This window comes from Desulfofundulus luciae (genome assembly GCF_030813795.1).
In the GTDB taxonomy this organism is placed as follows: Bacteria; Bacillota; Desulfotomaculia; order Desulfotomaculales; family Desulfovirgulaceae; genus Desulfofundulus; species Desulfofundulus luciae.
The window spans coordinates 1-201,518 of sequence record NZ_JAUSUX010000002.1 but is presented as its reverse complement, the minus strand read 5'-3'; the positions used below and the strand labels follow the sequence as shown (position 1 = coordinate 201,518).

General features: G+C 55.3%; 203 protein-coding genes, 6 tRNA genes, 1 rRNA gene, 1 other RNA gene, 3 pseudogenes, 1 riboswitch and 1 other annotated feature. Of the genes and pseudogenes, 30 read left to right on the top strand and 184 right to left on the bottom strand.

What is annotated here, in order from left to right:
- Window positions 1–89: 89 nt before the first annotated feature.
- The 4 genes from J2Z49_RS02415 to J2Z49_RS02400 all read right to left on the bottom strand — a co-directional run bounded on the left by J2Z49_RS02415 (window position 90) and on the right by J2Z49_RS02400 (window position 2,717).
- On the bottom strand, window positions 90–350 hold the full coding sequence (locus J2Z49_RS02415) for a pyridoxamine 5'-phosphate oxidase family protein (protein ID WP_307399518.1): 261 nt from the start codon (window positions 348–350) through the stop codon (window positions 90–92).
- 81 nt (window positions 351–431) lie between these two features.
- Window positions 432–914 carry a pyridoxamine 5'-phosphate oxidase family protein gene (locus J2Z49_RS02410; protein WP_307399516.1) on the bottom strand — a complete coding sequence of 161 codons (483 nt, stop codon included), beginning with the start codon at window positions 912–914 and terminating at the stop codon, window positions 432–434.
- A 260-nt stretch (window positions 915–1,174) separates the two neighbouring features.
- Window positions 1,175–2,023, bottom strand: coding sequence for an ATP-dependent sacrificial sulfur transferase LarE (larE, locus tag J2Z49_RS02405; RefSeq protein ID WP_307399515.1), 849 nt, complete (start codon window positions 2,021–2,023; stop codon window positions 1,175–1,177).
- A gap of 322 nt (window positions 2,024–2,345) precedes the next feature.
- Entirely contained in the window at window positions 2,346–2,717 is a 372-nt protein-coding gene (locus tag J2Z49_RS02400) for a hypothetical protein (protein ID WP_307399513.1), read from the bottom strand.
- 264 nt (window positions 2,718–2,981) lie between these two features.
- Between J2Z49_RS02400 and J2Z49_RS02395 the strand changes: the two are divergent.
- Window positions 2,982–3,152, top strand: a pseudogene (locus J2Z49_RS02395) (DUF86 domain-containing protein); the annotation flags it as partial.
- A gap of 21 nt (window positions 3,153–3,173) precedes the next feature.
- Window positions 3,174–3,623, top strand: coding sequence for a nucleotidyltransferase domain-containing protein (locus J2Z49_RS02390; protein ID WP_307399512.1), 450 nt, complete (start codon window positions 3,174–3,176; stop codon window positions 3,621–3,623).
- A 172-nt stretch (window positions 3,624–3,795) separates the two neighbouring features.
- Here J2Z49_RS02390 and J2Z49_RS02385 read toward each other — a convergent pair whose 3' ends face one another.
- From J2Z49_RS02385 to J2Z49_RS02290, 20 genes are all read right to left on the bottom strand, one after another.
- Entirely contained in the window at window positions 3,796–4,236 is a 441-nt protein-coding gene (locus J2Z49_RS02385; RefSeq protein ID WP_307399510.1) for a DMT family transporter, read from the bottom strand.
- A gap of 95 nt (window positions 4,237–4,331) precedes the next feature.
- On the bottom strand, window positions 4,332–5,396 hold the full coding sequence (locus J2Z49_RS02380) for a tartrate dehydrogenase (RefSeq protein ID WP_307399508.1): 1,065 nt from the start codon (window positions 5,394–5,396) through the stop codon (window positions 4,332–4,334).
- Between the two features lie 6 nt (window positions 5,397–5,402).
- Window positions 5,403–6,284 (bottom strand): isocitrate lyase/PEP mutase family protein, encoded by an 882-nt coding sequence (locus J2Z49_RS02375; RefSeq protein WP_307399506.1) that lies wholly within the window; start codon window positions 6,282–6,284, stop codon window positions 5,403–5,405.
- Between the two features lie 30 nt (window positions 6,285–6,314).
- Window positions 6,315–6,818: a 3-isopropylmalate dehydratase small subunit gene (locus tag J2Z49_RS02370; RefSeq protein WP_307399504.1), complete on the bottom strand. Its 504-nt coding sequence runs from the start codon at window positions 6,816–6,818 to the stop codon at window positions 6,315–6,317.
- Window positions 6,819–6,833: 15 nt separating this feature from the next.
- On the bottom strand, window positions 6,834–8,093 hold the full coding sequence (locus tag J2Z49_RS02365) for a 3-isopropylmalate dehydratase large subunit (protein WP_307399501.1): 1,260 nt from the start codon (window positions 8,091–8,093) through the stop codon (window positions 6,834–6,836).
- A gap of 218 nt (window positions 8,094–8,311) precedes the next feature.
- Window positions 8,312–9,598 (bottom strand): MFS transporter, encoded by a 1,287-nt coding sequence (locus J2Z49_RS02360; RefSeq protein WP_307399499.1) that lies wholly within the window; start codon window positions 9,596–9,598, stop codon window positions 8,312–8,314.
- Between the two features lie 252 nt (window positions 9,599–9,850).
- Window positions 9,851–11,758 (bottom strand): sigma-54-dependent Fis family transcriptional regulator, encoded by a 1,908-nt coding sequence (locus tag J2Z49_RS02355; RefSeq protein WP_307399497.1) that lies wholly within the window; start codon window positions 11,756–11,758, stop codon window positions 9,851–9,853.
- A 266-nt stretch (window positions 11,759–12,024) separates the two neighbouring features.
- Window positions 12,025–12,909 (bottom strand): 2-amino-4-hydroxy-6-hydroxymethyldihydropteridine diphosphokinase, encoded by an 885-nt coding sequence (gene folK, locus J2Z49_RS02350; RefSeq protein WP_307399495.1) that lies wholly within the window; start codon window positions 12,907–12,909, stop codon window positions 12,025–12,027.
- A 75-nt stretch (window positions 12,910–12,984) separates the two neighbouring features.
- Entirely contained in the window at window positions 12,985–14,199 is a 1,215-nt protein-coding gene (gene folP, locus J2Z49_RS02345; RefSeq protein ID WP_307399493.1) for a dihydropteroate synthase, read from the bottom strand.
- A 37-nt stretch (window positions 14,200–14,236) separates the two neighbouring features.
- Window positions 14,237–14,752, bottom strand: a complete 516-nt coding sequence (locus J2Z49_RS02340; protein ID WP_307399491.1) for an HD domain-containing protein — start codon at window positions 14,750–14,752, stop codon at window positions 14,237–14,239.
- 50 nt (window positions 14,753–14,802) lie between these two features.
- A complete protein-coding gene (locus tag J2Z49_RS02335; protein ID WP_307399489.1) occupies window positions 14,803–15,288 on the bottom strand; it encodes a DUF134 domain-containing protein in 486 nt (161 codons plus the stop codon).
- A gap of 224 nt (window positions 15,289–15,512) precedes the next feature.
- Entirely contained in the window at window positions 15,513–17,273 is a 1,761-nt protein-coding gene (locus J2Z49_RS02330; protein WP_307399487.1) for a formate--tetrahydrofolate ligase, read from the bottom strand.
- A 160-nt stretch (window positions 17,274–17,433) separates the two neighbouring features.
- The gene (locus J2Z49_RS02325) at window positions 17,434–17,838 is read right to left on the bottom strand and encodes a thioesterase family protein (RefSeq protein WP_307399485.1); all 405 of its coding nucleotides are present in this window, start codon (window positions 17,836–17,838) and stop codon (window positions 17,434–17,436) included.
- 137 nt (window positions 17,839–17,975) lie between these two features.
- A complete protein-coding gene (gene ndk / locus J2Z49_RS02320; RefSeq protein ID WP_121452240.1) occupies window positions 17,976–18,425 on the bottom strand; it encodes a nucleoside-diphosphate kinase in 450 nt (149 codons plus the stop codon).
- 100 nt (window positions 18,426–18,525) lie between these two features.
- Window positions 18,526–20,355 carry an ATP-dependent zinc metalloprotease FtsH gene (ftsH, locus tag J2Z49_RS02315; RefSeq protein ID WP_307399482.1) on the bottom strand — a complete coding sequence of 610 codons (1,830 nt, stop codon included), beginning with the start codon at window positions 20,353–20,355 and terminating at the stop codon, window positions 18,526–18,528.
- Between the two features lie 72 nt (window positions 20,356–20,427).
- On the bottom strand, window positions 20,428–21,849 hold the full coding sequence (tilS, locus tag J2Z49_RS02310; RefSeq protein ID WP_307399480.1) for a tRNA lysidine(34) synthetase TilS: 1,422 nt from the start codon (window positions 21,847–21,849) through the stop codon (window positions 20,428–20,430).
- A 110-nt stretch (window positions 21,850–21,959) separates the two neighbouring features.
- Window positions 21,960–24,404 carry a stage II sporulation protein E gene (spoIIE, locus tag J2Z49_RS02305; protein WP_307399478.1) on the bottom strand — a complete coding sequence of 815 codons (2,445 nt, stop codon included), beginning with the start codon at window positions 24,402–24,404 and terminating at the stop codon, window positions 21,960–21,962.
- 65 nt (window positions 24,405–24,469) lie between these two features.
- Window positions 24,470–25,375: a Ppx/GppA phosphatase family protein gene (locus J2Z49_RS02300; protein WP_307399476.1), complete on the bottom strand. Its 906-nt coding sequence runs from the start codon at window positions 25,373–25,375 to the stop codon at window positions 24,470–24,472.
- Window positions 25,376–25,468: 93 nt separating this feature from the next.
- On the bottom strand, window positions 25,469–25,858 hold the full coding sequence (locus J2Z49_RS02295; RefSeq protein ID WP_307399474.1) for a S1 RNA-binding domain-containing protein: 390 nt from the start codon (window positions 25,856–25,858) through the stop codon (window positions 25,469–25,471).
- Window positions 25,859–26,053: 195 nt separating this feature from the next.
- The gene (locus J2Z49_RS02290) at window positions 26,054–26,401 is read right to left on the bottom strand and encodes an FtsB family cell division protein (protein WP_307399473.1); all 348 of its coding nucleotides are present in this window, start codon (window positions 26,399–26,401) and stop codon (window positions 26,054–26,056) included.
- Between the two features lie 70 nt (window positions 26,402–26,471).
- Here J2Z49_RS02290 and J2Z49_RS02285 point away from each other — a divergent pair, with 70 nt between their 5' ends.
- Window positions 26,472–26,726 (top strand): hypothetical protein, encoded by a 255-nt coding sequence (locus tag J2Z49_RS02285; RefSeq protein ID WP_307399471.1) that lies wholly within the window; start codon window positions 26,472–26,474, stop codon window positions 26,724–26,726.
- Between the two features lie 129 nt (window positions 26,727–26,855).
- On the opposite strand, the gene yabQ is transcribed toward J2Z49_RS02285, so the two are convergent.
- The 9 genes from yabQ to J2Z49_RS02240 form a co-directional block, all read right to left on the bottom strand.
- On the bottom strand, window positions 26,856–27,407 hold the full coding sequence (yabQ, locus tag J2Z49_RS02280) for a spore cortex biosynthesis protein YabQ (protein ID WP_307399469.1): 552 nt from the start codon (window positions 27,405–27,407) through the stop codon (window positions 26,856–26,858).
- 50 nt (window positions 27,408–27,457) lie between these two features.
- Window positions 27,458–27,760, bottom strand: a complete 303-nt coding sequence (gene yabP, locus J2Z49_RS02275) for a sporulation protein YabP (protein ID WP_052303802.1) — start codon at window positions 27,758–27,760, stop codon at window positions 27,458–27,460.
- 56 nt (window positions 27,761–27,816) lie between these two features.
- Window positions 27,817–28,764, bottom strand: a complete 948-nt coding sequence (locus J2Z49_RS02270) for a SpoIID/LytB domain-containing protein (protein WP_307399467.1) — start codon at window positions 28,762–28,764, stop codon at window positions 27,817–27,819.
- A 642-nt stretch (window positions 28,765–29,406) separates the two neighbouring features.
- The gene (locus J2Z49_RS02265; protein WP_307399465.1) at window positions 29,407–29,688 is read right to left on the bottom strand and encodes an HU family DNA-binding protein; all 282 of its coding nucleotides are present in this window, start codon (window positions 29,686–29,688) and stop codon (window positions 29,407–29,409) included.
- 39 nt (window positions 29,689–29,727) lie between these two features.
- Window positions 29,728–31,254, bottom strand: coding sequence for a bifunctional methyltransferase/pyrophosphohydrolase YabN (gene yabN, locus J2Z49_RS02260; protein WP_307399464.1), 1,527 nt, complete (start codon window positions 31,252–31,254; stop codon window positions 29,728–29,730).
- Between the two features lie 172 nt (window positions 31,255–31,426).
- Window positions 31,427–31,987 carry a stage V sporulation protein T gene (spoVT, locus tag J2Z49_RS02255; RefSeq protein WP_307399462.1) on the bottom strand — a complete coding sequence of 187 codons (561 nt, stop codon included), beginning with the start codon at window positions 31,985–31,987 and terminating at the stop codon, window positions 31,427–31,429.
- A 197-nt stretch (window positions 31,988–32,184) separates the two neighbouring features.
- Entirely contained in the window at window positions 32,185–32,328 is a 144-nt protein-coding gene (locus tag J2Z49_RS02250) for a hypothetical protein (RefSeq protein ID WP_307399460.1), read from the bottom strand.
- A 22-nt stretch (window positions 32,329–32,350) separates the two neighbouring features.
- Window positions 32,351–33,472 carry a YeiH family protein gene (locus J2Z49_RS02245; RefSeq protein ID WP_307399458.1) on the bottom strand — a complete coding sequence of 374 codons (1,122 nt, stop codon included), beginning with the start codon at window positions 33,470–33,472 and terminating at the stop codon, window positions 32,351–32,353.
- Window positions 33,473–33,600: 128 nt separating this feature from the next.
- On the bottom strand, window positions 33,601–34,941 hold the full coding sequence (locus J2Z49_RS02240; protein WP_307399457.1) for a YeiH family protein: 1,341 nt from the start codon (window positions 34,939–34,941) through the stop codon (window positions 33,601–33,603).
- Window positions 34,942–35,340: 399 nt separating this feature from the next.
- Between J2Z49_RS02240 and J2Z49_RS02235 the strand changes: the two genes are divergently transcribed.
- The 4 genes from J2Z49_RS02235 (at window position 35,341) to J2Z49_RS02220 (ending at window position 39,591) form a co-directional block, all read left to right on the top strand.
- Window positions 35,341–36,987, top strand: a complete 1,647-nt coding sequence (locus tag J2Z49_RS02235; protein WP_307399455.1) for a sensor histidine kinase — start codon at window positions 35,341–35,343, stop codon at window positions 36,985–36,987.
- Window positions 36,950–37,564 (top strand): response regulator transcription factor, encoded by a 615-nt coding sequence (locus J2Z49_RS02230; RefSeq protein ID WP_307399454.1) that lies wholly within the window; start codon window positions 36,950–36,952, stop codon window positions 37,562–37,564. Before J2Z49_RS02235 ends, J2Z49_RS02230 begins: the two co-directional genes overlap by 38 nt.
- An 85-nt stretch (window positions 37,565–37,649) precedes the next feature.
- Window positions 37,650–39,137: a PAS domain-containing protein gene (locus tag J2Z49_RS02225; RefSeq protein WP_307399452.1), complete on the top strand. Its 1,488-nt coding sequence runs from the start codon at window positions 37,650–37,652 to the stop codon at window positions 39,135–39,137.
- Window positions 39,138–39,249: 112 nt separating this feature from the next.
- A complete protein-coding gene (locus J2Z49_RS02220; RefSeq protein ID WP_307399450.1) occupies window positions 39,250–39,591 on the top strand; it encodes a hypothetical protein in 342 nt (113 codons plus the stop codon).
- A gap of 37 nt (window positions 39,592–39,628) precedes the next feature.
- Here the strand turns inward: J2Z49_RS02220 and J2Z49_RS02215 are convergent, their stop codons facing one another.
- From J2Z49_RS02215 to J2Z49_RS02105, 23 genes are all read right to left on the bottom strand, one after another.
- Window positions 39,629–39,964 carry a hypothetical protein gene (locus J2Z49_RS02215; protein ID WP_307399448.1) on the bottom strand — a complete coding sequence of 112 codons (336 nt, stop codon included), beginning with the start codon at window positions 39,962–39,964 and terminating at the stop codon, window positions 39,629–39,631.
- A gap of 25 nt (window positions 39,965–39,989) precedes the next feature.
- Window positions 39,990–41,180: a DNA polymerase IV gene (gene dinB / locus J2Z49_RS02210; protein ID WP_307399446.1), complete on the bottom strand. Its 1,191-nt coding sequence runs from the start codon at window positions 41,178–41,180 to the stop codon at window positions 39,990–39,992.
- A gap of 118 nt (window positions 41,181–41,298) precedes the next feature.
- Window positions 41,299–42,150 carry a CoB--CoM heterodisulfide reductase iron-sulfur subunit B family protein gene (locus tag J2Z49_RS02205; protein ID WP_307399444.1) on the bottom strand — a complete coding sequence of 284 codons (852 nt, stop codon included), beginning with the start codon at window positions 42,148–42,150 and terminating at the stop codon, window positions 41,299–41,301.
- Window positions 42,151–42,206: 56 nt separating this feature from the next.
- Entirely contained in the window at window positions 42,207–42,776 is a 570-nt protein-coding gene (locus tag J2Z49_RS02200; RefSeq protein WP_307399442.1) for a 4Fe-4S dicluster domain-containing protein, read from the bottom strand.
- A 41-nt stretch (window positions 42,777–42,817) separates the two neighbouring features.
- Window positions 42,818–43,945, bottom strand: coding sequence for a formate dehydrogenase (locus J2Z49_RS02195; protein WP_307399440.1), 1,128 nt, complete (start codon window positions 43,943–43,945; stop codon window positions 42,818–42,820).
- Between the two features lie 37 nt (window positions 43,946–43,982).
- Window positions 43,983–44,480, bottom strand: coding sequence for a hydrogenase iron-sulfur subunit (locus J2Z49_RS02190; RefSeq protein ID WP_013821346.1), 498 nt, complete (start codon window positions 44,478–44,480; stop codon window positions 43,983–43,985).
- Between the two features lie 94 nt (window positions 44,481–44,574).
- Window positions 44,575–47,589: a CoB--CoM heterodisulfide reductase iron-sulfur subunit A family protein gene (locus tag J2Z49_RS02185; RefSeq protein ID WP_307399437.1), complete on the bottom strand. Its 3,015-nt coding sequence runs from the start codon at window positions 47,587–47,589 to the stop codon at window positions 44,575–44,577.
- Window positions 47,590–47,633: 44 nt separating this feature from the next.
- Complete coding sequence (locus tag J2Z49_RS02180; protein WP_307399435.1) at window positions 47,634–52,061, bottom strand: NAD(P)-binding protein; 4,428 nt, start codon at window positions 52,059–52,061, stop codon at window positions 47,634–47,636.
- A gap of 473 nt (window positions 52,062–52,534) precedes the next feature.
- Window positions 52,535–53,926: a (Fe-S)-binding protein gene (locus tag J2Z49_RS02175; protein WP_307399433.1), complete on the bottom strand. Its 1,392-nt coding sequence runs from the start codon at window positions 53,924–53,926 to the stop codon at window positions 52,535–52,537.
- Window positions 53,926–54,588 (bottom strand): respiratory nitrate reductase subunit gamma, encoded by a 663-nt coding sequence (locus J2Z49_RS02170; RefSeq protein ID WP_307399432.1) that lies wholly within the window; start codon window positions 54,586–54,588, stop codon window positions 53,926–53,928. The genes J2Z49_RS02175 and J2Z49_RS02170 overlap by 1 nt, the downstream gene beginning before the upstream one ends.
- A gap of 486 nt (window positions 54,589–55,074) precedes the next feature.
- Window positions 55,075–57,039 (bottom strand): anaerobic carbon-monoxide dehydrogenase catalytic subunit, encoded by a 1,965-nt coding sequence (gene cooS / locus J2Z49_RS02165; RefSeq protein WP_307399430.1) that lies wholly within the window; start codon window positions 57,037–57,039, stop codon window positions 55,075–55,077.
- Between the two features lie 86 nt (window positions 57,040–57,125).
- On the bottom strand, window positions 57,126–57,803 hold the full coding sequence (locus J2Z49_RS02160; protein WP_307399428.1) for a Crp/Fnr family transcriptional regulator: 678 nt from the start codon (window positions 57,801–57,803) through the stop codon (window positions 57,126–57,128).
- A gap of 142 nt (window positions 57,804–57,945) precedes the next feature.
- Window positions 57,946–59,901 carry an acetoacetate--CoA ligase gene (locus tag J2Z49_RS02155; protein ID WP_307399426.1) on the bottom strand — a complete coding sequence of 652 codons (1,956 nt, stop codon included), beginning with the start codon at window positions 59,899–59,901 and terminating at the stop codon, window positions 57,946–57,948.
- Window positions 59,902–60,113: 212 nt separating this feature from the next.
- Window positions 60,114–61,502, bottom strand: a complete 1,389-nt coding sequence (locus J2Z49_RS02150; protein WP_307399424.1) for a short-chain fatty acid transporter — start codon at window positions 61,500–61,502, stop codon at window positions 60,114–60,116.
- 420 nt (window positions 61,503–61,922) lie between these two features.
- Window positions 61,923–63,413 carry a sigma-54-dependent transcriptional regulator gene (locus J2Z49_RS02145; protein ID WP_307399422.1) on the bottom strand — a complete coding sequence of 497 codons (1,491 nt, stop codon included), beginning with the start codon at window positions 63,411–63,413 and terminating at the stop codon, window positions 61,923–61,925.
- A gap of 202 nt (window positions 63,414–63,615) precedes the next feature.
- A complete protein-coding gene (locus tag J2Z49_RS02140) occupies window positions 63,616–65,094 on the bottom strand; it encodes an ATP-binding protein (protein WP_307399420.1) in 1,479 nt (492 codons plus the stop codon).
- 254 nt (window positions 65,095–65,348) lie between these two features.
- Window positions 65,349–65,978: a nucleotidyl transferase AbiEii/AbiGii toxin family protein gene (locus J2Z49_RS02135; protein WP_307399419.1), complete on the bottom strand. Its 630-nt coding sequence runs from the start codon at window positions 65,976–65,978 to the stop codon at window positions 65,349–65,351.
- The gene (locus J2Z49_RS02130) at window positions 65,927–66,220 is read right to left on the bottom strand and encodes a DUF6922 domain-containing protein (protein WP_307399417.1); all 294 of its coding nucleotides are present in this window, start codon (window positions 66,218–66,220) and stop codon (window positions 65,927–65,929) included. Before J2Z49_RS02130 ends, J2Z49_RS02135 begins: the two co-directional genes overlap by 52 nt.
- 183 nt (window positions 66,221–66,403) lie before the next feature.
- Entirely contained in the window at window positions 66,404–69,943 is a 3,540-nt protein-coding gene (gene mfd / locus J2Z49_RS02125; RefSeq protein ID WP_307399415.1) for a transcription-repair coupling factor, read from the bottom strand.
- 89 nt (window positions 69,944–70,032) lie between these two features.
- Window positions 70,033–70,257, bottom strand: coding sequence for a hypothetical protein (locus tag J2Z49_RS02120; RefSeq protein ID WP_307399413.1), 225 nt, complete (start codon window positions 70,255–70,257; stop codon window positions 70,033–70,035).
- A gap of 110 nt (window positions 70,258–70,367) precedes the next feature.
- Complete coding sequence (locus J2Z49_RS02115; RefSeq protein ID WP_307399411.1) at window positions 70,368–70,763, bottom strand: hypothetical protein; 396 nt, start codon at window positions 70,761–70,763, stop codon at window positions 70,368–70,370.
- A gap of 33 nt (window positions 70,764–70,796) precedes the next feature.
- Complete coding sequence (gene pth / locus J2Z49_RS02110; RefSeq protein ID WP_307399409.1) at window positions 70,797–71,369, bottom strand: aminoacyl-tRNA hydrolase; 573 nt, start codon at window positions 71,367–71,369, stop codon at window positions 70,797–70,799.
- Window positions 71,370–71,489: 120 nt separating this feature from the next.
- Window positions 71,490–71,807, bottom strand: coding sequence for a hypothetical protein (locus J2Z49_RS02105; protein WP_307399407.1), 318 nt, complete (start codon window positions 71,805–71,807; stop codon window positions 71,490–71,492).
- A gap of 164 nt (window positions 71,808–71,971) precedes the next feature.
- Here J2Z49_RS02105 and J2Z49_RS02100 point away from each other — a divergent pair, with 164 nt between their 5' ends.
- Window positions 71,972–73,228 (top strand): NAD(P)-dependent malic enzyme, encoded by a 1,257-nt coding sequence (locus tag J2Z49_RS02100; RefSeq protein ID WP_307399405.1) that lies wholly within the window; start codon window positions 71,972–71,974, stop codon window positions 73,226–73,228.
- A 153-nt stretch (window positions 73,229–73,381) separates the two neighbouring features.
- Here the strand turns inward: J2Z49_RS02100 and J2Z49_RS02095 are convergent, their stop codons facing one another.
- Window positions 73,382–74,014, bottom strand: a complete 633-nt coding sequence (locus tag J2Z49_RS02095) for a 50S ribosomal protein L25/general stress protein Ctc (RefSeq protein ID WP_307399404.1) — start codon at window positions 74,012–74,014, stop codon at window positions 73,382–73,384.
- Between the two features lie 129 nt (window positions 74,015–74,143).
- Between J2Z49_RS02095 and J2Z49_RS02090 the strand changes: the two genes are divergently transcribed.
- Window positions 74,144–74,866, top strand: coding sequence for a PRC-barrel domain-containing protein (locus J2Z49_RS02090; RefSeq protein WP_307399403.1), 723 nt, complete (start codon window positions 74,144–74,146; stop codon window positions 74,864–74,866).
- Window positions 74,867–75,080: 214 nt separating this feature from the next.
- Here the strand turns inward: J2Z49_RS02090 and J2Z49_RS02085 are convergent, their stop codons facing one another.
- From J2Z49_RS02085 to tsaA, 15 genes are all read right to left on the bottom strand, one after another.
- Window positions 75,081–76,025 (bottom strand): ribose-phosphate diphosphokinase, encoded by a 945-nt coding sequence (locus J2Z49_RS02085; RefSeq protein ID WP_307399402.1) that lies wholly within the window; start codon window positions 76,023–76,025, stop codon window positions 75,081–75,083.
- A gap of 98 nt (window positions 76,026–76,123) precedes the next feature.
- Window positions 76,124–77,509 (bottom strand): bifunctional UDP-N-acetylglucosamine diphosphorylase/glucosamine-1-phosphate N-acetyltransferase GlmU, encoded by a 1,386-nt coding sequence (gene glmU / locus J2Z49_RS02080; RefSeq protein ID WP_307399401.1) that lies wholly within the window; start codon window positions 77,507–77,509, stop codon window positions 76,124–76,126.
- A 251-nt stretch (window positions 77,510–77,760) separates the two neighbouring features.
- Window positions 77,761–78,015: a septation regulator SpoVG gene (spoVG, locus tag J2Z49_RS02075; protein WP_013821316.1), complete on the bottom strand. Its 255-nt coding sequence runs from the start codon at window positions 78,013–78,015 to the stop codon at window positions 77,761–77,763.
- Window positions 78,016–78,232: 217 nt separating this feature from the next.
- A complete protein-coding gene (locus J2Z49_RS02070) occupies window positions 78,233–78,994 on the bottom strand; it encodes a nucleotidyltransferase family protein (protein WP_307399399.1) in 762 nt (253 codons plus the stop codon).
- A complete protein-coding gene (locus tag J2Z49_RS02065) occupies window positions 78,994–79,674 on the bottom strand; it encodes a GntR family transcriptional regulator (protein ID WP_307399397.1) in 681 nt (226 codons plus the stop codon). Before J2Z49_RS02065 ends, J2Z49_RS02070 begins: the two co-directional genes overlap by 1 nt.
- A 37-nt stretch (window positions 79,675–79,711) precedes the next feature.
- Window positions 79,712–80,596, bottom strand: coding sequence for a 4-(cytidine 5'-diphospho)-2-C-methyl-D-erythritol kinase (gene ispE / locus J2Z49_RS02060; protein ID WP_307399396.1), 885 nt, complete (start codon window positions 80,594–80,596; stop codon window positions 79,712–79,714).
- 80 nt (window positions 80,597–80,676) lie between these two features.
- Window positions 80,677–80,991 (bottom strand): hypothetical protein, encoded by a 315-nt coding sequence (locus J2Z49_RS02055; RefSeq protein ID WP_307399394.1) that lies wholly within the window; start codon window positions 80,989–80,991, stop codon window positions 80,677–80,679.
- Between the two features lie 4 nt (window positions 80,992–80,995).
- A complete protein-coding gene (locus J2Z49_RS02050; RefSeq protein WP_307399393.1) occupies window positions 80,996–81,559 on the bottom strand; it encodes a Uma2 family endonuclease in 564 nt (187 codons plus the stop codon).
- A gap of 92 nt (window positions 81,560–81,651) precedes the next feature.
- Window positions 81,652–81,819, bottom strand: coding sequence for a hypothetical protein (locus J2Z49_RS02045; protein ID WP_307399391.1), 168 nt, complete (start codon window positions 81,817–81,819; stop codon window positions 81,652–81,654).
- Between the two features lie 92 nt (window positions 81,820–81,911).
- Complete coding sequence (locus J2Z49_RS02040) at window positions 81,912–82,607, bottom strand: class I SAM-dependent methyltransferase (protein WP_307399389.1); 696 nt, start codon at window positions 82,605–82,607, stop codon at window positions 81,912–81,914.
- A gap of 162 nt (window positions 82,608–82,769) precedes the next feature.
- Window positions 82,770–83,522, bottom strand: a complete 753-nt coding sequence (locus tag J2Z49_RS02035; RefSeq protein ID WP_307399387.1) for an ABC transporter ATP-binding protein — start codon at window positions 83,520–83,522, stop codon at window positions 82,770–82,772.
- The gene (locus J2Z49_RS02030; RefSeq protein ID WP_307399385.1) at window positions 83,519–84,583 is read right to left on the bottom strand and encodes a FecCD family ABC transporter permease; all 1,065 of its coding nucleotides are present in this window, start codon (window positions 84,581–84,583) and stop codon (window positions 83,519–83,521) included. The genes J2Z49_RS02035 and J2Z49_RS02030 overlap by 4 nt, the downstream gene beginning before the upstream one ends.
- Window positions 84,584–84,676: 93 nt before the next feature.
- A complete protein-coding gene (locus J2Z49_RS02025) occupies window positions 84,677–85,798 on the bottom strand; it encodes an iron ABC transporter substrate-binding protein (RefSeq protein ID WP_307399383.1) in 1,122 nt (373 codons plus the stop codon).
- 91 nt (window positions 85,799–85,889) lie between these two features.
- Window positions 85,890–86,663 carry an ATP-binding protein gene (locus J2Z49_RS02020; protein ID WP_307399381.1) on the bottom strand — a complete coding sequence of 258 codons (774 nt, stop codon included), beginning with the start codon at window positions 86,661–86,663 and terminating at the stop codon, window positions 85,890–85,892.
- A gap of 110 nt (window positions 86,664–86,773) precedes the next feature.
- Entirely contained in the window at window positions 86,774–87,169 is a 396-nt protein-coding gene (gene tsaA / locus J2Z49_RS02015) for a tRNA (N6-threonylcarbamoyladenosine(37)-N6)-methyltransferase TrmO (protein WP_307399378.1), read from the bottom strand.
- A 304-nt stretch (window positions 87,170–87,473) separates the two neighbouring features.
- Between tsaA and J2Z49_RS02010 the strand changes: the two genes are divergently transcribed.
- Window positions 87,474–87,920, top strand: coding sequence for a PIN domain-containing protein (locus tag J2Z49_RS02010; RefSeq protein ID WP_307399377.1), 447 nt, complete (start codon window positions 87,474–87,476; stop codon window positions 87,918–87,920).
- A 135-nt stretch (window positions 87,921–88,055) separates the two neighbouring features.
- On the opposite strand, the gene J2Z49_RS02005 is transcribed toward J2Z49_RS02010, so the two are convergent.
- The 6 genes and pseudogenes from J2Z49_RS02005 to J2Z49_RS14800 all read right to left on the bottom strand — a co-directional run.
- Complete coding sequence (locus J2Z49_RS02005) at window positions 88,056–88,322, bottom strand: hypothetical protein (RefSeq protein ID WP_307399376.1); 267 nt, start codon at window positions 88,320–88,322, stop codon at window positions 88,056–88,058.
- 136 nt (window positions 88,323–88,458) lie between these two features.
- Window positions 88,459–89,913, bottom strand: a complete 1,455-nt coding sequence (locus J2Z49_RS02000; protein WP_307399520.1) for a GGDEF domain-containing protein — start codon at window positions 89,911–89,913, stop codon at window positions 88,459–88,461.
- Window positions 89,913–90,524 carry an HD-GYP domain-containing protein gene (locus J2Z49_RS01995; protein ID WP_307399374.1) on the bottom strand — a complete coding sequence of 204 codons (612 nt, stop codon included), beginning with the start codon at window positions 90,522–90,524 and terminating at the stop codon, window positions 89,913–89,915. Before J2Z49_RS01995 ends, J2Z49_RS02000 begins: the two co-directional genes overlap by 1 nt.
- A 212-nt stretch (window positions 90,525–90,736) precedes the next feature.
- The gene (locus tag J2Z49_RS01990) at window positions 90,737–92,278 is read right to left on the bottom strand and encodes a methyl-accepting chemotaxis protein (RefSeq protein WP_307399372.1); all 1,542 of its coding nucleotides are present in this window, start codon (window positions 92,276–92,278) and stop codon (window positions 90,737–90,739) included.
- 235 nt (window positions 92,279–92,513) lie between these two features.
- The gene (locus J2Z49_RS01985; RefSeq protein ID WP_307399370.1) at window positions 92,514–94,493 is read right to left on the bottom strand and encodes a diguanylate cyclase; all 1,980 of its coding nucleotides are present in this window, start codon (window positions 94,491–94,493) and stop codon (window positions 92,514–92,516) included.
- 225 nt (window positions 94,494–94,718) lie between these two features.
- Window positions 94,719–94,868 (bottom strand): annotated as a pseudogene (locus J2Z49_RS14800) (ISLre2 family transposase); the annotation flags it as partial.
- A gap of 463 nt (window positions 94,869–95,331) precedes the next feature.
- Window positions 95,332–95,612, bottom strand: a riboswitch (cobalamin riboswitch).
- A 347-nt stretch (window positions 95,613–95,959) separates the two neighbouring features.
- On the opposite strand from J2Z49_RS14800, the gene J2Z49_RS01975 reads away from it, so the two are divergent.
- The 4 genes from J2Z49_RS01975 (at window position 95,960) to J2Z49_RS01960 (ending at window position 101,399) form a co-directional block, all read left to right on the top strand.
- Window positions 95,960–96,583 carry a TetR/AcrR family transcriptional regulator gene (locus J2Z49_RS01975; RefSeq protein ID WP_307399369.1) on the top strand — a complete coding sequence of 208 codons (624 nt, stop codon included), beginning with the start codon at window positions 95,960–95,962 and terminating at the stop codon, window positions 96,581–96,583.
- Window positions 96,584–96,658: 75 nt separating this feature from the next.
- Window positions 96,659–97,921, top strand: a complete 1,263-nt coding sequence (locus J2Z49_RS01970; RefSeq protein WP_307399367.1) for an efflux RND transporter periplasmic adaptor subunit — start codon at window positions 96,659–96,661, stop codon at window positions 97,919–97,921.
- Window positions 97,896–101,048, top strand: coding sequence for an efflux RND transporter permease subunit (locus tag J2Z49_RS01965; protein WP_307399365.1), 3,153 nt, complete (start codon window positions 97,896–97,898; stop codon window positions 101,046–101,048). The genes J2Z49_RS01970 and J2Z49_RS01965 overlap by 26 nt, the downstream gene beginning before the upstream one ends.
- 60 nt (window positions 101,049–101,108) lie before the next feature.
- Window positions 101,109–101,399, top strand: coding sequence for a PG0541 family transporter-associated protein (locus J2Z49_RS01960; RefSeq protein WP_166344320.1), 291 nt, complete (start codon window positions 101,109–101,111; stop codon window positions 101,397–101,399).
- Between the two features lie 37 nt (window positions 101,400–101,436).
- Here J2Z49_RS01960 and J2Z49_RS01955 read toward each other — a convergent pair whose 3' ends face one another.
- The 7 genes and pseudogenes from J2Z49_RS01955 to J2Z49_RS01925 all read right to left on the bottom strand — a co-directional run.
- Complete coding sequence (locus J2Z49_RS01955) at window positions 101,437–101,661, bottom strand: hypothetical protein (RefSeq protein ID WP_307399364.1); 225 nt, start codon at window positions 101,659–101,661, stop codon at window positions 101,437–101,439.
- A gap of 43 nt (window positions 101,662–101,704) precedes the next feature.
- Window positions 101,705–105,616 carry a helicase-related protein gene (locus J2Z49_RS01950; RefSeq protein ID WP_307399361.1) on the bottom strand — a complete coding sequence of 1,304 codons (3,912 nt, stop codon included), beginning with the start codon at window positions 105,614–105,616 and terminating at the stop codon, window positions 101,705–101,707.
- A 13-nt stretch (window positions 105,617–105,629) separates the two neighbouring features.
- Complete coding sequence (locus tag J2Z49_RS01945; RefSeq protein WP_307399358.1) at window positions 105,630–108,845, bottom strand: DUF1156 domain-containing protein; 3,216 nt, start codon at window positions 108,843–108,845, stop codon at window positions 105,630–105,632.
- A gap of 17 nt (window positions 108,846–108,862) precedes the next feature.
- Window positions 108,863–109,474 carry a DUF7680 family protein gene (locus tag J2Z49_RS01940; RefSeq protein WP_307399357.1) on the bottom strand — a complete coding sequence of 204 codons (612 nt, stop codon included), beginning with the start codon at window positions 109,472–109,474 and terminating at the stop codon, window positions 108,863–108,865.
- Between the two features lie 15 nt (window positions 109,475–109,489).
- Complete coding sequence (locus J2Z49_RS01935) at window positions 109,490–112,711, bottom strand: ATP-binding protein (protein WP_307399355.1); 3,222 nt, start codon at window positions 112,709–112,711, stop codon at window positions 109,490–109,492.
- Window positions 112,708–112,959, bottom strand: a complete 252-nt coding sequence (locus J2Z49_RS01930) for a hypothetical protein (RefSeq protein WP_307399353.1) — start codon at window positions 112,957–112,959, stop codon at window positions 112,708–112,710. Before J2Z49_RS01930 ends, J2Z49_RS01935 begins: the two co-directional genes overlap by 4 nt.
- Before the next feature lie 228 nt (window positions 112,960–113,187).
- A pseudogene (locus J2Z49_RS01925) lies at window positions 113,188–113,430 on the bottom strand (Uma2 family endonuclease); the annotation flags it as partial.
- Between the two features lie 213 nt (window positions 113,431–113,643).
- On the opposite strand from J2Z49_RS01925, the gene fliK reads away from it, so the two are divergent.
- The 4 genes from fliK (at window position 113,644) to J2Z49_RS01905 (ending at window position 116,501) form a co-directional block, all read left to right on the top strand.
- Window positions 113,644–114,489 (top strand): flagellar hook-length control protein FliK, encoded by an 846-nt coding sequence (gene fliK / locus J2Z49_RS01920; protein WP_307399351.1) that lies wholly within the window; start codon window positions 113,644–113,646, stop codon window positions 114,487–114,489.
- A 20-nt stretch (window positions 114,490–114,509) separates the two neighbouring features.
- Window positions 114,510–114,785, top strand: a complete 276-nt coding sequence (locus J2Z49_RS01915) for an EscU/YscU/HrcU family type III secretion system export apparatus switch protein (protein WP_307399348.1) — start codon at window positions 114,510–114,512, stop codon at window positions 114,783–114,785.
- A 297-nt stretch (window positions 114,786–115,082) separates the two neighbouring features.
- Complete coding sequence (locus J2Z49_RS01910; RefSeq protein ID WP_307399346.1) at window positions 115,083–115,631, top strand: L,D-transpeptidase family protein; 549 nt, start codon at window positions 115,083–115,085, stop codon at window positions 115,629–115,631.
- Window positions 115,632–115,781: 150 nt separating this feature from the next.
- On the top strand, window positions 115,782–116,501 hold the full coding sequence (locus J2Z49_RS01905; RefSeq protein WP_407650027.1) for a ZIP family metal transporter: 720 nt from the start codon (window positions 115,782–115,784) through the stop codon (window positions 116,499–116,501).
- On the opposite strand, the gene J2Z49_RS01900 is transcribed toward J2Z49_RS01905, so the two are convergent.
- The 3 genes from J2Z49_RS01900 to J2Z49_RS01890 form a co-directional block, all read right to left on the bottom strand.
- Window positions 116,490–116,936 carry a DMT family transporter gene (locus J2Z49_RS01900; RefSeq protein WP_307399342.1) on the bottom strand — a complete coding sequence of 149 codons (447 nt, stop codon included), beginning with the start codon at window positions 116,934–116,936 and terminating at the stop codon, window positions 116,490–116,492. The two genes, J2Z49_RS01905 and J2Z49_RS01900, sit on opposite strands and share 12 nt — an antisense overlap.
- A gap of 105 nt (window positions 116,937–117,041) precedes the next feature.
- On the bottom strand, window positions 117,042–117,263 hold the full coding sequence (locus J2Z49_RS01895) for a heavy-metal-associated domain-containing protein (RefSeq protein WP_307399340.1): 222 nt from the start codon (window positions 117,261–117,263) through the stop codon (window positions 117,042–117,044).
- A 179-nt stretch (window positions 117,264–117,442) separates the two neighbouring features.
- Window positions 117,443–117,985 (bottom strand): hypothetical protein, encoded by a 543-nt coding sequence (locus J2Z49_RS01890; RefSeq protein WP_307399338.1) that lies wholly within the window; start codon window positions 117,983–117,985, stop codon window positions 117,443–117,445.
- A gap of 120 nt (window positions 117,986–118,105) precedes the next feature.
- Between J2Z49_RS01890 and J2Z49_RS01885 the strand changes: the two genes are divergently transcribed.
- Together J2Z49_RS01885 and J2Z49_RS01880 are read left to right on the top strand one after the other, a co-directional pair.
- Window positions 118,106–118,321 (top strand): hypothetical protein, encoded by a 216-nt coding sequence (locus J2Z49_RS01885; RefSeq protein WP_307399337.1) that lies wholly within the window; start codon window positions 118,106–118,108, stop codon window positions 118,319–118,321.
- A gap of 73 nt (window positions 118,322–118,394) precedes the next feature.
- Window positions 118,395–118,706, top strand: a complete 312-nt coding sequence (locus tag J2Z49_RS01880; RefSeq protein WP_307399335.1) for a hypothetical protein — start codon at window positions 118,395–118,397, stop codon at window positions 118,704–118,706.
- 55 nt (window positions 118,707–118,761) lie between these two features.
- Here J2Z49_RS01880 and J2Z49_RS01875 read toward each other — a convergent pair whose 3' ends face one another.
- The 8 genes from J2Z49_RS01875 to yabG all read right to left on the bottom strand — a co-directional run bounded on the left by J2Z49_RS01875 (window position 118,762) and on the right by yabG (window position 126,038).
- Window positions 118,762–119,130: a hypothetical protein gene (locus J2Z49_RS01875; protein WP_307399333.1), complete on the bottom strand. Its 369-nt coding sequence runs from the start codon at window positions 119,128–119,130 to the stop codon at window positions 118,762–118,764.
- Between the two features lie 12 nt (window positions 119,131–119,142).
- The gene (locus tag J2Z49_RS01870) at window positions 119,143–119,445 is read right to left on the bottom strand and encodes a YbaB/EbfC family nucleoid-associated protein (protein ID WP_013821241.1); all 303 of its coding nucleotides are present in this window, start codon (window positions 119,443–119,445) and stop codon (window positions 119,143–119,145) included.
- 125 nt (window positions 119,446–119,570) lie between these two features.
- Window positions 119,571–120,650: an SPOCS domain-containing protein gene (locus tag J2Z49_RS01865; RefSeq protein ID WP_307399330.1), complete on the bottom strand. Its 1,080-nt coding sequence runs from the start codon at window positions 120,648–120,650 to the stop codon at window positions 119,571–119,573.
- 32 nt (window positions 120,651–120,682) lie between these two features.
- A complete protein-coding gene (locus J2Z49_RS01860; protein WP_307399328.1) occupies window positions 120,683–122,227 on the bottom strand; it encodes a DUF3794 and LysM peptidoglycan-binding domain-containing protein in 1,545 nt (514 codons plus the stop codon).
- A 139-nt stretch (window positions 122,228–122,366) separates the two neighbouring features.
- Window positions 122,367–123,410: a CAP domain-containing protein gene (locus J2Z49_RS01855; RefSeq protein ID WP_307399326.1), complete on the bottom strand. Its 1,044-nt coding sequence runs from the start codon at window positions 123,408–123,410 to the stop codon at window positions 122,367–122,369.
- A 192-nt stretch (window positions 123,411–123,602) separates the two neighbouring features.
- On the bottom strand, window positions 123,603–123,998 hold the full coding sequence (locus tag J2Z49_RS01850) for a hypothetical protein (RefSeq protein WP_307399323.1): 396 nt from the start codon (window positions 123,996–123,998) through the stop codon (window positions 123,603–123,605).
- A 43-nt stretch (window positions 123,999–124,041) separates the two neighbouring features.
- The gene (locus J2Z49_RS01845) at window positions 124,042–125,046 is read right to left on the bottom strand and encodes a chymotrypsin family serine protease (RefSeq protein WP_307399321.1); all 1,005 of its coding nucleotides are present in this window, start codon (window positions 125,044–125,046) and stop codon (window positions 124,042–124,044) included.
- A 122-nt stretch (window positions 125,047–125,168) separates the two neighbouring features.
- Window positions 125,169–126,038, bottom strand: coding sequence for a sporulation peptidase YabG (gene yabG / locus J2Z49_RS01840; protein ID WP_307399319.1), 870 nt, complete (start codon window positions 126,036–126,038; stop codon window positions 125,169–125,171).
- A gap of 128 nt (window positions 126,039–126,166) precedes the next feature.
- On the opposite strand from yabG, the gene J2Z49_RS01835 reads away from it, so the two are divergent.
- Entirely contained in the window at window positions 126,167–126,970 is an 804-nt protein-coding gene (locus J2Z49_RS01835) for a glycosyltransferase family 2 protein (RefSeq protein WP_307399317.1), read from the top strand.
- Between the two features lie 148 nt (window positions 126,971–127,118).
- Here the strand turns inward: J2Z49_RS01835 and rbr are convergent, their stop codons facing one another.
- From rbr to J2Z49_RS01650, 37 genes are all read right to left on the bottom strand, one after another.
- Entirely contained in the window at window positions 127,119–127,655 is a 537-nt protein-coding gene (gene rbr, locus J2Z49_RS01830; RefSeq protein WP_307399315.1) for a rubrerythrin, read from the bottom strand.
- Window positions 127,656–127,719: 64 nt separating this feature from the next.
- Window positions 127,720–128,052 (bottom strand): rubredoxin-like domain-containing protein, encoded by a 333-nt coding sequence (locus J2Z49_RS01825; RefSeq protein WP_307399314.1) that lies wholly within the window; start codon window positions 128,050–128,052, stop codon window positions 127,720–127,722.
- A 168-nt stretch (window positions 128,053–128,220) separates the two neighbouring features.
- The gene (locus tag J2Z49_RS01820) at window positions 128,221–128,691 is read right to left on the bottom strand and encodes a ribonuclease H-like YkuK family protein (RefSeq protein WP_307399312.1); all 471 of its coding nucleotides are present in this window, start codon (window positions 128,689–128,691) and stop codon (window positions 128,221–128,223) included.
- Between the two features lie 77 nt (window positions 128,692–128,768).
- Window positions 128,769–129,659 (bottom strand): 16S rRNA (adenine(1518)-N(6)/adenine(1519)-N(6))-dimethyltransferase RsmA, encoded by an 891-nt coding sequence (gene rsmA / locus J2Z49_RS01815; RefSeq protein ID WP_307399310.1) that lies wholly within the window; start codon window positions 129,657–129,659, stop codon window positions 128,769–128,771.
- Window positions 129,660–129,832: 173 nt separating this feature from the next.
- A complete protein-coding gene (locus J2Z49_RS01810; RefSeq protein ID WP_307399308.1) occupies window positions 129,833–130,852 on the bottom strand; it encodes a ubiquitin-like domain-containing protein in 1,020 nt (339 codons plus the stop codon).
- Window positions 130,853–131,154: 302 nt separating this feature from the next.
- Window positions 131,155–131,475, bottom strand: coding sequence for a DUF6951 family protein (locus tag J2Z49_RS01805; RefSeq protein ID WP_072869545.1), 321 nt, complete (start codon window positions 131,473–131,475; stop codon window positions 131,155–131,157).
- 377 nt (window positions 131,476–131,852) lie between these two features.
- The gene (locus J2Z49_RS01800) at window positions 131,853–132,341 is read right to left on the bottom strand and encodes an ABC transporter permease (protein ID WP_307399304.1); all 489 of its coding nucleotides are present in this window, start codon (window positions 132,339–132,341) and stop codon (window positions 131,853–131,855) included.
- A complete protein-coding gene (locus J2Z49_RS01795; protein WP_307399302.1) occupies window positions 132,338–132,496 on the bottom strand; it encodes a hypothetical protein in 159 nt (52 codons plus the stop codon). The genes J2Z49_RS01800 and J2Z49_RS01795 overlap by 4 nt, the downstream gene beginning before the upstream one ends.
- Window positions 132,497–132,583: 87 nt before the next feature.
- Window positions 132,584–133,087: an ABC transporter substrate-binding protein gene (locus tag J2Z49_RS01790; protein ID WP_307399300.1), complete on the bottom strand. Its 504-nt coding sequence runs from the start codon at window positions 133,085–133,087 to the stop codon at window positions 132,584–132,586.
- Window positions 133,088–133,606: 519 nt separating this feature from the next.
- On the bottom strand, window positions 133,607–134,644 hold the full coding sequence (locus J2Z49_RS01785) for a radical SAM protein (protein ID WP_307399298.1): 1,038 nt from the start codon (window positions 134,642–134,644) through the stop codon (window positions 133,607–133,609).
- Between the two features lie 375 nt (window positions 134,645–135,019).
- Entirely contained in the window at window positions 135,020–135,457 is a 438-nt protein-coding gene (locus tag J2Z49_RS01780) for a PadR family transcriptional regulator (protein WP_307399296.1), read from the bottom strand.
- A gap of 101 nt (window positions 135,458–135,558) precedes the next feature.
- Window positions 135,559–135,873 (bottom strand): DUF6951 family protein, encoded by a 315-nt coding sequence (locus J2Z49_RS01775; protein ID WP_307399295.1) that lies wholly within the window; start codon window positions 135,871–135,873, stop codon window positions 135,559–135,561.
- A 37-nt stretch (window positions 135,874–135,910) separates the two neighbouring features.
- A complete protein-coding gene (locus tag J2Z49_RS01770; protein ID WP_307399293.1) occupies window positions 135,911–136,987 on the bottom strand; it encodes a uroporphyrinogen decarboxylase family protein in 1,077 nt (358 codons plus the stop codon).
- A gap of 121 nt (window positions 136,988–137,108) precedes the next feature.
- The gene (locus J2Z49_RS01765; RefSeq protein WP_307399292.1) at window positions 137,109–137,519 is read right to left on the bottom strand and encodes a (2Fe-2S)-binding protein; all 411 of its coding nucleotides are present in this window, start codon (window positions 137,517–137,519) and stop codon (window positions 137,109–137,111) included.
- A 17-nt stretch (window positions 137,520–137,536) separates the two neighbouring features.
- Entirely contained in the window at window positions 137,537–140,452 is a 2,916-nt protein-coding gene (locus tag J2Z49_RS01760; protein WP_307399290.1) for a nitric oxide reductase activation protein NorD, read from the bottom strand.
- Between the two features lie 17 nt (window positions 140,453–140,469).
- Window positions 140,470–141,294, bottom strand: coding sequence for a CbbQ/NirQ/NorQ/GpvN family protein (locus J2Z49_RS01755; protein WP_307399288.1), 825 nt, complete (start codon window positions 141,292–141,294; stop codon window positions 140,470–140,472).
- A gap of 27 nt (window positions 141,295–141,321) precedes the next feature.
- Entirely contained in the window at window positions 141,322–142,212 is an 891-nt protein-coding gene (locus J2Z49_RS01750; RefSeq protein WP_307399286.1) for a CobW family GTP-binding protein, read from the bottom strand.
- A gap of 187 nt (window positions 142,213–142,399) precedes the next feature.
- Window positions 142,400–143,149: a 4Fe-4S double cluster binding domain-containing protein gene (locus J2Z49_RS01745; RefSeq protein ID WP_307399285.1), complete on the bottom strand. Its 750-nt coding sequence runs from the start codon at window positions 143,147–143,149 to the stop codon at window positions 142,400–142,402.
- A gap of 104 nt (window positions 143,150–143,253) precedes the next feature.
- Entirely contained in the window at window positions 143,254–144,306 is a 1,053-nt protein-coding gene (locus J2Z49_RS01740; protein WP_307399283.1) for an MtaA/CmuA family methyltransferase, read from the bottom strand.
- Window positions 144,307–144,318: 12 nt separating this feature from the next.
- On the bottom strand, window positions 144,319–144,714 hold the full coding sequence (locus J2Z49_RS01735; protein WP_307399281.1) for a pyridoxamine 5'-phosphate oxidase family protein: 396 nt from the start codon (window positions 144,712–144,714) through the stop codon (window positions 144,319–144,321).
- Between the two features lie 46 nt (window positions 144,715–144,760).
- Window positions 144,761–145,696, bottom strand: a complete 936-nt coding sequence (locus J2Z49_RS01730) for a tetrahydromethanopterin S-methyltransferase subunit H family protein (protein WP_307399279.1) — start codon at window positions 145,694–145,696, stop codon at window positions 144,761–144,763.
- A 14-nt stretch (window positions 145,697–145,710) separates the two neighbouring features.
- Entirely contained in the window at window positions 145,711–147,660 is a 1,950-nt protein-coding gene (locus J2Z49_RS01725) for an ASKHA domain-containing protein (RefSeq protein WP_307399278.1), read from the bottom strand.
- An 18-nt stretch (window positions 147,661–147,678) separates the two neighbouring features.
- A complete protein-coding gene (locus J2Z49_RS01720) occupies window positions 147,679–148,344 on the bottom strand; it encodes a corrinoid protein (RefSeq protein ID WP_307399276.1) in 666 nt (221 codons plus the stop codon).
- A gap of 379 nt (window positions 148,345–148,723) precedes the next feature.
- The gene (locus J2Z49_RS01715; protein WP_307399274.1) at window positions 148,724–149,545 is read right to left on the bottom strand and encodes an ABC transporter substrate-binding protein; all 822 of its coding nucleotides are present in this window, start codon (window positions 149,543–149,545) and stop codon (window positions 148,724–148,726) included.
- Window positions 149,546–149,561: 16 nt separating this feature from the next.
- Entirely contained in the window at window positions 149,562–150,584 is a 1,023-nt protein-coding gene (locus tag J2Z49_RS01710; RefSeq protein WP_307399273.1) for a CobW family GTP-binding protein, read from the bottom strand.
- Between the two features lie 15 nt (window positions 150,585–150,599).
- The gene (locus tag J2Z49_RS01705) at window positions 150,600–150,899 is read right to left on the bottom strand and encodes a hypothetical protein (protein ID WP_307399271.1); all 300 of its coding nucleotides are present in this window, start codon (window positions 150,897–150,899) and stop codon (window positions 150,600–150,602) included.
- A 14-nt stretch (window positions 150,900–150,913) separates the two neighbouring features.
- A complete protein-coding gene (locus tag J2Z49_RS01700; RefSeq protein ID WP_307399270.1) occupies window positions 150,914–152,128 on the bottom strand; it encodes an AAA family ATPase in 1,215 nt (404 codons plus the stop codon).
- Window positions 152,129–152,211: 83 nt separating this feature from the next.
- Entirely contained in the window at window positions 152,212–152,427 is a 216-nt protein-coding gene (locus J2Z49_RS01695) for a thioredoxin domain-containing protein (RefSeq protein ID WP_072869511.1), read from the bottom strand.
- Window positions 152,428–152,506: 79 nt separating this feature from the next.
- A complete protein-coding gene (locus J2Z49_RS01690) occupies window positions 152,507–153,391 on the bottom strand; it encodes a TIGR03905 family TSCPD domain-containing protein (protein ID WP_307399267.1) in 885 nt (294 codons plus the stop codon).
- Window positions 153,392–153,394: 3 nt separating this feature from the next.
- A complete protein-coding gene (locus J2Z49_RS01685; RefSeq protein WP_131821489.1) occupies window positions 153,395–153,688 on the bottom strand; it encodes an HUIPC motif thioredoxin-like (seleno)protein in 294 nt (97 codons plus the stop codon).
- A gap of 45 nt (window positions 153,689–153,733) precedes the next feature.
- Entirely contained in the window at window positions 153,734–153,997 is a 264-nt protein-coding gene (locus J2Z49_RS01680; protein ID WP_072869506.1) for a hypothetical protein, read from the bottom strand.
- Window positions 153,985–154,257 (bottom strand): thioredoxin family protein, encoded by a 273-nt coding sequence (locus J2Z49_RS01675; RefSeq protein ID WP_072869504.1) that lies wholly within the window; start codon window positions 154,255–154,257, stop codon window positions 153,985–153,987. The genes J2Z49_RS01680 and J2Z49_RS01675 overlap by 13 nt, the downstream gene beginning before the upstream one ends.
- A gap of 1 nt (window position 154,258) precedes the next feature.
- Complete coding sequence (locus tag J2Z49_RS01670; RefSeq protein WP_165613237.1) at window positions 154,259–154,528, bottom strand: thioredoxin family protein; 270 nt, start codon at window positions 154,526–154,528, stop codon at window positions 154,259–154,261.
- Between the two features lie 59 nt (window positions 154,529–154,587).
- Window positions 154,588–155,427: an MIP/aquaporin family protein gene (locus J2Z49_RS01665; protein ID WP_307399264.1), complete on the bottom strand. Its 840-nt coding sequence runs from the start codon at window positions 155,425–155,427 to the stop codon at window positions 154,588–154,590.
- A complete protein-coding gene (locus tag J2Z49_RS01660) occupies window positions 155,424–155,753 on the bottom strand; it encodes a hypothetical protein (protein WP_307399262.1) in 330 nt (109 codons plus the stop codon). Before J2Z49_RS01660 ends, J2Z49_RS01665 begins: the two co-directional genes overlap by 4 nt.
- Window positions 155,750–156,154 (bottom strand): hypothetical protein, encoded by a 405-nt coding sequence (locus tag J2Z49_RS01655; protein ID WP_072869498.1) that lies wholly within the window; start codon window positions 156,152–156,154, stop codon window positions 155,750–155,752. Before J2Z49_RS01655 ends, J2Z49_RS01660 begins: the two co-directional genes overlap by 4 nt.
- Before the next feature lie 114 nt (window positions 156,155–156,268).
- A complete protein-coding gene (locus tag J2Z49_RS01650; RefSeq protein WP_072869497.1) occupies window positions 156,269–157,204 on the bottom strand; it encodes a uroporphyrinogen decarboxylase family protein in 936 nt (311 codons plus the stop codon).
- Window positions 157,205–157,388: 184 nt separating this feature from the next.
- On the opposite strand from J2Z49_RS01650, the gene J2Z49_RS01645 reads away from it, so the two are divergent.
- Entirely contained in the window at window positions 157,389–157,553 is a 165-nt protein-coding gene (locus tag J2Z49_RS01645) for a hypothetical protein (protein ID WP_307399259.1), read from the top strand.
- A 28-nt stretch (window positions 157,554–157,581) separates the two neighbouring features.
- Here J2Z49_RS01645 and J2Z49_RS01640 read toward each other — a convergent pair whose 3' ends face one another.
- The 8 genes from J2Z49_RS01640 to J2Z49_RS01605 all read right to left on the bottom strand — a co-directional run bounded on the left by J2Z49_RS01640 (window position 157,582) and on the right by J2Z49_RS01605 (window position 164,817).
- Window positions 157,582–158,265 carry a corrinoid protein gene (locus J2Z49_RS01640; RefSeq protein ID WP_307399257.1) on the bottom strand — a complete coding sequence of 228 codons (684 nt, stop codon included), beginning with the start codon at window positions 158,263–158,265 and terminating at the stop codon, window positions 157,582–157,584.
- 111 nt (window positions 158,266–158,376) lie between these two features.
- Window positions 158,377–159,066, bottom strand: coding sequence for a cobalamin B12-binding domain-containing protein (locus J2Z49_RS01635; protein WP_307399255.1), 690 nt, complete (start codon window positions 159,064–159,066; stop codon window positions 158,377–158,379).
- 115 nt (window positions 159,067–159,181) lie between these two features.
- Window positions 159,182–159,949, bottom strand: coding sequence for a helix-turn-helix domain-containing protein (locus tag J2Z49_RS01630; RefSeq protein ID WP_307399253.1), 768 nt, complete (start codon window positions 159,947–159,949; stop codon window positions 159,182–159,184).
- A gap of 134 nt (window positions 159,950–160,083) precedes the next feature.
- On the bottom strand, window positions 160,084–161,169 hold the full coding sequence (locus J2Z49_RS01625) for a CobW family GTP-binding protein (RefSeq protein ID WP_307399252.1): 1,086 nt from the start codon (window positions 161,167–161,169) through the stop codon (window positions 160,084–160,086).
- A gap of 394 nt (window positions 161,170–161,563) precedes the next feature.
- Window positions 161,564–162,097 (bottom strand): cob(I)yrinic acid a,c-diamide adenosyltransferase, encoded by a 534-nt coding sequence (gene cobO, locus J2Z49_RS01620; RefSeq protein ID WP_307399250.1) that lies wholly within the window; start codon window positions 162,095–162,097, stop codon window positions 161,564–161,566.
- Between the two features lie 196 nt (window positions 162,098–162,293).
- On the bottom strand, window positions 162,294–163,079 hold the full coding sequence (locus J2Z49_RS01615; protein WP_307399249.1) for a TatD family hydrolase: 786 nt from the start codon (window positions 163,077–163,079) through the stop codon (window positions 162,294–162,296).
- A gap of 9 nt (window positions 163,080–163,088) precedes the next feature.
- Entirely contained in the window at window positions 163,089–164,642 is a 1,554-nt protein-coding gene (gene metG, locus J2Z49_RS01610) for a methionine--tRNA ligase (protein WP_307399248.1), read from the bottom strand.
- Between the two features lie 43 nt (window positions 164,643–164,685).
- The gene (locus J2Z49_RS01605; protein ID WP_307399247.1) at window positions 164,686–164,817 is read right to left on the bottom strand and encodes a hypothetical protein; all 132 of its coding nucleotides are present in this window, start codon (window positions 164,815–164,817) and stop codon (window positions 164,686–164,688) included.
- A gap of 593 nt (window positions 164,818–165,410) precedes the next feature.
- Between J2Z49_RS01605 and J2Z49_RS01600 the strand changes: the two genes are divergently transcribed.
- Window positions 165,411–165,665 (top strand): AbrB/MazE/SpoVT family DNA-binding domain-containing protein, encoded by a 255-nt coding sequence (locus J2Z49_RS01600; protein WP_013821206.1) that lies wholly within the window; start codon window positions 165,411–165,413, stop codon window positions 165,663–165,665.
- Between the two features lie 71 nt (window positions 165,666–165,736).
- On the opposite strand, the gene rsmI is transcribed toward J2Z49_RS01600, so the two are convergent.
- From rsmI to J2Z49_RS01570, 6 genes are read right to left on the bottom strand one after another with little or no spacing between them, the layout of a single operon-like run.
- Window positions 165,737–166,600: a 16S rRNA (cytidine(1402)-2'-O)-methyltransferase gene (gene rsmI / locus J2Z49_RS01595; protein ID WP_307399245.1), complete on the bottom strand. Its 864-nt coding sequence runs from the start codon at window positions 166,598–166,600 to the stop codon at window positions 165,737–165,739.
- Window positions 166,597–166,872: an initiation control protein YabA gene (locus J2Z49_RS01590; RefSeq protein WP_166344454.1), complete on the bottom strand. Its 276-nt coding sequence runs from the start codon at window positions 166,870–166,872 to the stop codon at window positions 166,597–166,599. Before J2Z49_RS01590 ends, rsmI begins: the two co-directional genes overlap by 4 nt.
- The gene (locus J2Z49_RS01585; RefSeq protein WP_307399241.1) at window positions 166,793–167,719 is read right to left on the bottom strand and encodes a PSP1 domain-containing protein; all 927 of its coding nucleotides are present in this window, start codon (window positions 167,717–167,719) and stop codon (window positions 166,793–166,795) included. Before J2Z49_RS01585 ends, J2Z49_RS01590 begins: the two co-directional genes overlap by 80 nt.
- A gap of 46 nt (window positions 167,720–167,765) precedes the next feature.
- The gene (holB, locus tag J2Z49_RS01580; RefSeq protein ID WP_307399239.1) at window positions 167,766–168,755 is read right to left on the bottom strand and encodes a DNA polymerase III subunit delta'; all 990 of its coding nucleotides are present in this window, start codon (window positions 168,753–168,755) and stop codon (window positions 167,766–167,768) included.
- Window positions 168,756–169,367 (bottom strand): dTMP kinase, encoded by a 612-nt coding sequence (gene tmk, locus J2Z49_RS01575; protein ID WP_307399237.1) that lies wholly within the window; start codon window positions 169,365–169,367, stop codon window positions 168,756–168,758.
- Window positions 169,364–170,809 carry an aminotransferase class I/II-fold pyridoxal phosphate-dependent enzyme gene (locus J2Z49_RS01570; RefSeq protein ID WP_307399236.1) on the bottom strand — a complete coding sequence of 482 codons (1,446 nt, stop codon included), beginning with the start codon at window positions 170,807–170,809 and terminating at the stop codon, window positions 169,364–169,366. The genes tmk and J2Z49_RS01570 overlap by 4 nt, the downstream gene beginning before the upstream one ends.
- A 160-nt stretch (window positions 170,810–170,969) precedes the next feature.
- Here J2Z49_RS01570 and J2Z49_RS01565 point away from each other — a divergent pair, with 160 nt between their 5' ends.
- Window positions 170,970–171,176, top strand: a complete 207-nt coding sequence (locus J2Z49_RS01565; RefSeq protein WP_307399235.1) for a hypothetical protein — start codon at window positions 170,970–170,972, stop codon at window positions 171,174–171,176.
- A 229-nt stretch (window positions 171,177–171,405) separates the two neighbouring features.
- Here J2Z49_RS01565 and J2Z49_RS01560 read toward each other — a convergent pair whose 3' ends face one another.
- The 11 genes from J2Z49_RS01560 to J2Z49_RS01510 all read right to left on the bottom strand — a co-directional run bounded on the left by J2Z49_RS01560 (window position 171,406) and on the right by J2Z49_RS01510 (window position 178,662).
- Window positions 171,406–171,666: a 4Fe-4S dicluster domain-containing protein gene (locus J2Z49_RS01560; RefSeq protein ID WP_307399233.1), complete on the bottom strand. Its 261-nt coding sequence runs from the start codon at window positions 171,664–171,666 to the stop codon at window positions 171,406–171,408.
- A gap of 12 nt (window positions 171,667–171,678) precedes the next feature.
- Window positions 171,679–172,245 carry a 2-oxoacid:acceptor oxidoreductase family protein gene (locus J2Z49_RS01555; RefSeq protein WP_307399232.1) on the bottom strand — a complete coding sequence of 189 codons (567 nt, stop codon included), beginning with the start codon at window positions 172,243–172,245 and terminating at the stop codon, window positions 171,679–171,681.
- Window positions 172,238–172,999: a thiamine pyrophosphate-dependent enzyme gene (locus J2Z49_RS01550; protein WP_307399230.1), complete on the bottom strand. Its 762-nt coding sequence runs from the start codon at window positions 172,997–172,999 to the stop codon at window positions 172,238–172,240. The genes J2Z49_RS01555 and J2Z49_RS01550 overlap by 8 nt, the downstream gene beginning before the upstream one ends.
- 30 nt (window positions 173,000–173,029) lie before the next feature.
- Entirely contained in the window at window positions 173,030–174,118 is a 1,089-nt protein-coding gene (locus tag J2Z49_RS01545; protein WP_307399228.1) for a transketolase C-terminal domain-containing protein, read from the bottom strand.
- 60 nt (window positions 174,119–174,178) lie between these two features.
- Window positions 174,179–174,829, bottom strand: a complete 651-nt coding sequence (locus J2Z49_RS01540; RefSeq protein WP_307399226.1) for a hypothetical protein — start codon at window positions 174,827–174,829, stop codon at window positions 174,179–174,181.
- Between the two features lie 247 nt (window positions 174,830–175,076).
- Window positions 175,077–175,340: a pro-sigmaK processing inhibitor BofA family protein gene (locus tag J2Z49_RS01535; protein WP_307399224.1), complete on the bottom strand. Its 264-nt coding sequence runs from the start codon at window positions 175,338–175,340 to the stop codon at window positions 175,077–175,079.
- Window positions 175,341–175,415: 75 nt separating this feature from the next.
- Complete coding sequence (recR, locus tag J2Z49_RS01530; RefSeq protein WP_307399222.1) at window positions 175,416–176,018, bottom strand: recombination mediator RecR; 603 nt, start codon at window positions 176,016–176,018, stop codon at window positions 175,416–175,418.
- 18 nt (window positions 176,019–176,036) lie between these two features.
- On the bottom strand, window positions 176,037–176,351 hold the full coding sequence (locus J2Z49_RS01525) for a YbaB/EbfC family nucleoid-associated protein (RefSeq protein WP_307399220.1): 315 nt from the start codon (window positions 176,349–176,351) through the stop codon (window positions 176,037–176,039).
- A gap of 19 nt (window positions 176,352–176,370) precedes the next feature.
- Window positions 176,371–178,110 carry a DNA polymerase III subunit gamma/tau gene (gene dnaX / locus J2Z49_RS01520; protein ID WP_307399219.1) on the bottom strand — a complete coding sequence of 580 codons (1,740 nt, stop codon included), beginning with the start codon at window positions 178,108–178,110 and terminating at the stop codon, window positions 176,371–176,373.
- Window positions 178,111–178,243: 133 nt separating this feature from the next.
- Window positions 178,244–178,508: signal recognition particle sRNA large type (ffs, locus tag J2Z49_RS01515), an RNA gene on the bottom strand.
- Window positions 178,509–178,567: 59 nt separating this feature from the next.
- A tRNA-Ser gene (locus tag J2Z49_RS01510) sits at window positions 178,568–178,662 on the bottom strand.
- A gap of 361 nt (window positions 178,663–179,023) precedes the next feature.
- Here J2Z49_RS01510 and J2Z49_RS01505 point away from each other — a divergent pair.
- The gene (locus J2Z49_RS01505) at window positions 179,024–179,809 is read left to right on the top strand and encodes an HD domain-containing protein (RefSeq protein ID WP_307399217.1); all 786 of its coding nucleotides are present in this window, start codon (window positions 179,024–179,026) and stop codon (window positions 179,807–179,809) included.
- Between the two features lie 41 nt (window positions 179,810–179,850).
- Here J2Z49_RS01505 and J2Z49_RS01500 read toward each other — a convergent pair whose 3' ends face one another.
- Window positions 179,851–180,003: a hypothetical protein gene (locus tag J2Z49_RS01500; protein ID WP_307399215.1), complete on the bottom strand. Its 153-nt coding sequence runs from the start codon at window positions 180,001–180,003 to the stop codon at window positions 179,851–179,853.
- A gap of 60 nt (window positions 180,004–180,063) precedes the next feature.
- Here J2Z49_RS01500 and J2Z49_RS01495 point away from each other — a divergent pair, with 60 nt between their 5' ends.
- Window positions 180,064–180,258 (top strand): hypothetical protein, encoded by a 195-nt coding sequence (locus J2Z49_RS01495; protein ID WP_307399213.1) that lies wholly within the window; start codon window positions 180,064–180,066, stop codon window positions 180,256–180,258.
- A 176-nt stretch (window positions 180,259–180,434) separates the two neighbouring features.
- Here the strand turns inward: J2Z49_RS01495 and J2Z49_RS01490 are convergent, their stop codons facing one another.
- The 6 genes from J2Z49_RS01490 to tadA form a co-directional block, all read right to left on the bottom strand.
- Window positions 180,435–180,809 (bottom strand): DnaJ family domain-containing protein, encoded by a 375-nt coding sequence (locus J2Z49_RS01490; RefSeq protein ID WP_307399211.1) that lies wholly within the window; start codon window positions 180,807–180,809, stop codon window positions 180,435–180,437.
- Between the two features lie 440 nt (window positions 180,810–181,249).
- A complete protein-coding gene (locus J2Z49_RS01485) occupies window positions 181,250–181,477 on the bottom strand; it encodes a type II toxin-antitoxin system HicA family toxin (RefSeq protein ID WP_307399209.1) in 228 nt (75 codons plus the stop codon).
- A gap of 2 nt (window positions 181,478–181,479) precedes the next feature.
- Window positions 181,480–181,707 (bottom strand): type II toxin-antitoxin system HicB family antitoxin, encoded by a 228-nt coding sequence (locus J2Z49_RS01480; protein WP_307399207.1) that lies wholly within the window; start codon window positions 181,705–181,707, stop codon window positions 181,480–181,482.
- Window positions 181,708–181,840: 133 nt separating this feature from the next.
- Complete coding sequence (locus tag J2Z49_RS01475; protein WP_307399205.1) at window positions 181,841–182,086, bottom strand: hypothetical protein; 246 nt, start codon at window positions 182,084–182,086, stop codon at window positions 181,841–181,843.
- A tRNA-Ser gene (locus J2Z49_RS01470) sits at window positions 182,059–182,152 on the bottom strand. Before J2Z49_RS01470 ends, J2Z49_RS01475 begins: the two co-directional genes overlap by 28 nt.
- A gap of 6 nt (window positions 182,153–182,158) precedes the next feature.
- A complete protein-coding gene (gene tadA / locus J2Z49_RS01465) occupies window positions 182,159–182,632 on the bottom strand; it encodes a tRNA adenosine(34) deaminase TadA (protein WP_307399204.1) in 474 nt (157 codons plus the stop codon).
- Window positions 182,633–182,882: 250 nt separating this feature from the next.
- On the opposite strand from tadA, the gene mtaB reads away from it, so the two are divergent.
- Window positions 182,883–184,190: a tRNA (N(6)-L-threonylcarbamoyladenosine(37)-C(2))-methylthiotransferase MtaB gene (gene mtaB / locus J2Z49_RS01460; protein WP_307399202.1), complete on the top strand. Its 1,308-nt coding sequence runs from the start codon at window positions 182,883–182,885 to the stop codon at window positions 184,188–184,190.
- A 35-nt stretch (window positions 184,191–184,225) separates the two neighbouring features.
- On the opposite strand, the gene J2Z49_RS01455 is transcribed toward mtaB, so the two are convergent.
- The 4 genes from J2Z49_RS01455 to J2Z49_RS01440 form a co-directional block, all read right to left on the bottom strand.
- Window positions 184,226–184,302: transfer RNA gene (locus J2Z49_RS01455), tRNA-Arg, on the bottom strand.
- A 131-nt stretch (window positions 184,303–184,433) separates the two neighbouring features.
- Window positions 184,434–184,510 (bottom strand) — tRNA-Arg (locus J2Z49_RS01450).
- Window positions 184,511–184,632: 122 nt separating this feature from the next.
- Window positions 184,633–184,727, bottom strand: a tRNA-Ser gene (locus tag J2Z49_RS01445).
- An 18-nt stretch (window positions 184,728–184,745) separates the two neighbouring features.
- Window positions 184,746–184,836: transfer RNA gene (locus tag J2Z49_RS01440), tRNA-Ser, on the bottom strand.
- A gap of 546 nt (window positions 184,837–185,382) precedes the next feature.
- Here J2Z49_RS01440 and J2Z49_RS01435 point away from each other — a divergent pair.
- Both J2Z49_RS01435 and J2Z49_RS01430 read left to right on the top strand, forming a co-directional pair.
- Window positions 185,383–185,655, top strand: a complete 273-nt coding sequence (locus J2Z49_RS01435; protein ID WP_307399200.1) for a YlcI/YnfO family protein — start codon at window positions 185,383–185,385, stop codon at window positions 185,653–185,655.
- 14 nt (window positions 185,656–185,669) lie between these two features.
- On the top strand, window positions 185,670–186,047 hold the full coding sequence (locus J2Z49_RS01430; protein WP_307399198.1) for a type II toxin-antitoxin system VapC family toxin: 378 nt from the start codon (window positions 185,670–185,672) through the stop codon (window positions 186,045–186,047).
- Between the two features lie 122 nt (window positions 186,048–186,169).
- Here the strand turns inward: J2Z49_RS01430 and serS are convergent, their stop codons facing one another.
- The 6 genes from serS to pdxS all read right to left on the bottom strand — a co-directional run bounded on the left by serS (window position 186,170) and on the right by pdxS (window position 192,812).
- Window positions 186,170–187,444 carry a serine--tRNA ligase gene (gene serS / locus J2Z49_RS01425; protein WP_307399196.1) on the bottom strand — a complete coding sequence of 425 codons (1,275 nt, stop codon included), beginning with the start codon at window positions 187,442–187,444 and terminating at the stop codon, window positions 186,170–186,172.
- A 90-nt stretch (window positions 187,445–187,534) separates the two neighbouring features.
- Window positions 187,535–188,179, bottom strand: coding sequence for a histidine phosphatase family protein (locus J2Z49_RS01420; protein WP_307399194.1), 645 nt, complete (start codon window positions 188,177–188,179; stop codon window positions 187,535–187,537).
- Between the two features lie 42 nt (window positions 188,180–188,221).
- On the bottom strand, window positions 188,222–189,805 hold the full coding sequence (gene serA, locus J2Z49_RS01415; RefSeq protein WP_307399192.1) for a phosphoglycerate dehydrogenase: 1,584 nt from the start codon (window positions 189,803–189,805) through the stop codon (window positions 188,222–188,224).
- Window positions 189,805–190,956: a pyridoxal-phosphate-dependent aminotransferase family protein gene (locus J2Z49_RS01410; protein ID WP_307399190.1), complete on the bottom strand. Its 1,152-nt coding sequence runs from the start codon at window positions 190,954–190,956 to the stop codon at window positions 189,805–189,807. Before J2Z49_RS01410 ends, serA begins: the two co-directional genes overlap by 1 nt.
- Window positions 190,957–191,027: 71 nt before the next feature.
- Window positions 191,028–191,255 (bottom strand) — a binding site (T-box leader).
- 77 nt (window positions 191,256–191,332) lie between these two features.
- Window positions 191,333–191,896, bottom strand: a complete 564-nt coding sequence (gene pdxT, locus J2Z49_RS01405) for a pyridoxal 5'-phosphate synthase glutaminase subunit PdxT (protein ID WP_307399188.1) — start codon at window positions 191,894–191,896, stop codon at window positions 191,333–191,335.
- Window positions 191,897–191,927: 31 nt separating this feature from the next.
- On the bottom strand, window positions 191,928–192,812 hold the full coding sequence (gene pdxS, locus J2Z49_RS01400) for a pyridoxal 5'-phosphate synthase lyase subunit PdxS (RefSeq protein ID WP_307399186.1): 885 nt from the start codon (window positions 192,810–192,812) through the stop codon (window positions 191,928–191,930).
- Between the two features lie 326 nt (window positions 192,813–193,138).
- Here pdxS and J2Z49_RS01395 point away from each other — a divergent pair, with 326 nt between their 5' ends.
- Window positions 193,139–193,999, top strand: coding sequence for a uroporphyrinogen decarboxylase family protein (locus J2Z49_RS01395; RefSeq protein ID WP_307399184.1), 861 nt, complete (start codon window positions 193,139–193,141; stop codon window positions 193,997–193,999).
- A 12-nt stretch (window positions 194,000–194,011) separates the two neighbouring features.
- Here the strand turns inward: J2Z49_RS01395 and J2Z49_RS01390 are convergent, their stop codons facing one another.
- From J2Z49_RS01390 to rrf, 9 genes are all read right to left on the bottom strand, one after another.
- The gene (locus tag J2Z49_RS01390) at window positions 194,012–195,847 is read right to left on the bottom strand and encodes an ASKHA domain-containing protein (protein ID WP_307399183.1); all 1,836 of its coding nucleotides are present in this window, start codon (window positions 195,845–195,847) and stop codon (window positions 194,012–194,014) included.
- A gap of 1 nt (window position 195,848) precedes the next feature.
- Window positions 195,849–196,484 (bottom strand): cobalamin B12-binding domain-containing protein, encoded by a 636-nt coding sequence (locus J2Z49_RS01385; RefSeq protein ID WP_307399181.1) that lies wholly within the window; start codon window positions 196,482–196,484, stop codon window positions 195,849–195,851.
- A complete protein-coding gene (locus J2Z49_RS01380; protein ID WP_307399179.1) occupies window positions 196,477–197,196 on the bottom strand; it encodes a GntR family transcriptional regulator in 720 nt (239 codons plus the stop codon). The genes J2Z49_RS01385 and J2Z49_RS01380 overlap by 8 nt, the downstream gene beginning before the upstream one ends.
- Before the next feature lie 74 nt (window positions 197,197–197,270).
- Window positions 197,271–197,972, bottom strand: coding sequence for a Vitamin B12 dependent methionine synthase activation subunit (locus J2Z49_RS01375; protein ID WP_307399178.1), 702 nt, complete (start codon window positions 197,970–197,972; stop codon window positions 197,271–197,273).
- 68 nt (window positions 197,973–198,040) lie between these two features.
- A complete protein-coding gene (locus tag J2Z49_RS01370) occupies window positions 198,041–198,841 on the bottom strand; it encodes a dihydropteroate synthase (protein ID WP_307399176.1) in 801 nt (266 codons plus the stop codon).
- Window positions 198,842–198,901: 60 nt separating this feature from the next.
- Entirely contained in the window at window positions 198,902–199,540 is a 639-nt protein-coding gene (locus J2Z49_RS01365; protein WP_242656381.1) for a cobalamin B12-binding domain-containing protein, read from the bottom strand.
- 114 nt (window positions 199,541–199,654) lie between these two features.
- Window positions 199,655–200,971: a uroporphyrinogen decarboxylase family protein gene (locus tag J2Z49_RS01360; protein WP_307399172.1), complete on the bottom strand. Its 1,317-nt coding sequence runs from the start codon at window positions 200,969–200,971 to the stop codon at window positions 199,655–199,657.
- Window positions 200,937–201,131, bottom strand: coding sequence for a hypothetical protein (locus tag J2Z49_RS01355; protein WP_307399170.1), 195 nt, complete (start codon window positions 201,129–201,131; stop codon window positions 200,937–200,939). The genes J2Z49_RS01360 and J2Z49_RS01355 overlap by 35 nt, the downstream gene beginning before the upstream one ends.
- A 144-nt stretch (window positions 201,132–201,275) precedes the next feature.
- Window positions 201,276–201,391, bottom strand: a 5S ribosomal RNA gene (gene rrf / locus J2Z49_RS01350).
- Window positions 201,392–201,518: the final 127 nt, after the last annotated feature.

The following is a 201,518-nucleotide window of genomic DNA, read 5'->3' as shown; positions in this document are numbered from 1 at the left end:
GTTACCGGTTTAAAATGAGAATTTCCTTTGTTCCACCAGCTGGTTGCCCCAATTTAATTTGAAGATTTTTCCCGAATCAATTTGAAAATCTACACCAAGCCCTTAAATTGGTAGGGGGCGCGAACAGCGCCAAGCTGTCCGGGTGCAACGGCTACTTGCGGATTTTCAGCCAGGTTTTTAGAAATTTGCTCAATCTGAAGAGGAGTAAGCGGAACCCGAATGGTACTGCCTTCTACCTGGCATGCATACGCTACCGTAACAGTCGGGAAGCCATCTTTCGTAGCGGTAGCCACGTGAACGCCCATTGCTTCAAGCCAGTTTTTCATTCTTGGAGTCAAATCTATAGCCATCTTCAGAAAACACCTCCCCTAAATCCATCTTCAGAAAACACCTCCCATAAATCCCTCTTCAGAAACCACCTCCCATAAATTTTAAAGGATTTTCTTGCCTGCTTCGTCCGGGTTATAGCTGTAAACTTCCTCTACCTTTAAAGCAATAACCCCTCGCTGGGCCAGTTTTGGAGGAGCTATATCCGGCGGCACTTCACTGGGCGGCTCCTTGGTCGCCCATTCTCCCCACTCGGCCAGAACTTCGCCGGCTTTTATGTCGTACCATTTGTAGTCTGCGAGAGCAGCGTGGCTGATCACCGTGCAGGGTCCCCGGAAAACCCAGGTATGTCCTTTTACCGGATGCGCAATAGAAATGCACCCTACTTCGTTTTCATTTAGATTTACCTTGGTTTTCTGGGCAAACATTTCCGCAATCAAAATATACTCGTCCTTGTAATGAGTGATAAATCTTTCTGCCACAATATTCGGCTTACCATCTTTGCTGCAGGTAGTTAAGTGAACTACTGCCCCGCCTTTTCCGACCACTTTTAACACATCTTTCATTTCCTGGGTTAATTTAGCCATAACAAACCTCCTTCTGACTTGATTTAATTGCTTTTAAATTTATTAATTCTTAATTATTTTACTTGCAGGTGTCTCCTTTGAATTTTTTTAAGATCTTATAGTACAATCTTAAGGAAATAGTGTTCGAGTAAAGCTGTCACTGCATCCGCCCCCTGAAGGAGGCGGATCTAAGGCGGCGGTAATTTATGGCCAAACAAAGAAAACAAAAAAGATTGGCCTGCAAAGCCAATCTATTGCAAGTAGTTGTTAAAGCACTGGTATTACCCATCTATGAGGTATTTTTTCCAAACCTCTTTTGTGACCGGAGGCGCCAGGAGGTCGTTTAAACTGCCGCTGCGAAGGCCCGCCAGGTCCACGCTGACGTAGCGAAACCCAAGGCGTTTTAACTCACGGTTTATTTCTTCCCTCAGCTGGACATCGCTGATCCGGCAGATTTCTTCCGGCAGCAGCTCCAGCCGGGCCACCGGCCCGTGGTGGCGGACGCGCACCGAAGAAAAACCTAGTCCGGAAAGGAATTGCTCGGCGCGGGCGATTTGCTGCAATTTTTCTTCAGTAATTAACTCCCCATAAGGTATCCGGGTAGCCAGGCAGGGCTGGGCGGGCTGGTTCCAGTTGGGCAGCTCCAGTTCCCGGGCCAGGCGGCGAACTTCCTCTTTGGTGAGACCAGCCTCCAGTAAGGGGCTGCGCACGCCCATCTCCCGGGCGGCCCGCAGACCCGGGCGAAAGTCGCCCGTATCGTCCGCGTTAGCCCCGTCTAAAACCACCTCTGCCCCCGTTTCCCGGGCCAGTTCGCCCATGGCGGCATAGACATGGCGCTTGCAGAGATAACAGCGCTCGGGTGGGTTCAGCCGGAATTCGGGATCTTCTAATGCTTTCCCGGTGATTACGACGTGTCGCGCGCCCAAAAGGGCGGCAATTTCTCCTGCCCGCTCCAGCTCGCCGGGCACGGCAAGGGAGGAGTTTACGGTAACGGCCACCGCATGCGCTCCCAGAACGTCCTTGGAGATTTTCAATACCAGCGTGCTGTCTACGCCTCCCGAGAAAGCCACTACCGCACCGTGGAAAGATGAGATTGTTTCGTAAATGCGGGTTAGTTTTGCGTGCATCATCAAACCTACCACCTGTTATAACTGATATCATTATTTTAATTTGTCGTCCACCCAATCGTCAAGAAAACACTATGACTGGAATGATTCAAGAGGTTCCGGGTGTTTTTCCTTCCCAGAGAATTGTACTGCTTCGAACAAAACGATCTACCCTTTACCCTCTGTTCATATTGGATTTGGGCTTACGAGAGAAAACCCCCTGCCTGCTGGCGTTAAATAACGAGCGACGGAATACGGTATTTACGAAAGAGGACGGCAAAATCATCCGTACCCCGGTCCAGCGCCGGGAAATGCCCGCGCTTGATACCGCTCGTTGCTGTCCGCGCTATTCTTTTGACCAACCGTCCGGCCCCCGTCGGGAGCTCCTCTTTTCCGGTGCCACTTCTTTTGGCCACGCCCCGGAGGAAAGCAGTCGCTCCTCTAAAAGGGCCACCAGGCAATGGCCAAGGCCCCAAAGCCCCTCATCCGAAAAGCTTCGCCCACCCAGCCGTCTTTTGGACTTGTCCACGTTGGACTCACCGGCGCCCATCGCCCGCCAGGTGGGTAGCACTTCCTGCCCCATAGCTTGGAGCCGCACCCGGTAATCGATTATGTATGTACCGTCCCTTTGAATGCGGGTATAAAACTTGCCCAGATCAAGGTGGACCACTTTGTCAATTCTGGCGCGAACCTCTTCAACTACCAGGCTTGCCAGCATTTTTTCTCAACTCCTTGGCCTTGTTTGAGCAAAAATAAGAGTTTTGCCGCGTGTCAGAAAAATTATCAGAAAAATTAATTTCTTAGCAATTAGGTTGGATTTCTCTGATTATATCTAGGTTTACAATAGCGCATTGATCCGGAGAGGATTGACTTCCCGGCAGCCGTGAAGGCAATCCCCGGGAGGATATTAGCACCGGCGGCCCGTTGATTTCCCAGGGAAAAGAGGATATACTTTCCATAAGGGTCCGAGGAGCTTTTTTTAAGTCCTCCGCTGGCTGAACGCCTGATCCAGATGGCAAAGTTCCGCAACCTGTTAATCCACCGTTACGGCGACATTGATGATAGCAAGGTCTACCATATCATTTGCAACAACCTGGATGATCTGGAACTATACCTGGCTGAAATTGCAGCCATGGTAAAATGCGATCTGTGACCATCCGAAAGGAATGGTTTTATGCACAGGCGATTTTCCCTGCCGGAAAAGGAACGGCTGTCGATTTACCGGCTGGCCGCCCGCCTGCTGGCTAAAAGAAAAGAAATTATCTTCGCCTACGCCTTTGGTTCTTTTCTGGAAGAAGCTACCTTCCGGGATATTGACATAGGAGTGTATTTGCAAAAGGAAACCATCCCCCGGGAGAAGGCTCTTGAATACGAACTTTCCCTGGGTGCGGAACTGGAGCAGGAAATACATTACCCGGTGGATATAAAGGTGTTAAATTATGCTCCCGTAACCTTGTGCCATTCGGTTACCGGCGGCAAGGTGCTTTTCAGCCACGACGACGAGGTGCTGTATGAATGGGTGGAAAAGACCTGGGATATGTATCTCGACATGCAATATTTTTTACGCAATTCCCTGCGGGATTTGTTGTCACCGGGGCAACCAGCCCGGGTGAGGGAAAACTAAAATAATGGTCAGTTACGTCGATAACAAAGGCACAAAAGCATAAAGTCGGAAAATGGCAGTTTGGGGGTATCGGGTCTATCTCCCAGTTACCCCTCCTGCCTTTGGCGAAGTCAGAAGGGTTTATTTCGTGACCACCTTTCGCACTTTTGGCTGCCGATTTACACGACTTCCATTACGACTTTCCTGTTCCTTTATAGATTAAAAGCAACGAACAAATGAGCAGAATTAAACCGGCTAAGCGGTAGAAGTTCACCGGTATTTGCTCCAAGCCAAACAAACCCAAGCTATCCGCAATCATTCCCATGGCCATTTGTCCGGTAATCAGAGCCAGCAGGGCCATTGCGGCCCCCAACCTGGGAATGGTAAAAAGCATGAGAAAAACGTAACCCGCCCCCAGCAGTCCACCCGTTAACTGCCACCAGGGAGCCTCCCTGACCAGTAAAAGATTGCCTTTTCCCCCCGATATCACAATGACGGCAAGAAGGAAGGTACCCGTAAGAAAATTGAAAAGCGCAGCTTCCAGGGCACCAATTTTGCTCCCCAGGCCGCCGTTAATGGGACCCTGCATGCCGCTGAAAATACCGGCCAGCAGGGCCAGCATAAGAAAGAACATTTTCAAGAATTTTCACACCCCCATTACTAAGATGCCAGTAACTTACCTTTAAAATAAAATTATAAAATTAAAGGGGCAGTTGAAAGCCCCTTTAATTAACTGGCTATAAGAATCTTTTGCCGGATCGCCTCTCCTACCTGGGTGGTAGTGGATTTACCTCCCATGTCGGGCGTGCGCACCTCGCCCCCGGCCAGGACATCTGCAATGGCTTTCATCAGGACACCGGCCGCCTCCACCTCTCCCAGGTGTTCCAGCATCATCTGGGCGCTCCAGATAGCTCCCACAGGGTTGGCAACACCTTTACCGGCAATATCGGGGGCGGAGCCGTGGACGGGTTCAAACATGGACGGGTATTTTCGCTCGGGGTTAAGGTTGGCCGACGGGGCTAAGCCGATGCCCCCCTGGAGAGCTGCCCCCAGGTCGGTGAGAATATCCCCGAAAAGATTGGAAGCCACCACCACGTCAAATCTTTCCGGCCTGGTTACAAAAAGGGCCGCTGCTGCATCTACCAGCAGTTGATCCGCCCGGATATCCGGGTAATCCCGGGATACGGCGGCAAAGACCTCGTCCCAGAACACCATGCTGTAATTGCAAGCATTGGACTTGGTAATGGAAGTTACCTTTTGGCGGCCGTTTTTGCGGGCATAGTCAAAGGCAAAGCGCATCACCCGCTCCATTCCCCGCCTGGTGAAGACCGCCGTCTGCAGGGCCAGTTCCTGGGGCGTGCCGTTAAACATCCGCCCTCCCACCCCTGCGTATTCCCCCTCGGTGTTTTCCCGGACGCAAATCATGTCAATGTTGCCAGATCGCAAGGGTCCGGTCACACCCGGGAATAGCTTGATTGGCCGGAGATTGACATACTGCTCAAACTCCTGGCGAATGGGGAGCAAAAGCCCCCACAGGGATATATGGTCGGGCACTCCCGGAAATCCCACTGCTCCCAGGTATATGGCATCAAAATCCCGCAGGATTTTTAACCCATCTTCGTCCATCATCTTTCCTTTCTCCAGGTAGTAGCGGCACCCCCAGGGAAAGCGGGTAAACTCAAAGGACAAACCGCCGTGGGCCTTGGCCACTGCCTCAAGCGTGGCCAAGCCCTCCTCAATTACTTCAATACCTACTCCATCTCCCGGAATAACGGCTATGTTATATCTAGACATTGTTCCTTACCTTCCCGTGGCGTATTTTCTTTCCAGTTCCCTGATTTCCGGGAGACCAATAAAGGTATTGAACTCCTCAAAGGTAATCATGCGGTCAAGCATACTGCGGGTAGTACCTTCCTCTTTAAGCACCTGCATCAATTCGCTGACTGCTTTGGCTATAACGTAAGTGGAAGAAACGGGGTAAAGGGCTATATGGTAACCCAGCTTTTGCAGTTCCCGGGCGGAAAGCAGGGGAGTGCGTCCTTTTTCCAGCATATTGGCCAGCACGGGAACCCGGAAGCTGGAAGTGATCAGCCTCATTTCTTCAATGGACTCCGGAGACTCTATGAACAGCACATCCGCCCCGGCTTCCTCGTAAGCCTTGCCCCTGGCAATGGCCTCTTCAATGCCGTACCTGGTCCGGGCGTCGGTCCTGGCGATAATCACAAAATCGCTGTCGGTACGGGCATCCACGGCCGCTTTAATTTTACCTACCATTTCCTCCACGGGTATGACGTCCCTGCCCAGCATGTGACCGCACTTCTTGGGCATAACCTGGTCTTCCAACTGGATGGCCGCCGCACCGGCCTTCTCGTATTCCCGTACGGTGCGCATCACGTTAACGGCGTTGCCATAACCGGTATCCCCGTCGGCAATGACCGGGATGTTGACTGCACTGGCCATGTGACCGACCCGCATTACCATTTCGCTCATGGACAGAAGGCCCACGTCGGGTTTGCCCAGCATGCTGGCGGCTGTACCGTAGCCGGTCATATAGACAGCTTCAAACCCGGTTTTTTCAATAATCCTGGCCGTAAGAACGTCGTGGGCACCGGGCAGCAACAGGATGGGACCGCCCACCTGGGACCGTTTTAAAAGTTGACGCAGTTTGGTGGTTTGTTTCATGGCTGATTCTCCTCCCCTGGTTTGTTTTGTTTAGTATTTAGTTTGCATTTTCTGCTCTAAAAGGGGAACCAGGCCGCCGGCCTGAAGCAGTTCAAGGATATGGTCCGGCAGGGCTGTAAACCGGTAGTCTTTATTCCGGGTTAAATTGCGGATGGTTCCTCTTGCCAGATCGATTTCCAGCTCATCACCGTCGTTTATTTCCCCCACCTCCGGCAGCTCAAGTACCGGGAGGCCGATATTCAGGGCGTTGCGATAAAAAATACGGGCAAAAAACTTGGCCACCACCGCCCCCACACCGGCATATTTTAAAGCAATAGGTGCCGTCTCCCGGCTGGAACCGGAGCCGAAATTTTTGCCTGCGACCACGATATCTCCCGGGCGCACCTTCCGGCTGAAGTCGGGATCAATCCCTTCCATAGCGTGGGCGGCCATATCGGCATAGGAAAGTTCCATGTATTGCGCCGGCGAGATGATGTCGGTATTGATGTTGTCGCCGTATTTATGCACGCGTCCACGGATCACATAACCAGTCACCGGAATCAGCCCCCTCTACAAGTAATGGCGCGGGTCGGCGATACGCCCTTCCACGGCAGATGCCGCCACCGTGGCCGGGGAAGCCAGGTAAACCTCAGACTCCTTGCTGCCCATCCGGCCGATAAAGTTGCGGTTGGTGGCGGAAATGCACCGTTCACCGGCGGCCAGGATGCCGGAATGCAACCCCAAACAGGCACCACAACTGGGAGCAAGAATCATAGCCCCCGCTTCCGCCAGGACATCCAGGATCCCGGCTCGAGAAGCTTTAAGCCAGATATCCCGGGAAGCCGGCGAAACCAGCAACCTGGTATGGGGAGCAACCCGGCGATTTTTAAGTATCTGAGCTGCCACGGCCAGGTCATGGAATCGCCCGCCGGTACAGGAACCAAGATAAGCCTGATCGATTTTTATACCGGCTACCTGATCCACACTCCGGATGTTGTCCACTTCGTGGGGACATGCCACCTGGGGATCGAGCCCCCCGGCATTATAACTCAATACCTGGCTATATGCAGCATCCGGATCACTGTATACGGGCTCATAACCGGTGCGACCAATGGTGCTGAGGAAATCAAAAACCTGCTCATCCGGTTCAATCAACCCGGTTTTGGCCCCGGCCTCCACAGCCATGTTGGTCAGGCACATCCGTTCATCCAGGGGCATCTGGCGAATGGCGCTGCCGGCAAACTCCATTACTTTGTAGGTGGCACCGGCATGGCCAATGTCGCCAATGGTCTTTAAAACCACATCCTTGGCCATTACTCCCCGGGCCAGGGTTCCCTCCCAGTTAATTCTGATGGTTTCCGGAACCCGCAGCCAGATCTGGCCGGTAACCATGACTCCCAGCATTTCTGTGGAGCCAATACCGGTTCCGAAACAGCCAAAGGCTCCGGCTGTACAGGTATGGGAGTCGGTACCCACCAGCAGGGTGCCGGGAAGGCTAAAGCCCTTTTCTGCCAGAATCTGGTGACACGGCCCCTGTCCCTCGTAATAATTTTCGATTCCCACCTCCTGCACCCACCGGCGAGTGAAGGCCAGTATTTCTGCTTGCTTAACATTGGCAGCGGGTGCATAATGGTCTGAAATGACCACTACTTTCTGGCGATCCCAGATGGTTGCGCCAAGCCGTTTGAGTTCATCGGCAATCTGCACCCGGGGGCCCAGGATGTCATCCATCATGGCACAGTCCACCCGGGCCATGACTATTTCACCGGGCGACACCCGTGTTTTGCCTGCTTTGCGGGCCAGGATTTTTTCGGCCATGGTCATCCCCATGACTGCCTCATCCTTTCCTAAACCAGTTGGTAAGGTAAAAAACTGAAGATCTCGGGTTAAGCCTGCCCTGGCTCTTAGCGAAGGAGCAAGCGGGCGCGGGATCGACCGCACGGATAAGCACCGGAGGTTGGACACCGAATGGGCCGGGAATCCCGCCCCGCCGGAGTTTGAGCATGAGCACTGGTTTGGCTTGCAGGGCAAACCTGAGTGAGCGGAAGCTAGTTCTCCTTGATCAGAGTACCGGCCAGCAAGGCATCAGCAGGCTGGTCGTTGGATTCTGGAATAGCCGTAAGGTCCCGTCCCTTTGTTTCCTGAAGGATGAAGACCAGGAAAGCAGCCAGGAAGTATCCAACGGCCGCCGTGCTGATGGCCATCGTAAAGCCGACCACCGGAATTAGCTTGGCCACCACCACCGGGCCAATGAAAATGGCCGCCCGCCCTGCGTTAAAAAGGAATCCCGAAGCCGTAGCGCGCAATCTTGTAGGGTAAAGTTCCGAATACCACGCACCGTACCCGCTGAAATACCCGGTAAAGAAGCCCAGGAATAACGATGCCGGAACAAGATAGGTGATCCCGTGGCTGGTCACCGTCCAGGTAAAAATGGGCACCATAGCAGCCATGCCGGCAAAGAAGAGCGAGAAAATGGGACGACGACCATACCTGTCCGATAGGACCCCAAAGAATATATACCCCACTATGGCCCCGAGACCTGTCCAGACCAGAAAACTGGCGGATTTAGCAATGCCAAGCTTCAAGGTCTTGTCCAGATAGGTGGGCAGAAAAGTAAACAAAATCCAGTAGCCGAACATGCCCAGAATGGAAACCAGCAGGCCAATAAGTGTGGTCTTGAGAAATTGGGGTTTGAAGAGCTCAAAGAACTCCACATTGTTCCGTTTCATCGTTTGATGGCGATTCTTTAACCAGATCGGAGATTCCTGAACAGCAAAGAGTACATAAATAAAGGTAATCCAGGCTGGAATAGAAGCCACATAGAACAGGCCGCGCCAGCCGAAAACGGGCAGGAAAAGCATGGCAAACAAAGCCGCCAGCAAGTTCCCTCCGGCCCAACCGGTCTGCATGAAGGCAATGGCCTTGGCCCGGTGCTCAGGAGCCCACAGTTCGGAAATCAACGCTGCCGCCGCAGGCCACAGGCCACCCACGGCAATCCCCACCAGGAAACGGTAGACAGCCATTTGGGTAAGGTTCTGGGCCGTACCGGCCAGCAAAGTGAATAAACCATAGCAAAATACTGAAAACAGAATAGTCTTTTTTCTGCCAATGCGGTCGCACAGATTCCCAAGCAAAACTCCACCAACAGCGGTAGCAATGAGGAAGATTGAAACAACACCTACCACTTCGGGCAAAGTGTTACCAAAGTCCTTGACCAGAAAGGCGATGACAAAGGCATACAGCCCGGCATCCATGGCATCAAAAAGCCAGCTGGCCCAGGAACCGGTAAGGGTAAACCATTGCGACCGGGAAGCGGAACGCCAAAAACCAGACATGTCTTCTCCTCCCTCTAAGGCAATTTTGAAAGTTCTTCCCGGAGCCATCAATTCACTCAGGCCATAACGTTGCCAGATACCCCGGGAATAAATTGTTACGGGGTTGTATTGCGCGCTAATACAAAGCCCCAGAAGAAAAGGCCTTCCCTTCTGAACATTAGAACACTTGCAACAGTCATGCCAGTTCTTAAAAAACGTACAGGGAAAGACCTGCGTTTTCTTTTCAAACATATCGTTTAATGAACTGTTCAATTACTGAACGAGCTTGAGCTTTTTCCATAAGGTGCTCCGGCTAATGCCCAGAGCTTTGGCCAGTGCCGAGCGGTTGTGAGCATACCGGACCAGCATTTTTTGAATTAACTCCCTTTCCATTTCTTCCAGTGGACCAACTTTTACCGTAATCGTTTCCCCACTTTGATCGCCACCTGCCGCCATGGCCGCATCCTCCGGGGGATTTGCCAGGCGATGGGTTTCCGCAATAAACTCATCAAAAATGGCCTCTGCCGGCATTTCATCCACCAGGATGGCGTAGCGGGAAATAAAAGACTTCAGTTCCCGGACATTGCCGGGCCATCGGTAGTGCTGCATTCTCTCCAGAAGAACCGGGTCCAGGGAGTAGCCGGGCCGCTGCTTGTCCAGAAAATGCTGCGCCAGCAGGGGTATATCCTCCCGGCGCTCCCGTAAAGGGGGAATGCGAACCCGTAATATATTCAACCGGAAGTAAAGATCTTCTCTGAACTTCCCCTGGGCCACCAGCGCTGCCAGATCCTCATTGGTGGCCGCGATAATGCGCACATCCACCGGAATCAGCTTGTCAGACCCCAGGCGCATTACTTCCTTTTCCTGGATTACCCGCAGGAGCCTGGCCTGCATGTTCGGAGAAATGCTGCTAATCTCGTCCAAAAAGATGGTGCCGCCGTGGGCCAGTTCAAAGAGGCCGGGCTTACCCCCTTTACGGGCGCCGGTAAAAGCCCCCTCTTCATAACCAAACAGCTCACTCTCCAGCAAACTTTCCGGGAGGGCGGAACAGTTCACCGCCACAAAGGGTCCCTGTTTGCGGGAGCTGACATTGTGGATGGCATGGGCAAACAGCTCTTTGCCCGTACCCGTCTCACCCACCAGTAATACCGTAGATTCATAGGAACCATAATTACGTGCCTGGATTTTCGCTTTGATAATGGCCCGGCTGTTGCCGATGATATCATCAAAAGTATGCTTGGCTACCAGTCCCCTGCTATACAGTGCCTTGCGGATCTTGCGTTCCCAGTTCTGAATTCTGCTGACTTCGTGGAAGGTTGCCACCACTCCCACCAGTTTATTTTTCACGATGATCGGTACGCGGTTGGTGACAATGGTAGCCTTCCCGAGTTCCTGTAACTCGCCTAATTCCGGCTGAAGGCTTTCCTTCACGGCAATTAAACGGGTATTGGGTATCAACTGATCGACCTTTTGCCCGATGGCCTGTGCTGCACTGATACCGGTAATCTTCTCCGCAGCCGGATTGAAGACCTGGATTATACCCTGTTCGTCGGTCACAATAATACCTTCATAAGCAAAATCCAGAATGGCCTGGGTACGCTTGACCCGTTCCGCTTCTTTTTGGCGAACCAGGGCAATTTCCCTGGCTTTTAAGATGGCCTCCCGTACGGTTTCCTTGCTGGTATAAAGAGGGATGGCCACAAGACCCCGCTCCCTGGCCAGGCGCACGGCCACCAGGCTGCCGGCTATAACCTCAAAACCGGCTTTCACCGCCCGTTCGATTTCCCGCTCAACGCCATGGGAATCCTCATAGGAGCAAAATTGACTTACCTCAATACCCAGAATCTCGGCAATTGTATCCAAACCCGGTACCGGATTGTATACCACCAGCGCGGCCCGGCGGCTGTATTTTTTAACCCGGTGTAGAGCCAGCAAAACATCAAAGGTGGTTGCATCACACAAAACCACCGGAACATCTGTATTCCTCCGAATGGCTGCGGCCGTTCCACCTCGGCTAATGATTACATCTACATGCTCCTTCTCCAGTTCCCGGGCAATTTGAATGGACTCTTCCAGGGCGCCCTGCTTGATAATCAATGGCTCGTCAAGTTCTCGCGCCACCTCGGCGGCCAGCGTTCCCAGTTCGCTATATGGTGTAATCAAGGCAATTTTGGGACGCATATTTTTTCACCTTTCTATGTTTTAGACACTTTCTATTTTTAGCATATTTAAAAACTTGCTGCATTTCAACGGAAATAAGCTCCGGGACTTTTTCCGGGACTGTGTAGATCCGGTCGGCACCTTTGGTTCCGGTTCCGAGGAGAAGGGGTAAAGCTCCCTGCGGGATTTATTCTCACCGGGGCAGCTAACCTGGGTGAGGGAATAAACAGCCCGGCTGTTATAGACAAGCCGGGCTATTGTTACGTAAGCAATTGACCCTTATTTTTTTATAATTGTTCCACTAATTGTTCCACCCCCTGCCGGCCAACACCGGCCAGCAGCTCCCTCACCCCGCCCCGGCCCGGGATGACCAGATCGGGCGCCAGGTCGGCCAGGGGCACCAGGACAAAGGCGCGCTCGTGCATGCGCGGGTGGGGAACCACGAGATCGGGTTCATCAATGACCTGCCCGTTATAAAGGAGCAGGTCCAGGTCAATTACCCGGGGGCCCCAGCGCACACCCCGCACCCTTCCCAGGTGGTTCTCCACTTCCAGGCAGGCAGCCAGCAATTCCCGGGGCGAGAGGGTGGTTTTTATTTCCGCCACGGTATTGACAAACCAGTCCTGGTCCGTATAACCCACCGGGTCGGTGCGGTAAAAGGGAGCTACCCGCAGGAGGGTAATCCCCGGGATCTCTTGCAGCATTTCCAGGGCGGCCCGCAGGTATCCCTTTTTGTCCCCCATGTTGGATCCCAGGCCGATATAGGCCGTTGAAGGGTGGCGGGCGGACCCGCCCGGGGTTCCGTCATGCACGGCGTCCTTCCTGCGCCGGATCTCCACGCCCATGTATTCGAAATGGCCGGGCACCGGGGCGCCGGGTTTCTTTACCCGGACCAGCACCTCGTTTACCGGAAAATGTTCCAGGATGGCACCGGCCACCTTTTCCGCCACCGCCTCGATCAAACGGCAAGGAGCCCCCGTAACCACTTCCTCCACCAGCCGGAAAACCCGGGCATAGTTCACCGTCTGTTCCGGATCGTCGGCCCTGCCGGCGGGGGCCAGGTCCAGGGATAGCTCCACATCCACATAAAAGCGCTGGCCCAGGTATTGTTCCTGGGGTAAAACTCCGTGATAGCCGTAAAACTCCATACCCTTTAAAATCAACCGGTCCACTGGCTTTCACCCCAAACCCGTATAATCCAAACTTTAAGAAGAATTAAAGGCGGCAATCACTAGCAGCCGCCAGTCTTACCCTTCCCCACAGGCACAGCGCACGGGCTTTCGCCGCACCATGGCGTCGGTCATGCGGGCCACCCGCACCATTTCCTTTACATCGTGCACCCGGACGATGTCCACCCCGGCGGCAATGCCAACGGCCACCGTAGCCGCCGTACCCTCCACCCGTTGATCCACGGGCAGATCCAAAGTCTTGCCGATCATCGACTTCCGGGATGTCCCCAGCAGCACCGGCAACCCCAGGCAATCCAGCTCCGAAAGCCGGCTCATGACCTCCAGGTTTTGCTCCACGGTTTTGCCAAAACCAATCCCCGGGTCGATAATGATTTTGTCCCGGCAAATGCCCGCCTCCAGGGCCAGGGCGATGCTTTCCCGGAAGAAGCGGATCATATCCCCCATCAGATCCTCGTACTCCGTGCCCCTCTGGTTATGCATGAGGATCACAGGGGCATCGTAGCGGGCCACCACCGCTGCCATTTCAGGATCGGCCCGCAGGGCCCACTGGTCGTTGATGATGTGGGCGCCAATTTCCAGGGCCTCCCGGGCCACCGCGGCCTTGGTGGTATCAACGGATATGGGCACCGGGATCTCCTGCACCAGCTTTTCCAGAACCGGGATTACCCGGCGCATTTCTTCATCCACCGTTACCGGCGTGTACCCTGGCCGGGTGGATTCCCCGCCCAGATCGATAATATCAGCCCCGTCCTCCACCAGCCGGTGGGCATGCTCCACCGCCCGCGATGGATCGCTGAACCTGCCGCCGTCGGAAAAGGAATCGGGGGTTACGTTAAGAATGCCCATGACCAGGGTCCTTTCCCCCAGCACCAGTTCCTTTCCCCGGCAGTTCAACCTTCTGGCGGGCCGTCCCTCCAGGTGCTGCAGGACACGGCGGATCTCCTCCGCCAGGGCGGGCAAGCCGAAGGGCTGCATCTTGAGCTTGGCCAGCAGGGCGTCAAACTGCTTCAAGGTGCCCATGAGCAGCACATCGGTTTTATCCACCGCATGTTCGACTACCCCCCGGGCCACGGCCGCCTCCCCACCTTTAGCCAGCATTTCCTGCTTGAGAATATTGGCCTGGACGGGGGTAAGGCCGCTGATTTTTAAAACCCGGTGGACCGCCTTGGGGGCCATTAACCGGCAGCCGGCCTGGTCCGCCCCTACGGCAGCTATTTCCTCCAGGGCCTGGGCCCGGTTTTTTATTTCGATATTTCGTACCTGTACGGGCAAAATAAATCACTCCCGGGCATCTCTTATATACTTTCAATCAATAAACCAGCGTCTCCCGCAGGGTGTCCATACTATCAGCCTTGTAGCATTCATTACGGGCGGCACAAAGAGCACAGGGGCGAGCCAGGTCATCGGCCCGGCACAAGAGGCGCCCCAGCAACCCTCCCCGGGGTTCTCCCCGGCGGTGGGCGGCAATAGCCCGGGTAATTACCTCAATTTCGTGGGGCAGAAATCCTGCCCGCTCCAGCACCGGCCGGGCCAGGCGGGCCCCCGCAAGGGCATGGTCTTCCCCGGTGTTATACTGCTGCCAGCGGGCGATGTCGTGCAACAAGCCGGCAGCATAAACTACCTCTTTGGCCGCCTGGTGGTTATCCAGACGATTTTGGCAAATAAATTCAGAAAGCAGGTTGCCTTCCACTATTAAAATATAGCTTATCCGGGCCACATCCAGCATATGCTGAAAATCGTGGCGACAAAAAGGCCTGTCCACTTCCCGGGCCGCGTTCTGCTCAAGGCAGTACCGGTAAAAACTATCCCCAATAATTCGCCCCACCCGCTGCACCGCACCCACCCCGCCTAATTACAAGGAAAACAAAAGAAAAGCTATCCTTTTTCAGTCAACCTGGCCTGATTGCTGCACTTTTCCCAGCGCTGGCAGCGGAAGGGCCTGCCGTCCTGGTCGATACGGTAAAAATCGGTGCTTCCACAATTGGGGCAAACCATTTCCGACCCCCGGGGGCCCTGACCGCAGGGTAACTCCCACTCGTGGCCGCAATTTTCGCAGTGAAAACGGCGCATTACCAGCTGGAAGTTGCCGCCCTCCACCCGGATGGCCTTGCCGTTGACCAACGCCTCGGCCACCTTGGCCCGGGCGGCGCTTAAAATGCGGTGATAGGTGGGACGGGAAACCCCCATCCTCTCGGCGCAGGCCTCCTGCTCCAAACCCAGCAGGTCCTTTAAGCGTATGGCTTCCAGTTCCTCAACCGTCAGGCCTACCTCCTCCAGGTCCCGCAGGGGCACCCCCGCCGGTTTGAAGAAGGTAAGCCGGGGCAAAAACTCCACCCGTCGACACTTTGGCGGTCTGGACATTGAGTCAACACTCCCAACTTAAACTACATTTTTGATTCCTTACTCCGATCCTGCCAGGCACCATTGCCTGATAAGGTAGTTTACCATGTGATATGATATCATTATAATGGTAGCCTGAACGAATGTCAATTTAATAACCAGATAGTTCGCAGTTCCCGGCTTCATTATGAACAATAATAAATGCACCCCGGGTTTCCCGGGGTGCATTTGTAACTCTTCTTCTTTTAGAAGAGGCCGATGACCTTTCCGGTATTTACATCCACGTCTATTCTCCGGAAAGCGGGGTCGGAACTGGTTCCGGGCATCAGGCTGATGGTGCCGGTCATCGGGCAGAGGAACTTGGCACCGGCAAAGATTAAGACGTCACGCACCGGCAAAACCCAACCCTTGGGTACGCCTTTGAGATTTGGATCGTGGCTCAAGCTCAAGTGCGTCTTCACCATCATGGTGGCAAAGTCGCGATATGCGGGGTTTTCTTCGATCGCCTTAGCTTTGGCTTCCGCTTCCGGAGTCCAGACTACACCGTCGGCCCCGTAAACTTCCCTGGCGATAACTTCGACCCGCTGCCGCAGCGGCATTTCCAGCGGGTAGAGGAACTTGAAGTCCACCGGGTCATTGCAGGCATCGATGACGGCATCGGCCAGTTCCAGCGCACCTTCGCCGCCCTTGAGCCAGTGCTCGGACACCGCGCAGCGGGCGCCGGCCTGCTCCACCAGACGGCGTACCAGCTTGATTTCCTCGGGTGTGTCGGTGTAGAAGGAGTTGATGCAGACCACCGGGTTGATGCCGGCCTTCTTGACAATGCCGATGTGATGCACCAGGTTCTCGATGCCTTTCTCCAGCAACGGCAGGTTTTCCCTGGTGTACTCTTCGGGGATCGGCCGGCCCGGCACGACCTTCGGCCCGCCGCCATGCATCTTCAGAGCGCGAATGGTTGCCACTATTACAGAAACGTTGGGCACCAGACCGCTCATGCGGCACTTGACGTTCCAGAATTTCTCGAAACCGATGTCGGCGGCAAAACCGCTCTCGGTAACGTGGTAGTCAAACATCTTCAGCCCGATCCGGTCGGCGATAATCGACGACTGGCCAATGGCGATGTTGGCAAACGGACCGGCATGGACTAACACCGGCTGGTACTCCACAGTCGAGATCAGGGTGGGGTTGATGGTGTTGCGCATGAAGGCGGTCATGGCACCGGCCACTTCCAGGTCACTGGTGGTAACCGGGTTACCCTTCATATCGTAGGCCACGATGATCTTGCCTATGCGTTCGCGTAGATCTTTTAGATCGTTCGCCACCGCCAGGATGGCCATAAGCTCGGAGCTGACGGCAATCTGGAACTTGGACTGCATCATGTAGCCGTCCATCCGGCCGCCGATGCCGATGATGATGTTGCGCAGCGCCTGGGCACAGAAGTCGATCGTCCAGCCCATTTCCACCCGGGTGGGGTCGATATTCAGGCGGCGCAGGTTCCTCTTAGCCAGCTCGGCATCATCGTAGTTCCGCTCGTGTTGCATGCGGGCGGTAAGGGCTACCATCGCCAGGTTGTGGGCATTCATGATGTCGTTGAGGTCGCCCGTCAGACCCAGGGAGAACTCGGTCATGGGAATGGCCAGAGCGTTGCCGCCGCCGGCCGCCGTACCTTTAATGTTAAAAGTAGGACCGCCCGACGGCTGACGGATGGCACAGCCCACATTCTTGCCCCGCTTACCCAGACCTTCGACCAGGCCGATCGTGGTGGTTGTCTTACCCTCTCCCAGGGGGGTGGGAGTAATGGCTGTAACATTGATATATTTGCCGTTCGGCCTGTCCTTAAGGCGCTCGATGATCTTCATGAAATCGAGCTTGCAGATCCTGCCGTAGGGAATGACCTCATCCTTCTCCAGGCCCAGCCTTGCCCGCCACTCATCGGGAGTGGGCATATTCTTTTCCGCTTCCTCAGCAATTTGCCAGTCCGCCATCTTGGTGGCATCGTAAGGCATTAATTTGTCCTCCCCTTTCTTCCTAAAAATCTTAAATTTAATCTCTTTATCTACTGGTCACAGCCGTGGCTAATAAATCCTTCCCTTTCCCCCCTTGCTTATGGAATGACTTTATTAATTTACGGTATCCCGGCCAGGTGCCGGAATGCCCATCCTCCAGTTAAGGGGTGGTTTTAAGCTTTGCGGCCGTCCGGGAAAGAAAACGCTCCTGGTTTACAATAAAGCGCTCATGGGTACCGCGGCCGATCAACTCCTGTTCGTCGTGGGCTTCCACCCGGAACACCAGTCGTTTGCCGTCAATTTCCACCAGTTCCGAACGGGCCACAACCTCCATGCCGATGGGCGTGGCGGCCAGGTGCTCCACATCCACCCGGATGCCCACGGTAATCTGTCCGGGCTCCAGAAGGGGGTCCACGGACGACAGTGCCGCATTCTCCATGAGGCCAATCATTGCGGGGGTGGCAAAAACCTTTGCCCCGCCGCTGCCGTAAGCCAGGGCGGTATTCTCCTCCGTCACCCGGGTAACAGCTTTACCGCGCAAACCTATCTTTAGTTCTCCAGCCATCTCCTTTCACCCCTGTTTATTAGTTTTTTTATGTTCGTCACTTTATCAGAGAATTCCTGCTTAAAAAAATTTTTTTATATGTACACAAAAAATTCTGCCGCACCCAGAAGAAAAGGAGTGGTCCCTGCCGCCACTCCCTATTCATAAATCCAGCGGTCCACATCCCGCTGGTAGTCCACCAGTTCTTCCGGGGAAAAGAAAAGGTTGATTTCCCGCCCGGCACTGGCCGGGGAATCGGAGCCGTGGACCACATTGCGGCCAATGTCCATGCCGTAAGTGGCCCGGATCGTCCCGGGAGCCGCCTTCAAGGGATTGGTAGCCCCCATCATTTCCCGTACGGTAGAAACCGCATCCTTCCCTTCCAGCACCATGGCCACCACCGGCCCTGAGGTAATGTAATCGACCAGGGGGCCAAAAAAGGGTTTGTCCTTATGCTCCCCGTAATGTTTTTCCGCCAGATCCCGCGGGATGCGCATCATTTTCAGGCCGACAATCTTTAGCCCTTTCTTCTCAAAACAGGCAATAATATTCCCTACCAGGTTCCGCTGTACACCATCGGGTTTAATCATCACAAAGGTCCGTTCCATAAGACAACTCCTCCTGTATGTAATTACCCAGCACTCAACACCCATCGCAACACCCAGCTTCTAAGGTATTAACTTAACCTGGGTGTTGAGTGCTGGGTGCTTAATTCCTGGCGCTGTGCTCCTCTTCCCCGGCCTGTTTCATCAGGGCGGCAAATTCCTCCGCCTCCAGGGTTTCTTTCTCAAAGAGGGTTTTGGCCACCAGGTGCAGCGTGTCCATGTGCTTTTCCAAAAGCTCTTTGGCCCGGTTGTAACAGCTTTCAATCATGCGCCGGACTTCCTTGTCGATGGCCGCGGCCACTTCCTCGCCGTAGTTCCGGTCCCGGGCCAGGTCCCGCCCTAAAAATACCGTTTCCTGTTTACGCCCCAGGGTCATGGGACCAAGCTCCTCACTCATGCCGTACTCCATAACCATGCGCCGGACAATTTCGGTAGCCCGCTCCAGGTCGTTCTGGGCACCGGTGCTTATTTCTTTCAACACCAGGGCCTCCGCCACCCGGCCGGCCAGCAGCATGGTCACCTGGTCCAAGAGCATGGAGCGGGTCATATAGTAACGGTCTTCCTTGGGCAAGAGCAGGGTGTACCCCCCGGCCCTGCCCCGGGGAATGATGGAAACCTTGTGGACGGGATCCGTATTGGGCAGGAGGTATCCCACCACCGCGTGGCCGGCTTCATGATAGGACACCAGCTTCTTTTCCTGTTCACTGATGACCTTGGATTTTTTCTCCGGACCGGCAATCACCCGTTCAATGGAATCCTCCAGTTCCTGCATGGTAATCTGGTTTTTATTGTTGCGGGCAGCCAAAAGGGCGGCCTCGTTCACCAGGTTGGCCAGGTCGGCCCCGGTAAAACCGGGGGTGCGCCGGGCCAGCACATCCAGGTCCACGTCCGGGGCCAGGGGTTTCCCCCGCACGTGCACCTTGAGAATCTCCTTGCGCCCCGCCACGTCGGGAATGTCTACCACAATCTGCCGGTCAAAGCGGCCCGGCCTTAACAGGGCGGGGTCCAGGATGTCCGGCCGGTTGGTGGCGGCAATGATGATGATCCCTTCGTTGGGACTGAAACCGTCCATTTCCACCAGGAGCTGGTTCAGGGTCTGTTCCCGCTCGTCATGGCCGCCGCCCAGGCCCGCACCCCGCTGCCGGCCCACGGCATCAATTTCGTCTATGAAAACAATGCAGGGGGCGTTTTTCTTGGCCTGGTCAAAAAGGTCCCGCACCCGGGAAGCACCGACACCCACAAACATCTCCACAAAATCCGAACCGCTGATGCTGAAAAAGGGTACACCGGCTTCCCCGGCCACGGCCCTGGCCAGAAGGGTCTTGCCCGTCCCGGGCGGCCCGTAGAGGAGCACCCCTTTGGGAATGCGGGCCCCCAGCTCGGCAAACTTCTTGGGGTTTTTCAGGAACTCCACAATCTCCTGCAGCTCTTCCTTGACCTCATCGGCACCCGCTACATCTGCAAAGGTTACCCGTTTTTTATCGTCGGTATGCAGGCGGGCCCTGCTTTTGCCGAAGGACATTACCCGGTTGCCCCCGCCCTGGGTCTGCTGCATCATGAAGAAGAAGAGCAACACGAAAATTAAAATGGGCAAAAGGCTCGTCAGGATGTTGGCCCACCAGCCCGGTGAGGGGGGCTCTTGAATTTTTACCTCAACCCCTTTTTCCAACAAAAAAGCAGCTATCTGAGCATCATTTTTTAACCCCGTAACCTGAAACTTAATACCGTTTTTCGTTGTTCCGGTGATCAGGTTTGTATGTTCCCGGGACTGAATGGTCACTTCCTGAACCTGGCCCTGATTTACTGCCTGGTAAAACCTGTTGTAAGTCCAGTCTTCCATCCCGGTAGCAGGTGGCTGAGTATATTTAATCAGCATTATAATAACGAGCACGATCAGAAGGTATATGCTCAAATTTTTCAGGACCTTGCTCAACAAAGCCACTCCTCTCGACAAAGCCACTCAATTCACCCATAAGGTTTATTATAACATATTTACGGTCCTGCCTCAACAATTTAATGCGCCCTGCACCTCTCCCTCCAGGATTTGCAAATAAAGACATGTTTTTGTTTCGGGGGTAACTTTCCATGGCTCGCCGGGACGCACTCCCCCCACCCAGATAATTTCGTCCCCGGCCACAACCAGGGGCAGGTAATCCCGCTCTTCCCGGGGAACCTCCTGCTCAATGAGAAACTTTTTTAATTTCATGCCGGCGGCCATGCCCAGGGGGTGAAACCGGTCCCCATCCCGGCGCCGGCGGACGGCCAGCGGCCCGGATATGGCATCATAATCGAGAAGGGCCTCGCGGGCAGAAAGGGCCCGGGGATCAGGGGCTTCGCTAATGGAAATGAGCCGGGCCTGGATAGAAGAATTAATCTCCGGGATATAGGTTATGCCCGGCACCACCAGGGGATAACAGTAATAGGGCACACCAGGACCATCATCCCCCATCCACAGGCGTAAAACCAGACCCTGGCGGGACGCCCGCACCCCCCGGGGAAGCTCCACCACCTTGCCCCCGGCAGGGTTATGCAAAAGGGCCAGCAGGGACTCCACCTGAAGATAGGATAAATCTCCTTCAGTGCCGGTGAGGTGACGCCAGGCCCGGCGCAAAACACGGCGCACCAGGGCCAGGGGTGAAGATAACATCTCGGGAACAGTAAAAAGCAGGGAGTGCTCCTTTTGAGTTTTTAATGCCCGCCCGTAAAGGAGGGCGGCCTGTTCTTCCAGGTAATCGTTTTCTTCCCGGCAAATGTGCCCCAGGTGAACAAGGGCATCAACCAGCCGGGGGTTATACTCGGCCTCCAGACGGGGAATTAATTCCAGGCGAATGCGGTTGCGGGTGTAAATGGTCTTTTTGTTGGAAGCATCCTCCCGCACGGGCAGGGAGTGCTCCCGGCAATAACGCTCGATCTCGCACCGGCGGACGTCCAGCAGGGGGCGAATATACTTGCCGCGGACGGGGGGAATGCCCTTTAAACCGGCCGGTCCCGTGCCGCGCAGGAAATTGAAGATAATGGTTTCCGCCTGATCGTCGGCGTGATGCCCCAGGGCCACCCGGGAGGCGCCAATGCGCCGGGCCACTTCTTCGAAAAAGCGGTAACGCACCCGGCGGGCCGCATCCTGGGCCGAAAGGCCGGTGCGTTCCCGGTAAGCGGGCACGTCAAATTCCTCCACATGCACCGGCAGTCCCAGGCCCTTCGCCAGTTCTTCCACCAGGCGGGCGTCGGCCCGGGCTTCTTCGCCGCGAAACATGTGGTTTAAATGGGCCACGGCCAGGGAAATGTGTAGCTCCCCTTTCATGCGCCAGAGCAAATGTAAAAGGGCGACCGAATCGGGGCCGCCGGATACCCCGACCAGCACCTTATCCCCGGGGGAGATCATGCGGAATTTATCGATGAACAAGCGCACATCCTGTTCTAAAGCCATCCCCGGCACTCCCGAATACGCATCCGAAATACTACAATTCCACAAATAATATTTTTTTCCTTCCCGGTGGCAGAAAATGTGCTATCTTTGTGGACACTAAAAAAGCCCTCTCAGGAGGGCGTCGCCTTTTCCACCCGGGCTACCAGCACGGTCATATCATCGGCATTTTGCTTTTCCCCGCCCGCCCCGGTCTGGGCCAGCTTAAGCAGCAGATCGGCCATTTCCTGGGGGCTGAAGTCGCTTATTTCTTGGAGCACACCAATGATCCAGTCTTCTTTATCCCCCGGTCCGCGGTAAGAGTCGATGATGCCGTCACTGACCATGACCAGCACGTCTCCTTCCAGAAGAGTCCTGGCCACGGAAGCCACGTCAATGTCTTTGATAATGCCTACCGGCAGGGAACTGGCGCGGATCATGCTGACCCGCCTGTTTCTAATTAGAAAGGCAGGTGGGGCGCCAATCTTGACAAAATCGGCCTGGCCTTCGTAAAGGTCCAGCATGGCCATATCCAGGGTGGCAAAAGTTTCCCCGGGGGAACGGAGGATCATTATGGAATTAACGGTTTTTACGGCCAGGTTGCGGTCCAGCCCCGTTTCCAAAAGCCTGCCCAGCAGGGACACGGCCGTACTGCTTTCCAGGGCCGCCTCCGCACCGCTACCCATGCCGTCGCTTAAGACCAGGGCAAACTTGCCTTCCCTTAAGGGCAGGAAAGCGTAACTATCCCCGGAAACGGAGCTACCATTTTTACCTATCCCGGCCACCCCCACATTAAGGGCAAATTTCAGCCCGCTGTACAGGCGGAAGGTACACCACTGCTCAGGCCTGAACACAGGACACTGGCTGAAGGGCAGGGCGAAGGACTCCCCCATCAACCGGGATACCAGCGCCGCCAAATCCATGCATTCATGCTGCCGCTCGCAGGCGCTGCGGGTGATCATGACTTCCGTTTTGCCGTCCCCCTGGCGCTGGACCCGCACCTCAGCCACGGGGACCCCCGCCTGCTTGAGCTTTTGTTTCAGCAGTTGCTCGTCGCCCGTAAGGGCCTGTACCTCAAATTCCAGTTCCGAGGTAAGATTTTCAATAATTTGGGCCACGCCCTTCAATTGTTCGGAAACTATCTCCCTGCTCTCGGCCAGTCTTTTCAACCAGTAGCGGTTAAGCTTATAGGTTTCATACAGGCAGGTGACGGTAATGGCCAGTTCCTTCGGCCGGGAACAGCGCCTTTTAAGCGTTTCCGGAAGGTCCGCCCCGCCAACCTGCCCGTATATTTCCACCAGGGCAAAGAGATCCAGCAGGCTCTGGTAGGTGCGAAAAAACTCCCATTCCCAGCAGGTGCGGTAAAGACCGCACCCCTGGCACACCCTGGCGGCAATCTGGTTAAATAAAGATTGCAGGGACGGTTCTTCCTGCTCTTGAGGCGCCGTGGTACAACTTTGATTAAAACTGCGGGAAAGTTCGTCGAAAACCAGGGACCAGTTGCGCATGCGGCCGGCAACCACCGCCTGCACCCGGTCCGCGGCGGGTGATGCCCCCTGCGCCCTCAGAACCACGGGGAACAGGGACTTACTCAAAGAGCCGATGTAGCGGCCCGGGATGAGCAGGAAAAGCAACACGGCCAGGGCAGTTTCCCCCATCACGGCAGTCAGATCCCCGAAATTGGTCAGGTAAACGGATAGAATGACATTGCTCAGAAGAAAACCCAGAGCAACCCCGGGCCTGCCAAAACCCCGGCACAACCCGGCCAGCAACCCCGCAAAGGAGTAGCCGCCAATCATGGCCGGAACTGCGGTATAAACCAGCCCCGGAAGGATGCCCACCACCGCCCCCACGGCGGCACCCAGCCCCACGCCTCCTAAAAGAGCGGCCAGCAAAATGATTAACCGGCTCAGGAGCCCCTTTAAAGTAAACATGGCTACCTGCAAGTCGCCTGTGCCGGCCACCACCGCCGCCAGCAGCGCCAGCATGGAAAACAACTCTTCGCCCGTCAAGGAGGCCAGGCCGGTAAGCTTGTCCAGGGCAGGAAGGCCCACAAGAAAAACCAGCGTTAAAAGGGCGGCAAACCCGCCTTCAAAAAAGATGGTAATGTACTGGTACGGAGAAGGCCCGGTAAAGGCCAGCACACCTGCTTTGATGACTACAGTCAGGGAAAAAACGGCAGCCGCTGCCACCAGCTGCGGCCTTTTAATGCCGCAGGGCATGGCCTGCACCATAAGCCAGGTAAACGCCACGGCACCCAGTGCCCCGGCCAGGGACAGGCCGGAGCTGACGGTGGCCAGGCCGGCACCCACCCCCAAAAGGGCGGCCGGCCCGGCCGCAGGAAAGGTACGGGCCGCAGCGGCCACAAAGGCAGCCGCGCAGGGAACAATTTCACCCAGCAAGACGGCCCGGCCTAAAAAAAAGCCGGCAATAAACAAAAGAAGTCCCTCGCGGGTTAGGAACGCTGCCCCCGCCGGCCTGCGCAAAAAATGCCAGCGTTTTCGTTTTTTCGGCAAACGCTTTTTTTCTCCACCCTGTCCTGCCCGCTGGTAGGGATAGACGTTGATTTCCTCCGACACAAATGCCACCCCTTATTTCTCCCCTAATTGAAAATTATAGTACAGGGGGTGGGCATTTTTTGTCATCATTGGTAAATTACGACACTTTTTCTTTCGACACCGGACGCGGCCTGAATGGCCAGACCGTGCATAATGTCGGCTTCGCTCACCTGCAGGGAAGGCATGTCCAGTTCCAGCATCACCAATCGCACGATGCGCACTCCGGCGGTGATAATATCGGCCCTCTCCGGTTGCAGCCCGGGCAGGCGGCGCCGCTCTTCCGGGGTGCACCGGGAAAGGATGTCCACTATATCTTCCACATCCGCGCGGGAAAGCACGAAACCGTGTACCCGGGCCGGGTCATAAACCGCCAGTTTTTGCACCATGGCCGCGCACGTGGTGACCGTACCGCCCACCCCCACCAGGCGCCGGGGAGAGCTGAGCCGGACCTGGTCCAGCGTGGGCGAGAGGAGACGGCTGATGGCGGCATCGTCATGCCCTCCCTCGGTCATGCGCACCGCTCCTACATTGACGCTGCGGCAAAAAAGGGACCCCTCCCGTTGCCAGATAAATTCGGTACTCCCGCCACCAACATCCATAACCACAAGCCCCGCCGCATCCACCTCAAGCCCGCCCCGGACCCCCAGATAACTGAGGTAGGCCTCCTCTTCCCCGGAAAGAACCGCTACCTCCAAACCGACCTGGCGGGCTGCCTCCAGAAACTCTTCCCGGTTGCGGGCATCCCGCACGGCACTGGTAGCCGCCGCCACCACACGCTCCACCTGCAGGGGGTGTATGCGTTCCAGATAATGCTTTAAGGTTTCACAGGTGCGGGCAATGGCCTCTTTATGCAAATACCCGGAGCCAATTCCTTCCCCCAGCCTGGTGGTCACCAGGTCGAAATGAACCACCCGTTCCACTTTCTCCCGGTGGACGTCGGCAACCAGCAAACGGGTGGAATTGGTGCCGATATCAATGATCGCCACGCGCATAACCAAACCCCTTTCCCTGGTCAAAACTAAAAAAGCATTCCCTTTCTCGGAATGCTGTGATAACCGGTTTTGCGCCGGGTTTATTTGCCAGCGCTAAACAAACCGCCGCCCGGAGCCCCGGCCGCCCCGCTTGGCATCAAGGCTCCTGCGCAGGGACTGTTGCAGCTCTTCGCTCTCTTTAAGGAAACGGCTCAGCTTTTCCTCAAAGGAAGGCTCAAACCGCCCGCGCCGGGATGACCTTTCCCCGGAATCTCTGGCCTGCCTGATGGAAAGTCCGATTTTCCCGCGGGAATCAACGGAAATAACTTTTACCGTTACCCTGTCATTAACCTTTAAAAAGTGGTTGATGTCTTTTACGTATTCATCGGCCACTTCGGAAATATGCACCAGACCGGTTTCACCACCGGGAAGCTGAACAAAGGCCCCGAAGTTAGCAATACCGGTCACCACGCCTTCTAAAACGCTTCCCACTTCTACCGGCATAATTTGCGGTTTTGCCTCCCTTAATGTAGAAAACCTTGGTTAATTATATGCCTGGAAAAGTGTAAGTGTCAAGAAAGATTTTAATTGCCCCGAAATATCCCCACGGCTCGTGTCATCGCTTTTGCCGGTACCGGACGATGCTTCGTGGCCTGCTCCCGGAATCCCGGGGCTAATGCTCCAAAAACAGGAAAACTGTTAGTTCCCCGGCTTCACCGGTACAATGCGTGCCTCTCCCGGCTTTACCAGGCCCAGGCGCTCCCTGGCCACCTGTTCTATGTACGCATCCGACTGTACCAGTTTAAGCTGCTGTTTTAACTCCGCATTTTTCTTCTGCAGTTCCGTCAACTGAGCCTGGAGTTGCTGCAGATCCTGCTGCATGGCATCCAGGCGGTGGAACTGGGAAAAAAACGAGAGCAAAAGGTAACAAAGTAGAACCACCATCAGCAAGCCGGGCAGCCGGTTTTTGTTGAAACGCAGGCGCCGCCGCCCGCTATCAGACCGCGACGGAAAAGACCCGCTTTTCCGGTGGATGTAAGAAATCACTACCTGGCACCTCCCTAAATCAGGGCCCGCCAGTTGCCGCCCAGGGTAAAAACCACCTTTGCCTGGCCTTTTGCAGATATTTCAGGCTGAACCTTATTCAGAGGGTTATATTTTTTCTCCATTCAGTATCAAAAATCCTTTCCTGAATAAAAAAAGCACCATATATTTGTTATTCCGCCACAGTTTAAAAAGTCTATTTGCTGCGGCGGGCTGCAACAATCTGCCGGTAGCGGCTGGGAGGAACGCCCATGGCGCGGTTGAAAACCCGGCTGGCTTAAGGCATATTATTCAAGATAATTCCCACCTGGCCTGTGGACAATCATGACTGCACTTAGCACTTTATTGTGCTCGCAGAGCGGCCATAAAAAATATCGTTCACCCGGAGGACGAACGATCTGGACAAAACAGGCTTTTCGTATCTTTTTTGAAAGTTTTAATTTTTGTCAGCTTACGTTTACCGTCTTGGGCGCCACCGGCTGCTGAAGCGCTGCCACCGGGTACGCAACCCCCCGGAAAAGCGGTGCACGGGAGGGCCTAAGACACTTTTACCTGCCCGCCCAATCCCCCTGCCCGCCAGGCGTAATGCGCGCCCTCCCTGGGCCACAGGCCAGGCCACCAGGAAAAAAACGACCCTGAAAGGGAAGGTAAGTATACGAAAGAATGCCACCGTCCCGGCCGCAATTACCTGGATTGTCCGCAAGAAGAGGTAAATGCTCCGGTAAATAAAACGACGGGCAGCAGAACTAAAAAAGATCAGGTGTATTCCCGCCCCCAGGGCCAGTCCCAGGAAAACATAAAAGCGCACCTCACCATCATTGCCCACCAGTAAAAGGCCAAACACCACCACCAGCAGGAATAGCCAGAAGAGCAGGTCTCCAGCAAAAGTACCCGCTTTTTTAAGACGAAGCATTTCCCGCAAAACCCGGTAGAAATCGTAGGCAAAGCCCGAAATTAAACCGGTCAACAGGGTTAAAAGGAAGGCGTTTAATTGTTCTGCCAGAGTCACGGGCATCACCACCTTGGCCAGTAAAAAAAGCGCCGCCCGCGCTTATGTCCTTATTTCAACAGCCGTTTTAACACGTTTTTCCCTTTGGCCCTCCCCCTGCCCTTGTCTTCCTGAAACAAGAAGCTGGCGAAGAACCCCTCGGCGGTCAGATTGCCTTTTTGCAGGTCAAGCTGGGTGATATGCAAACCTTCGCCCTTCAAGGTCAGAAACCCCATGGTGGTGTCCAGGGTGATCTCGTTTTCGTCAAAGCTCTCCACGTGCCGCACGCCCTCAACCAGCAGGTACTTGCGGTCGGTCAACATTACTTTGTGCTTGCCTTCCACAGACCTCACCCCCGGACTGCTCACTTTCATATCTATGCACCCCGGCGGGTTTTATGCAAAAAAAAACGGTGGCGGGAACCACCTGTTTACTGCCATAACTTTCTAATTTCAATGTCCTTGAAATAAAAGCGGACGATATCCTCCGGAGAACGTCCTTTCTGGGCCAGCAGCCTGGCCCCCCACTGGCACATGCCCACACCGTGCCCGTATCCTTTCCCGGTGAGGACCAGGGCATTGCCCTCTATCCGGGCATTGGAAAGTAACATGGAACGCACCCATTCGCTCCCCAGGGCCAGGCGGAGTGCCGGGCCGCTCACGGTCACCCTGCCAATCCGCAACTGTTCGGCCCGGCCCGAGGGGCCGCGGCGCACTATCCGCACCGATGTAATTGGCCCCGGATCCTGCCCGGTAATCTTCGTTACTGCCGCCCGGACCTGTTCCAGGGGAATGCGTCTCTCCCAGTGCCGGTTCTCGGGCGTGGTAATGGACAGGCAGTTATCCCGCACACCTGCCCGCACATAGGGCGTGGGAGTCCTGGTGTAGGCCAGCCCCTCGGCCGCAGAGGCGGTCACACCACCATCGCAGGCGTTGAACCAGGCCTTGATATAGTTCCCCCTGTACATGGCTACCTCTCCCCGGGTGCGGGCCACGGCCTGCCGCACGTTATTGTTAATGCGGGCGGGATCGTAGGCCTGAAACTCCTGGACACTGGTAGAGGCATCGGTGCCGTGGAGTTTCTTTACCCGTCCGGCCCTGATGTTTTCCATGGTAAAGGTGCGGGCCAAAATGGCCTGGGCTGCCAGGGCATTGACCGGCCAGGTCGGTTCCATTTCCGCCGCCACTACGCCGGCCACATAGTCTTCCAATTTTATGTTTTTCCTTTCACCGGTTTCGTTCACATAGAGGCTGATGGTAGGCTCCCGGCCGGGAGCAGGGGGTGCCGGCTTACGGGGCGCCGCCCTGGTGCAACCGGCAATTAAAAGACCGATCAAGGTGGTGACAATAACTGCGCGGGTGAACACAGGCTTTAACATCTTTTCTCCCCCTCCGTAGCGAAAAAGGCATCGCTGGCATTTGCCCCTTATTTTTTGCCCGGAGGGGTAAAATTATGCCCACGCCGGCAGTGCCTGTCACACCTCCTTACCCTTTAAATTCCGTACGGCCGGCCGGTACGGTAACACGAAAACTGGTGCTTGTTGATGGCGGGGTACCGTCGTTATTACGCGTTTTAAAAACGGCTCTTTAAAATCAGCCCCACGCATTCCTGGACCAGGCGTCCTCACCTTTTGTGGAATACCCGCACCACCAACCATCTCCCCTTCAGCCGGCCCCTTAAACCGTCATGGCCCCCTCACCCCCATACCCATTCGCCATCGCCACCCCCGGCCGGTCCCCCGGCACAAAACCCTGAACCCGGGGTAAAGCGCCTCCCCCCCGGCAATGGACTCCCCTCTGCCTTTACCATGGATTCCGGTATGCCTGATCAAACACATACTGACCACCTCCGATGGTATTTATTGTTAATATTACCACAAGTACACACAGGAAGTCGATGGTGATTTCAGGCTAAAAAGAAATAAAATGGGGGCTGTCCCTTCAATTAGCTCGTCCATTCGCAATCATTTGCGCAGAAAATAAATAGAGGCCCAGTTTTCAGGCCTCTTTCTGCTTTACTTTTATGTAGCAGTTGAAACTGCATCCCGCAGGGCTTTGCCGGCTTTGAATACGGGAACACGGGCGGCTGCAATCTCGATTTCTTCCCCTGTTTGTGGATTGCGGCCCTTGCGGGCGGCCCGTTCACGAATTTCGAAGGTACCAAAACCGACCAGTTGAACCTTATCCCCCCGGGCCAGAGCTTCCTCAATGGCGGCAAGCACGGCGCTCACAGCCTTTTCGGCATCCTTTTTAGTCAGCTCTGTTTTCTCTGCCACCTGGGAAATGAGCTCTGCTTTGTTCATAAATACCCCCCTCAGAAGGTTTAGACATAGTCTGACTTATTATTCGCTAAATCTCCCGGGTTTCCTCCCGGCACGAAAATTATTCCGCTTTTTTTCTGCCCGTTCCACCTTCTTTGCTTCTTCCCACCAGGCGTCGAGCTGGTCCAGGGTAAAACTGGCCAGGTCCCGGCCGCATTGTCGCGCCCGTTCCTCTATGTACTGGAAGCGGCGTCGAAAACGGTTAACGGTCCCGTAAAGGGCCACTTCGGCTTCCACACCCAGCAGTCTGGAGAGGTTAACCACTGCAAAAAGCAGATCTCCCAGTTCCCTTTCCAGCTCCGCCTTCCTGTCCCCGGAAAGGGCCTGTCTTACTTCCTGCAACTCCTCGAAAACTTTGTCCAGGGCACCCCGGTAATCGGGCCAGTCAAAACCAACCCTGGCCGCTCTGGCCTGAATGGAACTGGCCTGTAACAGGGCCGGCAGGGAGCGGGGAACCTCCTTTAAAAGAGAGACCGGCCTCTCCTTGCCTTCCTCCCGCGCTTTAATCTGGTCCCAGTTGGCAAGAACTTCCGCGCTGTTCCGTACCGGAACGTCTCCAAAGACATGGGGGTGCCGGCGCAGCATTTTAGCGGTAATTCCCTTTACCACATCGTTTATGTCGAAGAAGCCCTTTTCCCTGGCCAGCTGGCTGTGAAATACCACCTGTAACAATAAGTCTCCCAATTCCTCACAAAGTTTATACATGTCTTCCTGGTCAATAGCTTCCAGCACTTCGTAGGCCTCTTCCAGCAAGAAGGGGCGCAGGCTTTTGTGGGTCTGTTCCCGGTCCCAAGGACAGCCCTGCTCGCCCCGCAGGGTGGCCATCACCTCAACCAGGGAATCCAATGGATAATGGCATTTCCCGGCTGCCCCGGGGCAGGGGGGAAGGTACAGGCTGGTCAGGTGATCAAACCAATCCAGCCGGTCCAGCTCATACAGGGGGTGTTCCTCAATCCGCTCAAGGTCAGGGACCCCTGCCGCCCGGATCACCGTCACCGGGTGGGCCGCGGGATAGTACTCCATGAGGGTTAATTTTACGTCCGAAGCCACCAGGCGGCTGTAGACCTGGAAGATGATGTTGGCTACCCCCGGTACCGGTTCCTGCCGGTCAAGGCGCAAACCATCCACCAGGTGCAACCCCTTGCCCGGATCCAGTCCCAGGGCGCTGCAAATCACATCCACAAAGCTCATGGCGGGAAGCACGTCCACCTTCAGGCCACGCCGGGGCCCCTCTTCCAAAACAATCCCCACGGCCTCTTCCGCCACCAGGGGATGGCCGGGCACGGCAAAAACCAGTGGCTCCCCGGCCGCTTCGCCGAGCAGGGTTTCGGCCATGCGCCGGTAGACGTCCTGAAAATCCCGGCCGGTTTCGTAGAGGTAATCAAAGGTTTCAAAGGAGATGCCTTTTTCTTTAAGCCAGGGAACTACCGGATGCCGCCCGGTGCGTAAAAACAAACGTTTCGCCCTGCGCAGCACCTCCCACACGGATAGGGGCAGGTGACCGGGATTGCCCGGCCCCAATCCAACCACGGTAATCTGTGCACCCATAATTAAACCCGCCGAAACGGGTCTTTCACCCCCCAATGTTCATATCGTCAGCACGGCAAAAATAATTATACATCAAGACGTTAATTTTAGATCCAATTGAATGCTTGAATGTGGGGAAAGAGATGTGTCGAGCGATAAGCACCCAATAAAAAAGTGGCCGGCAGGCCACCTTTTACTGTTCCATTTGTTTTGCCAGGAAGCCGGCTGCCGTTTCGGCCAGCTTCAACTCCAGTTCGCCCATTTTCACATCCGGTTCCCTGGAGGCCAGGATCACCGCTCCAATGGGATCGCCTTCGGCAATGATGGGGGCAATAACTTCCGCCGAATACCTGCATTCCCCTTCTTCTGCAGTCAAGCATTCCTTGCAGTAGGGATCTTCCCCGGGATTGTTGATGATCACTGCCCTGCGTTCTTCCATCACTTTCTCCACAGCCGCACCAATGGGTTTATTCAGGTATTCCTTCTTGGGCGCTCCGGCAACGGCAATAATGGTATCCCGGTCGGCAATACAGGCAATGTGCCCCAGGGCTTCATGCAGGGAATCGGCATATTCTTTGGCAAAGTCCCCCAACTCGCCAATGGGCGAGTATTTTTTTAAGATTACCTCACCTTCCCTGTCTACAAAAATTTCCAGAGGGTCCCCTTCACGGATGCGCAGCGTCCTTCTGATTTCCTTGGGAATCACTACTCTTCCTAGATCATCAATGCGGCGAACAATACCCGTTGCTTTCATGGTCACCCTTCCCTCCCTTTTTTGCAATCTGGCGCGATTGAACTCTTCCAGTGATAGTATATAACAGGGGGGAAAGAGTTATTCATTTTTTTCCAATGTAAAACAAATATTTTTCATTTTTGTGGACAAAGGATTTTTTTTCCGCTTTTGCCGGATAAATCTCTTTCCCTGTCTACCGGCGGCGGGGTTCCGCCATTTTAAAAAAATAAGAGAATGATGATCAGGATTAACGCCGCCAGGGAAAGGGCCAGATAGTCCTCCATCCTTTCCGTAAAAAACACGAAAAAAATTTCTTCCCCATCCCCCGGGGGATCTTCGTTTTTATCCGGATATAGCAACATTTCTAGCACCCCTTTTCCTTTTTCAGGGCTCCCGCGGCACAAACAGGATCACCACAATGAGAGCCAGCAGGGCCTTCAGGAAGGCGGCCACTGTGCCCACCAAAAGCGGCTTGCTCCCCGCCCGGCGCAATTCAGCCAGAGATATCCGCATCCCCTGGCCGGCCAGGCCGATGGCAAAAAACCAGCTGTACAGGTGCCGGATGATGGTGAGTTCCCTGGAAGGCGGCGACGTGGGCCCCAGAAAGCCAAAAGAAGTGAGCAAAACCATGGTCAGAAAACCCAGCACAAAAACGGGAAATCTACTCCACAGGCCGGTATTAATGCTGACTTCGTCCTCCACCGTAAAGTAGCGGCTGGCAAACAGGGCCAGGAAAAGCACCACGAAGGGCAGGAAAATTACCCGCGTCAGGTTGTAAATCTCCCCGGTTTTCAGGCTTACCGAAGGATGGGTAACGGTACCCGGGTCAAAGGTGAGACATACCGCCAGAACCTGACCGGAATTCATGATGCCCGTGCCGGCCCATACGCCAAACTGGTGGGGGCTCAAACCTGCCAGCGTACCCACCACTGGAAAGACAAACAGGCTAATCAGGCCAAAGAAAAGAATGGTGGCAATGGAGTACACCACGTCGGTGTTCCTGGCCCGCACCGCCGGGGCGGTGGCCAGAATGGCCGAAACACCGCATACCGCCGTGCCTGCCGCCAGGGTGGCCGCACCGGCCGGGTCCATACCCACCCTGTTACCCAACCAGACGGTGAACAACAGCATAAAGACGATAAAGCACACAATGATGATTGCCGCCGTGCTGCCCAGTGCAGCCAGATCCATGACGCTGTAAAGCGAACCCAGTAAAATGACGCCTATTTTAATGAACAGGCTGGAAGTCCGGATGCCTGCCGCCGCCCAGCGGGGTATGCCCAAAAGATTCCCCACCAGCATACCCAGGATAATGGAGATAAGAATGTGGTTCAGATGAAGAATATCAATAAACACCCTCCTGGCCAGAGGGCTGCCGGCGAGAAGACTCTCCAGCCCCGGCCACCAGGGCAATCCCAAATCGCCTCCGCCCCGGGCCAGAAAGGCAATGGCCAGCATGAGCAAAATACCGGGGATAGTTTTGGCGAAAATAATAATCTTGCCCACGAAACCAGCCCTCCGGGGAGAAATGGCAAAAATTCATATAAACCTTTTTTAATTTTAGCAAAAGGGAGGAACAAATAAAAGCCCCGCCCGGTACAGGGGCAGGGCACGGCAGGCATGTAAACATTTCGTCAAATCTTCGCCCAGTAATGGCCGAAGATGAGCACCGACAGGACGTAACCCAGGGGCACGTTTACGGCCACGCCCAGGGTAAAGGCAGCCAGGGGCTTCCAGCCGAAGGCGGTCAGTTCCCGGAAGCGGGTGGTAAATCCGATAGAAAGGAAGGTAAAGACAAAGGTCCAGGTGCGTAAAGTCTTGATGGGTCCGATAACCTCGGGGGTAAGCACCTTTTTAAATTCCGCCGGTGAAAACTGCATGGCCACAAAGGTCATGATCAGGGAAGCCAGGAAAAAGCCGATGACAAACTTGGGGAAGCGCCACCATACTTCCATGGCGTTTACCTTTTCGCCCTGTCCGGCGGAGCAGCTACGCTCCCACACCGTGCAGGCGATAATGGCCATGATCAGCGACCACAGGCCGATCCAGATGTCCCGGCCCACCACCTTCATCAGGGTGAAGGAACGGATGGCCGCTTCGTCACCGATGGCCGCAGCCGCCGCAAAACCGGCCGCATCGGCAAATTCGGAAGTGCCGATCCAGGCCCCGGCGATGCCGGGCGGCATGCCCATGGCCTTGGCCGCCAGGGGCAGAACGATAATCATTATGATGGCCCAGATGACCACCAGGGAAATGCCGATGGAGACGTGTTCCTTTTTGGCCTTCACCGCACCACCCAGGGCAATGCAGGCCGATACCCCGCAGATGGATCCGCCGGCGGCCAGGGTGGCACCGAAGCGCCTGTCCAATCCGAACAGCCGGGTGGCAGCAAAGAAGATGGTCAGGAAAGTCACCACCGCCACAATGGTGGCCTGCAGGAAGGCCACCGGCCCGGCCTGGATGATCAGGGTAAAGGGCAGCGTGGCACCCAGCAACACAATACCGGTCTTGACGTAAAATTCCGTGCGGAAGGTGGTATCCAGCCATTTGGGCAGTTTGAAGGCGTTACTGACGATCATGCCCAGCAGCAGGGCTAAAAGGGGTGGCTCCAGGTTCAGGTCGATGGCCGTCTTCCAGGAGCCGACAACCAGGATGATCGTGGAAATAATGAAAAGGATGGTGAAGCCGGGAATGAATTCCCCTGCCTTGAAGCCCATGACTGCGCTGCTTATGGTGAAAAGGGCGATAAAGAGTACATAAAGCCCGACGTACCAGATCCATTTGGCAGCGAAATGCTTGGAAACTTCACTGAAATCCACCCAGGTGGGCGGCGCCACGGCAATGGATTTGATGGAACTGCCGGCATAGAAGAAGATCAGGGCGGCCAGCACAACGCCCAGGCCCATCCAGATGGCCCAGTAGTCTTCTTTTTTCCAGAGATCGGACCACCCGTGGGACTGCGGTACTGCAGGCATGCCCGCACCAGCTTTCATTCCGGCACTTTGTGCATGACCATTCATTTCTTTTCCCTCCCCATAACGAAACTCCGCTTTCACGCTTGTGCTCACAATCCTTTAAATCTACACTTTTTTCCCGTTTCTGCTAAAACACCTCCACTTCTTATGCCTTTCATTAGTTAAGCTTATCTTAGAGCACCTTCGCCAGAGGATCAACGACTGCAGGGCAGGATGAACTGAATGGTCAAACAAACGAATCATTTTATTCACAAAGATGAACTTTTTGGTTCATCAAAAGGAGCGTTTCGTGCCGTTTGCCATGGTGATTTTGGAAAGGGATGCCGCATCCCGCCCATAACCAGAAGATTCCCGCAGGAATTATACCGGCCCTGCCGTATCCTTTATTTTTAATGGAAGGTGACGTCAGTGAATCAAAACCGGACCTGGTGGCCGTGGGCATTGTGGTTTATCATGATCCTGCTGCCGGTTTTGCTCTTGCTTTACACAGGTTATACCCTGCCCCGGCAGTTAAGCCGGATCGAAGTGGAACTGCAGCGCCAGATTAAATACCAGGAAATAGCATCGAACATTTATCACCTGACCGGTGCCGGGCAGGATTATATCTTTTACGGTGATGCCCAGGCACTGAATGATTTCCGTCATTACAGCGTGGAAACGGCAAAAAGAGAACTGCAACTCTATAACCTGGTGGAACAATCCAGAAAGCAGGACGTGGCCGAGCTGATGGCCCTGACCAGGGCTTATACCTCCTTTATGGAAAATGAGGTGATACCCCGCGGGGTACTCGGACGGGACACCGGCCGGGAACTTTTGCTGTGGCAGCACCGTGACCTCAGCCGGCAGTTGGCCTACCGGGCCGCCGCCCTGGCCGGAGACGGCGGGCAGAAGAATAAAGACCTGCTGGAACGTACCATGGCTTCATTGCATAAAGAAAGCCTGCTGATGTTTTTCCTTTCCCTCCTTTCCCTGGGAGCGGTATTGTGGGCCAGCGCGGCGGCCCGGCCCCTGGCGGCGCGGTATTCCTGCCTGCAGGACCTGGTGAGGGACTCTTCCAGGGCCGTGATCTTTGTGGACCGGAAGGAAAAGTTACAGTATTTAAACCCGGCGGCGGAAAAATTATTTAACCTTTCCCGGGAAACGGCGGTTGGTAAAACCCTGGGGGACATCCTGATCCTGTACCCCCACTGGCAGAAAGTGGTCCAACCCATTTACCAGGCCCTTTTGCAGGAGGAAAAAACGGCGGACTGCCCGCTGAGCTATAACCGGGAAGGGAGCCGGCTGCTCTTGACCGTGGACTGCGCCCCGGTCTACCTTTTCGGCAAAACGGCCGGTGCCGTGCTCACCGCCCGGCAGGCGCCCGAACCGAAGGACGGCACCATTCTGCTGGACACCATTGAAAGGGAAAGAAAGCACCTGTCCATTGAAATTCACGACTGGATCGGCCGGTACCTGTCCAGCATCATCCACGGCCTGGACTACGTGCTGCGGGTACACGGGGAAAAGCTGCCGGAAGAGGTACAAAAGAACCTGTGCCTGCTGCGTACCCAGTGCCAGAATGCGGCCATTGATATGCGAAGTATCATGAACGACATTCACCCCTACCTGATCGAAAAGGTGGGGCTGATCCCGGCCCTGGAAACCTATAGCACCAATTTCGAGCGTCTCCATAACTGCAGGGTCTATATTTTCTACCACCAGCGCTCACTGCGCCTGGGCCGGGACAGGGAAATATTCATTTACCGCATTATTCAGGAAGCTCTTACCAATGTGGCCAGGCATTCGGCGGCCACGGAGGTGGACATCTACTTCAACGAGACAGGCGATACCCTGCAGATCGAGATCCTGGACAACGGGGGAATGCGGGAAGAGAAGCCCGTACCCGGAAAAGGACTGTGGGGAATGAAGGAAAGGGCCAGGTTTATCGGCGGGGACCTGGCATACGGCTTTAGGGACGGGGGATTCTGCGTAACCCTGACCGTACCACTTACTGACGGGGGGAAAGGCAGTGAAGAAGATCGGGATCATGCTGGTGGAGGATCATAACGTTTTCCGCGAGGGCCTGAAAAAGCTGATTGATATGGAAGAAAACATGCAGGTGGTGGCCGAGGCCGATTCCTGCGCCGCGGCGCTACAGAACGTGGGCCCAAACGTGGATGTGATCCTGCTGGACATCGGCCTGCCGGACGGTGACGGCCTGGACCTGTGCGAACGTGTGGTCCAATCCCACCCCCATGTGAAATTTGTAGCCCTGACCACCTATGACGATGTAACCTTTATCCGCAAGGCCATGGAAAGGGGTGTACACGGGTTTGTACCCAAATATGCCTTTTTTGATGAGATCCGCTCGGCCATCAATATGGTGTACAAGGGCGGAACCTACCTCTATCCGGGGTTGCAGGCTGAACTGCTGTTAAAACCCGACAGCCCCGTGCTGACGGACCAGGAAACCAGCATTCTGCAGCTCATTGCCCGGGGCGAAGACCAGAAGGAAGTGGCGGCCAAACTTTATATCAGCCTGTCCACCCTGCGGCGCCGCATCCGGGGCATCTGCACCAAGCTGGGGGTGAGGACGCTGGAGGAAGCCCTGGCTGCCGCCGCCCGCAGGGGACTGGTAAGGTAGTGCCGGCCTCCTGCGACATCCCGATCTGTGAGGCAAACCGGGCAAGCGCAGGAAATGAATCGTCCGGCAGTTAAACAAACTGGTAGTGGCGGTGGATGCGATGAAAAAGTCCCTGACGGTAAACAGCGCCTGGCTGATGTTTATAATGCTCTTCTTCCTGACTATCATAACCATGCTCTTTGTCGTGGAATTCCGCTTTTTAAAAGGCATCATGAACGACTACGAAGAAACCATCCGCCAGGTGGCCGTCAATAAAACCAGCTTCTTTCTCAACAACCTGCGGGGAGTCACCGAAGGGGCCGCCCGGAAACTCAACGGCCGGCCCGACAGGAACGCCGCTCTAAAAGAGCTGCCCCTTTTCGATCACCGCATTACCGGCGCATACATTCTGGACGCCACAGGACGAGTGGTGGCTCGAACAGGGATACCCCCTGGAGACCTGCCGCTGGAAAAGTTCCGGTCCCAGCCACCCCGGCAGGGGTCCCGGGTGCTGGGGGTGCATGCCGGTGACGGCGCTCAAACGGTGGTAACCGTGGTCACTCCCCTGGGGAAGGAATGGCTGGCCCTGGACTTCAGCATTATGGACTTTCAACAGGAGCTCTCCCAGGAATTCCTGGGCAACACCTGCAGGGTGGCCGTTTTTGCCGGTGGGAAGACTCCCGTGGTGTGGCCCTTTGAACGGGAATTGCTGGACCAGTTCAGCGGCCGGGAAGAAAAATTCTATGCCAACCAATTAGCATATGACGTAAATTTCCTGACCATAGGTGATCCTCCCTGGCAACTGTACTTTTTTTTGCGGGAAAATAACTTCGACACCTACCGCGTCATTACCATCATGTTATTGCTATTTGCCCTCTACTGCTGCCTCTACCAGTTCCTGGTGGAACTGTGGGGGGTGAACAGCGCCCGGACCTACTTCGAAAACATCGATTTTAACATCTTTAACCATGTGCATGAGGGAGTGATTATTTCCAACAACGCCGGGCGGGTGCTCTTTGCCAACCAGGCGGCCCATGAGATTTTCAGCGCAAAAGGGCCCTTGAAGGGAGCGAAATTAAAGGAAATACTGGGACATATCGGGGACATCCCGGGCGAAAAGAACCGGTACGGCACCCTGACCCTGAAGACCGCCGACCGCCTGCTGGAGGCCATTCACTCGCCCATTGTGAAAAAGGGCAAAGTACTGGGGGCGCTGACGGTAATCGGTACCGGCGGCAGGGAGGAGGAAACCTGCGGCCGGGTTCTGTCCCGCCTCATGGAAGCCCTGCCCCAGGGAGCGGTCTATGTGGACCGCAATCACAGGGTGGTCCAGGCCAACCTGATGGCCCGCTGTTACCTGGGCAGCCTGGAGACGGGCATCAGCATAGATGCCGTGGATCCCGAGCTGGCCGGTTTCATTTACCGGAACATGGGTTCCCGGTCTGTGAAAAGGGTACACCTGGACTCCCGCAACCTGGACGGGGAAGTGATTTTCGTCTACGACGACGAAGGGGTATACGCCGGAACGCTGGTGCTGCTGGAGGCTCTGGAAAAGGGGGAAAACCCGGCCTCGAGCCCACCCGTCCCCGGTTAAGTAACAAAAAGGGGCTGTCCCCTGAAATAAGTTAACAGCCCGGTACCTTTTTATTGGCTTATTTGGTCATCCCTGACAATGTTAATATGGTAATTACGGGAGATGAAAGGTTATGGTGAACTACCGGGTTACGGTAATCCTGAAGCTTTGGGAAAGAAACTGGCTGACCGGGGAAGTCCCGCCCCTGGAGAAAATCCGGGGCGCGGGCATGGTCCGGCCGGAAGACGTGCGCCGGCTGGGTGATTTTCTGAAAGAAAGGATGGAACGGGTGGCTTCCATGATCGAGCTGTTGCAGGAAAGGGGCTTTTGCTGCCGGGGCACCCGGAAGGCCGTTATCCTGGAAGGCAGCGACCTGGAGGCGTATCAGGTAAAAGAGTTGCTGCAGGAGCACGGGTTTGAACCGTATGAGTATGAGATAAAGCTCGAATACACACGGCAGTGGGGGATAATGTAGGCGGAACGGGCGGGAAAGGTTTATGAATACCGCCGGCTCAATCCTGCTTACCGGTTTGCCCCGCTCCCACTCGACCGGGTGAGCTGCGGGGCCGGAACAAGCCGCAGGCCGGGCTATCCGGATCGCCACAGGCCAGCACGGCCTGCAATCCCTCCCGGCCGGCCATTTTTAAAATATCCAGGGCGTGGATTTTAAGGGGCACGCGCCTTTCCAGGGTACCGTAGCGAGGGATACCGGCTACGCAGCCGGGACGGCTTTCCCACCGGCCCTGGATTTCCACCAGGAAGCAACAATCCCGGCAGGTATGCACGGCTTTCTCCCGCATTTCCGGCAGAATAATGCGATGGCCCTCCCACAGCTTGTTATCTTCCATAGTTGCACCCCCATTTCCCAAACCATTACCTGGCACCGGCATAAAAGACCCCCGCCCGGGTGAGGGACACGGCCCGGAAAATAGCCTTTTCCCCGTACCGTTTTGTAATGGCATCGCAAGCCTGTTCCGCCCTTTGCCGTCTTTCCCTTTCGCCGAAGAGGGTCAACTGTTCCGGCATGCGGGCCGTTAAGCCGCTCAGGGTAAGCCCCACCAGGCGCACCGGCCAGTGCGGGGACCAGTGCTGTTCCAGCAAATCCGCCGCGGCCCGGTAAATATCCCCGGCCAGGCTGGTGTGGAAAGGCAGGGATTTCCGGCGGGACAGCCAGTTAAAGCGGGTGTCTTTGAGGGACAGCACCACCGTTCTGCCGGCATATTCTCCCGCCCGGGCCCGCCGGGCCACCCGGTCGGCCAGCTCCCACAGCACCACCTTAATCTCCTCGCCCCGGTAATCCCGGGGAAGGGTGATTTGCTGCCCGATGCTCTTCACCTGCTTTAAACTGCCGGGATCCACCGGGCTGTGGTCGATACCCCGGGCGCAGAACCACAGGGCTTCTCCGTAGGCCCCAAATCGCCTTTTAAGGACGTCCACCGGGAAGTTGGCCAGGTCGCCAATGGTATGGATGTTCAACTTTCTCAGGTGCTCCTCGTAACGGGGGCCCACGCCGAAAAGTTCCCGCACCGGCAGGGGCCACAGGCGCCGGGGTACATCCTCGAAAGTGAGCTGGGTGAGGCCGTCGGGCTTTTGCAGTTCCGCCGCCATTTTGGCCAGTAGCTTGTTGGGGCCAATCCCCACGCTGCAGGTGATGCCCACTTCCTGGCGAATGCGCGCTTTCAGCCGGCGGGCGATTTCCACCGGGGAACCCAGGAGCTTGTGGCAGCCGGTAACGTCTAAAAAGGCTTCGTCAATGGAAAAAGGCTCCACCAGGGGGGTGAAGTCGTGCAGGATGCGCAGGATACGGGCGGAAAAGCGAACGTAGAGGTCGTGCTGCGGCTTGATGAAGATGCCTTCGGGGCAGGCCAGGCGGGCCTCGGCCACCGTCAGGCCGGTCTTAACCCCTTTGGCCCTGGCCTCGTAGCTGGCGGCCAGGACCACGCCGTGGCGCCTGGCCGGATCCCCGGCGACAATCACCGGCTTGCCCCGCAGGCCCGGATCCAGGGCCTGGTGGACGCTGGCAAAAAAGGCGTTCATGTCAACCAGCAAAATGACCCGGGACATAATAAAACCTCCTGCCCTGAACAAGTGTTCTGATCCCATTTTAGCCAGAACACTTGTTCTCTGGCAAGAGGTAAATTTTTCCGGGACGGCAACCGCCGTCCCGGGTCCTTCACGCGGGCTACCCCACCAGGGAAAACCGCTGCAACAAAGGGAAGGGATCGACCAGGTGTTTTTTCAACCAGCCGGGCGCCTCCCCCAACCCGAAAGCCAGGCCCATTAATTCGGTAAAGTAAAACACGGGAATGTCCTCTTGAGCCGGGCGGCGCATCTCCAGGTTGTTCTGGCACAACGGACAGGCGCTGACCAGGGCGTCGGCCCCGGCTTCCCGGGCGGCGGACAAAAGCCGGGCAACCAGTTGCTCCACCACCTCCGGCCGGGTCAGGGAAAGCCCGGCCCCACAACAGGTGGTTTTATAACACCAGGAAACCGGCTCCGCCCCCAGGGCGGCAGCCAGCTCATCCAGGGAGGTGGGATCCTCGGCCCGGTCAAAGGGACGCACTTCCGGAGGGCGCACCAGCAGGCACCCGTAGTAGCAGGCCAGCTTTAGACCGGTCAGGGGCCGCCGTACCGTTTGGGCAACCCTTTCCATGCCCACCTGTACCCTGACCACTTCCAGAAAGGAATAAATCTGGATTTCACCGGTGTAGGAAAAACCAGCCAGCATTTCTCCCCGCGCCCTTTCCCCGGGGTCATGCCTCATCTGGTGGTCGGCTTTGGACAGGCAGGTGTAACAGGCCGAGCAGGGCACCACCAGGTCGCGCCCCTGCTCCTGGGCCAGGGCGATATTGTGGGCCGCCAGTCCCAGGGCCAGGTCTTTGTTCACCGCGTGGGCCGAGGAAGAACCGCAGCAGGTCCAGCCGGGCAGCTCCACCAGTTCCACCCCCAGGGCCCCGGCCACCGCCCGGGTGGAAAGGTTGTATTCCACCCCGGTAGCCTCCAGGGAACAGCCGGGGTAGTAGCTGTATTGCATGATGATGCACCTCTTCCACCTAAATGCTCAGTCTTAAGGCACGGCGTTGTCCCCGCTTACTCCTGCCCGCCGGCCCGTTCAAAAATCCGGCGCACCGCCGGGTCTTTTTTCAGCCGCGGCACCAGGGGCAGCTTGCCCCGCCGGAAGAGCTGCCAGCCCAGCTTCATGTCCGCAAAAAGGTTGCCGGTTTTCAACTTGTACTTCAGCATCAACATGGTTTCGTGCACCCGGCCGGCAGCCCGGATTTCGCTTAGAAACAGGTTATGAAACAGGGGGCCGGTCTCACCGGCCGGAGCAATGCCGCGGGCAGCAGCCATTTGTTTTAATGTGTCCATTACCTCTGCAATACGGATGCCGTTGGGACAGCGCAGGCCGCAGGTTTCACAGGAAGTACACAGCCAGATGGTCCTGCTCCCCAACACCGCGTCCCGGGCCCCGTATTGAACCAGGCGCATAATTTCATTGGGCGTATAGTCACCTTCCTGGGTGGGGTAACAGCCGGAGGCGCATTTCTGGCACTGAAAGCAGAGCTCCAGGGGCTGGCCGCTTAAGCGGGCCACCTCTTCCCGGAACGCCGCATCCACTGTTATTGCCCCTGCCGGAAGGTGGAGAGTGGCCGTGGCCATGAAAACTCACCTCACATCACTCACATCACCGCCGCCCGGCGTTACCGGGGCTCCAGTTCGTGCTCCTTGTAAGTGGTCAGGGGAGGCGGCTCATCCACGCTGGCACCGGGCACATAGGAGAAGAGGTCCTGCAGCTTTTGCCCGATGGTGCGGAAAAGAAGGGTCAGGGGTATCCTGCTGGGACAGCCGCTCTCACAATGGCCGCAACCCACGCAACTGACCCCCATGTGATGCATGCGCGTCAGGTGATACAGCAGCGTGTCGGTGGGCAGCTCCAGCGCACCCCGGGCCGCCGCCCAGTGCAGGTACCTGGACGGCTCGTGTTCAAACAGGTTGCTGTCAAAAACACACTCCCGGCAGACACAAATGGGACAAACCTCCCGGCAGTTATGGCAGCCCAGGCAGGGGGCCAGTTCATCCAGCAGCCGGTTGACGTCCGCAACCCGGGAGGCAAAATCCCGGCACATTTCCTGCGCCAGCTCCCGGCGCTCTTTTTGCAGGGATTCCACCAGGGACTGCCTGGCCGCCGGCAATTCCCCGGGCACTAAAATGCCGCCGTCAAAGAGAGCGTCCAGGTTAAGCCGTTCATCGTCGCAGGCAATGTAGAGCTCCCGGCGAACATCACAGCCCACCCAGTGCAGGGATAAATGGGCACCTGACGGAGATATGGCCTCGCAGATGGCACAGGCCGTTCTGATCCTCGTCCCGTTCAAGGCCGCCTTGCCGGAGCCGGCCGCCTGCGCCAGCCAGGCGTCGGTATCCAGGCCCGCCTCCGTAAGCTGGTAATAATCGGCCGGCTCAAAGGTGCCCAGGCAGTCCGTACCGATGATCAGCACCTGCTCCAGGGTAATCTGCTGGAATTTAGCCATTTCCACCAGCGCCCGGATTTCACAGGGACGCAAAACCGCCCCCACTTTCACCCCGGGATCCCGGGAAGTCAGCCTGCTTACAGCCCGGGCAGCATTGATAATGGCCACGGGGGCAAAGGGGTTCGCGCCGGACAGCCCATCCCCGGATACGGCCAGGGCGGGCACCACCATGCGCCGGGAAGGCACTTCCCTGGGAACGATCAGGGCATCCACCACCTGCCGGTCCAGCAGGGCCTGGAAAAAGTTTGCCGCGGCCTGCCGGGGGGAACCGGATTCAACTTTAAGCAAAGCCGTTTTCATAAGCCATCACCTTTTTGCAAGCGACCCATTAACCCCTTCAAATATCCCAGCGACGGCGCAGGGGGTTGGGCCCCAGTTTTTTCAACTCGTTAACCATTTCCTGGACTGTTTCGGCAAACCGCTTGCCCTCGGAAGCGCTGATGAAACGGAACCACACCCGCTCTTCTCCGATGCCAAACTGTTTCAGGATGGCCCTTAAGGCCGCAAGGCGGCGCCGGGCTTTGTAATTGCCACTACCATAGTGGCAATCTCCCGGGTGTCACCCGCCCACCAGCACGCCGTCGGCCCCGTCCATCAGGGGGCGCAGGATATACAGGGGATCTACCGAACCGGTGCACATAACCCTTACCAGGCGGATGTTGGGCGGGTACTGGATGCGGGAGGTCCCCGCCAGGTCGGCACCAGCGTAGGAGCACCAGTTACACACCAGGCCGACAATTTTAGGCTCGAAGGAAGCCACCACTTTCAGGTCGGGTTCCTGCCGCTCTTGCGAAACCGGGTCCGCTAACGGCGGTTGCGAAAGCATCACGCTCATGGGAAAACCTCCTCAGTTGAATACTTAACGGTGCACGGACTTGGTGCGCCGGTCTTTTGGTAACGGCCTTCGGAAGACCAATTCTCGTGCGTTGTTACACTGCTTCCAGGGCCGCGCTGACCATGGCCAGCAACTGTCCCTTTTCGTAACCCTTCTGCTGGGAAGCGCCGTTGGGACAGGCGGCCACGCAGGCCCCGCACCCCTGGCACAGGGCCTCGTTTACGTCGGCCACTCGCCGCAAGGGGTCTATGCTCCGGGCCTGGTAGTCGCATACCTGTACGCAAACCCCGCAGGCTACGCAGCGCCGCGGGTTGACGGTGGCGGTGATGGCCACGTTGGCCAGGCGGTCCCTGGCCAGCAGCGTCACCGCCCGCATGGCCGCCGCATTGGCCTGGGTGATGCTTTCCCCCACCAGCTTGGGCGAGTGGGCCAGGCCGCACAGGTACAACCCTTCCGCCGCAAAGTCCACCGGCCGCAGCTTCATGTGCGCTTCCAAAAAGAACCCGTCGCTGTTCAGGGGTACCTTGAACAACTGGCTCAGCCTGCCGTTGTCCTCCCCGGGCACCACGCCCGTACTCAAGACCAGCACGTCCGGCTCGATGGCCAGTTCCACCCCCAGAATATGGTCCACTGCCCTCACCACCAGACCCTCGCCCGCCGCTTCCACTCCCGGCTTTTTCCCCAGGTCGTAGCGGATGAAGATAATCCCCTTCTGCCGCGCCTGCGTGTAATATTGCTCGTTTAACCCGTACACCCGGATGTCCCGGTAGAGAATGTAGATGTTCGCCTGCGGGTTCAGCTCCTTCAGCTTCAGGGCGTTCTTGAGGGCATGGCTGCAGCATACCCGGCTGCAGTAGGGCCGCTCCTCGTCCCGCGATCCCACGCACTGGATCATGACCACCGTGTTGAGGTCCTGCACTTCCCCCCGGTGGATGCTCTCCTCCAGGTCCCGCTGGGTCATCACCCGGGGATGCTGCCCTAAAAGGTATTCCTGCGGCCGGGCTTCCCTGGCCCCCGTGGCCAGAACCACCGCCCCGTGGCTTATTTCCAGTTCCTTTTCCGGTGTTTTGATGCGGCTGTGGTAGTTGCCCGGGTAGCCCCCGGCTTCCACCACCTGGCTCCCGGTAAACACCTGGATCAACGGATGGTTGAGCACTTTATCAATGAGTTCGTTCAAGTACTGCCGGGGATCCGAACCCTGCAGGGTGTAGTAGAGGTACCTGGCGTTCCCGCCCAGCTCACGTTCCTTTTCCACCAGGCTCACTTGAAAGCCCTGTTCCGCCAGGGAGAGGGCCGCCGTCATGCCCGCCACTCCCCCGCCCACCACCAGGGCACCCTTGTTGATCCCGGTGTAGGTCTGGGTGATGGGGGTGAGCAGGCGCACTTTTGCTACAGCCATGCGCACCAGGTCCCTGGCCTTTTCCGTGGCTTCTTCCGGCCGGTCCCGGTGCACCCAGGAGGAGTGCTCCCGGATGTTCACGTGTTCATACAGGTAGGGGTTCAGCCCCGCTTCCCTCAAAACGTTCTGGAACAGCGGCGCGTGGGTCCGCGGCGTGCACGACGCCACCACCACCCGGTTGAGCTTGCGGTTGACAATGGTCCTGCGGATCTTCTCCAGGCTGTCCTGGGCGCAGGCAAAGAGAAACTCCTGGGCGTGCACCACCCACGGCAGGTGTTTGGCGTATTCCACCACCTCGGGCACCCGTACCACGCTGCCGATGTTGATGCCGCAGTGGCAGACAAACACCCCCACCCGGGGCGGCTCTTTATGTACCGGCCTTTCCGGGGGGTACTCCTTGACCCGGGTCTCACTGCCCCGGGCGGCGCTCAACAACCGGGAAACGCAGCCCGCCGCGGCACTGGCCTCGGTCACCGTCTCCGGGATGTCCTTGGGGCCGGCAAAGACGCCGCCGGCAAAGATCCCCGGCCTGGAGGTAGCCACCGGGTTGAACGGATCGTTCCGGCAGAAACCGAACCGGTCCAGCTCCACCCCCAGGACGTCGGCCAGTTCCCGGGCTCCCCGGGCGGGGCGCATGCCCACCGACAGCACCACCATGTCGAACTCTTCCTCCCGGAAAATGCCTTCCGGGGTGCGGTAGCGCAGCAGCAGGTTCCTGGTGCCGGGCACTTCCTTCACTTCGGATACCACACAGCGGACGTAGCGTACACCCAGCTCGTCTTTTGCCCGCCGGTAGTACTGTTCAAAGCCCTTGCCGTAGGCCCGCATATCCATGTAAAAGATGGTTGTTTCCAGGCCGGGGGTGTGTTCCCTGGCGACGATGGCCTCCTTGGTTGCGTACATGCAGCACACCGCCGAGCAGTAATCGATCCCGGAGCGGGGTTCCCGGGAGCCCACGCACTGCAGCCAGGCGATGCGCCGGGGCTCTTTGCCGTCGGAAGGCCGCACCAGATGGCCTTCATATGGCCCCGAAGCGCTCAAGATCCGCTCAAACTGCAGGCTGGTAACCACGTTGGGGAAGCGCCCGTAACCGAGCTCCGGCCGGGCAGCCGCATCGAACAGCTCAAAGCCGGGGGAAAGGATCACCGCCCCCGCCCGGATCTGCAATTCTTCCCCGCGCATATTGTGGTCAATGGCCTTGCGGGCGCATTTCTCCACGCATGCGCCGCACTGCAGGCAGGCGTCGGGATCCACCACATAGGCGTTGGGAAAAGCCTGGGCATAGGGTTTGTAGATGGCCTTGCGCACACCCAGGCCCTGGTTGAAGTCGTCGGCCGCCTCCCGGGGGCAGACCTGCTCGCAGCGGCCGCAGCTGACACAGCGGGTTAAATCCACAAAGCGGGGGTGCTTGTGGACGGTAACGGTAAAGTCGCCCGGCTCGCCTCTCAAACCGCTAACCTCGGCCAGGGTGAGCACTTCGATATTGTGATGTCCCCCAAGGTCGGCCACTTTGGGGGAAAGGATGCACATTGAGCAATCGTTGGTGGGGAATGTTTTATCCAGCATGGACATGTGGCCGGCAATGGCGGGGCCCCGCTCCACCACGTAGACTTTAAACCCCGCCTCGGCCAGGTCCAGGGCCGACTGCATGCCGCTGATCCCGGCGCCCACAACCACCACGGAGCCTCTTGGCTGGCTGTTTGTTGCCACGGTAGCTGCCTCCTTGTAAAAAGCATCGCCATTACTGATCAAACCTACACCGCTTCCAGGGCCGCACTGACCATGGCCAGCAACTGTCCCTTTTCGTAACCCTTCTGCTGGGAAGCACCGTTGGGACAGGCGGCCACGCAGGCCCCGCACCCCTGGCACAGGGCCTCGTTTACGTCGGCCACTCGCCGCAAGGGGTCTATGCTCCGGGCCTGGTAGTCGCATACCTTAACGCACATGCCGCAGCCCACGCAGAGTTCCTCCTCCACCGTGGCGGTGATGGCCACGTTGGCCAGGCGGTCCCTGGCCAGCAGCGTCACCGCCCGCATGGCCGCCGCATTGGCCTGGGTGATGCTTTCCCCCACCAGCTTGGGCGAGTGGGCCAGGCCGCACAGGTACAACCCTTCCGCCGCAAAGTCCACCGGCCGCAGCTTCATGTGCGCTTCCAAAAAGAACCCGTCGCTGTTCAGGGGTACCTTGAACAACTGGCTCAGCCTGCCGTTGTCCTCCCCGGGCACCACGCCCGTACTCAAGACCAGCACGTCCGGCTCGATGGCCAGTTCCACCCCCAGAATATGGTCCACTGCCCTCACCACCAGACCCTCGCCCGCCGCTTCCACTTCCGGCTTTTTCCCCAGGTCGTAGCGGATGAAGATAATCCCCTTCTGCCGCGCCTGCGTGTAATATTGCTCGTTTAACCCGTACACCCGGATGTCCCGGTAGAGAATGTAGATGTTCGCCTGCGGGTTCAGCTCCTTTAGCTTCAGGGCGTTCTTGAGGGCATGGCTGCAGCATACCCGGCTGCAGTAGGGCCGCTCCTCGTCCCGCGATCCCACGCACTGGATCATGACCACCGTATTGAGGTCCTGCACTTCCCCCCGGTGGATGCTCTCCTCCAGGTCCCGCTGGGTCATCACCCGGGGATGCTGCCCTAAAAGGTATTCCTGCGGCCGGGCTTCCCTGGCCCCCGTGGCCAGAACCACCGCCCCGTGGCTTATTTCCAGTTCCTTTTCCGGCGTTTTGATGCGGCTGTGGTAGTTGCCCGGGTAGCCCCCGGCTTCCACCACCTGGCTCCCGGTAAACACCTGGATCAACGGGTGGTTGAGCACTTTATCAATGAGTTCGTTCAAGTACTGCCGGGGATCCGAACCCTGCAGGGTGTAGTAGAGGTACCTGGCGTTCCCGCCCAGCTCACGTTCCTTTTCCACCAGGCTCACTTGAAAGCCCTGTTCCGCCAGGGAGAGGGCCGCCGTCATGCCCGCCACTCCCCCGCCCACCACCAGGGCGCCCTTGTTGATCCCGGTGTAGGTCTGGGTGATGGGGGTGAGCAGGCGCACCTTTGCTACAGCCATGCGCACCAGGTCCCTGGCCTTTTCCGTGGCTTCTTCCGGCCGGTCCCGGTGCACCCAGGAGGAGTGCTCCCGGATGTTCACGTGCTCATACAGGTAGGGGTTCAGCCCCGCTTCCCTCAAAACGTTCTGGAACAGCGGCGCGTGGGTCCGCGGCGTGCACGACGCCACCACCACCCGGTTCAAACGGTGCTCATGAATGCACTTTTTAATTTCCTCTACGCTATCCTGGGAGCAGGTGAAGAGGAATTCCCTCGCGTAGACTACACCGGGCAGGCGTTTGGCGTACTCCACCACCTCGGGCACCCGTACCACGCTGCCGATGTTGATGCCGCAGTGGCAGACAAACACTCCCACCCGGGGCGGCTGTTTATGCACCGGCCTTTCCGGGGGGTACTCCTTGACCCGGGTCTCACTGCCCCGGGCGGCGCTCAACAACCGGGAAACGTAGCCCGCCGCGGCGCTGGCCTCGGTCACCGTCTCCGGAATGTCCTTGGGGCCGGCAAAAACGCCGCCGGCAAAGATCCCCGGCACCGATGTTACCCCCGGGCTGAATTCATTAAAGCGGCAGAATCCCGCTGGATCAGTTTCTATTCCCAGCCGGGAGGCCAGCTCCCTGGCCTTTTCCCCGGCCGTAAAGCCCACGGAAAGGACCACCAGGTCGAATTCTTCCTCCTGCACCTGGCCGCCGGGCAAAACGTAGCGGATGCGCAGATTTCCATTGTCCGCCTCTTCCACGTTATAGATGCGGCTGCGCACAAAACGCACGCCGTGTTCTTCTTCCGCCCGGCGGTAGTAGCGTTCAAAGTCCTTGCCGTAGGTACGCATATCCATGAAGAAGATGGTGGTCTCCAGGGACCCGTGGCTGTGCTCCTTGGCAATTACCGCCTCCTTGATGGCGTACATGCAGCAGACCGAGGAACAGTAGTCGTGCCCCAGGCGCAGGTTCCGGGACCCCACGCACTGGATCCAGGCAATACGCCGGGGCTCTTTTCCGTCGGAGGGGCGCACTAGATGGCCCTGGTAGGGTCCGGAAGCGCTTAAAATGCGCTCGAACTGGATGCTGGTGACCACGTTGGGGTAGCGTCCATAGCCGTAGTAGGCCAGCCCTGCGGGGTCAAAAACCTCCCCGCCGGGGCTCAAGATCACCGCCCCTACATTTACTTCCAGTTCCTCATCCTGCATTTCGTGATCGATGGCTTTGGCCAGGCAAACCCGCACACACTCCTGGCACTCGGAACAGACGGCGCAGTTCAGGCAGCGCTCTGCCTCTTTTTTCGCTTCTTCGGCGGTATAGGTCTTTGCTTCCTCCACAAATCCCTTAACTCGCTCCCGCGGGTCCAGGTGAATCACGGGGCGGGGCTCACAGCGGGGTATTTCATGGGGTGCCTGGCGCAAAGGGGCAATTTTTTCTTCCGGCACCCGGAACTGGCGCCCCTCTTTCAAATCCTGCCCGGAAAGATAGCGGTGGATGGATTCGGCAGCTACCTTGCCGGCGGCAATGGCATCGATCACCGTTTTCGGCCCGGTGACACAGTCTCCCCCGGCAAACACTCCGGGGACACCGGTAGCCAGGGTATCGGGATCGGCAGGAATGGTGTTGCCTGCCGGGATGCTGCCATTTAAGCAGGAGAGATCCGGCTGTTGCCCTGTGGCCAGGATGACCATATCCACGTCCAGGGTAAACTCGCTGCCCTCCACGGGCACCGGGCGGGGACGACCGCCGTCCCGGGCATGTTCCAGCCGGTTTTTCACGCATTCTATCCTGACCAGCCTGCCCTCTTCGCCGGTGAAACGCACGGGGCTGGTCAACATGATAAACTGGATGCCTTCTTCCTTAGCCGCGGCTATTTCCTCGGGGAGGGCGGTAATTTCCGCCTCGGAACGGCGGTAAACTATATAGACCTCCCCCGCACCAAGCCGCACGGCTGTACGGGCACAGTCCATGGCCGTGTTGCCCCCGCCGATTACGGCCACCCGCCGCCCGACGGTCACCGGCTCGCCCAGGGCCACCCGGCGCAGGAAAGATATCCCCTGCTCCACCCCCGGCAGGTCCTCCCCGGGCACCCCCGGTGTACTGCTCCTGTGGGCTCCCACGGCGAGAAAAACGGCTTCGTAATCCTGCCGCAGGCTTTCCAGGGTGATGTCCCTCCCCAACCGGGTATTGAATTTAAATTCCACCCCCAGCCGGGAAAGCAGATCCACCTCCAGGTCAACCCACTTCTTCGGCAGGCGGTACTCGGGGATGCCCACCCGCATCATACCCCCGGCCATGGGCAGCGCCTCAAAAACAGTCACGCCGTAACCTTTCTTGACCAGGTGATAGGCGGCCGAAAGACCGGCCGGACCGGCGCCCACCACGGCCACCTTTTTGCCCCGGGGCTCTTCCACCCCGGGCAGGGGGAGGGCATCAAGGTCCTGATAGGCCCGGTCGGCGGCAAAGCGCTTCAAGGCCCTGATATTTACCGCCCCGTCCACGCCTGCCCGGTGGCAGGCGGACTGGCAGGGATGGGTGCAAACCCGACCGCAAATGGCCGGGAAGGGATTGTCGCGGTAAATGGTCTGCCACGCCTCGGTATACTTCCCGGCTTTAATCAACTGCACGTACCCCTGCACGTTAACCCCGGCGGGGCAGGCCGCGCGGCAGGGAGAAATACCCCGTTTGTCGATGGCGTAGGCGCCGGGCGTAGCCTGGGGAAAAAGTTTATAAATGGCCTTGCGGCTGCCCAGGCCGGCGTCAAATTCATTGTCCACCTCCACCGGGCACACCCGGGCACATTCACCGCAGCCGGTGCATTTCGAAAGGTCCACGTAGCGGGCCTTTTGTTTTAATGTGGCACGAAAATTGCCTGCCTCTCCGTGAAGGGCCGTCAAACTGGTATTGGTGAGGATTTCAATGTTCAGGTGCCTTCCCGTATCCACCAGCCTGGGGGAAACGATGCACATGGCGCAATCGTTGGTGGGAAAGGTTTTATCCAGCCTGACCATGGTACCGCCGATGGCCGGTTTCTCATCGGCCAGGTAAACCCGAAAGCCGCTTTCGGCCAGGTCCAGGGCCGATTGCATGCCGCTGATCCCGGCGCCAACCACCAGTACAGAACCGGAAACTCCGTTATTTTGCTTCACCGGACCACACCCGCCTTGACCTGGATTAGCTCTTTTAAGTGGTAGTGAAAAACTAACGATAAGATTTACTTATGTCTTCAAAATTTTTAGTGATATTTTCGCCATCACTAATTGGTAATCCCATTATAACAGAGGGGGGAGAGGTTTTCAACTATATTCCGCTAAATTTTCGCTGATATTAATTATCATATGTACATTTTAGAAATTGGAAGCCTCCAGGGTTAGGCGGCACATCCCACAATTCCCTTCTCATCACGGCGCTCAAATATCACCAAAAAAACCGGCGTGCTGCAACCGCACACCGGTTCATAATTAGCAAAGGCCGGCGCACCAGCCGGCCTTAATCTATCTATTATGCTGTCCTGAAAATAACAATTGCCTGCCGTTTGCACGCGCTCGCTCCGTTCGCTTCCGTATGCAAAACGGCAGTGACGCTGAAAGCGTCATAGATGTCTACTTTACCGCTCCTGCCTTTAGCGTACCAGGGCGTTGGCCAGCAATTCGCTGACGCCGGCATAACGCATGGGCAGCTTGTGGTAATTGATGATCTCCCGGAACTGCGCCTTGCAGTTGGAACAGGCGCAGGCAACGACTTTGGCCCCCGTGGCCTTAAGCTGCTCTGCCTTGAGCCTGCCGTAGGTTTCCATGCGGAACTTCAGGAAACCACCCTTTTCCATGATGGCAAAGCCGCTGCCGCCGCCGCAGCACAGGCTCATTTCCCGGTTGGGCGTCATCTCGCGGAAATCGGGGCAGCAGGCCTTCAAGATCCGGCGGGGCTCTTCAAACATGCCGCCCAGGCGGCCCAGCTTGCACGAATCATGGAAGGTAACCGGCTCCGGGTTTTTCTGCGGGTCAACTTTAATGCGCCCTTCCCGGATCCACTGGTCCTCCAGCTCCAGGATGCTCATTACTTCAAAGGGCCTCTCCTGGGGCGGGATCAGCCTCAGGATCAGGTACTTCAGCGCCTCGAAGGCATGCCCGCACTCCCCGACAACCAGCTTTTTAATCCCCAATTTCCGGGCGGTTTCCACATGGGCCTTGATAACGGCCGAAAATTCCACGTCGCTGTAGAACACGCCGTAGTTGACGGCGTCGTTTATCCCCGTATTCGGCGAGTTCAGGGTCCAGTCGACACCGGCCGCATGCATGACTTCAGCAGCGCCCATTACCGTCTCGGCAAAGGCCAGGTAATCACCGGCATTGTGCATGAGCAAGTACTCGGCGCCCTCTTTATCCACCGGTATTTTAATTCGATACCCCCTGGTCTCTTCGATTTCATCCTCGAGGAACTCCACCATGTCCAGGAATGCTGCCGTAGGCATTCCGGTGGCGTTGCCGGCCTGTAACTGGAGCCTGGTGCCTTTCTGCTTCAGCTCGTCCGGGGCAATGTCGATGGCGTCAAGGATCTTCCTGGCCTCCCGCACAATCACCCCGTTGTCAATGGCCACCGGGCAAACGTAAGAGCAGCGGCGGCAGATGGTGCACCGGTAAACGTTTTCCGCCAGGGCGTTGAGTTTTTCTTCCGTAAGGTCTTCCGCCCCTACCAGCCAGGGAAAGAGTTTCCCCGGCAGGGTAAAGTAACGTTTATAGATCTTCCGTAGCATGTCGGTGCGGTAAACCGGGTGGTAGATCTCCTTGCGCCCTGTAGCCTGGTAAACCGGGCAGACCTCGGCACAGGTGCCGCATTTCATGCAGGTATCCAGGGAAAGGATATAGGGCAACCAGAAGGTCCAGTTTTCCTTTTGCTGGAGCGACTTCCGCATGGCCTGCAGGAATTTTTCCACCCGGGGCTCACCCGGCTTTAACGCTTCATCCGGAAGGACACGGTAGTCATCAAATACTTTTTGCGCTGCTACAGCACACATCAGTGAAGCTCACCCCATTTAATCTTGTGGTAGGTAAAGAACTTGACCGCAAAGTGGGCCATACGGGTAAAGGGAACGTAGATCAGGAATAACTCAAGCAAAAGTAGCGGCATGAGGTAATCGGCTGCAAAGGATAACTCGGGTTTAAAGGCCGGCAAACTCAGGAAATAATACCTGACCTGGAAGTCCGTCAAAAAACCGCTAAATAAACTGCTGAAAGCCAGCAGGAAGATAAAAAGCAGGTTTAGATATTCAACCGGAACCGATATTTTGCGCACTTCGGCGTCCAAAAGACGCAGTAAAAACAGCGAGAAAGAGCCAGCAAGAACCAAAACCCCCCCGGTCATACCCACGTAAGGGGCAAACGAAAAGCCCAAAAGTAAAACAACCAGCCAACCAACGATAAAATAGAAACCCCAGTGCATCATAAGCGAAGGCAGCCAGAACTTACGGTTAAAAAGATACAGACTGCGCAGGGTAAAAACTTCGGTAAACATTTCTTTTAGCTGCTCTGGCACGGTATGAGGGTAAGGAAACAGTTCCCAGTGCAGGTGCATGGGGGCCTTAAACCAGTAGACGATCTTATACCCCAAACCCAGAACAAAGAAAGCAACAGCAACGTAGGGCATAACCCCGGTAATAAAATAATGCCCGAAATCCATAATTACCCTCCTTGGCTACGAAAATGGGATTAGCGCAGGTAATTTTAAGCACCGCTTATAGACTGAATATTCTGCTCCAAAACCTGCAAGCCACCTGCCTTTGACCAATTTATTATTTTAAGCACAAGAAAATTGTACCTATAATATTTTCTAATCACTTCAAAAATTATTTTACATGTTTTCGCTATAACTTATAGAGCAATGCCATTATAGCAAAGGAATGGGCGATTTGCAACACTTTGCAACACATTTTTGCATATAATTTGCGTTACCTCCAATATGAACGTCTTTTCAATATATTTAAAAAACATGACAAAACCAGCACCTTGCGTTATTTTTAGACATTATTTCACAAAAACATGGGGTAAAAGCAAGACTCAAGTATAATCCCTCCCCGAAGGGAGGGATTGTGTAGTTAAAACCAGGATCTTAACTGCAACGGCGACGGCATGGAAAAAAGCAGCGCAAAAACCAGTTTTCTGACCTCTAATAAGGCAATCCCAGGCCGGCCCGGCGTTCATTGATGGCTTCCAGGAGTTTTTCGGCTGCGGATTCAGGGTCCGGCTCCAAAATGAAGTAACCTCCGGTCAACCCTTTAACCTCTTCCGCAAGAATACGCTGCACCAGGGGACCCCCCGCCACCGGGAGCATAACACCCACGTGGGTGGGCAACCCCAGGGCCACGGCCCAGGCGCCTATGGAAACGGCCTTTTCGTGCATTGCCTCAGCGGCCGAGGCCACCACCGGAAGCCTGTCCAGATCCACGCCCAGGCGTACGGCCAGCGCCGCGGCCAGGGCCGCCGCCCGGGAATTGTCCACACAGGAACCCACGTGAAGCACCGGGGGCAGGGGACCACCCAACCCGTTGGCCTCACCAATGGCAGTCAGGACAGTTTTAAGGCCGCCGCCGCACAGCTCCTCGACGCTGGCCGGGTCCATAAACCCGTGGCGCATGAGGGCACCTGCACTACAGCCGCTGGCCAGCACCAGAACGTCCTGCTCCAGAAGCCTGCGGGCTGTGGTAATGAAGTTGTAATCCTGGGGAACTTTCACATTGTTGCACCCGGCGAAAAGGCAGATGCCCCGGATATTGCCGGCGGTAAGGTGATCAATCAGCGGCTTCAGCGGGTCGCCGGCATCGATCCTTCCCAGGGCATTTAAAATGGCTTCGACGGAAAAACCGGCAAACACTTTCTTTTTCACCGCCGGGATTTCCACCGGTTTACCCCGGCGGCGGGTAAAACTTTCAATGGCCAGGCGGAGAATTTGCCGGGCGCTTTCAACGGCAGTTTCTTCGGAGAATTTAACATGTGTGGCGCCCGTGATCTTCGCCATGTCCATGGTGGTGATCACCGTTGTTCCCATGCACTCAGCAACCGTGGCCACGGCGGGCTGTATACACTGGTAGTCAACCACCATGGCATCCAGCGCCCCGGTGATGATGGCCATCTCCTGGCTCACCGAGTGGGTGCAGGGGGAGATGCCGTGGCGCATCAACACTTCATTGCCGGTGCAGCAAATACCCACCACATTAATACCTTCGGCACCGGCTGCCCGGGCCTCGGCTTCCATCTCTTTGGCCACCAGTACTATTATCTCGGACAGTACGGGATTGTGCCCGTGAACGGCCACATTAACGGCACCGGCCTTAAGCACGCCGAGATTGCACTCGGTAACCACGGGGGAGGGCGTGCCAAAGAGGATGTCGGAAAGGTCGGTGGCCATGTAGCAGCCGGCCAGATCTCCAAGGGCGCAGCGCAGGCCCCCCAGGAGCAGGTTGGACGCGTCGGCGTCGCAGCCCATGGAGGTACGGTGCATGATCTCCGCTATCTCGTGGTCAATACCGGCGGGAACCAGCCCGTGCCTGGAAAAAATTTCGAAGCGGCCGGGTGGCAGAACACTGGTTATCCACACAACCGGAGTGTCCTTCTCATGAAAGTCCGCCAGGGCGGCCCGGGCCATATCCAGGGCGATTTCGTTCTCCGGGCGGCCGTCCGTGGCAATGCCCAGGCGCCCGGCTACGGAGCGCAGTTTTTCTTTGTCTTTAACCAGGTAATCAGGGGCCTTGCCTTCAGCCGCCTTCTTCAGGGTATGGGCCAGGTGTTTGGCGTGGCCGGAGTGTCCCGCCGCCCCGGCGGCAATGGCCCGGTCCAGCCCCCGGGCAACGATTACGTCGGCAGTGGCACCGCAGATGCCCACCCTGGGCTCACGGCCCGAGGGGTTGATGCGGCATGGCCCCTGCAAACAGTGGCGGCAGCACAGGCCGCTCTCACCAAACTTGCACAGGGGGCGCATGGCCTGATAACGGTCCCACACGGTCTGGATCCCTTCCCGTGCAGCCTTCTCCAGCATCTGCTGTACGGCGGGGTCGGTAGATTTTTTGCTGTGGTCGACTCCGGCACTTCCACCCTTTAGAGAATTTGTCTTAGCGTTTCCTGTTAAATCAGACATTTTAACCCCCCTTACTCTTGATTGGAGTAGTTATTAGTATAGCTAAGGGGGGTTGTGATTTCCGTAAAACGTTTGACGTTTTTTAATTAATTTTCAAAAATCATTCTCCTTAACGCTTCCAGGTCCGGCACGAAAATGCTCCTCCCGTACACTTTGATAACCTGCCGGCCCTCGAAATCTTTAATTAGGGTAGCCAGCGTCTGCCGGGTGGCCCCAATTAAGCTGGCCAGTTCGTCCCTGGTCAGGCCGGTGTTCATCAGAACGCCCCCATCCCGGGGAATACCCCGGGTGCACGCCCATTGATATAACAGTTTGGCCAAACGGTCCCTGGATTCCATAAAAACCAGCCGCTCGATCACATCCAGGGAGTGCTTCAGGGCGTCTCCCAGCACCCGGACCAGGCCGGACGTCAACTCGGGGTATTTGACCAGCATCTTCTGGAATGTGTGCAGCGGCACCAGCAGCATGACCGAATCTTCCAGGGCCTGGCCGAATGCCCGGGTGTGGCCGCTGAAGATGTCTCCCGGCTCCAGCAAGGTCAGGATAAACTCCTTACCGTCGGGATAGGTGAGAAATACTTTGATGCGTCCCTCCGTGACCAGAAAAATCTCCCTGGAATAGCGCCCCGGGGAAAAGGCCATTTCCTTTTTCTTAAACCTGACCTCCTTGAAGCTGGCAGCAAATTCCTTTAGCTGCTCTAGCGACAGGCCCCCCAGCAATTTATTGTTTTTTACAAAACCGAAATTGCGCAAAACAAAATTCACCTCTAAGCTATTTTACACCCGGGCCCCAATTACCAAAACCCATTCCAGGTAAACCGGCGAAAAATAAAACCCCTCCCCTGGATGGGAGGGGGTTTCCACCAGGGCGGCCGCCGTACGGTGGATTTTCCCGGAAACCGGGCATTCAACTTTGCAGCTCAGTAAGGTTTTTAAAATACTCCAGCGCCTCCGGGTTGGCCAGAGCGTCCTTGTTCAGCACCGGCCGGTTGTGGATGACATCCCGCACCGCCATTTCCACCTTCTTGCCGTTCAGGGTGTAGGGAATGTCCTTTACGGCAAGGATCTTGGCCGGCACGTGGCGGGGCGTGGTGTTCTCCCGGATGGCGCTTTTGATTTTATTGATTAACTGGTCGTTCAGCTCAACGCCTTCGGCGAGCTTGACAAAAAGGAGCACCCGCACGTCGTTGTCCCAGTCCTGTCCCACCACGATGCTGTCGGCAATCTCGGGCAGGGATTCCACCACGCGGTAAATCTCCGCCGTGCCGATGCGCACCCCGCCGGGATTTAAGGTGGCGTCGGAACGGCCGTAGATGATGACGCCCCCGGTATCGGTAATTTCCACGTAATCCCCGTGACGCCACACGTTGGGATAGACGTCAAAGTAGGTGCTCCTGTACTTCTTCCTGTCGGGATCGTTCCAGAAGTAGACGGGCATGGAGGGAAAGGGAGCGGTGCAGACCAGCTCGCCCTTCCGGTCGATCAGGGGTTTCCCTTCGGAGTCGAAACTTTCCACCTTCATGCCCAGGCCCCGGCACTGCAGTTCCCCGGCATACACCGGCCCGATGGGGTTGCCCAGGGCGAAGCAGGAGATGATGTCCGTGCCCCCGGAAATGGAGGAGAGGCAGACATCCTGTTTGATGTCCCTGTATACATATTCAAAGCTTTCCACCGACAGGGGGGAACCGGTGGACAAAATGGCCTTCAACCGGCTCAGGTCATAGGTGGCCCCGGGCTTCACGCCGGCCTTTTCCACCGAGGCCAGGTATTTAGCGCTGGTGCCGAAGACGGTGATCCCTTCGTCCTGGGCCAGCTTCCACAGGGCACCCGCATCGGGATAGAAGGGCGAGCCGTCGAAGAGAAGTACTGTGGCCCCCACGGCCAGGGAGCTGACCAGCCAGTTCCACATCATCCAGCCGCAGGTGGTGAAATAAAAGATGGTGTCCTCCCGTTTCAAGTCGGTGTGTAGGATCAGTTCTTTCAGGTGCTGGATGAGGGTGCCCCCCGCACCGTGGACGATGCATTTGGGCACCCCGGTGGTGCCGGAGGAGTACATGATGTATACCGGGTGGTCAAAGGGCAGCCGGGTGAATTCGATCTCCAACCCTTCGCCGGCAGCCAGGAAGTCCTGATAGGGCACCACCTTTGGCACGCGGCTGATGTCCGGCTCCTTTTCCGTATAGGAAACCACCACGACCCGTTCGATGCTGGGGATTTCCTTTACGATGCCGGCCACCCTCTCCAGGGAATCATATTTTTTGCCGTTGTAGGAGTAGCCGTTGGCCGTAAAGAGCACTTTGGGCTGAATCTGGCCGAAGCGGTCGAATACGCCCTTGACGCCGAAATCAGGCGAGCAGGAGGACCAGATGGCCCCAATGCTGGTGGCGGCCAGCATGGCCACCACGGTCTCAATCATGTTGGGCATGAAGCCCGCCACCCGGTCGCCCACGGTAACACCCATCTCCCTCAGGGCCCTGGCCAGCCGGGCCACCTGGTCGTAGAGCCCAGCATAACTCAGGCGCACCGGCTCTTCCATGGCCTCCCCCTTAAAAATGAGGGCCGTATGGTCGTCCCGGTAACGCAGCAGGTTCTCCGCAAAGTTCAGCTCCGCCCCCACAAACCACCTGCAGCCCAGCATGTCCTCGAAGTTCACCACTACCTGGTCGTAGGGACGGGAGGCGATAATACCCCCGAATTCCCACATGGCCTCCCAGAAGGCGGGAGCGTTTTCAATGGACCACTGGTACAGTTCATTGTAAGTGGTAAAATTGTGGCCGTGCTTTTTGTTTACAAATTCCATGAAGCGGGTCATATTGGCCTGTTTTTTTCTCTCTTTCGACGGCTCCCAGAGCAGTTTTTTCACGCCTGTTTGCCCCCTTCAACATAAAATTTTCAGTGTGCGGCAGGCCCCGTCCCCACAGGCGGTCCAGGGCGGGGCCCAATGATACCGTACTATTCCCTTGATTTTGAATATTCACGATTGGCGCAAAATTATCCTGCCGCAGGGTTAATTTCAACAACGAAAGTATGCACATGCCGCCAGAGAAGGCACGAAAGCAGCACCGCAACATGCGCTTAAAATGGAACGAAAGTGAGTCCTAAAAGAATCACCACTCCGGTAACCACAAAAACCAGGGTGGTATAGCCCACTATTTCCCTGAAATTCAGCTTGACCACGGTCAGGAAGGGCAGCGCCCAAAAGGGCTGGATCAGGTTGATCCAGTCATTGCCAAAGGCATAGGCAATGACCGTTTTGGCGTGGGGCACCCCCAGCTGCGCCCCGGCGGCAATGATATAGGGCGCTTCCACGGCCCACTTGGATCCGCCGGAGGGAATGAAATAACCCATAATGGCTGACAGGATGGCCACAAAGGCCGGGAAGGTCTGGGCGGTGGTTACGCTCAAAATCCACTGGGCAAAAACTTCCACCAGACCGGAAAATTTCATCATGCCGAAAATACCGGCATAAAAGGGAAACTGCAAAATGATGCCCCAGGCCGCCGGCGTGGCCTTCTGGACCGCCCGGATCAGGTTGGCCGGGGTGCGGTGCAGGAGGATGATCAGCATCAGAAATATAAAGTTGACCAGGTTAATATCCAGGCACTTCTTGGCCACAAAGAAATGATAACCCAGGTACACCAGGAACATGGCCGCCATAATATACGACAGAATCCCCGAATACATCAAGCGATCCGCCGGCGTCACCGGGCCGGTGGTCCGGACCGCCTCCACCACATTTTGCTCCTGCATGGCTTCCGGGTCAACCTCTTCCATGGTGACAACCTGATTTTCCTTTGGTGGGAGCACCTTCCAGAAAAGAAATACAGTAACCAGCACCACCAGGAGCATGGTGATAATGGTATAGGGGACAAAAAGGGTCTGGGAAACAGGAATAACCCCCATTTCCTTCACCATGAAATGGTTGCTGGTGGCCACCAGCAGGGGCACCGAACCGGAAAGGCCCACATGCCAGATGATAAAGGTGGCATAGGCTGCCGCCACAATCAGCTTGTAGTCTGCCTTAACCCCGTTTTTACTGGCCTGGCGGGCCAGTTCCCGGGCAAAAAGGGCGCTGAAAATCAATCCGAATCCCCAGTTGATGTAATAGGCAATAAAAGTAATCACCACGGCGTAAACGTATACACCGGAAGCGGTGCGGGGAACGCCGGCCATGCGCACCAGCACACGGTTAACAAAGGGAGTGGTGGCCAGGGCGTAACCGGTAACCACAATCAGGGTCATCTGCATGGCAAATTCCAGCAGTACCCAGAACCCCTTGCCCCAGTCAGCCACCAGATCCAGTGGCGTTGAATTGGTTAATAGCAAACCCAGGATAAAGGTGACAAAGGTAAGGATTAAGACAATTACGTAGGAATCGGGCACATAGCGTTCGGCCATACCCGTCAGCCAGCGGGTAAATCCCCGCGGCTGGGCCTGGGAAGCCGGCAATGGACCGACAGACATATGAATCCCCCTTTCAAAAGATAATCAATGTTACTTCATGCCTGCCCCGGCGTGGCGGCTTGACCCCGGAAGCCGTATTCAAGGGATACTGTCAGTGCCGCCGGATTGGAGCCACTGGTTGACCGGCCTGAAAATCACCCCCCTTCCCCGGATACCCAAAAAGATGAGCAATAATTGTGCCATCCGAAAATATTATGATTATTTTGACATGGCCTGCCGTTTGTGGCCTTTTGAATTCAGGGATAATGACCGGCGATTGTTCGCATAACAAAAAAGGGAGCAAAAGTGGCTACTTTTTAGCCACTTTTGCTCCCTTTGTAGCTACCTGAGCAGTCGTTGAACGTAAGTCGCCGGTCGTTTGGGTTTGAACAGGTATGAATAGATCAGGAATTACTGTCTGCCGGGGCAATGTCAAATTCCTTAACCGGAACACTTTTCCAGCCCGTAGGCTTCCATTTTGTACTGCAGCGCCCGGCGGCTGATATCCAGGATGCGGGCGGTGCGGGATTTGTTGCCGCCGGTGCGGCGCAGGGCCTCGGCGATGAGCTGGCGCTCCACCTGCTGGATGGCCTGTCTCAATGTAGGCAGGGGTCCTTCCCGGAAGTACGGGAATTCGCAGGCGGGCTGGGCGGCCGTTTCATCCGTACGATGACCGGGCCGCCCGGCGGGTGTATCGCCCCGTTCCCTGATTCTTCCCCCACTCGGCCCGCCTTCCCTCCCTTCCGTGTATTCCAGGAATTCATCGGGCAGGTGTTCGGGACGGATGACGGGGCCGGAAGCCAGGATCACCGCCCGCTCAATGGTATTTTCCAGTTCCCGGACATTGCCCGGCCAGTGATAGCTTTCCAGCAGGGCCAGGGTCTCCGGCGCCAGCAGTAGCGTCCCCTTATTCACCCGGGCGGCATATTTCTGCACAAAGAACTCGGCCAGCAGGGGTATGTCCCCCGCCCTGTCCCGCAGGGGGGGCAGTGTAATGTTTACCACGTTCAGGCGGTAAAAGAGATCTTCCCGGAACTGCCCGCTGTGCACCGCCTCCGCCAGGTTGCGGTTGGTGGCCGCCACCACCCGGATGTCCACGGGAATGGTGCGCACACCGCCCAAACGGTCAATTTCCTTTTCCTGCAGCACGCGCAATAACTTGGCCTGCAGGGAAAGGGGCAGGTCCCCCACCTCGTCCAGAAAAACCGTGCCCGTATGGGCCATTTCCAGCTTCCCGGGCTTGGACCGGGCGGCTCCGGTAAAGGCGCCCTTTTCATAACCAAACAGTTCGCTTTCCAGCAAACCCTCCGGCAGGGCGGCACAGTTCACCTTGATCAGGGGCCCTTCCCGGCGCAGGCTGTAATGGTGTAGCAATCCGGCCACAATCTCCTTGCCCGTGCCGCTCTCTCCCTGGATGAGCACCGCGGCGTCGGTGGGGGCCACCCGGCCGATAACCTTGAACACTTTCTGCATGGCCTGGCTCTGGCCGATCAGCTGTTCCCCGGGCTGCCCGTTCACCTTCCTTTTCAACCGGTCCAGCTCCCGGGTCAGCCGGCCCACTTCCAGCGCCCGCTCCACCATCACTTCCACTTCGTCCACCAGAAAGGGTTTGGTCACGTAGTCGAAGGCCCCGGCCTTCATGGCTTCGATGGCCGTGCGCACGGTACCGTAGGCGGTGATCAGGATAAAGGCCGTCTCCGGGCAGTCCGGTTTCATCCGCCGGAACAGGTCCAGGCCGTTTTCCCCGGGCATGCGGATATCCAGGATGGCCACGTCCACCCTTTCCCTCTCCAGGCAGGCAGCGGCCTGCAGGCCGTCCTCCACCACCGTCACCCGGTAGCCCCTGGCCTCCAGGACCGTTTGCAACAGGCGGCGGATACTTGCCTCATCATCGGCCACTAAAATATGGGGCTGGTACGGTAGGGACATCATCAATGGCACCTCCGTCCGGCAAATACTTGTGTCAGACAATCCGCTTATGGCACGGCCCGGCACTCAATGCAAGTCATGTTCTCGAAAAGACTATTGTTCGCACGGCTATATATTACCGGTCTGGAAGCAGAAAACATTGCGTGGCCCGCTCAGGTGCTTCGCGCCAACAACACCACCGCTGGTCCCGCTCCACGCAAAAACCTTAAACGCCCGGCCGGTTAAAGTCCACGGGTAAAAAAACGGTAAATGTGCTCCCCTCCCCCGGGCGGGATTCCACCCGGATGCTCCCCCCGTGTTTTTCCACTATCCGCTGGGATACGGGCAGGCCCAGGCCGGTACCCTTTACCCGGGTGGTAAAAAAGGGGTCAAAGATTTTTTTCACCTGGCCGGGATCAATCCCGCAGCCGGTATCGGCGAAGATGGCCTGCACGTGGCTGCCCTCCCGGCGGGTGGTAATTGTCAACCGGCCGCCCCTTTCCATGGCCTGGACGGCATTGAGGCACAGGTTTAAAAAGACCTGTTTCAACTGCTGGCTGTCCCCGTATATTTCGGGCAAATCCGGCGCCAGGAACAGTTTTACTTCCACCCCCGCCTTCTGCGCCCGTGGTGAAATGAGAACCGCCGTTTCTTCAACCAGCTGGTTGACATCCATGGGCAGCACCCTTCCGTCCCGGGGCCGGGCAAAACTAAGCAATTCTTGAATAATCCTTTCAATGCGGATTACTTCACTGATAATGATTTCCGCCTGCTGGTGCAGCTCTTCACCGGGAGGCAGTGCCCGGGCCAGGCACTGGGCAAAACCGCTGATTCCCGTCAGGGGATTGCGGATTTCGTGGGCCAGGCCGGCCGCCAGTTCTCCCACCGCCGCCAGCCTCTCCATACGGCTCACCTGCTCCTGCAGCGCCTGGCGGGTATCCACCATCCGGTTGATGGCCCCGACTATCTCCCCCACTTCCCCGGACATGGGGTTGAAACGGAAGGACGGCTCCCTTTCCAGGCGCACCAGCCCTTCTTTGATCATTTCTACCTTGCGGGCCAGATTCCCCGACAGCACCACCGCCCCGCCCACGGCCACCAGCAGGGCCAGCAACAGCACGATATAAAAGGGCCGCAGCATCAACGCCACCTGGTTGCGCACGTCGGCGGTAAAAACATTGGCCCAGATGTAGCCGATTACCCGGCCGTCCCTTTTAATGGGAATCATGGCGTTGACAATATCCCCCCGGACCAGGTTGGCAATCTGCACCCGGGGCTCACCGGTGGCCATGACCCTTCTTCCCTCATGGTCGGGGCCGATGGACAGCCCCACCTTATTCTGGTACTGGCTGCTGGGACCGTAAGTGATAATAGCATCCAGATCCAGGGAATAGTAGCCCACCCCCACCCCGGGATAGGCCGCTGCCACCTCATCGGTGATTCCCGCCAGGGCCCGGTTTAATGCCCGGATTTTGGCCTGGCGGTCCGCCGCGGTGAGCCCTTCCTGGGCCAGCAATTCATCAAAACCGGCCGGCAGGGCCGCATCCAGCTCCCGGGCCACCCCAAAAAGCCACCATTCCTTTTCCTGTAAAATCCCCCGGGAAGCCTGGCGGATCATAAAGTAGCTGGCCGCCAGCAGGGGAACCACGGCCAGGACGATGGTAAGCAGCATGATCTGGTAGCGCAGGCGGTGGTAAAAAGCCATTTTTTCTTCTCCCGAAGGAAGGTTTTGAAAGTAGCTTATTTAATTAATTTTCCGCATTTAAAGAGCATTTCCTGCCGGGAAAGGGTGGCATATGTCGAATAAACAAAAGTGCTGCCGGGACGGAAGTAGAGCGGCAACTTCTGTTCCCCAAAGATCCCCCAGCCCAGGGGGGGTACACAACCGGGGCCTGAAACTGTGCTGGGCCGTAACCCTTAGACCATGGACCCGTTTTACACAAAAAACAACCCGCGCTTTTACAGGCTGTTGCGCAAAAGCGGCGGTACCACCCGTTCAAAATGCTTCTTCACCTGGGACCAGCCGACGTCGCGCAGCAGGACGGGATCCCTCTCCTTTTCGGCATCGGCAAAATAGGTGAGGCTTTTCAGTACATGATACAGGTTGAAGTTGGATCCGGCAAACTTGCGCCGGTAAAGTTCCAGGCACACGCGCAAGTCCGCAATTTCCCGGTTAATAAAGTAAAGGTCAAAAAAATCCTTTTTGCTCCCCCTGGAGGCAATGGCTTCTATTTTCATCGGGGCAATATCCTGGGGACAAGCCACCTTGCAGTCCAGGAAAAGGGCAGGAGGAAAGAGCAACGGATAGCGGTAGTACAAAAAGCTTATTTTGGTTTCCCGGAATATTCCGTGCAGCGTCCCCCACCGTTCCTCCAGCAGCAGAAACTGTCCCACTTCCTGCAGCCTTTGCTTGAGCAACAGGGTATCCACGTGGAAAGGTGAAAAAAAATCCAGGTCTTCGGAAAGGCGGTGCCCCAAATGCAGGGCCAGTGCGGTGCCGCCCGCCAGGTAAAAATCCCGCAGCAAGCCGGCGGAACTTAATAATTCCAGTGCCCTTTGTCCACTCTGTGGGAGGGCGGACGCAAACATCTAAGCTCATCCTCCTGCAAATGGTAATAACAGCGCCAGAAACTACCCGTTTTGACAGAAAGCCGGGGGCTGGTTTTGATCACTTCCAGCAACTCGGCATCAGTATACTGTTCCAGCACCCAGCGAATGGCCCGGTCATTGCCCAACTCCAGCAATCGCTCGATGATAAAATAATAATCGGCCCGGGCATCCAGGTCGGCAAAGGCAACGTCCCAAAAAAACTGTTTTAAAAACCCGGGCAACGACACGGAGATCACCGTCCCTTATCAACCAGTGGGTACCATCGCATAACCATTTGGCCGACGGTCGCCTTTAGCAACGACCGCTGCCCGCACCATCACTGGTTTCGCAACGGTATCCAGTGAGGAAGCATAACCAACCACTACAGGTGTTTTCCAGTGGTGCTCTCTCCCATTCTTTTCGTGCTAAGCCGCGTGCACTTTGTTTGCCTCATGGAGATCCCGCAGGAAATTCTCCAGCCCGCCCAGGTAATTCAGGGGATCGTCCGGGGTATTCCGGGTCCGGAGGCGGATTTCAAATTCTTCGTTACTGCTGCTGAACTTTATCCGGTTGGCGTACTGCTTGCCTATCTCCACCAGGGCCTCGCCCCGGAGGTTGTGCTCAGGCGCAAACTGCAGGCGGAAACTCCCCGGCTGGGCCGTAATGGATTTAATCCCCAGGGAGCTGGCCAGGGCCCTCAAGCGGGCCACGGTAAGCAAGGTGCATACCGGCTGCGGGGGATCCCCGAAGCGGTCCACCAGTTCATCCTCCAGCTCCACGACCTGCTCTTCCCGGCGCACCACGGCCAGGCGGCGGTACAGATCCACCTTCTGGTTGCCATCCCGGACATAGGTATCGGGGATATAAGCTTCCACGGGCAGTTCGATGGAGGTTTCCACCACTTTTTCCGGCGCCTCTCCCCTGGCCTCCCGCACCGCCTCCTCCAGCAAACGGCAGTAGAGGTCGAAGCCCACCGCGGCAATGTGGCCGTGCTGCTCGGCGCCCAGCAAATTGCCCGCGCCCCGTATTTCCAGGTCCCGCATGGCAATCTTGTACCCGGAACCAAACTCGGTAAAGTCGCGGATGGCTGCCAGCCTTTTTTCCGCCAGTTCGTTCAGCACCCGGTCACGACGGAAGGTAAAATAGGCATAGGCCAGGCGGTTGGAGCGGCCCACCCTGCCCCGCAGCTGGTAGAGCTGGGCCAGGCCGAAATTATTAGCATCTTTAACAATCAATGTGTTGACATTCGGAATGTCCAGGCCGCTTTCAATGATGGTGGTGCAGACCAGCACGTCATAAGCACCGTCCATGAAATCGAGCATGATTTGTTCCAGTTCCTCTTCCTTCATCTGCCCGTGGGCCACCGCAATGCGGGCTTCCGGCACCAGGCCCTGCAGCCAGGCGGCCACCTGGTCCAGATCCATCACGCGGTTATGCACGAAATATACCTGGCCACCCCGGCCCATCTCGCGCCGGATGGCTTCCCGGATAAGCACCGGATCCTCTTCCAGAACGTAGGTCTGCACCGGGAAGCGGTTTTCCGGAGGGGTTTCCAGGAGGCTCGTGTCCCGCACCCCCACCAGCGACATGTGCAGGGTGCGGGGGATGGGGGTGGCGGTCAGGGTGAGCACATCCACATCCTGCTTCAGCCGCTTGAGCTTTTCCTTATGGGCCACCCCGAAGCGCTGTTCCTCATCCACCACCAGAAGACCCAGGTCCTTGAACAACACATCGTCCTGCACCAGGCGGTGAGTGCCGATGACAATGTCCACCTGGCCCGAGGCCAGGCCCGCCAGCACCCGGCGCTGCTCCTTCGGGGTGCGGAAGCGGCTTAAGACCTCGATGGTCACCGGAAAGCCGGCAAAACGCTCCCGGAAGGTGTTGTAGTGCTGCTGGGCCAGGATGGTGGTGGGCACCAGCACGGCCACCTGCTTGCCGTCCATGACGGCCTTGAAGGCGGCCCGCAGGGCCACCTCGGTTTTGCCGTAGCCCACGTCCCCGCAGAGCAGGCGGTCCATGGGGCGGGGACGTTCCATATCCGCCTTGACTTCCTGGATGGCCCGGAGCTGGTCCGGGGTTTCCTGGTAGGGAAAGGCCGCTTCAAACTCCTGCTGCCACGGTGTATCGGGGCTGAAGGCATGGCCGGGCAGGGCCTGGCGGGCGGCGTAGAGGGCCAGCAGCTCCTGGGCCATCTCCCGCACCGCTTCTTTTACCCGCCCCTTCACCCGGGACCATTCCCCTCCCCCCAGCCGGGACAACCGGGGAGCTTCCGCTTCGGCCCCCAGATATTTCTGGATCAACCCTACCTGGTCGGTAGGCACATACAGTTTGTCTTCCCCGGCATACTTGATCAGTAAATAATCCTTCTGCACGCCCCCGATATTCAGGGAAACGATGCCCATGTAACGGCCGATGCCGTGGTTTACATGCACCACGTAATCGCCTGCTTTTAAATCCGTAAGGGGTTCCGGGCGGCCGGCGGTCCGGGCACGTACCCGCTGGGTCCTTTTCCACCGCTGGCCGTAGATGTCCGCCTCGGTGATAACCACCAGCCGGCCGGAAACCAGCTCAAATCCTCCGGAAAGGCGACCGGCGGCAAGGGCAATGTTGCCGGGCGTAACGGGCCGGTCCAGGGAACCGGTCACGTAGGCGTCCAGCCCGGCATTGCGCAGCTCTTCCGCCAGGTGCCGGGCGCGCTCCTCGGTGGAGAGCAGCATGACCACGGCATAGCCGGATTTGCGCCAGTGGCGTACTTCATCGGCCAGCACATCCAGGCGCCCCAGAAAAGAATGCATACCCCGGGTGGAAAAAGTAACCACATCGTGGACAATCAGATGCTGGGGCTGGCGAGTTAAAAGGGAAAAATAAACCGTTTTGCGCCTGTGCAATTGCTGCTCGATTTGCTGCCATTGTACATAGCCATGGATCTGTCCGGGCAAAACGCGGCCGGCGGACAACAGCTCGCTATAGGTTTCCGACCGCTCTTTGAAGATGCTTTCCGCCACCTCCCGGATGCGGATGAGGTCGTCAACCACCGTCAAGCTGGCAAAGGGCATATAATCAAGTAGCGTATAAGGGTGGCGGTAAAAATAGGGTAGAAATTGATCCAATCCCGGGTAGTAACCACCGGAAGCAATCTGCTCCTTTGCGTTTTCCCCCAGTTCCTCCAACCGGCGGCGAACTTCCAGGGTGGAACTTTCGGTAACCTTCTTTAGCTGCAGGCGATACTCCGTTTCCAGGACATCCAGGGCCCGGGCACGGCTCTCCTCCGTAACCACCAGTTCCCGGGCGGGAGGAAGGGAAACAGCACCGGTCCGGTCAATGGAACGCTGGGAGCCGGCATCAAAAAAACGGATGGAATCCACTTCGTCGTCAAAGAATTCCAGCCGCACGGGGTGCTCAAAGGTCAGGGGGTAAACATCGAGAATACCGCCCCTTAAGGCCAGTTGACCCGGGCCCTCCACCATTTCCACCCGCTCGTAACCAACGTCCACCAACCGCCGGACCAGTTCCTCCAGATCCACCCTTTGACCCACGGCAAGGTCGATGATGGCGCGGCGAAAAACCTCCGGCGGGGAAAGGCGGCGCAGGAGGGCCTCCAGCGGTGCCACCACCACACAGGGTTCGTCCCGGGAAAGGGTCACCAGCGCCTTCAGCCGCTGGGCAAGCACCTCTTTACCGTGGGCCAGGACCTGGTAGGGCAGCAACTGCCATACGGGAAACAGGTACACGGGAATGCCTGGCAAAAGGGAGGCAAAATCATCGGCCAGCACGGAAGCCTCACTATCTCCCGGCGTGATGATTAAAACCGGGCCGCCCACGGCGTCAATGAGGCCCGCGGCAACCAGGCTGCGCTGGGCTCCGGAAAGACCGAAAACCAACTGCTGGCCGGTTTGCCGGGACACGGCGGCAAGCAGGGTTTTAAATTCTGAACTTTTTTGCAATGGTTCCAGCAACGCACGCATTTTTAAGATTAACCTCTTTCGAAAATGGGCATCACAAAAAGAGCTTTAGCGCAGCTAAAGCCCTGTACGCATCGCAAGGTACGTTTGCATCAATGCAACCAGAAGGGACCCTGGTAAAAAAGGGGTCCGGGAGGACCGTATAACGTCTCCCGGCAGTCATCGCAAAGGCAATACTGAAAGATCACATTCATTATATCCCCGGAATCCTCCCCAGTCAAGGCGGCAGAAACCGTCCCGCCGGTACCGTCGCTATTGTTGATCCTTTCCTCCCTGACTACCTGATCGCAGCACTCACAAATATGGATTATTTTCATCTATAAGATGCATCCTTTCTGGAACTGGCAGCGCTCGCCCCTTGCCGCTCCCTTGCAGCGCCGCATCCTCATCGACGGTTTTCACTGAAATATTTACTACGCTAGCATCTTTACGGTTTCCTGGAAAGATTTATCACCAGCTTGTTCCAACCCATGTGGAATAAACAGGTCCCGGCCACGGCCAGCAGGGCACTGGTGGTGAGCCGGTAAAGCCAACCGGCGGCCAACCCAAAGGCGGTATGGGAAGCAAGGCTCACCAGCCCCGCCGCCCAACCCCGTCCGCCCCGAGCAGTATCCCAAACCCCCTCCACCAAACCAAAAATGAAATGGGCCAGGGGAATGGATGTCCCCAGGAAAAGGGCAAAACTTGTTTTGGCCGCCTCCTCAACCACGGGAGCCACATAAACCACGGCAAAGGCACCCGTACGGCTGAAAAAAAGGCCGTTAACCAGCCAGGAAGCGGCGGCCGCCAGCACTCCGGCCGGGATAAAGGCTAACTGATTCATCTTTATCCTAGTATGGACAAAAAAAGCCGGCCTCTATACCCGGCCGGCATTAAAGAGATTCATGGCCGCATCCAGGCCCCTGGTAAGGGCTACCTGAACGGCTTTGGAAGCATCGGCCACCGCCTTTTCAATGAGCGGGCTTTCTTCCTCCGTGAACCGTCCCAAAACCCAATCCACCACCTCATGACCCGGCCCGGCAGGACGGCCTATGCCCACACGCAAACGGGGAAATTCCCGGCTGCCCGCCAGCTCAATGATGGACCGCAAACCCTTATGCCCCCCGTGCCCCCCGGACTTGCGCAGGCGCAGGCGACCGGTGGGCAAATCCAGGTCGTCGGAAACAACCAGCAGGTGGGCTGGTGTAAGCCTGTACCAGTTCAACAAGGCGGCCACCGCTTCACCGCTTCTGTTCATGTAGGTTAAAGGCTTGGCCAAAACCAGGCTCTGGCCGGCCACCTGCCCCTGGCCGACCAGGGCACGCAAAAACACCCGGTCAACTGTTATACCCAGGTCCCGGGCCAGTCTATCCACAACCATAAAGCCCACGTTATGGCGGGTCCCGGCATACTCCGGGCCGGGGTTGCCCAATCCCACTACAAGCCACATGTTTTTGCTCCCCTTTCCATGACCATTGTATCCACAACGACCCTCCCCCGCAACTGCAAGGTTTTTGCCGGACAATAAAAAAGCCCCGGCTTTTTTCCGGAGCTTTGCCAGGTTTTGTTTCTACAGACCGCCGTAGGGGGGATAAACTCCAGGCCCGGGCACAAATGCCAGGGGTCCACCGGCAATAACAGCGCCAATGGCCGCGATTGGGATGAAGGCATAGCGTATTGGACCGCGGGTACCCGCAATGTGCAACTCCACGTAATCGATGCCCACGGCATGAAGCATACCCGTAAGCTCCAGGGTCCCGACCTGGTGCCTCATGACATGCATCACATAAATGGTCACCTGCTGCCCCTGGAGCCGGCGCAGGCGATCAACCAGAGGCAAGGCCATATCCGTGGGGCCGTAATACGACTGCAACTGGGTCTCGGACATATGCTACCCTCCCCGCATAAAGATGGTTCTGCTGCCATTTTATGCAAGGAAGGATTCTTTGGTGTTACCGGCCTGTCAATACATTTACTGGATTGACAGGTAATCAGCTTCTTGTTATACTGTATACAAGATGCATAATACATTAATTTCTCGAGGTGTTTACCATGACACTGAATGAAGAAGCAGTTGAAATGCACCGGAAATTCCACGGGAAAATAGAAGTAGGCAGAAAAGTGTCCATCGATAACGAACACGATCTCTCATTGGCCTATACCCCGGGGGTGGCTGAACCGTGCCGCCAAATTCACGCCCAAAAGGATCTGGTTTACGAATATACCGCCAAAGGTAACCTGGTGGCCATCGTCTCCGACGGTACTGCCGTACTGGGGTTGGGAGACATCGGCCCGGAAGCGGCACTGCCGGTAATGGAAGGTAAAGCCCTGCTCTTCAAGCAGCTTGCGGGTGTTGATGCTTTTCCCATTTGCGTGGGCAGCAAAGATATCGATAAAATTGTCGAGACGGTTAAAATGCTGGAACCGACCTTTGGCGGCATTAACCTGGAAGACATTGCGGCACCGGCCTGTTTTGAAATTGAGCGCCGGCTGAAGGAGGAAGTAAGCATCCCCGTTTTCCATGATGATCAGCACGGCACTGCGGTGGTCACGGCGGCCGGGTTATTTAATGCCTTAAAAGTGGTGGGCAAAGAGATGAGCGAAGTACGGGTGGTTATAAACGGGTGTGGCGCAGCGGGTATAGCCGTGGCCAACTTGCTGCACTACCTGGGCGTACGGGATATCGTGCTTTGCGACAGCAAAGGTGTGATCTACCGCGGGCGTACTGGACTCAATAAGTACAAGGAAGAAGTGGCCTGCCGCACCAACCCGCGGGGAATTAAGGGCCGGCTGGCTGATGCCTTAAGCGGCGCAGACGTCTTCATCGGTCTGTCAAGACCCGGTCTGGTGACACAGGACATGGTACGCAGCATGGCTCCCGGTGCTATCGTCTTCGCCCTCGCCAATCCCGTACCGGAAATTATGCCCGATGAAGCCCTGGAGGCCGGAGCGGCAGTGGTAGCTACCGGGCGTTCCGATTTCCCCAACCAGATCAATAATGTGCTGGCCTTTCCGGGCATCTTCCGCGGTGCCCTGGACGTGCGGGCAACCGACATTAACGATGCCATGAAGGTGGCTGCCGCCCGGGCCATTGCCGGCCTGGTAGCTCCGGGGGAACTGGGGCCCGGTTACATTATTCCCAGGCCCTTTGATCCCCGGGTGGCGCCGGCGGTGGCCGCAGCCGTGGCAAAAGCGGCCATGCAAACAGGAGTGGCCCGGTTGAAAGTAGACCCTGAACAGGTGGCCCGGCATACCCGTGAACTAACTGCCCGTCATGGCGCTGGCCTTACCGAACTGAGGGCCAGTTAAGAAATCCCGGTGTCAAACCCGGGGTTTCTTTTTTGCCCAATCTCCAGGCATAATAAAACACCGGGGCGGCCATGCCTGAAAGCCCCGGCGTTTTTCCAATTATTTTATCCTGCCCCAACGGATCACGCTGATTTAGCAAAGCATGCAGTGAAGTTATTCCTCCCCGGCTTCCGGAGAGGCTTCCTTCTCCTCGCCGGCTTCTTCCTCGCCCGGCACCTTTTCCACTGCCGGAGCCACCACTGTGGCCACCACCTCTTCGGGGTCGTTGAGCACCCTTACCCCCTGCGGCACGGGGAGGTCCGCCACATGAACAGTATCCCCTATTTCCAGCCCTGAAACGTCCATAGTCACGGCCTCGGGGATGTCCGCGGGCAGGCAGGAGATTTCCAGCTCCCGCAACTGCTGCTGTAAAATGCCTCCCTGCTTCACTCCAACCGGCTCGCCTTCAAGCTCCACCGGCACGGTGGTGGTAATTTTTTCCGTGAGTGAAACCTGCTGGAAGTCGGCGTGAATCAGCTCGCCGCGCAGGGAGTCATATTGAAGTTCTTTGATCAACACCTTGTCCTGGCGCTCCTGCCCCTCTCCGGTGATCTTCAGGTTGATTAGAGTGTTCCGGCCGCCCTCACCGGCCAGGATATTCTTCAGTGCCCGTAACTCCACCTCCACCGGAATGTTGCCGATAGCCTTGCCGTAAACAACGGCGGGGATTTTTCCTTGTACTGCCAACCGGTGCCGGTAACCCTTCCCCCGGCCGGTTCTGACTTGCGCCAGCAGACTGGCTTCCATGGTAACCATCCCTCCTCAATCCTGGCATAAAACCGCATTCTTCTCTAGTATTCCCTTTTTTTGGTCATATCAACTCGCAACAAAGCATATGGATTAGGGACAGGAAAGCTACCAAAAGGGGGTCAGCATATGCGCAAGAGCAAACAATTTACTGGCATGCCGGTTATCAGCCTGCAGGAAGGACAGCAAATCGGCGTGGTCCGGGGGCTGGTGGTGGACCCGGAGAAGAAAGCAGTGGCCGCCCTGATCATAGAACAAAAAGGCTGGTTCAAGGAACAAAAGTATATCCCCTTCAGCCGGGTACACAGCGTGGGAGAAAATGTCATTACCGTGGACCGGAGCAGCAATGCCGAAAGGGGCGCCAAACTGCCGGATATTGTGAAACTGGTTAAGGACCGCATTGGGATCACCGGCGCCCGCATCGTCACGGAAAACGGAACCCTTCTAGGACAGGTGGATGAATACTATGTGGACCTGGAAGCCGGGGATATTGTGGGCCTGGAGTTTTCCGGCGGGTTTCTTGACAGCGTGATTTCTGGCCGGGCCTTCCTGGACACCGCCTTTGTTCGCACCATCGGCAGGGAAGTAATCGTCACCAGCAACGAGGCCCTGGCCAATGTAATCAAAATTGAGGGTGGGCTGGCGGAGTCCCTGCGCCAGCTGCAGAAATCAACCAGCCAGGCCTGGGATACCACCCGGCAAAAAACCCGGGAACTGGGAGAAGCAATAAACCGCTCCCTGGAACGGGTCAGGGGTCCCCGGGATGAGGAAACCACCTGTTCCTGCAACCAGTACCATGGTCCCAACGGTGAGGCCCGCGAGCAACCGGAACAACCGCCGCAAGGGAAGTAAAATAAGGAAAAATATGCCCCCGTGAATTACCCTTCCCTTTCGAGAGTAACTTGCTCTTCATCAAGGGGCTCTCTCCGGCAGGCGTAACTCCAGGCAGTCCCTGCACTGCCCTGGCCCCCGCTACGGGGGACTTCCTGGCGGGAAAATTAAAACCTTGATCCTTTGCACCTAAAAATGCACCGGTGCCACAGGCCGGTAAAGCCGGCCTTATATTTTAATCGAAAAGCTTGCTTACCGATAAATCTTCATGAATGCGGATGATGGCCTCGCCCAGCAAGGGAGCCACCGAGACAATTTTAATTTTATCAATCATTTTTTCCGGGGGTATGGGTATGGTGTTGGTCACCAGCACCTCCTTGATCGGTGCTTCCTGCAGGCGCTGGACCGCCGGGCCGCTGAGCACCGGATGGGTACAGCAGACGTAAATTTCCCGGGCGCCAAATTTTTTCAGGGCCACCGCACCCTGGGTAATGGTACCGGCGGTATCAATGATGTCATCAATCATGATGACCTTTTTACCCTCAATCTCACCCACAATATTCATAATTTCCGCCACATTGGGTTCGGGCCGCCTTTTGTCAATGATAGCAATGGGTGCACCGATGCGCTCGGCCAGATCCCTGGCCCGGGTTACCCCGCCCAGGTCGGGTGAGACAACCACCACGTCCTTTAGTCTCTGCTGGATGAAATACTGGGCCAGGAGTGGCACCCCGGGGAGATGATCCACAGGGATATCAAAGAATCCCTGGATCTGCCCCGCATGCAAGTCCATGGTTATTACCCGCCGGGCACCGCTGGCAGTGAGGAGGTTGGCCACTAGTTTGGCTGTAATGGGGTCCCTGGCCCGGGTTTTCCGGTCCTGCCGGGCATAGCCATAGTAGGGCAAAACTGCCGTAATACGCCGGGCAGAAGCCCTTCTCACCGCGTCCACCATTACCAGCAGTTCCATCAAGTGCTCATTTACCGGATGACAGGTGGGCTGGATAATAAAAACGTCGGCCCCCCGCACACTTTCATTTATCTTGACCTGGATCTCCCCGTCGGAAAAGCGGGAAACCTTGGCCGCGCCCACACTAACACCCAGGTACTGGGCAATCTCTTCGGCCAGCTGGGGGTTAGCGTTGCCGGTAAAGATTTTTAATTCTTTACGCGATGACATCCTTCTACCTCCATCACTGATTTCAGAAAACCAGGGTGCCCAACCCGGCGGCCCGGGGAGCATGGCTACCCCCTCCTTTAATCACCGGCGCAAAAAAATTACTTTTCTTCCCAGGATTCTTTTTTGGATTTCTTCTGGAGCCAGTTTTCTATATTCCGTTGGCGCCCCCGCTCAATACCCAGCGCCCCCGGGGGCACATTTTTGGTGATGGTGGAACCGGCACCAATGAAGGCCTTCTCCCCCACCTCCACCGGTGCCACCAAATTGGTGTTGCTCCCGATAAAGGCCCCGTCCCCAATAATGGTGGGCCACTTCTTTTCCCCGTCATAATTGCAGGTAATGGTCCCGGCACCTATATTAACGCCCGACCCGACGGTGGCGTCGCCCACGTAGCTCAAGTGGGGAACCTTGCTTCCCCTCCCCACCACCGTCTTTTTCAATTCCACAAAGTCCCCCACTTTAACATCCGGAGCCAGAACACATCCGGGCCGGATATAAGCAAAGGGACCAATGGTACAATTATCCCCGATTTTACTTTCCCGGATTACCGACTGCTCGATTACCACTCCGTTGCCAGCCTGGACATTGATCAGCCGGCTGCCCGGGCCGATGATACAATGCTCACCGATGATGGTATCCCCCTCGATCATGGTAAAGGGGTAGATCACCGTATCGCGACCGATCCTAACATTCCGATCAATAAATGTGGAGGCGGGATCCATTACCGTCACACCGGAGAGCATCAGCTCTTCCACTATCTGCCGGCGCAGGTAACTTTCCACCAGCGCCAACTGCCGCCGGTCGTTAACCCCCTCCACTTCCCGGGCATCTTCCACCGTCAGCGCGGCTACGGGCTCACCCTGCTGCACGTAATGGCCAATAATGTCGGTGAGGTAATATTCCCCCTGGGAGTTTTCCCTGCTGAGGGTGGACAGGGCGGCAAAGAGCCCGGGCGCGGAAAAACAATAAATGCCCGTATTTATCTCCCTCACCGCCAGTTCCCCGGGGGTAGCGTCCCGTTGTTCCACAATTTTTTGCACCCGCCCCTCCCCGTCCCGGATCACCCGGCCGTAACCGGTGGGATTTTCCAGGCAGGCGGTAAGGACGGTGGCTCTGGCTCCCGCGGCGGCATGGGCCGCCACCAGCCGGGCCAAAGTCCCGGCGGTTACCAGCGGAGTGTCCCCGCAGACCACCAGAATGGTACCGGGAAAGTCGGCCAGCAGGGGGGCGGCCTGGAGCAGGGCGTGAGCCGTACCCAGTTGCTGCTGCTGGTAGACCACCTTCGCCCGGTCCTGGACGGTACGGGCTACCAGATCGCCGCCAAAACCGGCCACAACCACGATTTCCTCTGCCCCGGCCCCCCGGACCGCATCCAGGACGTATTCGATCATGGGCCGGCCACAAACCTTGTGCATCACCTTGGGCAGGTCGGATTTCATCCGCGTACCCTTACCTGCCGCCAGAATTACGGCCGCCAGTGACATCAGGCTCCCCCTTGCCTTTTAAAGGGATCGCGTGAAGGGGCTGCCACCGGCAGCCCCGCCGTTTAAAAAACAGTTCTTAATCCTGATCAACAAGATTCAACAAAAAACGCGAATTTCCTTTTCGCCGGACAGTTTTTATACTTTTCGCACAAAAAGAGAGCATAGTGAGCCACAGGAAAGTGCAGGTCCTTAACTATGCTCTGCTTTACAAAAAACACAACACCTCATTAGTCAGCCCTGGATTGAAAAGGCTAGATGGCCTGTTCATAGGCCTGCAACACCGCGGTTTCAATAATAGCCCTGGCTGAAGAATTGATGGGGTGCGCTATATCCCGGAACTCACCGTCAGGGGTTTTGCGGCTGGGCATGGCCACAAATAAGCCCTTGTTTCCCTCCACTACCTTGACATCGTGGATAACAAACATATTGTCCAGGGTGACCGATACAATGGCCTTCATTTTTCCCTCGGGGAGAATTTTGCGCACCCGCACATCCGTAACAACCACTCCCTCACCACCTTCCTGAAACCCCAACTGCCTTCTTTAGATCACCGGGCAGTGCGAACCTACCTACCCGTATCTATAAACCTGTTTTCTCCACGAATGTAAAAATTCCTGCATTTTTCCATTTCAGATAGAGAAAAAATTTATCTCCTTTCCACTCCCTACCCTTCCCGGAACAGGGGGCCGGGGCGGTGGCCCCGGCCCCCGAATCCTTATAACCTCACGAGGCCTGCTGCAGCGTTCTGATCACCAGGGCCAGATCCACGGGTTTGTCCACATCCACACCCACTTCCGGGTAGCGGCTGATCACCACCACCCCGCGGATGCCCAGAAGGCGGGAAACCCGCGCCTGGGCTTCTTCCAGCGTAACCCGGTGCAAAAGAAAACGAATCAAAAAGCCCAGGCCTACCAGGCGGCACAGGCGCAGGGGGCTTTTCCGGGCGGCCACCAGCTGCTGCCCCAGGGGCAAACAACGGGAAACCACTTCCGGATTAAGTAAAAACAGGTTGCCCCCGGTGAAAACACCTTCTTTAAGACTGACGTATGTCCGCCGTACGGGAACGGCAAAACGGCTTTCCACAGCTTCCCTGGGCACAATGGGGTAGTACAAATCCGCCTCTTGATCCTGACAGAGTTCCAGGAAATCTTCAATGGCCCGGGGGGTGATCAGGGGAATGTCGGAGCTGACCAGCAGCACCCGGCGGGCACCCGGCAACTCTTCCAATCCCTGCTGGACGTTTTCCAGAAGACTGCTGCCCGCCGGAACAACCCGCACCCGGTCATCTTTGAGGTGATTCACCAGCTCCTCCCTGGGCCCGACCACTACAATCCGGCCTACCCCCCTGGTCCGGGCCAATGCTTCCACTACGTATTGCACCATCGCTTTGGAGCCAATAGGAATGAGCGCCTCGTAGGGTACCGGGCTGCATTCCTTGAGCGGCCCGTTATTGGGACTGCCGGCCAGAACCACCGCATCCACCATTATTCCTTTGCCTCCCCCAGGGCGTTCAACAGGCTCTGTTCGGCATTCTCAATATGCTCCCGCGCCAGGATCTGGGCCAGCTCCACGTTACGTTCACTAATGGCTTCCACAATTTGCTTGTGTTCTTCCAGGGCATGCTTGGTTCGACCCGGCTGGGCTAAAGAAGTGGCCCGGAAGCGTTGAATTTGATCCGCCAGGTTGGTGATGATCTGAACCAACCTTTCGTTCCGGCTGGCCTTGTAAATGAGCTCATGGAATCTGGTATCCGTTTCAACCAGTGCCTCCAGGTCGTGGCTGCTGACTTCGTATGTCTTCACCAGTGCCCGTTCCAGCTCCTCCAGCTCCTCTTCGGTAATCCGCTCAGCGGCCAGGCCGGCGGCCAGCGCTTCCAGTGCCGCCCGCACTTCAAAGACGTCGACAATATCCTTTACCGAAATTCCCGCTACATAGGCTCCCTTGCGGGGCACCATGACCACAAAACCTTCCAGTTCCAGCTTACGGATGGCCTCCCGCACGGGAGTGCGGCTTACCCCCATTTCTTCAGCCAGCTGGATTTCCATTAACCGTTCCCCGGGTTTCAGACGGCCCTGGATAATCGCCTCCCGCAAGGATTCAAAAACCAGTTCCCTTAAAGGCTTATAATTATCCAGCTTAATTGGAATGAGTCTCGTTTCTTCCACGGCCGCCACCCCTTTTTCTGGTCATAACACTTATATTTTACCTGCAGCCAGTAATTACTGCAAGTTTTATTGCATGGCAGCAAAAACGAGTGTACAAAATCCGCCCCAGCCCCGGGTCCAGCCGTGCGGCCACCCGGCGGGCTTCCCCTTCATCCCGGCACAGGCCAAAAACGGTAGGACCGCTGCCGCTCATGACGACCCCCGGGGCACCGGCCGCTTTCAGGGCTTTCTTTACCACGTAAACCTGTGGGTAAAGGGTGGCAGTTACCGGCTCCAGTATATTCCCCAAAAGGGCGGCCACCGCCATGATATCCCGGCGTTCAATAGCCGTCACCATGGCAGGGGTATCTGGATGAACACCGGGCAAAAGGCGGTCATACTCCCGGTAAATTTGGGCCGTAGATACGGCCAGGGGTGGGGTGACCAGAACCACTCCCAGAGGGGGGAGGGGTTTCAGGGGAGTAAGCAACTCCCCTTTTCCCCGGGCCAAAACGGTACCTCCTGCGAGGCAAAAGGGTACATCCGCCCCCAGCTTTTCGGCTAAACCAAACAGCTCCTCCCGGGAGAGGCCCAGGGACCAGAGTTGATTCAAGGCCGCCAGGGTGGCCGCCGCATCGGCGGAACCGCCACCCAGGCCGGCGGACGCCGGGATGTTTTTGGATAGAAAAATATGCACCCCCTGACGGCACCCGGTAACCCTTTGCAAAAGCTCCGCCGCCCGGTAAACCAGATTTTCCGGACCGGCAGGTATAAAGGGGCTGTCGGTTTGGAGCTCAATGCCCTGCGGGCGAAGGGAAAACACCAGCCGGTCACAAAGGGCTACGCTTTGCATTACTGTTTCCAGCTCGTGGTAACCATCGGGCAAAAGACCCGTAATGTCCAGGGTAAGGTTTATCTTGGCACAGGCCAGCACTTCAAGCACGGGCAATATCTCCCTTTCGGTTTTACCAATAGTTTTACGTCGCCGGGGCTATTTTTCCCTGCAGCCCGCTTTTGTCTTTTTCACTGTCGCCCGTCCATTCCTAAGGAGGCCGCTATGAGCATGGTCAGGATGATGTTCCAGTTGCCGTGCACAGCCAGGGATAGGAAAGGCTTGAGGTGAAACGCATTAGACAGGAAGCTGGATCCGCCCCAGCCTCTGCCGGGCCGGGAGAAGCCACCGACCTGGGACGACCGCAAAAGAGAGGGCATGAGTTTGGGTAAGCTGTTAAAGGAAAGGATGGAAGAGCGTTTGGAGGCTGAAGGCGAAGCAAACGGGAACAGGCCGGCCCGGGGTTCCCGCCCTTGCCGGGCAAGGTGGCCCCGGGATCGTGTCAACTTTTTAAAAAATACTTTCCACCTGTACTACAAATCCGGCGATCACACGGGACTGAACCTCCCCCTGCTGCTCCACTTCCTGGTCCAGGGCATATTTACCGCCCTTCAGGCAAAAAACCTGGACCGATTTACTATGGGGGTCAACGATCCAGTATTCCCTGACGCCGCTCTTTTCGTAAACCTTATACTTGGTCCGCAGGTCGTAATAACCGGTACCGGGGGAAAGGATTTCCACCACCAGGTCCGGGGCGCCATTAATCCGCTTCTCTTCGATTATGGACAGCCTTTCGTTGGAAATATAAATTATGTCCGGCTGGTAGGTTTCCGTTTCTTCCAGATAGACGTCGACGGGAGCGTCTAAAACAATGCCCAGTCCCTTTTCCAGGACATAACCCGCCATTTTTAATTCCAGTTTCATGGACACCATCTGGTGGTATGGTGTGGGCGAGGGTGTCATGACCAGTTCTCCCCCAATCAGTTGATAGGGTGACCCTTCCGGAAGGCGGCAGTAGTCTTCGTAGGTATACCTTTGCCGGCCGGCCGCCAGCTCACCCGGGACGGCTCTCATTTTTCGCACCTCCATTCCCCTGCGTACTTGGTTCCGTTGCCTTAATCCGCAGCTTTTTCATTATTTTACCTGAACACAGCAGTTTGCGCAAACTATCTGAACCTGCCTGGCTGCAAAAAACGGGTGTGCAAAAGCCGCCCCAGCCCCGGGTGAAGCCGTCCGGCCACCCGGCGGGCCTTCCCCCCATCCCGGCACAGGCCAAAAACAGTGGGACCGCTGCCGCCCATGACCACCCCCGGGACACCAGCGGAAGCATTCAATCAAACCAAATCTCTGAAAGCTTCCCTCAAGAGCTTTCTGGTGTAAACATGTTCCGGGTTTTCGAATATTTCGAAAGACACTCCCGTTTCCACTATTTCACCTCGATACATAACGTCCGCCTGACATCGGGAGTGATATCCATATAGCTCCAGAAAAATCTTGCCAAATTCTCCACTGCTTTTTCCACCGGTTCTTCCTCCACCCGGTTAACGGTAAAAAATTTGAGGCTGGGCCGGTAACCCATGGCATAGAGCAAACCAAACGGGTAAATTATATCTCCCGGATTATCGCCCATGTCTTCACCAAAGAACCGTTGCCAGAGCTCGCGGTGCGCCTTTTCCCAACGTTTTCCGGAAAAAGCGCTCAAGTAGCAAAACTTCCTTGACGCTGCAAGCATTTTTTGCAGTGTTTCCGGGTCCCGCACCCCGGGTGTCATCGAGGCAAACACCAGATCAAACCGGCCGGCCAGCCCGTCTTTTTCCACCTCCACTTCCTGCCAGGTTCGCTGAATAATAGTAATGTTTTCTACCTGCCCGGCCCTTGCCCTGTCTTCCAATATTTTTACCATCTCGGCGGCAGGTTCAAGGGCGGTTACCTGCTCGCACAATCGGGCCATGGGGATGGCATAGTTACCCGGCCCGGCCCCGATATCCAGCACTTTGACCTCAGGTCCAAGCGCTCCTTCCCGTTCCAGCATATCCAGCACCATTTTTCTTCTGTCCTGGCCCCTACCATTGCTGGTACGCCGGGCAAACCATCTGGCGCGCCGGTTCCAATTTTCCACCATCTCTTTCTCGCTACGGCAACGCCGCCTTGTTAACGGCGAGTTTTCCCGTGCATCTTGCCAGAGTTTCTCCCAAAACTCGCGGTCACCAACCGAAAATAAATGCAAAAAACCACCTCCTTTTCACTACCTCAAAAAAAAACCATAAGGACTACCCCCGGGCTGTTACAACGGTACGACTACAGGTATGTTCGCCAGTCTTTCCACCGCTACCGGAACACCGTAGACGCCGGCGATGTTTTCCGGAGTCATGATTTCCATCCCCCCGCAAGCAAAGACGGTCCTGTTCTTCAGGAGCAGGAATTTATCTGCAAACCGCAAAGCAAGGTTAAGGTCGTGCATTACCACCACCGCCGCAATGTTTTGTTCCCTGGCCGCACTTTTCACCGTTTTCAAAACCTCGAATTGATTTTTCAAATCCAGGTTGCTGGTGGGTTCGTCCAGTAAAAGAACCCGGGGTTCCTGGGCCAGGGCCCTGGCAATGACCACCTTTTGCAGCTCTCCCCCGCTCAATTCATCCAGGTAGCGCAGGGAAAACTCCTCCAGGCCGAGAATGCTCAAAACATTCCGGACGATTTCCAGGTCTCTTGCGGTTGTACCCCACTTGATGTGGGGTTTCCTGCCCAAAAGCACGGCGTCGAAGACCGTAAACCGGGTGCTTTCGTATCTTTGCGCCACGTACCCCAGGCGGCGGGCAACTTCCCGGGGGCTGAGCGCAAACAGGTCTTCTTTTTCAATGAGAATTGTCCCCGTTTGCGGCTTTAAAATTCTGTTCAGGCACTTGAGCAGGGTGGACTTACCGGCGCCGTTGTTGCCCAGGATAGAAAAAAATTCCCCCCTGTTGACTTCAAATTTGATATCCTTTAACACGGGCCGGCTGCTGTAACTGAATTCCACTCCGTCTACCGACAAGATCATCTTTTGCCGTACCCCCTGGAGAGAAGGTAAAGGAACAGGGGGGCACCCATAAAGGAGGTAATCGCCCCCACCGGCAAAACAACCGGGGAAATAATGGTTCTGGCCAGGGTATCGGAAGCAAGCAGCAAAAGCCCTCCCATTACGCTGGCAGCCGGGATTAAAAAACGGTGGTCGCCGCCCAGCACCCTTCTCATCATGTGCGGGCCGACCAGGCCGATGAAGCCGATGATGCCCAGAAACGAAACAATTACCGCCGTGACCAGGGAGGCCACGAACATCCCGGTCAACCTGATTCTCTCCACATCAACACCCAGCCCTTTGGCCGTCTCCTCCCCGCCGTCCAGAGCGTTGTAATTCCACCGGTTGGCCATAAAGTAAAGCAGCGCGGTGCCGGTTACCGCGGCCATAATTTCCAGATCCCGCCAGGAAGCCCGGCCGATGTCGCCGAAGGTCCAGAAAACAATCGAAGCCACCTGCACGTCGCTGGCAAAAAACTGCAGGATAATGGTGGCGGCTGAAAAAAGGGAGCCCAGGGCCACCCCCGCCAGGACCATCGCTTCGGGAGTGACCCCCCTGACCTGAGCCAGGAAGAGGACCACCAGGGTCGTCGCCATCGCCCCCACAAAGGCGGAAATGGTGACCAGGTAGGGGTTGTTGATGATGACTGCATCAGCGCTGGTGCTGTGGGTGCTCCCCGCCCCCAGGGCAATGATGGCCACGGCGGCGCCAAAGGCCGCGCCCTGCGAAATGCCCAGGGTGAAAGGGGACGCCAGGGGGTTTCGCAAGAGGTTTTGCATCACGCAACCCGCCACGGAAAGGCCGACCCCGGCAGTAACCGCCGCCAGCACCCGGGGCAACCGGATATTCCAGATAATGATATTTAAACGTCCCTCCGCTTTGCCCAGCAGGGTCAGCAGCACCTGGGCCGGTGAAAGCTCCGCCGACCCGGCGTTGATGGCATATACACCCAGCAGGGCGGTTAAAAGGACAAGCAGGCAAATGATGAAAACTTTTCTCTGGGTATACTTGAGGTAACTTTCCGGGATCGCTACCTGTCGCATATTTTTTATCACCCACGAAAATAGAGGTTTACCATCATTTACCATCGGGCTGGAATTGTCCGGCTCGCTCCGAACACAGGAACTCCCCGGGTATTACGGACCGGCAAGATCCAGCTTTTTAAATCCACCGTAATCTTTCGCCATTTGTTCATATACAGGTTTGCCCAAAAGGAAATGGTAAATCTCATCGGCCTTTTGGGCCGGGTCGATATCTTTAAATTGTTCGGGGTAAATCACTTTTCCGGCGTAGTAGGCGTCGGCAATGGCGGTGTCGATGTTCGTGGTGTAGTAGTTATATGGGATCTGGCCGTAAACCCGGCCTGCTTTGACCGCCTTCAGGGACTGGTAAAACTGCGGGTTTTTCTTGTAGTCTTCCCGCACCAGGGAGAGGCCCCCTTCATCGATGAAAATGATATCAGGGTCCCAGCTCAGGAGCTTTTCCTTGTCGATCATGACGCTTCCCGTTTTACCCGTCTCGTCAACCACATTCCGGGCGTTGACAGCTACAAAGGGCGGATACTTGGCCTGGGTGCTCTCGATGCCGTGCACTCCCTTCATGCCCAGGGCGCCCACGTAGACCCCGGGTTTTTTGTCTTCAGGGATGTCCTTCGTCCTCTCATGCAAGTCCTGCTGGCATTTTTGCAGGTAATCAACTATTTCCCGGGCCCTTTCCTCATTGCCGGTAATTTTGCCAATCAGCTCAAGGGACTTATAAACGTCCTCGTCAAAGGTGGCCAGCTTCCCGTAGCTTAAAACCACCACCGGAATCCCGGTCTTAGCCTGGAGATCATCGGCCTTGGCCTTATCCACCAGGTAAGCGACAAAAATTACGTCCGGCTTGACGCTGACCAGCTTTTCCGCATCCGGGGTGGAATCGGGCCCTCCCTGGCCAATGGTGGGCAAATCCTTTAATTCGGGATGGGCCAGAATATACGGCCTGCCGGTGGGCTGTCTTTTTTCCAGGTTTTCCACACCCACCACCTTATCCGCGCCGTTGACATAGCAAACCAGCCGCAACGCGCCGGGGCCGATGGCCACCACCTTATTTGCCGGAACGGGAACCTCCACCTGCCGGCCGGCCAGGTCGGTGACAACGGCTTTCTGCGGCGCAGCCTTATCCTGCCCGGCTGTTTTAGCACCGCACCCACCCAGGACAACCAGGGTAATCAGCAGTACAATGAGCAGGAACCCTGCCTTCAATGCTTTCGTGCGCATCCTTTCTCCTCCCTTGTTTCAGCCAAGTTAAATAATTTCTAGGGACGACAATCACCACTTGTTAATCAGGCCGGAGTAATGTTTTAAAATCTTAAATTGCGAGGGAAGCCAGCAACTCCTTTACCTGTTCCCGATAGTTTCCCGCCGGCAGCGGATTGCCTACCAGGTTGGCTTCCATGATTTCCGGCGAAAAACCAAACGCGCCCCGCACCGGAATACCTTTCTCAGACAGCTCACGGCGGAGAAAAGGTTCCGTCACGGCATCGACCTTATTTAAAACGGCTATAAAATCTTTTCTTACTTCCGCTGCTAAAGTTTTGGCCCGTTCTGCCAGCAGGACCGCTTCGTACGAGGGATCAACAACCATCACCACCAGGTCCACACCCTCTACAACTCCCCGGCCGAAGTGCTCCACCCCGGCTTCGGTATCCACAAGCACCCACTCGTCTTGATCAACCCGCAACTGCTTTAAAAACGAGCGGGCCACCGCCCCCATGGGACATGCACAACCTTCCAAACTGCGCTCAATTTTACCAATACGCAGGAAACGCAACGGCCACTCCCCACCAGTACATTCAGGGGGCAAGCTGGCCAGGTTTAAACCGTCCGCGAAGAAGCCCGTGTTTTCGTCACCCTTTTTCTGAATGGAGGCCAGCAACTTATCGCGTACCGCGGGTTTACCGCCCAGGCAACCCATTAAAGTCATCGCCGGCGACGTCTGGCCCAGCATTTTATCCAAGCCCAGGTTCGATTCGTCAGTATCCACCACCAGCACCTTTCCCCGTTCAGCAAGCGCTCTTGCCAGCAAGGTAACCAGCGTGCTCTTGCCGCTGCCGCCCCGGCCGCAGATCATGATTTTGGGCATCGAAAAAACCTCCCATCCGTAGTTCCTTGAAAATGCAAAAAGGCCCCCTTCCGGCCTTCAGGCCGGCAAAAGGGCCTTCCTGACCCAAATTTTATCGCCTTACTTTTGTTTCAAACACTGTCCACATCAGAAGAATACGGTTTTATGTCTATAAGCGGGCTCCCGTCCAGCGCGTCGACCCCACGCACCAGCAGGCGGTTTTCCTTCACCTCCAGCAGCTCCGCCACACAGAAGGCAATGGGGTTGGGCCGGGAAGGTGAGCGGCAGGCAAAAACACCGCGTATTTCCGGGCCAAAGGGCGTTCTTGTCTGCAGTGTGTCCCGGCGCGCCAGGTGGCACCAGTAAAGCACAATCAGGTGGGTTGCATGTTCCACATCTTTTAAACCTTCCATAAACTGGGGGTAAATCTCCAGCTCCGCCGTCTGGTCGGAAAAACGCCCCTGGTGCGGCGCCTCGCCGGGCACCCGGTAAGGGCTGTGGATTACCCCAACAGGAACTAGTTCCAAAAGCGATCACCTTCTTTAAATTAACTTAACTTGTGAACACTATGGTTCAAAAAAACAATAAAGCCACGCCCCCCCTTTTCTCCAAAAAAGGACACCCGGGCCTCCGTGGCCGTTTATTTTTACCTGCCCTTATGTGATTTTCCAAAAACTGGTGCGCCTCGTTCCCGTCTTCACTACGGGGTTAAAAATTACTCAACTTCCGTTCATAACCCATCCTACCAAATTAAAAGGGAAAAGTCAATCTTGCAATAAAATGTGGACTTGAAGCAGCTGCTGGCGGAATTAAGAGAGGGTACTCACAAATATGAAACAGATTAAAGTATTCCTGGACAGCAGCGTGATTATTGCCGGCCTGGCGTCGAGAACCGGCGGTTCGCACGAGGTGCTTGCCCTGGTTGAACTGGGGATAATCACTCCGTACGTTTCTGAGACTGTTGTAAGTGAAGTATTCCGGAACTTGCAGAAAAAGTTGCCCGGTTGTATGGACCACTTCCACACATTGTTTAAGGCATTGCCCTTTAAAATGGCAGATCCTGATGATTACGATCTGGAACGGGTCAAATCGTTGATTAACGAAAAGGACGCCCCCACAATGGCAGCGGCCATGACAGCAAAGGTGGACTGGTTGTTAAGTTTTGATAAGCACTTCCTGAATGAAGACTGGGAAGGGAAAGTGGATTTCGCAGCCGGTACACCCGGGGATTTTTTGCAGGACCTGGTATCCCTTTTGAAGAAAGATCTTCCTGTATAGGCACAGTAGTGCTGCAAACTACCATTTTAATTCTCCTTAAGCCTGTGTTATCTTGAGTCCAATCCTTTTTGGACACGCACCCTGGAATTAAAGGTAAACCTTAGAAAAATTTTGCGAAACAACTTGATTTACCATCTATCTGTAGGTTAAAATTTTGAGGAGGAATATCTGCCGACGGACGGCAGAAAAATCTTCCTGGAGGAGGGATGATTTATGACCGAGGTAATCAAGCATGCCCACGAACACACTCACCCGGCGGTAACCCACACGCATGCACATGCGCACGGGGAAACAACTCACGCTCACGAACACACTCATCCGGCGGTAACGCATACCCACGAACACGAGCATCTGCCGGGAGAAGAAGAGATGCACAACCACGAACACCATGTTCACGAGCATGAGCATTAATTTTTAAGAGGGGGGCCGGCATAAAAAACGGCCCCCTTTTAAATGAATACCGTCAACCCGGGAATTCCCTACTGCTGGGAATTTTATCAAATTAAACTAGTTTTTTTAAATAAAATCTACCAGCAGTTCATAAGGAATCACTCTCTCTTACAAAAGACAAATTTTCCGCACACCGGATCAGGACCGCCTTCTTACCCCGGCGCTTGCCCTCTAAAAGAAGCTGGTCAGCGAAGCCGATGAGCCGTTCCAGGTCGCGGTCGTCATCAATTAAAACACGTCCGGCAATTGCTCCACCCATGCTGATGGAGACATTCAGATCCGGTTCCGACACGGAAGCCAGCGCAGAACAAAGAGAGGTAAAAATGCGCCGGGCAAGGACATTAAATTCTCCCGGTTGGTTAACGAGAAAGAACAGGACAAATTCATCACCCCCGTACCGCCCCACCAGATCATCCTTCCTGACCTGATGTCTCAACAATTCCCCTACTTTTTTCAGGACCATATCGCCCACCGGATGCCCGTAACAATCATTTATGGTTTTAAAATTATCCACGTCCATCATCAAGACGGCCACGTGGGGAAATTCGCCCCCCGCTTCCCTGATTAAATACAAACATCGCTCCATAAAAGACCTGCGGTTTAGAACGCCTGTAAGGGGATCATAGCTGGCCAGCCATTCCAGCCGCCGCCGGGCCTGGTGGAGGAGTTCGTTTTTTTCCTCCAGTTCTTTTACTTTCTGCTCCAGTTCGGACAGAGTGTCCCGTACCCGTAAGGCCATATTGTTAAAGGAAGAAGCAATCCCGGCCAACTCACTGGTCTGAAATTTGCTGCCTGCAAAGATATCCTCTTTTTTTGCCGGATCGAAACGGGACAAGCGTTCAGCCAGATTTTTCAAGGGATATACTATTTGTGCCGCAGCCAGGGGATAAAGGAGGGTTGACAGTAATATCACCAGGATAAGTGTACCGCCGAGAGGAACACACAATTGCCGCAAAGGTTCCTCCACAAGTCCTCCCACTGAAGCCCAAACCCTTACCCTGAGATTGGTTCCCGGCACCGGCGCGCCAACCTCCAGGTTTTCTTTTAATCCGAAGGCCTTAAGCAATAACCTGTCCCCGGAGGAGGATTTTTCTCTTTTCCCGGCCAGATAAAGAACAGCGCCATTACTATCTTCCAGGTAAATGACCGGCATTTCCCTGAGCCGCAGTTTGGGCTGGTAACCAAATCCAAAAAGAAATTTGGGGGCAAAAATTTGGGCAGGCTCCGGTTCCACCGGAAACAAAGGCCCGAGTTGAGCCGGGTCTATTCTTTTTACCAGCCCGCCTTTACTGGCTGCAATCTTCTCTCCCTGGAAAGAGAAGAAAAATCCATCTTCTCCCAGAGTGTGCTTCAGGGAAAGGGAAATAATCTGGCTTTCGTATAAAGCCATCTGGGTCAGGTATCTATTTGCCCAGGCAACGGTTTGTAAGGTGAGGTACTTGGCCGTAGCATAAACAGCCAGCAAGGTGGGAACCAGGGCAAGGGTAAAGAACCATACGGTAAATACCTGAATTATACTGCGCCTTCTCCCACTCCCTGACATCAAACCGCTTCCTCCTTAAAACGGGCCAGGAAAACCCGCGCTTTTTGAAACAGGTGGGGATCCAGTTTTTTACCCCCCATTTCTGCCATCACTTTAAGAGCTTCCCCCAAACTCAGGGGAGAACGGTAGGGCCGGGGAGAGGTTAGAGCATCAAACACGTCGGCCAGGGCTAGAATTCTCGCCTCCAGGGGAATACCGTTACCTTTCAGGCCCTCGGGATAGCCTGTGCCGTCCCAGGACTCATGATGCGCTTTGACTGCAGCCAGGATACCCCCCAGGCCCCGGATCCCGCGGCACCTGCTTTCCACCAGTTCAAAGCTCCACAGGGGGTGCCGCACTATAATTTTCCACTCGCTTTCCAGCAAAGGGCCGGGCTTCTCTAAAATATGACGGGGCACCAGCAGTTTGCCTGCGTCATGCAGGGCTCCGGCCCAAAAAAGGAGCCGGGGGCTGCCGAGCCCGAGGAAGCAACTCAATCGAAAGGCATACTTTGCCGTGCGCACACTGTGCATCAGTAATTCCGGGAAAACAGCAAGTTCGGGGAAAAAGCGTTCTAAAAAAGGATAAACCGTTGACAACAAAGGGGGTTCACCGGCCGGGAGAACATTCACAAATATTCCCTCCCCCAAAAATTAAGGCCACAAAGGCTCCTCTCCAAATAGCTAGAGAACCAGCCTTCGTGGCCTAATTAATAATCCGCAGTTTCAAACCCGGGTTCAGACAGGAAAGCTCCGGCTTTCTGCCATCAAAAGTTCCGTACGTTTTTTATTTTTTATTCGACGTTTTTTAAAAAGTTCCTTCCCTAAAACTGCTAGTAATCGCCCTAGGCCACTTTAAAGCGTCGCGCCAGCCCCTCAAGTTCTTCAGCCATTGCCGCCAACTGCTGGGTCGAGGAGGCCATCTCCTGCATCGTTGCCGTCTGCTGTTGCGCCGCAGCGGTGATGTTACTTACACCACCAGCTGCCTCCTGTGTAGCCCGCGCGATCTCCTTGAACTGGCCGTTCAGGTCTTCCACCGCTTGGATGATCTCTCGGAAGTTGCGGACTACCTCGCTGGTCAGCACCGTCCCCTCCGACACCGTTTGGGCGTTCTGATCCATCATTGCCGACATTGTCTTTGCCTCCTCCTGCACCGCTTCTATCAGGCCGAAAATTTTCTTGGCCGCGCTGGCCGACTGTTCCGCCAGCCGTCGAACCTCTTCAGCCACTACCGCAAAGCCTTTCCCCTGCTCGCCGGCCCGCGCCGACTCAATCGCCGCGTTGAGCGCCAACAGGTTCGTTTGGTCGGCAATCTGGGTGATCAATTCGACGACCGCGCCGATCTCCCCCGACTTCTTCCCGAGCCGTTCCATCGCCGTCACCATGTTCCGGGTCGCCTGCTGGATCGCGGCCATCTGCGCCACCACCTTATCCAGGCCCTCCTGTCCCGCCCGCGCATGCTGCACCGTCTGCGTGGCCGTGTCTGAAAGGTTCTGGATGGCAGACGAAACCTGTTCCGCTAAAGCCGCGACCTTGCTGACAGACGAAGCAGCACTGGTCGCCGCACTAGCTGTCTGCTCCGTGCCGCTGCTGATCTGCAGCATCTGCTCCGTCAGTTCCCGCGCCTTTCCGGTCAGCCTGTAAGCGATATCCTTTAGATTCTGAATCATCTGATTAACCGCCCTCGCTAAACTGCCGAATTCATCACGCGTATTAGCCAGCAAGCTGCCGCCAGTAAGGTCACCAGACGCCACCTGATTAATTACCGTTTGCAATTTTAAAAGTGGCATGCCGATATTACGCTTGGAATATATAGCTATAATTAGTACAAGAATTAATACCACACCTAGCAGTAATATCTCCCAGAATCTAATCGCTCTCACAGTTCTGAATTTTGTTAGACTGGCATTTTGTTTAACCTCAGAAGCGTGCGTCAAAAACCGGGACATGTCATTTATCAGCTTCTGCTCTTTAGCGTCCATCTCTTCCATTAGGTGGCCCACATCTTTGTTACCTACCGGATCCCTTAAACCCAAAAGTGCTTCCGCAGTTTCGCAAATTGCTTGTAAATCCTGTTCAATTAGTGAAATATCAGCAGTAGAATCCGGATCCAAACTCTGGAGTCGTGCCAGTATATTTTCGGTTTCAGTCCGCAATACTTTAAAATTTTCGCGTTCTTCAAGGGAGCCGGTAATCAAGTAATCGTGTGGGGGCATTAAAAGGTCCGCAACAGACAGTTGTAATGCATGAGTCTCCATCACAACCTGGTCCGCGTGCTCCACCTCCCGATCCAGGGCGTTGATCTTTGCCAGAAAATAGAAATGTGACCCTCCCAGAAAAAGAAGAAGCAAAGCAATCGTTGTAAAGGCTACTATCAGCTTAGACATCGTGGACGAAAAACTATCTGTAAGCCTGCCCACCGCCAATCAGACTCCTTTCCAAGGAATTTCGTCGACCCAGGAATTCCCTACAGTTGAGGGTTATCAAATCAAACCGCTACTCCTTCCCGAAAAAATCCTCCAGATGCTCACAAGGAATTGCCCTCCCCTACAAAAGACAAATTTTCCACACACCAGATCAGGGCCGTCCCCTCGCCCCGGCGCTTGTCCTCAGTAATTAATCCTAAAAAAGCCTGGTATAACCTCTTTTTTGCTCATACATATTGTTATCCGCTAGAGTAAAAATCTCATCAAAGCTCAGCCCGCGCTTGGACATAGCATATCCCACACTTACAGATAAGCTCAAGCCAGCAATGGGATGTTCCCAAGCAGCTACTTTACCTTTTATGCGGTTGATTATTTTTAGCACTTCTGCCTCATTGCAGTCAGTGACTATTATTAAGAATTCATCACCACCCATCCTTATAATCCAATCGCTTTGCCTGATGGATTGTTTTAAAATATCTGCCGTACCCTTAATAATCAAGTCACCCATTTGATGCCCAAAGTTATCATTGATATACTTCAAACGATCTATATCCACCACTATAAGAGCAAACTTGCTTTGCACATTTAAATTGTTCTTTATGAGGTTTAAGTACTGCCTATTGTAGACTCTCGTTAATTGATCTTTCATTGCCAAATTTTCCAACTCGCGATATAAATAATAATTTTTTATCGCATATGCTACATAGTTTCCAATCACTTTAAGCAGGTCTTGTTCCTGTTGCCCTATATGCACAGTACCTTTTGTTTCGACAACCAAAAAACCTTTAAATTCATCCCCTGATTCTAAAAATATAAAAATTCTCTTGCTTCCCGCCCATTTTTCTATTATTACCTCTTGGAGGCCGTTTTGTACCAATTTTTCACATTTTTTAATGAGTTCTTCTCGCTGGTTATCATTGAGGGGCTGTTCTCCTTCCTGAAAGCAATTTATTTCTCCATTTCTCATAATAACGAGCCATAATTTCTCGAGCGTCAAAACCTTACTAATTAAGGCTGCAGTGTTGTTTAATGTATCTTCCAGATCAAATACTTTCTTCAAAAATATGTTTGCTTGGGCTAGAATACTTAATTTTTCCAGATTAATTAGCAGCATTCTAAGAAGCTTTTCTCTTTGAGTAACATCCATTGTCAGCATTAGCATCCCACTGTAGCAACCTTTTTCATCTGCTATTTTTATATATTTATTTTCAATGTATCTGCCTTTTCTTGCCATTAACCGCTCCCACCCATTTGCCTGGCCACTTTTGACTTTGGCAAGCTTTTCTTTAACCACTATTCTTCTGTGGGGGCGTTGTATATCAATTATGGTTTTGCCTATCAATTCACCCGGTTCTACATCTCTTAATTTTGCTGCAAAATTGTTGCAAAAGAGGATACGATCATCCCTGTCTATCAATATTATTCCTATATCAGGCAACTGATCTAAAATTTCTTCCCAATTAATTTCGAGTTCACTATCTTCGTTAATAATAAATTTGCTGTAGTTTTTGTTACTGTTTTCTACGCTAAGGGGAAAGTACGTAGGATGATAATGATGTTTATAAAAATCTGGCGCTATGGATATAAACATATCTACCAATCGACCGTCCAGATGAGTGTTTTTGCTTTTTATTAGTTCTTCAATTGCTTCTTCAAAACTTAATATTTTTTTATAGGGCCGGAAAGATACCAGGGCGTCAAAACAATCACCGATGCTGACGATTCTTGCAGACAACGGTATATCTTCCCCGGACAACCCCTCTAAATATCCACTGCCATCGTACCTTTCGTGGTGATAACGAATAGCATCAGCAACCATATGGAAAAGCTTGGAATCATTCAGTAAATTAATGCCATTAACAGGATGCCTTTTAATTACAGACCATTCTTCTTTATTTAGTTTGCCAGGTTTGTATAAAATCTTTGGCGATATGTTAATTTTGCCTATGTCATGGAGTAATGCACCTAGAGTTAAACGCAAACACTCTTGTTCCGGCAAGCCCATTTTAGTAGCCAAAAGGTAGGTACAACAGGATACATTTACACAATGACAGTAAACTGAATAGTATTTATGTTTTAGAGCCAGGTAAAGAGTATCCGCAATCGGGTCGCCGGTAATGATTGATTCTAATGAACTTAGCAATTTTTCATCATAAGGCATTTTTAACACGGACACGGTAAGTGTCACCTTCCTATACCTGTCCACCGCTCACCAAAATTACTGCCAAATCCATCCGGGAGCGGTTAAAACCCCTTTGGGGGATAGGGATTTGCCTTCCTCTGGCCGGTCAGGCGCTTAAATATTGCCGGAGTCTATTGAGCCACCTGCGGGGTTCGCGGCCGCCAAGGCTCCCTTAACTGCGCCGCCTTTTAGGTCCTCTTGAGCTTACCAGGAAACAAGCTAGCAAATAAGGGTAGAAAGATTGGGCCGGGCAAGTTCCCGTAAAACATACTTAATCCACCGCCGGTCCGCAAAAGGACCCTTTAATGCCGGTAAAAACGCCTGCAGCCACTTTTCCACATCCTCGGCTTTTTGTTTTTCCACTGGCTTTAATTGCGCCAATTCCCTCAACTTCCGGTGTTCCACCGGCCAGCAAAAAACATATTTGCTAAGCTCCCCCTTTGCCATTACGACCAAAATCCGGGGTATTCGGCCCGCCCAACCAGCACAAAGAAAACCCCCCAACCTGGTGCCGGGGGGTAATGTAACTGCGTGAACACAAAAAGGACATGCTCCACCGCTCCCCCCGTACAGATAATGAGGAGTGGAATAGGCATGCCCTCTGCTGTCCTCAGGTCATGGCCCCCTCAAGTCACCCAAAGCTTCTTTAAATAAGTTGAAGGGGCTCCCCAGACAGTGGACCATATCACCCCTTTAAGCCTTATCCCTCAGGATAAAGCACCTATTCCTGCAATCTGGCATTTTTAAAACACTAAAAACCCCTGCATGTCCGGGTGCAGGGGTAAAAGCATACTACTTAAGTTCTTTCACCTCCCCATGGACCGTAGGTACAAGCGGTGAAAAGGAACGGGCAGGTTTCCTGGCTCATGGATCACTGCCCCACCACGCCTTCCCAGCCCGGCACTTACCGATGACAACGATTGAACCCTGCTGTTACATCATTCAGTGCTGAACAAGCGTGCCATTGGATGTAACAGCTCACCAGTTAGTTTGGGCCAGTGGTTTTGTGTGGCGGACTCCCCATTCACAGTGGCGGCCCCGCGTCAGATTTTCACTGACTTCCCTCTATCCTTGCCTTTTGCGGCAGGGAGCACCCGTTCACTTTATTTAATTGCCTAAATTATAACACAGCAGGCATATGTTGTCCAGATTCGATATTTTCGTATAAAATCCGCGTCAAGATTCAGCAGGTATCTACACCGGTTCCCCCGTACCGGAATCATCACCCGGGTGACAATTTCACCCGCCCTTCCCGGGACCTTTCTTTTCTGACCCCTCCCACCCATCGCCGGGTGCCCGGACGGCAGTTGGTCCAACCGGAATGGCTGCCCCCTGGCCAGCTCCTCCCGGGTAGCGCTTGACAAAAAAATCATAATGCTATACAGTGAATCTAAAGTTTATTTTGTGATGCCAGCTTCATACATATTTACTTTTAATTACATATTTACCTGGAGGCTACAATGAAAAAGGATAAACTTTCCAGAAGAGAGCGGGAACAACTGCAGCGCCGGGCGGAAATCCTGCAGGCTGCGCTGGAGTTATTCTCGCAAAAGGGTTATCATAACGTTTCCATGCACGAAATAGCCGCACGGGCAGAATTTGCCGTGGGCACTCTTTACAAGTTCTTCAAAAATAAGGAGGAGCTGTATAAAGAGATTTTAATGCAGACGGCAATGCTGTTTTATTCTGCGTTATCGAAAGCGCTGGAAGAAAAGGGGGACGAATATGCCAGGGTAAAAAACTTTCTAAAAACAAAATGTAAACTTTTTATGGAAAACATCCTGTCGGTGCGGCTTTACTTTTCAGTGTCGGGTGCCGGCGTGAGCTTTAACGTCAGGAGGGGGTTAGAAACTGAGCTGCGCAGTTTCTATGACCAGCTAATCCAGAAGCTGGCTGCTGTTTTTGAAAAAGGCATTCAAAAGAAGATTTTCCGCCCGCTTGACCCGTATTACCTGGCCCTGGCCCTTGACAGTATAAGCAATGCCTTTCTTTTTTGCTGGATGGAAGACCCCGGTAGACATCCTGTTGACACAGACCTGATCGAGAAAATCTTCTTTGAACGAATATATCTGTTACACAGCTAAGGAGTTTTATGGCCGCGCCGAAGAGGGAGTGGCGCGCGGCCCCGGAGGAAACGCACCCACGGTGAATTTAACCGGATGGCGGCCAGCTTCCCCTGCACGAAGGTGCCGGAGGGGATCTTGCGCCGGGCAGCGAAGGAGGTTATCGTTTTGGAAGACAAGGTGGCTCTCAAAAGCAAAACAGGGATCATCACTGCTTTTATCTTGATCTTGCTCTTTGTTGGGTTTGCTGCCTTTAATTACGTTCGGCATAGTGAAAAGGAAAAGATTACTGTTAACAAAACGGAAACCGTACCCGTACAGGTGGCCGAAGCAAGATTAACGAACCTGCAACGGGTACTGGAACTGACAGGAGAAATCAAACCGGCAGCCGTGGTAGACGTTCACCCCAAGATTGGGGGGGAGATTATTGAGAAAATATACGTAGAAACCGGCGATTACGTTAAAAAAGGAGACCTGATAGCTGTTTTGGAAGATGATATCATAAAAGCCCAGCTTGAAGAGGCAACGGCAGGCCTGGCTGCAGCGGAGGCCGGGTTAAGGCAGAGCGAGGCGAATCTGGAACTGTTAGAAAAAGACCGCCTGCGTGTGGAAAATCTTTACCAGGCAAATGCTGTATCCAAACAGGAACTGGATCATATAAATGCCCAGTACAGGGCTGCCGTTGAATCAAAGAAACTCGCGGGCGCGCAAGTTGAAAAGGCGAAGGCAGTTTTAAACCAGCTGCAGGTACTTTACCGCGAGTACAGTATATATGCACCCATTTCGGGATTTGTAGCCGCCCGTTACGTGGAGCAGGGGAACCGGACAGATACGGCGAAACCGGTGATTCGCATTTCCCGGGAAGATGAGCTGAAAATCGTCTGCAGCATAACGGAAAAAGACTTCCCCCATCTCAAAAAGGGGATAGAAGCAGAAGTAACCGTAGATGCTTTTCCCGGAAAAGTTTTTAAAGGGGTTGTCTCGGTTATCAGCCCGACCATCGACCCGGCTACCCGGACAGCCGGGATTGAAATACATATCCCCAATAAGGAGTATAAGCTTCGTTCCGGCATGTTTGCCCATATTAAATTATATTTAGGCGAACGGAAAGCCCTGGCAGTTCCCACCGAATCCCTGAATAAAATGCCGGGAACGGGAAGCTATTTTGTATATATCGTTAAAGATAACAAAGCAATCTTAAAAAACGTAAAAACGGGCATCAGTCAGGGTAATATTACCGAGATAACCGATGGTTTAACTGAAAAAGATCTGGTCGTTACCAGAGGGCAGAACCGGCTTTATGACGGTGCACGCGTTTCTATAGAAGAAAGAGGTGCTGCGGGCAGTGAGGCTTCCTGAGTTCTCTGTTAAACAGCCGGTGGCCACTTTAATGCTTTTCCTGGCCGTAATTATTCTGGGAGCACTTTCTCTAACCAGGCTCCCCATCGATCTGCTTCCGGACATCGAACCGCCGGTGGTAAGTGTCCTGACCGCCTGGCCGGGAGCCAGCGCTTCCGATGTGGAAACGGAAATCACCAAGCACATTGAAGATCAGCTCAATATGGTAAACAACCTGGATACGCTCACCTCCAGGTCCATGGATAATCTCTCCCTGGTATCCTGTAAGTTTGAGTGGGGCACGGATCTGGAGGAAGCTACCAACGACATACGGGACAAGCTGGATCTGGCCAAAAGGAAACTGCCGGGCGATGCAGAAGAACCGGTAATTTTTAAGTTCAGCAGCGCCAGCATCCCCATCCTGGTCATGACCGTCACCGGGGATACCAGCTGGCCGAGGCTTTATTATCTGACCGAGAAAAAGATTGCCGACGAATTAAAACGCGTTCCGGGAGTTGGTGCCATTCAACTGTACGGAGGTATGGAGAGGCAAATAAATGTTCATTTCGATCTTCAAAAAATAGACGGTTATCACCTGAATTTGTTACAAGTAAAACAGGTTCTGGCGGCAGAAAACTTAAACCTGCCGGCCGGCAGTATAAAATCCGGCACGCAGGAATACTTTGTCCGGATTCCGGCCAGGTACAGGGACGTAGAGGAAATAAAAAATACGGTCGTCGGCTATTTTAGCGGCAGGCCTGTTTACCTTAAGGATGTCGCCGAAGTGGAAGACGCCTATAAAGAACAAACCGTTAACGGCTGGGCGGACGGGAAGAAGGCCATCGTTCTTATTTTACAAAAGCAGGCCGGTAAAAACACCGTAAAAGTTGTTCAGGGTGTCAGGGATAAACTTAAAGAAATAGAAAAAAACCTGCCCACCGACGTGAAAGTCAATACCGTAATGGACAGTTCCGAAGATATTTTACGTTCCGTTAAAACTTTACAGGATGAATTATTAAGAGCTATTTTGCTCGTAATAATCGTAACCATTCTCTTTTTAAGGAGAGTTAAGGCGGCTGCCATCATCGCCCTGACCATTCCCTTTTCCCTGCTGGCTGCTTTCATCCCGCTCTCTTTATTTGGTCATACTATAAACCTGATTTCGCTGATGTCGCTGGCCATTGCCTGCGGCCTGGTGGTCGATGACGGGATTGTGATCCTGGAGAATATCACCCGCCACCTGGAGCGCGGCGGCCGGCCGAAAACCAGCGCCATTTATGGTGCAAGCGAAGTGGGCATGGCCGTGACGGCTTCCACCATGACGGTCGTGGTGGTTTTTGTCCCGCTGATGTTTGTGGGGGGGATTACAGGGACGCTTTTTAAGGAACTGGGGTTTGTGATTGTCGTGACCCTGCTGGCTTCCCTTTTTACTGCCCTCTCCATGACGCCAATGCTGGCCGCAAAGTGGCTGGGAAGCGGCAATAGAGAATCCGCGGCAAAAGAAAGCTTCTGGAGCAAATTTTACACAACTGTAGAGAAATACCTGGTTCTTATTGAAGATGCTTACGGCCGCGTCCTCAGCTGGGCCCTGGCCCACAAAAAGACCGTAATTACCCTGGCCGTCTCGATTTTTGCCAGCAGCCTCGCCCTGGTTCCTTTTATAGGCACCAGTTTTGTACCGGATATGGATTCCGGGGATGTCAACATTGAATTTCGCCTGCCGGAAGGAACAAGAATAGAAGAAACAAACAGGGTTATTGAAAAAATGCTGCAAACCATTGGTGAAATAGTAAAACCGGAGGAATTCAGGCACTCTTACGCTTTTGACGGGCAGAGCGAAGAGGGATTCGGCGCGGCCCTGGGCATGGACGAAGGACCCAACGTGGGAACGATTGGTTTTAAACTGGTGGACAGAGATAAGAGGGAGCGCAACGCCAGTGATATTGCCAGCAAATTAAGAGAACAACTGGAAAAAATACCGGGCATTAGCCGGATGAAGGTTACTGCCACGAGCCAGATTTCCTCGCTCATGATGGGCGGCGGAAAGCCAATCGTCATTGAAGTCGCGGGCCCCGACCTGAACACGAACCTCGAAGTGGCCGAACAGGTGAAAAAGATTGTTAAGGAAGTCCCCGGCACGGCGGATGTTTCCCTCAGTCAAAAAGATCCCCGGCCGGAAATCTGGGTGGAGGTGGATCGCGAAAAAGCAGCCTCTTTCGGGCTAAACATTGCTACGATCGCAGGTACGGTCCGCAACTATTTTTATGGCGATAATCCTACCGAATTCCGCGATGCGGGCGATAGCTTTGATATTTTCACCCGCCTGAGCGAGGCGGACAAAAACAAGCTGGAAAATTTGCCGGAAGTGCCGATTTTTACTCCCGACGGCAGGATGATTAAATTGAAAAATATCGCCGAAATAAAATGTGGTGAGGGACCTGTAGAAATTGAAAGGAAAAACCGCCAGCGGATCGTCAAGGTAGAGGCAGATAAGTACGGCCGTTCTCTGGGGGAAATCACCAACGACATCAGAGATGCTCTTAAAAATATGGATATACCGCCGGGGATTTCAGTCAACTTCGGCGGAGAAGTTGAAGAGCAGCAAAAAGCCTTTAAGGATCTCAGCCTGTTGCTGGTCCTGGGAATTGTTCTTGTTTACATGGTTATGGCCTCGTTGTACGGCAATTTCCGGGATCCCTTGATCGTGATGTTTTCTGTGCCCTTTGCTTTAACGGGGGTATTTTACGCCTTTTATTTGACCGGGACGACCTTAAGCCTGATTTCTTTCATGGGCATTATCATGTTAACCGGAATTGTAGTTAAGAACGCCATTATTTTGGTCGACTATACCCACCTGTTGCAAAGCAGGGGCCAGCCTTTACGGGAAGCAATAACCAATGCCGGGCGCAACAGGTTAAGACCAATCCTGATGACTACCGCCGCCATGTTTTTCGGCATGCTGCCGCTGGCCATTTCCAGAGGGGTAGGAGCGGAAATATGGAACCCGCTGGGAATCACCATGATGGGAGGGCTGGCCGTATCCACCCTGGTCACCCTGGTGCTGATCCCTACGGTTTACTGCCTGTTTGAGGAGAGAAAACTCTGCAAGACGGCCGGCATTCAAAAGGTAAGCGTAAAGTTCTCCTGATGACCTGCACATGAGGATCTGCGGTTTTTGCCAGGTTCTGTTTTCTAAAGGGGTGCGGTGATGAAGCTGCTTTTTATTACCTATGATGTGGATTTTGACGAGGACGTAATGGAGATGCTCAATTCGCTGGGGGTTACGGGCTTTACCAAATGGGACAGGGTACTGGGCAAAGGGGAAAACAGTGAGCCCAGGCTGGACGATCCGGTATGGCCGGGGTTCAACTGTGCCGTAGCGGCGGTAGTCGGCGATGACGATCAAGAAAGGATCCTGGCGGAGCTTAAAAAATTTTCCTTACGGCTTGACGGTAAAGGCTTTAAGGTCTTTGTGCTGCCAGTTTTAACGGTTATTTAGCAAACCAGAGCAAGCGCAAAAGTAAACCACCCGGCACTCAGACTTCTGAGTGCCGGGTTACGTCTTCCTCACAATTCCCGTTGGAACTACAGTGGTTCGTTTTTCCTTCAGTTATGAAAGACAAGTTTTCCGCACACCGGATCAGGGCCGTCTTCTTACCCCGGCGCTTGCCCTCTAAAAGAAGCTGGTCAGCGAGGCTGATGAGCCGTTCCAGGTCGCGGTCGTCATCAATTAAAACACGTCCGGCAATTGCTCCACCCATGCTGAGGGAGACATTCAGTTCCGGCACGGAAGCCGGGGGTTTTCTAACGTATTTGCCGCCATCTGGCCTCTGCTTCGCGCTTAAGGCGCGCCAGCACCGTATCAACACGGAGCTCACTTTTGCGCACCTTCATACTGTCCGCCAGGCGGCTGGCGGCGTCGACGGCCGCCCGGGCCAGGACGCGCGGCACCAGGACACTAGCTTTGCCGCCGGCAGCGGGCACCTGGCAGTCGAACAGCAGCTCCCCGGCAATTGCCCTGAGGACCTCCGCCGGCAGCCCGCCGGCCAGGATCTGCTCCCGCTCCTCCACCCGAGAGGCGGCTTCGCGCAGGATCGGCCAGAAAAACGCCCCTTCCCCGGCAGGCCGCGCCACCGTCTCGATGAGGTCGCCGGCCACCAGGAAATTGAACATCTCCTGCGCCCGGGCGGCGCGGATGTTCTCCCGTTCGATCCGCTCCGCCGCCAGGCAGGGTGCGAACTCTTCCCGGGCCAGCAGCTCCAGTTTTTCCCGCAGCAGTGCGACCTCCGCTTCTGCCAGGGATTCCTCCTCCGCCAGGCAAAGACCCTCCAGGTCGCTCCATCCCCGGATGAGCCGGACCTCGCGCACGCCACCGGCCCCGCGGCAGGCCGCCGCGTAACCCACCATCTCCACATCATTCATGCCGGGAACTTTAACGGCTACCCGCCGCACGCACCCGGGCAGCCCGAACCTGCCGAACTGTTCCAGGACAGCATCGAAGAAGGGATCGCCGTACGAGGCAAAATGAACGCGCACTCCACCGCCGGCCAGGCCTTCCTCGTAAAGCTCCCGGGAAACGGTGAGGACTGAGCCATCCGGCACGCCGTCTATACCGGAAAGCGTAAGATGCGGCCAGGGCTCCAGGGATACGGTACATCCCAGGCTCCGCAGGTACTGCGATCCGCTCAGGGCCTCCCATATAGCCGGCAGGTCCACCGGCGCAGCCAGCCGGCTGCCGGACCGGGCCACCCGCATGTAGATTTCGTAAAGTTCTTCCGGGCGGATCTCCATGCTCTCCACCCGCCGGCGCAGGACCTCAATCCTTTCCCTGGCGCGGGCCCACAGTCCTTCGGCAGTGAGCTTTCCTTCGGCCAGCTCCTGAAAATCTTCCGGTCCCACCGGAAGCAGCGAGATCTGCTGCGTGCCCACGATCATGTTGGCCCGGGCCAGGCGGGACAGCAGGCGGATATAAACCTCTTCCTCGGCACTACCCGAATAACAGAGGTTGAGAACATGGATGTCCTCGTGCTTCTGCCCGATGCGGTCGATGCGCCCGATCCGCTGCTCCACTTTCATCGGGTTCCAGCCCAGATCGTAGTTGACCAGCAGGTCGGCGGTCTGCAGGTTTAAACCTTCCGCCGCCGCATCCGTACAGACAAGGACGTCGATCTCGCCGCGCAGGAACCGCTCCTTCACCTCTTCGTGGTCCACCGGGATCATCTCCCCCCGCCCGGGGTCGTAATACCCGGCTTCCCGCCCTGCATAGGTGCCGATGAGCATCTGCGGATCGGCCTTGAGCAGCCGGGTAACGATATCCCTGAGCGTATCGTAAAAACGGGTGAAGACGACGGTCTGCCGGATGCGTCCGGTCTGCCGGTCCCGGCGCCGGTCCAGGGTGTCCAAAAGAACCTTCATTTTAGACGAAGGCCCGTTAATGTCGGCCATTTCCTCGAGCATGGTTTTAAGACGGTCCCGCTCCCATTCCAGGTCAGCCGGAGTCCTGTTCTTCAACAGGGATTCGGAGGCTAAGGGCAGGTCGTCCTCGATTTCATCCTCAAATACCGGGTGCGCAAGCGGGAAAAATTCAGGTTCGGGTTCACCTGCCTCTTCAACGAGCTGATTTTTCAGCGTGGCTTCCACCTTGCGCAGGCGCCGCCGCAGGGTCTCGCGGAGCGCATACAGGCTGGAGGCGAACCGGAGGCGCAAAAAGCTCAGCAGGAAACTGACCATCTGGCGGGTCTGCTGGTCTTTACGCCCGCTGAGCTGGCCGGCCAGGCCGGCGCAGTATTCTTCCAGCCGGTCGTAGATACGCCGCTCCAGCGGGGTAATGACGATCCGGGGCACAGGCAAAATGTGGCGCCGGGGTAGGTTCTGCTGCAGCTGACCGTTGTCGCGGTAGATTTCCAGCAGGCGCCGGGTATGGCGCAGCATCACCCGCGAGAGCGGCGACGCGCTGAAAATCAGGCGGTACATTAACTCCCGGTCCCTGCCCCGGGGAACCCGCCCGTATTCAAGCCACTGCCGCACCGCCGTCCGGATGCGCCCGTCGATGACACTTTTCTCGAGAAAATCCCAGAGCACCGGGTCCTGCATTTTCACTGCCCGCACGGAGCGCCGCAGGAGCTCCCACTCCTGAACGCCGGCCTCCTGCCCGCGCACGAGCCTGCCCAGGATCTCGTAATACTGCATGGTCAGTGCCGGGTCGAACTGGAAGACACCGGCCCGGTTGGTCAGGGCCAGCAGGTCGCACACCTCCACGGGGTCGATCTGCATGGGTGTGGCGGTGGCCAGCCACAGGCTGCGCGCCCTGGCCCGCAGGTAATCGCGCACAGCCAGGTAGAGGTGCCCGTATTCCGGGTGCTCCTGCAGGCCACCCTGGGGGTTCTTCCGCCGGAGCGCGTGCGCTTCATCCACCAGGGCAATGTCGAATGGTACGGCGCTCTTGAGGGCCGCTGCCCGTTCCCGGCGGGCGAGCAGCCCTGTGGACACGATGACCAGGTCCGGCTCGTAAATCGATGCCGCCGCCCGGTTCTCTGCAAGCGGGAAGATGTATTCATGGGAGATCTCCGGGCTGGTGCGCGCCCGGCCGAAGGAAAGCAGGACCCTGGACGCCATCTGGCGCTGCCACTGCCGGGTAAGGCCGGCCGGTGCGGCAATGAGGATGCGCTTCACCAGGCCCGAAAGGTACAGGGAGCGGAACGCCAGCCCGGCTTCGATGGTCTTGCCCAGGCCCACCTCGTCGCACAGTAGATAAGAGTGCGGCCAGGTTTCCACCAGCCTGCGCACGACCACGGCCTGATGCGGCCACGGTTCCACAGGCGCGGTCTTTATGCCCACGAACCGGCCGCCGGGCATTTTCGGCGCGTCGCGCAAAACGGCAAACCGCAGCCGCTCCATGGCCGGAGGCGGTTCCACCGCCCCGGAGGCGGCACTGGTGCCGTCAATCTCCACCGGGCGGCTGGCCCTTTCCGCAATCCGGACCAGGCGCCGCTTAACCGCCTCCGGCAGGGTCATTACCGGCAGGTGGGGGACCCGGCCCTGCCAGAGGTTTTCAAAAGCTTCCACGGCTTCATCGACCCGCCGGCGGTCCGTCTCCCCCCACCAGTCGCAGTGGATATCGATATTCTCGGCATTAAGGATAAGGGCCGTTTTTGATTCGTTGAGCGTACCCGCCCCGTACAGGCGGTTGCCGAATTCATCGTGCAGAACAAACCATTTTTCGTGCACGTAGCCGTCGTCCACCGCATCGAAGGGAAGCGGCTCGCCGGTCTCTTTGTGCACCCGGAAGGCCACGCGAACCTCCAGGTACCCGTGGGCCACCATCCAGGCCAGGAGCGTTACGCCGTTTTGCACGCCCTCCGGCCAGGGCGCGGGCCGGTCGAGCTCACCATTCAACCTCGCCGCCAGCCGCTCCCTGTCACCGGCCAGGATGGCCTTTACGTCTTCCGGTTCCAGGTCGGCACCGACGATGAGGCGCATTTTGCCCCGCCGGCCGGCAAAGGCAGAGAAGCCCATGGAGGCGGCGGCCAGGGAGGACGAGCGGAAATACCCGGCCACCCGGTCGTACCGCACCGCCAGGCGCAGGGCGGGTATGTAAAAATCGTGCAGCATGTCCACCGGGCGGCCGTCGATGAGAGTTGAAGATGTCTTGTAGGAGAGGAGCCAGCGGCGGGACCGCAGGCCCTTCCCTTCCGGAGAGATACCGGTTGACTCCATTGAACTCCTCCCCTCACTTGAGGCCGAACAGGATGGCCCCGGCCTCCCGGCGCAATTCTTCGTCGGCCATTTGTGCCGCCCATACGGAGAGCAGATCCAGGATCACCTGCTCGCGCGCCGGCGCGTGCTGCGCCAGATAAGCGCGGGCGACGGGAACGTCGCCCTCCCGGTAGGCAAGAATTAAACCGTGGAGGACGTCCCACTCCGTCTGCGGGTTGTCCACGCGTTTCCTGTGGCGCTCCTCCGGCCGGGCCAGGCGCAGCTTTGACCCGCGGCGGACAAGGGGCGCGTGGTAACCGGTCTCCTGCGCGCTGCCGCGCCCCACGCGGCTGCCCCGTATCTCGTCGTTGATGCCGATCATCCGGCCGTTAACGGTATACCCGGCGGTTTTGCCCTCCAGTTTAATGTTGAGCGACCGCGAGAGGTTCAGTGCCCCGTCATAGGGAAATTCGGCCAGGCCGAAAATACCGTAGAGGGTCAGGGCCATGGCTGCTTCGGGATTCAGGTCGTCCACCTGCAAGCGCCCCTGCGTCAGGCGGGCGACCTGATACCGGGCGACCACCGCGCTGGCCTCGTTCATGGCGCGGGTGGGGCTGACCGGTTCGTCGCCGTCCAGCACCGGCCAGTGTTCGGAAAGCACGCGCAGGGCCCGGCCGTAACTGGCCACCATCTCGTCCACGGGGTTTAACCGGAGCCGCTCAAACTCCTCCAGGCCCTGGCGCACGGCTTCGCGCACGCGCTGGGCCACCCCCGTACCGCCGAATCCCGTCCAGGTGGCCGGTGTACCACCTGTTTTCTGGCGCTTACGGCAGGTAAGGAAGATGGAACTGGCGGCGGCGGCCATTCCCTTCTGGTGAATGGATTCGGCCGCTTCAGATTCGACAGGCATCGACGACGTAATAGTCCAGCCGTTCTCGATCAGCGAGCGCGTCAGCGCTTCCCAGGCCTCCTGCGTCTTGTGGGTGAACATAATGGTCATGATGCCGTCGTCTTTGAGCACGCGGCGGCACTCGGCGAAAATCTCGCCCATCAGGCGCTCGTATTCCTTTTTCGCTCCGGCGGCCGACCCGTCCCGCGCCGGGTTGGCCACGGCCTCGTCCGTCTTGTTCGTGAGCCGCCGCCGGAACAGCTCCGGGTAGAGGTCGTGGAGGGTGCGGCGCTGCCAGACGTAGAAATAGTCGGACAGCTCTGCATACTGGACGTTGTTGTAATAGGGTGGATCGATACAGATCAGATCCACCGAACCATCGGGGATTTCCATCCGGGCCGCCGTGCCGCACCGGATGGTCACCGGCGGCGCGGCCCCGTTGAGCTTTGCGTGCAGGGGCGCCAGCAGTTCCGCCATTCCTGCGTAGGCGTCAACGACCTGCGCGAGCGCCCAGGCCGCGCCCGAGTTGGGGCCGGTTAAGATCATCTCGCCAAACGTCCATTTAATTGAATAATCATGCCTTCCAAAGGTATTTATCAGGACACCTCGATTATAATGCCACCTTGTCTGCTTGCTGTTATAATCCAGGCATTTATCGATCATAAACTGGAGATACGTAACAACTGCACGGCCCCGCTCCTCCCCCAGCTCCCGGAGGATTTCCGGCTTGAGGCGGTTGAGCTCCTCTACCAGGATGAGGTGCCCCAGGAGCTGGCGCGGCGTGAACATGTCGCACCAGCGCGTCATGCCAACACGTAGAGGTTCCATTGTCTTATGGCCCCTTTGAATGCTCTCCGTCGGAATGAGCCCCTGCCGCTCCCACCCGGGCCAGCGCCCGGCCAGGCGCTTTTCGGCCTCACGCAGGGCCTCAAGGTCGCGGTCGTTGGGCGGCCGGAAGAAGCGTACCTTCTCTGTCTTAATTTCACCGGCCCGCTCGCCGCTCTTGTAGCGCTCGGGCCTGCCCTGTTTATCCAGCTTCGGCTGGCAGCGAACGGCCACGACGCAGTAAAGCCGGTCCTGCCACCTGCCGTGGGGCGACTCACCCCTCGCCTGGGCTTTGATCTCGTCGGCGGGAATGGCCTGGCGGCAGTGGACGCACAGGCCCACGCCATCCTTCACCGTGGCGAAGTCCGGGTCCTCGCCGTTCGGCCCCCGGTTGCCCTTGAGGCGGTAGGTTTCAAACCGGACCCTGCCGCCCCGCGGCCGGCCGTCCGTGACAATGCGCACGCCCCACTTTTCGCCTTCTTTCGATAGCCAGCAGGTGTTCAGCAGGGGTGCCTCGCCGCCGCAGTGGGGGCAGGTGACCTGGCGAACGTATAAATATGTGGTCGTATCCTCCCGATCATATTCAATAACTAAATCTGAACACTTGCTTAAATGCTTCTCCAGGACTCGCCGCTCGTCTGGGGGCAATGGAAATGTACGAGGGAATACGGAATCAACCCTTTCGTTTAAAGTATCCAGCAGCCTTTGCCCCCATTTCTGAATGTCGTCTGCTAATTCGACTCCGTAGCGGGCGGGATAATCAAGGGTGGCATACAAGACCACAGCGGCTACCGGGTTTAACTCATTTGCAATCACGCGATACCCAAGTCGCAGTGCCTCAAAAGGAATTGAACCGCCGCCGGCGGTAGGATCCAGTACGGTTATGTCAGGGGGCTGCCATTCCGGTTGATGAGAGTAGGCACGGGAATACCCGTAGAGATTTGGAACGCGGACACCTGCATTCTCAGCCATTTCAATTAACGCCTTGAACCACGCCGGGTCAGCGGCCACCCGCTCAACAAACAGCACATCACCCTCTACTGGTAGCGGCTCAGGAAGTGGCTTACTTAAATCCTTCCACTTTTGTATAACTGGATGCTCGTCTAGAAGAGGATTCTTACCGACGATCTCTTTGATCAGCTTCCTATGGCCTTCCCTGACCTCCTGTTCTCGTTGAAGCGCCCTCGCGACCACAGAATCTACTTTCAGTATCTCCTGTCCCAGGCTGTTTTTGTTAATACGCTCAATTAGCCTTTCCTCCAGCGTCCACGGCTCCCCGTTCACCAGCGCCTGCACTTTTTCGATGCCCAGCTGGCGGAGAAACCAGTCCGGGTCCGTCCCGGCGGGCAGGAGGGAGCCGAGAACGGCGGCGCGGCTGGGCACAAGCGGGCGCCGCGCCCACCAGACATGAAGACGGTGGGTAGGGGGCGCCTTCCCGGTATCCCTCTCCCGCTGTGTCTCCGCGCCCACCTGGTGGCAGGGGAAACCCGCCTCGATCAGGCGCAGGTCCGTTCCGGGCACAGCGTGCTGTTCCACGAAACAATCTCCTCTCTCTATTCACGCAACTTTTCCAGCATATGAATGATCTCCTCATCCCCGGGCTGGCCGCCGAGCATGATCCGCATGCCCGACCTGGCCCAGCGGCTGGCCGCCCCGCCGTACTGGGTCGCCCTGGTCAACCAGTAGACCGCTTCCTCGCGGCTGAAGCGCTGCACCCGCCGGGCCATAAGCTCAACCCGGTCCATGTCCCTGACGCCCTCCCGGAGCTTGAAGATGAGCGCTAGCTTGGCGCCCGCCTCCTCGTCAAGGGGCAGGTTGCCCCTGAACGCAATGCCCCCGTTGCCAAAATACCGCTGGAGCTCGAGCGGGATCCCGGCATGATCGCAGACGCGGCTGACAATGTTACGGATCACGGGCAGGCAGCGGCGCAGGGGCTGGCCGTAGAGCAGACCCCGGTCCTTAAGAACCGCCCTGCCCGGAACCCCGCCGTTATTTGGGGCGTCATCCGCGCCTTCGCCGCGCTCTTTGATTACCAGGACGGGCACCGGTTTGTCCTTATATTCGGTTACCCTCAGGATCCAGGGGGCACTCTTCAGCAGGGGCCGGATGCGGTGCTGCAGGTCAGGCAGCAGGTCCCGGCCGGTGTTTGACTTCCGGTTTGCCATTTGATCCGCCCCGCCTTATTGTTTCTTCAACTCCTGGATGAATAAGCAATCATCATCCGGATCGGCTATTTCAAGAATGGCCTCGGTTTGTTCGCCCTGCTGTACCACGCCGGCCAGCACTTCAAAAAGCTCGCCAAGAGCCTTCATGGATTCCGGGGTAACGCCGGTCAGTTGAAGCCGGATCAAGCCGCCGCCGGGAAGTTCCAGATCAATCAAATCCATACTTTCAATGGTGGAGCGGGCGCCTTTATTGTAGAGGCTGCCCAGCCGCCGGAGCAGCGGCAGCAGCTTCCTAGCTCCTTCCTTTCCTTCCAGGACAAACCTGCGGCGGCCGGCGGTCACCCATCCCCGTCCGGCCGCTTCAGCCGGCGTGATCAGGACGTCACCGGGTAAAGGGGTGTAAAGGGCTGCGGCGGAACCGTGGATGAGGTCGGGCTTTTCCTTTTGATCCGGCGCGCCGCGAAAGGCGAAAAGCTGGCCGCTCTTCACCAGCGTCACCACGGCCTCCTCCAGTTCCCGGGCGGGAACCTCCCCGTATTTCCCGGCCATGCTTTCGGCAACCTTCTCCACCGTGGAAACGCCGCCCTGCGCAACAGTATAAATCACACCCTCGCGCACTTCAACCGGGTCCACCTTCTGGTTTACTGCCCAGCCGCGCTGGTTGGCCCCCTGAGGGGTGATGAGGCCGTAATCCCCGGCAGCCAGGTCAACCCCCAGCGGGATATCGTTTTCCCGGTCGTAAAATTCGGCCGGTTTCGCGCTTTCCCCGGTATCCATGCGGAAGACGCACCAGACGCCCTTCTGGACCCCGGCCCGCACGATCTGGTCGAAAACTGCGGGGCTCTCCAGCACCGGCCAGCTGCGCAGGCGGTAAAAGTTTTCCCGCAGCTCCTTTAAGGTTACGGCGTCGCCGTGCTCAAAGAAAAGCTTGCTCAAGTTCAACAGGTCGGCCTGGGTCGTGCTGCTGCCGGTAAGGAGCTTGCCGTCCTTGCTCAGCGCGTCGCGGATCAGTTCGATAAAGGGTGCCCCGCCTTCGCCCCCGGCAGTCTTTATTTCCCTGCGCACGATATATCCCGCCGCCCCCGGGTAATAGAAGCCCGTATAGATTCTCGAAACATCGGTAAGCAGGCCGTTCTCGCGTTCAGCGTAGCGCTTCTTGAAATCTTCATCTTCCAGGCGGCGGGGGTTCACCCCGTAGCTCTGCGGCTTCTCCATCAGCAGGCGCATGGCCATGACCTGGCGGGCAGTACCCTCAATCCGCTGCCGGGCGTCCCGGACGCAGGTGTTTTCGAAGAGCCCGTCCTGATCGTTTATCCCCTTCACAATAACGGTTTCCGGAACGAGGAGAAAGATGAGATTCTGCCGCTCCCGCGGCCTGTTCTGGCCTTTTGTGGTCACCATGGCCTCCACATCAATGGTCCCGGCAGTTAACGAAACGACCCCGAGCACGGGCCGGTCTTTGCCGTCGGGCAGGTGCTCCGGCAGCGAAACATCATGCTCTATGTGAAACAAACCCGCCCCCCCGGTGACCACCTTTCGCGCCGCCGCCTCCAGAAGCTCCTCCACCTGCTCAGCCTTCAACGTCCTGCGGATTCTGGCCAGAACGCTGTTAATCGTCGGCTCTTCGCTGGCGAAATATTTTCCCTGCTCGTAACGGAGGTAAAAGGCGCTTTCGCCGATCTCTTCCAGCGCCGTGCGCACCTGCGGCGGCGTTAAGCCGGGGAAGGAAACGTCAAAACAGGCTTCGGACTCGGTGAGGCCGAAGATTCTGGAGCCCAGGCCCTCTTCACGGCCGACCAGGCTGTGCAGGAAAACGGTCTTCCATGTATACTCATAAAGGGGGTGGCCTTCCGGGTGGGGGTTGCGCCGGTCGGCCAGTTCTGCGTTGCTGTGGCCGCCCTCCAGCGTGCCCGTATCTACGCCGCCGATATCGGCGTTCAGGACAAAGAGCAGGTCAGAGCTGCCCGTGCGGCCCAGGATTTCATTGACCACCCGCTCCTCGCGCAGGTCAAGGTGGCACGCGTGGATCATGGGAACGGCCTTTTGCTTCTGCCACAGGCTGCGCACGGCCAGGGAGAGAACCCGCAGGACGCCGCGCGTCCCCTGAAAGTTTTCGGCACTGGCCAGCTTCTTATTCAGAAAATCAACGAGGGTCGGGTGGAACGGGTAGTTGGCAATCATCCGGCCCTTGAAGTCATCGCTGGAAGCCTCGTCCGGCAGCAGGGCCGCGTTCCGGCGGTACATGGCCATGTACTCCTCAGCAGTTTCCCGGGCGGCTTCCCGATCTATGCAGACAAACAGCCGTTTGGTGAGGACGGACGAAATTTCCGCCGCCTGCACCGGCGTCACCTGGACCGCGTCACGGGCAACCACGCTGGCTACGCCCTGCACGGCCCTTTCCCCAATCCCCAGGGCATCGTCCTCGCCAACCTCTTCGCCGCGCACCTGGCTGATGAGCCTGGCCAGGTACTCCGTCTGTTTGGCGAAGGCATCAGTTGTGCTGGCCAGGGTGAGCACCACCGCCATCCCCGGATGGTTGCGGGCGTAACCGTGCAGGGCCATTAAGAAGGCGGCCAGCTGGCTGGCGCCATCGGGCCGGGCCGCTTCCAGCCGCGCCGCGTACTGGGCCAGCTCGTCCAGCAGGATGAGGACCTTACGGCCGGCAAACACCCTGTCGAAATACGTTCTGCCGGGCGCGGCATGGGAGTTCGCTTCATCCTCAACCTCCCGGTAGAGGGTTTCTCCGCCGATCTGGTAGGCGATCTCGCCCCAGAGGGTGTAGGGCACTAAATCCCTCCCCTTTGGCTTATGCACCGGGATTTCATCACCCGCCACCCCGACGACGGCAATCTCGCCGGGCCCGGGGAGAAGCTCCGGGTCGAGGATGTCCCGGATGACGCTGCGCAGCTCCGTACCTTTATGGGCGATGTGCGTACAGGCGATCAGCGTGTGGGTCTTGCCGCCGCCAAAGGCCGTCTCCAGCCGGTGGATGGCCGGAACGGTCATATCCCCCGCAATGCGGCCGAAAACTTCCGCCAGGGTCAACCGCAAACCCTGGGTGGGGTAAGTAGCCTCCCGGAAAAAGAGCTCTGCATTGGTGTAAATACTGTCGATGAGACCCCGGCCGCTGCGGTAAAACTCGACGACCGGGCTGAGCGACGCCGTAAAAACCTCGGGGTTGAACGTACCGGCCAGGATCTCGGGCCGCGGCTTGCACGCATCCAGCACTGATTTCACTTTCCAATATCCTCCCTCAACCGGCGAACCCAGGAGGAAACATCTCCAGGCCCGGCAAAACCTGGGTAATCCTCTTTCTTGAAAACTCCGGCAGCTGACTGTAAAGCCTTTTTTTGTTTTAACCGGAGCAACTCCTTCTGCGTGGCTTCAATAATAAACTTGCTCCTCTGCCCCTGACCGACAAACCTGTTCAGCTCAAGCAGCAGGTCAACCGGAAACCGGATCGGGGTTAGTCTGGTTTTTTCCAAGCCATCACCCCCTTGTATATACCCTGTGTATATTATACAAAAAAATATCTCACTGAATAACTGAATACAACTGCATTTTCCTGTTTGAATCAGCTTTTAAAGAAAAAACTCCTTATAATGGGAATGTGCAGGTAGTCCTGTCCAACTCCCATAATAAGGAGATTGAGCATGGCTTTTGTATCCACCACCAGAATCCCCTGCTTCATTATAAGCGGCCCCTCTATAGGGTCAAAAAATATTCTTCAGACTTATTACAAGGTCTGGAAATATACTCACTTTTATTTCATCGCCTTCTGTGTAAATATCCGGCCTGCCGTATCTATTATTGTCGCCCTGCACAAATACGCTGACCAGCTTTTCTTCCGGCTCTACGATCCAGTATTCTTTCACACCGGCTTTCTCATATTTACAAAACTTTTCCAGCCTGTCCTTCCTCGCCGAAGATGGCGAAGTAATCTCAACGATCATATCAATTTTCAGACATTTTGTAAACAATCGCTGGAAATAAAACGGTTTTTCATTGCGGCCAGCAGATGATGGGCACCCCTCGCCATTGTTTACGCTAACAGGAAATGGTATAATTGACTTATGCAAATTCCGGGCATTTTCCTGAACCCCGCTGTTGAACTGCAAACGGCAACTTCCCTGCAGCCGGGGCAAATGGTGCAGGTGGAGGTCCTGGGGGTGGAAAACGGTCTCGCCACGGTGCGCATAGGCGGCCAGATCTTCACGGCCACGGGGGAGATACCTTCCCCTCCGGCCACGTTCTGGGCCCTGGTGCGTGAGGTTACCCCCGGGACCCTGCACCTGCAGCACCTCACCGTTACACCGGACCAGAACACGGCACTGACAACCATGGCCAAAGTCCTGGGCATGCCCGCCGACCCCGAAATCACAAAGCTGCTGCAGGAAATGGTCAAGTGGCAACTGCCCCTGGACCGCTCCCTGGTGGAGATGCTTTTCTCTGCCGCCAGGGATCTACCTCCCCGGGAGCGGGCGGCCTTCTGGGCCGCCCGGGTGTGGCTGGAAACCCTGGATTTACGCTTTGACCCGGGCAAGGTGAAGCAGGCCCTGGACTACCTCCTGGGAAACAAAGAAGCCACTCCCCGGGGGCAGGAGGTGTTGAACCAGGCGGTACCCCTTTTCCCGGATCAGGAAATGGTGAGCTTTTTCACCTTTCGCGGGAAGGGAATGCACGGCGAGCTGTATATGGTGGACAGCCGGGCCGGTAAGAAAGGTGAGCAGGACTTCCCCCTGGCCCTGGTGGTGCGGGTGGAAACCCCGGTTCTGGGGGAAACCTGGGTTTACCTGACCCGGAGCAAGGCGGGACTTACAGCCAGGGTGGCCGTGGCAGAAGAAAACTTCGTCTCCCTTTTTAAAAAGGCTGCCGGGGAGTTAAGGGACAGGCTGGCCGCCCTGGGGTATTCCATTGATGATATTCAGGTCACCGCACGAAAGATCTCCTGTATCTGCGAACTGCTGCGCCCCCACGAACCGCCGCCCTACCGGCCCGTAAACGCGCTGGTGTAAAAGCGAAAGGAGCTGCCGCCATGTCCCAGGATAAACCTAAGGCCGCCGCAGCCCTGGCCTATGACCCGGAAAAGGATACCGCTCCCCGGGTGGTGGCCGCCGGTCGCGGGCAATTAGCCGAAATAATTGAAAAACTGGCCCGGGAAAACAATGTGCCCGTTTACCACAATGCGGAGCTGGCCCTGACCCTCACCGGCCTGGGTGCCGGCCAGGAAATACCGCCCGGGTTATACCAGGTGGTGGCTGAGATCATTGCCTGGGTATACAGGACGGAGAAGAAATTGAACCTCTCCTGACTAAAGTTATCCGGGCTTCTATTGCTAAAAATTCAGTTATATCAGGGATTCGTTGATTTCCGGCGTTTCTCGAAAAAATAAAAAGCCCGGTTCCCGCGGACAGCTCTATAAAGACTTCCAGAATTCCTCTTCGGTTATTTTTAACTGGTATTTAAGAATCTTCCTCCACAAGTTAGCGGGAATTTCTTTTGCCGTCGCATGACTGACCCTGAAAATGTGGTTAAATCAAAATCCATCGCCCCTTCATATCATGATGTGGAGGTGCAAATTCCGGGATTACGAGGAGGGGCGACAAATATGTCAGGCAAAGGAGTCACTGCCGGTACCCACCTGCTGGTAGAAACGGCCCTCAGGCGGCTGCATCATTTCCAGGGCGATACCCTGGTGCGCACCTACCCGGTGGCCGTGGGCAAGCCGGAAACTCCCACACCCACCGGGGACTACCACGTGGTAAACAAAATGCTCAACCCCGGCGGGGTACTGGGTACCCGCTGGATGGGGCTGGATATTCCCGGCGGTAATTACGGCATTCACGGGACAAATAACCCCGGTTCCATTGGCAAGGCCGTTTCCAACGGCTGTATCCGCATGTACAACCACCACATTGAGGAACTCTTCCCCCAGGTGCAAATCGGCACCCCTGTACGCATTGTAACGGGGGCAAACGTTGCCCAGAGCGCCCCCGGGGAAACATACGTGATCCAGCCGGGGGACACCCTGTGGCAGATTGCCCGCCGCTTTGACGTACCCCTTTCTACCCTCATTGAATTGAACAGCCTGGCCAACCCCCATGAAATCTACCCCGGGCAGGTGATAGTCCTTCCAGGCTCCCAATCAGCCATTTAATACCTCTGGTATTATCCACCTGCCAGAATTAATATAATTTAGCAGTGGAAAAACTTTGGGCGGCGCTCATCCATTCTGCCCTTCCGAAATGACAGTTGCCGCCCACATTTTAAATTACATCCCGGGAACTCGATCTGGCAGGTGAATATTTTGGTTGCGGTACTGTTAATGGCCCTTTTTGCCGGTTTGAGCACCTGCCTGGGCGCAGCGCTGGTGCTGATCTGGGACCGTCCGGGGCAGCGATCCTTTTCCTTTTTTCTGGGGCTGGCGGCGGGAGTAATGCTGGCGGTGGTGCTCCTGGATTTAATCCCGGCAGCATTGACATACGGAAATTTACTCCAGGCTATCCTGGGATTTGCCGCCGGCCCTTTATTGATGACTGCCCTGGACCTTATTTTTAGCCCGGAAAACCGGGCCTGTGTCCACGATTACCGGTATTTAAAAATGGGCTACCTCATTGCCGCAGGCATTGCCCTGCATGATTTGCCGGAAGGGCTGGCCATTGCCGCCGGGTTTGGCGAACCCGCCCACCTGGGCCCCCTGCTGGCCCTGGCCATCGCCCTGCACAACATCCCCGAAGGCATGGCCACCGCCGCCCCCCTGTCGGCTGGGGGGCTTGCCCCGGGGCAGGTGCTGGCCTTAAACGGCCTGGTAAGCCTGGTTACTCCTTTCGGCTGCTGGCTGGGCCTGCTGTTGATTAAGGCCTCCCCGGCCTTTCTTTCTTCCCTGCTGGCCCTGGCCGCGGGGGCCATGGCCTACATCGTTAAAGCGAAACTGCTGCCAGAATGCCTGCGCCTGCACCCGCCCATGGCCTATCTGGGACTTTTTGGGGGAATTGTCCTGGTGTTCTTCCTGAACCTATTTTTTTAACAAAAACCACGCTCCCCCGGCCATGAGCATGGTGCCCACCACACGGTGCCAGGTAAAGGGAAGCTTTTCCAGGCCGAACAGACCCAGGTGATCAATTAAGCTGGCGGTTAGCACTTGCCCAATAATAATCGCCGTGGTGGCCGGAGCCACTCCCACCCTGGGAATGCTGCGCATTACCAGATAAACGATCACAACCCCAAGGATACCACCCAGGTAATAATACCACGGCGCCTGGGTGTAGTCGGCCAGCCGGCCGTCCCCAAGGCGAAAGCCAAACAAAAGCACTGCTACCAGAGCTAAACCCACCAGGTGAACCACAAAGGTGGTTTCCAGCAATCCGATCACCTTGCCCAGGGCCGCATTTAAAGACCCCTGCACGGCCATGGTCACTCCGGAGAGGGCAGCAATAGCCAGGGCCAGTAATCTAACGCTCAACCAGTCATACCCCCCACCTGCATATTTTTAGCGCTGGTACGCCGGTCCTCAAGCCCGCGCACCTTTAGCCCGCCCGGACCGGACTCGCCGGTTGATGAGAATGGTTCAGCGCACGTACGGCGAGTAGCCCAGGGAGTCCAGCGTGCGTTCCAGGTATTCCCGGCGAATGACCTCCGGATCGTAACGCACGTCCACGGTACCATTTTCCAGGAAAACGCGCACCTCTTCCACCCCATCGAGCTGGATCAGGTTATGCTCAACTTCTTTACTACCCTGCTCGTCCCACAACCCGCCCACCCGAAAAGTGGTCGTGACGGAATCCCCCATAATCCTTAAACCCCCCTGATAATTTTGATACGATCCAAACTTATATATGGGTCCAAAGCTCCTTCGCAAACCGTTTTCACCTTGCGCTCTAAAAAAGGCGCCGTGAACGTCTCCGTTGTTAATGTTCTTCCCCGGGGCAAAAAATATGTACGGCCGGCCCCCTGAGGAGCCGGCCGTCCTTATTTAGCACCAGCCCGCTTTTCTTTTTCCAGCTGTGACCCCCATTTCACCACACCCCCGGCAGGGGGGGAAGCGGGAGGAGAAACGGTTTTCTTTGCATCCATGGATGCCGGAACTGCCGGCGGCGACCGCCGGGGTGGTGCCCCCTGACCGCTCATCATGCTGCCCAAAAGGCTGAGCAACATGGCCGGATCGGGCCCCTGCCCCGGCTGCTGGTTCATCAGCGCCATCAGCAGGGCCGGGTTTAGCGGTAAAGGAGGGGCATTCTGCTCCGGTGGAGGCGGTTGACCCGGCGGCGGGCCGCCCGGCATGCCGCCCATCATCTGCAAAAGGGTATTGAGCATGGGATTGGGACCCGCCATTGCCGCCCGGGAAACTACGCCGCCCATTTGCTTATTCATCAAGCTCACGATCCCCAGCAGGTTCAAAAGCCCGAGCATCAGTATGGTGTCGTCATGGGTTGCTCCCTGTTTTGATTGATAATCCAGCAAAGAAAAAAGTATATGTTCCAGATTATGTCCCATTGCCTTTTCTTCGGCCATTCATTAATCCCCCTTCCTCTATCAGGTATATTCACCTCCTGCGCAAAAGTTGCTGTCACCGGATAGGCTTTTACGACGTAGTATAACTTAGAAAAACATTGCGAAAGGAGGAATTAAAAGGTGGCTAACCAGGCGCTCCAGCCCAATAACCCCTTCACCCTGTTTCTAATTCTTATCCTTTTGATACTTTCCACCAGGCCAAACGTGGAACAACAATTAGCCCAGTTGGCTTCGCTGCTCCATGCCACCCAGCAATCAGTACAAATATTCCGCAGTGGAATGGAAACCTTCCAGGCAAGTCTGGTAAACCCTTCAAGCCAGGTGGGCCGGGAATAACTTTTTTGGAAAATAGTGTCACTTTAAGGCAACAAACATAGAATTGGTATAAACAGGGAAAGGAGGTTTTGTAATGCCGGAATTTTACGGTGGACAGTTTCACCCGCTTTCGATCCCCTTGTTGCTCATGTTATCCACCAGATCGGACATGGAAGACCGTTTAAGCCAGTTGGCCTCTTTTCTTGAAGCCACCCGGAATGCCATTAAAACCATGCGTGCAGGATTGGAAGCGCTGCATGTGAGCATGATGCAACTGGCCGAAGGAGCGAGCTCAAGCCAGCCTGCCACACTTCTGCCCGCCGACATCCAGGTAGGCCCGGAACCGGCGCCCCCGGATGAGGTGCAGTTTCCGGACGTCAAACTGCCGGAAAACAAAAACCCCTAAAAATACCTGGGGGTTCCCCACGAGGAACCCCTTTTCTTATTTATCAGTTTTAAGTTCAGTCTTTAGCCGGCTTTCCCCCGGAAGAGGCGGCAGGTCCTTCATTTGAGACCGGGGCACTTCCTTCCGTGGAAGGTGTTGCCGGGGAACGGGGAGGGTTTAATGGACCCAGCAGGCTGCCAAGGAAATTGGCCAGCTGAGGAGGCGTTTCCCGGTTGCCGGACCGGGAAGACCCGGCAACACCCTTTCCGCCGGCCTCCACTTTTGCTTCCTGCCCCTGGATCCCGAAGCGGTATCCCATGAGATTGATCAGCCCCATCAGGTTCACCAGGCTGAGTAAAATGAGGGGATCCGTTGAGTGCCCTTTTTGTTCCAGCAACTGAAAAAGGGTTGCCTCCAGACCCTGATGTTGCCCCTTTTCCCCCATTTGACCTCCCTCCTAAAAAAGTCCCGGCAGGTGGGGTAAGTTTATCCCCGTCATTTTGACCACTTCGTCCTTCAGCTGCCTGCGGGCCTCGGCTAGGGCCTCGTTAAAGGTATCCCGGACCACCGCCGCCAGTTCCCCCCGGTCCATTAAAGCCGGAGCAGTGGGGCCGAAACTTACCTCCAGCACCTGCTGCAGCCCGTTCACTGTCAGGCGCAATGCCCCCTGGGGTGCCTCTTTCGTAACCACAATCCGCCGGGCTTCTTCCTGTAACTCCTGCAATTGCTGGGTCAGTTTGGGCGTGTTGAAGAACACCATTTTTCCCTCCTGTGGACAAAAAGAAAAGCTGTGGTGAACAGCTCTATTTGTCGAAAATGCAAAATAGCGCTTATCCTTTAACTTGCTTTATTTTGTTGTAGAGCCGTTATTAATTGACTTCCATGTCAGGCCGGGAAACCCCCGATACACTCAAAGCTGGCATCATCGATCTTGACCGTGTTGGTGTTTCCGGTGGCCGGGTTAAAGGTGAAACGAATCAGAGCGGTACGGGCACCGGCGGGGGAAACAGGTACGTTCAGGGTAAACTGCTGGTAGTTGTTATCAGGGATGTTCACGCTGCCGATGCTCTGGATGGCCCCGTCAATCTGCATACCGTTGCGGTCAAAGAAGCGCACCTCCGCCACCAGGTTGAAGGCACTGACGGGGGTAACGGGAGCAACATTTTCCCGGGCCCAGAAGGTCAGCCTGTAAGCCCTGGCGGGAGCTATACCCCGGCGCACGGTCTGGAAAATGACAGCCGTACTTGCAGGATTGGCAGCACCCAGTTCGGCAGCCAGGGTGCCGCTGTGAACGATGCTGGTGGAAGCGACGTTGGCCGTGGCGCCCCAGAAGATGGGCACATTGCCCGCCCATTGTTCAAACCCCGGGTCTTCCAGCAGGTTGCCGGGAGGACAGAGTTCGGGTGTCGGGCAAAGTTGCACGAAGATCTGCCGCTCTTCCACCACCTTGATCCGCACGATAATCACGCCGGTCTGGTGCAGGCGGCTGGCCCGGACCAGCTCCCAGGTAATATCAAACTTGGGCTTGGGAAACTGCACCATGACATCGTCTTCCCGGAGCACGGCCTGGGGTTCTTTGAGGTCAACCATCTTGGTAAAGGGTACGTTTTCGGCAAAATGTTTTACTTCATCCCTGTTGTTGACATAAAAGATTTGCTTGTGCAGCACCCCGCTGACAATAACCTTTTTTACTACGGCTACACGTCCGACAATGTCCTTGAAATGGTTTTTCCATTCATTATTGATCCTGGGGAACCAGTTGCTGATGCTCTCATGGATGAATACCGGCTCGGCCTCCAGGTCTTCCACCCGGGCGTCGATATGATCCACCTTCTTGGCCAGCTCGGGCAGGGTAACGGTGCTGTCCACCAGCACCTGCACCTCTTCCTCGGCCAGCACCACCGGCACCTTGATCTTAAGGCACAATACCTCTTCCGGCTCGGTATAGACATACTCGATGGGCATTAGACTTACCTCCTTTGAGATAACATGTTAAATTAACCCTTGGCAGGGGGACAGGGAACCTTAATTACATCCCCGGGCTGGAGGTTATGCGGATCTTTAGTGGGGTTGGCTGTTTTGATTGCCTCCACAGTGGTGCCAAACCGCTGGGCAATTTTCCAGAAGGTATCCCCGGGCTGTACGACATAATCAATGGTTTCCCCCGGCGGGCAGATCACGGGAGGAGCGGGAGCAATGGAGACAACCACATCCCGCTGCAGCGACTCGGTCACCTTGACCGCTACCTTGAGCACTACTTCCAGGGTGACGTTCGGCCCCCCGGCGTCGGCGGAAACAAACTCCACCACCGGGCGCACATCCACGTCCATGCCTTCCCGGGCACCTTTAATCTCCACAAAGGTGCGGAAATTCAGCCGCCGTTCCAGGGCGTGGACGGCTTGATCCGGCTTTTTGGCCACATAAACCAGGTGTACATCCACAAAGCCGCGGACGATCACTTTATCATTAATAATTTTTGTTTCGGTCACTTTGACTTCCTGGACGGTAACGTCGATGATTTTCTCCACATCGGGCTTGGGGTCCGGAGTCTCAAAGGTATCCCGGAGCACCACCTGGGTGCTGTCCTCTCCCACCACATGATCAATCTTGAGCCTGGTCATGGTGGCCTGGACACCGGTGATCTTCGTAATGACGTTGACCTGCCTGGGCTCGGTAACAAAGGCCGTCAGCATCAAGACCACGTCGGCCCGCAGCCGGTCGCCGTCCAGGATATCCACATCGGCACTTTCCACCTTGACATCCACCCGCACATCCATATCCGGTTTTGCCCCGGTTACCTCCACAAAATCGCTGAAGCGGAAGGTCCGGTGGAGCTGGTGGACGGGTTGGTCGGGCTCGGCAGCCACGTACAGCACCTGGATGGTCACTGTGCCGTCAATGATGACTTTATTTTTAATGATCTTCTTGTCGGTAATTTCGGCGGTGGCATCCACTTCCAGGATTTTTTCTACCGGCGGCTTTTCGTCTGGTACGTTAAACTCCTCGCTGACGATAACTTGCCTGGTCCCGCTGCCTACCACATTGGCCACCTTAATGGTATCCATCTCGCAGGTGGCGCCTGAGGGACATGTGGTAACCACATCCACATCCTGCATCTCCGTCACTTTGACAAAAACACTGAGGATAGCGGTCACATCAAACTGTCGGGGGTCGTCGGGACTGCGGGTGATGCTGACATCTTCCACCGTAACCCTGGCCGTGACATCCATGCCCGGCCTGGCCCCCGGAAGTTCCACAAAAGCGGTGAAGGAGAGCTGCTGATGCATGTGGTGTACCGACTGGGAGGGTTCAAAGGCCACGTAAACAATTTGCAGAGTCAGGGTCCCCTCCACAATTGCCTTGTCCGGAACCAGTTCAACTTTTTTAATCCTTGCCGATTTATCTGTGGAAAGGATTTTTTGCACGTCGGGTTTCGGGTCGGGTACGGTGATTTTGCCGCGAACCACGACCTGTTGCGTGTCTTCGCTAACCACCTGGTTGACCCGCAACCGTTCCGTGGCCGGTGCGGCGGTTCCAACCATGGGGCGTACTCCTCCTTTCAAAGAGTGGTCTATAATATATATATGAGCCGTGCCAATTAATGTGCGGAATTTTGGCAATCCCCCAGAAAAAGAAAAAATCCCCCGGTTAAATGCAAACCGGGAGATTTTCCGAATCCAGTCAACCAGCGAACATCTGCACGAAAATCTTGCCGTAGCGGGGACTGGGAACCACGCCTATACCGATCTCCTTAAAATTGGCGTTTAAGATGTTGGCCCGGTGGCCGGGGGAATTCATCAAGTTTTCATGGGCAATATCCACCGTGGGTGCACCCGCCAGGTTCTCGCCGGCATAACGATAGGTGATGCCAAACCGGCTCATCATTTCAAAGGGACTGCCGTAGGTGGGCGAGGTGTGGCTGAAATAGTCTTTTTCCACCATATCCTTCGCTTTGAGCCGGGCTACCTTCACCAGCTCCATGTTCACTTTCAACGGGGCCAGGCCGTAACGCGCCCGCTCCTGGTTGACCAGTTGGAGCATCTGCTGCTCGTCTACCGTAAGACCGCTTACCGGCCCGGGCTGCGGTACCGGCCGTGGATCAAGCTGCGGTTGCGCAGGTTGAGGCGCGGCCTGAGGTGCAGGTTGAGATGCAGGCTCCTGCTGTGACAACCCGCCTTGTCCACCCACCAATAGCTGCACTATATACAGCCTGGAGCCCTGCCGGGCTACGCCCACTCCTATCCGGTCATATCTGGTGCCCAGTATATCCTGCCGGTAGCCCGCAGACTTAATTAAAGCCCGGTAGGCGCTGTCCACCGATTGGGCCAGAACCAGGGTTTGGGCGGCATAAGTGTAACTGATCCCCTTCGCTTTTAACAGTTGGGGCAGTGAGCCGGACAATCCGCCCAGACCCCTGTCCACCATCTCGCCGGCCCTCTGCCGGGCCAGTTCCACCAGCCGGGAATCGGTCCGGAAGGCCGGCAGGCCTTTTTTGCTCCTCTGGTAATTAACCAGGGCCAGCATACGGCTCTCTTCCGGGGTGGGGGTTGCCTGCCGGGCGGCCGGGGTGACTTCCGGAGTGGGAACTTTTTGCCCCTCACTGCCGTCTAAATAGTTAAAACCGCAGGGGACGGCGGCCTGGGCGAGGGCCGGAGAAAAAAACAGCCCCAATAACAACAGCGCACCTAAAATCACACCGGCCAGCGACTTTAAGCTTTTGTTCATGGCCACACTCCTTTTCTTTTTTTACGCCCTGGTTGTCCCGGGCGTTTTTATCTAATCTATCAAAAAAGCCACTTTCCGGCAAAAGCGTTATTTCGACGCAATCCGCCATAAAATTAGCAGGGGATCCAGATACCCTCCTTTACTGGCTGATTATACATCTTCTGCGTCCACTGGGATATTCTGTTATTTCCGTCAGCCGGGGGTATAAATGACCGCTCCCAATCCCTCGGTAACGGCCAGGCATTCCATCCCCGCTTCCCCTTTAAAAAAGACCGTTAAGATGAATAAGCCCCGCCGAAAGGCCTTGCGAAAACGCCAGAGCAACAATTCATCTATATTATGCAATACCTTCATGACTACCCCTTCACCCTCCAAAAGCAGGGCATAGCGGCCGTCGGATTGGCGTGCGGTCACTATCTGAAAAGACCGGGAACGGTCAGTCAGGGCATCGATTTTTTCCATAAAGCAGCGGGCTATTCTTACGGCTTCCTGGCGGGTACCAATTAGCGGTCCAATAGCCGGGATTTTTCCTCCCAGCATTACCAGGGCAACCTCCGCACCACCCGGAAGGAAATGATCAATCACCACCGCTTCACCTCTAGCTACGACCTTTGCTCAAGGCAACAAGCCTTTAAAACTCTACCTCCAGACGGGAGAGCACCTGTTCGATGCGGTTAAAAACCGTGTATTTATCAGAACCGGCAAATAAAAGTCCCACGGCCCGCTTCTCACGATCCAGCACTAAAGAACCGCTGTCTCCGGGCCGGGAAGTCATGTCGGTGACCACCTGGTCGGTAAACCAGCCCTTTTCGTCATTGCCTATCTCCACTTCCAGGGTTACCCCAATGGCGGTAACTGAACCCTCGGAAATTCCGCTGGTACGACCGCTTTTCATTACCCCCTGACCCGGGGCCACCCGGGCCACACCTTCTATCTTCCCAATTTCCAGAATCTCATCGTCAATTAAGCCGGGGTCGTCCGGACGGGCCACGGCGGCGTCGATAATATTGCCGCCCCGGTAATGTTGGAACATTTTTAACTGGTAGTGGGGCCTGACCAGGCGGATCAGTAGATTGCCCGCCCTGACCAGAGCTTCTGCCACCGGGCATTCGGCCTCCTGGACGCTGCGCAACAGGGGCGAAAAGCGCAACAACGTGCCAATGCGGTCCCCGGCCTGACCGCCGTCATGGGGACCCGGTTGCAGGATGGGATCCCCGATGGCAGCCCGCCCATCCTTCCCGTCGGTGGCATTGGCCAGAATGTGGTTGTTGCTTAAAATCAGCGGCTCCTTGGTAACCCGGTCCTTCACCACCGCACCAAAGGTACCGGCGCTGATCTTGTAGTGACCGATGCTCATTCCCGGTCGCGCCGGTCGCTCTTTCCCCGTACGCAGGGAAAGCAACCTGACCTCGCCGATTTCTATGATATCGGTAGGCAATCCGTCAATGTAGGCCGGCACCTGTTGTGCGCGGATCAGGCCGTCGGACGGCACCTTTTTTTTCACAAAGATAATGAGGGCGGGGTGATTGGTGGTTTCGCCGGACACCTGTTTGAGGCCAATTCCTACCCCGGTCACATTGGGCAACTGCAAAAGCTTTTCCCGGGATTTTTTCAAAACGCGAAAATACTTTTCCATAAAAATACCCCTCCTCAAGGTCCTCGTGCCATCATATGCAAAAGGACTGGAAGGGGTGACGGAACCTGTTAGCAGGGAGGCTTAAGCTACAGAGAAATAAGCGGCACCTATTAATAAACCTATTAATAAGGAGATTTAGGCAGCCCGAGGCGGTATTTCCCCCTGGTTTCCACACCGCCGATACCGGGGAACCCGGTGATGGTCCCGGCTATAATGTCCTTTAAGGAGATCTGATCATAGATTGAGGTATAGGCAATTTTTTCTACCACAAACACCGGGTCAAAAGTATGAATGAGTACCCGGTGGGGTGAACTGGCAAAGTTTGCACCCGCCTCCAGTATAGCTTCATAGTGGGACTGGCAGGCCCCCGCAAATATGACCAGGTCATCCCGGCTTTTTTCATACAAACGCGCTTTTTTTACTGCTTCCACAAAATAACGGGAGTTATGGTAACTGTTCAGGTCGGAAAAATTTTGCGTGTCCTTTTCAATGCCGTCGTGACCGGTAAGCACCAGTATATCGGGGCGGTGTTGTTGCAACAGATCTATAACCACCTCTGGCTGTTTTTCCTCATCGATGTGATAACCGGAAGCCGGTATGCCCAACTGGCGGTAGGTAGTCAGGCATAGATCCAGGTAGTCACCGTCGCCATCCATATGCAACACCGAACCTGGAACATCAAAACTACCTAAATTGGAGACCACGTCGTTACCCCGGACCAGGCGTTGCCGGTCCTGTTCCCGGCGCTGAAAAATGCGTTTCATGTGTTCGTGATTTTTGGTCATAAAGGAATGCCAGAAGGCAGCGACTTCAGCCGGCTCAAACTTGCGCAGGTCCTCCACCGGAGCAGTGGCACAAAGGCGCTTATCCAGGCCCTTTAAACGGGCACTTTTTTTACCGTCTTTTCCTACGGTTAACTCCACCACTTTAAAAAAGATATCGCAGCTGTATGAAATCCGCCCCACTATGTCCCCGACCTTGATTCCTTCCACGGCGGCTTCCTCCTCACTTTTTTCCCATTTTATGTTGGAACCTCCGGAAAGGGTGAGGACATATGGTAACGAACGCACAGTATGGTTACATAAGTTATATATCAGTCCGCTGAAGAAAGGAGATTCCGATGCTGGTAGCTGTGGTTCCGGTGAAAAACGAAGCTCCATCTTTGGAAAAAGTTTTAAAGAACCTGCTGGCCGTACCCGTGGACCTGGTGATCCCGGTACTCAACGGCTGTAATGACTGCTCGGAACAAATTATTCAGGGTTTTCCCGCCCGGCTGGTACAACCGCTGGTTTTTGCGGAAGCCCTGGGCATCGACATACCCCGGGCGGTGGGAGCAATCCGGGCCCAAAAACTGGATGCGCAGGCCGTTCTTTTTGTGGACGGGGACATGGGCGGGGACATCGTGCACGTGTTGCGGGAACTGGTCATGGCGGTAACCACCAGAGGAGTAGACCTGGCTTTAACCAACTGTTACCCCGCCAGAGAACTGGTCCGGCTTTCCGACCTGGCCAGCTACCTGCTGGAAATACGCCTGGCCTTAAACCGGGAACTGGGCCTGGCTCAATTAATAGGACCGGCTTCCCCCTCCCACGGCCCCCACGCCGTTTCCCGCAAGTTCCTCGACCAGATACCCCTGCGGGAGCTGGCCGTACCCCCGGTAGCCCTGGCTCTGGCCGCCAAACAGGGCTTGAAAACCGGTGTGGGGGCCACCATTGCCCACCGGCACCTGGGTTCTCCCTTCCGCAGCCCCGTGCACGCCCGGCGTATTGCCGAAACCATCATCGGCGATTGCCTGGAGGCTATAAATTTGGCCCGCGGTCTGCCCCGGGAACGCAGCCTCAACGGTGTCACCTACCTGGGCTACCACCCGGAGAGAAGGTTTGATTTGCTGGAAGCTTTCAGTTTGCCGGAAGGCTTGACATAATCAAAATGAAGGACCTTTGGTCACGAAGTCACCGGCGTTCTCAGAAAAAAAGCGGCCTTCCGGGTGATAACTGCCCCGAAAGGCCACCATTCCTGGTATTTACGCCTCTTTTTCAAACATATCCTTCCCGACGCCGCACCTTTTCAATTTAATAATTCTCACAAAGCAGCTCGAAAAAGGCCTGGAGATGATTACATACCGGGCATACTTTCGGCGCCTCGGCACCCTCATGGATGTGACCGCAGTTGCGGCACTTCCAGCGTACCGACCCTTCTTTCTTGAACACTTTTCCTTCCCTCAAATTCTGCAACAGGGCCCGGAAACGCCTCTCATGCTCCTCTTCCACCCGGGCCACGCCTTCAAAAAAGGCAGCAATCTCGGTAAAGCCCTCTTCTCTGGCCACGGCGGCAAATTCTTTGTACATGGTGGTCCATTCATAGTTCTCCCCTTGAGCGGCAGCCTCCAGGTTGGCCGCCGTATCGCCAATGCCTCCCAGGAATTTCAGGATGCGCTTGGCGTGTTCCTTTTCATTATCGGCCGTTTCCTGGAAAATGGCAGCGATTTGCTCGTAGCCGGCCTTTTTGGCCTCGGAAGCAAAATATGTATACTTGTTGCGGGCCTGGGATTCCCCCGCAAAAGCAGCCTTTAAATTGGCTTCCGTACGGGAACCGGCAAGAGGTTTCATACAATCATCATCCTCCCCTGTTTCTTTTTTAAAACTAATTTAATAACTCAATGAGAATTAAATTTTAACCCCATTTGCCCTTGGAGATGTGGGTCTGGATTTCGGCTTTGGCCATCTGGGCCAAAATGTGGGCCTGTTTTTTGGCCGCCTGGAATACGGTGAGGCAGCCGGGATCCAGATTATCCTTGATACCTTCATCGGCCAGAGCTTCCACCTTTTGCATGAGGGCAATCAGTTTGGCGTGGAGATTGTTGGTGTAGCGGGAGCGCTCGATGAGCCTGGCTTCTTCATCAGTCAATTGGGCGAACTTTTCCCGCGGGGCACCACATTTCGGACATTTTTCCGGGGGTTGATCCCCATCATGGATGTAACCACAAACACCACAACGCCATTTCATTGATTCTTTCGCCTCCTTCGATGGCTATTTTGAAAAACCCTGTTGATAATCACCCTGCCTATATTATAATAATAATTATCCTTACTATCAAGGGCCAATTTTCCATTTTGGCTTAAAAATTATTAATAAATTTGTCGAAAAGTATACCGGCCCAACCGGAAGGGCAACCTATTTTGTATGCTTGTCGGCCACGCTGGAAGCACCATAAGCTTCGGGCTTAATCTTGGCCTGGAAGCCGCTCCCCGTGACCATACCTACCACTTCCCGGATCAGATCTCTGGTTTCGCCATGGGTACCCACATCGATGTGGATTTCCACCTGCAAATCGTCCAGACCGCACTCGGCAAAATGCCTGGCAATTAAGCCGCCCAATTCCAGACTCAGGGCGGTTTCGTAAAAGATTTTCTGCCTCAAGCTTTTAATTTTGCGCTGGATCTTTTTGCGGTAATAATAGCGGGCGCCCTTGCCCAACCGGTGAACAATAACAGCCGTGATGAAACAGGTTTCCTGCTTCACCTGGGAATCGGAACCAACAATAATCTTGTAAGCCGAACTGGGCAGGCCGGTAATATAGCCCATGATATCGGCCATCATTTGTTCAAAGGTTAATCTTCCTTTAGTAGGACTGGTAAAATACATGGCATACCTCCCCATGACGTCACAAGCTCTAATGCTTAAACAGGAAGACTACCAGCCAGAATTAATTGCCGTGTTCCTCATGAGGAAATGCCGCTTTCCATCAGGCGTTGCCGGCAGGCCCGGGCCAGGGCGGCAAATTCTGCCAGACCCAGGGTCTCGCCCCGGCAACGGGAATCAATGCCGGCACGCTTTAAGACTTCCTCCCAGGTCGCCCGGGTCCAGCCGGGAAAAATTTTAGCCCCGGCCAGGGCGTTGGCCAGCGTTTTGCGTCTCTGGCCAAAGGCTCCCCGCACCAGGGTGAAAAAAAGATCCTCATTGTCAACCACCACTTCCGGTTCCTGCCGTTTGGCCAGCCGGACCACCGCCGAATCCACTTCGGGCTGGGGGAAAAAAACCGTCCGGGGAACACGAAAGAGAATCTCCGGGCGGCAATAATATTGCACCGTAACAGTAAACGCCCCATAGTCCTTGCTTCCGGGCCTGGCCACAAGCCTGTCGGCAACCTCCAACTGGATCATGAGCACCATTCCGGCAACACCGGATTGCCCCCGTAAAAGGTGCATGATCAGGGGGGTGGTGATGTAATAGGGGAGATTGGCCACCACTTTGTAGGTTGTTGCTCCCGTGACCCTGGACACCAGCCGGTCGAAATCTACTTCCAGGGCGTCTTTAAGCACCACGGTGACATTCTGCAGGCCGCCCAAAACCTCTTCCAGCACGGGTAACAGCCTTTTGTCCAGCTCCACGGCCACCACATGGGCGCAGGTGCCGGCCAGGGCCGCCGTGAGGATACCCGCCCCCGGACCTATTTCCACTACCACATCCCCGGGTGTAACACGGCTGGCCGTCACGATTTTACGCACGATATTGCCATCTATTAAAAAGTTTTGTCCCAGCGACTTGCGCAAACGAATATTGTGCTTTTCTAAAATGGCCCTTACCCGGCCGAAGGAAACCTGCTCGGACACTCCCAAACCCTCACCCGCCACTTATTAACATACTCATATTATACCCCATCTACTTTCCCTGATAAATTAAAAAAAGGGGAATTTACCCCTTTTTAATCACCTTTTAATACATGTTAACAAAAACTCTTTTGGAAAGAACGCGGCTCTCGTTGCTGCCTTCCAATATCTAACTTCTAATCCAAAACGTAAACATTCACCCGGCGAACACCCCAGCGTCTGGCTTCGGCTGCATTTTCCATGAACAGGTCAACCCGGTTCCCTCGAATGCTGGAACCCACATCAAGAGCCGTGGCATAACCATAACCCTCTACATAAAGGCGGGTACCCAGGGGAATAACCCGGGGATCCACTGCGGCCACGCCAACACGCGGGGGCACTCCGTAGGCAGTGTTGTTACCCGTATAAGTATAGGCAGTAGCCACCATATTAATTACCCGGCTGAACCGGATGTCCCGGCCGCCCCGGGAAACCTGCTGCAGCGTGCCCACCCGGACAACCCGGTCCACGGGCGGGGTAACCACCTGGCTGGCTTCCATGACCCGTTTAACTTCCCGCCCGTCATGGTAGACCAGCACCCAGCGCTGCTTTTCCTTTCCCTGCCGGCCGGCCCGAACCACCTTTACCTGCCCGCGCATCAGGCCGGGATCCGGTTCCCGGCGAATCGAATAAGGGACGGGAACCATTATTTCCCTGGCCACCTGGCGCACCCTGATCACGCGAATGGCCATTTCGGGGCGGATTTTTTCTGCGGGGCCGGGCGTAACTATGTCTTCCCTGCCCGGCACAACCTCCGCCTCTTGAAGCGCTTCCCGGACAGTGGGTGCCGCAGTGAGCAGTTTTAACGTCTTTCCGTCAGCAGTTACCGTAACCGGGACCGCCCGTCTAACAACCACCCGCATTCCTTCGGTAACCGGCGCAGAAGGATCGGGTTCCACCCGGTCCCAGGAACCTAACCGGATACCCTGTGTTTCCAAAAGATCTCCCACTGTGTTGACCCGGGTTTCCAGGGTAACTTCCTTTCCGTCTACCACCAGGGTAATATGTTTCTTCGCCCGGGCATACCCGGCAAAGACCAGGCTTCCCGCTACGACTACGAGAAACAGACACAGGGCCAGCAAAGTAAGGCGGAAATTGCGGGGATGGATACCACCACGACAGGAATTTCGCGGGCGGCCGAGGGTAGACCATTCCACATTATCCCTCCTTTTACATTGCTGTTACCCGCCTGGCTGAATCACTGGCTATTATTCGCGGCGCAAGAATCAATTTCCTGCCGCTGAAAAGAAAAAGTTGTGTCGATAAGCGGCGCCAGGTTGTTGGCATATCTTAAACTTTTATGAGGTTGCCGGTAAAATCTTTTCGTTAATATCCTATGCAGGAAGGCTGCAAAAATGAACCGGAGCTTCCCGGGATCCCTTAATTACGCCAAATGAAAAAAGTCCCGTTTTTACGGGACGACATTGTAACCGGGCACTACGTCTTCAGTTTCTTCACCCTAGCCATGAGCGTCAATTTTAATGATCACGTCCTTGGGAACGGCTCCGCCCAGTTCCACCTGAATGGTCTTGATGATGGCGCAGGGCACCGGGCAGTCGGGATGCTTCAGCCTTTTGCTGGCCTTCTGGTATATTACCGAATCGATCATTTTGCCAAAGACATTGCGGCTGCAGTCCACCTCGGCCAGGTCCTCGTTTAGACTGCGCAGGTCCTGGCAGGCGCTGATAATCTGCACCCGCACCTTCATCTTGCCTATCTTCGTAACTTTTATCACACTGGTAAACCCACAGGCGCCAGCCATCACTTTGGCTTTGGCCATGTCGCCTACCCCTCTCCCCGGAAAAACCCTGCTTTAACTGATTAAATTATAAAATAAATACCCTGGTATGGCAACGGGCGAGAAGACTAGTCCGTGTCAAGATTCAGATGGTATCTCTACAAAAAAATTTACCGTAATGAAACCTCACCGCTTAAAACATAAGCTTCACAGCGGCGGCCTTGACGCCCACTTAGAATTTAATCATAATTTTTAGGGATTTTTATTTAAGTCCTATATTAATGTGTTTAGTATCTCGCTTTTCAGTTGGGCAAAACAAGGAGTACCGGTTAACGAAAAAGAACGAGGAAAGCCAAAAGGAACCTGTATTCCCCGAATTATCCTTCCCGGGCGCCGGCTCATAATGTAGATTCGATGTGTTAAAAGCAATCATAAATGGAAAAAAAAGCAGCCAGGGCTATAAGAAACAGAGTTGTTCTCTCTCCCACCCCAAACCAGACCATTGCCACTGGAAGCCAGCCAATCCCCGGAATGGTCCGGAAAAGATGTATCGTGGGATCAATGGTTCTCTTTACCGCAGTAATACGCCCAGTTAAAAAACCCAGGGGCAGCCCTACGGCCGCCGCAAAGCCAAACCCGGAAAAAACTCTGGAAATGCTAGCCAGGGAGTGATCCAACATGGTGCCTGAATAGGGTGTTAGTTGCCAGTTTCCCAAGGCAAAATCAAGGGCAACTTTACCAATCTCCATTGGTCTGGGCAACAAGTAGCCGGGGATATTGCCATCGACTGTTACCAGGTGCCAAACAATTAATAACAGGGCGGGCAGGGCTAACCCTAACGGGTTAAGCCTGCCGTCGATATCTGACCAACATAAAATTTTAGTCCCCGATTCTTTAAATGACCTCATTTCCCCATATTTTTCCGTGCCTCCTCGACAAAACTTAGATCGAACAGCGCGTCCACGTCCGGTATTTGAGAAATCATTCCCAGTTCCTTCATGCGCTTGGCAAGGTTTTTTGCGCGCTGGACATACTCTTTATCCAAATCCCAGGCAAGCTCCATATTTCCGACAGCTATATCCAAAACTTTCCGGTCCGTTCCAAATCGGGAAGCCAGATTGAGCCACTCCTCCGGGCGATTTTTCAGTTGCTACGTAGCCATGGCGTGGGCATTTACCAGTTGCTGGAGAAGCCGGCGGTTGTTTTTAATTTTGTCACGGGTGGTAATCATAACCGCGTTAATGGTCCCGATATCATCTCCGTAATAAGGATAGGCAAGTATACGCCCGTAGCCGTTAACAACGGCCAGGGAGGGGTATGGCTCTCCACTTAAGAAAGCGTCTACAGCTCCTTGGGAAAGGGCCTGCCCCATATCGAAAAAGTCAACTCGCGTGAGATGTACGTCTTTCTCTGGATCGAGCCCCGCCCGCCTTAATACTTCCAGTAGCAGGACATGGTGCATGGTACCCGGTACATAAGCGATTTTCTTCCCTTTTAAATCCGAAGGCTTATGAATTTCTGAATCTTTTCGCACCACCAGCGCTGAACACTTGTTACAAAGACCGCAGACGGCTACCACCGGCTCACCCTTGGAAGCCGCGGTAAGGGCAAGGGCCACGGTTGAACCACACATGTCAAGACTCCCTGCCAGCAAGGCAGCCTTTTGGTCAAAAGCTACCGGAAGATTGGGAAAAGACCTACAGCTACTACCGGCCGGTGCTCCTGGAAACTCTTGTGGAAAAGGACCGATTTGCCAGGAACCTGCTACAGGGCGGCCAACTGGATATTTGTCGGCAGCACGCAGGGCCGGGGCAAGCTGGACCGGTTCAAAGAATACAAGCTTCCGGTTAAGGATATTTATCTTTCCCCCCTCGTGAAAAATTTTCGAGACATTCTCCTCGGGTTATCACCCCAATAACTGGTTCACTGAATATTTACTACCTTCTGTTACTCCCGTCATTTTTAACTAAGCAGGCCATTTTCCAAAGACGATATCCCAGGAATAGAGCCAGCTGACGAAAAAATTTGGTAGTGCCAATGGTTTAATAACCCTAACCATTCTACCTATTACAAGGTCTATAAAACACGTGTTTGGCTCTTAAATTTTAAATAAAACTGTCTTGATAATAGGGTCCACCTTGGGCGCGAGGGGGTCGCTAATTTTAAAATTCCTTCAATCAGTTAGGGGCGATACAGCTTTGGGGCGAACGGGAAATGCCCCGGAAGGTCCTTCCAGAGGTGTATAACCTGCCTCTACAAGTAGTTCCTTACAATCTTCAACGGTGAAACCCCTACCTTTTGAGGTATCCTCGAGCACATCCCGAGGATTAGGTCCTGTTTCCGCGTATATCTGATTAGCTCCAGCTCGCAGAGGTAATATCCTTGCCTCGTGAACGCCCATAGCCTTTATGGAATCTCCCACAACTATCCTTGTGACGGCAACTGCTTTGGCTAAAGTCCACTGGGATATCATACCGTATTTATAGAGAGGAGTTTGAGGAACGGGAACTCTCCACATAGCTGCAAGACTTGCAGCGAGATAATCTTTTCCTCTGAACATCTCCTCGACTAATTCCTCTGGGGAGTGCTCAGGACCAATTGGCTCAACGCAATAAGCGAGGGCGAGTCCGAAATCCCTAATCGTTTCGAGCGTGCGTAATCTGACTTTAGGATCTATTTCAGTATCCCTTCCTTCGCGCAGGCGGAAGACATGGTAGGCGCCTTGAAATCCCGCTTCCAGTAATTTCTCCGCTTCTTCTGGACCGAAATCCCCGATATTGGCTACCATTGGCATATCTGGGGAAAGAACTTCACGCACTGCTTTTGCGATTTCCAAGAAGCGCCCAAATGGATAATCCGCAGTAGTCATCAGGAAGATAGCGTTTGCTCCAGCATCCTCAAATGCCTTTGCCCTGCTGACGACCTCCTCAAGGCTCAGTTCCACACGCGAGGTAAAGACGCCCCATTTCTCGCCGAAAGTGCAGAATGCGCAGCTTTTAGGACAAGGCCAAATGTTTATACCAACTTGCGCCCATACCTCGCCTTTATCCCCGAAGTGTCTCCTCGTCAGTGTGTTGGCTACCGACATAATAGCATAGAGCTCGGGTGAGTTTTCATCTACTTGCAGAAGTTTGACTGCTTCCTGACGAGTGATTTGCTCGCCTGCTAATGCCTTATCAAGGATTTTCTCAATCTCAGGGTCCAGTTTCATTTTTTAACACCTCCTGTGGGTTTTACTCATTTATGATAGGCAACAACCCTTCTTTCCTGCCATTCATATTATGGGTTCTTCAAACACTACTCCATAATGACCGTAAAGTTCATTTCGTACCTCCGTCCAATAAACCAGTCTTCCCCCATGCCTACCCTTTCGTAAAAACCTCAAAATTTTTTGCCTCACCCCCTGAACACACAGAAATTTTGTTGTATGCTTAATCCACGGGTTACTTTGAACCGCTTCCAAAGAATATTCTTTCTTTCCCATGCTTTTCTGGTCCGTGCCCTTTTCCGGATTGCCCGCTGGTCAAGGAAAAGAACCGGGAAATTCTTTCCCTGACCGAAAGAAATAGATGTTATAAATCATGCTTTATGACCGGTCTTTAGTGGTTACTTTCTTTGCTTCTGAAAGTAGCATACCTATTATACGCTGATATTCTTCCAGGGTTTCAATCCAGCGCCTCAGGCATTCCTTACCTCCTTCTGTGATACGGTAAAAGCGTTTGGCCGGTCCTGTCCGGGAGATATCCCAGCAAGAAACGATTAAGCCACGCTTTTCCATAGCCTTAAGGCAGCGGTAAACACCGGTGGGATCCGGCTCATCACCGTTGAACATTGGTGTTTCGGCCAACCTTTGAACAATTTTATAACCGTGGAGATTTGCCTCAGTGAGAATTATCAATATGGCAGGCTGAACCATTTTGTCCAGGTATTTGCCTTCACAGGGACAATTCTTAATTTCCAATATAAGACTCACTCCAATAATAGACTTAGTCATATAGTTGGCGAAAAAAAAATATTGAAACAAATAAGGGAATTGTCAACTCAGTATGGTAAGGTTTGTCCAAAAGATTTTACCGTAAACTGCTTAAAAAGCCAGCTTTACAGCGGCATCGACAACGATAAGTATTAACCGATTACCCTGATGAACCCATCCCGGGGGAGGGCCAACCCGGCGGCCACCTCGATGGCCTTCATAATCCCGGCAGGTACCAAACAGGCCGGGTGGGGAATAAAGGGAGAGCTGAGGCGGTATACCTCACCCTCATGCAGCTTGCCGAACAATTCCTTATACGCGTCGACCTTTTTCAATTGCTCCTGCACCTTTTGCCAGTTAGGACATTCGCTTTCCACCTTCAGCTCCACCATACGCCTTTGTTCTGCTGTAGCCGAAACAACGGTATTAAAACCGCAGATACCGCCAAAGATTTCTACTTTGGCCATTAAAAGAACCCCCAGCCCAACTTGATAATAGGCAAACTCAATGATAAACCCCGTATGTCCGCACCGCCTGCATAATGGCTGCCATGTTCAGGAGCGACCCGTTTGGCGGGAATTCACAGCCCGGTGCCAGAATAAATCCTCCATCGCAGTCCTTGAAGGTTTCAATCTCCCGGCGGCACTCCTCAATAACCTGCTCCGGAGTCATGATCAGACCCAGTTCAGACGGGATCAGGTAGCCCATGGTCACCACTTTCTTACCCCATTTGGCTGCATGTTCGGCCCAATCCTTGCAATCGTCTGCCGGGTAGGCGTGGGAAATGGCCTGTGGATTCAGCCATTTGATCTGGACGTCGAAATAGGTGGCCCCGCCGCAGTTGTGTAACGCCAAGGCAATGCCCGCATCCCGAATCACGTCGCACAACTTTTTAGCGTATGGCCCCTCCATCTCCTCCCACATTTTCTTACTCATGATGGTTTTGCAGGCATAAAGGGTATCAACGGCAATCGCGTGTACCCCGGTCTCAATCATGGCCCGGGCGTAATCACACAATACTTCGGTAACCACTTCCAGCCCCGCTTTCACAACCTCGGGCCGTTTCAGGCAGTCTTTAAACAGACGCTCATGGCCGCGCAACTGGGAGAGCACACCCAAGGGACCGTATATAAAGCCGCAGACCACCTTTTCCTTACCCCGGGCCTTTACCACCCGCGATAGCATTTCCAGAACCATTTTCATGCGGGGTGTTTCCCGGGGATTGATTTTTTCTAAACGGTAATAGTCCTCTTCATTCTTAATAAACGGCTTGTTGGTATCGGTGTAGGGTGTGCTATGCGGTGGGAAAACCGTTGCCTGGCCCCAATCGGCCGATTCCACCGATAGGTCAACGAGCCCCACAATAACATCATAATCAAAGAGGTCCACGGACTGGATAAAGGCTTCAGCACAGGCCTCAGCATCAGTGGCCCACTTGGGATAGGTAACGCCGTTAACCCGACGGGCAGCACCGCATAACAACGGAGCTACCGGTACCCGGTCAGGTTTTTGGTAGTTTAACGCCGCGACCACCCGTTCTACTGAGGTCATCTCTTCGCCCTTGTGCTTGAGCAACATCATAGCAAACCCCTCCTATTTAAAATTTATTACCAGAATTTGCAATAATATCTCACAAGATTACTTAATTTGAATCTTTTTGAGCCAAACCCCGTGCAATCACCGATTGCACCGCCGGTTTACATCAACGGCCGGCAGGGTTTCTGGTCAGGCATTCTTTACCCGTATTCGCGCCGGTATGACGCTGGATGTCGGCGAGAGATGAACAACACCCTTTTTCAATATGGGCCAGGATCTCCCGGTCGGTCACTCCGCGGCAGTAGCACACAGGTACGGGTCCAGCATGCTTTTTGAACCATACCGGCACCTTTAAATCTTTTTCCTCAAATACATTACCGCTACCATTGAAATAAACCACGGAGCACTCCGGCGAGGTGCATAAATGGTAGGAATCTCCTCTTATCAGGGGTAGTTTTTCATCGACAACCAAACTGGATACGGTGATCACCTTTACAGGCAAGCCGGGAGTTCCGCAACGAGGGCAGGGTTCTCTCGGGCGTGCGGATAAACCGGCTCCACAGATATTGTTTTGCATAAGATGTTCCTCCTCCGTTAAACGGTCAACTTTTTATAAATTAATGGCAATTTTTCCGGCAACATGGTCACATCGTCAATTACCACATACCCGCCAGGTCCAAAAATTTCCTCCAGATATTCCTTTCCCTTACGATCCACCGTAATGCAAAAGGGCGTTATGCATTTCATTCGTGCTTCCCGAAGAGCCATGCGGCAGTCTTCCCGTGCATAAAGCGTATAGTCTGCACTTAACCAAGAGCGCAGATCGCTGTTGCCTTTAGCAGCGCAGTAATCCACATCGTAGGGTCGCCCATCGCTCAAGATCAGCAGCAGTTTTACCGCTGCCTCTACCGATTGCAGCTTGTTGGTGGCATGCCGGATGGCCGCCCCCAGGCGGGTGAGGCCATCACTGACCATACCCCCGAACTTTTGCTGGACCTGCTGCCCGTATGGCTCGTTAAACTCTTTAACGATGTAAAAATTAACCTTCTGTCTCCCTTCCCCGTTAAACCCGTAGAGGGCGTAGCGGTCACCAATCACCTCCAGTGCTTCGGCCATGATAATAACCGCTTCTTTTTCAATATCCAGAATGGTCTTTCCGTTGTCCAAAACCTGGTTCGTGGAGCCGCTAAGGTCCAATAAAAAGGCCACTGTCACATCCCGCAAACGCTTATCCCGGCGGATCATGAAACCGGTAGCCGGCGCCCCCACGGCTCGCTCGGCCCAGGCCTCAACAATGGCGTCAATATCCTCCTGTTCCCCCTCCTCCTGGCGGCGGTAGCGCCGGAAGCGGTCGGGGCGCAACATGGCGAAATATCTTTTCAGAGTGCTGATCAAGCCGTAATAATCCCTTAACGTTTGTTCCACAAACCGCCGGGTGCTGGGCTGCAAAACAACTTCACCCACCCGGCACCAGTCAGGCTTGTATCCGGTCACAGTAACGTCCCACTCATCGTAGTAGTAAACGTTGCGGTAGGCTGTGTATTCTTCCTGGAAAAAGCCCTGCAAAAGGCTTTTTAAGGCACCGTAAAATTTGCCCGTCCGGTAGGCAGTGGCCGTACCCGGCGGACCCGGCCTAACCCGAAGGCGGCTTTCAACCCTCTGCCGGCTCTTTACCGGCGAGGATTCAGCTTCCACCTCGGCATTGACGGCAACAAGGTCCGGCCGTAACCGGCCCCGGTAGAGGGCCTGGGGGTAACGGGCTTCCCCTCCGGCAGCAGGCTTATCTGCTAGAAAACGGTACCAGGCGGCGGCCACTTCCAGGCTGTCCTTCACGGTAGCCGACCGGTTGGCAAATATTTTTTGCTGGAGAAGAAGACCCGGCTCGATGGCCATATCTTCCGGGGCCGGCTGCCCCAAAGACAACCTGGCCAGGGAAGCCAGCCCGGCCTCCCGGGTACCGGAGGGAAAGGGCACCGGCGCCAGCCTGCCAAACTCATGGTATTCCCGGACCAGTCCCGGATATCTCACCCGGGTAAGATGATCAACCCGGGCGTCTTCCACCAGTTCAAAAACGGTACGCATCAGGGCATAGTCCGGGAAAAGGTCCAGCCACTCTTCCAGACAGGATACTTCTCCCCGTTGCGCCTCCGGTAAACCAGTGCGACGGGCCGCCTCCGCCAGTTCGGCTGCGGTTAACCGGTAAGTGCCTTCCGCCAGATGAGCCATTTCGTGCACCAGCATTAATCTTAACAGGGCCTGATTCTTTTCCCGGGCCGGAAAAACATTCACGTTTTCCGGCAGGTAAACCCGCCGGCCATCGGTGGTGGCAAACAGGCGATCTCCTCCGGTTATTTCTACGGGGAGAATGTTACTGGGTTTTATAACTACCGGCCGCTCAAAGAGGGCTGCCCCGTACGTAACCAGGCTGCGCTCCTCCTCCGCCAATGTGATCCCCTGGCGTAGACCGGCCAGCAGGGCCATGCTTTCACGAGTGGCCAAAGCCATCATTTCGGCCAGCTTTTCCGCGTTTTCCCCACACTCCCGGACCGCCCGTTCAACCCAGGCCCGTACCTCCGGCCAGGTGGCCTGCTGCAAGGCCCGGTGGGTCATTTCAAAAAAGGACCGGGCCACTTTTTGATCACGGGTTAAAAGTTCTCGCCCGCACTCTGCCCATTCCTTAAGAGCTACCCCCATACCTGAACCCAGCACCCCCGGGCTGCTGTTCAGAAAGGCGATTGCCGTTTCGACATCCTGTTCGGCCAGGAATCTGGCCCAGTCGGCCCACTCTGCCAGGAAGGATGTGGAAAATTGTTCGCCCAGGGCACCAGCCAGCACCGGAGTGCTGGTGAAATAAGCCTGCGCCATAACCGGAGTAATCCGGGCCAATTCCTGGCCCCAGGTAACCCAGGGAACAAAAAGGTCGCTGAAAGAAGCCTTTTGCCAAAGGCTATGGGCTGCGAAATAAGCCCGCCCCATTTCCACATCCTGTCCCGCCAGGGCTAGACCCGCCTGCACCCATCTCTTCACGGCGCCTTTATCAGACCACTGGGCCAGCATGGGTAAACTGGCATAAAACACCGTTGCTGCCGGCCAGTTAATCCGGGCTAAAATCGCGCAGTCCTCCAGTAAGGACTGCTGTATGTCAGGGGGTATCTGTGCTAAAATCCGGCGTCCGGAGCGGATCAACCCCACCGCCTCGGCGGGAGCATACCGGGCCACCAGGGCGCTGCAACGGGCCCATGGAACCAACGCAACTGGAGTAACAATACCGAGGGTGCCAGGGCTGCGGTGTAACCATTCCCAGATTACTTCCCAGGATGCTGCCATGAGCTCCCCCGTCCCTGCCAGCCAGTGCTGGTAAAATTCTTCATCCCCGGCCGTCTCCAGAATAGCCACGGCTTGCTGCCAGGCCTCACGCAGGACGGGGTTCATTTTACCGTCCAGGACATCCTCCAGGGTGCTTTTATCTACAGCCCAAACATGTTTTGCCCGATCCTTTATTTCGGACATTACCTCAATCCTCCGGTCTAGCCCTCCGCCAGCAGGGTGGCGGCAATCTCCTCCAGACTCTTTTGAATTACCTGATCGTCGGTAATAGGTTTAATCATGGCTGTTTTTATCGCTTCTAGCATCTCAATACCATGTTTAACCAGGGTGGCGGCATAAATCACCAGGCGGGTGCTTACTCCTTCTTCCAGACCCCGGTTTTTAAGTGTGCGCATCTTCCCCGCCACTTTAACCAGCTTGGCGGCCACATCGGAGTTTATTTCCGCCTCCCTGCGAACGATTTCTGTCTCGTAATCGGCCGGTGGAAAATCAAATTCCAGCGCCACAAACCTTTGCTTGGTGCTCTGTTTGAGGTCCTTTAAAATTGTCTGATAACCCGGATTATATGAAATTACAAGCATAAAGGTGTCCGGCGCCTTAATTACTTCCCCCTTTTTTTCCAGTGGAAGAAAGCGCCGGTCGTCAGTGAGGGGGTGAATGACCACGATGGTATCCTTGCGGGCTTCCACCACCTCGTCCAGGTAACAGATGGCACCGCGTTTTACAGCCGTGGTAAGCGGTCCGTCGACCCAAACTGTTTCTTCACCCTTTAAAAGATATCGCCCCACCAGGTCGGCAGTGGTTAAATCTTCGTGACATGCCACGGTAACCAGGGGACGGCGTAACCGGTAGGCCATATATTCCAGAAACCTGGTCTTCCCACATCCCGTGGGTCCCTTGAGCATCACCGGCAGCCGCCCCGCCGCCGCGGCTTCAAATAACTGTATTTCCTCTCCCACCGGGAGATAAAAGGGTTCCTTTTGAGTCCAAACGTCCCCGATTTTCCATTCTACAACGGCGCCCATGCCGGGTAATCTCTCCTTCCCCGGGTTTTATGTCCTGGCCCGGGCCAGGCTTTCCTCAACCGCCTTTTTATCAAAACCTTTGCCGATAAAAATAAACTTATTGCCACTCCCACCCTTTAGTTTCTTAAAATTGATCTGGCCGTGGACCAGGTCAAAGTTGTAGTAACCCTCCCCGGTTTGAAAAATTCCTTTAGCACGATAGATATGACCAAATTTTTCTTCTTTTGCGTCCCGCAGGACCTGTTCAATGCCATCCCGCCGGTAAATACCTTCCGGAGTAATGGCGAGGGAGTCAAATTCATGATCAAAGTGTAAATGTAGATAATCAATTCCTTCATGTTTTTCCAGTGCCGGGATTTCAGCCCGGCAGTTTACAGTATGTAGGATGATCGCCGACTGGTTATACTTACGAATCTCTTCCTCTACCCTCTGGAGCGTTTCCGGCGACACCAAATCCACCTTGTTGATCAGAATAATATCGGAATTGGCCAACTGGTCGGTATAGAAATCACCAAACAGGCCGGACTCAAGGTTGGGCAAAAAACCGTCGGCATCTACGATACCGATAATCGCTTCAATCTCCAAACCCAATTTTTCCTTTACGGGTTCCAGGGCCTCCAGGATACCCGAAGGTACCGCTAGGCCTGATGGTTCAATAATCAGACGCTCCGGGTTGACCCTGGTTTTTATTTCCTCTACCGCCTGCACCAAATCATTTCTCAGGGTGCAACAAATACAGCCACTGGGGAGCTCAACCATATCCACCGCTTCTCCCCGCTGGATCAGCTCAGCATCAATACCGATGTCGCCGAACTCATTTACCAGCACACTGGTGATACCTTCCCTCTTCTCCAGCATGTTGCAAATACAGGTGGTTTTCCCAGACCCCAAAAAGCCGCTTACAATTCGAATTTTCATCTCTAATCTGTTCCTTTCACAAAATTTCAATGATGTACTTAATATTTAAACAAATCATTATATTTAATTAATTCATTATCCGCTGGTGCCGCTAAAAGCGGCATGGATGTCTTATAAAAAACTAATTAATTCCGGGGCAAATACTAAAACTATTGTCCGCTTACCGCAGAAGAAAAATTAAGTGTTTTTACCTTAAAACCCACCGGAGAACCCGCACTTCTTTGAGGCTAGCCTGCCCCCTGGGGCAGGCCAGAATGCAGAGACCGCAAATATCCTCCCCCACCTGTTGCCGGTTTTTTTCCAACTGGCGGCGGCAGGCCTCCACATCAATATGGGGCACCAGCCCTTCATCCCGCACCCACTCCCGGTCGGCAATGGCTCCCGCAGGGCAGGCTTCCACACAGCGGCGGCATTTGCCGCAGCGGCCGGAAACATAAGGAGTGGCAGAAACCTCCAGTGGGGCATTGGTCAGCACCGTAGCCCAGCTCAAGCGGGGGCCGTAGGTTTCGTTCACCAGAAGACCGTTCTTGCCGATCCAGCCCAGGCCGGCGCAGGTGGCCGCCGTCTTGTGGGGAAAGAGGGGGTACAGGCGAGCCACAAACCTGGTATCATGCCGGTGGGAATCGGGGGGTATGGCCAGGCATTTAAATCCGTGGCTCTTCAGCAAGGACACCAGGCGCTTCTGCAATTGTTCCAGTTTTAAATCGATTTGCTGGTAGCGGTTAGAATAAATTGGTCCCCGGGTGGTATGGATGAGGTTTCGCCCGGGGGAGGGATGCCGGATGGCCAGGGAAATGGCTACCGGCAGGTGCCGTAATTCCCCGGCCAGGCCCTCGCTGACATCGCCAAAACCCACCAGGGTGGCCCCCAGTTCCAGCAGGTATCTTTTTATTTCAAATGCCGTCAGGGATTGTTTCAGTGCCCTTTCCATGGCCATCCTGAAAGCCTCCATTCTAAACAGCCAAACTACGGCTTACAATCTCCTGCACAGGCAGGGCAAGGGGCTGCGATTTTCACCAGCCCCGCTTTAAGGGTGTTTGTTTACCTGTTCTTGCGAGCCCACTTTTCCGCACCGTATTTCTTAACCGTATCCACCATAGCTCGCAGGTTCTCCAGGGGAGCGGTCGGCCAGATGTCGCAGGAAGGCCAGACGGCGTCCACGCCGCCTTCGATACTGGCCAGGACCGCTTTCTCCACGTCTTCCGGCGTCCCGTTGCAGAGGACGTTATATCCGTCCACGTGGCCGAAGAGCAGCGGTTCAGGACCAATGGTTGCCCGGCTCTTGGCCAGGTCGTTTTTCGTCTCCACGCTGATGGCGTCGGCACCGCACTCGTTCATGAGGCCGATAATCAGGTTGGTATCCCCGCAGATGTGCAGGATTTTCGGCGACGGAATGTTTTTAAAGATCTTTTCCAGATGCGGTTTGATGACCTGGCGGAAGCTCCGCGGGCTGAGCACGTCGGTGGGGGCACCCATTTCCCGGATGGTGATGTAGTCCGCCCCGGCCTCCCGGTATCTGGCGGCCATGGTGATGATCAGGTCGGCCAGCCTGTCCAGTAAAATGTTCACTTCATTGGGTTTTTTAAAGACCAGCTTGAACAGGTCGTTCAAGTCCATTAACTGGCCGGCCAGGGTAAAGGGACCTAAAAACCAGGAACCGATGGCCACTTCGTCGCCGATGTCTTTTTTGAGCAGGGAAATGGCCTCCATCACCAGGGGGAAACGACCCCGCTCGGCTATATTGTCCGGAATAGTTACCTTGGTCATTTCGTCGGGGGAGTGGATCAGTTTCTCCTTGATGGTCGGATACAAAAGGTGCGCCACGTCCTCATAGGCGTTCATGACGCAGCCCATGGCCTCCGCTTCCACGCACATATCATAGGGAACTACGGCACATTCATAACCAAACAGCTTATAGGAAGTGGCCGCCGAATTGGCCATTTTTACCGGGTCCGTGTGCACTTCGGCAAACTTGTAGCCCAGTTGCTCCAGGCCCGCCGTGGTCACGTTGCCCATACCACTGTAGCAGGCCATGCGGTCCACTTCTTTTCCTTCAAAAAGACCCAGAACCCTATCCCGCGGTTTCATGGACATGAGGTAACCTCCTTAACTGATTTTTACACCTGGGTTGCGCACTGACAAATCGTAAATTTCTTCCACGATAATTTTGACCGCTGCCTTCGGCTTGGGCAGGCCCATTTGAGCAAACTTTTCGGCGAAACGGTCATAAAGCGGCCCTTCGGAGAGCAGCTCAGCCCGGCCCATGAACCGGTAACCTTTCAGCGCCTGGCGGTCGGTAACCACCACAGCCACCTTAGGGTTTTCCAGCAGGTTGCGGTAGGTCTGTTTGCCTACCAGTTCCCCGTAGGCCAGCGTTTGCTCATCAAGCACCAGCATGGAGCCCTTGGGGGCAGCGGAAGGCTGCCCCGTCTTATCGGCGGTAACAATAAAACACTGCTCCTTTTCAACCATATTCCTCATTTCTTCAGTAATTTTAGGCATAACCGGTTTCCTCCTTTTTTGACATCCGGCACCCGGTACAACCTGATCACTGCAGTTGCTTCACAAAGTCTGCAAAGAATTTGTACAGGGGGTGATCCTGGTTCGGCGGCAGTTTACCAGTTTCGTCGTAAACCAGCGTTGACAGCATCAGACTGGCGGTGGTGACGGCAGGGATAATTTTCGGAATGTTGACAATTGGGCCGCTGAACAGCAGGTCGCTCCAGAGCAGGGCGGCAATGGCCTGCCCGGCGGCATTCATAGCGTTGAAACCTTCACTGCCCCACATTTCCCGGGCCGCCTTCCACATGTAGGTGCCGTTGGAGGAAGCCACCCCGGCGGGCCAGCCGAATTCTTCCTTGACCAGCCGGCAGGCAATACAGGAGAAAGAGGTGGAGGGCAGGTTCATTACGGCAGTATCCACCAGGATGGTTTCAAAGGTGCCCTCGCCAATTATGTCCAGCATCTTCTTGAGCCCGGTTACCCGCCCTTTGGGGGTCTGATCTTCCTGGTTGAAGGCCTGGACCACCACGTGTTTGATGCCCAGTTCCTTCAGGCGGGCCACCTGGCCGGGGATGTCCTTGTCCCAGGGGGTGATGCTGTTGTACAGCACCCGGTCCTGGATGCCCAGCCGGGCAATGTATTCGGCCACTTCCAGCCGGGTTTTTTCCACCCACACGTCGATCCCGAAGGGCTGGTCGCTGATGCTCAGGAAAAAGTCAATGTAGGTCTTCATCTCATCCACTGAAGTGGCCACCATGGCCACCAGGGCCGGTATGCCCGTTTGGGCCGAAAGTTCTTCCTGCCGTTTAACATATTCTTTTGCCTTTTCCCGGTCGAACTTCCTTTCTTTGCGGGACTCCAGAATTCGATCACCGTTATGAAACATGGAGGAAATCAGCAGGGGCGGGTTTTCCCCGGGCTGTCCGCCGATGTTCCACCGGCCGATGCGGCACACCCGCTGGGGACGGCTCAGTTTAAACACGATACAATCCTCCTTTAGCGTTTGGGAATGGCATCCAGAATGTGCTGGATGTGGGGGAACTTATCCGTTGAGTGCGGTAACGCCATGGCGGCGGCAAAACGGGTCTGGAAGTCCGGTTCAATGGCCGTCTCCACAAATTCCACCCGCCGGGCAATCCAGGCCGCCTCTTCCCGTTTGCCGACGTCCAGCAGGGCCAGCTTGGCACCATCCCCGGCGGCGTTACCCACAGCCTGCACGTTTTCCAGATCGCAGTCCGGGAACATGCCGATGACCATGGCGCTTTCCCGGTCAATGTAACTGCCAAAGGCACCGGCCAGGGTTACGCTGTCCACCTTATCCACGCCCAGCTTCTCCATCAGATATTTGGCCCCAACGTATAGGGCCGCCTTGGCCAGTTGCACCGCCCTAACGTCGGCCTGGGTGAAGGTGATATCCTTGCCGATGGCCGTTTCCTCGGCCCAGGCCACCACAAACTCCGGTTTACCGTCGGCACCGCGGCGAACCCGGGGGTGATTGATCTTCATGTTAAACCGGCCGGAGCGATCGATGACGCCGGAACGGAAAAGCTGCGCCACCATATCGATAATCCCGGAACCACAAATACCTTTGGCCTCCGTTTTTTGAATTTCCGGGTACCACTTCTCCTGTCCGATAACCTTGTAGGAAACCTCCAGGGTTTCGGGATTGATGCGTATCTTTTCAATGGCTCCCGGTGCGGCACGCATGCCGAACTTGATCTGGGCCCCTTCCAGGGCCGGGCCGGTGGCGCAGGAAGTGCAGAGCAGGCGCTTTTCGTTGCCCAGATCGATTTCACCGTTGGTACCGATGTCAATGATGAGGCGGATTTTCTCCGGTTCCCGGTAAGGTTCTTCGGCAATGAGCACGGCCACGTTGTCCGGGCCGACAAAGCCAGATTCCACGGGAAGGGTATGGATAATGGCGGCACGGCAGATGTTAACGCCCAGATCGCGGGCCTTGATGTTCCTTGATTGCTTGGTCCCCGGGGCAAAAGGAGAACGACCGAGGAATTTGGGATCAATACAGAGGGCGATATGCTGCATGGCGGTGTTGAAGACCAGGGTCATATCTACGATATCGGTGGGCAAAAGGCCGACCTTTTCGGTCATGCGCTGGGCCAGGGTGTTCAGCCCTTCGATAATGGCCTGGTGCATTTTCTCCAGACCATCTTCATTCATCATGGAGTAGGTAATCCGGGAGAGCACATCTTCGCCGTAGCGCACCTGGGGGTTCATCATGGAGTCAACCACCAGCACCTGCCCTGTACGTAAATCGCAGAGGTAGGCGGCCACCGTGGTGGTACCGATATCTACGGCCAGGCCGACCAGGGTATCCTTCATTCCGGGCTCCACCCGGATAATTTCCCGGTTGTTCCAAACGGTCGCCGTCACCTTCCACCGGCCTTCCCGGACCACATTGGGCAGGTCCCGCAACACAAAGTAGTCGATTTCCAGGTCCGCCGGCAGGCCGTGGTGCTCGTGAAGGGCTTCCCGCAGGCGCTCGAAATCACCCCGGTGGTCCTCCAGGGTGGCTTCCGGCATTTCCACATAATATTTGCGCACGGCGGGGTTCAGGTTGAATTTCCGTTCCTTGCCGGTTTCCAGCACCACCTGCTTGGCTCCCCGGCTTTCTTCAGGCACGAAGACCAGCACATCGCCCAGCACTTCGCAGCAGCAGGCCAGGCGGTAATTGTCCGCCAGTTCCGCTTCGTTAAGGCAATCCCTTTCTTCCTCCTGGAGTGGAGAAAGATGCTCCATGCTGGACTCGATGCCGAATTTTTCAAAAAAACCTTCTTCTATTTTAACCTTGCATTTCCCACAGACCTTGGCACCGCCACAGAGGTTTTCAATGTCCACACCCAGTTCCCTGGCCGCTTCCAGCAGGGTGATACCCCGCTCCACCATTCCCCGGCGCCCGGAAGGCTGAAAGATTACCTGGTGCTGCACTTTTGCTTCATCCTCCCCTTACAACTCTCTTAAAGAAGCGATCATGTTTATGGCTTCCTTCAGGGCGTTGCTGGCATCTTTGGCATAACCATCCGCGCCAAAACGGTCGGCAATCTCATCGGTTACCGGAGCACCGCCAATCATAATTTTGGCCTTGGGGTTCTTCTCCTTAATAGCTTTAATAATATCTTTCATGCCCACCATGGTGGTGGTCATCATGGCCGAGAGGGCCACAATCTCCGAATCGGTTCTCAGTTGTTCCTCCACGAACTTCTCTAAGGGCACGTCTTTGCCCAGGTCGTGCACCTCAAAACCGGAAGCTTCAAACATGATCTTCACCAGGTTTTTGCCGATATCGTGCACGTCTCCCTGCACTACTCCCATGACCACCTGGCCTTTTACCCCGCCGCCTTCTTTCGTTGATTTCATATGCGGACGGAGTATTTCCAGCCCGGCGTACAAAGCATCGGCGCACATAAGGAGCTCGGGGACAAAGTACTCCTGTTTTTCATACAAGTCACCTGCTTCCTTCATACCGGCCACCAATCCATCAAAAACCGCCTTATTTGCGTCCATCCCCTCATCCAGTGCCTCCTGGGCCGCCTGGCGCACCATTTCCTCATCATAATTGAGTACACCCTCGGCCAGTCTCCCCAGAATGTCCTTTTCCCTTTCAGGTGTCATTTCCCATTCTCCTTTCTTTTAACAATTGTTTTCTTAACCGAACGGTTAAAATTACAGTTCGGTCATCCTGCAACGTCAGCAGCAAGCCACTGTTAAAGTCTCTAAAAAGTTAGTAATCACCTGCGCAAGCCCAAAAACCACGGCCGGAAATTTGCCCCTCCTTTTCGGTTGCTCTACCCCCCTTTTTTTTTCTATAAGTTAAATTAAAATTACACCTGCATGATTATAGGGTTGATAATTATTGCTCTTCTACTAAACTTTTAGCCACAACAAAACTTTCTTTCCTTTCAAAACCTCTTTTAAAGAGTGTAAAACGGTTGCCGCACCAGCGCAAGATTCTTTTCTTCAACGGTCAAAACAGCCCCCTGAATGGTTTATTTTAGCCGGTTAGCGGACGAGAAATTTTCTGCAACAGTTGGGCCACCCTCTCCATCCCGTCGATTAGGCGTGGTCCGGGCCGGCACAACCAGTGGCAGGGAACGGCATGGACGCATTTCTTCTCTACCGCGTCAACCCCCGTCAACAGGGGGTGGTTCAGCATGTCTGCCACATCCCGTACGCAGGGGCGTTCCGGCAGGTCGCAGCCCGGGCACCTCTTTTTTGGCGGTTCACCGGAAACCCGACCGCAGGCCAAAATTACTTCCGGGTTAAAGCGACGTATCTCGCTACGGGAAAGCAAAACGGCGGGTTCGTAGGCGGCGGGCAAAAGATCAGCTCCGGCCACTCTCAGGGCGTCATACTGGCAGGAAGCCGGTCCGGGCGTAACCAGGGTCTTCTCACCCATGACAAAAAGAACCCTGATACGGGAACGGCGTGCCACCTTTTCGCGGAGCCCGGCTACTCTGGCCCTGAACGTGGCCACCGCCGAACGGCCCGCTTCACCGGCCAGTGTAATACGCACTATCTCTTCCATTCCCTCCAGCAGTTCCGCAACCCGGCGGGGTGCAAAGTCAAAAACCGTTATTCCCGCCCGGCGCAGCTCTTCCACGCAACCCCGGTGTATAGCTCCCCCGGCCAGGACTAGGTCGGGCCGCAACGAGATAATCCTGCCTACGTCCGGACGGTTAAAAAGACCAACCTGTTCTTTACCCGTTGCCTGTGGTGGGTAATCACAGTGGGCGGTAACCCCCACCACCTTCTCGCCAAGCCCCAAGGCGAAAAGGGTTTCCGTATGACCGGGTACCAGCGAGACAATACGCATAATTACCTCCTGCAAACTACCGCTTTTGAAAAAATTCCTGGCGGTTGATTTCCCCCGTTTTCACAAAGTTAAAATCGCCCATGAGCTTTTCCACTGCCGGCATGATTTGCGGCGGGGCAATAAAGACCAGCACATTGATCTGATTCTCCTTCACCGGCACATCTTGCATTTCAATGGTGCACTGGCCCATCACATAGTTGTACAGGTGAAGCCGGCCCTCTATTTGCACAAAGCCCTTTACCCGGAGCACTTCCCGGGGTAACCGGGCCGTCATTTCCCGGAGATCGGATAGCGCGCCTCCCTTCCAGAAAAAGGATGCAGACATTAGCAGGTCGGGGGGCGTAAGGGATTCATGAATATCGGACAACAGCTCTTCCACGTACCGTTCCAGTTCCTCTTCGCTCATTGGACGCCCCGGTTCATACCTCACGCCTTCAAGCGGCTGCTCCAAAGATAAAAGCTCGGCCACGTTTATATCGGCATATGTTGCCTCGTAAAAGTGGGGATCGGGGTGGTACTTTTTTACGAGATTTTTTATTTCTTCAACCTGCTCCCGGGAAGCCAGGTCGATCTTGTTGATAATAAATCTGGTGGAGGAGGATATTTGCTTTTCCACCGAAGCATAGACCTGGAAGGCATCCAGGAAGTTGGCCGCATCGATAATGCAAAACTGCTCTTTAAACTGAAAACGACCCTTAAATATGGGCAAGTTCAGGTCCTTTTTGAGGTCAACGGGATTGGCCACACCGGTAGATTCAATCAACAAAATGTCCGGCTTGATTTTTTGGGCAATCTCGTAAAGGCCCTTGATAAAATCCGTTTTCACGCAGGCGCAAAAGATGGACCCCTTGCTGATTTCCAGGATATCCAGGTCTTCACCGGCCACCAGCGTGCCGTCAACGCCAATTTCACCAAACTCATTCATTAATACCATCAATTTCCGGTTCCTGGGAAACTGGCGGATGAGACGATTCAAAAAAGTGGTTTTTCCGCTGCCCAAAAACCCGGTAATGAGATAAACGTCTGTGAAGTCAGCCATGGTTTCCCCCCCTGGCTACCATTCATACAATGGTATTGCTTTTTTAGCCTCGCCCTGCAAGTGCATAATGTTATGGCAAAATTTACACACGGCCAGGACGTCTTTAGGCTGCAATTCACTCCATATCCTGCGGTAGAGATCCATATTTGTCCGACCCAGATCTTCTTCGTTCAGTTCCTCCGGCGGTTCCAGCGGCCTGATGCGGTCGTTCTTGCCGCAGTAGGGGCAGACAATCCCAAACAAAACCATGTCCGTCCTGGGAAGCCCCAACTTAAGGACCAAATTCCTGAATTGTTCGATGGTTTCCAGTTCCATGTAACTCGCCCCTCTTAACAACAACATTGGTAAGCCCTTAGGATACGTTCGTCCATGTCAAAGTAGAACTTCGCGTAGGAGGTGCCGTCCCTGCGGGCGCGAATCCCGTGCAGGGTATCGGCCAGCTCAATGGTGCTTCGCAAGTGGGTGATCATGATCAGCTGCCTGTTCCGGGCCAGCTTCTTGAATAACTGCTGCATATGGTGGTGATATATCCAATCCAGGGCGGGCTCCACTTCGTCCAACAGGTAAAAGGGGCTCTGCAATTCCTCAAAAAGGGCCAGATTGGCGGCCAGCGAACAGATGGTTTTCTCACCGCCGGAAAGAAGGAGCGGGTTCTTTCTTCCTTTTCCAGGAAAAACGACTTCAACGGCCAGGCCGGGTTCACCACTGGTATCAACCAGGAACAGCTCGCCCCCTCCCTCCGGGACAAGTATGCTCAAGAAATTCTTGAAATGGGCGTTAATCCTGCCGATTAGATCTCCATCCACCTTTTCATTGAACAGTGCTTTTACATATCTAAACCGATCCGCGGGTCCCAGCTGCAGAAAGCTTTCCACCTGACCCTGCCGGATCACTGTTTTTGTAACATTTTCCAGTCCCAGTTCGGTTAATTTCTGGTAATAACCTGCGGCCGTCAGCTCAACCCCGTCACAGAAGAATTCTTCCGTTCCCTGGCGGCGGGCCTGCCGGGTCAGCTTAACCTGCGGGGCTTTTTTATCCTCACCTAGCTTAATGGTCAGGGCCACCCTGGCCGTTTCCGCCGGAGGGTATTCCTGCGACCCGCTGAAAAACAGGTCCCCATATTGCTGGCAGCGCAACCGCTGCAGATCGCTCTCGCCCACGGCCCAGGCAATGGCATCCAGTACATTTGTTTTGCCCACGCCATTATTACCGATGATTACTCCAATGCCGGACTTAAAATTAACCACCGTTTCCGTGGCGTAGGATTTAAAACCGGTTAAGGTAACTTCCTGCAAATACACCGGGCTCCCCCCTGCATCTCCCCATTGAAAATTATCTTTGCATTTTAAAATGGCGGCAATCAACTCATCCTGGGGAGGTATGGTGGACTCATAAACCACTTCGTTGTTCAGGGCAATGGCAGGTATGACCCTGGCCCCCAGTTCCAGTTTGCGGTTGATTCCTTCCAGGGTCTTCACATTCCAGATAAACACTTCAATGCCGTCCTGTATTTCCTGCGGTAAGGCCCTTACCGCTTCGGCCATATACGGCCCGGACGCTCACTGGTCGGTGAGCAATACCTCCACAAAAACCTTTGACATAATTTTCCTACACCCCCGCGCCAGAACTAACCGGCATATCTTGCTTTAATGGCCGCGATCAAATCCTCCTGCGGCGGAATAACGGCTTCAAAGACCAGTTCGTTGTCCAGGGCAATGCTGGGCAGGGATTTCGCCTTTAACTCCAGGAAACGTTTTATTCCTTCCCGCGTCCTCATGTCCCACTCGTGGACCTCGATTATGTCCTTAATTTCCTGCGGTAAAGCCTTTACCGCTTCCGCCATGTAGACGCAGGCCGCTCATTGCCGGAAATCGGTCAGCAATACATCCACCAGCACCCGGCGCACGTCCCTTCCCTCCCCGCTATGCCTTCACCGTTTCAAAGGAAACTTGTAATTCTTCCCCCGCCCACTCCAGCAAGGCGTATTTAAACTGGCCGTCCTCTTTTAGAGGACCCACGTTAATGAAGTCCACTTTACCCAGGCGTACATGTTTCCACTCATTGGTAGAAGCAAAGAGAACCAAATCGACGGAAAACTGTTCGGTCATGGCTTCCAGGGCGGAAAAGACGCTCTCATTGCGCAAGTAGTCGGATAGATTGCTCACCATGAGCAACTCCAGGGAATAGGGGGCATAATCCGAAAAGCCGCTTAATTCCTGGATAAAACCGCTGTAAAACCCCAGGACACGGCACCGCCCCAGTTGAAACCGCAGATAGAGGGGTGCCCGCCGGAGAAATTCTCGATTCTCCGGTTTGGTACAGGGGAGAGTACGGTCAAATGGGCCCTGTATAAAAACCAACTTCTCCCTTCGCACCAGTTCAACCACCCCGTCGTTGTCCCCTGCCGGACCGGTAAGGTTACCCAGGCAGAAAACGGCTTCAACAGGCTGGCGCAACGCTACCCGCAATGCCTCAACATTTCCGTTTACCTCGGCAATTACCGCTACCCTTTGATAGGACGCTGGAGCTTCATAAATAGTGATCGGCTCCTCTTCCCTGAGCTTCCCCTCCCGGGCCAACTGGATGGCCTGGAATAGCTGGTCGGGGCAGGATGTGTCATTCCGGCATTGAATTCCTTTCAGGAGGGGGAGCACTTCACTTAGCTCCCGGCCCTCCAGCAGGCGGCTGATGAGCTGGGCGTTGCCCCGGCAGCCCCCGCCCACAAACCTCACGCCGGTCAGGATATTTCCCGCCAGTTGAAAGTGGATTTCGGGCGGACAAATCCCCTTGGTCTTGTATATATACATGACCTATTCACCCGCCTGTAAGAGCCCCTGCAGGGTCTGTTTTAGCTCTTCCACCGGCGGTGTGGTGCTGAAATACAACCTTCCGTTAATGAAAATGGACGGGATGGGAGCCGGCCCGCCCAGCCCTTCCGACAGCTCCTTGTAACGACGGCCGCCCGTTTCCTGCCGGAGGTAGACCAGTTCCAGCTTCACCCTGTCCCCCATATCGCCTATGGCCTCTTCCACTGTTTCAAGCATGTAAACACAAGGGATACAGTGGTCGCCTTCATAGATGATTTCGATAAGGATGGGTCTCACCTTTCCCACTCCCGGACCTGCCTTTACAGCGCACGCGGCAGGTTTTTATATCATACCGCATTCCCGCAGGGCGGCCACAACCGTTTCCCTGTCGGGACATACGCCCATGATTCTGACCAGGTCGCCCACAATTATAGCTGGGGTGGCGGATATTTTCAGTTCCTCCAGGCGAGGGGTCGGCCCCCTGTGAATAGTAATGGCCACCTTTTCGCCAAATTCCCTCTGGATACCCTCCAGCAACCGGGACAGGGCAATGCCACCGGAACAGGGTGGGACGGACAAAAAGGCCTCAATGCTTACTTTAGACATAATCCACCCTCCCTCAATGCGTTCAAAAGGGTAAAACGGGTGGGAACAACCCCTTCGATTTTAATATAACCGTTGATCACCACCGCCGGAACGCAAAACATGTTGTATTCGTTAAACTTCTCCAGCCCCTCTTCACCCACATACTTTTTAAAATCTATTTCCCCTCCGTATTCGCCGGCCACTGCCTCACAAAGTTTGATCATCTCCAGGCACCCGGGACAGGGAGGATTACCGCTGAAGACCTCCATTTTAACGGGCACGTCAATCCCCCCTCTCTTTCTTGATCAGCTCCACCAGTTCCGGTTCCGTAAGCAACCTGCCGGCAGCCACCATCCTGCCGTTTATCACCACGGCGGGAGTGATCATGACCCCGTATTTTTGTCCTGTTTCCGAAAAGGCGTCCTGTTTTTCCACCGTCACCTCTCCCGGAGGAAACTGAGCCGCCGCCTGCCGGGCCTCCCTTTCGGCCTGCAGGCATTTCTGGCATGGAGGTGAGGTGCCAAAGACCAGTATGCTCACCCTGTTTCCCATTTTCATCTTCCTTTCCGGCGTTGCTTTCTTAATATCACCCGGATTACACCCGTACCATGCTACAGGGAAAAATGATCCTTGCAACTGCAAGCGCCGTGCTTACCGCGCATCAAGGGCTCCAGCAGCTTGTGGAACAACAGGGATGCCAAAGAACCGCCTACCAAAGGGGCAAGTATATATATGGTGAAAAAACCACCCCGGGGACCGGGAATGGCCACCTTCCCCCAACCGGCCAGAAAGGCAAACAACCTGGGGCCGAAATCCCGGGCCGGGTTGAATCCAGCCATGGTCAGGGGAGCAAAAATGCTGATCAGAACAGTTATGGTCAGTCCGATTAAAATGGGCGCTACGTCGCTGGAAGGCCGACCCACATTGCATCCTTCAGTCAGGGCGAAAATAATTAACACCAGCCAGAAGGTACCCAGAGCTTCCACCGCAAAAGCACCTGCTGGAGAAACAGAACAGAGCACGGGGGAAAACGGATTGGGATAATATTCGCCGAAAAGCATGGCGGTTAGCACGGATTCGGGAGCACCGCGCACAATATGCCGGGCAGCTTCCACAACGGCCATGGAAGGGGAAAAAATGGCATAAACGGCAGCACCGGCCAGAAAACCACCAGTTAACTGGGCCACCCAGTATACGGGCAGTTTTCTCACGTCCATACGACCGGCAATGACCATGGCCAGACTGACGGCCGGATTTAAATGGGCGCATGAAAGATGCCGGGTGGCATATATGGCCAGAGTCACACTAATCCCCCAGACCACGGCCACTTGAAAAAGTCCTGTATGGGCCGAAAAAAGCACTGTTACAGCCACCGTACTGCACCCGAAAAACACCAGCATAAAGGTGCCCAGCAATTCACCGGCGAAACTGTGCCCGTAATCCCCCGTCATTTTCCGTTCCCCCCGCGGCAAATGAAATCTTCGATGCTCTGCGCCAGTTCCTCCACCGACGGTATGCGATCAAATACCATCTCACCGTTAATAAAAATCGACGGGATGGGTGCGTGACAGTGTAGCTTTCTTACATCCTCCTCCCCGTACAGCGAAACGGAGAGCTCGTAAAACCTCCGGGCGCCTTCTTTTTGCCTGATATATACCTTTTCCCACTCAAGCAAGTTGGGGAAAAAGGGGACCACAGCCTCCACCACCTTTGCGGCATAGTAGCATGAAAGGTTGTGATCCCCCGCGTAGATTAGCTCCAGGCGCAACGACTTCATTCGACTGTAGAATCCCTTCTGGTATGAAGACCGGCGCCCGCTTTTTCCAGGTTCTCTTTAATCCGGTCGAAATCAAAGCCTTTATCACGTAAGGACAGTATCCGCTCGCGCATCTCGGGAGTTGGAGCCCTTTTGGCCAATTCGTCAATCAGTTCTTCATACTGGGGAATAACGCTCTCGAAAACCAGATCGCCTTCAATGCAAATTGTAGGCAGTACCCGGCCATTGAGCTCCAGGAACTTCTGAATGCCGGCCTGGTTTTTAATGGACCATTCCTTGTATTCAATCATCTCCTGCACATCGGGGGGCATGGCCGCAATGGACTCCATCATGTAGCCACAGGCGGCACACTGCACGCTGTCCAGGGTAAGCACGTCAATCTTGATTTTCTGCTCGGACATATTTTACCCCCCTTTTTACCAGGACTCGGGATACTTGGCATAGTACTTTTCAAACCATTCCCTGGCTTCCAGAATCTGCTCCATGTGTTCCAACGGAACATCATAGGGCATATCTCATCCAGGGGCGAATACATAACCGTGCGTACCACCGGCAGCCAGGCTGACAATGGCATCCTCCCGCGGTGAAACAATCCCCAAGGACATGGCCAGGGTAAGCTTCAGGTTGCCGCCAAAACCAACCCCGTATTTCCTGGCCAGGTCCCGCACAAATGTCAGGTTTAACTGCTCGTCTATAGCAAATCCGTGGGTACCAATCTGACAAACGGACTCCAGCACCTTTGTGGCGTCGCCGCAAATAAAGAAGCTGGATGTCTTTCCTCTTTCATGAATGACGGCGATGGCATCCTGGCAATAGGGGTGAACAAACTCCTTAAATGTTTCGTTCCGGATCTGTGAGGCTACCGGGTCTACGATGGCGATAATATCACAGTCCATGTCGCAATACATTTCCACCGACTTCTTGACAACTTGAGCACAGAACTTTAATACATGATGTGCCTTTTCCTTGTTCTTGACCACATCAGTAAAGATGCGCACACCAGCTAAGTGGCTTGCCAGGGTGAGCGGCCCGCAGGCAAGGCCCATTAAGGCACAATCCAGTTCGTCCAGCTGGGGCTTGGCAATCCTGGCGGCCTCGAAAAGCACCGGCCAGCGGCCGTCGTTGGGACCCGGAACCTTCAGGCCGGCCTCCTCCACGGTCTTGTCGGATAAGGGGTGAGACTGGACCGATGGGACGTTGTCCTTCCAGTACTTGATTTCTAATCCCATGGATTCGGACTCCACGGAAAGATCGAAAACCAGGGGAATCCCGTCAGCCTTATACTTCCTGGCCGTTTCAACCACACCCTTGGCAAGCAGCTGCGGGTCCTTTAGAAATTTGTCCGCTGGTTCGCCAATCACAAAGGCACAGTGGACGCCGGCATAAGGAACCCACGGTGCCCTCGGGGTTCTCTTCCCCCGGATGGCATCAATTAACATTTGCTTCGCCACATTTTACCCCCCCAAGCATAATTTCCATTAGGTCGTGCAAAGGTTTTTAGTTAATCACGAATTTTATAAATTGTCCACCTCCTTAATGTTTTAATGCTTGCCGCAGAAAGGCAGCGTCACCCCCTTCTTTTGGACGGCTAGTTAGCAAAAACGGGAGTTTAAGGATGTTTAAATAAAATGCTCTTTGGCTAAACAAAAGACAAAAGAAAATGTTTGCACCATTTTACCAGGTTCGGCGCTGGATGTAAATTTTCCTGCCATCAATTGCAATTATTGCCCGGCTAAAGGTCGATTTTCAACCCCCAACAGTTGGCAGGCATTTCTTTTTCTAACGTCCAGCCGTTTGTGAAGCGAAGATGCTTTTGCAGCCCCCAAGATCATCCTGCGGTACGGCCGGCGAGGTGATTTCTCACCGCCACCAGCAGGTCGATGGCCGCTTTTAAAGCCCGGGGGGCATTGGGAGCGTAACCGTGGGCTCCCCAGCGGGCAGCTACGTGTTCGGTTACCGGCGCCCCGCCCACCATAATCCGCACCTGCGGATTTTCCTCTTTCAGCCTGGCAATCAGCGGCTTCATTCTAAGCATGGTGGTGGTCATCATGGCCGAAAGACAAACCAGATCTGGTTTTAGCCTCCTGTATTCCCGGATAAAAGTTTCCAGGGGTACATCCCTCCCCAGATCATAAACCTCGAAGGAGGAAGCCTCAAACATCATCTTCACGATGTTCTTACCGATGTCATGGATATCCCCTTCCACCACCCCGATGAGCACCCTTCCCCTGACGCCCACGTCTTTTTTGACCACGTGCTCCCGGAGCAGCTCCAGGCCCCGGTAGAGGGCGTCGGCACATAAAAGCATTTCGGGGATGAAATATATCTCTTCTTCATAAAGACGGCCCACCTCTTCAATTCCCGGCACCAGCCCTTCAAAAATGGCCCGGGTGGCATCCATCCCCCTTTCTATGCATTCCTTAGCCGTCTCCACCACAGCTTCCTCATCAAAGTTGATTACCGCTTCCCGCAGGCGACTGAGAAGTTCCCTCTCCTTTTGCGAACCCAGCACGCGCCATCTACCCCCCTACTCAATATTTTCAATACCAGAGCTATAAGGAACAGGCGTAACCAGAATATTTCGAAATCATTGGTGATCCATAAGGCTAATTCTCCGGCGTCACTATGATTCATGACAGCTTTTCTTCACCGAAAGCATAATTTCCACTGCCTTTTTTAAAGCCTGGTGGGCGTCGGGGGCATAGCCGCTGGCCCCCCAGCGTTTGGCCATGCACTCGCTCAAGGGGGCACCCCCGACCATAATTTTTACCCGGGGGTTGCGTTCCCGCAGTTCCTTGATCACCTTTTTCATTTCGGCCAGGGTGGTGGTCATCATGGTGGAAAGACAAACAATGTCGGGGCGCACTTTACGGTGTTCGGACAGGAACCTGTGCAGGGGCACGTCCCGCCCCAGATCAATTACCTCAAAACCGGCCCCCTCCAGCATCATTTTTACCAGATTTTTGCCAATGTCATGGATATCTCCTTCCACCACCCCGATAATTACCGTACCTTTAATGCCCAAATCTTTTTTCTCGACATGTTCTTTGAAAACAGCCAGCCCCCGGTATAATACCTCGGCACAGAGGAGCAACTCGGGAATATAGTAAACCCCTTCCTCGTAGAGCCGGCTGACCTCCTCCATGCCGGGAACCAGTCCTTCGAAGATGGCCTTGCGGGCATCCAGACCTTCACGAAAGGCATCTTCAATAGCGGTAAGCAGTTCTTCTTCGTTATGTTCCACAACCGCTTTTTTCAGCCTGGTCAATAAATGCAGTTGCAGTTCTTGCCATTCCCGTTCCGGCTCCAGCACCCACCCCCACCTCCGAACCTTTTAATTCTTATCCTATAAGGAGAAACCTGGAACTGACAACAGCTAATCCATGAACTGTCCTATTTTGCCCTTGAAAGGTTCCCGACAAGCAACATCAGAGCAGGTGACGGTTTTGTTTAAAAAACTGGATGAAATTAAGAATATATTTTATTTCACTGGCGTCAAAATCCCGCACTGCCCGCAAAACTGCCTGAACGTTAGGATCTCCCAGGGTTTCTAAAATATCGGAATTCAATGTGGCCAGGAGGTCCTCCACGTCCTCCTGTTTCATCAGAAAGTAACTGACTGAGGTATTGAGTACCCTGGCAATCTTTTCAAGGGTATCCAGCAAGGGGGTGGTTTGCCCGTTTTCAATCTGGCTTAACAAACCCGGGGAAACTCCCGCTTTCTCGGCCAGGGCGGCCACTGTCAATCCCTGCTTTTGCCGCAACTTGCGCAAGCGGTAGCCCAGGCTATCGGGACGATCCGTCTGATCAAGAAAATAGCGAAGGGTTACATTCAGGGCTTCGGAAAGTTTCTTTAAATCCTCTAAATCCGGGGTAGCCTGCCCGTTTTCAAACTTTTCCAGCATGGACGCGGGCAGTTCGCTGATTTCGGCCAGGTCCTGGATGGAAAGGCCGCGGCTTTCCCGCATAAAGCGCAGTTTTTCCCCGGTGACCGTATCGTCGGTATCACCTACCAGGTAACTCACTGAAACATTGAGAGCTTCGCTGATCCTCTTTAACATGGGGATGGACGGCTTGCGAATATCCCTTTCCACCGCGCTGAGGTAAGAAGGTGATATTTTTAGCTGGTTGGCCAGTTCGGTCAGCGTAATGCCCCTTTCCTTGCGAAAGTCCCTGATTTTTTGCCCCAAACTCATACCGTCCACCCTTTCATCCCGTTAAAATCCATGGCTTCACACCGGTGACTTTGATCGAAATCATAGCACAGGCTGCCTGGAGATTCAAGCAGGCTTTCATAACTGGAGAAATAAAACCCCCCGCGGGGGATTCTTTACGAGCTCAATTCCTTTTTGTCATGGCCCGACCGGAAGGGGGAGCCCGCATAATCACCCGGTGCAGTGTAAGCCGGGGAACGCTGCCGGTTTAAGCCGGCCGGACGGGAAACCCTGCGCCGCCGGTCACCACAATCTTCATAGAAACCTTGCGGCTTTTTGTGAAGACAATCCAAAAGGGAGGCGGTAAGCTTACCGGCGGCCAGGGTAGAACCAATAACCAGCACCTTGCTCTCGTGAAAGCGGCCCGTTACAGGCTCAAGGGAAACGCCGGAAGGGAGAAAATCCAGGCGTACCCACCCTTCTTCGCAGCAAAAGATGCCCTTGGCCCGTACCACCTCGCCAATACTTGACCCGGACAGGTTTTCAAACAACCTGGCGAGCTGTGCTCTGGAAAAGGTGCCCTGAAACTTGCGTGAAAAGCTGTAATAACTGGGAATATCCACGGCACTCTGGGGCCTCCGGCAAACCTTTCTCTCCCTGGGAGAGGAAAACCCGGTTTGAGAAGTCACTTGCAAATCCGCCGGGCTTACCTGCCCATGGTGCGTAGAAACAAAGCGTGCCCGGGGATTAAGCTCCTTGATTTTTTTCGTCAACGATTGCACCTTTTTCTCCGGGACCAGGTCACACTTGTTCAGCACCAGCACATTGGCCCGGCAAATTTGGGATTCGGCAAAAAGCGGGGACCGGGTGTAGAGTTCGTCAAAGGAACAGGCGTCAATAACGTGAATGATGCTGAAGCGGTGGTCCATTAAATGCAGGCCCATTACCTTTGCCGCCGCCAGCAACCCCTGAACGGCCGCCACACCGGGGTATTCTATGATCAACCTGTCCGGCGAGAGGGAACCTGCCACATGTGGAATCTGCCTGGCCAGGTCGGCGCTTAAGGTGCAGTAAATGCATTCACAGCCCAATTCCAGCACATCAGGTGCATCCTGGGCCAAAAGGGCACCGTCAATACCTATCTCTCCAAACTCTCCTACTAAAACAGCCACCCGTTCACCGGGGGCCAGTTTCCTTACCAGATACTGGATGAGAGTGGTTTTCCCACTGCCAAGGTAGCCTGTTACAATATTCACGATCATGGTCAACACACCTTGTTTCTACGGTAACAAAAAAGTTTGCTTTTTATTTTACTTTAAAATCTTCCTACCTGTAAAGCAATTTTCCGCAAACCGTTATATTTTCACCAATGATTAAAAGCTTGTCCTGAATATGCAGCTCTTGCTAAAATAAGACAAGGAATGCCATAACCGGACGGGCCTCACCTGCCGGGGGAGTTTTTCTCCGAAGGGGGGTCGGCGCAAGTAGTTGAAAACCCTTGGAAACCGATGCGGCGGTTCCAAGGGTTTTACAAAAAAGCCCCGGCAGTATGAGGCACTCACGCCGTCCTGGTTGTGGCATTCCTACTTTACATCTAACTTAAGAAAGCCTTGCTGTCAAGTGTGGCAGGACCAAAGGCGTTGCTTAATTTAAAAACTAAAACTCGATCCCCCGCTGGGCTTTAATCCCCTTTTGATAATGATGCTTGATTTCTTTCATTTCCGTGACCAGGTCCGCCCGGTCAATAATTTCCGGGGGAGCGTCCCGGCCGGTAAGCACTATGTGCAGCCGGGGTGGCTTTTTGTCCAGCAGGGCGAGTATTTCATCGAGGCTAATGAGCCCGAACTTCAGGGCGTACAGGATTTCATCCAGGATAATCAGGTCGAAGTTCCCCGCCGCTACTTCCTTTTCTGCCTCATTAAGGGCAGCCCGGGCTGCCGCCCGGTGTTCCTCCAGGCCTTTACTGTTGCCCACCCGGGTAAATCCTTCCCCCAGCTGGCGGATTTCAAAGCCGGGTCCCAGCCGGGCGGGAGCATTCAATTCACCGTATTTCCACCCACCCTTAATAAACTGCAGCACCAGCACTTTCATCCCCTGGCCCCAGGCCCGCAGGCCCATACCCAGGGCGGCGGTGGTTTTGCCCTTGCCGTTGCCGGTGAAAACCAGGACCAGCCCCTTTGTTTCATTCATTTTTCCCCTCTCCCCTCAGGTAAAGTCCGCAACCGCAACGTATCTCCTCTTTACGTTTGATTTAATCAACGGCGTTATTTTCATACTTCCACGGGACCCGCTAAAGAGATATTCACCTGTCACCCCATCGGACCGGAGCTTCCCGGAGCTGCAAAGGCGGAATGTCACGGGCCGGTGGTTTTCAGGGGCCATCGACTTAAGCGCCGGCTCCGGGCAGTCCGAACAGGCGCCGGGCATTCGCCGTGGTCGCCCGGGCCAGCTCCTCCAGGGGCACGCCCTTTAAGGCGGCTATTTCTTCCGCCACATAGCGTACATAGGCCGGCTCGTTGCGATTTCCCCGCCGGGCCTGGGGGGTAAGGTAGGGGGCATCTGTTTCCACCAGCAGGCGCGAAAGATCCACCCGGGCGGCCACCTCCCTGGGCCGGCGGGCATTGGGATAGGTCACCGGCCCGGCAAAGGAGATGTAAAGGCCCATGGCCATACATTCCCTGGCCATTTCCCAGCTACCCGCAAAACAGTGCATTACTCCCCCGGCCGGCCCAACACCGTCCCTGCGCAGGATGTTTAAAATGTCCCCGTGGGCGTCCCGGTCGTGGATGATCACCGGCAGGCCCAGTTCCCGGGCCAGGGCCAACTGCTCCCGGAAAACCCTTTGCTGGACGTCCCGCGGGCTCAAGTCCCGGTAATAGTCCAGGCCGATTTCCCCGATGGCCACCACACCCCGCTGGCGGCACATTTCCCGCAACCGGGCCAGGTAATCCTCCGGGACCACCCCGGCATCGTGGGGATGGATGCCCACGGCGGCAAATATAAAGGGATATTTTGCAGCTAGACGTATGGACCGGGCGGAGGAAGGCAGATCGTAACCGGCATTGATTATCTGTACCACGCCGGCCTTTTGGGCCCGGTCCAGCATTTCTTCCCGGTCGGTCTCAAATTTGCGGTCGTCCAGGTGGGCGTGGCTGTCAATCAAGTGAATCATGCTAACCCCCTACTTATCCTTTTCCAGGGTCTTCAGATCAATGCGCGGGAAGAGGGCTTCGCCCCGCCGCACCTTTATTCCCGCCGGCAGGCGCCCCCAGCTCAAGGACTCCCAGGTATGGAGCCCGGGTTGGCCGGCAATACCCAACTGGGACCAGATCCGGCCGGGAGTATTGGGCATAAAGGCGGTGATCAACACGCCGATAAAGCGTACGCTTTCCGCCAGGTTGTAGAGCACGGTATTAAGGCGCTCCCGGCGGGCGGGATCCCGGTTCAAAACCCAGGGCTCCGTTTCGTCGACGTACTTATTGGCCCGGTTGACCAGTTTCCAGATGGCGCCCAGGGCGCTGGACAGCTCCCGGCGGTCTATCAGCTCCTCCACCGCCGCAGGGGTTTGTTCGGCCAGTTCAATTAGTTCCCGGTCCGCGCTTTCCGCCGGCCCGGGCTGTGGCAGCACGCCGCCGGAATACTTTTCAATCATACCCAGGGTCCGGCTGACCAGGTTCCCCAGGTCATTAGCCAGGTCGATGTTAATGCGGTGCACCAGGGATTCCTCGGAGTAATAAGCATCGGCCCCAAAAGGCATCTCCCGGAGCAGGTAGTAGCGGATGGCATCCACCCCGTACCTGTCAATCAGGACCAGGGGATCCACCACGTTGCCCCTGGATTTGCTCATCTTCCCGCTCTCCAGCAGGAGCCACCCGTGTCCCACCACCTGCCGGGGCAGCTCAATGCCGGCGGCCATAAGGATAATGGGCCAGATGATGCTGTGGAAGCGTACGATGTCCTTTCCCACCAGGTGGACGTCGGCCGGCCAGAACTTGCGGAAAAGGCTGTCGTCCTCGCTGCCGTAGCCCAGGGCCGAGATGTAATTGGTCAGGGCGTCCACCCAGACGTAGATCACGTGCCTGGGGTCGAAGGGCACCGGGATGCCCCAGTCGAAGGTGGTGCGGGAAACGCACAAATCCTCCAGACCGCTTTTGATAAAGCTGATCATTTCGTTGCGCCGGGAGACGGGCTGGATGAAATGGGGATTTTCCTCGATGTACTGCAGCAGCCGGTCGGCATACCTGGACAGGCGGAAGAAGTAACTCTCCTCCTGCACCAGTTCCACCGGCCGGCCGCAGTCCGGGCAGTTGCCCTCATCCAGCCGGCTTTCCGTCCAGAAGGTTTCGCAGGGAGTGCAGTACCAGCCCTCGTAGCTGGCCTTGTAAATGTCCCCCTGGTCATAAAGCTTCTGGAAAATAGCCTGGACCACCCGCTTGTGCCTTTCCTCGGTGGTGCGGATGAAGTCGTCATAGCTGATGTCCAGTTTTTTCCACAGGTGTTTGAACCCGGCCACAATCCTGTCCACATATTCCCGGGGAGTCATACCTTTTGCCCGGGCGGTGCGCTCAATTTTCTGGCCGTGCTCGTCGGAGCCGGTTAAAAACCAGACGTCGTAGCCGGTGAGGCGTTTGAACCGGGCCATGGCATCGGCGGCCACGGTGGTGTAGGCATGGCCGATATGCAGGTTGTCGCTGGGGTAGTAAATGGGTGTGGTGATATAAAACGTTTTGCGCAAAAACAGATCCCTCCTTTGCTGCCATAAAAAAACTCCGCCCAGTTTACCGGGACGGAGATCTTTCCGTGGTACCACCCAGATTCACCCCGGCCTCACGGTCCGGGGCCTCGGCCAGTACGGCCACAAGGGCAAAACCTTTGCGGCGATACTGCAAGCATGGATAACGGGTGCTCAACCCGGCCCCACCTACTGACCCTTCACTGAGTTATTCGACAAGCGTGATTTAGCTCTCGCTCGCTCCATGAGCCTCGCGGACCAAACTAGCGCTCAATTTTCGGACTCCGGCGGGGTTCCCGGCTCATTCGGCTTCCATGCCTCAGGAGCCGGCCTCGGCCATCCAGGGCCTCGGCCCCGCCTCCGTCCTCAATTTCGCTAAGTTTGGTCTGCCGCTTGGCTCAAGTCGCTCGCTTTCGAGCTAAATCACGCTCTTAAAACCCTTCACTGAAAAGTGTGCCCCTTTGGGCCTTGAGGGCGTTCAGCGGGCAGCTCCGGGGCCATGTTCAAACTGTCTTCCCCGGCGGGCTTTCACCTGACCCCCGCTCTCTGTACGGGTACTGGCAGCTCTACTCTTCCCCTTCATCACCTGTTCCCAACACCTAGATTGTATTGAAAAGAGCCTTGACTTGTCAAGTTTTCCCTTGTCGCGAGAATTTTATACAAAAAAATCCAAAAACCTATTGACTTTTACTGGGTCACTTGGTACCATTTACTTGTATGATAAACTAGTTTCTTGTCGAACTATGTAAAATTAAAGAGGAGGGAAAGACTTTGAAATCGACAGGTGTTGTGAGAAAGGTGGACGAGCTGGGCAGGGTGGTTATTCCAATCGAGCTACGGCGAACTCTGGGGATTGACGAGAAGGACGCCCTGGAGATCTACGTAGACAACGAAAAGATCATCCTCAAGAAATACGAGCCCGGCTGCGTCTTCTGCGGCAACGCGGCAGAAGTACAGCTTTACCGCGGCAAGCTGGTGTGCCGGAACTGTGCCGTAGAAATGTTTGAAAACGCCAAGGCCATGTAGAGGAATCATACATAACCTTGATGATTATGGTGAAGGGCCGGGTGGGAAGAGTTCTGATTACCAACCGGCCCTTATGAATTTGCACCACTGTCCCGGACCACCTGGTTGTAAACGTCCCGCCGGGGCATTCCCCGCTGCCGGGCCACCTCCCGGATGGCTTCCTTTTTACCCATGCCCCGGGCCTGGAGCAGGGCAACGTGCTCCTGCAGTGAAAGCCCCAACCAGGATTCATCCCGTGTATCCGCCACCTCCCCTTCCCGGGCGCCGGCCACCACCAGGGTAAACTCACCCCGGGGAGATTGGAGGCGGAAATGTTCCACCGCCCGGGGTAACGTACCCCGCCAGATTTCTTCATACTTTTTGGTCAGCTCCCGGGCCACGGCAACCTGCCGCTCTCCGAAAATATCCGCCATATCGGAAAGGCATTCCAAAAGACGGTGGGGTGCTTCGTAAAAAATAATGGTCCGCCTCTCTCCTTTTAATTCCTGGAGCTTGCGGCGCCGGGCGCCGGCCGCCGCCGGAAGGAAACCCTCAAAACAAAAAGAAGAGGTGGGCAGACCAGAGGCCACCAGGGCTGCCAGGGCGGCGTTGGGCCCGGGCAGGGGCACCACCGGAATACCCCGGCCTATGGCCAGGGAAACCAGTTCCTCCCCGGGGTCGGATATACCCGGCATGCCGGCATCGGAAACCAGGGCTACTTTCAGGCCGGCTGCAAGCAGGTTTAAAAGATGCCGGCCCATTTGCCGGCGGTTGTGTTCGCGGTAGCTGACCATCGGTGTGTGAATATCGTAATGGGCCAGGAGCTTTCTGGTGTGCCGGGTATCTTCGGCCGCAATCAGGTCCACTTCCCGCAATATCCGCAGGACCCGCAGAGTAATATCCTCCAGGTTGCCAATGGGAGTGGCACAGAGAAAGAGGATTCCCTGTTGACTCACCTTCCACCCTCCCGCTCCCTGTCCCAAAATGCTTCACAAAACAGGCATTCCGTCGTCCGGATGCGGCCAAAATGTACGTTGCAAATATGAAAACCCTGCTGGTAAAGATCCCACAGGTTTTTCAGCCCTCCCCTGGCCGGGGTGCTATCGCCGGCCTGCCCGTAGGCCCTGGCTAACTCCTCCCGCAACTTGTCATTCTCCTCCATTAAAAGGCGGATCTGCTTTTTGATTTTCTGCATGTCGCTTCCGAGTGCCTGGATCCTGGCTTCCATTTCCTTGATCATTGCGGTCAGAGTTTGCACACTGGTCACCTCTCGTCCTGGTGATTACCTCGCTAAAAGAATACTCCTTGTTGAGCCTGGTTTCCTTTAATTCCACCGTCACGGTTTTACGAAAAATATTTACGGCCGTAACCCTGCCCTCTCCATGGGGTGTCAGCACCCGGGCGCCAATTTCGGGATGTTCCTCCTTGGCCTGTTCGTAAATTTCATTCTCATACTTCAAGCAACACATCAAGCGTCCGCAAATACCGGAAATCTTGGTGGGATTCAGGGAAAGATTCTGGTCCTTGGCCATGCGGATGGAAACGGAGGCAAAGTCGCACAACCAGGTGCTGCAGCACAATTCCCGCCCGCAGCAACCCAGGCCGCCCATCATCTTGGCTTCATCCCGCACGCCAATTTGACGCAGCTCTATGCGGGTGCGGAAAACCGCAGCCAGGTCCCTGACCAGTTCCCGGAAATCAACCCGCCCCTCGGCGGTAAAGTAAAAGATGATCTTATTACCGTCAAAGGTCTGTTCCACGTCAACCAGCTTCATGGGCAAACCGTGGGCGGCAATTTTCTCCAGGCAGATCTGAAAAGCCCTTTTTTCCTTTTTCTTGTTGGCGGCAATTTTTTCCAGGTCTTCCCCGGTTACCGGGCGGATAACCTTTTTTAAAGGCGCCACCACCTCTTCGTCCGGTACTTCGGTGGGCCCAATCACCACCTGCCCGTTTTCTATACCGCGGGCCGTTTCTACAATGACCAGATCGCCGGGACTGAGCCGGTATTCCCCCGGGTCAAAGTAATATATTTTACCCGCCCGCCTGAACCTGACCCCTACAACCCGGTAGGGCATGTCTTTCCCTCCATTCAGCCTCCCTGGTCTTAGCGCCGCCGTTCAATCAGGCGGCGCCGGCAAGGCGCATAAAAAGCATTTCCAGTGCCAGTCTGGTATTAACGTTTGCCAAAAGGGAATCTCTGGTTCCTTCAATTTCCTTAATGATGGCAAGCAGCCGGGTGCGGCTGTAAAAACGAGCTTCCCGGTCCACCAGGGAAAGATAATCCTGGTTGAAAAGCAACCCGGGAGCCCCAGTTTCTTTCCATACCAGCAAATCCCGGAACCACAGCAGGAACAGCTCCAGGTAAACCAGGGCCAGCTCTTTATCTTCAGCCAAAAGAGCTGCCTGCCTGCAGGCTTCCGTAACGGAAGCGCGACCCAACCCGGAGGCCAGATCCACCATCCTTTGCCGGACGGCAAAATAACCGCCATTCATACCGGCCAGCCGCACGGCCCGCCCGGGGCACCCCCCGGTAAGCCGGGCCAGCAGCTCCAGTTCGTCCCGTGAAGCAGCCGTTTCCCTTTCCAGGATACCGGCCACCTGTTCCGGGGGCAGCGGGTGAAAGGTAAAGATCTGGCAGCGGGAAAGAATTGTAGGCAGCAAAGCCTGGGGACGATCCGAAATTAAAATAAGAACCGTACCGGCCGGTGGTTCTTCCAGGGTCTTTAAAAGGCAGTTGGCCGCCTCGTGGGTCATCAGGTCCGCCTGTTCCACGAGAAAAATTTGCCGCTGCCCCTGATAGGGAGAGAGGGTAATCCGGCGCAACATCTCCCGCACCTGCCCGATCTTGATTGAGGCCCCTTCGGGAGCAATCCGGTGCAGGTCGGGATGGTTTTGTCCGGCTGCCTGCCGGCAATCCCGGCATTGACCGCAGGCATCCCCAGATTCGGGCTGCCGGCACAGCAGGGCGGCCCCAAAGGCCAGGGCCGTGGTGGTCTTGCCCACGCCGTCCGGCCCGGCAAATAAATAGGCATGGCTGACCCTGTTTTGTTCCACGGCCCGGCACAGGGCGCGGACGATTTCCCCATGGCCAATAATGTTCGCCAGCTTCACCTATAACCTCTCCTCCACGGCCTTTAAAATCTGCCGGTGGAGCTCCCGGCAGTCCAGGCGTCCGTCCAGTACCAGGTAACGCTGGGGCGCCCTTTTTACAAGCTGGCGGTATCCCCGGCGCACCCGGTCAAAAAAATCCAACCTTTCCTGCTCGATGCGGTCCGCCCTGCCGGTCAGCCGGGCCAGAGCTTCGGCGGCCGGCATGTCCAGCAACACCGTCAAGTCGGGTACAAGCCTTCCCGTGGCCAGGTCGTTAAGCTGTTCCAATTCCTTCAGGTCGAGGCAACGCCCGTAGCCCTGATAGGCCAGGCTGGAATCCACAAAGCGATCGCTGATCACCACCCGGCCGCCGGCCAGGGCGGGGCGGATGGTGCTGGCCACCAGCTCGGCCCGGGCGCCGGCGTAAAGAAGGGCCTCGGCCAGGGGGTTTAAACCGGCCAGTACCGGATCGAGTAAAAGGCTGCGAATCTTTTCCCCCACCGGGGTCCCCCCGGGTTCCCTGGTGAGCACCACCGGAAGCCCCCGCCGGACCAGGGCCGTCGCCAAAAGCCGGGCCTGGGTAGTTTTCCCGGCCCCGTCAATACCTTCAAAAACTACGAAAAAACCTTTCACCGGACCACCACCCGCAGGCTCGCCAGCCCGGGATCTTCAGGACCCTGCACGGAAAGTGACAGGTTCCTGACCCATTGCAGGTACTCGACCATCTCCGGGCCAATCTCCTCCCCGGGATAGAGCAGGGGAATGCCCGGCGGGGAAACGTTCACCCATTCGGCACAGATATGGCCGGCGCATTCCTCCAGAGGCAGGGGGCGGCTGGGAGCCAGCCAGGCCTGGCGGGGCGTAAGGCGCCCCACCGGAAGCGGCGGCTGTTCGGGGCAGGTCACGAGAGATTGTCCTCCTCCCACCCGGCGAATCACTTCCTGCAGACCGCGGATGAGGAGCTCGCAATCCCGGCGGGTGGTACCGATGCCAATGACCATGACCAGGTTATAATAATCGGCCATTTCTACCTGCACCCGGTAATCCCGGGCCAGGATCCGGGCCGCCTGGTATCCAGTCAATCCCACGCAACGCAGGGAAATCACCAGCCGGGTGGGATCCAGGCCATGTGCTCCCGGCCGGCCCAGGTGTTCTTCCCCCAGCAGGGTAATGCCGGGCAAACGGGAAAGAGCCTGCCTCACCTCCCGGGCCAGGTCCACCGCCCGCTCCAGCATTTCCCTGCCCTTTGTGGCCAGCTGCCTGCGGGCACCGTCCAGGGAGGCCAGCAAAAGATAAGAAGGACTGCTGCTCTGCAAAAGGCTCAATGCGCGGGCCGTTTTCTGGACATCCACCCGGTTTCCTCTAAGATGCAGTAACGAGGATTGGGTGAGGGAACCTCCCATCTTGTGCATGCTCTGTACCGCAGCGTCCACGCCGCACTGTAATGCCGGCGGCGGAAAACCCTCATGAAAAGGGAAATGCACGCCGTGGGCCTCATCGGCCACCACGGGCTTGTCCAACCCGTGGACCAGCCCCACCAGCTGCGGCAGATCGCCCGTAACTCCATAATAGGTGGGATGGATCACCAGAAGCCCTTTCGCCAGCGGGTGCTTTTCCAGGGCCCCGGCAACTACCTGGGGAGTTAAGCCGGCAGCAATACCAAACTCCTCAATAACCACAGGTTCAAGGAAAACGGGCTTTGCCCCGGAAAAAACCAACCCCCCCAGCACGGCCCGGTGGGCGTTACGGGGAAGCAAGATTTCCTCCCCCGGGCGGCACAGGGCCAGGAACAGGGCCGTTATACCCACCGTGCTCCCGTTAACCAGAAAAAAGGTTTTCCCGGCACCAAAAAGCTCTGCCGCCAGGGCCTGGGCCCGGGCGATCACCCCTTCGGGGCGGTGCAGGTCATCCAAACCGGGCAACTCGGTAAGATCCAGTTGCAGGATTTCTTTACCCCCCTGCCATTCGGGAAAAATGGCTTCTCCCTGGCGGTGTGCGGGCACGTGCAGGTGGGCGTAATCCCGGGCACAATGGGCATAGAGTGCGGCCAACAGGGGCGCTTCCTGCTGATTCATCAACTGTTTTCACCTAATACCAGGTCAAAATTTTGGTTTAACAGCTTTATTTTAACATGAGTGCCCTTCGTCATAAAGCATTGCCATTACTTTAATCTTATATCCGGTCAAGGCGGCGGTCAAAATAAGTTTAAAGACAAAGAGAAAGGAGAGGCAACGGATGAGAGGTGACAAAATTGACGAAAAAAGCCTTTCCCGCAAGTATAAAACCAATGTTTCCCGGCTAATCCGGGCCTGGAAAAAGGGCCTTTCGGACATGGAAATTGCCGCCAGTACCGGTATCGACCCCGCCACCCTGAACAGGATCCGGGGCGATATCGAAATGGCCCACCGGCGCCTGCGCCTGGCCCGGGTAAATATTCAGTAAAACCGCTATGGCAAGGATGCGGCGCGCTTCTTGCGCGAAGCACTGGAGCAAGCTCCTGACAGCGCCGCATCAAAGTTCACTGAACCATTGCCTGCATCCCTTCATAGTGTATAGCAACTGCATTTATTAACATGCCCCTGGTGTCCAAAAACCTTTTTGAACCGGCTCCGCCACACGGCGGGCTGTTAAGATAAAGGCCCTTTCCCCATCGGGAAAGGGCCCTTGACTATTAACCGGCTTTCTTTTCCTCTTTTTTCTTGCTAACATTGATGGCACAGTCAGGGCAAACCATCTGGCAGATGCCGCAGGCGATGCACTCATCGTTGGGTTCCACCGAAGGAGTACCGTAAACCCCCAGCACATCAGACCAGGAGAGGCACTTCTTGGGGCACTTTTGCATGCACAACCCACAGCCTTTGCACAGGCCGGGGAAGATGGTCCAGAAGCTTTTTTTGGTTTCTATGGTCCGGGCCTTAAAGGACTGTGTCATTACTTACCCCCCTTAGATAACTTGAGCCACAAGCTCCATGCCCCGCTCCAGGGCACGGAAATTCAGTTCCCGCAGCCTGGGGTTCTTTTCAAACTTGTAGCCAAGTTTTTTCTCAATGGCCTTTTTCGCCTCTTCTACGGAAATTACCCCGGTGGCCTTAATTACCGCACCCATGATGACAATGTTGAACACCCGGGGATGCAGTTCCTTTTTGGAAACTTCTATGGCCGGGATGGGTAAAATCTTTTTCGCCTGGGTGGGCAGGGCGTCCTCGATACCTTCAATGCTGGAGTCGTAAACAAACAGGGTTTGGGGGCCCACATACTGCCGGGTCCGGTGCACCGCCCGGTCGCTCAAAGCAATGACGATGTCCCCGATCTGGAACTTGGGTGCGCCGATGGGTTCATCCCCGATTTGCAAATAGGCAATGGAAACGCCGCCGCGCTGTTCCACGCCGAAGTTGGGGATGTACAGGGCCTCGCGGCCTTCCTCGTTGGCCGCCTCGGCAATGATCTCCGCTACCGATTGGACCCCCTGACCACCTTCCCCGGCCAGAAGGATCTTCACCGCCTTAGCCATTTGCCTCGCCCTCCTTCTGACCGGGCACTTTAATTTCGCCCACCTTGAAGTACTTGGGCAGTTCCTGTTCCACCATCTTCCAGGTCTCCTCGGCGTTGGTCCGCCAGTTTGTCGGGCAGGTGGAGAGGACCTCCACAAAGGAAAAACCATTGCCGGCCATCTGGTTTTCCAGGGCCTTTTTCAGGTAATTCTTTAACTGCCGCAGATTGGCCACGGTGCCCCGGGCCACATAGGCCCCCTCCCGGGTAATGGCGGCCACCATTTCCGGACCCTGGGTGGGATAACCGGTTTTTTCCGGATCCCGGCCGTAGGGTGTGGTTTCGGTCTTCTGGCCGGGCAGGGTGGTGGGCGCCATCTGGCCACCGGTCATGCCGTACTGGGTATTGTTCACCAGGATCACGGTGATCTTTTCATTTCTTGAGGCGGCATTTACCAGGTGCTGCGAGCCAATGGCATAGCCGCCGCCGTCACCCATGTAGGCAATGCCGATGAGATTGGGATTGGCCCGCTTTAAACCCGTGATCACGGGCGTGGTGCGGCCGTGGTGGGTTTGAATGGTATCCACATTGAAAAAGTCCCAGGCAAGCAGGGAACAGCCAATATCACAGCCAAAAACGGCCCGGTCCTGGATCCCCAGTTCGTCAATGGCCTGCCCCAGCGCCTTCAGCACCAGGCCATGGCCGCAACCGGGACAAAACTTGTGTGGCTTGGTATCTACACGCCAGCTCTTGGGCATGGCAGGTTGCACAGACATCAAAAATGGCCTCCTTTCCTTGTTTCGCCATTAACCGGCGATCTCTTTCACGCGGCTGACCACATCTTCGGCAGTGATGCCCACCCCGGGCTTGAAAAGGGACAGCATTTCCACCGGGCATCCGAAGGCCGCTTCCTTTAAAAGCCTGGCCAACTGCCCGTTGGCTGATTCCACCACCAGAAATTGTCTGGCCTTGTTGGCCGTTTCCCGGATGGCGTCTACAGGCAGGGGACGCAGGGTGATGGGACGGAAGTAACCGACCTTGATACCCTCCTGCCGCAGTTCCTTTACGGCCGCCTTACATGCCCGGGATACCACCCCGTGGGATACCACCACCAGGTCGGCATCCTCCACATCAAAAGCTTCGTGTTCGGCCACTTCCGGGGCGATTTTTTCGTAGTCCTTGAAGTATCCTTCCAGTACCTCGTAGAGCTCCTCTTCTACGTTGTAGGTATTGCGCAGTTGCGTGGGCGGCCTGTCCACCCCGGGAACGCCGGGCTTGCCAAAGAAGGGTTCGGCTTCTACCAGCTCAATGCCCCGGCTGGCGGGATCGTAGATGGTCAAAGATTCCCTCATTTTCGCCTGGTAGCCATCGCCCAGGATAAAGGTGGGGAAACGATATTTCCAGGCCGTATTGAAGGCCTTGATGGTATAATCAAAAAGCTCCTGGTGAGTGGCGGTGGAGTAGACAATTCGCAGACCCTCGCCGTTGCCGCCCAGGGTGGTCATGGTCACTTCCTGCTGGGAGTAAATCACGGTTGCCGTAGAGGGGCCGCCCCGCTGCTGGATTACCACCACAGTGGGCAGGCGCATGGCTTCGGCCATGGACATGGGTTCCTGCATCAGGGTATTGCCCGGTCCTGCCGTGGCAGTGAAGGCTTTGCGTCCGGCCAGCACGCCGCCGATGGTGGTAAAACCGGCGGAAAGCTCGTCCTCCGTTTGGAGGAACTCACGGCCGTATTTGGGTGCCAGGCGGGTCCAGTAGTGCATGATTTCATTCTGAGGGGTAATGGGGTAGCCGTACATGATGTCGGCGCCGGACACCAGCGCGGCCCAGGCAACCACCTCATTACCGGTCATAAAAACCCGCTTTTCACCCTCAATTGGTTTGTCTGGCATAAAAACGCACACCTCCTGAAATCTTATCCCTAAGAGATAACCGCAAAAACGGTTTTCCACTTACCACAGGGTCTGGGGCATGTAACGCTTGATGGGCCATACCGGGTGGCCTGCCGCATCATGGGCGCCGATGACCCGGGCCAGTTCCTCCAGGGCGGTAGTGGCCACCACGGGAATGCCCAGTCGCCGGGCGGCCCTGTCCACAATCCTTGCCCCTTCCTGGACAAATTCCACGGTGGTTTCGTCCCCCAGGTGGCTGTTGTTAATCAGGCCATCCACCCTCCCAAGGAACCGGACATACTCCACAATTTCTTCCACGGTACCGGTCATGGGCCGGCCTACGTTTACCACTGCGAAAATCTTTAAATCAGGATCGGTGGCCGCGCCCTCCACCAGGTTTAAGGTTTTGGCTCCTTCCACACCGTAGCCGATATCCAGGATTACGTCCCCGGGAAGCCTTAAGGCCCAGCGGTTGGCGGGGTGAAGGATGCTCCCCGTTTCCCCCAAACCCATCATCTCCCTGGTTTCCCAGGCTACCACATTTATTCCCATGGCTATCATTTTTTTCTTTATCGGACGCAGGGTATAGCACGGTTCCACGATGTCCAGATCAACCAGGTTTACCTGCCGGCCACTGGAGGCCAGAAAAATAGCCCGGTTGACCGCCACTTCGCTTTTGCCGCTGGCATACTCTCCAATATAGGCTTCCACTATCCGGCCGGAAATACATCTTCACCTCCGCCAGGATGACGCGAAAGATAAAAAATTTAAAATCCCTACATTTATTTTCTAAAAAGATTATAACAACATAAGAACGAAAACCGGGACAGTTGGGGCTACTGTCCCTAATTTTTTATTTATTTTATTTATTTATCTTTATCCCGACAATCCGTATTTAGTATATTGTAAAAAGGACTCCACGTCAACACAAGCCAAAAATTGAAAAATTGGCTCTTCTCTAAACAAAAAAGTAGTGCAACAGGACTAAGAGTATCACCCCGGGTACCTGAAGCAATCCGGCGGTGAGGAGAGTAACCGGGTTGATAGCAATCCTTAATCCCAACTGTCCGAGGAAAATATTGAAAAAAAGTAATAATACTCCCCCCATAAAAAGTTGCAGGATCAACCGTAAGCCAAATTTAAAAACCTTGAACAAGACACCGCCCATGAGAAATAACCCCAAAAGACCGAGGGCTATTAACAAAATCAGTTTTAACTCCATCAGCCCCACCCCTTTTCCCGGCAATCTTGTCCCACGGCATGTATATGGAGTGGGAAGGGAAAATATGCCAACTTATTATGTTAATTCCCGGCGGCCTTCCAGGGCCCTGGCCAGGGTCATCTCATCGGCATACTCCAGGTGGGCGCCCACGGGCAAACCGTGAGCGATGCGGGTAACCTTCAAACCCAGAGGTTTGATTAGCTGGGCCAGGTAAAGGGCGGTGGCATCGCCTTCAACGTCAGGATTGGTGGCCAGAATTACTTCTTTTATCTTTCCCTCACCCAATCTGGCCAGAAGCTGCTTGATGGTCAGGTCGTCGGGGCCCACCCCGGCCAGGGGGGAGATGGCCCCCTGCAGGACGTGATAGAGCCCCCGGTAGCCCCGGGTTTTTTCCATGGCTACCACGTCCCGCGGTTCCTGGACAACGCAGACAAGGGTGGGATCCCGCTCCGGGTCGGAGCAAATCTGGCAGACCTCCCGGTCGGTGAGGTTGGCGCAAACGGAACAATAGCGGACGTTATCGCGGGCGAAAACCAGGGCCCGGGCCAGGTTGTGGGCTACTTCCGGCGGTGCGTTCAAAAGGTAAAAGGCCAGGCGCTGGGCCGTTTTGGGACCGATACCGGGCAGCTTGGACAGCTCCTCAATCAGGCGGTTCGCCGGGCCGGAGAGATACCTCACCGGTTCTTACCCCCTTATCTAAAAAAGGCCGGGCAGGTTCAGTCCACCGGTCAGCTTGCCCATTTCCCTGGTCACCATTTCCCGGGATTGATTGAGGGCGCTGTTCACAGCCGTAAGGATCAGATCCGCCAGCATTTCCACGTCCTCCGGGTCCACCGCTTCGGGCTTGATTTCCAGGGCCACCAGCTCCTGCTTCCCGTTCACCACTGCCTTTACGGCTCCTCCCCCGGCGGTGGCTTCCACCGTCCGGTTGCCCAGTTCCTCCTGCAGGCGCATCATTTCCGCCTGCATTTTCTGGACCTGCTTCAGCATTTTGTTCATATTGCCCATCATGATTGATCTCTCCTCTTGATTAATTTTTTTCTTCTATCTCCTCTCCCCCAAAGAGTTGAATGGCCGTTGCGGCGTCAAGGTGCTCATTCGGCTCGTCCGGCTTCCTTTCTTCCGGGGGAGCGTTCCCGTGCACTATGCTTACCCGCCAGGTTCCCGGGAATAAAACGGCCAGCGCTTCTTCCAGCACCCGGCGGTTTGCTGCCGTGTCCAGCAACTCCTTGAACATGTCATCGGGGCCGAAGGCTATGGTTAACACCCCTTCCCCAACCTGCTCGGGCCAGCTATGGACAAGATAATTGTATACCGGCAGGTTTTTGCTTCTAACCAGGTCCAGTACCTGTGGCCAGCGCTGCCTGACTTTGTCCAGCGTGACGTTGCCGTTGGCACAAACTTCCCCGTTTCCGGGGGGAGCCTTTACGGGATTATTCGGCTGAACTTCTTTTGTGGCGGTTCGTTTTTTCCCCCGCCCTCCCGCAGCGGTGTTTTTACCTGCCCGGGGCCGTTCTGTGCTTGCATCACCCGTGTTGCCGGCCTTTCGTCTTTCCTCCGGAGGTTGGATATCTTTTTCGACAACATCTTTTTCCCCAACGGAACCATTCACGCGGCCGTCCATCAACTGCTCCAGGCGCAGCTCCAGTTGTTCCACCCGCCGGGCAAGGGCGGCCAGGGAACCACCGCTTTCGGGACGGGTAGCTTCCACCAGGGCCACCTCCAGCAAAACGCGGGGCTGGCTGGCCCATTTCATATCCTGTTCCACCCGGGTCAGCACATGTAAAATGTGCAGCAACTGCTCCCGGGTGAACTCACCGGCCCGTTCCAGCAAACGTTCCCTCTCTCCGGGGACCATGGCTAGCTCTTCGTGGGGTGAAACCAGGATCAGCATGAGGTTGCGCAAGTAGGCCGTCAACCCCTGGACAAAAAGGCGCAGGTCTTTTCCTTCATTTACCAGGGTAGCAACCAGGTGCAGCAAGCGGTCCGCCCGGCCGGCAGCCAGGTCCCGGGCTGCCCCATCCAGCAGGTCGTCCCGGACGGTACCCATAATCCGGTGCACATGGTCTACGGCAACAACCATGTTGCCATAGGCCGCCGCCTGATCCAGGATGCCCAGGGCGTCCCGCAGGCCACCATCTGCGGCCCGGGCAATCAGATATAAAGCCTCCTCTTCCACTTGAAAACCTGCTCCGGCGGCCACCTCCCGCAAACGGGCCAGCATATCCGCAAGGCCAATGGGATGAAAATCAAAACGCTGGCACCGGGACAGGATGGTCAGGGGGACTTTATGAGGCTCGGTAGTGGCCAGAACAAAAACCACATGGGCGGGCGGTTCCTCTAAAGTTTTCAGCAGGGCATTAAAAGCCTCACTGGTCAGCATATGCACTTCGTCGATAATATAAACCCGGTAGCCGGCCAGCGCCGGTGAAAACCTCACTTTTTCCCGCAGTTCCCGGATCTCGTCAATGCCCCGGTGGGAGGCGGCATCTATTTCCACCACGTCCATGGACGTACCCGCGTTAATCTCCCGGCACACGGCACATTCATTGCAGGGCTCAGCCCCCTGGCGGGCAAGACAATTTAATGCCTTGGCCAGGACCTTGGCCGTAGTTGTTTTGCCCGTACCCCGGGGTCCGCAAAAAAGGTAGGCATGGGCAATTCTCCCGGCCAGCAGGGCATTCTGCAACGTAAGGGTAACGTGTTCCTGTCCGACAATTTCTTGAAAACGCCGGGGGCGCCACTTGCGGTACAGGGCCTGGTAAGCCATAGTAATTCACTCCAGTAACTGTTGCTCACGCTCAGCATATCAGCCTTACAACAAATTCGCCGCCATTTAATAGTTTCCTCTTTATAGAAAAAAATAAAGAACTGCTTTTACGCAGTTCGTGAAATCTTATTGGCCGTGCACCTGTCGTTGAATGGTGACTTCCGGGCGTTACCCCTGCAGGTAGCTCGGGTCAGGCGCCCTTGCGGCACCCGGAGGTGCTTCCTTAGTGCTGCTTCCGCCAGGACCTGACACGGTTCAGAAGTCTCCGTCGCGCAAGACCCGACCGTCGTCACCCCTTACAGGAGCCGGACCCCACAAGCCACACCCGCGGACAGGAATTCGACCCCGCTACAGCGGTTTGCGGGTACAGGGCACCGCTACCTCCCCGTCTAGCACGGCCAATGCTTCCACCGGCCGTAGGCAGGCCATGCCAAACCTGCGGCCAAAAACTTTTTACTGGCGGAGAGAGTGGGATTCGAACCCACGAGACAGGCTTTGTACCCGTCTACTCGCTCTCCAGGCGAGCGCCTTCAACCACTCAGCCATCTCTCCACGATCTGGCCCTGGCCTACTGCCGATGGTACGCTATTCTTTTATAATTTATTATATCCATGCCGCACAAAAAACTCAAGAGGGGGATAGCTGGCAGAGCTCCGGCATGCCGGGTCTCCATTTTTATATTTTACAACCAATGGCGGGGTTTTGCAAGCGGTTCTTCCGTGCGGATTGCCGTCTCCCGTGGCCACTGCGGGCCGTATGTTATACACGGGTACACCCTTGTTTTTCCACGGCAAATACCCATGAGGGGCACATCACTTTTCACGTACCTCCTGTTAAGGTACTATATACTTGATGTATAATCTTCTAAACGAACCTGGAAAGATGACTGGCTTTTTTGAAAGGGGACGGGATTTTGCAAGCGGAGCAGCTTCAGGCTTTAAAGAACTGGTTTATCCAGTACGTTAAGAACTTTTACCACGATGACCCCGACGTTCAAGCAGGAATCGAGCTTAAAGAGGAACACACTAAAAGGGTGTGCGAGAAAATATTACGTATCGGAAGCTCTTTAAACCTGGGGGCTGAAGACCTTTACCTGGCCGAAACCATCGCCCTGTTTCACGATATCGGACGTTTCAAACAGTTTGCCCTCTACCATACTTTTAACGACCGGCGTTCGGAAAACCATGCGCTCCTGGGCATACGCGAACTGGAACGGACCGGGGTGCTTGTCGCCCTAACAGAAGAAGAAAGGAACCTGATTACCAGGGCCATCGAGTATCATAATCTGTGCACGCTGCCCCCGGATTTACCGGGACGCCTTTCTTTATTTGCCCGCCTGATCCGGGATGCGGATAAGCTGGACATCCTGGAGATGTTCACCGCTTCCCTGGATCGGAAGGGCGATGGGCCAGACACACAGCAGATTTCCGGCCTTCCCGTTACGCCGGGATATTCGCCGGTCCTGGTCCGCAACCTGCTTCAAGGGCAACTCTGCTACTACGATGACATGAAAAATTTTAACGACCGCAAACTGCTCATGCTCTCCTGGATCTATGACATCAATTTCCCCTGCTCGCTCTCGGAGATTGTCGGGAACGGCTACGTGGAAAAGATTATCGCCTGCCTGCCAAAGACCGGAGAGATCCAGAAAGTTTACGACCATTTGCACGCTTACATAGCCCGCCGGCAGGCTCGTTGAAGCGTTCGGGTTTCTTTTGGCCGGACATGCCGTGCGAACACTTAGACCCGGGCATTTGCCCGGGTCCACCTCGCCTTCAAACCACCAACGACATGGCGGCCAAACCCGCCAGAGGAAGAATCTTCTTCTGCGAGCAGAATCTCCTGCATGATCAATCTGGTTTGGGCGTCCAGGGCGCCAAACGGCTCGTCCATGGCATGCAAACCCGCCAAACCCGCCGGGAAATTTCCTGGAAAACGCCCTGTTCGTTATAGATGATGGAAATACCGGTAAATTGGAGCAATGCAACGCTGCATATTCACTATCACCCAAAAGCACATTTCGGGATTTCCCGACAAAAAACCTTCTTTAGCTGTGTGCAAATTGGTAACCAAAAACACACCTCCGAAAAATGTCCTGTTCATTTATCCCCCAAAAAAGAAGTCCAGCATATTTTAAGCCTGACTTGATCCTGTACAGCTCGGTATAACCGCACTTTTTACATGACACCGCTTTGAAATGGTTATGCTGTATGTCAAACAGCAAGCCCTTTCAAGATGATTGTAAAAGAGGGTTGTTTGCAATGTGACAGGTTTCTTGCTGACCTGGATTATCATTGCGATTGAAATGAACCGATTTTCCCGGGTCAAAGCCCTCTCCCCAGTTTTCTGTATATCTTTTCCTTGTAAAAACTCACGGCGGCATTCATGCCCCTTCTTTCCATCAGCAGATTGAATCTCAATATCTTCTCGTTCAGTTTTCTGGTCAGGTCTACCCTTTCTTCTTCCCGGTAACAAAAATCAATCAGCTTTTTCAGGGACATGATCTCTCTGTGCAGTTCGAGCTCCGGGGGCAGCACCCCGGCGTTTTTCAGGATCAGGTAAGAGGCCCGGAGTTCCTCGGGAACGCCGGAAAGGTCCTCCAGTTGCAGGGGCTTGCCCTTGCCGGGCAGGTTGTCGAACTCGCCTTTTTCCATGGCTTCCCGGATCTTGTTCTCAGCTATGACCGCCACAATATCCATTTTTCGAACCTCCTCCACCTATTATGCCAAAAACAGCCTGTCCAGCGGCTTTTAAATTTAGTTTAAAAAATTTTACCGTTACAAATACAAATAACAGGAAAGCTTGTATTTTTTCTATTTGATAGCAAATTAACAAATCCTGCTAAAATAGCAAAATATAACTTTATGATAAGATCCGTGCGGTTGTTGAATTGTTGAAAGATTGGATCTGGCGGTTTTCGACGGTTGGACCAGCGGCTGCGGTGCCTTTTTGCCCACAAAAAGGCTAAGGGGTTTTCAAAAGTGAAAACCCCTTATGTATCAAGAAACCTGGCGGAGAGAGTGGGATTCGAACCCACGAGGCGGGTTTTGGCCCGCCTACTCGATTTAATTTTTCTGAAAAATCGCCTTTGGTGAGTCGAGCAGTATAATCATTTCGCTGTGCTTTTGCAAAATCCTGCTCAAGAGATAAGGTTTTTTAACTCGTCAACGGTTAATCCGGCCTGTCTTAAGATAGATCTCAAAACTCCCTGCTTAATGTCCCTGTTGCCATGGTAAGGGACAACAGCCCTTCTGCCGTCCGGGTGCCTAAGAATGTAATGGCTCCCGGTTACGTGGTCAATTTCAAAGCCCAGTTTCTGCAGAGCAGCGATGACTTCCCTCGCCTTTAAAATAGGGAGCTTAGCCATAGCTATGCCACATCCACAGTAACTGTCTCTACTTCCGCTTTCTCAAAGCCAAAGGGCAGTGGCTCGCCATGTTTTTTTAAACTTTCAATGTACCCTCGAATGGCGTCTTCAGCCATTGCCAATGCCTCTTCCTTCGTTTCTCCCTGGGTGACACAACCCGGTAATGCCGGTACAGAAGCGATATACCCGCCTTCCTCAGCAGGCTCGAGGTAGACGATAAAGCGAGCCATAATTTTCACCTCCCAGATGCCTTACAGCCCTTACATAGTATGCCTTAATCAAGCAAGATTTAGCTTTTCTGTGGGCCGCGTCATTAAGCGAGTTTCCAGCAAAAACAGGAGTGATTTTAAGAAACCACTGTTTTTAGCCCTCTAGCCTGCTGGTAATCCAGGTGCTGCTGAAATACTTCCTCCCAGGTTGCTGGTGTTTTTCTTTATAAATACGCATAAATTTTGCTCTTGCTATAAAAAGTAAAACCCCCTTTTCTTCTTTAGGGGCAGCGGGTGAGTCGAGCAGTGTAAAGCTGCCTCGCCAGCACCACTCGATCCGTCGTTTTCCAGCATTTTCAAAATGGCTGAAAGTGGCGGAGAGAGTGGGATTCGAACCCACGAGGCGGGTTTTGGCCCGCCTACTCGATTTCGAGTCGAGCGCCTTCAACCACTCGGCCATCTCTCCGTCAATTTAACCTTCCTTTCGCCTGTCTTTTTGCCTCAACTCCCGGAAGAAACGCTGGATGATTGCCGCACATTCATCGGCCAGGACGCCCGAGACAACCTCCACCTGGTGGTTAAACCGGGGCTCCCGCACTATATCCATAATGGAATCCACCGCCCCCGCCTTTGGGTCCCGGGCTCCGTAAACCAGCATCCGCACCCGGAACTGCACCATGGCACCGGCACACATCGGACAGGGTTCAATGGTGCTGTAAAGGACGGTATCCACCAGGCGCCAGTCCCCCAGGTGGCGGGCTGCTTCCCGCATGGCCAGGATCTCCGCGTGAGCCGTACTGTCTTTCAGCGTTTCCCGGAGGTTGTGTCCCCGGCCGATAATCTGATCTCCCAGCACCACTACCGCGCCGATGGGTACTTCACCCAGTTTATAGGCCTTTTCTGCTTCGGCCAGGGCTTCCAGCATGTAGCGGTGGTGATCCGTCAAATGCCCCCTCCCCACCAACGATGCCTGAACTGTGCTTACCGGCAAGTGTTATTTTAACATAGAAAGCCTGCCCTTGACAACCCATGGCCCCCAAAAGCCTGTTAATCAACAAGCACCTGATGTGCTTCAGTGCTCCACATAGTTTTATCCCCTGGTATTCACCGCCGGGTTATGATGATTAGTGAACACTGTGGTATAATTTAGACGGTTCAGCACTTGTATATATCAAAAGATAGCGGAGGGAAAGTTATTGCCTTACACTTTCAAGGTTAAAACCCTTGGTTGCCCGGTCAACCAGTACGAGGGCCGGGCATTGGAATTGGCCATGGAAGAGGCCGGTTTTGTCCCAACCGGGGATATTGCTGATATTTATATCATCAACAGCTGCGTGGTAACCCAGTCCGCGGCTGCGGAAGCACGCCGCCTGGCCAGCCAGGCCAAAAAGGAGAATCCCCAGTCCCTGGTGGTTCTGGCCGGCTGCTACCCCCAGGTGTACTGGAAGGAAATAAAGGAAAAACTGCCCCAGGTGGACATTATCATCGGTACCACCGGCAGGTCCCGGCTGCCGGCCGTCATTGCCCGGCAACTGGCTGAAACTCAGCGGGAGCAAAGGGCAATCATCGTGGAACACGGACCAGGAGAAGAGTTCGAGGAATTTTCCCTGACCGGCAATTACGGGCGTACCAGGCCGGTAATTAAAATCCAGGAAGGGTGCAACGAAGCCTGTACTTACTGCATTGTCCGGAAGGCCCGCGGGCTGCCCCGCAGCCTGGCTCCGGAAAAGGTGGTCGCCCAGGTCAGACGTTTCATAGATAGGGGCTACCGGGAGATTGTCCTGGCCGGTACCCACCTGGGAGCTTATGGGAAAGACCTGCCCGGGTGGAATTTGGCCCGCCTCATTGAAGAACTGGACGCCCTGCCCAACTCCTTTCGCCTGCGCCTAAGTTATATCGAGCCAATGGATATAAGTCTTGAGTTTTTGCAAACCCTGGGGCGGGCGCAAAAAGTATGCCCCTTTTTGTACCTCCCCCTGCAGAGCGGTTCGGACCGCATCCTCCAAAAGATGAGGCGCCGGTATACAAGCGTGGAGTTTGCCCGGCTGGTACAAAAGGCAAGGGAATTGATCCCCGGCCTTTCCATTTGGACCGATTTAATCGTGGGCTTTCCCGGGGAAACGGAAGACGACCACCAGCAGACCATGAAACTGGTCGAGGAGCTGGCTTTAAGCCACCTGCACGTGTTCCCCTACTCGCCCCGCCCGGAAACGGAAGCCGCCGGCTTTCCCGATCAGGTTGCTCCGGATGTGAAAAAGAGACGGGTTCAGGAATTGCGCGCACTGGATGAAAAGCTATCCCTGCGTTTTAACCATCAGCTGGTGGGAAAACAGGTACAGGTGCTGGTGGAAAAGGTGGGGAATAACCAGGGGGAAGGTTTTTCGGAGCATTACGTAAAGGTGCGGTTCCCGGCTGGCGACCCGGAACTGAAAGGTTCTCTGATATCAGTGCAGGTTCTGGCCGCCGGGTCGTGGGGAGTGGAAGGTTGCACGATCAAAAAGTGAAGGAGCCTCAAACCCTTGAGGCTCCTGGTTTTCAATGGTGCGCCCGGAGGGACTCGAACCCCCGACACGCGGTTTAGGAAACCGCTGCTCTATCCTCCTGAGCTACGGGCGCCCGTCGTAAACCGTAAGAACTATTATTGCCGGGAAAACCCCGGCAAAAAATTGCACTTACTGTTTGTTTGCCCTCCAGTAAGTGGAAAATGCATCAGGGCTTGCTTACGCTTTATTTTAATTTAACTGGACTGGCGTGCCTGGAGGGACTCGAACCCCCAACCTTCTGATCCGTAGTCAGATGCTCTATCCAATTGAGCTACAGGCACACAACAACATCGCCCTGAACATTGGCGACTCTAATTGTACCAGAGGGGACGTCAAAAGTCAAGACCGTTGCTTTGACCATTATGCAAGAAAAGGGTGTGCTCGAAGGCACACCGCGTTTTTTTGGCGGAGAGCGAGGGATTCGAACCCTCGAGACAGTTTTATAACCGTCTACTCGCTTAGCAGGCGAGCGCCTTCGACCTACTCGGCCAGCTCTCCACGCAAGTATAATCAAACTGGCGGAGGGAGTGGGATTCGAACCCACGGGACCGGTAAACGGCCCAACGGTTTTCAAGACCGCCTCCTTAAACCACTCGGACACCCCTCCAGAACATGCCCGATGCAAGTAAAAGTATAACACAGGAGCTCTTGCCTGTCAACCAAATTAGCCAGTTCTGTGATCCGTCTGTGATATTGTCAGGGTAAAATCCGTCAGTGAAAATGTCAGTATGAAGGAGATGGTTACCCTGTCACAGACGGAACTGAAGCGGATGCTGTTTTTGCAGCGGGTTCTGGAAGGTCAGATCTCAACCTTTGAGGGGTGGCTGCCAAGACCGCCGCCTTATTTAAAACCAAGGGCTCCCGGACGAGGGGCCAGAGCCATTCGGGGGACACCGCCTGGGGCCATCCGTGCACGACAAACGTCCGGTGCCACACCTCGCCGCCAACGGCCAGGCTGGTGCGCTTCCGCTCAAGACCCCCGGCACGCCCAGCGATCCAGTCTACGATCCCGTTGGCCGAATTCGATTTTGTCCCTGGGTTTATAGTTTTTCAGTGTTTGAACATTTTCAGGAACAATTAAGCCACCTCGCTCTGGAATTGACCTTTTCTTTACGTTATGATAACATGATTATATAACAGGAGGTGTTACAAAATGGATAACACCCATATGGTGCATATCAGGTTACCAAAAAGCATCGTCACGCAAATGGAACAACTCTTGAAACTTCTCGGCGTGAGCCGCAACGAATTCATCGTCCAGGCGGTCGCGGAAAAAGTGGCCCGCGAAATACGGCTCAGGGGGTTGCGGGAAACCCGGGGAATTCTCGGATCGGAGGACGCACCGGAGTGGGCGGAAGTTCCGGGGGCGGATTGGGTCCGGAAAGTGCGCGGTGAGGATGGTGAGCCGCCGGCATGGGCTACCTGATAGACACCTGCGTCTTGATCGACCATCTGACCGGAAGGCTGTCCCCCGATGCGGACGCCTGGCTGGAACAGGTGGTGGCGTCCGGTTCAGCGGCCACCAGCGTGATCGTCTACCACGAACTCCTGTACGGAGCTCGTACTGAAAAAGCAAGAGCCGCCGTCGAAAAGCTGTTGGAAGCGTGGGAAATGCTCCCCGTGGACCGCAGAGTTGCCGGGCGCGCCGCCGAAATCCGGCGGGATCAGGTCGCGAAAGGCAGGACCCTGGGAATGGCCGACTGCCTGATCGCGGCGACGGCCGAGTTGAGGAACCTGAAGGTGGTCACCTCAAACGTCAAAGATTTTCCCACTGTCGAAACGGTGCTTCCCGAAAAAATAGCTACTAAAGGACTGTAGCTCCGCAACTGCAGATTGGGAATCTGGTTCCATCTAGTATTATTTGTAAAGAAAATACCCCCGGGTTATCCCGGGGCTCCTCATCCACCTGCGGGTAATCATCCAGCTCTATTTTCCGCACCTTATTGGGGCGTAATCCTGGTGAGCCCGCCCATGTAGGGCACCAGTACTTCCGGAATGACCACGCTGCCGTCGGACTGCTGGTAGTTTTCCAGAATGGCGGCCACCGTCCGGCCCACCGCCAGGCCCGAACCGTTAAGGGTGTGTACGAACTGGGGCTTGCCCCGCCCGTCCTTGAACCGGATATTGGCCCGCCGGGCCTGGAAGTCTTCAAAGTTGCTGCAGGAGGAAATCTCCTTGTAATCCTGGTAGCTGGGCAACCACACCTCCAGGTCGTACGTCTTGGCCGCTGCAAAGCCCAGGTCGCCGGTGCACAGGCAGACCACCCGGTAGGGCAGACCTAAAAGCTGCAGTACCCGCTCGGCGTCGGCGGTTAGTTTTTCCAGCTCCGCGTAGGAATCTTCCGGGCGGGTAAATTTCACCAGCTCCACCTTGTTGAACTGGTGTTGCCGGATCAAACCCCGCGTGTCCCGGCCCGCCGCCCCGGCCTCGGCCCGGAAACAGGCGCTGTAGGCGCAGTGATAAATGGGCAGGCGCTCGCCGGGGAGAATTTCCTCCCGGTAAAGGTTGGTTACCGGCACTTCGGCGGTGGGGATCAGGTAAAAGTTCTTTCCCTCCAGCTTGAACATGTCCTCGGCAAACTTGGGCAACTGGCCCGTACCAATCATGCTGTCGCCGTTGACGATGAAGGGCGGGAAGACCTCTATGTAACCGTGCTCCCTGGTATGCAGGTCCAGCATGAAGTTAATGACCGCCCGCTCCAGCCGGGCGCCGGCCCCTTTGTAAAAGGAAAAGCGGGCGCCGGCTACTTTAGCCCCCCGTTCAAAATCAATGATACCCAGGGACTCCCCCAGTTCCCAGTGGGCCCTGGGGGGGAAGTCAAACTTCCGGGGTTCACCCCAGCGGCGCACTTCCACGTTGTCTGCCGCATCCTTGCCCACCGGCACACTCTCGTGGGGGATATTGGGGATATTCAGCAACGTAACCTGAATCTGTTCCTCCAGGTCCCGGATTTCCTCGTCCAGCTCTTTAATGCGTGCGGATACCTGGCGCATTTCCTGCACCATTTCCTCCGCATCTTCCCCGGCTTTTTTGCGCCGTCCGATTTCCTCGGAGACCACATTGCGCTTGTTTTTCAGTTGTTCCACTACTACCAGCTTTTCCCGGCGCTTTCGCTCCAGCTCCAGAAAAGGCTCCAGGCTCAAACCGGCACCGCGCTTTTCCAGCGCCTCTTTGACCACTGCCGGGTTGCTCCGCACAAATTTTAAATCCAGCATCAGCTTTTACCCCCCAACGAGCCTACATTGATAGTATTTCCCTTTTTTGCTTTTAAATCTCATTTCGGTTTTTCAGGATTTTTGAAGATGTTATAAAGCCATCTGTTCCCCGGCCTTCAGCCATCCCCCCAGGTGGCAGGTGTCGTTCAAGGCAATCACCCGCCAGCGCCCCTGGCGGCAGCCAAGGACATTGATGCCCGTATTGTCCAGTTTAATCTGCCAGAAGACCGCCTGGTCCAGGTTGAGGATGCGCCGCAGGATGGTACGGATGGGCGTGTCGTGGGTTACTGCCAGGCTGATCTCCCCGGGATGCGCCGCGGCCATGAACTCCAGTGCCGCCCAGGACCGCTCCTCCACCTCGACCAGGGATTCCCCTTTGGGCATCCGCACCGTATAGGGATAGGTGCGCCACTGCCTGATTAAATCGGCGTAGCGCACCTCCACCTCGGAAAGCAGCATTCCTTCCCATTCCCCGTGGCAAATCTCTATGAGACCGGGCAAAGAAGTCACCGCCAGGCCATGCTGCGCGGCCACCATTTCAGCACAGATCCGGGCCCGGGAAAGGGGGCTGGTATAAACCGCTTTAATGGGCAGCGCCGCCAGGGCGCCGGCCAGGGCCCGGGACTGTTCCAGACCTTCCTCGCTCAAAGGAGCATCCAGGTGGCCCTGGTAGCGGGAAATGCGGTTCCATTCGGTCGCTCCATGTCTGGCCAGAATAACAAAGGTTTCCTTCAACTACCACCTACCCCCCCTGTCAAAGGGCCTCAAAACGCTGGATTACAGGTGCACCATTTTTACATCCAGCACCCCCTCAATCCTGGCAATCTCGGCCAGGGTTTCTTCGGGCACGGGTGCATCAACCGAAAGCATCATCACCGCCCGACCGCCGATCTGTTTGCGCCCCACCTGCATGGCGGCAATGTTGATGTTATGCTCGCCGATAAGTACCCCCACGGGACCGATGATGCGGGGCTTGTCGATATGGGGCACATAAAGAAGGTAGCCGCTGGGAATGACGTCAATCCGGTAGCCGTCTACCATTACAATGCGCGGATCTTCCTTGCCAAAGAGCGTCCCGGCAACGCTTTTTTCCACTTTATCCGAGTAAACCTTCACGGTGATCAGGCTTGAATAGCCTTCCGCCTCCCCGTCCACCGCCTGGAAAACCTGGATGCCGCGGTTCTTGGCCAGGACGGGAGCGTTTACAAAGTTCACGGTTTGCTGCAGGATGGGATCCAGAATCCCTTTGACCACGGCGGTGGTAATGGGGCTTACTTCCTGTTTGGCCAGCTCCCCGCTGTAAATCACCTCTATCTTGCGGATGCGCCCGGTGACAAGCTGGGCCTGCAGTTTGCCCAGTTTTTCCGCCAGCCCCAGGTAGGGACGTACGGCCGAAAGCACCTGCGGGTTGATGGAAGGAATGTTAACCGTGTTTTTCACCAGTTTCCCCCGCAGCGCCGCCACAATCTCTTCGGCAACATCCAGGGCCACGTGTAACTGCGCCTCCCGGGTGGATGCTCCCAGGTGCGGGGTGGCGATGAAGTTTGGCAGGGAGAACAGGGAGCTGTCGGTACAGGGTTCCTTTTCAAATACGTCCAGGGCCGCCCCGGCCACTTTACCGGAAAGCATGGCCTGGTACAGGGCGTCCTCATCGATGATCCCGCCCCGGGCGCAGTTGATGATCCGCACCCCGTCCTTCATCATGGCAAATGCCCGCTCATCAATCATGTGGTAAGATTCTTTGGTCTTCGGCAGGTGCACGGTAATAAAATCGGAGCGGCGGAACAGCTCTTCCAGGGACACCAGTTCCACGGCCAAAGTGGAAGCCTTTTCTTCGGTGATATAAGGGTCGTAGGCTATGACGTTCATTTCCAGGGCCTGGGCCCTTTTGGCCACCGCCGAGCCGATCCTTCCCAGGCCGATGATGCCCAGGGTCTTATCCCGCAGCTCCACACCCAAAAAGGCCTTCTTGTCCCAGACCCCTTCCTTCAGCCTGGCCACGGCCTGGGGAATATTGCGGGCCAGGGCCAGCATCATGGCAATGGTATGCTCAGTGGCGGCAATAGTATTGCCGTCGGGGGCGTTGACCACCAGTATACCCTGGGTGGTGGCAGCCTCCAGATCAATGTTGTCCACCCCTACGCCCGCACGGCCGATAACCTTGAGATTTACGCCGGCTTCGATAACCCGGCGGGTAACCCTGGTGGCGCTGCGCACGATCAGGGCGTCATATTCGGGAATGGTCTCCACCAGCTCGTCTTCGGTCATCTTCCGGCCTATGACCACTTCTATATCTTCTTCCCGGCGCAGCGGCGCCAGCCCTTCCTCTGCCACGCCGTCCATAACCAGTACTTTATACACTACAGATCCCTCCCAAGAAAGACTTCCTGCGCTGCCCGCACGCCCTTGCCCAGTTCCACCGGATAGCCCAGCCGGGCCAGGGCCATTTCCAGCCCGCTGATGGCAATAAGCACGTCCATTTTGCCGGCGTAACCCATATGGGCAATGCGGAAAATCTTCCCTTTAAGAATGCCCTGACCCCCGGCAAAGGTGATGCCAAACTCTTCCTTCAGGACTTTGCGCAGGTCGTCGGCTGCAATTCCTTCGGGGCTGTGCACGGCGGTCACCGTGGGAGATGCGCAGTGATCCGCCGCCAGGAGCGACAGTCCTAGAGCGCTGACGGCCGCCCGGGTAGCTTTGGCCAGCAGGAGATGGCGGCGGTAAACATTTTCCAGCCCCTCGGCCAGCATCATGTCCAGGGCCGCGTCCAGCCCGAAGAACAGGGCCACGTTAGGCGTGTAGGCCGTATTCCACTTGGCCAGGGCTTTTTTGGCCGCCGGGAGGCTGAAATAAAAACGCGGCGAACGGTTCCCTTCAATCACTGCCCAGGCCTTGGGGCTCACTCCAATCATGGCCAGGCCGGGGGGCAGCATCATGGCTTTTTGGGACGCAGTAACCAGAATGTCTACCTGCCACTCGTCCATCTTGATTTCAATGCCGCCCACGCCGCTGACCCCATCCACCAGCAACAGGGCCGGTGTTTCGGCCACCAGGGCGCCAATACCGGCAATGTCATTAAGTACCCCGGTGGAAGTTTCGTTCTGGGTCGCCAGGACGGCCTTATAGCCGGGGTTCCGGGCCAGCTTTTCCCTGACTACCTGGAGGTCTACAGGGTTGCCCCAGCCGAAATTCACTTCGTCCACTTCGGCCCCGTAGGCCCTGGCAATGTTGGCGAACCTTTCCCCAAAGTTACCGGTAATTAAAGCCAGCACCCGGTCCCCGGGGGAAATTACGTTGGCAACGGCCGTTTCCAGGCCACCCGTACCGGAATTGGTCAGGATGAAAACTTCCTGGGAGGTCTGAAATACCTGCCGGATTTTCTCCTGGATGCGCCGGTGCAGCGCGGCAAAGTCTTCACTGCGGTGACCGATCATGGGGCGGGACATGGCCGCGACTACTGGCGGAGGTACTGGTGTCGGTCCCGGAATCATCAGGTATTGTTTTTCCCGCATGGTCTACCTCTCCCTTGACTTAAATTTTAGCCTAAAAAATTAAACCCCCCATCCCATGCTGGCTGATAACCAACAGGGACGAGAGGTTACTCCCGCGGTGCCACCCTATTTGACAGGCAAGATTGACCCACTTACCTGCCCTCTCGAATGTGATAACGGGAACTGCCCGTACCTGCCTACTGCTGTTTTCAGCAGGTCCCCTTCGGGGAGCTCTTTCACCAGACACCTTACCGGTTCACAGCAACCACCGGCTCTCTGCAAAGGCCCTTCTGGCTACTCTACCCCTGCATCGGGTTTGTTATTTTTTGAACCTGACTTACATAATACTATAAGCCGTGACTTTTGGCAACACTTTAATTGGCCGTTTTACAAAACATTAACATTGCTCCAGGAACAAACGGTGCAGGCGGGTATCGTCGGTCAGTTCCGGGTGAAAAGCACAGGCCAGAAAGCGGCCCTGCCGGGCAAGCACAATTTTATCGCCGTACCGCGCCAGCACTTCCACCCCCGGGCCTACGGATACAATATAGGGGGCGCGGATAAAAACCGCCCGCAGGGGTTTTTCCCCCAGGACAGGTATATCCAGGTCCACCTCAAAACTTTCCACCTGCCGGCCGAAGGCATTCCTTTCCACCACCATATCCATCAACCCCAGCCGGGGCTGGGCGGAACATGCAATCTCCCGCGCCAGCAAAATAAGGCCGGCACAGGTGCCAAAAACAGGCATTCCCTGCAGGGCTTTCTGGCGGACTGGTTCAAAAAGGTTATAATCCTGAAGCAGTTTGCCCATGGTGGTGCTTTCGCCACCCGGGATGATCAAACCATTTATTCCCTCCAGTTGCTCCGGTTTGCGCACCTGGCGGGACTCCACCCCCAGGGCGGCAAGCATTTCCTGGTGTTCCCGGAAGGCTCCTTGCAGGGCCAGTACTCCGATCAACATGGTAGATTAACTTCCTTCCCCTGTTGCTTAATTACCAGCCGCGGTCCTGCATTCTCTGTTCGGGAGCAATGGTGGCAATCTCCAGTCCGGGCATGGCTTCGCCCAGATCCTTGGATACCTCGGCCAGGACCTGCGGGTCGTTGTAGTGGGTGGTGGCCGCCACAATGGCCCGGGCCCGGGCGGCCGGGTTCTGGGATTTGAAGATGCCCGAACCCACAAAAATGCCGTCGGCGCCCAGTTGCATCATCAGGGCGGCGTCCGCCGGGGTGGCAATGCCGCCGGCGGCAAAGTTCACCACGGGCAGGCGGCCCTGCTCGGCCACCTGCAGCAACAGCTCATAGGGGGCGCCCATCTCCTTGGCCAGGGCCATCAGTTCTTCCCGGGGCATGTTCTGCACCCGGCGGATTTCGGCCATCATTATGCGCATGTGGCGCACGGCCTCCACCACGTTGCCGGTGCCCGGCTCCCCTTTGGTCCGGATCATCGCGGCGCCTTCGGCAATGCGCCGCAGGGCTTCACCCAGGTTGCGGGCGCCGCAGACAAAGGGTACCTTGAACTTGTGCTTGTCAATGTGATGCTGCTCGTCAGCCGGGGTGAGCACTTCACTTTCATCTATGTAATCCACACCCAGTTGTTCTAAAATCTGTGCCTCCACAAAGTGGCCGATGCGCACCTTGGCCATTACCGGAATGGTGACGGCATCCATGATGCGTAAGATGACCGTCGGGTCGGCCATGCGGGCCACGCCCCCGGCAGCGCGGATATCGGCAGGCACCCGCTCCAGGGCCATTACGGCGCAGGCACCGGCTTCCTCGGCAATCTTGGCCTGTTCCGGTGTGGTAACGTCCATTATCACGCCGCCCTTGAGCATCTCCGCCAGGCCTTTTTTCACGGTCCACGTACCCTTTTCCGCCACTTCCACTTCCCCCAATCGCCACTTTTCAATTTTTTACTCCATTTATTTTAACTGACTTTCGCTATTAAGACAAGTGGAGCGGAGGTGCAGAAAGCAAAAACCCCGGACAAACTGCTCCGGCGGCTTACGGGAACGCAACCCCGTCGCAGCAATCACTGCTCGTTCCGGTGTTCCCGGGGCCCCACGGTCATCCTGAAAGCGCCCCTCGCCCGTGTCCGTACATCCATACCTATACTTTAAACGAAGCTTAACCGGCTTTATTTATGTGTATTAAAATAAATGCAGGTACCCCTAAAAAACCTGCTGGGTGAGGAAGAAAGGAATGAGTGTCTGTGGAATTTTATAGCTCCCTGCTGCAAAAAAAGAAAAGAAAAATTCCCCGGGGAGAACTCTGGATTTCCGGGGAAATATTAAGAGAGTTAGGCCTGGAACAAACGCAGGAGTCCCTGATCACTCTCAGTGCAAGCATTGGTGCCGACATTTGTTTTTTTAGCTACACCAGCCCCGTTGAAAGTCTCCCTGTCAATTCCGGGGAGATGAGCCTCCTCATAAAAAAAGCTCATGCCTCAGGCCTGGTCTGTGGAGTCACCGTTGACGGCCCCTTTGAGCGAACTGTCAGAGAACACGGTTTTATAGAGGTTATAAAATGGTTTTATAACCCGGACCGCCTGAAAGAACACCTGGAAAAAAACACGGCCCTGGCGGCTGATGAGTTGACGGCGGCCGATAATGCCGGCGCCGATCTGCTTATCCTGTGCGACGACATAGCCTATAAGCGTGGGCTATACTTTTCTCCTGAGCAGTTTAAGAGTATACTCTTGCCTTCGTACCGCAGGCTAAAAAATTCAATAAAAGGCGGCAAACCAATGGGCTTTCACTCCGACGGCAACATTGAATCGATAATCTCCTTTTTGGTCGAAGAGGAATATTCAATTTTTTCCCTGGAACCCGAAGCCATGCGCCTGGTGGAGTTGTGCCGCAGGCTGCCTGAAAATGTTATAATCCTTTCGGGAATAAAGGCCGGGTGGCTGATGGGGCCGGACCCGGATAATAATGAAGAGGCTGAAATGCTTCAATATATTAACGATCTAAAAAATAGCTGCAAGCTGATATTGGCCTCATCATGCGGACTCTCCGACATTCGCAGCGTGGAGAGGTTAAAGAAGATATACAGGCAGGTCGTATAAGCTGGATTTTAGTTATACGGGGAACCTCATCTGATTTAAAAAGTTATTGCTGAACTCCGGCATCGCCGCCAGTTCTACATACTTAATATTACGGGCAATTTCTTCCGCCCGCCGGCGTTCGGTTTCAGATAAAAGGATTATCCGGGCACCGGCACCTGCTGCGTTACCCACCTGTTGAAAGCGTTCCAGCGGCAGATCAGGCAGCATGCCGATGGCGACGGCACTTTCCAGCCGCAGGTGGGTCCCGAAAGCACCGGCCACAATTACTCTCTGAACATCTTCTTCCTTCAAACCGGCTTTCTCAAGTAAAACCTTTGTTCCGGCGGCTATGGCAGCCTTCGCCAGCTGTATTTCGCTGATGTCTTTCTGGGTAATTACTATGTCCCGGTCAACCCCGCTTTCCTCCGACGGCACCAGAACATATTCAGCAGCTTTCCTTTCACCGTTAAACCTGACCCGGGGATGATTGGCGTCCAACCGGCCGTTATAGCTTATCACTCCTGCCCGGTACAGTCCTGCCACGGCGTCCAGTATACCCGATCCACAGATACCCACCGGCGGACTGCCGCCGATGGTCTCATAGTACAATTTCCGCCCCCCGTCAGCCACATCCACCCTGCTGATGGCACCGTCAATCGCCCTCATTCCCTGCTGAATGTGAGCTCCTTCAAAGGCCGGACCGGAAGCGCACGAACAGGAAATCATTTCTCCGTCCCGGGCAAGTACAATTTCGGTGTTGGTGCCGATGTCCAGGCCCAGGGTTACCCCACGGGCCTCATGTATGCGGCTGCTCAAGATCATGGCCACATGGTCTCCCCCCACAAAGCCGGCAACGGCCGGCACCAGGTAGGCAACAGCACCGAAAGCCATACCCAGGCCCAGGTCGCGTGCTTTAATTTCCACCGGCAGCGTTACTGCCGGCACATAGGGGGACCTTGCCAGCTGGCATACCGGCAATCTCAACAAAAGATGATGCATGGCTGTATTCCCCACAATCACAGCCTCTTCAACATCTTCAGGAACCACGCCCGCTGCTCCACAGAGAGCGTGCAGCAGCCGGTCAAGTCCTTCCCTCAACACCTGGACGATACGGCTGTACTGTTCTTCCCCTTCAAGGGCATAAGCCAGCCGGCTTATTACATCTTCACCGTAAGCAATTTGCGGGTTCAAAATACCTTCGGCAGCCAGGGTTATACCGGTCTCCAGATCGACTAAAAAACCGGCTATTTTGGTGGTTCCAAGGTCCACCGCCAGACCGACTGGCTTTCTTGTCTTGCCGTTCACAAGGGCGTTGGTTATCTCCCTGCCGCGGAGGGAAACCGTCACCGGATCATCTCCGGCCAGAGCCTCAACCCGGCTTATCAGCCCGGGATCTATACGCAAGCAGGGCAACCCGTAATTTTGGGCCAGGAAGGCTTCCACCTGCTGCCAGGTTGAATACGGGTAATCAACGGACGTGGTTTTCAGGGGAATGTTATAGCGTTTAATCGCGGGTTCTGGAACGACAGTCGCATCTGTTCCTTCCAACTGCAGCTTTTGGCGCCCGGTGAGGGTTTCCGGCGGAATTTCCACCTTTGCCGGGCCAACTATCACCGCCTGGCATGCCAGGCGGTAACCTTCATCGAGACCTTTTTTACCGAGCAGTCTCTTTTCAACCTCATTGGGTGGCGAAAATTCACCTTCCACCAGGCGCACCCTGCAGCGCCCGCAAAGTCCCCTGCCACCACATGGCGCGCTGACACCGCCCGACTCAGGAGTAAACACCCCCCGTGCAGCCTGCATAACAGTCTGGCCGGGTTCTGCCTCTACCCGGCGGCCGACAGGTTCAAATTCGATAATAACACTCAATTTATAGCACTCCCATCCATTTCTGGCATATGGTAACACCCCTACGGGCGTCGGTCACCCAATCGTCCGCCCCTGAATATTCCCGCACCTTTTCATTAACCAGGCCTCCGATGAGAACTTTAATCCTTCTCCGGCTGTCAAACAGGCGAACTAAATTAATCGTGCGCTGCAGGGCTCCAAAACAGGAGGAAAGCAGGATGGACAGGCACAGAATGCTTGCCCCTGTTTCTTTTAGATAGTGAATAAACTTATCTGGAGGCACATTTACCCCCAGATCACAGACCTCGAAACCATGACAGCGCAACAAAGAGATGGTAATATTTTTACCTATGTCATGAATGTCGCCTTCAACCGTCCCAAATACTATCTTCCCGACGGGTTTGTGCGTTACTTTTTTATCAAGAGCCGGAGTAAGTACCTGCATAATTTCATGAAAAATCTCTGCGGATAAAACCAGGTCTCCCAGGAAATATTCTCCCCTGGAGTAGCGCTCTCCCACAGCTATCATGCCGTTCCTGCACTCTTCTACGATGTCCAGGGGCGTGGCACCCATATCCAGGCGGAGTTTAACCAGCTCCATCGCGAGGCTTTCATTCAGGTCGCTGATTGCCTGGGCCAGGGAAGGCAATTTACTCAACCCCCTTCAGCGGTCGAACTTCGGACACTAAAGTAAAGCGGTCCCCCCGGAAAATAAAAAAACCCCAACCAACAACCGTTTCGTCATTGGCGTACAAATACTGTTCAAGGTAAAAGACGGGTGAACCAGGCGGGACCTGAAGCAGCAGAGCATCTTCTTTTTCAACCAGTGATGGCCGCATCACCATACGGCTGCGCACCGGCAGCACCTCGCTATGCATTGAGATTACTTCCGAAAAGGCCTTGTACTGCAGCTCGTTTTCCAGTATGGGGCTCCCCTTTTTAAAACGCATGTATTTGCGTTCGATGGCCATCGGCACATTGTCGGCCAGGAGTAGCCGGCAAAAGTATAAAACCCTCTCGTCAGCCTTCAACTCCAGTCTTCCACTGATTTCCGCTGAGGCTTTGAGCACGTTGACCGCGATTAACCTGGCTTCCGGGGTTAAGCCACGGCGGGACATCTCCTGGTGGTATTCTTCAATGGTAAATACAGCCCGGTCCAGGGCCGGCCGGGAAACAAAGGTACCCCGGCCCCGGTAGGCGGATATCAGCCCTCTTTCAGCCAGTATATTGAGGCATTTGCGAACAGTCATGCGGCTTAAATTATATTCCTTGCCCAGATCATTTTCAGACGGCAGGGAATCACCCGGTTTTAATTCTCCCGAAAGGATTTTTTGCTCTAAAATCTGGGCCAGTTGAAAATAAGGAGGCACAAAGGAATTCCTGTTAATTTTGTCACCGGCCAGACTTTTATCACCCCTTTCAACAAATGTCCTGACCTGGACCTCTACAGCGGATCTCTGGCCCGGCTCAAGGGACATTTTCGCCTGATGCTGCAGTAGTAGCAATGGTTTTCCGCGCTGGGGGGCAATTCGCGCCCGATTCCCATAACCATGCTCAAGGATTTTTTGGGCAACATAATGCCGCTTTTCAGTATGCTTACACCGATCGTTGAAGGGTTCACCAGATCATAAATGATCCGCTGGTCCTGAAGGTTTTTCCAGTAAGAGTGGCCGGGACCCAGAGATATTGTCGTCTTAAGGCCGCAGGCTTCCACCTGCGTTTTAATCCTTTCTACCAGTTGCCTGCCGGCCGCTTCAATAATGCACGTACCGGCGATATCCAAAAAGTAGGCATGCGCCGCCAGCCCCTTGCGGCTATACTCCTCCACCCTGCGGTCAATCATATGTCCCAGCGTGCAGACAACCAGGAGCAGGCTCTGGGCGGTGCCGGCCAGGCGGACAAGCAGACTGCTTGTCAACGCCTGGCCGCCTTCCAGGAAAATCTGCCTGCCGGTTGTTTTTACCACCGGCACGGCTTTGCAAACGGCTTCCGCCCGGGCCAACTGATGTGCTTCCTCCAGTATCTCATTAACCAGCGAACGTGAATAGGTACTGGATGTCCTGGACAGGCAGTCCCACCCGGTACAGGAAACGTCCTTTTCGGTAAGCTTAACATTTAGTTTATAATAATTCATTAAACCATACATTGCCGGATTACTCAACTTTCTTCACCAGGAATACAGACAGTTAGATAGTGAAACTGTAATAAAAGAAGCTATGCTTTTAACTTTCCCTGATGGTAACAGCGGATGTACTGCATGCAGAACCGGTCCTTGTTCAGCAGTGCCTCCGTTGCGTACACCAGAGCCATCAAGGTGCTGTCCAGCGGGTCGACGATGACGGCGTCAAGCCCGCTGGCCATACTCAACACCACGTAGGCCCGGTTCAGGTGCCGGCGTTCCGGCAACCCGAAGGATACATTGCTCAATCCCGAAACAAAATGCAGGCCGCTGAATCTGGATGACATCTCTTCCATGAGGCGCAATGTTTCTACCACCGTTTCGGGATTGGTGGCCACGGAGCGCACCAGAGGGTCAAAGTAAATATCGTCAACCGGTACTCCGGCATCCAGGAGGTCGTTGACCAGTTTTACACCAACCTCCAGGGCCTGGTTTTTGTTTGCCGGGATACCCCTGTCGTCCATACAGAGGGCCACTACAGACGCGCCGTACTCCTTCACCAGGGGTAATACTTTTTTATACCTTTCAGTTTCCCCGCTGATGGAATTGATCATTGCTTTACCCCGGTGAACGCTTAACCCGGCGGCCAGGGCTTTGTAATTGGCACTATCAATGCACAGGGGAACACCGGCAATTTCCTGTACGGTTTGCACAAGCCATTCCATGGTGGCCGGCTCTTCCTGCGCGTCCAGGGTGCCGCAGTTCACATCGAGCATGTGCGCCCCGGCGTTTACCTGGTTTAACACCTCTTCGCGGATAAAGTCCACATCTTTAGCCCGAACCGCCCTGTCTATGCTTTTACGGGTGGAATTGATTCTCTCGCCGATGATTAACATACATGCCTCCCGGTATTCTGCCCATGGCCGGAGTTAACTCCGGCCATGGGGTAGTTATGATTAAGAATAAACTTTCTTGCAAATGTTGACACCCGCTACAGCGTCTTCCGCATAATAGTCGGCGCCCGTAAACTGCCGGACCTGCTCATTGCACGGGGCTCCTCCGATGATGATGGTCACCTTATCCCTTAAACCAGCTTCGGTAACAGCCTCTACCACGGTTTTCATCTCGGGGTAAGTGAAATTAAGCAAGGCGCTTAAACCGAGCACCCTGGCCCCGGTTTCCCTGAGCGCTTCTACAAATTTTTCGGCCGGCACGTCCACGCCAAGGTCGATGACTTCAAAACCGGAACCGCGCAGGAGGTTGACTACGATGTTCTTGCCGATATCATGGATATCTCCCTTGACGGTCCCTATAACAACCTTGTCCCTGGAAGTGCTTGCCTCCGCTTTGGGCATAATGGGCTCCAGCTGTTTCATGATGTTTTTGAATATCTCCGCAGCGAAGAGCATCTGGCTTAAAAAGTACTGGCCTGCAGAAAACAAATCGCCCACGCCCGCCATGCCCTCATTGCACTCAGCAATAATATCCAGTGGGGAAATACCGTTCTTGATCTTCTCGTCTACCAGCTGGTAGACTCTTTTTTCGTCCAGTTCCATCAAAGCTCTTGCCAGTTCTGTCATTTTTTCTTTTTCCATTTCGCTTTTCCTCCTAACTGTTAAAATTCATATTTATAGAAAATTCTTGGGACTTATCCTTCAATACAAATCTGCTATTCAGGAAAAGAGCCAAACTGCCATTCTCCCCTGTTGCTAAGAGTAGGTTCCGTACTCCTTTGCAGATTCTATCAAGGCGCGCAGGTTTTCCGGAGGCACATCATCGATTACCGCCCCATTGCATAAAATAAATCCTCCATCTTTCCCTGCAGTTTTTATCAGTTGTTTGCAGTAATCTTTTACTTCTTGTGCTGTTCCCAGGGTTAACAAACTAATTGGTACATTGCCGGCTATACAGGCTGTATCCCCCAGGATTTCTTTTGCCTTAGCCATATCGGTATTATCAAAAAGCCACACCGTCTTACCCTTCGGAAGATCACAAATAACTTCTAAACGGGTGTTATAGCCACCCTCGGCAAACAGGAAGGGTACCAATCCTTCTTCTATTAAGCCCATAATAACCTTTCTCAACGTCGCCCAATAAAAAGTCCTGAATTGCTGGTCCGACAGGAAACCGTCCGCCCCTTTATGCAGCGGCATGAATACCAGCGGGTTGCCGGCAGCCTTGGCCGAGGATACTCCCATCCTTATGGCAAGAGGAGTTAATACTTCAAGGGCCTGAAGCAGTTTCTCAGGCTGCCTGTACATGTCCAGCATAATTCCATGGGTACCCCTGAGAGTGTCGCCGATAATATCAAAAGGTGCCTTGCTCGCTCCCCCAACAAAGGCGGGAAATCCTTGCCCTTGAAGTGCCTGGTCCACCGCGCGAACCACACCGGCCCAACGAACAGCTTCGTTACCAGCTTCTAAAACAGCCTTAAAAGCATCCTGCACTTCGGGAAAACCGAAGGGAATAAAGCTCCCGCAGGTCAGTGGCATTTCCATAACATCAGTAAGGGGAGCCAGTTTTTCAAAAGGCTTTAGAGCGCCAAAAACGCGCGGAAAGTAAACCCTTACCCAGAAATCGGAAGGATCTTGAATCAGAGCATCGTACTCATCTGCCTTCATATACTCAGCCTCAAGGCACTGGTATGAGCGATCCGGTTGAACACCATGGCCCGGCCACTGGTACAACTTGTAGTCAAGAATTTCAAAAAATCTACCTGGAGGAGCTAAAAACATGCCCATATAGGCATCAGGTTCCAAATCTAAAACATATTTCTTCCACGCAGCCGCTGCTTTATCATAGTCATACATTAAGTCTTGAACGGTTATTCCAGCGTAATATGCAGGGAAAAGTCCTGTAAAGGGACATACCGGTACGCGATCCGGCACCTTTTTTAACTGAATGGCGTCTTTTATGCGGGTTACCCTTTCCCTGTACGACCTTTCAGCTTCCTGGTTAACAAATTCTATACCATTGCCCGAAAGCCACAATTCAAACATTTGTTCCTGTTTTTCTTCCCGTGTCATTAAATTTCCCTCCTAAAATTTTAGTTTTTCCATAAGTTGCAAACACAAATTCCTCAACCCGGGGCATTTTTATAGCTTCATCCACAACCCCCCCAAAAAAGGATTTTTTAATTCTTTGAGCCAGGACTTGATTACCATATATGTATATACATTTAGACAATTATACAATTCTATATGTTTCGGCTTTTTCCTCCCCGGTTCTCGATTTTTTCAAAAAATTTTTTGCACCCACGGCCCCGGTTCACCAGACAACGTAAAAAAAATAAAAAGCCCCTGGATACAAATCCAGGGACTTTGAATAATTTTCCGGCAGCGACCTACTCTCCCGGGGGTAGACCCCCAAGTACCATCGGCCCTGGAGGGCTTAACTTCCGTGTTCGGGATGGGAACGGGTGTTTCCCCTCCGGCATGGCCACCGGAAAACGGTCGTCAGTCGTCTGATGTCAGAGGTTAGAATCTAATTTCGCAACCCCTGTTTTCATCCTGGTCCTGATAAAATTCCCTCAAAACTTCACAGCGGAGTTTCATTCGTCCTGGTCAAGCCCTC

Coding starts and splice junctions, on each gene's coding strand:
- J2Z49_RS02415 (WP_307399518.1), bottom strand. CDS start 350: ATGGCTATAGATTTGACTCCAAGAATGAAAAACTGGCTTGAAGCAATG.
- J2Z49_RS02410 (WP_307399516.1), bottom strand. CDS start 914: ATGGCTAAATTAACCCAGGAAATGAAAGATGTGTTAAAAGTGGTCGGA.
- larE (WP_307399515.1), bottom strand. CDS start 2,023: ATGATGCACGCAAAACTAACCCGCATTTACGAAACAATCTCATCTTTC.
- J2Z49_RS02400 (WP_307399513.1), bottom strand. CDS start 2,717: ATGCTGGCAAGCCTGGTAGTTGAAGAGGTTCGCGCCAGAATTGACAAA.
- J2Z49_RS02390 (WP_307399512.1), top strand. CDS start 3,174: ATGCACAGGCGATTTTCCCTGCCGGAAAAGGAACGGCTGTCGATTTAC.
- J2Z49_RS02385 (WP_307399510.1), bottom strand. CDS start 4,236: ATGTTCTTTCTTATGCTGGCCCTGCTGGCCGGTATTTTCAGCGGCATG.
- J2Z49_RS02380 (WP_307399508.1), bottom strand. CDS start 5,396: ATGTCTAGATATAACATAGCCGTTATTCCGGGAGATGGAGTAGGTATT.
- J2Z49_RS02375 (WP_307399506.1), bottom strand. CDS start 6,284: ATGAAACAAACCACCAAACTGCGTCAACTTTTAAAACGGTCCCAGGTG.
- J2Z49_RS02365 (WP_307399501.1), bottom strand. CDS start 8,093: ATGGGGATGACCATGGCCGAAAAAATCCTGGCCCGCAAAGCAGGCAAA.
- J2Z49_RS02360 (WP_307399499.1), bottom strand. CDS start 9,598: ATGTCTGGTTTTTGGCGTTCCGCTTCCCGGTCGCAATGGTTTACCCTT.
- J2Z49_RS02355 (WP_307399497.1), bottom strand. CDS start 11,758: ATGCGTCCCAAAATTGCCTTGATTACACCATATAGCGAACTGGGAACG.
- J2Z49_RS02335 (WP_307399489.1), bottom strand. CDS start 15,288: ATGTCCAGACCGCCAAAGTGTCGACGGGTGGAGTTTTTGCCCCGGCTT.
- J2Z49_RS02330 (WP_307399487.1), bottom strand. CDS start 17,273: ATGCCTTACGATGCCACCAAGATGGCGGACTGGCAAATTGCTGAGGAA.
- J2Z49_RS02325 (WP_307399485.1), bottom strand. CDS start 17,838: ATGGCTGGAGAACTAAAGATAGGTTTGCGCGGTAAAGCTGTTACCCGG.
- ndk (WP_121452240.1), bottom strand. CDS start 18,425: ATGGAACGGACCTTTGTGATGATTAAACCCGATGGTGTACAGCGGAAC.
- tilS (WP_307399480.1), bottom strand. CDS start 21,849: ATGGCTTTAGAACAGGATGTGCGCTTGTTCATCGATAAATTCCGCATG.
- J2Z49_RS02300 (WP_307399476.1), bottom strand. CDS start 25,375: ATGCGCGTGGCGATCATTGATATCGGCACCAATTCCACCCGTTTGCTG.
- J2Z49_RS02295 (WP_307399474.1), bottom strand. CDS start 25,858: ATGCCGGTAGAAGTGGGAAGCGTTTTAGAAGGCGTGGTGACCGGTATT.
- yabP (WP_052303802.1), bottom strand. CDS start 27,760: ATGAAAGTGAGCAGTCCGGGGGTGAGGTCTGTGGAAGGCAAGCACAAA.
- J2Z49_RS02270 (WP_307399467.1), bottom strand. CDS start 28,764: ATGTTAAAGCCTGTGTTCACCCGCGCAGTTATTGTCACCACCTTGATC.
- J2Z49_RS02265 (WP_307399465.1), bottom strand. CDS start 29,688: ATGAACAAAGCAGAGCTCATTTCCCAGGTGGCAGAGAAAACAGAGCTG.
- yabN (WP_307399464.1), bottom strand. CDS start 31,254: ATGGGTGCACAGATTACCGTGGTTGGATTGGGGCCGGGCAATCCCGGT.
- spoVT (WP_307399462.1), bottom strand. CDS start 31,987: ATGAAAGCAACGGGTATTGTTCGCCGCATTGATGATCTAGGAAGAGTA.
- J2Z49_RS02250 (WP_307399460.1), bottom strand. CDS start 32,328: ATGTTGCTATATCCGGATAAAAACGAAGATCCCCCGGGGGATGGGGAA.
- J2Z49_RS02240 (WP_307399457.1), bottom strand. CDS start 34,941: ATGCCTGCAGTACCGCAGTCCCACGGGTGGTCCGATCTCTGGAAAAAA.
- J2Z49_RS02220 (WP_307399450.1), top strand. CDS start 39,250: ATGGTGAACTACCGGGTTACGGTAATCCTGAAGCTTTGGGAAAGAAAC.
- J2Z49_RS02215 (WP_307399448.1), bottom strand. CDS start 39,964: ATGGAAGATAACAAGCTGTGGGAGGGCCATCGCATTATTCTGCCGGAA.
- dinB (WP_307399446.1), bottom strand. CDS start 41,180: ATGTCCCGGGTCATTTTGCTGGTTGACATGAACGCCTTTTTTGCCAGC.
- J2Z49_RS02205 (WP_307399444.1), bottom strand. CDS start 42,150: ATGCAATACAGCTACTACCCCGGCTGTTCCCTGGAGGCTACCGGGGTG.
- J2Z49_RS02200 (WP_307399442.1), bottom strand. CDS start 42,776: ATGGCCACGGCCACTCTCCACCTTCCGGCAGGGGCAATAACAGTGGAT.
- J2Z49_RS02195 (WP_307399440.1), bottom strand. CDS start 43,945: ATGAAAACGGCTTTGCTTAAAGTTGAATCCGGTTCCCCCCGGCAGGCC.
- J2Z49_RS02175 (WP_307399433.1), bottom strand. CDS start 53,926: ATGTGTGCTGTAGCAGCGCAAAAAGTATTTGATGACTACCGTGTCCTT.
- J2Z49_RS02170 (WP_307399432.1), bottom strand. CDS start 54,588: ATGGATTTCGGGCATTATTTTATTACCGGGGTTATGCCCTACGTTGCT.
- cooS (WP_307399430.1), bottom strand. CDS start 57,039: ATGTCTGATTTAACAGGAAACGCTAAGACAAATTCTCTAAAGGGTGGA.
- J2Z49_RS02150 (WP_307399424.1), bottom strand. CDS start 61,502: ATGTCTGTCGGTCCATTGCCGGCTTCCCAGGCCCAGCCGCGGGGATTT.
- J2Z49_RS02145 (WP_307399422.1), bottom strand. CDS start 63,413: ATGATGTCCCTACCGTACCAGCCCCATATTTTAGTGGCCGATGATGAG.
- J2Z49_RS02140 (WP_307399420.1), bottom strand. CDS start 65,094: ATGGCTTTTTACCACCGCCTGCGCTACCAGATCATGCTGCTTACCATC.
- J2Z49_RS02135 (WP_307399419.1), bottom strand. CDS start 65,978: ATGTTTGCGTCCGCCCTCCCACAGAGTGGACAAAGGGCACTGGAATTA.
- mfd (WP_307399415.1), bottom strand. CDS start 69,943: ATGCGTGCGTTGCTGGAACCATTGCAAAAAAGTTCAGAATTTAAAACC.
- J2Z49_RS02120 (WP_307399413.1), bottom strand. CDS start 70,257: ATGAAAATAATCCATATTTGTGAGTGCTGCGATCAGGTAGTCAGGGAG.
- J2Z49_RS02115 (WP_307399411.1), bottom strand. CDS start 70,763: ATGAATCAGTTAGCCTTTATCCCGGCCGGAGTGCTGGCGGCCGCCGCT.
- pth (WP_307399409.1), bottom strand. CDS start 71,369: ATGTGGCTTGTAGTGGGATTGGGCAACCCCGGCCCGGAGTATGCCGGG.
- J2Z49_RS02105 (WP_307399407.1), bottom strand. CDS start 71,807: ATGTCCGAGACCCAGTTGCAGTCGTATTACGGCCCCACGGATATGGCC.
- J2Z49_RS02100 (WP_307399405.1), top strand. CDS start 71,972: ATGACACTGAATGAAGAAGCAGTTGAAATGCACCGGAAATTCCACGGG.
- J2Z49_RS02095 (WP_307399404.1), bottom strand. CDS start 74,014: ATGGAAGCCAGTCTGCTGGCGCAAGTCAGAACCGGCCGGGGGAAGGGT.
- J2Z49_RS02090 (WP_307399403.1), top strand. CDS start 74,144: ATGCGCAAGAGCAAACAATTTACTGGCATGCCGGTTATCAGCCTGCAG.
- J2Z49_RS02085 (WP_307399402.1), bottom strand. CDS start 76,025: ATGTCATCGCGTAAAGAATTAAAAATCTTTACCGGCAACGCTAACCCC.
- glmU (WP_307399401.1), bottom strand. CDS start 77,509: ATGTCACTGGCGGCCGTAATTCTGGCGGCAGGTAAGGGTACGCGGATG.
- J2Z49_RS02070 (WP_307399399.1), bottom strand. CDS start 78,994: ATGGTGGATGCGGTGGTTCTGGCCGGCAGTCCCAATAACGGGCCGCTC.
- J2Z49_RS02050 (WP_307399393.1), bottom strand. CDS start 81,559: ATGAGAGCCGTCCCGGGTGAGCTGGCGGCCGGCCGGCAAAGGTATACC.
- J2Z49_RS02040 (WP_307399389.1), bottom strand. CDS start 82,607: ATGGTGGAAAATTGGAACCGGCGCGCCAGATGGTTTGCCCGGCGTACC.
- J2Z49_RS02035 (WP_307399387.1), bottom strand. CDS start 83,522: ATGATCTTGTCGGTAGACGGAGTGGAATTCAGTTACAGCAGCCGGCCC.
- J2Z49_RS02030 (WP_307399385.1), bottom strand. CDS start 84,583: ATGCGACAGGTAGCGATCCCGGAAAGTTACCTCAAGTATACCCAGAGA.
- J2Z49_RS02025 (WP_307399383.1), bottom strand. CDS start 85,798: ATGCGCACGAAAGCATTGAAGGCAGGGTTCCTGCTCATTGTACTGCTG.
- J2Z49_RS02020 (WP_307399381.1), bottom strand. CDS start 86,663: ATGCCCAAAATCATGATCTGCGGCCGGGGCGGCAGCGGCAAGAGCACG.
- J2Z49_RS02010 (WP_307399377.1), top strand. CDS start 87,474: ATGAAACAGATTAAAGTATTCCTGGACAGCAGCGTGATTATTGCCGGC.
- J2Z49_RS02005 (WP_307399376.1), bottom strand. CDS start 88,322: ATGCTCGTGAACATGGTGTTCGTGGTTGTGCATCTCTTCTTCTCCCGG.
- J2Z49_RS02000 (WP_307399520.1), bottom strand. CDS start 89,913: ATGTCAGGGAGTGGGAGAAGGCGCAGTATAATTCAGGTATTTACCGTA.
- J2Z49_RS01990 (WP_307399372.1), bottom strand. CDS start 92,278: ATGTCTAAGCTGATAGTAGCCTTTACAACGATTGCTTTGCTTCTTCTT.
- J2Z49_RS01975 (WP_307399369.1), top strand. CDS start 95,960: ATGAAAAAGGATAAACTTTCCAGAAGAGAGCGGGAACAACTGCAGCGC.
- J2Z49_RS01970 (WP_307399367.1), top strand. CDS start 96,659: ATGGCGGCCAGCTTCCCCTGCACGAAGGTGCCGGAGGGGATCTTGCGC.
- J2Z49_RS01960 (WP_166344320.1), top strand. CDS start 101,109: ATGAAGCTGCTTTTTATTACCTATGATGTGGATTTTGACGAGGACGTA.
- J2Z49_RS01955 (WP_307399364.1), bottom strand. CDS start 101,661: ATGGGTGGAGCAATTGCCGGACGTGTTTTAATTGATGACGACCGCGAC.
- J2Z49_RS01950 (WP_307399361.1), bottom strand. CDS start 105,616: ATGGAGTCAACCGGTATCTCTCCGGAAGGGAAGGGCCTGCGGTCCCGC.
- J2Z49_RS01940 (WP_307399357.1), bottom strand. CDS start 109,474: ATGGCAAACCGGAAGTCAAACACCGGCCGGGACCTGCTGCCTGACCTG.
- J2Z49_RS01915 (WP_307399348.1), top strand. CDS start 114,510: ATGTCCCAGGATAAACCTAAGGCCGCCGCAGCCCTGGCCTATGACCCG.
- J2Z49_RS01910 (WP_307399346.1), top strand. CDS start 115,083: ATGTCAGGCAAAGGAGTCACTGCCGGTACCCACCTGCTGGTAGAAACG.
- J2Z49_RS01895 (WP_307399340.1), bottom strand. CDS start 117,263: ATGGGGGATTCCGTCACGACCACTTTTCGGGTGGGCGGGTTGTGGGAC.
- J2Z49_RS01890 (WP_307399338.1), bottom strand. CDS start 117,985: ATGGCCGAAGAAAAGGCAATGGGACATAATCTGGAACATATACTTTTT.
- J2Z49_RS01880 (WP_307399335.1), top strand. CDS start 118,395: ATGCCGGAATTTTACGGTGGACAGTTTCACCCGCTTTCGATCCCCTTG.
- J2Z49_RS01875 (WP_307399333.1), bottom strand. CDS start 119,130: ATGGGGGAAAAGGGGCAACATCAGGGTCTGGAGGCAACCCTTTTTCAG.
- J2Z49_RS01870 (WP_013821241.1), bottom strand. CDS start 119,445: ATGGTGTTCTTCAACACGCCCAAACTGACCCAGCAATTGCAGGAGTTA.
- J2Z49_RS01865 (WP_307399330.1), bottom strand. CDS start 120,650: ATGCCCATCGAGTATGTCTATACCGAGCCGGAAGAGGTATTGTGCCTT.
- J2Z49_RS01860 (WP_307399328.1), bottom strand. CDS start 122,227: ATGGTTGGAACCGCCGCACCGGCCACGGAACGGTTGCGGGTCAACCAG.
- J2Z49_RS01855 (WP_307399326.1), bottom strand. CDS start 123,410: ATGAACAAAAGCTTAAAGTCGCTGGCCGGTGTGATTTTAGGTGCGCTG.
- J2Z49_RS01845 (WP_307399321.1), bottom strand. CDS start 125,046: ATGGAAAAGTATTTTCGCGTTTTGAAAAAATCCCGGGAAAAGCTTTTG.
- J2Z49_RS01835 (WP_307399317.1), top strand. CDS start 126,167: ATGCTGGTAGCTGTGGTTCCGGTGAAAAACGAAGCTCCATCTTTGGAA.
- rbr (WP_307399315.1), bottom strand. CDS start 127,655: ATGAAACCTCTTGCCGGTTCCCGTACGGAAGCCAATTTAAAGGCTGCT.
- J2Z49_RS01825 (WP_307399314.1), bottom strand. CDS start 128,052: ATGAAATGGCGTTGTGGTGTTTGTGGTTACATCCATGATGGGGATCAA.
- J2Z49_RS01820 (WP_307399312.1), bottom strand. CDS start 128,691: ATGTATTTTACCAGTCCTACTAAAGGAAGATTAACCTTTGAACAAATG.
- J2Z49_RS01805 (WP_072869545.1), bottom strand. CDS start 131,475: ATGGCCAAAGCCAAAGTGATGGCTGGCGCCTGTGGGTTTACCAGTGTG.
- J2Z49_RS01800 (WP_307399304.1), bottom strand. CDS start 132,341: ATGAGGTCATTTAAAGAATCGGGGACTAAAATTTTATGTTGGTCAGAT.
- J2Z49_RS01795 (WP_307399302.1), bottom strand. CDS start 132,496: ATGGAGCTTGCCTGGGATTTGGATAAAGAGTATGTCCAGCGCGCAAAA.
- J2Z49_RS01785 (WP_307399298.1), bottom strand. CDS start 134,644: ATGAAACTGGACCCTGAGATTGAGAAAATCCTTGATAAGGCATTAGCA.
- J2Z49_RS01775 (WP_307399295.1), bottom strand. CDS start 135,873: ATGGCCAAAGTAGAAATCTTTGGCGGTATCTGCGGTTTTAATACCGTT.
- J2Z49_RS01770 (WP_307399293.1), bottom strand. CDS start 136,987: ATGATGTTGCTCAAGCACAAGGGCGAAGAGATGACCTCAGTAGAACGG.
- J2Z49_RS01765 (WP_307399292.1), bottom strand. CDS start 137,519: ATGCAAAACAATATCTGTGGAGCCGGTTTATCCGCACGCCCGAGAGAA.
- J2Z49_RS01760 (WP_307399290.1), bottom strand. CDS start 140,452: ATGTCCGAAATAAAGGATCGGGCAAAACATGTTTGGGCTGTAGATAAA.
- J2Z49_RS01755 (WP_307399288.1), bottom strand. CDS start 141,294: ATGGGCGCCGTTGTAGAATGGAAAATCGGGGACGTTTGGACTCAAAAG.
- J2Z49_RS01750 (WP_307399286.1), bottom strand. CDS start 142,212: ATGAAAATTCGAATTGTAAGCGGCTTTTTGGGGTCTGGGAAAACCACC.
- J2Z49_RS01745 (WP_307399285.1), bottom strand. CDS start 143,149: ATGGCCATGGAAAGGGCACTGAAACAATCCCTGACGGCATTTGAAATA.
- J2Z49_RS01740 (WP_307399283.1), bottom strand. CDS start 144,306: ATGTCCATGAAACCGCGGGATAGGGTTCTGGGTCTTTTTGAAGGAAAA.
- J2Z49_RS01735 (WP_307399281.1), bottom strand. CDS start 144,714: ATGCCTAAAATTACTGAAGAAATGAGGAATATGGTTGAAAAGGAGCAG.
- J2Z49_RS01720 (WP_307399276.1), bottom strand. CDS start 148,344: ATGACACCTGAAAGGGAAAAGGACATTCTGGGGAGACTGGCCGAGGGT.
- J2Z49_RS01715 (WP_307399274.1), bottom strand. CDS start 149,545: ATGCGTATTGTCTCGCTGGTACCCGGTCATACGGAAACCCTTTTCGCC.
- J2Z49_RS01710 (WP_307399273.1), bottom strand. CDS start 150,584: ATGGCTGACTTCACAGACGTTTATCTCATTACCGGGTTTTTGGGCAGC.
- J2Z49_RS01705 (WP_307399271.1), bottom strand. CDS start 150,899: ATGGAACTGGAAACCATCGAACAATTCAGGAATTTGGTCCTTAAGTTG.
- J2Z49_RS01700 (WP_307399270.1), bottom strand. CDS start 152,128: ATGGCCGAAGCGGTAAGGGCCTTACCGCAGGAAATACAGGACGGCATT.
- J2Z49_RS01695 (WP_072869511.1), bottom strand. CDS start 152,427: ATGGCGGAAGCGGTAAAGGCTTTACCGCAGGAAATTAAGGACATAATC.
- J2Z49_RS01690 (WP_307399267.1), bottom strand. CDS start 153,391: ATGTATATATACAAGACCAAGGGGATTTGTCCGCCCGAAATCCACTTT.
- J2Z49_RS01680 (WP_072869506.1), bottom strand. CDS start 153,997: ATGTCTAAAGTAAGCATTGAGGCCTTTTTGTCCGTCCCACCCTGTTCC.
- J2Z49_RS01670 (WP_165613237.1), bottom strand. CDS start 154,528: ATGGGAAACAGGGTGAGCATACTGGTCTTTGGCACCTCACCTCCATGC.
- J2Z49_RS01665 (WP_307399264.1), bottom strand. CDS start 155,427: ATGACGGGGGATTACGGGCACAGTTTCGCCGGTGAATTGCTGGGCACC.
- J2Z49_RS01660 (WP_307399262.1), bottom strand. CDS start 155,753: ATGAAGTCGTTGCGCCTGGAGCTAATCTACGCGGGGGATCACAACCTT.
- J2Z49_RS01655 (WP_072869498.1), bottom strand. CDS start 156,154: ATGTCCGAGCAGAAAATCAAGATTGACGTGCTTACCCTGGACAGCGTG.
- J2Z49_RS01630 (WP_307399253.1), bottom strand. CDS start 159,949: ATGAGTTTGGGGCAAAAAATCAGGGACTTTCGCAAGGAAAGGGGCATT.
- J2Z49_RS01625 (WP_307399252.1), bottom strand. CDS start 161,169: ATGATCGTGAATATTGTAACAGGCTACCTTGGCAGTGGGAAAACCACT.
- cobO (WP_307399250.1), bottom strand. CDS start 162,097: ATGAATGAAACAAAGGGGCTGGTCCTGGTTTTCACCGGCAACGGCAAG.
- J2Z49_RS01615 (WP_307399249.1), bottom strand. CDS start 163,079: ATGATTCACTTGATTGACAGCCACGCCCACCTGGACGACCGCAAATTT.
- J2Z49_RS01590 (WP_166344454.1), bottom strand. CDS start 166,872: ATGGAAGCCAGGATCCAGGCACTCGGAAGCGACATGCAGAAAATCAAA.
- J2Z49_RS01585 (WP_307399241.1), bottom strand. CDS start 167,719: ATGCCCTACCGGGTTGTAGGGGTCAGGTTCAGGCGGGCGGGTAAAATA.
- J2Z49_RS01570 (WP_307399236.1), bottom strand. CDS start 170,809: ATGAATCAGCAGGAAGCGCCCCTGTTGGCCGCACTCTATGCCCATTGT.
- J2Z49_RS01565 (WP_307399235.1), top strand. CDS start 170,970: ATGAGAGGTGACAAAATTGACGAAAAAAGCCTTTCCCGCAAGTATAAA.
- J2Z49_RS01560 (WP_307399233.1), bottom strand. CDS start 171,666: ATGACACAGTCCTTTAAGGCCCGGACCATAGAAACCAAAAAAAGCTTC.
- J2Z49_RS01555 (WP_307399232.1), bottom strand. CDS start 172,245: ATGGCTAAGGCGGTGAAGATCCTTCTGGCCGGGGAAGGTGGTCAGGGG.
- J2Z49_RS01550 (WP_307399230.1), bottom strand. CDS start 172,999: ATGTCTGTGCAACCTGCCATGCCCAAGAGCTGGCGTGTAGATACCAAG.
- J2Z49_RS01545 (WP_307399228.1), bottom strand. CDS start 174,118: ATGCCAGACAAACCAATTGAGGGTGAAAAGCGGGTTTTTATGACCGGT.
- J2Z49_RS01535 (WP_307399224.1), bottom strand. CDS start 175,340: ATGGAGTTAAAACTGATTTTGTTAATAGCCCTCGGTCTTTTGGGGTTA.
- J2Z49_RS01525 (WP_307399220.1), bottom strand. CDS start 176,351: ATGATGGGCAATATGAACAAAATGCTGAAGCAGGTCCAGAAAATGCAG.
- dnaX (WP_307399219.1), bottom strand. CDS start 178,110: ATGGCTTACCAGGCCCTGTACCGCAAGTGGCGCCCCCGGCGTTTTCAA.
- J2Z49_RS01500 (WP_307399215.1), bottom strand. CDS start 180,003: ATGGACGAGCCGTTTGGCGCCCTGGACGCCCAAACCAGATTGATCATG.
- J2Z49_RS01495 (WP_307399213.1), top strand. CDS start 180,064: ATGATGGAAATACCGGTAAATTGGAGCAATGCAACGCTGCATATTCAC.
- J2Z49_RS01490 (WP_307399211.1), bottom strand. CDS start 180,809: ATGGATATTGTGGCGGTCATAGCTGAGAACAAGATCCGGGAAGCCATG.
- J2Z49_RS01485 (WP_307399209.1), bottom strand. CDS start 181,477: ATGGCTAAGCTCCCTATTTTAAAGGCGAGGGAAGTCATCGCTGCTCTG.
- J2Z49_RS01480 (WP_307399207.1), bottom strand. CDS start 181,707: ATGGCTCGCTTTATCGTCTACCTCGAGCCTGCTGAGGAAGGCGGGTAT.
- J2Z49_RS01435 (WP_307399200.1), top strand. CDS start 185,383: ATGGATAACACCCATATGGTGCATATCAGGTTACCAAAAAGCATCGTC.
- serS (WP_307399196.1), bottom strand. CDS start 187,444: ATGCTGGATTTAAAATTTGTGCGGAGCAACCCGGCAGTGGTCAAAGAG.
- J2Z49_RS01410 (WP_307399190.1), bottom strand. CDS start 190,956: ATGCGGGAAAAACAATACCTGATGATTCCGGGACCGACACCAGTACCT.
- pdxT (WP_307399188.1), bottom strand. CDS start 191,896: ATGTTGATCGGAGTACTGGCCCTGCAAGGAGCCTTCCGGGAACACCAG.
- J2Z49_RS01375 (WP_307399178.1), bottom strand. CDS start 197,972: ATGTATGGTTTAATGAATTATTATAAACTAAATGTTAAGCTTACCGAA.
- J2Z49_RS01370 (WP_307399176.1), bottom strand. CDS start 198,841: ATGTTAATCATCGGCGAGAGAATCAATTCCACCCGTAAAAGCATAGAC.
- J2Z49_RS01365 (WP_242656381.1), bottom strand. CDS start 199,540: ATGGAAAAAGAAAAAATGACAGAACTGGCAAGAGCTTTGATGGAACTG.
- J2Z49_RS01360 (WP_307399172.1), bottom strand. CDS start 200,971: ATGACACGGGAAGAAAAACAGGAACAAATGTTTGAATTGTGGCTTTCG.